The organism is Micromonospora sp. WMMC264, from assembly GCF_027497275.1.
In the GTDB taxonomy this organism is placed as follows: domain Bacteria; phylum Actinomycetota; class Actinomycetes; order Mycobacteriales; family Micromonosporaceae; genus Micromonospora; species Micromonospora chalcea.
Genome location: NZ_CP114907.1, coordinates 1,083,291 through 1,313,976, shown reverse-complemented (window position 1 = coordinate 1,313,976; position 230,686 = coordinate 1,083,291). Strand labels below are relative to the sequence as shown.

General features: G+C 73.4%; 176 protein-coding genes, 1 tRNA gene and 2 pseudogenes (2 of these 179 only partly in view). 78 read left to right on the top strand and 101 right to left on the bottom strand.

The window, feature by feature from the left end; all coding sequences use genetic code 11:
* Positions 1-1,479 carry the start of a type I polyketide synthase gene (locus O7542_RS06020; RefSeq protein WP_281605819.1) on the bottom strand. Its footprint begins 17,775 nt before the window's first position, so the window shows 1,479 of its 19,254 coding nt (coding positions 1-1,479); it begins with the start codon at positions 1,477-1,479; its stop codon lies off the left edge, out of view.
* Between the two features lie 44 nt (positions 1,480-1,523).
* On the bottom strand, positions 1,524-7,088 hold the full coding sequence (locus O7542_RS06015) for a type I polyketide synthase (RefSeq protein WP_281605818.1): 5,565 nt from the start codon (positions 7,086-7,088) through the stop codon (positions 1,524-1,526).
* Between the two features lie 288 nt (positions 7,089-7,376).
* On the opposite strand from O7542_RS06015, the gene O7542_RS06010 reads away from it, so the two are divergent.
* Complete coding sequence (locus O7542_RS06010; RefSeq protein WP_043329886.1) at positions 7,377-8,138, top strand: alpha/beta fold hydrolase; 762 nt, start codon at positions 7,377-7,379, stop codon at positions 8,136-8,138.
* Between the two features lie 70 nt (positions 8,139-8,208).
* Here O7542_RS06010 and O7542_RS06005 read toward each other — a convergent pair whose 3' ends face one another.
* The 3 genes from O7542_RS06005 to O7542_RS05995 form a co-directional block, all read right to left on the bottom strand.
* Positions 8,209-9,096: a class I SAM-dependent methyltransferase gene (locus O7542_RS06005; protein ID WP_043329884.1), complete on the bottom strand. Its 888-nt coding sequence runs from the start codon at positions 9,094-9,096 to the stop codon at positions 8,209-8,211.
* 29 nt (positions 9,097-9,125) lie between these two features.
* Positions 9,126-10,688, bottom strand: a complete 1,563-nt coding sequence (locus O7542_RS06000) for a bifunctional 3-(3-hydroxy-phenyl)propionate/3-hydroxycinnamic acid hydroxylase (protein ID WP_281605817.1) — start codon at positions 10,686-10,688, stop codon at positions 9,126-9,128.
* 70 nt (positions 10,689-10,758) lie between these two features.
* Positions 10,759-25,644: a type I polyketide synthase gene (locus O7542_RS05995; RefSeq protein WP_281605816.1), complete on the bottom strand. Its 14,886-nt coding sequence runs from the start codon at positions 25,642-25,644 to the stop codon at positions 10,759-10,761.
* Positions 25,645-25,869: 225 nt separating this feature from the next.
* Between O7542_RS05995 and O7542_RS05990 the strand changes: the two genes are divergently transcribed.
* Positions 25,870-26,703, top strand: coding sequence for a hypothetical protein (locus tag O7542_RS05990; protein WP_223201394.1), 834 nt, complete (start codon positions 25,870-25,872; stop codon positions 26,701-26,703).
* Positions 26,684-27,721: a 3-dehydroquinate synthase family protein gene (locus tag O7542_RS05985; protein ID WP_281605815.1), complete on the top strand. Its 1,038-nt coding sequence runs from the start codon at positions 26,684-26,686 to the stop codon at positions 27,719-27,721. Before O7542_RS05990 ends, O7542_RS05985 begins: the two co-directional genes overlap by 20 nt.
* Before the next feature lie 101 nt (positions 27,722-27,822).
* Here the strand turns inward: O7542_RS05985 and O7542_RS05980 are convergent, their stop codons facing one another.
* Entirely contained in the window at positions 27,823-29,013 is a 1,191-nt protein-coding gene (locus O7542_RS05980; RefSeq protein WP_281605814.1) for an ATP-grasp domain-containing protein, read from the bottom strand.
* Between the two features lie 816 nt (positions 29,014-29,829).
* Between O7542_RS05980 and O7542_RS05975 the strand changes: the two genes are divergently transcribed.
* Both O7542_RS05975 and O7542_RS05970 read left to right on the top strand, forming a co-directional pair.
* On the top strand, positions 29,830-33,513 hold the full coding sequence (locus tag O7542_RS05975; RefSeq protein ID WP_281605813.1) for a non-ribosomal peptide synthetase: 3,684 nt from the start codon (positions 29,830-29,832) through the stop codon (positions 33,511-33,513).
* A gap of 127 nt (positions 33,514-33,640) precedes the next feature.
* Positions 33,641-37,342 carry a non-ribosomal peptide synthetase gene (locus tag O7542_RS05970; RefSeq protein ID WP_281605812.1) on the top strand — a complete coding sequence of 1,234 codons (3,702 nt, stop codon included), beginning with the start codon at positions 33,641-33,643 and terminating at the stop codon, positions 37,340-37,342.
* Between the two features lie 63 nt (positions 37,343-37,405).
* On the opposite strand, the gene O7542_RS05965 is transcribed toward O7542_RS05970, so the two are convergent.
* From O7542_RS05965 to O7542_RS05955, 3 genes are read right to left on the bottom strand one after another with little or no spacing between them, the layout of a single operon-like run.
* Positions 37,406-38,101 carry an HAD-IA family hydrolase gene (locus tag O7542_RS05965; RefSeq protein WP_064445417.1) on the bottom strand — a complete coding sequence of 232 codons (696 nt, stop codon included), beginning with the start codon at positions 38,099-38,101 and terminating at the stop codon, positions 37,406-37,408.
* Between the two features lie 37 nt (positions 38,102-38,138).
* A complete protein-coding gene (locus O7542_RS05960; RefSeq protein ID WP_166457300.1) occupies positions 38,139-39,269 on the bottom strand; it encodes a Gfo/Idh/MocA family oxidoreductase in 1,131 nt (376 codons plus the stop codon).
* On the bottom strand, positions 39,266-40,429 hold the full coding sequence (locus O7542_RS05955) for a DegT/DnrJ/EryC1/StrS family aminotransferase (protein WP_069088797.1): 1,164 nt from the start codon (positions 40,427-40,429) through the stop codon (positions 39,266-39,268). The genes O7542_RS05960 and O7542_RS05955 overlap by 4 nt, the downstream gene beginning before the upstream one ends.
* A gap of 332 nt (positions 40,430-40,761) precedes the next feature.
* Here O7542_RS05955 and O7542_RS05950 point away from each other — a divergent pair, with 332 nt between their 5' ends.
* The 6 genes from O7542_RS05950 (at position 40,762) to O7542_RS05925 (ending at position 46,612) form a co-directional block, all read left to right on the top strand.
* A complete protein-coding gene (locus tag O7542_RS05950) occupies positions 40,762-41,193 on the top strand; it encodes a type II 3-dehydroquinate dehydratase (RefSeq protein ID WP_030500472.1) in 432 nt (143 codons plus the stop codon).
* Positions 41,194-41,284: 91 nt separating this feature from the next.
* Complete coding sequence (locus O7542_RS05945; protein ID WP_030500471.1) at positions 41,285-41,638, top strand: DoxX family protein; 354 nt, start codon at positions 41,285-41,287, stop codon at positions 41,636-41,638.
* Positions 41,639-41,646: 8 nt separating this feature from the next.
* Positions 41,647-42,585 (top strand): ROK family protein, encoded by a 939-nt coding sequence (locus O7542_RS05940; RefSeq protein ID WP_281605811.1) that lies wholly within the window; start codon positions 41,647-41,649, stop codon positions 42,583-42,585.
* A gap of 11 nt (positions 42,586-42,596) precedes the next feature.
* Positions 42,597-43,157, top strand: coding sequence for an NAD(P)H-dependent oxidoreductase (locus O7542_RS05935; RefSeq protein WP_043329859.1), 561 nt, complete (start codon positions 42,597-42,599; stop codon positions 43,155-43,157).
* Positions 43,158-43,450: 293 nt separating this feature from the next.
* Positions 43,451-44,737: a serine/threonine-protein kinase gene (locus tag O7542_RS05930; RefSeq protein ID WP_166457301.1), complete on the top strand. Its 1,287-nt coding sequence runs from the start codon at positions 43,451-43,453 to the stop codon at positions 44,735-44,737.
* A gap of 84 nt (positions 44,738-44,821) precedes the next feature.
* Positions 44,822-46,612 (top strand): substrate-binding and VWA domain-containing protein, encoded by a 1,791-nt coding sequence (locus O7542_RS05925; protein ID WP_281605810.1) that lies wholly within the window; start codon positions 44,822-44,824, stop codon positions 46,610-46,612.
* Positions 46,613-46,862: 250 nt separating this feature from the next.
* Here O7542_RS05925 and O7542_RS05920 read toward each other — a convergent pair whose 3' ends face one another.
* The 3 genes from O7542_RS05920 to O7542_RS05910 form a co-directional block, all read right to left on the bottom strand.
* The gene (locus O7542_RS05920; protein WP_043329855.1) at positions 46,863-48,086 is read right to left on the bottom strand and encodes a glycosyltransferase; all 1,224 of its coding nucleotides are present in this window, start codon (positions 48,084-48,086) and stop codon (positions 46,863-46,865) included.
* Between the two features lie 90 nt (positions 48,087-48,176).
* Entirely contained in the window at positions 48,177-49,589 is a 1,413-nt protein-coding gene (locus O7542_RS05915; RefSeq protein WP_187692835.1) for a glycosyltransferase family 2 protein, read from the bottom strand.
* 592 nt (positions 49,590-50,181) lie between these two features.
* Complete coding sequence (locus O7542_RS05910; RefSeq protein WP_281605809.1) at positions 50,182-51,255, bottom strand: LacI family DNA-binding transcriptional regulator; 1,074 nt, start codon at positions 51,253-51,255, stop codon at positions 50,182-50,184.
* Positions 51,256-51,462: 207 nt separating this feature from the next.
* Between O7542_RS05910 and O7542_RS05905 the strand changes: the two genes are divergently transcribed.
* The 4 genes from O7542_RS05905 (at position 51,463) to O7542_RS05890 (ending at position 56,071) form a co-directional block, all read left to right on the top strand.
* Entirely contained in the window at positions 51,463-52,734 is a 1,272-nt protein-coding gene (locus tag O7542_RS05905) for an ABC transporter substrate-binding protein (protein WP_281605808.1), read from the top strand.
* Between the two features lie 64 nt (positions 52,735-52,798).
* Complete coding sequence (locus O7542_RS05900) at positions 52,799-53,731, top strand: sugar ABC transporter permease (RefSeq protein WP_281605807.1); 933 nt, start codon at positions 52,799-52,801, stop codon at positions 53,729-53,731.
* Positions 53,732-53,861: 130 nt separating this feature from the next.
* Entirely contained in the window at positions 53,862-54,641 is a 780-nt protein-coding gene (locus tag O7542_RS05895; protein ID WP_197494872.1) for a carbohydrate ABC transporter permease, read from the top strand.
* Positions 54,638-56,071: a GH1 family beta-glucosidase gene (locus O7542_RS05890; protein ID WP_281605806.1), complete on the top strand. Its 1,434-nt coding sequence runs from the start codon at positions 54,638-54,640 to the stop codon at positions 56,069-56,071. The genes O7542_RS05895 and O7542_RS05890 overlap by 4 nt, the downstream gene beginning before the upstream one ends.
* A gap of 87 nt (positions 56,072-56,158) precedes the next feature.
* Here O7542_RS05890 and O7542_RS05885 read toward each other — a convergent pair whose 3' ends face one another.
* The 4 genes from O7542_RS05885 to O7542_RS05870 form a co-directional block, all read right to left on the bottom strand.
* Positions 56,159-58,990 carry a right-handed parallel beta-helix repeat-containing protein gene (locus O7542_RS05885; protein WP_281605805.1) on the bottom strand — a complete coding sequence of 944 codons (2,832 nt, stop codon included), beginning with the start codon at positions 58,988-58,990 and terminating at the stop codon, positions 56,159-56,161.
* Complete coding sequence (locus O7542_RS05880; RefSeq protein ID WP_124778837.1) at positions 58,987-60,180, bottom strand: hypothetical protein; 1,194 nt, start codon at positions 60,178-60,180, stop codon at positions 58,987-58,989. Before O7542_RS05880 ends, O7542_RS05885 begins: the two co-directional genes overlap by 4 nt.
* A 296-nt stretch (positions 60,181-60,476) precedes the next feature.
* Positions 60,477-60,755: a discoidin domain-containing protein gene (locus O7542_RS05875; protein ID WP_281605804.1), complete on the bottom strand. Its 279-nt coding sequence runs from the start codon at positions 60,753-60,755 to the stop codon at positions 60,477-60,479.
* A gap of 413 nt (positions 60,756-61,168) precedes the next feature.
* A tRNA-Leu gene (locus O7542_RS05870) sits at positions 61,169-61,255 on the bottom strand.
* A 248-nt stretch (positions 61,256-61,503) separates the two neighbouring features.
* Between O7542_RS05870 and O7542_RS30520 the strand changes: the two are divergent.
* From O7542_RS30520 to O7542_RS05840, 6 genes and pseudogenes are all read left to right on the top strand, one after another.
* Positions 61,504-61,629 (top strand): annotated as a pseudogene (locus tag O7542_RS30520) (hypothetical protein); the annotation flags it as partial.
* Between the two features lie 2,169 nt (positions 61,630-63,798).
* Positions 63,799-64,851 (top strand): fibronectin type III domain-containing protein, encoded by a 1,053-nt coding sequence (locus tag O7542_RS05860; RefSeq protein ID WP_281605802.1) that lies wholly within the window; start codon positions 63,799-63,801, stop codon positions 64,849-64,851.
* Positions 64,852-65,058: 207 nt separating this feature from the next.
* On the top strand, positions 65,059-67,623 hold the full coding sequence (locus O7542_RS05855; protein ID WP_187694526.1) for a fibronectin type III domain-containing protein: 2,565 nt from the start codon (positions 65,059-65,061) through the stop codon (positions 67,621-67,623).
* A gap of 25 nt (positions 67,624-67,648) precedes the next feature.
* Positions 67,649-68,644, top strand: a complete 996-nt coding sequence (locus O7542_RS05850; protein ID WP_064445403.1) for a MoxR family ATPase — start codon at positions 67,649-67,651, stop codon at positions 68,642-68,644.
* Between the two features lie 2 nt (positions 68,645-68,646).
* Positions 68,647-69,801: a DUF58 domain-containing protein gene (locus O7542_RS05845; RefSeq protein ID WP_281605801.1), complete on the top strand. Its 1,155-nt coding sequence runs from the start codon at positions 68,647-68,649 to the stop codon at positions 69,799-69,801.
* Positions 69,795-72,083 (top strand): transglutaminase domain-containing protein, encoded by a 2,289-nt coding sequence (locus O7542_RS05840; RefSeq protein ID WP_281605800.1) that lies wholly within the window; start codon positions 69,795-69,797, stop codon positions 72,081-72,083. The genes O7542_RS05845 and O7542_RS05840 overlap by 7 nt, the downstream gene beginning before the upstream one ends.
* Before the next feature lie 24 nt (positions 72,084-72,107).
* Here O7542_RS05840 and O7542_RS05835 read toward each other — a convergent pair whose 3' ends face one another.
* Positions 72,108-72,908 (bottom strand): SDR family oxidoreductase, encoded by an 801-nt coding sequence (locus O7542_RS05835; RefSeq protein ID WP_104114656.1) that lies wholly within the window; start codon positions 72,906-72,908, stop codon positions 72,108-72,110.
* 1 nt (position 72,909) lies between these two features.
* Positions 72,910-73,884 (bottom strand): LLM class F420-dependent oxidoreductase, encoded by a 975-nt coding sequence (locus O7542_RS05830; RefSeq protein ID WP_104114655.1) that lies wholly within the window; start codon positions 73,882-73,884, stop codon positions 72,910-72,912.
* Between the two features lie 144 nt (positions 73,885-74,028).
* On the opposite strand from O7542_RS05830, the gene O7542_RS05825 reads away from it, so the two are divergent.
* On the top strand, positions 74,029-75,240 hold the full coding sequence (locus tag O7542_RS05825; RefSeq protein ID WP_104114660.1) for a low temperature requirement protein A: 1,212 nt from the start codon (positions 74,029-74,031) through the stop codon (positions 75,238-75,240).
* Between the two features lie 53 nt (positions 75,241-75,293).
* Positions 75,294-76,133: a DUF1028 domain-containing protein gene (locus O7542_RS05820; protein WP_104114654.1), complete on the top strand. Its 840-nt coding sequence runs from the start codon at positions 75,294-75,296 to the stop codon at positions 76,131-76,133.
* A gap of 2 nt (positions 76,134-76,135) precedes the next feature.
* Here O7542_RS05820 and O7542_RS05815 read toward each other — a convergent pair whose 3' ends face one another.
* Positions 76,136-76,807: a maleylpyruvate isomerase N-terminal domain-containing protein gene (locus O7542_RS05815; RefSeq protein WP_281606449.1), complete on the bottom strand. Its 672-nt coding sequence runs from the start codon at positions 76,805-76,807 to the stop codon at positions 76,136-76,138.
* An 8-nt stretch (positions 76,808-76,815) separates the two neighbouring features.
* Complete coding sequence (locus tag O7542_RS05810) at positions 76,816-77,697, bottom strand: phosphatase PAP2 family protein (protein ID WP_043329825.1); 882 nt, start codon at positions 77,695-77,697, stop codon at positions 76,816-76,818.
* A gap of 92 nt (positions 77,698-77,789) precedes the next feature.
* Here O7542_RS05810 and O7542_RS05805 point away from each other — a divergent pair, with 92 nt between their 5' ends.
* Positions 77,790-78,479, top strand: a complete 690-nt coding sequence (locus O7542_RS05805) for a DUF3159 domain-containing protein (RefSeq protein WP_210873621.1) — start codon at positions 77,790-77,792, stop codon at positions 78,477-78,479.
* A gap of 288 nt (positions 78,480-78,767) precedes the next feature.
* Here O7542_RS05805 and O7542_RS05800 read toward each other — a convergent pair whose 3' ends face one another.
* Positions 78,768-81,665 carry a glycoside hydrolase family 48 protein gene (locus O7542_RS05800; protein WP_181373777.1) on the bottom strand — a complete coding sequence of 966 codons (2,898 nt, stop codon included), beginning with the start codon at positions 81,663-81,665 and terminating at the stop codon, positions 78,768-78,770.
* A gap of 854 nt (positions 81,666-82,519) precedes the next feature.
* On the opposite strand from O7542_RS05800, the gene O7542_RS05795 reads away from it, so the two are divergent.
* The gene (locus tag O7542_RS05795) at positions 82,520-84,013 is read left to right on the top strand and encodes a GH1 family beta-glucosidase (RefSeq protein ID WP_043329818.1); all 1,494 of its coding nucleotides are present in this window, start codon (positions 82,520-82,522) and stop codon (positions 84,011-84,013) included.
* Positions 84,014-84,064: 51 nt separating this feature from the next.
* On the opposite strand, the gene O7542_RS05790 is transcribed toward O7542_RS05795, so the two are convergent.
* The 3 genes from O7542_RS05790 to O7542_RS05780 form a co-directional block, all read right to left on the bottom strand.
* The gene (locus O7542_RS05790; protein ID WP_196806755.1) at positions 84,065-84,478 is read right to left on the bottom strand and encodes a roadblock/LC7 domain-containing protein; all 414 of its coding nucleotides are present in this window, start codon (positions 84,476-84,478) and stop codon (positions 84,065-84,067) included.
* 5 nt (positions 84,479-84,483) lie between these two features.
* Positions 84,484-87,069 carry a nitrate- and nitrite sensing domain-containing protein gene (locus O7542_RS05785; RefSeq protein ID WP_233607757.1) on the bottom strand — a complete coding sequence of 862 codons (2,586 nt, stop codon included), beginning with the start codon at positions 87,067-87,069 and terminating at the stop codon, positions 84,484-84,486.
* 121 nt (positions 87,070-87,190) lie between these two features.
* The gene (locus tag O7542_RS05780; RefSeq protein ID WP_281605799.1) at positions 87,191-88,561 is read right to left on the bottom strand and encodes an FGGY family carbohydrate kinase; all 1,371 of its coding nucleotides are present in this window, start codon (positions 88,559-88,561) and stop codon (positions 87,191-87,193) included.
* Positions 88,562-88,781: 220 nt separating this feature from the next.
* On the opposite strand from O7542_RS05780, the gene O7542_RS05775 reads away from it, so the two are divergent.
* Positions 88,782-90,701, top strand: coding sequence for a chorismate-binding protein (locus tag O7542_RS05775; RefSeq protein WP_069087742.1), 1,920 nt, complete (start codon positions 88,782-88,784; stop codon positions 90,699-90,701).
* A 69-nt stretch (positions 90,702-90,770) separates the two neighbouring features.
* Here the strand turns inward: O7542_RS05775 and wrbA are convergent, their stop codons facing one another.
* Complete coding sequence (gene wrbA / locus O7542_RS05770) at positions 90,771-91,388, bottom strand: NAD(P)H:quinone oxidoreductase (protein ID WP_043329810.1); 618 nt, start codon at positions 91,386-91,388, stop codon at positions 90,771-90,773.
* A gap of 85 nt (positions 91,389-91,473) precedes the next feature.
* Between wrbA and O7542_RS05765 the strand changes: the two genes are divergently transcribed.
* Both O7542_RS05765 and O7542_RS05760 read left to right on the top strand, forming a co-directional pair.
* The gene (locus O7542_RS05765) at positions 91,474-91,965 is read left to right on the top strand and encodes a GNAT family N-acetyltransferase (RefSeq protein WP_064445393.1); all 492 of its coding nucleotides are present in this window, start codon (positions 91,474-91,476) and stop codon (positions 91,963-91,965) included.
* Positions 91,966-92,162: 197 nt separating this feature from the next.
* Positions 92,163-93,266: a winged helix DNA-binding domain-containing protein gene (locus O7542_RS05760; protein ID WP_281605798.1), complete on the top strand. Its 1,104-nt coding sequence runs from the start codon at positions 92,163-92,165 to the stop codon at positions 93,264-93,266.
* Between the two features lie 247 nt (positions 93,267-93,513).
* On the opposite strand, the gene ugpC is transcribed toward O7542_RS05760, so the two are convergent.
* From ugpC to O7542_RS05740, 4 genes are read right to left on the bottom strand one after another with little or no spacing between them, the layout of a single operon-like run.
* Positions 93,514-94,722: a sn-glycerol-3-phosphate ABC transporter ATP-binding protein UgpC gene (ugpC, locus tag O7542_RS05755; RefSeq protein ID WP_064445391.1), complete on the bottom strand. Its 1,209-nt coding sequence runs from the start codon at positions 94,720-94,722 to the stop codon at positions 93,514-93,516.
* Positions 94,723-94,731: 9 nt separating this feature from the next.
* On the bottom strand, positions 94,732-95,568 hold the full coding sequence (locus O7542_RS05750; RefSeq protein ID WP_043329801.1) for a carbohydrate ABC transporter permease: 837 nt from the start codon (positions 95,566-95,568) through the stop codon (positions 94,732-94,734).
* Position 95,569: 1 nt separating this feature from the next.
* Positions 95,570-96,571 (bottom strand): sugar ABC transporter permease, encoded by a 1,002-nt coding sequence (locus O7542_RS05745; protein ID WP_064445390.1) that lies wholly within the window; start codon positions 96,569-96,571, stop codon positions 95,570-95,572.
* On the bottom strand, positions 96,568-97,851 hold the full coding sequence (locus O7542_RS05740; protein WP_281605797.1) for an ABC transporter substrate-binding protein: 1,284 nt from the start codon (positions 97,849-97,851) through the stop codon (positions 96,568-96,570). Before O7542_RS05740 ends, O7542_RS05745 begins: the two co-directional genes overlap by 4 nt.
* Positions 97,852-98,267: 416 nt before the next feature.
* Between O7542_RS05740 and O7542_RS05735 the strand changes: the two genes are divergently transcribed.
* The 3 genes from O7542_RS05735 (at position 98,268) to O7542_RS05725 (ending at position 99,376) form a co-directional block, all read left to right on the top strand.
* Positions 98,268-98,699: a hypothetical protein gene (locus O7542_RS05735; protein WP_043329796.1), complete on the top strand. Its 432-nt coding sequence runs from the start codon at positions 98,268-98,270 to the stop codon at positions 98,697-98,699.
* A 47-nt stretch (positions 98,700-98,746) separates the two neighbouring features.
* Positions 98,747-99,022, top strand: coding sequence for a hypothetical protein (locus O7542_RS05730; protein WP_030500352.1), 276 nt, complete (start codon positions 98,747-98,749; stop codon positions 99,020-99,022).
* 72 nt (positions 99,023-99,094) lie between these two features.
* The gene (locus O7542_RS05725) at positions 99,095-99,376 is read left to right on the top strand and encodes a hypothetical protein (protein WP_223201390.1); all 282 of its coding nucleotides are present in this window, start codon (positions 99,095-99,097) and stop codon (positions 99,374-99,376) included.
* An 8-nt stretch (positions 99,377-99,384) separates the two neighbouring features.
* On the opposite strand, the gene O7542_RS05720 is transcribed toward O7542_RS05725, so the two are convergent.
* From O7542_RS05720 to O7542_RS05710, 3 genes are all read right to left on the bottom strand, one after another.
* On the bottom strand, positions 99,385-100,077 hold the full coding sequence (locus O7542_RS05720) for a hypothetical protein (RefSeq protein WP_113972430.1): 693 nt from the start codon (positions 100,075-100,077) through the stop codon (positions 99,385-99,387).
* Positions 100,078-100,464: 387 nt separating this feature from the next.
* A complete protein-coding gene (locus tag O7542_RS05715; protein WP_166457320.1) occupies positions 100,465-101,250 on the bottom strand; it encodes a DUF4184 family protein in 786 nt (261 codons plus the stop codon).
* A 21-nt stretch (positions 101,251-101,271) separates the two neighbouring features.
* Positions 101,272-101,970: an HAD family hydrolase gene (locus O7542_RS05710; protein ID WP_064445386.1), complete on the bottom strand. Its 699-nt coding sequence runs from the start codon at positions 101,968-101,970 to the stop codon at positions 101,272-101,274.
* Positions 101,971-102,105: 135 nt separating this feature from the next.
* Between O7542_RS05710 and O7542_RS05705 the strand changes: the two genes are divergently transcribed.
* On the top strand, positions 102,106-103,425 hold the full coding sequence (locus O7542_RS05705) for a hypothetical protein (protein WP_247677735.1): 1,320 nt from the start codon (positions 102,106-102,108) through the stop codon (positions 103,423-103,425).
* 46 nt (positions 103,426-103,471) lie between these two features.
* On the opposite strand, the gene O7542_RS05700 is transcribed toward O7542_RS05705, so the two are convergent.
* Complete coding sequence (locus tag O7542_RS05700; RefSeq protein WP_043329786.1) at positions 103,472-106,171, bottom strand: glucosidase; 2,700 nt, start codon at positions 106,169-106,171, stop codon at positions 103,472-103,474.
* Between the two features lie 42 nt (positions 106,172-106,213).
* Here O7542_RS05700 and O7542_RS05695 point away from each other — a divergent pair, with 42 nt between their 5' ends.
* The 4 genes from O7542_RS05695 to O7542_RS05680 all read left to right on the top strand — a co-directional run bounded on the left by O7542_RS05695 (position 106,214) and on the right by O7542_RS05680 (position 112,979).
* Positions 106,214-108,157 carry an amylo-alpha-1,6-glucosidase gene (locus O7542_RS05695; RefSeq protein WP_281605796.1) on the top strand — a complete coding sequence of 648 codons (1,944 nt, stop codon included), beginning with the start codon at positions 106,214-106,216 and terminating at the stop codon, positions 108,155-108,157.
* 130 nt (positions 108,158-108,287) lie between these two features.
* Positions 108,288-109,613 carry a glycosyltransferase family 4 protein gene (locus O7542_RS05690; RefSeq protein ID WP_210869021.1) on the top strand — a complete coding sequence of 442 codons (1,326 nt, stop codon included), beginning with the start codon at positions 108,288-108,290 and terminating at the stop codon, positions 109,611-109,613.
* Between the two features lie 79 nt (positions 109,614-109,692).
* Positions 109,693-111,969, top strand: coding sequence for a serine/threonine protein kinase (locus O7542_RS05685; RefSeq protein WP_281605795.1), 2,277 nt, complete (start codon positions 109,693-109,695; stop codon positions 111,967-111,969).
* A gap of 200 nt (positions 111,970-112,169) precedes the next feature.
* Positions 112,170-112,979, top strand: coding sequence for a metal-dependent hydrolase (locus O7542_RS05680; protein ID WP_064445381.1), 810 nt, complete (start codon positions 112,170-112,172; stop codon positions 112,977-112,979).
* A 1-nt stretch (position 112,980) separates the two neighbouring features.
* On the opposite strand, the gene O7542_RS05675 is transcribed toward O7542_RS05680, so the two are convergent.
* Positions 112,981-113,121, bottom strand: a complete 141-nt coding sequence (locus O7542_RS05675; protein ID WP_281605794.1) for a hypothetical protein — start codon at positions 113,119-113,121, stop codon at positions 112,981-112,983.
* A 299-nt stretch (positions 113,122-113,420) separates the two neighbouring features.
* On the opposite strand from O7542_RS05675, the gene O7542_RS05670 reads away from it, so the two are divergent.
* Genes O7542_RS05670 through O7542_RS05635 form a run of 8 tightly spaced genes read left to right on the top strand, consistent with a single transcriptional unit; the run spans position 113,421 to position 122,467 of the window.
* Positions 113,421-114,467, top strand: a complete 1,047-nt coding sequence (locus O7542_RS05670) for a LacI family DNA-binding transcriptional regulator (protein WP_135241080.1) — start codon at positions 113,421-113,423, stop codon at positions 114,465-114,467.
* A 40-nt stretch (positions 114,468-114,507) separates the two neighbouring features.
* A complete protein-coding gene (locus O7542_RS05665; RefSeq protein WP_043329781.1) occupies positions 114,508-116,103 on the top strand; it encodes an FAD-dependent oxidoreductase in 1,596 nt (531 codons plus the stop codon).
* Positions 116,104-116,125: 22 nt separating this feature from the next.
* A complete protein-coding gene (locus tag O7542_RS05660) occupies positions 116,126-117,409 on the top strand; it encodes a sugar ABC transporter substrate-binding protein (RefSeq protein WP_043329780.1) in 1,284 nt (427 codons plus the stop codon).
* Positions 117,410-117,420: 11 nt separating this feature from the next.
* Entirely contained in the window at positions 117,421-118,368 is a 948-nt protein-coding gene (locus O7542_RS05655) for a sugar ABC transporter permease (RefSeq protein ID WP_043329779.1), read from the top strand.
* Complete coding sequence (locus tag O7542_RS05650) at positions 118,358-119,200, top strand: carbohydrate ABC transporter permease (RefSeq protein WP_013287328.1); 843 nt, start codon at positions 118,358-118,360, stop codon at positions 119,198-119,200. The genes O7542_RS05655 and O7542_RS05650 overlap by 11 nt, the downstream gene beginning before the upstream one ends.
* Positions 119,197-120,117 carry an ROK family protein gene (locus O7542_RS05645; protein ID WP_069087732.1) on the top strand — a complete coding sequence of 307 codons (921 nt, stop codon included), beginning with the start codon at positions 119,197-119,199 and terminating at the stop codon, positions 120,115-120,117. The genes O7542_RS05650 and O7542_RS05645 overlap by 4 nt, the downstream gene beginning before the upstream one ends.
* Positions 120,114-120,827: a putative N-acetylmannosamine-6-phosphate 2-epimerase gene (locus O7542_RS05640; protein ID WP_043329777.1), complete on the top strand. Its 714-nt coding sequence runs from the start codon at positions 120,114-120,116 to the stop codon at positions 120,825-120,827. The genes O7542_RS05645 and O7542_RS05640 overlap by 4 nt, the downstream gene beginning before the upstream one ends.
* On the top strand, positions 120,824-122,467 hold the full coding sequence (locus tag O7542_RS05635; protein WP_069087731.1) for a DUF4127 family protein: 1,644 nt from the start codon (positions 120,824-120,826) through the stop codon (positions 122,465-122,467). The genes O7542_RS05640 and O7542_RS05635 overlap by 4 nt, the downstream gene beginning before the upstream one ends.
* Positions 122,468-122,502: 35 nt before the next feature.
* Here O7542_RS05635 and O7542_RS05630 read toward each other — a convergent pair whose 3' ends face one another.
* The 9 genes from O7542_RS05630 to O7542_RS05590 all read right to left on the bottom strand — a co-directional run bounded on the left by O7542_RS05630 (position 122,503) and on the right by O7542_RS05590 (position 131,272).
* Positions 122,503-123,219 carry a VOC family protein gene (locus O7542_RS05630; protein WP_281605793.1) on the bottom strand — a complete coding sequence of 239 codons (717 nt, stop codon included), beginning with the start codon at positions 123,217-123,219 and terminating at the stop codon, positions 122,503-122,505.
* A gap of 81 nt (positions 123,220-123,300) precedes the next feature.
* Positions 123,301-123,633 carry a TfoX/Sxy family protein gene (locus O7542_RS05625; protein WP_043329771.1) on the bottom strand — a complete coding sequence of 111 codons (333 nt, stop codon included), beginning with the start codon at positions 123,631-123,633 and terminating at the stop codon, positions 123,301-123,303.
* 40 nt (positions 123,634-123,673) lie between these two features.
* Entirely contained in the window at positions 123,674-124,267 is a 594-nt protein-coding gene (locus tag O7542_RS05620) for a nucleotidyltransferase family protein (protein WP_281605792.1), read from the bottom strand.
* A gap of 140 nt (positions 124,268-124,407) precedes the next feature.
* A complete protein-coding gene (locus O7542_RS05615) occupies positions 124,408-126,075 on the bottom strand; it encodes a bifunctional 3'-5' exonuclease/DNA polymerase (protein ID WP_281606448.1) in 1,668 nt (555 codons plus the stop codon).
* 138 nt (positions 126,076-126,213) lie between these two features.
* Positions 126,214-127,164, bottom strand: a complete 951-nt coding sequence (locus tag O7542_RS05610) for a carbohydrate ABC transporter permease (protein ID WP_043329769.1) — start codon at positions 127,162-127,164, stop codon at positions 126,214-126,216.
* A gap of 13 nt (positions 127,165-127,177) precedes the next feature.
* The gene (locus O7542_RS05605; protein ID WP_043329767.1) at positions 127,178-128,119 is read right to left on the bottom strand and encodes a sugar ABC transporter permease; all 942 of its coding nucleotides are present in this window, start codon (positions 128,117-128,119) and stop codon (positions 127,178-127,180) included.
* A 22-nt stretch (positions 128,120-128,141) separates the two neighbouring features.
* Positions 128,142-129,554, bottom strand: a complete 1,413-nt coding sequence (ngcE, locus tag O7542_RS05600; RefSeq protein ID WP_043329765.1) for an N-acetylglucosamine/diacetylchitobiose ABC transporter substrate-binding protein — start codon at positions 129,552-129,554, stop codon at positions 128,142-128,144.
* Between the two features lie 24 nt (positions 129,555-129,578).
* Complete coding sequence (locus O7542_RS05595) at positions 129,579-130,328, bottom strand: SIS domain-containing protein (protein ID WP_030500334.1); 750 nt, start codon at positions 130,326-130,328, stop codon at positions 129,579-129,581.
* Positions 130,325-131,272, bottom strand: coding sequence for a MurR/RpiR family transcriptional regulator (locus O7542_RS05590; protein WP_043329763.1), 948 nt, complete (start codon positions 131,270-131,272; stop codon positions 130,325-130,327). Before O7542_RS05590 ends, O7542_RS05595 begins: the two co-directional genes overlap by 4 nt.
* A 157-nt stretch (positions 131,273-131,429) precedes the next feature.
* Between O7542_RS05590 and O7542_RS05585 the strand changes: the two genes are divergently transcribed.
* The gene (locus O7542_RS05585; protein WP_281605791.1) at positions 131,430-132,419 is read left to right on the top strand and encodes a BadF/BadG/BcrA/BcrD ATPase family protein; all 990 of its coding nucleotides are present in this window, start codon (positions 131,430-131,432) and stop codon (positions 132,417-132,419) included.
* A 16-nt stretch (positions 132,420-132,435) separates the two neighbouring features.
* Here the strand turns inward: O7542_RS05585 and O7542_RS05580 are convergent, their stop codons facing one another.
* The 7 genes from O7542_RS05580 to ngcE (O7542_RS05550) all read right to left on the bottom strand — a co-directional run bounded on the left by O7542_RS05580 (position 132,436) and on the right by ngcE (O7542_RS05550) (position 137,426).
* Positions 132,436-132,867: an SRPBCC domain-containing protein gene (locus O7542_RS05580; RefSeq protein WP_281605790.1), complete on the bottom strand. Its 432-nt coding sequence runs from the start codon at positions 132,865-132,867 to the stop codon at positions 132,436-132,438.
* On the bottom strand, positions 132,860-133,180 hold the full coding sequence (locus tag O7542_RS05575) for a metalloregulator ArsR/SmtB family transcription factor (RefSeq protein WP_030500330.1): 321 nt from the start codon (positions 133,178-133,180) through the stop codon (positions 132,860-132,862). The genes O7542_RS05580 and O7542_RS05575 overlap by 8 nt, the downstream gene beginning before the upstream one ends.
* Positions 133,173-133,544 carry a VOC family protein gene (locus O7542_RS05570; protein ID WP_043331143.1) on the bottom strand — a complete coding sequence of 124 codons (372 nt, stop codon included), beginning with the start codon at positions 133,542-133,544 and terminating at the stop codon, positions 133,173-133,175. The genes O7542_RS05575 and O7542_RS05570 overlap by 8 nt, the downstream gene beginning before the upstream one ends.
* Positions 133,545-133,629: 85 nt before the next feature.
* Entirely contained in the window at positions 133,630-134,115 is a 486-nt protein-coding gene (locus tag O7542_RS05565) for a hypothetical protein (protein WP_043329754.1), read from the bottom strand.
* A gap of 85 nt (positions 134,116-134,200) precedes the next feature.
* Positions 134,201-134,989, bottom strand: coding sequence for a carbohydrate ABC transporter permease (locus O7542_RS05560; RefSeq protein WP_113972709.1), 789 nt, complete (start codon positions 134,987-134,989; stop codon positions 134,201-134,203).
* A 113-nt stretch (positions 134,990-135,102) separates the two neighbouring features.
* Complete coding sequence (locus O7542_RS05555; protein WP_030500326.1) at positions 135,103-136,011, bottom strand: sugar ABC transporter permease; 909 nt, start codon at positions 136,009-136,011, stop codon at positions 135,103-135,105.
* The gene (gene ngcE / locus O7542_RS05550; protein ID WP_043329751.1) at positions 136,011-137,426 is read right to left on the bottom strand and encodes an N-acetylglucosamine/diacetylchitobiose ABC transporter substrate-binding protein; all 1,416 of its coding nucleotides are present in this window, start codon (positions 137,424-137,426) and stop codon (positions 136,011-136,013) included. Before ngcE (O7542_RS05550) ends, O7542_RS05555 begins: the two co-directional genes overlap by 1 nt.
* A gap of 163 nt (positions 137,427-137,589) precedes the next feature.
* Between ngcE (O7542_RS05550) and O7542_RS05545 the strand changes: the two genes are divergently transcribed.
* Positions 137,590-138,969 carry an acyltransferase gene (locus tag O7542_RS05545; protein WP_281605789.1) on the top strand — a complete coding sequence of 460 codons (1,380 nt, stop codon included), beginning with the start codon at positions 137,590-137,592 and terminating at the stop codon, positions 138,967-138,969.
* Between the two features lie 3 nt (positions 138,970-138,972).
* Here the strand turns inward: O7542_RS05545 and O7542_RS05540 are convergent, their stop codons facing one another.
* Complete coding sequence (locus tag O7542_RS05540; protein WP_043329748.1) at positions 138,973-140,268, bottom strand: aspartate aminotransferase family protein; 1,296 nt, start codon at positions 140,266-140,268, stop codon at positions 138,973-138,975.
* Positions 140,269-140,385: 117 nt separating this feature from the next.
* Here O7542_RS05540 and O7542_RS05535 point away from each other — a divergent pair, with 117 nt between their 5' ends.
* Positions 140,386-141,348: a hypothetical protein gene (locus O7542_RS05535; RefSeq protein ID WP_113972447.1), complete on the top strand. Its 963-nt coding sequence runs from the start codon at positions 140,386-140,388 to the stop codon at positions 141,346-141,348.
* A gap of 56 nt (positions 141,349-141,404) precedes the next feature.
* On the opposite strand, the gene O7542_RS05530 is transcribed toward O7542_RS05535, so the two are convergent.
* Complete coding sequence (locus tag O7542_RS05530) at positions 141,405-142,091, bottom strand: hypothetical protein (protein WP_030500321.1); 687 nt, start codon at positions 142,089-142,091, stop codon at positions 141,405-141,407.
* 344 nt (positions 142,092-142,435) lie between these two features.
* On the opposite strand from O7542_RS05530, the gene O7542_RS05525 reads away from it, so the two are divergent.
* From O7542_RS05525 to O7542_RS05515, 3 genes are all read left to right on the top strand, one after another.
* On the top strand, positions 142,436-143,194 hold the full coding sequence (locus O7542_RS05525) for a TetR/AcrR family transcriptional regulator (RefSeq protein ID WP_043329745.1): 759 nt from the start codon (positions 142,436-142,438) through the stop codon (positions 143,192-143,194).
* A gap of 185 nt (positions 143,195-143,379) precedes the next feature.
* Complete coding sequence (locus O7542_RS05520) at positions 143,380-143,994, top strand: DUF6230 family protein (RefSeq protein WP_030500319.1); 615 nt, start codon at positions 143,380-143,382, stop codon at positions 143,992-143,994.
* A gap of 1 nt (position 143,995) precedes the next feature.
* Positions 143,996-144,532, top strand: coding sequence for a DUF6114 domain-containing protein (locus tag O7542_RS05515; protein ID WP_113972448.1), 537 nt, complete (start codon positions 143,996-143,998; stop codon positions 144,530-144,532).
* Between the two features lies 1 nt (position 144,533).
* Here the strand turns inward: O7542_RS05515 and murD are convergent, their stop codons facing one another.
* On the bottom strand, positions 144,534-145,880 hold the full coding sequence (murD, locus tag O7542_RS05510) for a UDP-N-acetylmuramoyl-L-alanine--D-glutamate ligase (protein WP_210887547.1): 1,347 nt from the start codon (positions 145,878-145,880) through the stop codon (positions 144,534-144,536).
* An 86-nt stretch (positions 145,881-145,966) separates the two neighbouring features.
* Between murD and O7542_RS05505 the strand changes: the two genes are divergently transcribed.
* Positions 145,967-147,316 (top strand): hypothetical protein, encoded by a 1,350-nt coding sequence (locus O7542_RS05505; protein ID WP_166457333.1) that lies wholly within the window; start codon positions 145,967-145,969, stop codon positions 147,314-147,316.
* 222 nt (positions 147,317-147,538) lie between these two features.
* On the opposite strand, the gene O7542_RS05500 is transcribed toward O7542_RS05505, so the two are convergent.
* From O7542_RS05500 to O7542_RS05490, 3 genes are all read right to left on the bottom strand, one after another.
* A complete protein-coding gene (locus O7542_RS05500) occupies positions 147,539-149,212 on the bottom strand; it encodes a PucR family transcriptional regulator ligand-binding domain-containing protein (RefSeq protein WP_064445362.1) in 1,674 nt (557 codons plus the stop codon).
* Positions 149,213-149,290: 78 nt separating this feature from the next.
* Complete coding sequence (gene argG, locus O7542_RS05495) at positions 149,291-150,742, bottom strand: argininosuccinate synthase (protein ID WP_064445361.1); 1,452 nt, start codon at positions 150,740-150,742, stop codon at positions 149,291-149,293.
* Positions 150,743-150,786: 44 nt separating this feature from the next.
* Positions 150,787-151,635, bottom strand: coding sequence for an RNA methyltransferase (locus tag O7542_RS05490; RefSeq protein WP_281605788.1), 849 nt, complete (start codon positions 151,633-151,635; stop codon positions 150,787-150,789).
* A 66-nt stretch (positions 151,636-151,701) separates the two neighbouring features.
* Here O7542_RS05490 and O7542_RS05485 point away from each other — a divergent pair, with 66 nt between their 5' ends.
* Entirely contained in the window at positions 151,702-153,534 is a 1,833-nt protein-coding gene (locus tag O7542_RS05485; protein ID WP_281605787.1) for a thiamine pyrophosphate-requiring protein, read from the top strand.
* 4 nt (positions 153,535-153,538) lie between these two features.
* Here the strand turns inward: O7542_RS05485 and O7542_RS05480 are convergent, their stop codons facing one another.
* The 4 genes from O7542_RS05480 to O7542_RS05465 form a co-directional block, all read right to left on the bottom strand.
* Positions 153,539-154,099 (bottom strand): dihydrofolate reductase family protein, encoded by a 561-nt coding sequence (locus O7542_RS05480; RefSeq protein WP_210873238.1) that lies wholly within the window; start codon positions 154,097-154,099, stop codon positions 153,539-153,541.
* Between the two features lie 106 nt (positions 154,100-154,205).
* Positions 154,206-157,322, bottom strand: coding sequence for a BTAD domain-containing putative transcriptional regulator (locus O7542_RS05475; RefSeq protein ID WP_281605786.1), 3,117 nt, complete (start codon positions 157,320-157,322; stop codon positions 154,206-154,208).
* A gap of 162 nt (positions 157,323-157,484) precedes the next feature.
* Positions 157,485-158,792 (bottom strand): hypothetical protein, encoded by a 1,308-nt coding sequence (locus O7542_RS05470; RefSeq protein ID WP_281605785.1) that lies wholly within the window; start codon positions 158,790-158,792, stop codon positions 157,485-157,487.
* 10 nt (positions 158,793-158,802) lie between these two features.
* Entirely contained in the window at positions 158,803-159,900 is a 1,098-nt protein-coding gene (locus O7542_RS05465) for a TOMM precursor leader peptide-binding protein (RefSeq protein WP_187693800.1), read from the bottom strand.
* A gap of 330 nt (positions 159,901-160,230) precedes the next feature.
* Between O7542_RS05465 and O7542_RS05460 the strand changes: the two genes are divergently transcribed.
* On the top strand, positions 160,231-160,635 hold the full coding sequence (locus O7542_RS05460) for a hypothetical protein (protein WP_281605784.1): 405 nt from the start codon (positions 160,231-160,233) through the stop codon (positions 160,633-160,635).
* Between the two features lie 14 nt (positions 160,636-160,649).
* Here O7542_RS05460 and O7542_RS05455 read toward each other — a convergent pair whose 3' ends face one another.
* The 4 genes from O7542_RS05455 to O7542_RS05440 form a co-directional block, all read right to left on the bottom strand.
* Entirely contained in the window at positions 160,650-162,851 is a 2,202-nt protein-coding gene (locus O7542_RS05455; RefSeq protein ID WP_247660513.1) for a transglycosylase domain-containing protein, read from the bottom strand.
* Between the two features lie 91 nt (positions 162,852-162,942).
* Positions 162,943-163,746: a hypothetical protein gene (locus O7542_RS05450; protein WP_281605783.1), complete on the bottom strand. Its 804-nt coding sequence runs from the start codon at positions 163,744-163,746 to the stop codon at positions 162,943-162,945.
* 129 nt (positions 163,747-163,875) lie between these two features.
* Positions 163,876-164,982: an SPFH domain-containing protein gene (locus tag O7542_RS05445; RefSeq protein WP_043329729.1), complete on the bottom strand. Its 1,107-nt coding sequence runs from the start codon at positions 164,980-164,982 to the stop codon at positions 163,876-163,878.
* 5 nt (positions 164,983-164,987) lie between these two features.
* Positions 164,988-165,461 carry an NfeD family protein gene (locus O7542_RS05440; RefSeq protein ID WP_030504273.1) on the bottom strand — a complete coding sequence of 158 codons (474 nt, stop codon included), beginning with the start codon at positions 165,459-165,461 and terminating at the stop codon, positions 164,988-164,990.
* A gap of 98 nt (positions 165,462-165,559) precedes the next feature.
* On the opposite strand from O7542_RS05440, the gene O7542_RS05435 reads away from it, so the two are divergent.
* Positions 165,560-166,870, top strand: coding sequence for a serine hydrolase domain-containing protein (locus tag O7542_RS05435; protein WP_281605782.1), 1,311 nt, complete (start codon positions 165,560-165,562; stop codon positions 166,868-166,870).
* Between the two features lie 369 nt (positions 166,871-167,239).
* On the opposite strand, the gene O7542_RS05430 is transcribed toward O7542_RS05435, so the two are convergent.
* A complete protein-coding gene (locus tag O7542_RS05430; RefSeq protein WP_210887153.1) occupies positions 167,240-168,052 on the bottom strand; it encodes a DUF3097 domain-containing protein in 813 nt (270 codons plus the stop codon).
* Positions 168,053-168,213: 161 nt separating this feature from the next.
* On the opposite strand from O7542_RS05430, the gene O7542_RS05425 reads away from it, so the two are divergent.
* Positions 168,214-169,008, top strand: coding sequence for a hypothetical protein (locus O7542_RS05425; protein WP_030504270.1), 795 nt, complete (start codon positions 168,214-168,216; stop codon positions 169,006-169,008).
* 9 nt (positions 169,009-169,017) lie between these two features.
* Here O7542_RS05425 and O7542_RS05420 read toward each other — a convergent pair whose 3' ends face one another.
* The 7 genes from O7542_RS05420 to O7542_RS05390 form a co-directional block, all read right to left on the bottom strand.
* Positions 169,018-169,797 carry an HAD-IIA family hydrolase gene (locus O7542_RS05420; protein WP_043329726.1) on the bottom strand — a complete coding sequence of 260 codons (780 nt, stop codon included), beginning with the start codon at positions 169,795-169,797 and terminating at the stop codon, positions 169,018-169,020.
* A 33-nt stretch (positions 169,798-169,830) separates the two neighbouring features.
* Positions 169,831-170,862 (bottom strand): ferrochelatase, encoded by a 1,032-nt coding sequence (locus O7542_RS05415; protein WP_064445353.1) that lies wholly within the window; start codon positions 170,860-170,862, stop codon positions 169,831-169,833.
* A 135-nt stretch (positions 170,863-170,997) separates the two neighbouring features.
* Positions 170,998-171,765 carry an enoyl-ACP reductase FabI gene (gene fabI, locus O7542_RS05410; protein ID WP_043329725.1) on the bottom strand — a complete coding sequence of 256 codons (768 nt, stop codon included), beginning with the start codon at positions 171,763-171,765 and terminating at the stop codon, positions 170,998-171,000.
* A 23-nt stretch (positions 171,766-171,788) separates the two neighbouring features.
* On the bottom strand, positions 171,789-172,493 hold the full coding sequence (locus O7542_RS05405; protein WP_043329724.1) for a beta-ketoacyl-ACP reductase: 705 nt from the start codon (positions 172,491-172,493) through the stop codon (positions 171,789-171,791).
* Positions 172,494-173,042: 549 nt separating this feature from the next.
* Positions 173,043-173,993: a VWA domain-containing protein gene (locus tag O7542_RS05400; protein ID WP_064445352.1), complete on the bottom strand. Its 951-nt coding sequence runs from the start codon at positions 173,991-173,993 to the stop codon at positions 173,043-173,045.
* The gene (locus tag O7542_RS05395) at positions 173,990-174,943 is read right to left on the bottom strand and encodes a DUF58 domain-containing protein (RefSeq protein ID WP_104115079.1); all 954 of its coding nucleotides are present in this window, start codon (positions 174,941-174,943) and stop codon (positions 173,990-173,992) included. Before O7542_RS05395 ends, O7542_RS05400 begins: the two co-directional genes overlap by 4 nt.
* Positions 174,922-176,025: a MoxR family ATPase gene (locus tag O7542_RS05390; protein ID WP_043329721.1), complete on the bottom strand. Its 1,104-nt coding sequence runs from the start codon at positions 176,023-176,025 to the stop codon at positions 174,922-174,924. The genes O7542_RS05395 and O7542_RS05390 overlap by 22 nt, the downstream gene beginning before the upstream one ends.
* 253 nt (positions 176,026-176,278) lie before the next feature.
* Between O7542_RS05390 and O7542_RS05385 the strand changes: the two genes are divergently transcribed.
* The 3 genes from O7542_RS05385 to O7542_RS05375 all read left to right on the top strand — a co-directional run bounded on the left by O7542_RS05385 (position 176,279) and on the right by O7542_RS05375 (position 178,696).
* Positions 176,279-176,488, top strand: coding sequence for a hypothetical protein (locus O7542_RS05385; protein WP_069087711.1), 210 nt, complete (start codon positions 176,279-176,281; stop codon positions 176,486-176,488).
* A 73-nt stretch (positions 176,489-176,561) separates the two neighbouring features.
* Positions 176,562-177,089, top strand: a complete 528-nt coding sequence (locus O7542_RS05380; protein ID WP_064445350.1) for a PH domain-containing protein — start codon at positions 176,562-176,564, stop codon at positions 177,087-177,089.
* A 302-nt stretch (positions 177,090-177,391) separates the two neighbouring features.
* The gene (locus O7542_RS05375) at positions 177,392-178,696 is read left to right on the top strand and encodes a PH domain-containing protein (RefSeq protein ID WP_166457838.1); all 1,305 of its coding nucleotides are present in this window, start codon (positions 177,392-177,394) and stop codon (positions 178,694-178,696) included.
* Positions 178,697-178,709: 13 nt separating this feature from the next.
* On the opposite strand, the gene O7542_RS05370 is transcribed toward O7542_RS05375, so the two are convergent.
* Positions 178,710-179,765 (bottom strand): phosphatase PAP2 family protein, encoded by a 1,056-nt coding sequence (locus tag O7542_RS05370; RefSeq protein WP_166457833.1) that lies wholly within the window; start codon positions 179,763-179,765, stop codon positions 178,710-178,712.
* Between the two features lie 113 nt (positions 179,766-179,878).
* Between O7542_RS05370 and O7542_RS05365 the strand changes: the two genes are divergently transcribed.
* Positions 179,879-180,283: a hotdog domain-containing protein gene (locus O7542_RS05365; RefSeq protein ID WP_030504258.1), complete on the top strand. Its 405-nt coding sequence runs from the start codon at positions 179,879-179,881 to the stop codon at positions 180,281-180,283.
* Positions 180,280-181,107 carry an MBL fold metallo-hydrolase gene (locus tag O7542_RS05360; RefSeq protein ID WP_166457834.1) on the top strand — a complete coding sequence of 276 codons (828 nt, stop codon included), beginning with the start codon at positions 180,280-180,282 and terminating at the stop codon, positions 181,105-181,107. The genes O7542_RS05365 and O7542_RS05360 overlap by 4 nt, the downstream gene beginning before the upstream one ends.
* Before the next feature lie 14 nt (positions 181,108-181,121).
* Here O7542_RS05360 and O7542_RS05355 read toward each other — a convergent pair whose 3' ends face one another.
* Complete coding sequence (locus O7542_RS05355) at positions 181,122-182,021, bottom strand: aminoglycoside phosphotransferase family protein (RefSeq protein WP_205799055.1); 900 nt, start codon at positions 182,019-182,021, stop codon at positions 181,122-181,124.
* 10 nt (positions 182,022-182,031) lie between these two features.
* Complete coding sequence (locus O7542_RS05350) at positions 182,032-182,541, bottom strand: MarR family winged helix-turn-helix transcriptional regulator (RefSeq protein ID WP_064445345.1); 510 nt, start codon at positions 182,539-182,541, stop codon at positions 182,032-182,034.
* A gap of 83 nt (positions 182,542-182,624) precedes the next feature.
* Here O7542_RS05350 and O7542_RS05345 point away from each other — a divergent pair, with 83 nt between their 5' ends.
* Positions 182,625-183,857, top strand: coding sequence for a multidrug effflux MFS transporter (locus O7542_RS05345; protein ID WP_104115085.1), 1,233 nt, complete (start codon positions 182,625-182,627; stop codon positions 183,855-183,857).
* Between the two features lie 56 nt (positions 183,858-183,913).
* Here the strand turns inward: O7542_RS05345 and O7542_RS05340 are convergent, their stop codons facing one another.
* Positions 183,914-184,843 (bottom strand): carbohydrate kinase, encoded by a 930-nt coding sequence (locus O7542_RS05340; protein WP_166457836.1) that lies wholly within the window; start codon positions 184,841-184,843, stop codon positions 183,914-183,916.
* 335 nt (positions 184,844-185,178) lie between these two features.
* Here O7542_RS05340 and O7542_RS05335 point away from each other — a divergent pair, with 335 nt between their 5' ends.
* Entirely contained in the window at positions 185,179-186,330 is a 1,152-nt protein-coding gene (locus tag O7542_RS05335; protein WP_281605781.1) for a lytic polysaccharide monooxygenase, read from the top strand.
* 60 nt (positions 186,331-186,390) lie between these two features.
* Here the strand turns inward: O7542_RS05335 and asnB are convergent, their stop codons facing one another.
* Entirely contained in the window at positions 186,391-188,352 is a 1,962-nt protein-coding gene (gene asnB / locus O7542_RS05330; protein ID WP_043329713.1) for an asparagine synthase (glutamine-hydrolyzing), read from the bottom strand.
* A 113-nt stretch (positions 188,353-188,465) separates the two neighbouring features.
* Here asnB and O7542_RS05325 point away from each other — a divergent pair, with 113 nt between their 5' ends.
* The 3 genes from O7542_RS05325 (at position 188,466) to O7542_RS05315 (ending at position 194,077) form a co-directional block, all read left to right on the top strand.
* Positions 188,466-189,941 carry an aminopeptidase P family protein gene (locus O7542_RS05325; protein ID WP_030504250.1) on the top strand — a complete coding sequence of 492 codons (1,476 nt, stop codon included), beginning with the start codon at positions 188,466-188,468 and terminating at the stop codon, positions 189,939-189,941.
* Between the two features lie 311 nt (positions 189,942-190,252).
* Entirely contained in the window at positions 190,253-191,935 is a 1,683-nt protein-coding gene (locus tag O7542_RS05320; protein ID WP_247677657.1) for a hypothetical protein, read from the top strand.
* 291 nt (positions 191,936-192,226) lie between these two features.
* On the top strand, positions 192,227-194,077 hold the full coding sequence (locus O7542_RS05315) for a hypothetical protein (RefSeq protein ID WP_043329711.1): 1,851 nt from the start codon (positions 192,227-192,229) through the stop codon (positions 194,075-194,077).
* A gap of 71 nt (positions 194,078-194,148) precedes the next feature.
* On the opposite strand, the gene pulA is transcribed toward O7542_RS05315, so the two are convergent.
* Together pulA and O7542_RS05305 are read right to left on the bottom strand one after the other, a co-directional pair.
* Positions 194,149-199,647, bottom strand: coding sequence for a pullulanase-type alpha-1,6-glucosidase (gene pulA / locus O7542_RS05310; protein WP_281605780.1), 5,499 nt, complete (start codon positions 199,645-199,647; stop codon positions 194,149-194,151).
* 143 nt (positions 199,648-199,790) lie between these two features.
* Entirely contained in the window at positions 199,791-200,483 is a 693-nt protein-coding gene (locus O7542_RS05305; RefSeq protein WP_064445338.1) for a cellulose binding domain-containing protein, read from the bottom strand.
* 153 nt (positions 200,484-200,636) lie between these two features.
* On the opposite strand from O7542_RS05305, the gene O7542_RS05300 reads away from it, so the two are divergent.
* Positions 200,637-201,236: a GNAT family N-acetyltransferase gene (locus tag O7542_RS05300; protein WP_210887137.1), complete on the top strand. Its 600-nt coding sequence runs from the start codon at positions 200,637-200,639 to the stop codon at positions 201,234-201,236.
* Positions 201,237-201,275: 39 nt separating this feature from the next.
* Here O7542_RS05300 and O7542_RS05295 read toward each other — a convergent pair whose 3' ends face one another.
* A complete protein-coding gene (locus O7542_RS05295) occupies positions 201,276-201,929 on the bottom strand; it encodes a GPP34 family phosphoprotein (protein WP_030503305.1) in 654 nt (217 codons plus the stop codon).
* Positions 201,930-202,129: 200 nt separating this feature from the next.
* On the opposite strand from O7542_RS05295, the gene O7542_RS05290 reads away from it, so the two are divergent.
* Positions 202,130-203,641, top strand: a complete 1,512-nt coding sequence (locus O7542_RS05290) for an APC family permease (protein ID WP_043329703.1) — start codon at positions 202,130-202,132, stop codon at positions 203,639-203,641.
* Positions 203,642-203,693: 52 nt separating this feature from the next.
* On the opposite strand, the gene O7542_RS05285 is transcribed toward O7542_RS05290, so the two are convergent.
* On the bottom strand, positions 203,694-204,083 hold the full coding sequence (locus tag O7542_RS05285) for a hypothetical protein (protein ID WP_064445336.1): 390 nt from the start codon (positions 204,081-204,083) through the stop codon (positions 203,694-203,696).
* Between the two features lie 41 nt (positions 204,084-204,124).
* Entirely contained in the window at positions 204,125-204,832 is a 708-nt protein-coding gene (locus tag O7542_RS05280) for a hypothetical protein (protein ID WP_064445335.1), read from the bottom strand.
* Here O7542_RS05280 and O7542_RS05275 point away from each other — a divergent pair.
* Both O7542_RS05275 and O7542_RS05270 read left to right on the top strand, forming a co-directional pair.
* A complete protein-coding gene (locus O7542_RS05275; RefSeq protein ID WP_036343738.1) occupies positions 204,831-205,022 on the top strand; it encodes a hypothetical protein in 192 nt (63 codons plus the stop codon). The genes O7542_RS05280 and O7542_RS05275 overlap by 2 nt on opposite strands.
* Before the next feature lie 52 nt (positions 205,023-205,074).
* Positions 205,075-205,911 carry a hypothetical protein gene (locus tag O7542_RS05270; RefSeq protein WP_281605779.1) on the top strand — a complete coding sequence of 279 codons (837 nt, stop codon included), beginning with the start codon at positions 205,075-205,077 and terminating at the stop codon, positions 205,909-205,911.
* A gap of 318 nt (positions 205,912-206,229) precedes the next feature.
* Here O7542_RS05270 and O7542_RS05265 read toward each other — a convergent pair.
* The 3 genes and pseudogenes from O7542_RS05265 to O7542_RS05255 all read right to left on the bottom strand — a co-directional run bounded on the left by O7542_RS05265 (position 206,230) and on the right by O7542_RS05255 (position 208,806).
* Positions 206,230-207,454: pseudogene (locus tag O7542_RS05265) on the bottom strand (IS110 family transposase).
* 317 nt (positions 207,455-207,771) lie between these two features.
* A complete protein-coding gene (locus tag O7542_RS05260) occupies positions 207,772-208,425 on the bottom strand; it encodes a DedA family protein (protein ID WP_281605778.1) in 654 nt (217 codons plus the stop codon).
* A gap of 24 nt (positions 208,426-208,449) precedes the next feature.
* On the bottom strand, positions 208,450-208,806 hold the full coding sequence (locus O7542_RS05255) for a VOC family protein (protein ID WP_281605777.1): 357 nt from the start codon (positions 208,804-208,806) through the stop codon (positions 208,450-208,452).
* A gap of 156 nt (positions 208,807-208,962) precedes the next feature.
* Here O7542_RS05255 and O7542_RS05250 point away from each other — a divergent pair, with 156 nt between their 5' ends.
* Positions 208,963-211,818: an aconitate hydratase gene (locus O7542_RS05250; protein WP_043329693.1), complete on the top strand. Its 2,856-nt coding sequence runs from the start codon at positions 208,963-208,965 to the stop codon at positions 211,816-211,818.
* Positions 211,819-211,883: 65 nt separating this feature from the next.
* Here O7542_RS05250 and O7542_RS05245 read toward each other — a convergent pair whose 3' ends face one another.
* Positions 211,884-212,159 carry a hypothetical protein gene (locus O7542_RS05245; protein ID WP_281605776.1) on the bottom strand — a complete coding sequence of 92 codons (276 nt, stop codon included), beginning with the start codon at positions 212,157-212,159 and terminating at the stop codon, positions 211,884-211,886.
* A 127-nt stretch (positions 212,160-212,286) separates the two neighbouring features.
* Here O7542_RS05245 and O7542_RS05240 point away from each other — a divergent pair, with 127 nt between their 5' ends.
* Together O7542_RS05240 and O7542_RS05235 are read left to right on the top strand one after the other, a co-directional pair.
* Positions 212,287-213,054 (top strand): DUF5753 domain-containing protein, encoded by a 768-nt coding sequence (locus O7542_RS05240; protein ID WP_043329688.1) that lies wholly within the window; start codon positions 212,287-212,289, stop codon positions 213,052-213,054.
* Positions 213,045-213,230 (top strand): DUF397 domain-containing protein, encoded by a 186-nt coding sequence (locus tag O7542_RS05235; protein WP_043329686.1) that lies wholly within the window; start codon positions 213,045-213,047, stop codon positions 213,228-213,230. Before O7542_RS05240 ends, O7542_RS05235 begins: the two co-directional genes overlap by 10 nt.
* A gap of 5 nt (positions 213,231-213,235) precedes the next feature.
* On the opposite strand, the gene O7542_RS05230 is transcribed toward O7542_RS05235, so the two are convergent.
* Positions 213,236-213,751, bottom strand: a complete 516-nt coding sequence (locus tag O7542_RS05230; protein ID WP_281605775.1) for a GNAT family N-acetyltransferase — start codon at positions 213,749-213,751, stop codon at positions 213,236-213,238.
* Between the two features lie 237 nt (positions 213,752-213,988).
* On the opposite strand from O7542_RS05230, the gene O7542_RS05225 reads away from it, so the two are divergent.
* Both O7542_RS05225 and O7542_RS05220 read left to right on the top strand, forming a co-directional pair.
* Entirely contained in the window at positions 213,989-214,957 is a 969-nt protein-coding gene (locus O7542_RS05225) for a trypsin-like serine protease (protein WP_281605774.1), read from the top strand.
* Between the two features lie 73 nt (positions 214,958-215,030).
* Positions 215,031-215,237, top strand: coding sequence for a hypothetical protein (locus O7542_RS05220; RefSeq protein WP_281605773.1), 207 nt, complete (start codon positions 215,031-215,033; stop codon positions 215,235-215,237).
* Between the two features lie 109 nt (positions 215,238-215,346).
* On the opposite strand, the gene O7542_RS05215 is transcribed toward O7542_RS05220, so the two are convergent.
* Together O7542_RS05215 and O7542_RS05210 are read right to left on the bottom strand one after the other, a co-directional pair.
* Positions 215,347-215,577 carry a hypothetical protein gene (locus O7542_RS05215; protein WP_043329678.1) on the bottom strand — a complete coding sequence of 77 codons (231 nt, stop codon included), beginning with the start codon at positions 215,575-215,577 and terminating at the stop codon, positions 215,347-215,349.
* Between the two features lie 56 nt (positions 215,578-215,633).
* Entirely contained in the window at positions 215,634-216,038 is a 405-nt protein-coding gene (locus tag O7542_RS05210; RefSeq protein WP_281605772.1) for an SRPBCC family protein, read from the bottom strand.
* An 84-nt stretch (positions 216,039-216,122) separates the two neighbouring features.
* Between O7542_RS05210 and O7542_RS05205 the strand changes: the two genes are divergently transcribed.
* Positions 216,123-216,593: a YfbM family protein gene (locus O7542_RS05205; RefSeq protein ID WP_205797677.1), complete on the top strand. Its 471-nt coding sequence runs from the start codon at positions 216,123-216,125 to the stop codon at positions 216,591-216,593.
* 79 nt (positions 216,594-216,672) lie between these two features.
* A complete protein-coding gene (locus O7542_RS05200; RefSeq protein WP_281605771.1) occupies positions 216,673-217,449 on the top strand; it encodes a hypothetical protein in 777 nt (258 codons plus the stop codon).
* A 146-nt stretch (positions 217,450-217,595) separates the two neighbouring features.
* On the opposite strand, the gene O7542_RS05195 is transcribed toward O7542_RS05200, so the two are convergent.
* Complete coding sequence (locus O7542_RS05195; RefSeq protein WP_064445325.1) at positions 217,596-218,327, bottom strand: SDR family oxidoreductase; 732 nt, start codon at positions 218,325-218,327, stop codon at positions 217,596-217,598.
* Between the two features lie 95 nt (positions 218,328-218,422).
* On the opposite strand from O7542_RS05195, the gene O7542_RS05190 reads away from it, so the two are divergent.
* Positions 218,423-219,271, top strand: coding sequence for a LysR family transcriptional regulator (locus O7542_RS05190; protein ID WP_281605770.1), 849 nt, complete (start codon positions 218,423-218,425; stop codon positions 219,269-219,271).
* Positions 219,272-219,280: 9 nt separating this feature from the next.
* Here the strand turns inward: O7542_RS05190 and O7542_RS05185 are convergent, their stop codons facing one another.
* The 8 genes from O7542_RS05185 to O7542_RS05150 form a co-directional block, all read right to left on the bottom strand.
* Positions 219,281-219,763: a GNAT family N-acetyltransferase gene (locus O7542_RS05185; protein ID WP_166456849.1), complete on the bottom strand. Its 483-nt coding sequence runs from the start codon at positions 219,761-219,763 to the stop codon at positions 219,281-219,283.
* An 11-nt stretch (positions 219,764-219,774) separates the two neighbouring features.
* Positions 219,775-220,383, bottom strand: coding sequence for an ATP/GTP-binding protein (locus tag O7542_RS05180; protein ID WP_043329666.1), 609 nt, complete (start codon positions 220,381-220,383; stop codon positions 219,775-219,777).
* Positions 220,364-220,753 carry a DUF742 domain-containing protein gene (locus O7542_RS05175; RefSeq protein WP_030503284.1) on the bottom strand — a complete coding sequence of 130 codons (390 nt, stop codon included), beginning with the start codon at positions 220,751-220,753 and terminating at the stop codon, positions 220,364-220,366. The genes O7542_RS05180 and O7542_RS05175 overlap by 20 nt, the downstream gene beginning before the upstream one ends.
* Entirely contained in the window at positions 220,750-221,175 is a 426-nt protein-coding gene (locus O7542_RS05170) for a roadblock/LC7 domain-containing protein (protein WP_030503283.1), read from the bottom strand. Before O7542_RS05170 ends, O7542_RS05175 begins: the two co-directional genes overlap by 4 nt.
* Before the next feature lie 65 nt (positions 221,176-221,240).
* The gene (locus tag O7542_RS05165; protein WP_064445323.1) at positions 221,241-223,721 is read right to left on the bottom strand and encodes a nitrate- and nitrite sensing domain-containing protein; all 2,481 of its coding nucleotides are present in this window, start codon (positions 223,719-223,721) and stop codon (positions 221,241-221,243) included.
* An 80-nt stretch (positions 223,722-223,801) separates the two neighbouring features.
* Positions 223,802-225,349, bottom strand: coding sequence for a prenyltransferase/squalene oxidase repeat-containing protein (locus tag O7542_RS05160; RefSeq protein ID WP_113972472.1), 1,548 nt, complete (start codon positions 225,347-225,349; stop codon positions 223,802-223,804).
* Positions 225,346-226,221, bottom strand: a complete 876-nt coding sequence (locus O7542_RS05155; protein ID WP_281605769.1) for a terpene synthase family protein — start codon at positions 226,219-226,221, stop codon at positions 225,346-225,348. The genes O7542_RS05160 and O7542_RS05155 overlap by 4 nt, the downstream gene beginning before the upstream one ends.
* Positions 226,218-227,555, bottom strand: a complete 1,338-nt coding sequence (locus tag O7542_RS05150; RefSeq protein WP_176722849.1) for a cytochrome P450 — start codon at positions 227,553-227,555, stop codon at positions 226,218-226,220. The genes O7542_RS05155 and O7542_RS05150 overlap by 4 nt, the downstream gene beginning before the upstream one ends.
* A gap of 311 nt (positions 227,556-227,866) precedes the next feature.
* On the opposite strand from O7542_RS05150, the gene O7542_RS05145 reads away from it, so the two are divergent.
* Positions 227,867-228,115: a DUF2630 family protein gene (locus tag O7542_RS05145; RefSeq protein WP_030503278.1), complete on the top strand. Its 249-nt coding sequence runs from the start codon at positions 227,867-227,869 to the stop codon at positions 228,113-228,115.
* A gap of 51 nt (positions 228,116-228,166) precedes the next feature.
* Here O7542_RS05145 and O7542_RS05140 read toward each other — a convergent pair whose 3' ends face one another.
* From O7542_RS05140 to O7542_RS05130, 3 genes are all read right to left on the bottom strand, one after another.
* On the bottom strand, positions 228,167-229,093 hold the full coding sequence (locus O7542_RS05140) for an RIO1 family regulatory kinase/ATPase (protein ID WP_064445320.1): 927 nt from the start codon (positions 229,091-229,093) through the stop codon (positions 228,167-228,169).
* A 197-nt stretch (positions 229,094-229,290) separates the two neighbouring features.
* A complete protein-coding gene (locus tag O7542_RS05135; RefSeq protein WP_030503276.1) occupies positions 229,291-229,935 on the bottom strand; it encodes an HAD-IA family hydrolase in 645 nt (214 codons plus the stop codon).
* A 56-nt stretch (positions 229,936-229,991) separates the two neighbouring features.
* Positions 229,992-230,686: the 3' portion of a carbon-nitrogen hydrolase family protein gene (locus O7542_RS05130; RefSeq protein ID WP_281605768.1), read on the bottom strand. It continues 151 nt past the right edge of the window; 695 of the gene's 846 nt are visible here — the last part of the coding sequence; its start codon lies beyond the right edge, outside the window — the gene reads right to left on this strand; the stop codon is at positions 229,992-229,994.

The following is a 230,686-nucleotide window of genomic DNA, read 5'->3' as shown; positions in this document are numbered from 1 at the left end:
GGCCTGGGCGCCGAGCGCTGCGGCGCTGCGCGCGGAGACGACCCACGGCAGCGGGTCGGGGCCGGTGACGGCGTCGGTGGCCGGCTGCGGCGCGGGCGGGGCGGCCTCGACGATGACGTGGGCGTTGGTGCCGCTGACACCGAACGAGGAGACGCCCGCGCGCATGGGCCTCGTCGCGCGCGGCCACGGGCGCGGCTCGCGGAGCAGGCTCACCGCGCCGGCCGACCAGTCGACGTGCGGGGACGGCTCGTCGACGTGCAGGGTGCGCGGCAGGACGCCGTGACGCATCGCCATGACCATCTTGATGACGCCGGCGACGCCGGCCGCGGCCTGGGTGTGCCCGAGGTTCGACTTGATCGACCCGAGCCACAGGGGCTGGTCGTCGGCCCGGTCCCGGCCGTACGTGGCGAGCAGGGCCTGCGCCTCGATGGGGTCGCCGAGGCGGGTGCCGGTGCCGTGGGCCTCGACGGCGTCCACGTCGGCCGGGGCGAGCCGGGCGTTGGCGAGGGCCTGGCGGATCACGCGTTGCTGCGACGGGCCGTGCGGCGCGGTGAGGCCGTTGGAGGCGCCGTCGGAGTTGACCGCGCTGCCGCGCACCACGGCGAGCACCCGGTGGCCGTTGCGCTGCGCGTCGGAGAGCCGCTCCAGCAGCAGCAGCCCGGCGCCCTCGCTCCAGCCGGTGCCGTCGGCGGTGGCCGCGAAGGACTTGCACCGCCCGTCCGGGGACAGGCCACGCTGGCGGCTGAAGCCGACGAACGTGTCGGGGCTGGACATGACGGTGACACCGCCGGCCAGCGCGAGGGTGCACTCGCCGGAACGCAGGGCCTGGACGGCGAGGTGCAGCGCCACCAGGGAGGACGAGCAGGCGGTGTCGACGGTGACGGCCGGGCCCTCGAAGCCGAACGTGTACGCGATCCGGCCGGAGACGACGCTGCCGTGGTTGCCCGTGCCGACGAACGCCTCGACCTCCTGCGGCACCCCGTTGAGCCGGGAGACGTAGTCGTGGTACATGACGCCGGTGAAGACGCCGGTGCGGCTGCCCTTGAGCGAGTCCGCGGCGATGCCGGCCCGCTCGACCGTCTCCCAGGCGACCTCCAGCAGGAGGCGCTGCTGCGGGTCCATGGCCAGCGCCTCGCGGGGCGAGATGCCGAAGAAGCCGCCGTCGAACTCGCCGGCGTCGTGCAGGAAGCCGCCCTCGCGGGTGTACGACTTGCCGTGCGCGTCCGGGTCGGGGTCGTAGAGGCTCTCCACGTCCCAGCCCCGGTCCGCAGGGAAGGGTGTGACGGCGTCGACGCCGGACTCGACCAGCCGCCACAGCGCCTCCGGAGTCCGCACCCCGCCCGGGTAGCGGCAGCCCATCGCCACGATCGCGATCGGCTCGTGATTCTGCTCGTCGACGGCCCGCAGGCGCTCGCTGGTCTCGTGCAGGTCAGCGGTGACGCGCTTGAGGTACTCGCGGAGCTTGGCTTCGTTCGCCATCGGGTTGATCACCTGTCGCTAAGGGGCAAGCGGCGGACTCGTGGTCAGGATCGGCCGAACTTCTGGTCGATGAAGTCGAACAGCTCGTCGTCCGAGGCGTCGTCGAGGGCCTGGCCGACGTCGTCGGGCCGGTCGGTGGTGTCGCTCCACCGGGTGACCAGCGCCCGGAGGCGGACTGCCACGGCGGTACGCGTCTCGTCGTCGGCGGCCAGCCGCTCCAGCTCCTCCGGCGCGGTCGCGGCGAACGCGGCCTCCAGCCGGTCCAGCTCGGCGAGCAGGCCCGGTTCGGGCTTCGGCGGGGCGGCGTCGACCAGCAGGAAGTCGGCGAGGGCGGCGGGCGTGGGGCAGTCGAAGATGAGGCTCGCCGGCAGCCGGATGCCGGTGAGGGCGGTCAGCCGGTTGCGCAGCTCCACGGCTGTCAGCGAGTCGAAGCCGAGGCCGGTGAACGTCTGCCCGGACGGCACGACGGTGGCCGGCGGGTAGCCGAGCACCTCGATGACCTGCGCCTTGACCAGGTCCTCCACCAGCCGGCCGCGTTCGGCCTCGGGCGTGCCGGCGAGGCGCTGCGCGAAGGACGGGCCGCCGTCGCCGCCGCCGTCGACGACGCGCCGCCGGGCCCGGACCAGGCCGCGCAGCGGCGCCGGGAGCTGGCCGGCGTCGGCCTGGCGGCGCAGCGCGGCGAGGTCGAGCAGCGCCGGCACCAGGTGGGGGCGTCCACCGTGCAGGCCGGCGTCGAAGAGGCGCAACGCCTGGCCGGTGCCGAGCGGGCTGAGGCCGTTGCGGCTCATCCGCTGCCGCTGTGCGGCGTCGAGTGCGCCCGTCATCCCGCTGTCCGCGGCCCAGAGGCCCCAGGACAGGGACGTGGCGGCGAGGCCGCAGGCGTGCCGGTGCCCGGCGAGGCCGTCGAGGAACGCGTTCGCGGCGGCGTAGTTGCCCTGCCCGGGGCCGCCGAGGACACCGGCGACGGACGAGAAGAGGACGAACATCGCCAGCGGCCGCGATCGGGTCAGCTCGTGCAGGTGCCAGGCGGCGTCGGCCTTGGCGGAGAGAACGGCTGACAGCCGGCCGGGGGTCAGCGCCGAGATCACCGTGTCGTCGAGGACGCCGGCGGCGTGCACCACGCCGGTGAGCGGGTGCTCGGCGGGAACGTCGGCCAGCACCGCGGCCAGGCGGTCCCGGTCCGCCACGTCGGCGGCGACCAGGCGGGCCTGCGCACCCAGCGCGGTCAGCTCGGCGAGCAGCTCCGCCGCGCCGGGGGCGTCGGTTCCGCGGCGGCTGACCAGCAGCAGGTGGCGCACCTTGTGCGTATTGACCAGGTGCCGGGCCAGCAGACCGCCGAGGGCGCCGGTGGCCCCGGTGACCAGGACCGTCCCCTCGGGGTCGAGGGCGGTGGCCGGCGCCGGGTCGAGGACGGCTGGCGCGAGCCGGGGCGCCAGCACCTGCTCGTCCCGGACCGCCAGTTGGGGTTCGCCGGTGGCGACCGCACGGGCCACCAGGTCCACAGTGCAGGACTCCGGCTGCCGCGCCTCGTCGAGGTCCACGAGCACGAAGCGGTCGGGGTGCTCCGCCTGGGCCGAGCGCAGCAGGCCCCAGACCGCCGCGCCGGGCAGGTCGCCCGTACGACAGGTGTCGCCGGCGGCGACGGCCCCGCGGGTCAGCACGACCAGCCGCCGCTGTGCCAGCCGGTCGTCGGCGAGCCAGCCCTGGACGGCGGCCAGCACCGCCGTGAGCCGGCTCCGCGTCGCGGCGGGAACCGGGGCGTCCTCGTCGTCGGTGTACGCGGCGAGCAGCACCAGTTCCGGGTCGATCCGGCCGGAGTCGACCGCCTCCGCCAGCTCGGCGAGCCTGTACCTGGCGATCTCGGACAGGTCGGACGGCGCGTCGCCGAGGAGCACCACCCGGACGGTCGCCGGGGTACCCGGCCGCACGCTCTGCCAGTTGACGGCGTACAGCGGGTCGGCTGCGGAGTCACCGCCGCGCACCTGGTCGGCGGTGACGGGGCGGGAGACCAGGGAGTCGATCCGGGCGACGGGGGCGCCGGCCGGGTCGGTCAGGGTCAGGGCCACGCCGCCGCCGCTGCGCCGGGCGCGTACCCGCAGCGCGGTCGCGCCGACCGCCGAGAGGGTGACGCCGGTCCAGGCGAAGGGCAGGCGTACGCCGGAGGCATCATCCGCGTCGGAGTCGAGCAGGCCGACGACGTGCAGCGCAGCGTCCAGCAGGGCGGGATGCAGGCCGAAGCCGGCGACCTCGGTGCCGTCGGGCACCGCCACCTCGGCGCACACCTCGTCGCCGGTGCGCCAGACGGCGCGCAGGCCACGGAAGAGGGTGCCGTATTCGACGCCCAGACGGGACAGCTCGGTGTAGATCCCGTCGACCGCGACGGCGGTGGCGGCGCTGGGCGGCCACGGCGCCGGATCGGACCGGTCGGGCTGCGGTACGGCGGGGGCGAGGACGCCCGCCGCGTGGCGGTCCCACTCGCCGTCCGGGTCGGCGGCGGCGCGGGAGTGGATGGCGACCGTCCGGCGACCGTCCTCGTCCGCCGCGCCCAGTTTCACCTGCACCGCCCGGGTGCCGTCCTCGGCGAGCGCCAGCGGGGCCTGGAGGGTCAGCTCGTCGAGGGTGTCGCAGCCGACCTGCGCGCCCGCGTGCAGGACCATCTCGACCAGGGCGGCGCCGGGCACCACCACCGAGTCCCAGACGACGTGTTCGGCGAGCCACGGGTGTGTCAGTACGGAGAGTTCGGTGCCGAACACCCGTACGTCGTCGTCGGCGACGCGTACGGCGGCGCCGAGCAGCGCGTGGTCGACGGGGCGGACACCGAGCCCGGGCGCCGTCTCGACCCCCGCGCTGGCGTTGAGCCAGTAGCGCTGCTGGTCGAAGGCGTACGTGGGCAGGGCGATGGCGCGGGGGCGTGCCTCGGCTGCCCGCTCGGGGCCGGACCCGTCGAGGGCGGCGAGGTATCCGGTCCAGTCGACGTGGCCGCCGGTGACGTACCACTCGGCGAGGGCGGTGCGCAGCGTGTCGGCCTCGGAGTGCCCGGCGCGCATCGTGGCGGTGAACCGGACTTCGCCGGCCGCCTCGACGCAGTCCTGCGCCATGGCGGTGAGTACGGCGTCGGGGCCGACCTCCAGGAACTGGGTGACGTCCTGCTGGTGGAGGGTGCGCACCGCGTCGGCGAACCGTACCGGCTGGCGTACGTGCCGCACCCAGTAGCCCGGGTCGGTCAGCTCCGCCGCGTCCGCGACCGCACCGGTCACGTTCGACACCACCGGCACCCGCGGCGGCTGCCAGTCCAGCCCCGCCACCACCGACGCGAACTCGTCCAGCATCGGATCCATCAACCGTGAGTGGAACGCGTGACTGACCGCCAGTTCCTTGACCCGCCAACCCCGCTCACGGCAGGCCCCCACCACCGAAGCCACCTCATCGGCCGCGCCCGAGACGACCACCGACGCGGGGCCGTTCACCGCCGCAATGTCCACGACCGCGCCCGACGCGCCGAGCAGCTCGGCGACAGCCTCCTCCGACGCACCGACCGCCGCCATCACCCCACCCGACGGCAGAGCCTGCATCAACCGACCCCGCGCCGCCACCAGGGAACAGGCATCCGACAGCGACAACATCCCCGACACGTACGCCGCCGTCACCTCACCGATCGAATGACCCGCCAGGAAATCAGCCCGCACACCCCACGACGCGAGCAACTCCCACAACGCCACCTCGACCGCGAACAACCCCGCCTGCGCGAACACCGTCTGATCCACCAGAGCCGCAGTCTCCGAACCCGGCTCCGCGAACACCACCTCGCGCAACGCACGCGGCAGACGCGGATCAATCTCCGCGCACACTTCGTCGAACGACGCCGCGAACACCGGGAACGCCTCGTACAACTCCCGGCCCATGCCCACACGCTGCGAACCCTGACCGGTGAACAACACCGCCCGGCGACCCGCCGACACCACACCCGACACCACCGACCGGCCCTCGGCAACAGCCGACAGCCCGGCCACCAGCTCGTCCACGTCCGAGCCCCACACCACCGCGCGGTGCTCCAACGCCGCCCGCGACGTCACCAACGACCACGACACGTCCCACGACGACACGCCAGATCCCGGCACGAACGACGCCAACCTCGACGCCTGCCCCACCAGAGCACGCTCCGAACGCCCCGACACCACCCACGGCACCGGCACACCCACCGGCGCCGCGACGGGCTCGGGATCGGCTTCGGCCTCCGGCTGCTCCAGGACCACGTGCGCATTGGTCCCCGAGATGCCGAACGACGACACACCCGCCCGCCGAGGACGCTCCACGCCCGGCCACTCACGGGAGGCCGTCACCAACTCCACCGCACCCGACGACCAATCCACATGCGACGACGGCACATCCACATGCAGCGTCGCCGGCACGGTCCCGTGCCGCATCGCCGAGATCATCTTGATGATGCCCGCCACCCCCGCAGCGGCCTGCGTGTGACCGATGTTCGACTTCACCGACCCGAGCAACAGCGGCACATCCCGGCCCTGCCCGTACGTCGCCAGCAACGCCTGCGCCTCGATCGGATCACCCAACGTCGTACCCGTGCCGTGCGCCTCCACCACGTCCACGTCGGCGACGCCCAGCCGGGCGTTGGCGAGCGCCTGCCGGATGACCCGCTGCTGCGACGGGCCATTCGGCGCCGTCAAACCATTCGACGCACCATCCTGATTCACCGCCGAACCCCGCACCACCGCAAGGACCCGACGCCCGTCGCGCCGCGCATCCGACAAGCGCTGCACCAGCAGCACACCGACGCCCTCGGCGAGCGCCGTGCCGTCCGCCGCGTCGGCGAACGCCCGGCACCGGGCCACCGGGGACAGGTTGCCCTGCCGGGTGAAGTCGACGAACACCGCGGGAGTGGGCATCACCGTCACGCCACCGGCCAGCGCGAGATCGCACTCCCCCGACCGCAGCGCCTGCACCGCCAGGTGCAACGCCACAAGCGACGACGAACACGCCGTGTCCACAGTCACCGCCGGCCCCTCGAACCCGAACGAGTACGCCACCCGGCCCGAGGCGATGCTGCCCGCGTTGCCGAGGCCGAGGTAGTCCTCCACGCCCGCCGGCGGGGTCTCCGGCGGGTGGGCGTACCCGCTGTGGGTCATGCCGGCGAAGACCCCGACCCGGGCGCCCTTCAGGCTTGTGGGGTCGATCCCCGCCGTCTCGACGGCCTCCCACGAGGTCTGCAGCAGCAGCCGCTGCTGCGGGTCCATGGCGAGGGCCTCGCGCGGCGAGACCCCGAACAGCCGAGGGTCGAACTCGGCGGCGTCGGCCACGAATCCGCCCTCCCGGACCGAGGAGGTGCCCGGCCGGGACCGCTCCGGGTCGTAGAGCGCGTCGAGATCCCAGCCGCGGTCGGTGGGGAAGGAGGCGATCGCGTCACCGCCGGACGCGACGAGATCCCACAGTTCCTCGGCGGTGCGCACCCCGCCGGGGAACCGGCAGCCGATGCCGACGATCGCGATGGGCTGCTGCGCGTCGGCCTCGACGTCCCGGAGCCGTTGCCGGGTCCGCCGCAGGTCGGCGGTGACTCTCTTCAGGTACTCCCGGAGCTTCTCTTCGGTGTCCATCAACCCAGCCCATCGCGATTCACGGCGGAGACTCGACGTAAGCGACGGTACGAATGCGCAGAAGTCTCAGGCGACACCTGTATCTGTCGTTCGGCTCGCTCGGCCGAGAGCCACGCAGATCCCCATCTGCCGGGAGAAGTTATTGGTTGCGCGCGAGCGCGGACAACCCCTAACCAGGCAACCGACCAGCTAGGGGTGTCCGGTCCCGACCCGTCGCACTAGCGTCGCCTCGACCGGGTCCGCGCCGATCCGGTCGGCAACCGCAGCCGCCGGAAGGACCACCAGAGGATGACGACGCCAGATACCGACAACGGCTTGTGGGTGCGACGCTTCCACCCCGCTCCGGGCGGCGCGAGGCGGTTGGTGTGCCTGCCCCACGCCGGCGGGTCGGCAAGCTTCTACTTCCCGGTGTCCCGCGCTCTCTCCCCCGCCGTGGAGGTGCTGTCGATCCAGTACCCGGGACGGCAGGACCGGCGCCACGAGAAGTGCATCGGCGACATCCACGACCTCGCGCGCGAGGTGTTCACCGTGCTGCGGCCCTGGCGGGACGAGCCGCTGGCCATCTTCGGGCACAGCATGGGGGCCAGCCTCGGCTTCGAACTCGCCCGGCTCATCGAGCAGGACGGCGGCAGCGTCGCGCACCTGTTCGCCTCCGGGCGCCGGGCGCCGTCGAAGTCACGGCACGAGACGGTGCACCTGCTCGACGACGAGGGGCTGCTGGCCGACGTCCGGAAGCTGAGCGGCACCAACTCCGCCGTCCTCGGGGATCCGGAGATGCTGCGCGCCGCGTTGCCGGCGATCCGCAACGACTACCGGGCCGCCGAGCGGTACACCTACCGGCCGGGGCCGCCGCTGAGCTGCCCGATCACCGTCCTCACCGGTGACGACGACCCGAAGACGACTGTCGAGGAGGCCCGGGCGTGGTCGGACCACACCACCGCGGCGTTCGACCTGAAGGTCTACCCGGGCGGGCACTTCTTCCTCGCCGAGCACCAGCCGGCGATCCTGCGGGCCATCTCGACGGCACTGAGCGCGGCGCCGGCGGTCTGATCCCACCGGACGAGGGGCCCGTCCGCCGGTCGTCACGACCGGTCGGCGGGCCCCTCGTCCGTGCGCGGTGTCACCGCTTGTGGCCGACCGCGATCACGTAGTCCATCTGCGCCAGCTCACGCTTCATGAGGTCCTGGTTCTTCCAGTGGGCCGCCATGCTCTTGCGGACGGCCGGCTTGACGACGGCCCGGAACGCGGGGTCGTTGGTCCGCTCGGCCATGTACGCCCGCCAGCCCTCCCAGGTCTGCTCCTTGATCGAGCGGACCTCCGGGTTGGCGAAGCCGGCCTCGACCAACTGCTGCCGGTACGTGTCCCGGTCGTGCCAGTTCTCCTTCGGGATGCTGAACTTGACGAAACTCAGCGGGCCGGACTGGATGGCGGCGCGGACGACGTCGCCGCTGACCGGGATGATGTCGGCCGTGGCGAGCACGCCGCCCGGGCGCAGCACCCGCAGCGCCTCGGCGAAGAACGCGCTGCGCGGGTAGAAGTGGAAGGCGGACTCCAGGGCGACGACCCGGTCGAAGGTGTTGTCCTCGAAGGGCAGTTCGGTGGCGCTGCCGAGCCGGAAGTCGGTCCGGTCGGCGAGCCCCTCCTCCTGCGCCCGGCGCTGTGCCGCCTCGACGTGGTGCGGGGTGATGTTCAGGCCGTACACCTTGGCGACCTGGCGCTCCCGCAGCCACTTGAAGTCCTGGTCCCCGTAGCCGAAGCCGACGTCGAGCACGGTGTCGTCGGGCTTGAGCCCGGCGGCGTCGGCCAGCTTGTCGGCCAGCGCGTCGGCGGCCGTGTCGATGTCGGTGACCCCGTCGGACCAGTAGCCCACGTTCATGTAGTGGGTACGGCGGGCCGCGAACTCCACGTCGGGTGACTGGATCTCGTAGAAGCGCCGGACCCGGGTGATGGGGTCGGCGGTGAAGACCGTGCGGATCGCCCGGCCGGCGATCTTCAGGTTCTCGAACATGTCGGTTCCTTCCGGTGGGTGGATGCCGATCAGCCGCGCCGGATCTGCCGGCGCAGATCCTCGACGAGCGCGGGCACGACGGCCGGGTCGGCGGCGGTGCCGAAGACGTAGAAGTCGGGCCGGACGAGCACCGCCACCGCGTCGTACCGCTTGAGGTGGGGCAGGTACACGTCGTCGAGGTCGAAGGCCGTCGGCGCGGCGCCGGATCCGGGTACGGGCGCCTCGGCGGGAACGATCCGGACGACCCGCGTGCCGAGCGTGTCCAGGAAGGCCCGGGCGTCGGCGTCGAGCAGGTCGTCGGGGTCCTCGGCGCAGAGCAGGACGAAGCCGGTGCCGACGACCTCGTCGAAGAGCCCGGCGCGGCCGTCGACCTCGACGCGGCCCTGCGGCATCGGGGCGCCGGCGGCCTCGCAGCCGCTGTGCAGGATCCCGCCGGACAGGGGCTCCAGCAGGGACCGGGTGCGCGGGCGGGCGGTACGCCGGCGCAGCTCGGCGAGCATCGCGGCGTCGCGGCCGGCCGCGGCGGCGCGGTCGGTCTCGCAGATCACCGTGCCCGAGTCCATGGACATCCGGATGGCGTGCTGCACGTGCGCGCAGCGCTCCTCCTGGTAGGTGTCCAGCAGGGCCTCGTCGGCGAGGCCGCGGTGCACCAGGTCGAGCTTCCAGGCGAGGTTGAGGGCGTCGCGGAAGCCCGAACTCATCCCCTGCCCCATGAACGGCGGCATCACGTGCGCCGCGTCGCCGGCGAGCAGGATCCGCCCGGAACGCCAGCGCCCGGCCGAGCATGCCTGGGTGGTGTAGACGCCGTACCGCTCCAGGGTGGCGTTGTCGGGGGTGATGTCGAAGAGGCCGAGCAGCCGCCACACGTTGGCGGCGCTCTCGAACTCCTCGCGGCTCTCCCCCGGCACCCGCATGAACTCCCACCGCCGGTGCCCAGGGCCGGCCGACACGGCCGTGCGGGGCCGCGCCGGGTCGCAGACCTGCAGGTTGTTCGGCTTGAACTCGCGGGCCTCGTGCGGGACCACGTCGCAGACCAGCCAGTCGTACGTGAAGCCGAGGTCGGTGACGCCGCTGCCCAGGTGCTCCCGCACGAAGCTGTTGGCCCCGTCGCAGCCGATGACCCAGCGGGCCGCGCGGACCTCCTCGCCGTCCGGGCCGGCGATGGTCACCTCGACCCGGTCGTCGTGCTCGACCAGGCCCGTCACCTGGTACGGGCGCAGCACCGTGACACCCGGCAGCTCCGCGCCCCGCTCGGCGAGCAGCGCCTCCAGTCCCGGCTGGTAGAACGAGACCGAGTCGGGCCAGCCCATCGGGCCGTTGCCGGTGACCTTGACGTGCAGCAGGGTCCGGCCGAAGCCGTTCTTGAAGGTGTACTCGCCGGACGACTCCACCACCGGCCCGAGGCGGTCGGCGACGCCGGCGGCGGCCAGGACACGGCTCGCCTCCCCGTCGTACGACACCGCGCGGGGGAAGTTGTAGGGAGTGGCCCACCGCTCGACCGCCGTGACGGTGAGCCCTCGCTGCGCCAGCAGGATCGTGAGCATCTCACCGACGGGGCCGTAGCCCACGATCAGGACGTCGGTCGTCAGCATCGGTATCGGTTCCTCAGGGGTCGGTCGGACACGGGGTCGGCTTGCGGCGGGCGGGGCGGCCGGACGGCCATCAGATGCCGAGTTCGGAGTCGATGAGGTCGAACAGGTCGTCGTCGCTGGCCAGTTCGAGATCGAGGTCGGGATCGCCGCCCGTGCCGGCGCGCATCGTCCGCCACTTGGCGATCAGCACCTCGAGGCGCGACCCGATCTGGTCGTGCAGCTCCGGTTCCACAGTGGCCTCGGTCAGCGAGCGCTCCAGGTTCTCCAGGTCCGCGAGGACCGGCGGGGCCGCCGGCCCGGTGTCCGGCGCCAGCTCGGACACCAGGTACGTGGCCAGCTCGTTCGGATCCGGATAGTCGAAGATCAGCGTGGCCGGCAGGCGCAGGCCGGTGGCCGTGGTCAGCCGGTTGCGCAGCTCGACGGCGGTCAGCGAGTCGAAGCCGATCTGGCTGAACGCCCGGCCCGGGGCCACCGCCACCCGGCTGCCGTGCCCGAGCACGCTCGCCGCCTGCTCGCGTACCAGGTCGACCACGAGGGTGTGGCGCTCGGGCCCGTCCAGCGCCGCCAGTTCGTCGGCGAGCGTGCGCCCGCCGCCGGCCGGGGTGGCCGCCCGCGCCGTCGGCCGCTCCCGGCGCAGCAGCCCGCGCAGCAGCGCCGGGGGCCGCTCGGCCCGCTCGCCGAGCGCGGCGACGTCGATCCTCGTCGGCACCAGCACCGGCTCGGCCAGCCGCAGGCCCGCGTCGAACAGGGCCATCCCCAGCTCGGACGGGATGGCGAGCTGCCCGTCACGGGCGGTGATCCGGGGATCGGTCCGGTCCAGCTTGGCGGTCATCTCGCTGGCCTGCTCCCACAGCCCCCAGGCGAACGACCGGCCCGGCAGCCCCTGCGCACGGCGGGCCAGGGCGAGCGCGTCGAGGAACGCGTTGGCCGCCGCGTAGTTGGCCTGACCGGGGACGCCGAAGACTCCGGCGCCGGAGGAGAAGAGCACGAACCCGGCGAGGTCGAGGTGGCGGGTGAGCTCGTGCAGGTGCCACGCGGCGTCGAGCTTCGGCGCGAAGACCGTGTCGACGCGCTGCGGGGTGAGGGCGGTGACCACCCCGTCGTCGAGCACCCCGGCGAGGTGCACGACGGCGGTCAACGGGTGCCGCTCCGGTACCGCCGCCAGCACCCCGGCGAGGTTGTCGCGGTCGGACACGTCGGCCGCCACCACCGTGGCCTCGGCCCCCAGGGCCCGCAGTTCGTCGAGCGCCTCGGTCGCGCCGGGGGCCCGCTCGCCGCGGCGGCTGACCAGCAGCAGCCGCCGTACGCCGTGCGTCTCGACCAGCCGCCGGGCGACCAGCCGGCCCAGGGTCCCGGTGCCGCCGGTCAGCAGCACCGTGCCGTCGGGGTCCCACGCCCGGGGCATGGTGAGCACCACCTTGCCGACGTGCCGGGCCTGGCTGACGTGCCGGAACGCCTCCGGCGCCTGGCGGACGTCCCACACCTGGGTGGGCAGCGGGGTGAGCGTCCCCCGTTCGAAGAGCCCCAGCAGAACGACCAGCATGCGCTGCACCTCGTCGGGCTCCTGCAGGGTCAGGTCGAAGGCGGTATAGGCCACCCCCGGATGGTCGACGGCGACGCGGGCGGCGTCGCGGATGTCGGTCTTGCCCATCTCGACGAACCGCCCGCCGCGCGGCAGCAGCCGCAGCGAGGCGTCGACGAACTCGCGGGCCAGCGAGTCCAGCACGACGTCCACGCCCCGGCCGCCGGTGGCGTCGGTGAAGCGGGTCTCGAAGTCGAGGGTCCGGGACGAGGCCAGGTGCTCCTCGTCGAGGCCGAGCGCGCGCAGGGCGTCCCACTTGGCGGGGCTGGCGGTGGCGTACACCTCGGCCCCGAGGTGGCGGGCGAGCTGCACGGCGGCCATGCCGACGCCGCCGGCCGCCGCGTGCACCAGCACCGACTCGCCCCGGGTGAGCCCGGCCAGGTTGACCAGCCCGTGGTACGCGGTCAGGAAGACCACCGGCACGGACGCGGCCTCGACGTACGACCAGCCGGCCGGCATCGGGGCCAGCAGGCGGCGGTCGGTGACCGCGACGGGTCCGAAGCAGCCCACGAAGACACCGAAGACGCGGTCGCCGGGGCGCAGGTCGGTCACCTCGGCGCCGACCTCGACGACCTCGCCGGCGCCCTCGCCGCCGAGCGGGCCCGCGTCGCCCGGGTAGAGACCGAGCGCGTTGAGCACGTCGCGGAAGTTGAGGCCGGCGGCGCGGACGCGGACCCGGACCTCGCGGGGGCCGAGCGCGGCGTCGGCGGCGTCGGTGGCGACCAGGGTGAGGTTCTCCAGGCTGCCGCGCACCGGCGCGTCCAGCCGCCACGCGGCGGCGGGCGGTGCGGGCAGCTCGCCGGCCGACCCGGCCCGCGCCAGCCGCGGCACGTACGCCGCGCCGACCCGGATCGCGGCCTGCGGCTCGTCCGCCGCCAGGAGGGCGGCCACCTCGTCCGGGCCGATCCCGTCGCCGTCAACGTCGACGACGACGATCTGGCCCGGGTTCTCCGACTGGGCGGAGCGCACCAGGCCCCACGCCGCCGCGGCGGCCGGGTCGGTCACCTCGCCGGCGTGGTGCACGGCCACCGCGCCCCGGGTCACCAGCAGCAGCCGCGACGCCGCCCAGCGGGGCTCGGTGAGCCAGCGCCGGACCAGGTCGAGGGCCTGCACGGCGGCGTGGCGCGCCGCGCGGGGGGTGGGCTGCGCGGGGTGCGCGCCGAGCGGCACGAGCACCGCCCCGGGCAGGGCCAGTCCGGCGTCCACCGCGTCGGCGAGCCCGTCCAGCCCGTGGTGCAGCGGGAACCCGTCCAGGCCGGGGGCGACGGCCACGGCGTCGACCGGGGTGGCCGTCTCGACGGGCGGCAGCGGCGTCCAGTCGACGCGGAACAGGGCGTCGCGGGTGGCCCGGTCGTCGGTGACGGCCAGCTCGGTGGTGGAGATCGGGCGCATCGTCAGGGCGGCCACCTCGGCCACCGGGGCGCCGGTCGGATCGGCGACGGTCAGCGCGATGGCGTGCGGCCCGACCCGGGTCAGCCGTACCCGCAGGGCGGTGGCCCCGGTGGCGTGCAGGCTGACGCCGTTCCAGGCGAACGGCAGCAGGAGCTGGCCGGCCCCGGCCCCGGCGAGACCGCCGAAGTGCGCGGCGTGCAGGGCGGCGTCGAACAGGGCGGGGTGCAGGCCGTACCGGTCGGCGTCGACCCGCTGGGCCGCCGGCAGCTCCACCTCGGCGTAGACCTCGTCGCCGCCGGTCCACACCGCGCGCAGGCCCTGGAACGCCGGCCCGTACGCGTACCCGTCGGCTTCCAGGCCGGCGTAGAAGCCGGTCAGGTCGACGGGCCGGGTGTCGGGCGGCGGCCAGGCGGTGAGCTGCGGCGACACCGCGGGCTGGTCGGCGCGGAGGGTGGCGCTGGCGTGCCGGGTCCACGGCTGTCCCGCCGGCGCGTCGGCGGGCCGGGAGTGCACGGTCACCGGCCGGCGTCCGTCGCCGGCGCCCGCGCCGACCGCCACCTGCACCTGCGTCGCGCCGTCGGCGGGCAGGGTCAGCGGGGCCTCGATGACCAGCTCGTCGAGGAACGGGTGGCCGACCTCGTCGCCGGCGCGCAGGCAGAACTCCACCAGGCCGGTGCCGGGCACCAGCACGCTGCCGGTGACCCGGTGATCAGCCAGCCACGGCTGCGCGTCGGCCGACAGCCGCCCGGTGAACAGGTGGCCCCTCGTCTCGGCCAGCACGACCGACGCGCCGAGCAGCGGATGACCGGCGGCGTCCAGACCGGCGGCGCCGACGTCGCCGGGGCCGGAGACCGGCCGGGGCCAGTAGCGGCGGTGGGCGAACGCGTACGTGGGCAGGTCGACGCGCCGGCCGCCGGCGAGTGCGGGCCGCCAGTCCACCGCGACCCCGGACACGTGGAGCTGGGCCAGGGAGAGCAGGAACCGCTCCCGGCCGCCCTGGTCGCGTTGCACCGAGCCGACCACCACGGCATCGCCGTCGTGGTCGGCGAGGGTCTCCTCCACGCCGACGGTGAGCACCGGGTGGGGGCTGCACTCGACGTACGCGTCGTGGCCCTCGGCGGCCAGCGCGCGGATCGCCCGTTCCAGCTCGACGGGCCGGCGCAGGTTGCGGTACCAGTAGTCGGGCCCCATCTCCTCGCCGTCGAGCCAGCGCAGGTCGGTGGTGGAGAACAGCGGCACGGCGGCCGGGCCGGGGGCGATGCCGGCCAGCACCTCGGCCAGCTCGTCGCGGATGCGTTCCACCTGGGCGGAGTGGGAGGCGTAGTCGACGGCGATGCGCCGCACCCGGGCCTGCTCGCCGGCCAGCTCGGCGAGCAGTTCCTCGACCGCCTCCGGCTCGCCGGAGACCACGACGGCGGCCGGCCCGTTCACGGCGGCGACCGAGATCCGCTCACCGAAGCGGGCGATCCGATCACGGACCGTGTCGGCCGGCAGCGCGACGGAGGCCATCGCCCCGTGCCCGGCCAGAGCCCGTAGCGCGCGGCTGCGCAGCGCCACCACCCGGGCCGCGTCGGGCAGGGAGAGCACCCCGGCGACGCAGGCGGCGGCGATCTCGCCCTGGGAGTGGCCGACCACGGCGGCCGGCTGCACGCCGTACGAGCGCCACAGCTCGGCCAGCGACACCATCATCGCGAACAGGGCGGGCTGCACGACGTCGACCTCGTCGAGGCCGGGCGCGCCCGGCGCCTGGCGCAGCACGTCCAGCAGCGACCAGTCCAGGTACGGCCGCAGCGCCGCGTCGCAGGCCGCCATGCGTTCGGCGAACACGGGGGCCTGGTCGAGCAGGTCCAACCCCATGCCGAGCCACTGGGAGCCCTGCCCGGGGAAGACGAAGACGCACCGGCCGGTGGGCCGCGCCTCGCCGCGCGTGACCGCCGGGTCGGGCCGGCCCTCGACCAGCGCGTCGAGGGCGTCGGCGACCCGCTGCGCGGACGCGGCTACCAGCACCGCTCGGGAGTCGAAGGCGCCCCGGCTGGTGGCCAGCGACCACGCCACGTCGAGGGGCCGCTGGTCGGGGCGGGCGGCGAGGTGCTCCCGCAGCCGCCGCGCCTGGCCGGCGAGCGCCTGCGGGGTACGCGCCGACAGCAGCCACGGCAGCGCGCGCTCTTGCGGCGGCTCGGATTCGGCGGCCTCCGGCGGCGCCTCGGCGACCGACTCGACGATCACGTGGGCGTTGGTGCCGCTGATGCCGAACGACGAGACGCCGGCGCGCACCGGCCGGTCCGCCGCCGGCCACGGGCGGGCCTCGGTGAGCAGCTGCACCGCTCCCGAGTCCCAGTCGATCCGCGAGCTGCGGCGCTCGGCATGCAGGGTGCGGGGCAGCCGCCCGTGCCGCATGGCGAGGACCATCTTGAGCACGCCGGCGACGCCGGCCGCGGCCTGGGTGTGCCCGAGGTTGGACTTGACCGAGCCGAGCAGCACCGGCGCGGCGCCGGCCGGGCGCTGCCCGTACGTGGCGAGGATCGCCTCCGCCTCGATGGGATCGCCGAGCGACGTGCCGGTGCCGTGCGCCTCCACCACGTCCACGTCGGCGGCACTCAGCCCGGCGGCGCCCAGCGCGGCCTTGATGACCCGTTCCTGCGACGGCCCGTTCGGGGCGGTCAGCCCGTTCGACGCGCCGTCGGAGTTGACCGCCGAGCCGCGCACGACGGCCAGCACGGGGTGGCCCCGGCGGCGGGCCTCGGAGAGCCGCTCCACCACCAGCATCCCGACGCCCTCGGACATGCCGAAGCCGTCGGCGTCCTCGGCGAACGCCTTGCACCGCCCGTCGGCGGCGAGACCGCGCTGGCGGCTGAAGCCGGTCAGCCCGGCCGGGGTGGACATCACCGACACCCCACCGGCGAGCGCCAGGTCGCAGTCGCCCTGGCGCAGCGCCTGGACGGCCAGGTGCAGCGCCACCAGCGACGCCGAGCAGGCGGTGTCGACGGTGACAGCCGGCCCCTCCAGCCCGAGCGCGTACGCGACCCGGCCGGAGAGGACGCTGCCGGCGGTGCCGGTCAGCAGGTGCCCCTCGTCGGCGGTGACCTCGCCGTCGTCGGAGACGACACCGGGGGCGACCCGGTCGGCGTAGTCCTGCCCGTGGGTGCCGGCGAAGACGCCGGTGCGGCTGCCCCGCAGGGTGGCCGGGTCGATGCCACCGCGTTCCAGCGCCTCCCAGGAGGTCTCCAGCAGCAGCCGGTGCTGCGGATCCATGGCGAGGGCCTCGCGGGGGCTGATGCCGAAGAACTCGGCGTCGAAGTCGGCGATGCCGGTGAGGAACCCGCCGGAGCGCACGTACGTCCGGCCGGGCGTGCCGGGCACCGGGTCGTGGAGGTCGGCCAGCGGCCAGCCCCGGTCGTCGGGCAGGTCGCCGATGACGTCGTCGCCCGCGTCGAGCAGCCGCCACAGCTCCTCCGGGGAACCGATCCCGCCGGGGAAGCGGCAGGCCATCGCGACGATGGCGACCGGCTCGTCCAGGGCGACGGTGCTCGCGTCGGCGACCTCGGTGGCGGCGGTGCCGAGCAGCCGGGCGTGCAGGTGCGCGGCGAGCAACTCGGGTGTGGGGTGGTTGAACACGGCGTGCGGGGCGAGCCGGACCCCGGTGACGGCGGTGAGCCGGTTGCTCAGCTCGACGGCCATCAGCGAGTCGAAGCCGAGGTCCTTGAACGGGCGGCGCGGCTCGACCTGCTCGGGGCCGGTGTGCCCGACCACTGTTGCGCACCGGGCGCGTACGAGGTCCAGCAGCAGTTCGGCGCGCTCGGGCTCGGCGAGTTCGGCCAGCCGGTCGGCGAAGCCCTTCGCGGCGGCGGGCGCGGAGGCGGCGTTGACCGCCCGGCGGGGCGGCGGGGGCAGCAGCGCCCGCAGCAGGGCGGGCACCTCGCCGGAGGTCCGTACGGCGGCCAGGTCGAGCCCGATCGGCACGAGCGCCGGCCGGTCCACGTGCAGGGCGGCGTCGAACAGCGCCAGCCCGGCGGCCGTGTCGAGGGGGCGGGTGCCGCCGCGGGCGAGCCGGGCCAGGTCGGCGGGGCTGAGCCGGCCGGCCATCCCGTCCTCGGCGGCCCACAGCCCCCAGGCCAGGGCGCTCGCCGGCCGGCCCTGGGCACGGCGGTGCGCGGCGAGCGCGTCGAGGAACGCGTTGCCGGCCGCGTAGTTGCCCTGGCCGGGGCTGCCGAAGGTGGCGGCGGCCGAGGAGAAGAGCACGAACGCGGCCAGGTCGAGGCCGGCGGTGAGCTCGTGCAGGTGCCAGGCGCCGTGCACCTTGGCGCGCAGGGTCCGGGCCCAGCGGGTCGGGTCGAGGTCGGTGAGCAGCGCGTCGTCGGTGGCCCCGGCGGCGTGCACGACGGCGACGAGCCGGTCGGCCAGCGGGGCGATGACCTCGGCGAGCGCCGCCCGGTCGGCGACGTCGGCCGCGACCACCCGCACCGTGACGCCGGCGTCGGTCAGCGCGGTCGTCCAGTCGCCGGCCCGGCCGCTGCGGCTGACCAGCACCAGTTCGGTGACGCCGTGCGCGGTGGCGAGGTGGGTGGCGACGTGCCGGCCGATCCCGCCGGTGCCGCCGGTGAGGAGCACGGTGCCGCCGGCCAGGGCCGCGAGCGGCGCGCCGGCCGGGGGCCGCTCGACGGGGCGGAGGCGGGGCAGCAGCGCGCGGCCGTCGCGGACGGCCACCTCGGGTTCGTCGTCGGCGGCGGCCAGCGCCGAACGGATGGCGGCGTCGTCGGTGGTGTCGAGGCTGAGCAGGAGGAAACGGTCGGGCTGCTCGGCCTGGGCGACGCGGAGCAGCCCGGCCACGGGGGCGTGCACCGGGTCGCCGTCGCGCACGGCGAGGGCCAGGCGGGTGGTCTCCGCGCGGGGGTCGGCCAGCCAGGTCTGGAGCACGTCGAGCACGGCGAGGCCGACGGCGTGCGCCCGGTCGGGCACCGGCCGGCCCGGCTCGCCGTCGCCGACCCGCAGCACCAGCAGCGGCGGCAGCGGCCCGTCCGGCGGCGTGCCGTCGGCGAGCGTCCAGGAGGGCGCAGGGGTCGCCGGGAACGCGGCGGGCAGCCAGTCGACGGCGTACAGCCCGGCGGGGGTGGCCGCCGGCGCCGGCGGGTCGGCGGGCGGCAGGTCCACCGGCCGCAGCACCACCCGGTCGGCGTCGAGCACGGGCCCGCCCGCGTCGTCGACGGCGCTCAGCGTCACCGCGTCCGCCCCGGCGGGGGCCAGGCAGACGCGCAGCGCGTGCGCCCCGACGGCATGGCGGCGCACGCCCGCCCACTCGGTGGGCAGCAGCCGGGCGGTGGGCCCGGCGTCGGCGACCGACGCGAAGCCGGCGAGCGGGAGCAGGCGCAGGGCCGCGTCCAGCACCAGCGGGTGCACGCCGTACCGCTCGGCGTCCGGGTCGCGGGCGTCGTCGGGCAGGCGTACGTCGACGTAGAGCCGGTCGGCGGCGACCCACGCGGCACGGGCCAGCTCCCCGGCCGGCGCGCGGTGCGGCGGGGCGCTCAGGTCCACCGGCCGGGCCCCGGCAGGTGGCCAGGCGGGGGCGAGGGCGCCCCGGCCGCTCTCCGGGTCGACGGGTGCGAGCACGGCCTCGGCCACCTCCCGCCAGGGCAGCCCCTCGCCGGCCCGGACGTGACAGTGCGCCACCCGGCGTCCGTGCTCGTCCGGCGCGCCCACGTCGATCTGCACCTCGAGGGTTGCCTCGGCGGGCAGCGGAACCGGCTCGGGCACGCGCAGCCGCCGCACGCTCGGGGCGCCGAGCCGGTCGCCGAGGTGGGTGAGCATGTCCAGCAGGGCGGTGGCGGGCAGCAGCGGCGCCGTGCCGTCGCCGGGCGCGGCCAGCCACGGCGAGGTGGCCGTGGCGATCTGCCCGGTGCAGACCACCTGCCCGGTGCCGGCGACCGCCAGCAGGCCACCGAGCAGCGGATGCCCTGCGTCGGCCAGTCCGGCGCCGACGGGACCGCCGGCGCCGGTGGGAGCGGGCAGCCAGTAGTGCCGGCGCTGGAAGGCGTACGTGGGCAGGTCGACGCGGCGGTGCGGGCCGGGGCCGGCGAGGGCGGCACGGTCCACCGCGACGCCCCGCACGTGCAGCCGCGCCACGGCGGCGAGCAGCGCCTCGGCCTCGCCCGCGGTGCCCCGTACGGCGGGGACGAAGGCCAGCTCGTCGGCCTCGGCGACGAGGCAGTCCTGGGCCATCGCGGTGAGCACACCGGCCGGGCCGATCTCCAGGAAGGTGGTGACGCCCTGCCCGTGCAGGGCCCGTACGCCGTCGTGGAAGCGGACGGTGCCCCGCACGTGCGCCACCCAGTGCTCGGGCGAGCAGAGCCGGGCCGGGTCGACGGGGTGGCCGGTCAGGTTGGACACCACCGGCAGGTGCGGGGTGCGGTACGTGAGGCCGGCCGCGACCGCGCGGAACTCGTCGAGCATCGGGTCCATGCGCGGCGAGTGGAACGCGTGCGACACCCGCAGCCGGCTGGTGCGGCGCCCGGCCGCGCGCAGGGTGTCCGCGACGGCCAGCACCGCGTCGGTGTCGCCGGACAGGACGACGCTGGTGGGGCCGTTGACGGCGGCGAGGCCCACCCGGTCGGTCAGGTGCGCGGCGACCTCGGCCTCGTCGGCCTCGACGGCGACCATCGCGCCCCCGGCGGGCAGCTGCTGCATCAGCCGGGCGCGGGCGGCGACCAGCGCCGCCGCGTCGGCGAGGGAGAACACACCGGCCACGTGCGCGGCGGCAAGCTCGCCGACGGAGTGGCCGAGCACCGCGTCGGGGCGGACCCCCCAGTGCTCCAGGAGGCGGTAGAGCGCCACCTCGAAGGCGAACAGGCCCGGCTGGGTGTACAGGGTCTCGTCGAGCAGTTCGGCCGGTGCGGTGCCCTCGGCCGCGAGGACGACGTCCGCGACGGGGAGCGGGGCGTGGCCGGCGAGGCAGCGGTCGAGTTCGGCGCAGGCCGCGTCGAAGGCGGCCGCGAAGACGGGGTACGCCGCGTGCAGCTCGTGGCCCATGCCGGCGCGCTGGCCGCCCTGCCCAGCGAAGAGCAGGCCGAGTCGGCCGTCGACGACCCGGCCGGTCAGCACGCCCGGCAGGTCCGGGTCCGGTCCGCCGCGGGCCAGCGCGCCGAGCCCGGTCCGGGCGGACTCCGCGTCGCCCACCAGCACCACGGCCCGGTGTTCGAGAGCGGCGCGGGTGGTGGCGAGGGCGTGCCCGGTGTCGGCCGGGTCGGCGTGCGCCCCCGGCCCGTCGAGCCAGGCCAGCAGGCGGGCCGCCTGGTCACGCAGCGCCTCGCCGGAGGCAGCCGCGAGCAGCCACGGTACGGGCGGCCGAGCGGTGGCGGGCGGCGACTGCCGGGCGGCGTCCCCGGCGGCGGTCGGCGGATCGGCGGGGGCCTCGACGATGACGTGGGCGTTGGTGCCGCTGATGCCGAACGACGAGACGCCGGCCCGGCGGGGCCGGCGTACGTCGGGCCACGGGCGGGCCTCGGTGAGCACCTCGACCGCGCCGGCGGACCAGTCCACCTCGGACGTCGGGGCGTCCACGTGCAGGGTGCGCGGCAGTGTCCCGTGCCGCATCGCGAGCACCATCTTGATCACCCCGGCGGCCCCGGCGGCGGCCTGGGTGTGGCCGAGGTTGGACTTCAGCGAGCCCAGCCGCAGCGGTTCGGCGTCACCGCGGCCCACCCCGTACGTGGCGAGCAGCGCCTGCGCCTCGATCGGGTCGCCGAGGGACGTGCCGGTGCCGTGCGCCTCGACGGCGTCCACGTCGGCGGTGGAGAGCCCGGCCGCGTCCAGCGCCCGGCGGATGACCCGCTCCTGGGCGGGCCCGTTGGGGGCGGTCAGCCCGTTGGACGCGCCGTCGGAGTTGACGGCGGAGCCGCGCAGCACGGCGAGGACGGGGTGCCCGTGCCGGCGGGCGTCGGAGAGCCGTTCCAGCAGCAGCACGGCGACGCCCTCGGACCAGCCGGTTCCGTCGGCGCCGTCGGCGAACGCCTTGCACCGGCCGTCCGGGGCGAGCCCGCGCTGCCGGCTGAACTCCACGAACGCCTGCGGGGTGCCCATCACCGCCACGCCGCCGGCCACGGCGAGCGAGCAGTCCCCGGCGCGCAGCGCCTGGGCGGCCAGGTGCAGCGCCACCAGCGACGACGAGCACGCCGTGTCGACGGTGACAGCCGGCCCCTCCAGCCCCAGCGCGTACGCGACCCGGCCGGAGACGACGCTGCCGGCGGTGCCGACGCCGAGGTAGCCCTCGGTGCCGGGCGGCGCCTGGCGCAGGTTCGCGGCGTAGTCGTGGTGCATGACGCCGGTGAAGACGCCCGTGGCGCTGCCGCGCAGCGAGGTGGGGTCGATGCCGGCCCGCTCGAACAGTTCCCAGGACGTCTCCAGCAGCAGCCGCTGCTGCGGGTCCATGGCGAGCGCCTCGCGCGGGCTGATCGCGAACAGGGTGGCGTCGAAGTCCGCGGCGCCGGTGAGGAAGCCGCCCACCCGGGCGTACGAGGTGCCGGGGCGGTCGGGGTCGTCGGAGAACAGGTTCGCCAGGTCCCAGCCCCGGTCCGTGGGGAACTCCGTGAGCCCTTCCCGGCCCTGGTCGACCAGCTCCCACAGCTCCTCGGGGGAGGCGACGCCGCCGGGGAGCCGGCAGGCCATGGCGACGACGGCCACCGGATCGTCCCCGGTGGACGGCGTCACCGCCGGGTCCGTCGTGGGAGCGGCCTGCGCGGCGGCACCGCGCAGCCGGGCGGCGAGGTGCCGGGCGAGGGCCTGGGGGCTGGGCCGGTCGAACGCGGCCGTGGCGGAGAGCCGTACCCCGGTGGCCCGGGCGAGCCGGTCGCGCAACGCGACCGCCGCGACCGAGGTGAAGCCGAGTTCCTTGAAGGCGCGGCCGGGGCGGACCGCGGCCGGGCCGGGCAGCCCGGCCACCTGGGCGGTGGCGGCGCGGACCAGGTCGAGCAGGAGCCGGTCCCCCTCGGCGGTGGTGAGCCCGGCCAGCCGGCGGCGCAGCTCGGCGGCGTCCCGGTCGTCCGTGGCGTCGCCGGGCTCGGCCACGGGCCCGCGCCAGGCGGGGTGCGCGGCGTCGGCGTGGCCCGCCGGGCGGGCGAGCACGACCAGGTCGGCGCCGTCGTGGGCCACGTCGAACGCGGCGAGGTCGGCACGGACGGCCGCCGACGCGGTGCCCGCTGCGGGTCCGGTCGCCGCCGGCCCCCGCTCGGCGGGCCCGGTCGTGCCGACGAGCCGGGCCGGATGACCGGCGGCCCGGCGGCGGGTGGCCAGGGCGTGCAGGGCGCCGACGGCCGAGGCGGCCCGTTCCCGGCCCGCGGCGCCCAGCAGGAGGGCGGACGGCGCGAGGACGGTGAACGCGGCCCCCGGGTGCCGGCTCGCGGCGTCCAGCGTCGCGGCGAGGCCGAGCAGCCGGGCTGCAGCCTCGGCGTCGGCCAGGTCGTCGTCGCACGGGCAGAGGAAGACGGCGCCGAACGCCTCGTCGCCCGCCCGCTCGGCGGGCAGCGGAACGGCTTCCGCACCGGCGGAGGTGAGTTCGGCGGCCAGGTCCGCCAGGGCCGGGGCGGGCGTCGCGCCAGTGTGCAGCAGCCGCAGCCGGCGGGCGCGGTGCGCGGCGACGAGGTGCCGGGCCAGCGCGGCGCCGGTCGGTCCGTCGGCGCCGGTGACCAGGACGGGGCGCTCCGGGTCGGCCACGGTCGCCGGCCGTCCCGGCACGGTCGCCGGGGCGGGCACGAGGGCCGCGTGCCGGGCCGCCCCGGCCCGCAGGGCGACCTGCGCGGCGCCGGCGTCCACGACGGCGGGCAGCAGGGCGAGCGAGCGGTCCGCGGCGTCGTGGTCGACCAGCACGATCCGGTCCGGGTACGCGGCCTGCAGGCTGCGCCCGACCGCCCAGACGGCGCCGGCCGCCGGATCGGGCCCGGCCCACCCGGCGGCGTCGCCCCCGGCGGCGGTTCCCCCGGCGACGTCTCCCGCAGTGGCCTCGCCTGCGGCGGCGTCTTGCGCGGGGGCGTCGCCCGCGCTGCCGGCACCGCTCGTGCCGGGGCCGTTGGCCGCGTCGCCGGCCGGGCCGGTCAGCAGCATCAGCCGGGTGCCGGCGAAGCGGTCGTCGTCGAGCCAGCCACGCAACCGGTCGGCGAGGTCCGCCGCGTCGGCGTCGGCCGGCCCGGCCAGCAGCACCGTCACGTCGGGCGCGTCGGGAGTCTCGCGCAGGGTGGCCAGATCCCGGTGGGCCCGGAACCGCTCCCCCGGCGACGCTGCGCGCAGCGGCTCCACCAGCGGTTCGCTCCCGGCGCCGACGAGCGCCCAGCGGCGGGCCGGGGCGGCGGCGTCCTGCGCGGCCGCCGGGACGGGCGCCGCCACCGGCGGTACGGCCGCCAGGTCCAGCGGTCGCCAGGCGAGCAGGCTGAGCGCCTCGTGGTGGCTGCCGTTGACCGCCCGCAGCCGGGCCGGCCCGTCGAGCAGCAGCCGGCGGGTGACCTTGCCGGACGCGGTGCGGGGCACCTGCCCGATCTCGTACAGCGCCTCGGGGACCTTGTGGTAGCTGAGCCTCTCCCGGCAGGCCGCGTACCCGGCACGGGGGTCGAAGCCCTCCGGCCCCGGCACCACGAACGCCACCGGCACCTCGCCGAGCACCTCGTGCGGCCGGCCGGTCACCGCCACGTCGGCGACGCCGGGCACCGCGCGCAGCGCCTCCTCCACCTCGCCCGGGTGGATCTTCTCCCCGCCCCGGATGATCAACTCCTGGTGGCGGCCGGTGACGAAGATGTTGCCGTCGGCGTCGCGGCGGGCCAGGTCGCCGGTGCGGTACCAGCCGTCGCGCAGGGCGGCGGCGGTGACCTCCGGCAGGCCGTGGTAGCCGAGCATGACGCTCGGACCGCTGACCCAGACCTCCCCCTCGGCGCCGGTCGGCACGTCCAGACCCGTCTGCGGGCTGACCAGGCGCACCTCGACGCCGGGCACCGGGCGCCCGCAGGAGCCCTCGACCCGGGGCTGCTCCGGCCGGGTGACGGCGATCGAGCCGCAGGTCTCCGTGCTGCCGTACGCGTCGAGCAGCGGCGCGTCGAAGACCTCGTCGAACGCCCGCCGCAGCGCGCCGGTGGTGATCGCCCCGCCGACCAGGCAGACCCGCAGGGCCGGGGCGCGGAAGCCGGTCTCCCGGGCGGCGGTGACCAGGTGGTGGTACATGGCCGGCACACCGGCGAGCACTGTGGCCTCGTCCTCGTCGACCGCGCGCAGCACGTCGTCGGCGGAGAAGCCGTCGATGAGCCGGGCCGTGGCCCCGACCGCCGTCACGCTGAGCACGCACCCGATGTGCGAGAGGCTGTGGAACAGCGGCAGTGGCCAGACCACCCGGTCGGCGGCGGTGAGCCCGGGGATCGGCACGTAACAGGCGGCGACCGACCAGAGGCAGGTGCGCTGGGTGGAAAGGACACCCTTGGGCCGGCCGGTGGTGCCGGAGGTGTAGAGCATCCAGGCCACCTCGTCGAGGCCCAGGTCGTCGCGGGCCCCCACGGACGGCTCGGTGTCGACCAGGTCGCGCCAGGCGACGACCCCGTCCGGAACCGGGTCGTCCCCGGTGACCACGATCCGCAGGGCCGGCCGGCCGGTACGCAGCCGCAGCATCTGGTCGAGGTGACGCGGGTCGGTGACCACCAGCACCGCGCCGGAGTCGTCCAGCAGATGGGCCAGTTCCGCGTCGGTGCTGTGCGGATTCACCGGCACGCCGACCGCGGCGGCCCGCGTGACGGCCAGCCAGGTCTCCACCGTCTCCACCCGGTTGCCGAGGCAGAAGGCCACCCGGTCGCCCCGGGCGACCCCGGCCGCCGCCAGGTGACCGGCCAGCCGACGGGTCCGCGCCGCCAGATCGGCGTATCCGACCGCCCGGCGGTCGTCGCGGAATGCGACCTTGTTCCCCGACCTGGCGGCGTGCGCCTCGATCAGATCGGACAACGGCTGGATCAGGTCGCTCCGAAGCATGTCACCACATCCATCCGTCGGCGAGACTCCTCATCCGCGGCGTAGACCTCGCTCGCCGTAGCGGCCCAAGTCTTCCGAGCACCCTGCCGGTGTCCTACCCCTGTCACCCCCTAAGTCGTCCCCAGTTCGGAGCGCCGATCGGGTGGTGGAACGGGCCCGCGGGCCGATGATGGGGCGACCCCCGCGGACCGTCGAATCCCGTGCTCCACCCGCCCGTCAGCCGAGGTGCCGTCGTTGGAACGCTGCTGGTTGTTCGCCCGTTCGGCCGTACCGGCCGGCGGCTGCCCGGGCACGCGGCTGACCGAGCTGGTCGGCACCGTCCTGACCGGGCTGGTCGCCGCCGCCCGCCGGGCCGATCCCGGCATGGACTGGTTCTTCGACCCGGAGGACTCCCCCGCCGGGCGGCTGAGCCTCGGCTTCCATGCCGCCCCCGCCGCGCTCGACGCGGTACGGGCGGGACTGCTCGCGTACGACCCGGGAGCGTCCCTCGCAGAGGACCGGTACGTCGTGCGCGACCCCGCGCGGGGCGGCCCGCTCGCGTTCGCGGGCAGCGAACTGGCCCTCACCCTGCTCGGCGGCGACGTGCCCTGGCTGGCCGGCGGCGAGTTGCCGCTGGCCGTGGCGCACCTGCGGCACCTGACCGGGCTGATGCCGGCGGCCGACCGCCTGGCGTTCCTGTTCCTGCACTGGCAGGAACGCAGCCAGCGGCTCACCGGCGCGCAGCGGCGGGACCTGGCCGCGCAGGCCGACGCCGGGGCGGAGAAGATCGTCCTGTCGGCCGGTGACCTACCGCTGGGCGGGGACGTGGCAGTGGCGTGGCAGCGCTACCTGGACCGGGTGACCGACGTGGTGGGCCACGGCCACCCGACGGCGCCTCCCGGGTTCCTGCTGGCGCACCACGCGCAGCTCACCCACGATCGGTGGGGCATCCGGCCGGAGGTCGACTCGCTGGCCGCGCTGGCGCTGCGCCTGTCGATGGTGCGGGGCAGCCCGGCCGCGACCGCGCCGGCCCGCGTTCCGCAGAGGAGGCAGCAACCACATGCACACGCCGGTACCTGACCGTCCCGCCAGCGAGCCGGCCCGCGTCGAGGTGGCACTCGGGGAACGGTCGTACCCGGTGCTGATCGGTCCCGGCGTGCGCCACCGGCTCCCGGCGGAGGTGGCGCGGATCGGCGCCCAGCGGGTCGTGGTGGTCTCGGCCCGGCCACCGGAGTGGACGCCCGACCCGGGCGTGCCGCACCGGGTGGTGCCGGCCCGCGACGGCGAGCACGACAAGAACCTGACCACTGTGGAACAGCTCTGCCGGGCGTTCGCCGAGTTCGGGCTGAGCCGGACGGACGCGGTGGTCTCGTGCGGCGGCGGCACCACCACGGACGTGGTCGGGCTGGCCGCCGGCCTCTACCACCGGGGCGTACCGGTGATCCACCTGCCGACCTCGCTGCTGGCCCAGGTGGACGCCAGCGTCGGTGGGAAGACCGCCGTCAACCTGCCGGAGGGCAAGAACCTCGTGGGCGTGTACTGGCAGCCCCGGGCGGTGCTCTGCGACACCGAGCACCTGGGGACGCTGCCGCAGCGGGAGTGGCGCAACGGGTACGGGGAGATCGCCCGGGCGTACTTCATCGGCGCCGGTGATCTGCGTGACCGGCCGGTGGCGGAGCAGATCGCCGCGTCGGTGGCGTTGAAGGCCCGGGTGGTGGCCGCGGACGAGCGGGACTCCGGCCTGCGGCACATCCTCAACTACGGCCACACGCTCGGGCACGCGTTGGAGCGGGCCACCGACTTCGGCCTGCGCCACGGTGAGGCGGTCGGCGTCGGCACGGTCTTCGCGGGCCGGCTGGCCGGCGTCCTCGGCCGGATACCGGCCGACCGGGTGGCCGAGCACCACGACGTGGTGGCGGGCTACGGGCTCGACACCACGCTGCCCGGCGGCGTCGACCACGACGAGCTGATCACGCTGATGCGCCGGGACAAGAAGGCCACCTCGGGCCTGTCCTTCGTCCTGGACGGACCGGGCGGAGTCGAACTGGTCGCCCGCGTCCCCGAGGCCGCTGTGCGTACCGCACTTTCCGGCATGTGAGGCCGACACCGCCGGGTGCCCGTTCGCCGGCCGGCGCCGCGGGGGCAGCCGGGCCGGCGAACGGATGACGAGCCGCCGGAGCCGAGCCCCGGACCGGCGCGTCAGGTGCCCAGGGCCCGCTGGATCTGCGCCACCAGCACGCCGCAGGCGTACCGGTCCGCGGCCCCGACCATGCCGACGATGGTCGCCGGCAGCGGGCCGTTGTCCGTCTCCGCCGGGTCGTGGTGCATGAACACGACGAACTGCCCCCGGTCGATGAACGGCGCGAGGATCGGCTCGGCGTCGACGCCGGGGGCCAGTGAGAAGAACGTGGTCATGGCGCACGGATGCCGGCCCAGCAGCGAGCTGCGGTGCAGCAGCGAGGTGGTGGCCCCGCTGACCCGGAAGTTCGGGTCGATGACCCGCAGGGCGCCGTCGCGGCCGATCCCGGCGTCGAAGGAGCAGTAGCCCCGGTACCCGAGCGCGCTGGCCTTTCGGACCCCTACGGTCAGCGCTTCGACCAGCTCCTCCGGGGGCTGGTCGTCGTCCATCACACAACCGACCCACGTCGAGGTGGGCTGCGGCAGGTGTACCGACGATCCGAAGTAGTGCACCGATCCGCTCTCGGTCACGCCGAACTGGATACCCCAGATCGTCTGGAAGGGCACCTCCTCCTCGACGATCCACTGCTCGCTCACCTGTTCCAACTGGTTGAACAGGGAACGGTTCCGCCGGTCCCCCAACCGACGGGTGAAGATCGCAATTCCGCTGGACACCTCGACCCCGGCCGGTTTGATGACCGCCGGCCGGCGGTCCCGCGCCACGATCCGGCGCACCTCGGCGGGGGTGGCGACCTGCCGGCGGGGCAGGTACTCCGGCGCGACCAGAGTCTCCAGCACGGTCTTGTTGTTGAGGCGGGCGACCAGATCCGCGGGCACCCGGGCGCGAGCGGCCCGCAGCAGCGGGTCATGCGGAGGAAACTGGAACTCCAGCGTCTCGCCCCGCTCGACGGCTTCCCGCGCGTACCGCACCGCCTGCGCGCCGGAACGGAACTTCCGCAGGTCGCTGGGCGTCTTCAGACCACTCCGGCTGAGCAGACGCAGCGACTTGTCCGCGCTGGAGCCGGTGCTGCAGATCGCCGCCGACTGGTGCGGAAGGGTCAGGTGCAGACCTGTGATCATGTCCAGGCCGTTGTGGAGAGCGGCGCCCGCGCCGGCGAGATAGGGGCTGTCGGCGGTGGCCGTCGGGTCGGGCGGTCGGGCCAGGACCACCCCGTCGTGTGCGAACACCTGTACCTGGATGGGCGCCTGCATCTAGTCTCCTGACATGCCGGCCCGGTGCGGGCCTCGGGGTGGCGGTGAAACCGGTGCGCCACGGCCACGAACAGCGGAGAACGTGGCCGAAGGGGTGGGCTCCCGGTCCTGATGCGGCCGCTCGGCCGCGAGAGCCGGGCGTGCCGCGTGCACCGACCGGACGGTCGTGAGCTGGACCGGCCGGGAAGCCGGCTGGCTCATGGCCAGCGTTGCGGCGGCGAGGTGCACACCGCCGGTCAGCGGTCGAGTTTCCAGCCACCGACCGGCGTCATGATCGAAAGATCATAGTCACTATGCACTGCCCCGGGATGGGCCAGACAGGCGAACGCGGACGGCTCTTTCGCCGCCGAGGCCGCCGATACTCCTAGCGGGGCCATCGACTCGGGTTGACCGAAAAGCTGTTCTTCACAAGGGCTGGAGTCGCCGGACGGCGCTGTCGCAGCCCGCGCTGTCGAGTGCCCGGATTCCGACGGCCACGCCCCCTGCCAGCTCACATCGCCGGCCCGGCCTCGACGCGGCCGGCGGGCACCGCCGAAACGTCCCGGGCCTGCCCGGGGAGGAGATCTCCGGCTGATGCGCTAGGGGTCGACGTGCCGATCTCTAGGGGTGTACGTCACCGCACAGCGCTTCGTATGGTCGGGCCCCGTCGGCTCGTCGTTGCCACTCTCAGCGCACCGGATCGGGTGGCCCGCGAGCGGTGCCGCCCGTCGACCCGCCTCGCGCCAACCCCCGCCGTCCGGCGTACGGCATCCCGGCTGACCGATCGTCGCGGCCCTGAGCCTTTCGGTCGTCCCCTTTCGATCGGAGGTCGAGCTGTTGTCTGTCGGGTTCGATGGCGCCCAGGCCGCGGACGGCGCGGTTGCTCTGGAACTCGTGGGGGACCTGCGGAGGCCGGCGGTGTGGCCCGCGCGGGCGGCCTCGGTGCACCGGGTGCTTCCCGCCTGGCCGTCGCGCGTGACACCGGCCGGACACGTCGTGGTGGCGGGGCTCGTGGCGGTCCTGGCCCGCTGGACCGGCCAGGACGAGGTGGTGCTCGGGCTGGCCCCGGCCGGTGGGTCGGTGGCGCGGGTGGACGTCTCGGGCGACCCGGGATTCGGGGAGTTGGCGGCGCGGGTGGGACTGGCGTGGACGGCGCCGGTGGCGGGCCCGGACCGGCCGGACCCGGTGGCGGTGGAGTTCACCGACGGTCCGGTGGCGGAGACGGGACCGGCCGTGGTGGACGTCGACATGGTGGTGCGCGTGGCGGCGGACGGGTCCGTGCTGCGGGTGGACTACGCGGTGGAGGGATTCTCCGCGCAGTTCGTGCGGGGACTCGTGGATCAGGTGGTGGTGCTCGTCTCCGCCGGGACGGCGGCGCCGCAGGTCGCCCTGTCGCGACTGCCGTTGCTGGACGCCGCGGAACGGGAGCGGTTGCTGACGTGGGGGCGCGGCCCGGTGCGGGAGATCCCGGGTGAGCCGATCCACGAGCTCGTGCTGAGCTGGGCGCGGCGGTCGCCGGAGGCGGTGGCGGGTGTCGCGGGCGACGAGGTGCTGACGTACGGGGAGCTGGATCGCCGGTCCGGGCTGCTGGCGGCGTACCTGCGGTCGGTGGGTGTCCGTGCCGGTGACGTGGTGTCCGTGGCGTTGGAGCGCGGGTTGTGGTCGCTGGTGGCGGCGATGGGCGTGCTGCGGGCGGGTGCCGCGTACACGCCGATGGACGTGTCGTGGCCCGCGGAGCGGATGCGGGTGCTGCTGGCCGACCACGGCGCGCGGGTGGTGTTGACGGTCGGCGCGGTAGCGCCCCGGATTCCCGCCGGGGACGGGGTCACGGTGGTGGCGCTGGACGACGGCTGGCCCGCGGTACCGGCCGGTGCGGTGGCGGATCTGCCTGCGGTGCCGGTGGACGCGCCGGCGTTCGTCATCTACACGTCGGGTTCGACAGGCACGCCGAAGGGCGTGGTGCTGTCACACGAGAGGCTGGCGAACTTCCTGGCGTGGATGACCGGCGAGTGCGCCATCGGCCCCGGCAGCCGGATGCTGCACTCGGCGGCACCGGTCTTCGACGCCGCGTTCGGGGAGATCTTCGCCGCGCTCACCGGCGGGGGCCGCGTCGTCGTGTGCCCGCGCGACGATCTGCTCGACGCGCGCCGGCTCACCGACCTCGTCAACACCCAGGGCGTCACGCACACGTTCGGACCGGCCACCAACATCGCCCCGCTCGACCCGGCCGCCTGTCCCGGCCTCCGCTGCGTCATCTTCGGCGGCGAGGCCGTTCCGCCGCGGCTGGCCCAGCGGTGGCTGACGGCGGGCACGCGGGTGGTCAACGCGTACGGGCCGGCCGAGATCGCCGTGGCGTGCACCTGGTTCGACGCGTCGGCCGGATGGGGTGGCGCGTACGTGCCGATCGGCTGGCCGATGCCGAACCGGCAGGTCCGCGTCGTCGACGCGAACCTCGACCTCTTGCCGGCCGGGGTTCCCGGGGAGATCCTGATCGCCGGCTTCGGCGTCGCCGACGGTTACCTCAACCGCCCCGAACTGACCGCCCAGCGGTTCGTCACCGACCCGCACGGCGGCGGGCTCGCCTACCGCAGCGGCGACCTGGGGAGGTGGAACAGCGCCGGCGCGCTGGAGATCCTCGGCCGGATGGACCACCAGGTGAAGGTCAACGGCATCCGCATCGAGCTGGGCGAGATCGAGAGCATCCTCGCCCAGCACCCGGAGGTGGAGACCGCAGTCGTCGTCCGCCGCGAGGACCGGGGCGTGGCCCGGCTCGTCGCGTACGTCACCGGGCGCGACGGCGGCACCCCGGCCACCGGCGATCTGCGCGACCACGCCGCGGCCCACCTGCCGAGCTACATGGTCCCCGCCGCCTTCGTCGTCCTCGACCGCTTCCCCCTCGGCGGCACCGGCAAGATCGACCGGAGTGCCCTTCCCGCACCCGGTGCCCAGCGCCCCGACCTCGGCGTGCCGTACGTCGAGCCGGCCACCGAGGGCGAGCGCCTCGTCGCGGAGGTGTTCGCGAGCGTGCTCGGCTTCGAGCGGGTCGGCGCCCGCGACAGCTTCTTCCACCTCGGCGGCACGTCGTTGCAGTCCGCCGCCGTCGCCGCAGGCATCGACGAGGCCGCCGACGTGGTGGTGCCCGTCTCGCAGATCCACCGCACCCCCACCCCGCACGAGCTGGCCCGGTGGCTCGCCACCGCCCCCCGCCGTACGGACACCGGCTCGACCGCGGGACAGGCCCGGCAGCGCCCAGGACCGGTCCCGCTCGCGCAGCAGGTGGCGAAGTGCCTGATGTCGCCGCTGGAGGTCGTCGTCCCGGTCACCTGGTGGATCGAGGGTGAGCTGGACCTACGGGCCCTCATGGCCGCCCTCGGCGACCTCCACCACCGCCACCAGGCCCTGCACGCCCGCTACCGGCGCACCGACCCACCAACCGCAATCATCCCACCCAACCCCGGCATGCCCCAGCTACGACTCCTCGCCGACGCCGCCACCGAACACGACGCCCTCGACCAACTCGCCGAAGCAGTACAACAACCCCTCGACTACACCCAAGGCCGCAACTGGCGCGCCGCCCTGATCCGAAACAAAACCACCAACCGAATCCTCTTCGGCATCGGCATCCACCACATCGCCTTCGACGGCTGGTCATACGGACTACTCGTCCGAGACCTCACCCACGCCTACACCGCACGACACACCGGCCACAAACCCACCTGGACCCACCCCGCACCCACACTGCACCAGTCCCACGACGAATACACCCGCCTCCGCAACGCCGCCGACCTGCAAACCCAACGAACCTACTGGCGCGAACAACTACGCGACCTACCCCGCCAAGGCGAAGGCCCGGCCACCGCGCCCCTGGAGCAGGCCCTCGCCTGGGGACCGAAGGCGGGCCACACCGTCACCGTCACCCCCGAGGTGCTCGACCGCTGGGACCGGGCCGCCCGCGACCAGCGCTTCAGCCGCTCCAGCTACTTCGTGGCGGCCTTCGCCTCGGCGCTGCGCGCCATCCATCAGCAGGACGACATCGCCCTGCTGATGGTGGTCGCCAAACGCGGTAGCCGCGTCCTCGACTCCGCGTTCACCACCCGGCTCAACCTCAACTGCGTGCGGGTGCGCTTCGACGGGCCGCACGACGACAAGCTGGTCCTGCGGGTCGACGAGACGATCCGCGATCTCATGCGGGCCCAGGACGTTCCCTTCGCGGAGACCGCCGACGATCCCGCCGCCGGGCTCTCCGGCGAGGTGGTCGCGAGCCTGCCGACGTTCGTGTTCCAGGACAACGTGGTGGTGCCGCTGGAGCTGCCCGGCTGCCAAACCGAGGAGGTCGTCGACCCGTACGCCCGGGAGGTGCCCAACGGGCTCACGGTCGAGGTGCTGCCCCGCGTCGACCATGCTCTCCTGCGCGTCACCATCCGCACCGACTACCTGCCGTACAGCTTCGCCGAGGAGCTGAACCACCACATGCTGCGCTTCCTCGAAGACGGGCCGGCGGGTACGCCCACCGCCGGCTGACCGTCCGCCCCTGCGTACCGGACCGCTCGTCGCCGCGTGGCACGCGGCCCGTTGTCCCGAGAGTTCGTGGTTGTCCCTTCCGGCGCACCCCTCTGGGTGGCGCCGGCCCTGATCGGAGGCTGGCTCAATGTCTGTCGGAATCGTCGGTGCGCAGACCACGGATGTCGCTGGGCCCGGCTTCGAGGTCCTCGACCTGATGGGGGACCTGCGCCGGCCGGCCGCGTGGCCGGCCCGGGCGGCCTCCGCGTACCGGCGGGTCGACCTGCCCGTCCCGGCGGGGGCGCCCTCCCCCGGCGCGGTGCTGCTGGCCGGTCTGCTGGGGGTGCTGGCCCGGTACACCGGCCAGGCCGAGGTGGCGGTCGGCCTGTCGTCGGGCGGCGTGCTGCGGGTCGACGTCGCGGACGAACCGGGCTTCGGCGAGCTGACGTCGCGGGTGGCCACGGCGCTGGCCGGACCGGTCGCGCACAGCGCGGGCGCGGCGGGGCCGGTGGTGGTCGGGCTGGTGGACGCCCCGGTGGCCGAGGTGGGGCCGGACGTGGTGGACGTGGACATCGTGGTGACCGTCGCGGAGGACGGGTCGGCGCTCCGGGTGGACTACGCCGCCGACGGCTTCTCGGCGGACTGGGTGCGGGGCCTGGTGGACCAGACCGTGTCGTTGCTGTCGGCCGGCGTCCGGGAACCCGGGGTGCCGCTGGGCGCGCTGCCGCTGCTGGGCGCGACCGAGCGCGAGCGGCTGCTCGCGTGGGGCCGGGGCCCGGCCCGCCCGGTGCCGGGTGCGCCGCTGCACGAGCTGGTGCTCGAATGGGCGCGACGCACGCCGGACGCGGTGGCCGGCGTCGCCGCCGGGGAGGTGCTGACGTACGCGGAGCTGGCCCGCCGCTCGGGGGAGTTGGCCGCGCGGCTACGGTCGATGGGCGTACGGCCCGGGGACGTGGTGTCGCTGGCGCTGGACCGCAGCATGTGGACGCTCGTCGCCACCCTGGCGGTGCTGCGGGCGGGGGCGGCGTACACGCCGATGGACGTGTCCTGGCCGGCGGAGCGGATGCGGATGCTGCTGGCCGACCACGGCGCCCGGGTCGTCCTCACCGTCGGCGAGGTCGCCCCGCGTGTCCCCAGACCTGACGGCGTACGGGTCGTCGCCCTCGATGCCGACTGGCCCACCGTGACGGCGGCCGAGGCGGCCGACCTGCCGGTGGTGGCACCCTCCCGGCCGGCGTTCGTGATCTACACGTCCGGCTCGACCGGGACACCGAAGGGTGTCGTGCTGACCCACGAGCACCTGACGAACTTCGTCACCTGGATGCGGGAGGAGTGCGCGGTCGGGCCGGACAGCCGGATGCTCCATTCCTGTTCCCCGGTCTTCGACGTGGCCCTCGGCGAGATCTACACCGCGCTGGCCTCCGGTGCCCGCGTCGTCGTCAGCTCCCGCGACGATCTGCTCGACGCCCGCCGGTTGACGGAGCTGATCGCCAAGGAGCAGGCCACCCACGCGTTCTGCCCACCCACGAACCTCGCCGCCGTCGATCCCGCCGACTGCCCCAGCCTGACGTGCGTGACCCTCGCCGGGGAGCCCATTCCGCCCCGCATGGCGCACCGCTGGACGGCCGCCGGTGCCCGCCTGATCAACGCGTACGGGCCCGCGGAGGCATCCGTCGCCTGTACCTGGTACGACGCGTCGAAGGGCTGGCCCGGCGCGTACGTGCCCATCGGCCGACCCATGCCCAACCGGCAGATCCGCGTCGTCGACGCCAATCTCGACCTCGTCCCCATGGGCGTCCCCGGCGAGATCCTCATCGCCGGCGCCGGCGTCGCCGACGGTTACCTCAACCGCCCCGAACTGACCGCCCAGCGGTTCGTCACCGACCCGTACGGCGGCGGGACCGCCTACCGCACCGGCGACCTCGGCCGGTGGAACGCCGCCGGAGCGCTGGAGATCCTCGGCCGGATGGACCACCAGGTGAAGGTCAACGGCATCCGCATCGAACTCGGCGAGATCGAGGCGACTCTCGAACAACACCCGGACGTCGGCACCGCCGTCGTCACCCGTCGCGAGGACCAGGGCACCGCCCGGCTCGTCGGCTACGTCACCGGACGCGACGGCCGCGTCCCCGTCACCGCCGACCTGCGGGCACACGCCGCCGCGGTGCTCCCGCCCTACATGGTCCCCGCCGTGATCATGGTCCTGGACCGGTTCCCCACCGGCGGCACCGGCAAGATCGACCGGCGGGCGCTACCAGAGCCGGGCTCGCGCCGTCCCGACCTCGACGTGCCGTACACCGAACCGGCCACCGACTCCGAACGCCTCGTCGCGGGGATCTTCGCGACGGTGCTCGGGCTGGACCGGGTCGGGACACTCGACGGGTTCTTCCACCTCGGCGGCACCTCCCTGCAGTCCGCCGCCGTCGCTGTCGCCCTCGACGAGGCCGCCGACGTCGCCGTGCCCGTCTCGCAGATCCACCGCACCCCCACCCCGCAAGGGCTGGCCCGCTGGCTCGCCACCGCCCCCCGCCGCCCCGGGGCCGAGCCGGCGCCGTCCGTCACCGGCCGTCCCGGCCCGTCGAAGCCCGTCCCGCTGACCCCGTCCGTCGCGAAGTGCGTCGTGCTCCCCTTCGAACTGGTCTGCCCCACCACCTGGTGGATCGAGGGTGAGCTGGACCTACGAGCCCTCATGGCCGCCCTCGGCGACCTCCACCACCGCCACCAGGCCCTACACGCCCGCTACCGGCGCACCGACCCACCAACCGCAATCATCCCACCCAACCCCGGCATGCCCCAGCTACGACTCCTCGCCGACGCCGCCACCGAACACGACGCCCTCGACCAACTCGCCGAAGCAGTACAACAACCCCTCGACTACACCCAAGGCCGCAACTGGCGCGCCGCCCTGATCCGAAACAAAACCACCAACCGAATCCTCTTCGGCATCGGCATCCACCACATCGCCTTCGACGGCTGGTCATACGGACTACTCGTCCGAGACCTCACCCACGCCTACACCGCACGACACACCGGCCACAAACCCACCTGGACCCACCCCGCACCCACACTGCACCAGTCCCACGACGAATACACCCGCCTCCGCAACGCCGCCGACCTGCAAACCCAACGAACCTACTGGCGCGAACAACTACGCGACCTACCCCGCCAAGGCGAAGGCCGGCCGCAGGAGATCCTGGAACAGACCCCGACCTGGGGCCCCAAGACCGGGCACATCGTCGCCGTCCCGCCCGAGCTGGTACGGCGCTGGGACCGGGCCGCCGCCGAACACCGCTTCAGCCGTTCCACCTACTTCGCCGCCGCCTACGCCTCGGCGCTGCGCGCCATCCATCAGCAGGACGACATCGCCCTGCTGATGATCGTCGCCCAACGCGGCAGCCGCGTCCTCGACTCCGCCTTCACGAGCAGGATCAGCAGCAACTGTCTCCGGGTCCGGTTCGGCGGCCCGGAGAAGGACCTGATGCGCGCCCTCCAGCAGACCGCGGACGAGCTGATGGCCGCCCAGGACGTCTCCTTCCTGGAGATGGTCACCGACGACCCGGTCCTCGACCTGCCCCGCGAGGTGATCAACAGCCTGCCCTCGTTCGCCTACCAGGACAACCTCGTCCTCCCGCTGGACCTGCCCGGCTGCCGGACCGAGGAGGTCGTCGAACCGTACGCCCGGGAGTGGTCCGGTGCCTGCGTCGCCGAGGTGCTGCCCGGCGACGAGAGTGTCCTCCTGCGGGTCACCATCCGTACCGACCTGGTCCCGGCCCCCGCCGCCGAGATCCTGGCCACCGGCATGCTGCGCTTCCTGGAAGCCGGCCCCGAGGCGGTCAGCGACACACGCTGACCACAGCCTGGCGGCAGCGCGCCGGGCTGCTCACGTGAGCAGCCCGGCGCGCTCCGGTCCGGGTCAGTGGACGAGGGCCGCCGGGCAGTGCGCCAGCAACTCCGCCGGGGCGTGCACGACCAGGTCGGGGCCGGCCGCGAGCAGCGCGGCGATGTCCCCGCCGTGCCACGTCGTGGCGACGGCCGTCGCCCCGGCGTCCCGGCCGCTGAGCAGGTCGATCACCGCGTCGCCCACCATCATGGCCTCGTGCGGCGGCACGTCGAGGTTGCCCAGTGCCTGGAGCACGATGTCCGGGGCAGGCTTGGGACGGGCCACCTCGTCGGAACCGATCACCTGGCCGAAGAGGCCCAGCACGCCGAGTTGGTCGAGCAGGGAGCGGGCCCTCGGGCCGGCCTTGCCGGTGGCGATCCCCATCCGGATGCCACGCGAGTGCAGGGTCTCCAGGGTCTCCCGGACGCCGGGGAAGAGCGGCACGAGGTGGGCCATCCGGTAGCTCTCGCGGACGAACGGCCCCTCCATCTCCAGGGGCAGCCCCATCAGGCGCATGATGTCCGGGAAGTACCGGCCCATGTGCCGGTTGTACTCCTCGAACGGTGCCGGCCCGTCGCCCACCACCTCGGCGTACGCGATGCTGAACGCCTCACGCATGACGGCCGAACTGTCGACGATGACGCCGTCGAGGTCGAACACGACCGCGCGGATCGGGCCGCGCGCCGGCGACGGCGGGGTCACCTCGACTGTGGACGATGGACGGCTCATGGCTGCTCCCGGAAGGGGTTGGGGCCGACGGTGGTTCTCACCCGGCGCGATGGCCCACCAGTGCGTGCTGGCGCTCCGGCCGGGTGGGCCGGGCGCACTGGTAGATCCGTTCGATGATGTCGATGGTCCGGCGGGCCTCGGCGACGGCCGCGCCCCGGGCGGCCGGGTCGGCGAGCAGCCCGGGCAGGGCGTCGAGCTGGTGGTCGTACTCCGCGCCGATCGGCTCCCCGGGCAGCGGCAGCTGCGCGGTCCGGCCGTCGCGGGTACGCGTCAGCACCGGCGTGGGCTCCCGGTTGGGACTGAAGCCGAACGTGCAGCGCAGCGTCGCCGACCCCGCGGCGCCGTGCACGGTGACGGTGGTGCGGTCCAGCGACTCGTGCGAGGCCCAGCAGGCGTGCAGGGCGACGGAGGCGCCGGTGTCGGTGAGCAGGAACCCCCGGGCGGTGTCCTCGACGTCGCCGGGAACATGGCCTGCGGTGTCGGCCCCGCCGCGCCAGGCGGCGTGGGCGGCGCTGTCGTTGACGAAGTCGTCCGAGACGCTGCCGATCGCGTGAGTGACCCGGGCCGGGCCGAGCAGCGGCAGCACCGTGTCGAGCAGGTGCCAGCCGAGGTCCACCAGCGCGCCCCCGCCGGACTGGTCGCGGCGGGTGAACCAGCCGCCCGCGTCGGGCACCCCTCGGGCGCGAACCCAGGCCACATCGACGTGCCGGATCGGGCCCAGCCCACCGGTCACGTCGGCCAGCGCCCGGACGTCGGCCCGGTAACGGGCAGCGCTGCCGGCCAGCAGCACCGCGCCGCCGTCGCGCTCCGCGTCGGCCAGGATGCCCGCCTCGGCGGAGGTCAGGCAGACCGGCTTCTCCAGGAACACCGGTACGCCCCGGCGCAGCAGCCGGACGGCGACGACCGCGTGCAGGTGGTTCGGTACGGCGACCACCGCCAGGTCGACCGTTCCGGCGGGCAGGTCCTCGACGTCGGCGTACGCGGACGCGACGGCGTGCGTGTCGCGGGCCTGATCGCGCACCACGGGCTGCGGGTCGACCACGGCGGCCACCTCGAAGCCGGGGTGTGCGGCGAGCCGGGGCAGCCAGATCTCCCGCCCGGCCCAGCCGAGGCCGACCACCGCGACCCGCACCGGCCGGCCGGCCGCGGCCGGGGGCCGGGCCGTCATCCGGCGAGGATGTCGGCGAGCACGGCGGCGATCTCGTGCATCTGCTGCTCCGTGCCGAGCAGCGTGCGGTGGTGCAGCCAGAGGCAGTCGGAGTGGATCTGCTCGGTGTTGGGGCAGCGGGCCGCGATCTCCTCTACCGACTCGTCGGGCGCGCCGGCCTTCCAGAAGCCCTCGCACCGGTAGATCGCCCGGAACGCCACGAACGCCGGGACGCCCCGGGCGATGAGCGCGTCCACCACGGCACGGCGACGCTCGATGCCGATCCCGGGGATACGGAACATCGCCATGTAGTGCGGGTTGCGGTCGGTGCGGGGGTCGGTCGCCTGCGGCACGACGCCCGGGATCTCGGCGAGCAGGCTCGACAGCAGCGGCCAGCGCTGCTCGCGCAGCGCGATCTGCTCGTCGAGGCGGGTCAGCTGGGCGCGTAGCACAGCGGCGGTGAACTCGCTCATCCGGTAGTTCGAGCCGGTGGTGCTGTGCAGGTATTCGCGGTCGGTGCGGGGACGGCCGCAGCTGTGCACGAGGAATGCCCGCTCGCGCAGTTCCTCGTCGGGGAAGACGACCGCTCCGCCCTCGCCGGCGGTCATGAGCTTGCCGTTCTGGAAGCTGAAGGCGGCCACCGAGCCGAGCGCGCCGGCCCGCCGGCCGCGCCACTGCGCGCCCTGGGCGTGTGCCGCGTCCTGCAGCAGAGCCACCCCGGCGTCGGCGGCGAGCTTGTCGAGCGCGTCCATGTCGGCGAACTGCCCGGCCATGTGCACCGGCATGATCACCTTGGTACGGGGGGTGATCGCGGCCTCGACGGCGGCGGGGTCGACGCAGTAGGTGTCCAGGTCGACGTCGACCGGCACGGCGACCGCGCCGAGACGCTGCGCGGCCAGCGAGGACGAGATGAACGTGAACGCCGGGACGATCACCTCCGTACCGGGGCCGACGCCGAGCACCTCCAGCGCGACTTCCAGCGCGTGGGTGCCGTTGGTGACGGCAAGCGCGTGAGGGCTGCCGTGGTAGTCACCGAACTCCCGCTCGAAGGAGTCGACCTCACTGCCGCCCATCCGCCACCACTGACCCTGTTCGAGGGCGCGGATCAGTCCGGTTCGCTCCTCGTCGCCGTACTGCGGCCACTCGGGGAACTCGGACACCGTCGAGGGCTGACCACTCATGACTTCCCACTTCCCAACTCGGGCAGACCAGGGGCTTGGGCGGACCATCGGGCGGGACGACCCGAGACCGCCGGTGCGCGGGCCGGGCGCAGCGGAGCACCGGATGGCCGCGCGGTACGTGACGCCTCCGTCTGGAGCCGGCGGCGTCGCTTCAGCAGGGAGGACGGTAACCGACGCGGATACGCGGTCACCGCCCCTAACAGCCCCTAGCCACCCCTTAGTCCGCCGTGCGTCGGGCGCCGCCGGTTCGCCGGGAGCCGTCGGCGTAGTAAGACTGCGGTGACCAGTCATCAGGCTCTGCGGGACCAGGGCCGTGCCCCACGAGGTGAAGCGTGTCGGACGTGCTGCTGCTGAACGGCCCGAACCTGGGCATTCTCGGCCGGCGGGAACCGGAGATCTACGGCACCGACACCCTGGACGACATCGAACGCGCCGTCGGCGAGGAGGTCGCCGCCCGGGGCTGGGGTGTGGTCGCCGAGCAGCACGACTGCGAGGGTGCGCTGATCCGTACGATCCAGAACAGCTACGACACGGTGGGCGCGATCGTCAACCCGGGCGCCCTGATGATCGCGGGCTGGAGCCTGCGCGACGCGCTGGCCAACTACCCCCGGCCCTTCGTCGAGGTGCATCTGTCCAACGTGTGGGCGCGGGAGAGCTTCCGGCACGACTCGGTGATCGCCCCGCTGGCCAGCGGGGTGATCGTCGGGCTCGGAGCGCTGGGCTACCGGCTGGCCGCGCGCGCCCTCACCGCGACCGTCCGATGACGACCGGGCACCCCGCCGTCCGGTGCCGTGGGCGCCGGCGTGCCGGCGGTACGGTCGTCCGCACGTCCCGACTCTTCCCGAAGGACCTCACGTGGAGATTCCCGTCCTCGTCCTGACCCTCGTCCTCGCGGCCGTGTTCGCGGGCACCGCCGTGCCGAAGCTCACCGGGCAGGCACAGATGCGCGAGCGGATGGACCACCTCGGCGTCTCGCCGGGGCTGACCCGCGTGCTGGGGGTGCTGGAACTCGCCGCGGTCGCCGGGCTGCTGCTCGGCCTGCTCTGGCCGCCCCTGGGCATCGCGGCGGCGATCGGTCTCGCCCTGCAGATGACGGGCGCGGTCGTCTACCACGCCCGGGCGAAGGACCCGGCCGCGACGATCCTGACGCCGGTGATCTTTGCCGTCGCCGCCCTGGCGCTCGTCTACCTGCACGTGCGGCTGGGCTGAGGCCGGCCGTGTCCGGTCCGCAGCGCCACGGCGGCGTCCTCGGCATCGACGTCGGCGGCACCAAGGTCGCGTTGCACGCGGAGGCACCCGGGCGGCCGGCGTACGACCGGACCTTCCGCTGGCCCCGGGGGGCCGCCGACCCGGCCGACGACCTGACGGTGCTGGCCGTCGAGGTGGACCGGCTGCTCGACCGGTGGGGGCCGGTGGACGCGGTCGGGGTGGCCATGCCGGCGACCACTGACACCGGGGGCATCGTCACCACCTGGCCTGGGCGCCCCGGCTGGGCGGGCCTCGACCTCACCGGCGCGCTGCGCCGCCTCTTTCCCGACGCGGCGACCGCCGTCGCCGACGACGGTGATCTCGCCGCCCTGGCCGAGGCGCGCTGCGCCGGCGCGGACGACGTGGTCTACCTGGGCGTCGGCACCGGGATCGGCGGCGGCGTCGTGCTGGCCGGCCGGCCGGTGCCGGGCCGGTCCTCCGCCGAGATCGGCCACATGGTCGTCGCCCTCGACGGTGAGCGCTGCGACTGCGACCGGCACGGCTGCCTCCAGTCCGTCGCGTCCGGCCCCGCCACCCTGCGCCGCGCCGCCGCCCGCCGGGGCGGCGAGGTGGGCTTCGACGACCTACGGGCCGGACTCGACGGGCGCGAGCCCTGGGCGGTGGCTGCGGTCGAGGAGAGCTGCCGGGCGCTGGCGGCGGCGGTGGTGAGCCTCGGCGAGATCCTCGATCCGGCGTTGGCGATCGTGGGCGGCGGGTTCGCCGCCGGCCTGCCCGGCTTCGTGCCGCTCGTCGCGCAACGGGCACGTCGCGCCGGCCGGTCCGGGCGCCCGGCGCCACCGGTGCGTCCCGCCGCCCTCGGCGGGCTGTCGTCCCTGCACGGCGCGGTGGAGCTGGCTCGTGACCTGACCGGCACGTCGGCTCCCGCGCGCCCCGTCCCCATCGCCTAGAGGAGAGCAGCATGGTCAGGATCGGTGTCATCGTCGGCAGCACGCGACCCGGCCGCAAGGCCGACGCCGTGGCCCGCTGGGTGCGCGACGTCGCCGCCAAGCGGGGCGACGCCACTGTCGAACTGGTCGACATCGCCGACTACGCCCTGCCACACTTCGACGAGGTGCTGCCGCCGTCGATGGCGCCGTCGCGACGCCCGGCCGTACGCCGCTGGGCGGCGACCGTGGCCGGGTTCGACGGCTTCGTCTTCGTCACGCCGGAGTACAACCACTCCATCCCGGGCGCGCTGAAGGATTCCCTCGACTTCCTCTACCAGGAGTGGCAGCACGCCGCCGCCGGCCTCGTCAGCTACGGCGTGCACGGCGGCACCCGGGCGGCGGAGCACCTGCGGCTGGTGCTCGGGCAGCTCGGCGTCGCCGACGTCCGCTCCCAGGTCGCGCTCTCTCTGACGACCGACTTCGTCAACTTCCGCGACTTCCGGCCGGCCGCGCACCACGAGCAGGCCCTCGGCACCATGCTCGACGAGGTGGTCGCCTGGGCCGGCACACTGCGGACGCTGCGCCGGGCCTGACGCCGCTGCGGCTGCGCGTCGGCGACCGGGGTCGGGCACCGGCATCGACCCGCTGGCACGGCACGGCGGGAAACGAGTTCGCGCCGGCCACGGCGGAGGACGAAGGGACACCCTGGAGGGACGCCCGCCGTCGTAGGCCGGGCCGGCCCGCGCAGTGCGGCGACCGCCACCGCGAGACCACCGGCGGCGGTGGCCTCCACCCATGATCGGCTGTCCTCTGTCGTCGCTGCGGCATGACACGATGGCCGTGCCCTGCGCCGCCGGTGGCCGGGCACGACACTGATGGAGTCGGGATGTCAGAACTGGCCGGCACGCCGGTGCCAGGATTGGCGAAGCTGTGGACGCACGACCCGGTCACCGCCGGCCGGTATCGGCTGCTCGGCCGGCTGGGCGCGGGTGGGCAGGGGGTCGTCTACCTCGGTGAGGACGACGCTGGTGACCGCGTCGCGGTCAAGATGGTCAACGTCGATCTGACTGATCCACGGGCGCGGTCGCAGTTCGTGAAGGAGATCGCCGCCGCGCGCCGGGTCGCTCCGTTCTGCACCGCGCAGGTGCTCTTCGCCGAGGTCGACGGCGAGCGTCCCTACGTGGTCAGTGAGTTCATCGAAGGCCCGACCCTGCACCGGCACGTCCGCGAACGCGGCCCGGTGACCGGTAACGCCCTGCACCGGCTCGCGGTCGGCACTGTCACCGCGCTCGCCGCGATCCACAGTGCCGGCGTGGTGCACTGCGATCTGAAGCCGGACAACGTGGTGCTGGGCAGGGACGGCCCTAGGGTGATCGACTTCGGCATCGCTCGCGCGCTGGGCGTGACCGAGACGGCGTCCAGCCGGGTCATGGGGACCACCGCGTACATGGCACCCGAGCGGTTCCGCAACGACGCGGTCGGTCCGCCCTGCGACGTCTTCGCCTGGGCGGCCACGATCGCGTTCGCTGCCGGTGGCCGGCCACCCTTCGGCGATGATTCGCTCTTCGCCGTGATGCACCGGGTGCTGCACGATCCGCCCGACCTGCCGGCGTTGCCTCCGGTGCTGGACGAGCTGATCCGGGAGTGCCTGGCGAAGGATCCGGCGGATCGGCCGGGTGCCGAGCAGGTGCTGGTGCGGCTGCTGCGGCAGGACGCCACGGCCACCGTGCCGCTACGTCGGGAGAGCCTGCTCGAGGTCGGCAACGAGACCGCGGGCACGCCGACGCCGAACCATCCCCTTCCCCGGATCACGCCGACGGCACCGCAGCCGCGCCCGACGCAGCCACAGCCACAGCCGACGGTGCCGACCCAGGCCCGGCCGACGCAGCCGGCACACCCACGGATGACGACCCAGCCGGCGTACCTGCCGGCGACGGAGCCCGGCGTCGGCGCCGGGTCCGGCGGCGCGTTGCGGCGACTGCGTCGTGAGGCCCTCGACGCCTGGGGCATCTCGACAGCGCTCTTCCTCGGCTCGGCCGGCGCCGCCGCCGGCTACGTCGCGTCGAGCGCGATCGGCCCGGCCGCCGCAGTCGGGGCGGTCGCCTTCGTCGTGGTCTACCTGGTCCGGCTGCTGGTCGCTACGGCGGTCGGGGGACGGTCCGACCGCCCGTGACGCCGCGGCAGGGGTCCGGGTCGCCGGCTGGCGCCGGATCGATAGGTTGACGGCCACCAGCCGCCCGCCGAGGAGGACGCCCCGATGACCCCATCCGTTACCCGCACGCGGCAGTGGTTGCCCTACACCGCCGCCGTCACCGCCGGGCTGGTGGTCATCGCCGGGGCGTTCGTGTTCGTCCAGCAGCGTGATGCGGGCAGCGAGGTACCCCGCACCGACTGCGCCACCACCCTCCAGGTCAACTCGTCGACGGAGAAGGCGGCGCTGCTGGTCGACCTGGCCGAGCGCTACAACCGCAGCAGCCGGTCGATCGACGGCGGCGGCTGCGCCCAGGTGCACGTCAGCGCGCTCAACTCGGGCCAGGCCGCCGAGGCACTGGCCACCGGCTGGACCCCCACCGGCCTGCCGCGACCACAGGTCTGGCTGCCGACGTCGAGCCTGTGGACCGGCCAGCTCCGGCTGCTCGACCAAGCCGCCGGGCGAGCACCGCAGACCCCGGACCGCTACCCGTCGATCGCCAACAGCCCACTGGTGATCGCGATGCCGCAGCCCAAGGCCGAACTGATACGCCGGCGCGGGCCGCTGGGCTGGGGGGAGATCCTGGGCCTGTCCGGGCGGGACGGGTGGGCGGGCTTCGGCAAGCCGGAGTGGGGCCGCTTCACCTTCGGCAAGGACAACCCCAACCTGTCCACCTCCGGGCTGGCGGCGACCATCGCCACCTACTACGCGGCGGTGCAACGGTCCAGCGACCTGACCCGGTCCGACCTTGCCGACCCCGCGGTCACCCAGTTCGTCCGCCGGATCGAGGCCAATGTGTCGCACTACAGCGACGATTCGGTGGACCTGCTGCGCAGCCTCGCCGAGGCGGACCTGGCGGGCGGCGCGGGCAGTACGGACGACATGAGCGCCATCGTCCTCCAGGAGGAACTCGTGGACCTCTACAACACGGGTGCGCTGAGCCCTCGGCAGGACGGGCAGGAGCGGGGCCGCAGGCCGAACGTCCCGCTGGTCGCCGTCCACCCCAAGGAGGGCACGTTCAACCTGGACCACCCGTTCGTGGTGCTGCCCTCCGCCGACGAGCGGCAGCGGGCGGCGGCGACCGACTTCCTGGCCTTCCTGACCGAGGACGCCCAGCAGGAGAGCTTCGCCCGCCTCGGCTTCCGGGACCACGAGCGCCGAGCCTCGGCGGAGCTGCTCGCCAACGTCGGCGCCGAGCCCACCGGTGGGCTGAGCTACTTCGAGCCCCCGGACCCGCAGGTGGTCGGCGCGATGCTGGACGGCTGGCGGACGCTCCGCAAGAAGGCCAACATCCTGATAGCCCTGGACACGTCCGGGTCCATGCAGGCGATGGTCGGCACCCGCACCCGCTTCCAGGTCGCCTCAGCAGCGGCGGGCAAGGGCCTCGCGCTGCTCAACACCGAGGACCGGGTGGGTCTCTGGTCGTTCTCCTCGGAGACCCGGAAGCGGCCGAAGAGCCCCTACCGGGAGGAGATCCCTCTCGGCGAGTTCGACCAGAAGCGGATCAACAGCAAGATCGCCGGCCTGCACGTCGACGGCGGCACCGCGCTCTACGCGACGGTCCGGGCCGCACACCGAGAGCTGCTCGACCGGTACGACCCGCAGCGGATCAACGCGATCGTCGTGCTGACCGACGGCAAGAACGAGTACCGGCAGGACAACGACCTGGCCGGCCTGCTCGCCGAGGTCGCCCTCGACCCGCGGCGTCCGGTGAAGGTGTTCTGCATCGCCTTCGACCGGGAGTCGGACTTCGCCACCCTGGACCGGATCGCCAAGGCATCATCGGGCAAGGCCTTCGACGCGACCGATCCCGCCAAGATCGACGAAGCGTTCGTGAAGCTGGTCAGCAGCTTCTGACGCCGTCGCGCGCCGCTCGCCACGAGCCCGCGGCGCGACCGACGGTCTCCGCAGCCCCGCCGGTGAACAGCGCCGGCCGGAGTAGGGAGCACCCCGACACCGGTCCGGTCCGCCGACGCCCTAACCTCGGCGTACAACGAGTGCCGGGCCTCCGGGATGACCAGCAGGTCGCCCTCCCCACCGGTCCACGACTGATCCGGCGCGACCAGCCGAACCCGCCCCCGCAGTACCTGGAGCGTCGCCTCACCGGTCAGGCTCCCGGTGCGACGACCAACCGCTCCGCGGCGACCTGCGCCGCGTCGGTGCGTACGACGCCGGCGAACTCGCGGGCGCGGGCGGCCACCTCCGGCCGCAGCGCGGCGCCCAGAGCCTCGGTCAGTGACTCGACGGTCGGCACGGAGCCGGGGTGTGCGGTGCCGATGCCGAGCGCGGGCACCCGGCGCGCGAAGTAGTGCTGGTCGTACACCTGCGGTACGACGACCTGCGGCGTCCCGGCCCGCGCGGCCGTGGTCGTGGTGCCCGCGCCGCCATGGTGGACCACCACGGCCACCTCCCGGAACAGGTCCTGCTGGTTCACTTCGCCGACCACCAGGCAGTCGGGGGACCGGTCGACCGGCGAGAGCGGCGCCCAGCCCCGGGAGGCGACCAGCCGGCAACCGACCGCGCGCACGGCCCGCACGGCCGTCTCCAGCAGACCCGGGGGTGCGGCGACGCTGCCGAATCCGACGTAGACGCACGGCCCGCCGGCGTCCAGGAAGGCCGTCAGCTCGGCGGGCAGGGCCCGCTTGTCGGGCAGGAGCCAGGCGCCCGGTTGGTAGACGGCCGGATCGGCGACGTCCGGCCAGGGTGCCAAGGCCGGGTCGGCGGCCAGCCACGGCCGGTCGGTGTGGATGTGGTCGCTGACGTCGTCGACCGTGCCCAACCCCACCGCCGACCGCAGCGCGTTGAGGGGCGCGGCGAAGGTGTCGTTGACGTGCCGCAGGTTGGCGGCCCACAGGTCGCTGTTGTCGGCCGACGCGGGCGCCGGGACCTCCCCGAGCACCGGCAGCGGCAGCGGGGGGTGGTGGGGTGAGGGAAGGGCCGCCGGGCAGAGCGCCGCGAAGACGTACGGGATGCCGCGCTTCTCCGCCACGGTGCGGGCGGCGATCTGGAGGCCCGTCGACGCGACGAGGACGTCACAGTCCCGGGCTGCGGCCGACAGCACCTCGAACTGGATGCCGATGGAGGACTCGGCGAACTTGCGTACCTGCGCGGGCGAGGGTTTTGGCACGGCGGCCCGCGACCTGGGCGCCGCCGACCTGCGCCAGGGCGGGCCGACGGGCACGAAGGGAATCCTGAAGCTGGCCACCCAGCGGGCGAAGTCGGGCGGGGCGCAGAGGCGGGCCTGATGGCCGAGGGCCGTCAACCGCGACGCGAGCGCCACCAGTGGTTGGACATCGCCACGCGACCCGAGAGTCGACAGCAGTACGCGCACAATACTCGCCTTTCCGTCTTTTACGCCGGATCCGGGCACGGTTGGGCCAGGCCCGACAGCGTTGTCGGGCCTGGCCGCACCGTCGATCTGCTATCCCCGCGTCGTGGAGCGCCCCGGCACCAGGGCAGCGGGTCGCGCCCTGGCGGCGGTCTGAGCGGGTACCCGGCGCGCGGCGCCGGGCGCGGGTCGGAGGGGCCGCAGGATAAGTACGTGGCCGAGCCCCTCGACCGCGCGCAGCTCGGCCGTGCAGGCCGCGGCCTGCGCCTGGCGCAGGTAGTCCAGCGTCTGCGGGTCGGCGGCGCACATCCCCGGCGTCGAGTCGGCGGTGGCGACCAGGTGGACCTCGCCGGCCAGCAGCAGCGAGGCCGAGATGAACTGGCAGAGCTCCGGCCACAGCAGGTACCGCCAGAAGTCCACGCTGATCACCGCGTCCAGGCTGCCCGGCGGCATGGGCGGGGCGACGCCGAGCAGGTGGAAGTTGGTCCGCCCGATGGGTGCGGCATAGTCGAAGGTCAACGCCGAGGCGGGCAACCCGGAATCGGCACGGCCGGTGCCGATCCAGAGCGTGCGGTGCCCCCGCACCTGGCCGGCGAGGCGCGCGGCGGCGGGCCCGATGGCGCAGGCCGACCGCTCGACGCACTCGTCGATGAGCGCGCGATAGTGCAGGATCCGCCGGATCGCCTCGTACCCCATGACGGCGGTGAGGAACTCCCACTCCAGGCACGGATAGAGCCGGGCCGCCTGCTGGAAGTTGGCCTTCATCTCCATCCAGTTGCGGGTGATGTTCTTGTGGTGCGGCAGGTGGACGACCCGGGCGTCGTCGTCGTAGCCGAAGTTGACGCCGCCGGGGAGGCTTCGGTCGACGCGGTAGAACAACTCGACGTCCTCCACGCCGTAGCTCAGACCGAACGCCTCGCGGTAGCCACCGACCTGCGCGAAGTGCGCGCTGGACAGCGAGATGTTGTGCGTGTAGGCGATGACCCAGCCGGCCCGGAGCCACTCGCCCCCGTCGTCGGGAAGCCCCGTGGCGAACCGCAGGTCGCCGCCGTGCGGGAAGGCGCGTGCGACCGCGTGCGGCTCGCCGGCCAGCACTGCCGGCAGGTCAGCGAGGCCGATCTCGTCCCGCCGGCCGATCAGCACCGCCGCGTTGCCGGGCACGCTGTGCCAGGCCAGGTGCCGCTCCAGCAGGTCGGGCACCGCCCACGAGTCGGCGTCGAGGAAGACCAGCAGAGGTGCGCAGGAACGGCGCGCCCCCTCGTTGCGGGCGACGGAGCGGCCCTTGCGCTCGGCGAGTTCCAGCACGCGCAGGCGGAGACCGGCGCCCTCGGCGAGCGCCTCGGCGTACCCGTCGGACGAGCCACCGTCCCGGACCACGATCACCTCGAAGCGTTCCGGCGGCAGCGTCTGCCGGGTCAGCGCCCTGAGGGTCAGCGCGAGGCACTGCGGATCCTGGTAGGTCGGCATCACCACGCTCAGCGCCGGAGGGTTGGTGGGCAGCGACATGGCGATCCTCTCCGTCAGACGATCTTGCCGTCAGAGGGCGGCGACACCGTCAGACGATAACGCTCCGCGACGACATCACTACGCATCAATAGGGGTCTATAGGGGTGCACTGTCCCGACACGACAGTCGCCGCCCGACCGGAACCCACCCACGCGCAGGAGCAGCAGCCGCGACAGGAAGCAGCGGGTTAGATCAGCCCGATTCGGCTGGCGAACTCACGTACGCCTGGCAGGTTGCGGCTGTCGCGGCCGACTGGACGTGTTCGATGAAGTTGGTTCGGGATTCGCGTACCAGTTCGCTGGCATGCTGACGGCCCGGCGCTGGGCCGGGTTCCTCCGTGCTGCTGGTCGGGGCGTGGGGTTGCTGGGTCAGCCGGCGGGTCGCGGCAGTGCGGCGAGGCGGTTGAATGCGCAGGCCCCGCCGACCTGGCCCCGGATCATTCGCGCCACCGCCGGCCGCGACCTCGCCCAGGCACGGGTGTGACGCTCAAGGCAGGCCCGGTTGCGGGGTCGGTGACAGCGACTCCGGCAGCAGCGACCGCGAGCAGCAGCACGATCCAGAGCGGAACGGCGCCGACGTCGCGCGGTTCGGGTCAGGTGGTGCCGCGGACGACGAGCGTCGTCGGCAACACGGTCGGCTTGGGCGGGTCGTCGCCGCCGTGCAGCATGGCGACCAGCGCCTCGGCGGCGGCCGTGCCGAAGCCGGGCTTGTTCTGGGCGACGGTGCTGAGCCCGGGCGGGATCAGCGCGGCCACCTCGATGTCGTCGAAGCCGACAATCGCAATGTCGTCGGGGATCCGTAGGCCGGCCGCCTGGGCCGCCCGCATCGCGCCGACAGCCATCTCGTCGCCGGCGACGAACACCGCGGTAGGGCGGTCGTCGAGGGCGAGCAGCCGGTTCATCGCGGCTTGACCGCCGTCGAGATAGAAGTCTCCCTCGATGACGTGGCTGTCGGCGAGCGGCAGGCCGGCCCCGGCCAGCGCGGCCCGGAAGCCGACGAGCCGTTCGGCTCCCGGCCAGGTTCGCAGCGGGCCGGTGATGGTGGCGATGCGCCGGTGGCCGCGTTCGACGAGGTGGCGCACGGCGAGCGCCGCGCCGCCGGCATTGTCCGAGGTGATGTAGGTCGACGTCGGGCCGTCGACCCGCAGGTCGAGAGCGACGCACGGTACCTGGGCTTCGACGAGGGCGAGCACGGCCGGGTCCCGGGTGCCGTTGTCGATGATGACCGCGCCGTCGAGGTTGTGCTGGCGGACGGCGCGCACGTATCGCTGCCCGTCGTCGGGCCCCGCCGCGTCGTGGCCGGCGAGCATGAGCAGGTTCAGCCCGTGCGCGCTGAGCGCCGTCTTGAGCGCGACGAGGATCTCCTGCAGGAACGGGTGGCGCCATCCAGGGCGGCGATGGTCGGTGTCCCATACCAGGCCCACCATGTTGGATTTCTTCGTGGCGAGCGTCCGGGCCGACCCGTTCGGCAGGTAGCCGATCTCGGCGGCCAGGTCGAGGATGCGCTGGCGGGTGTGCTGGCTGACGACCTCGGGGGTGTTGAAGACGCGGGACACGGTGGCGACGGACACGCCGGAGCGACGCGCCAACTCCCTGATAGTGGCCAATGTGGTGCCTTCTCTGTAACCGGTTTCACGACCGTAGCGCCAGCGATGTCCGTCGGTCAACCCGCATCGAACGTTATCGTTTCGTAACTTGACACCCCCTAGCCGAACCCGTTCACACTTCCCAGGAAAGGTGCTCGCCGGCGGTCACCCGCAACTCGGCCGGCATCCGATCTTCATCCAACTCCACCCACTCCCACCACCATCGCTTCGCCGACAATGTAACCGGTTTCAGGTAACCGGTTACATCGCACGAAAGGGTTCCCTGGCATGCACCCAAACCGACTGTTGCGACTGGCAGCGGCCACCCTGGCCGCCGGAGTACTGCTGACCGCGTGTGGCACCGGCACCGAGGGAGGCTCCGGCGACGGCAACGAAAAGATCACCCTGAACGTCAACCTGTTCGGCAACTTCGGGTACCAGGACCTGTACGCCGAGTACCAGAAGGCGCACCCGAACATCACGATCCAGGAGCGCACGGCCGCCTACAACGACCATCATCGCGACCTGATCACCCACCTGGCCACCGGCTCCGGCGCGGGCGACATCGAGGGCGTCGACACGGGCTTCATTGCACAGATGCGCGAGCGGGGCAACCTCTTCGTCGACCTGGGCAAGGACCGCCAGTCCGAGTACCTCGACTGGAAGTGGGCGGCGTCGCTGGCCAAGGACGGCAAGCAGATCGGGTACGGCACCGACGTCGGCGGCCTGGCCATCTGCTACCGGCGTGACCTGTTCGAGAAGGCCGGCATGCCGTTCGACCGCGACCAGGTGTCGGCCGCCTGGGGCAGCGGCTGGGACCAGTACATCGAGTTCGGCAAGCGGTACGCGGCGAAGGCCCCGGCCGGCAGCGCCTTCTTCGACGGCGGAGGCCAACTGTTCAACGCCATCATCGGCCAGGCCCCGGTCGGGTACTACAACGAGGACAACGCGATCGTCGTGGGCACCAGCCCCGATGTCCGCAAGGCCTGGGACCTGACGGTGAAGGCGATCCAGAGCAACCTGTCGGCCAAGCTGATCGGCAGCTCGCAGGAGTGGAACAACGGCTTCGCGAAGGACCAGTTCGCCACCATCGCGTGTCCGGCCTGGATGATGACCAAGATCAAGGACCAGGCGAAGCACGCCGCCGGCAAGTGGGACGTGGCGAGCGTCCCGGGCGGCGGCGGCAACTGGGGCGGCTCGTACCTCACCGTTCCCAAGCAGGGCAAGCACATCGAGGAGGCCAAGAAGCTCGCGGCGTGGCTGACCGCCCCGGAACAGCAGGCCAAGGTGTTCACCGCGCGGGGCAACCTGCCGTCCATCCCGGCTCTGTACGACAAGCCCGACATTGCCCAGTACAAGGACGCCTTCTTCAACAACGCACCGGTGGGCCAGCTCTTCACCACCGCGGCGAAGCAGCTCAAGCCCCAGTACCAGGGCCCGCGAGCCGGAGACGTGCAGACCACCATCCGCGACGCCCTCGTCCGCATCGAACAAGGCAAGCAGAGCTCCGACGAGTCCTGGAAGCAGATGGTCAGCGACGTCGAGCGCCTCGCCAAGTAACTCGACCCGCGCCGCCGGCGGTCGCCCCTGACCGCCGGCGGCGCCCGGCGACGAAGGATCGACGATGGCCACCTACCTCCACCAGGCCCGGCGGGCCGGCCTGAGCCGGCTCGACACCAAGGGCTCGCCCTACCTCTACATCCTGCCGTTCTTCCTGCTGTTCGGCGCGTTCGGGCTGTTCCCGCTGCTGTACACGGCGTACGTCTCGTTCAATGACTGGGACCTGCTCGACTCCGGGTCGCACCGCTGGGTCGGCCTCGCGAACTACCGCGAGATGCTGCAGGACGCGTACTTCTGGAACGCCCTGGGCAACACACTCAGCATCTGGGTGCTGTCCACCGTGCCGCAACTGCTCGCCGCGCTCTGGATCGCCCACCTGCTCAACCACCGGCTGCGTGCCCGCACCGCGCTACGGATGGGCGTGCTGCTGCCCAACGTCACCTCGATCGTGGCGGTGACGATCGTCTTCACCCAGCTTTTCGGCCGCGACTTCGGCATGGTCAACTGGGCGCTCGGCGCCGTCGGCATCGGCCCGATCGACTGGCAGGCCAACACCTGGAGCTCCCACCTGGCCATCTCGTTCATCGTCGCCTGGCGGTGGACCGGCTACAACGCCCTCATCTACCTCGCCTCGATGCAGGCGATTCCGCACCACCTGTACGAGGCCGCCGACCTCGACGGCGCGTCGCAGGCTCAGCAGTTCAGGCGGATCACCGTCCCGATGCTGCGGCCGACGATCATCTTCACCACGGTGATCTCGACGATCGGCGGCCTGCAGATCATGGCCGAACCCCTGCTGTTCGCCAGCTCCCAGACGCCCACCGGCGGCTCCGACCGGCAGTTCCAGACCGTCGCCCTGTTCATGTACGAGCAGGGGTTCCGGGAGTTCCGCTTCGGCTACGCCTCGGCGGTCGCCTGGACGCTCTGTCTGGTCATCGCCATCTTCGCGATCATCAACTTCCTGCTCACCCGGCGCATCGCCAAGGACGAGGACTGAGGAGAACGCCGTGACCACCCTCGCGGACCCCATTCAGACCGGCACCACACCCTCGCCGCCGCCACGCCGGTCCCACCGGCGCCGGAGCTTCGGGTACCCACGCAAGGGCTCGGTCTGGAGCTACGGCGCCCTGCTGGCGGTCGTGGCCGGGTCGGTCTTCCCGCTCTACTGGTCCATCGTCGTGTCCTCGCAGACCAGCGACGCCGTCACGAAGGTGCCGCCGGCCCTGGTGCCCGGCGGGCACCTCTTCGACAACATCGCGCGCGTGTTCGACACGACCGACTTCGGCCGAGCCCTGGTGAACTCCTTCATCGTCAGCGGCTCGATCACCGTCTCCGTGGTGTTCTTCTCGACCCTGGCCGGGTTCGCCTTCGCCAAACTGCGGTTCCGAGGCCGAAAGGCGCTTCTCGTCGTGGCCATCGCCACCTCGATGGTGCCGCACCAGCTCGGCATCATCCCGCTGTACATCCTGATGGCCGACCTCGGCTGGACCGGGCGCCTCACCGCCGTGATCGTGCCCGGGCTGGTAACCGCGTTCGGCGTCTTCTTCATGACCCAGTACCTCGGCCGCGCCGTGCCCGACGAACTGCTGGAGGCCGGCCGCGTCGACGGGTCCAGCACGTTCGGCCTGTACTGGCACATCGTCCTGCCGGCGGCCCGCCCCGCCGCGGCGGTGCTCGGGCTGTTCACCTTCATGCAGGCGTGGAACGACTTCTTCTGGCCGCTGGTCGTGCTGCAGGACAACGCGACCGTGCAGGTGGCGCTCTCCGCACTGGCCAGCGGCTACACCACCGACTACACCCTGACGCTGACCGGCACGTTGCTCGCCACGCTGCCGATCCTCGTCGTCTTCATGCTCCTCGGCCGGCATCTCGTCGACGGCATCATGCAGGGGGCGGTGAAGGGATGACCACCACATCCCAAGGCGCCGCCGCGGCCGCAACCCGGCCGGACCTGCCCGAGCTGCCGGACCTGCCGGCCGGCTTCATCTGGGGCGCGGCCACCGCGGCGTACCAGATCGAGGGGGCGGTCGACGAGGACGGCCGCGGGCCGTCGATCTGGGACACCTTCTGCCGCCGCCCCGGGGCCGTCGACGACGGCACCTCCGGCTCGGTCGCCTGTGACAGCTACCACCGCTGGCGGGAGGACGTGGACCTGCTGGCCGGCCTCGGCGTGGACGCCTACCGTTTCTCGGTCGCCTGGCCACGGGTCATGCCGGCCGGGCGGGGCGCGGTGAACCGGCGGGGCCTCGACTACTACGACCGGCTCGTCGACGCCCTGTGCGGGCACGGCATCCGGCCGTTCGTCACGCTGTACCACTGGGATCTGCCCCAGGCGCTCGAGGACGAGGGTGGCTGGCGGGTACGGGACACCGCCGAGTGGTTCGCCGAGTACGCCGCCGCGGTGGCGGGCGTCCTCGGCGACCGGGTCCAGGACTGGATCACGCTGAACGAGCCGTACTGCTCGTCGATGGTCGGCTACGCGGAGGGCCGGCACGCTCCCGGCACCGCCGAAGGACATGGTGCCCTGGCCGCCGCCCACCACCTGCTGCTCGGGCACGGCAGGGCGGTCGCCGCAGTCCGGTCCGCCGCCGGCCCGCGGTCGCGCGTCGGCATCACGCTCAACCTCTCCCCCGCCGTGCCGGCCAGCGATACCGAGGCCGACCGGGCGGCGGCGGATCGGCAGGACCTCATGCTCAACCGGCAGTTCACGGATCCGGTGCTGGGCGGCGCGTACCCGCCCGGGTTCGAGCGGCTCTACGCCGGGGTGAGCGATCTGTCGTTCCGCCGGGACGGTGACCTGGCGGTGATCTCCACGCCGCTGGACTTCCTCGGTGTCAACTACTACTACCGGGTGCACGTCGCCGACGCCCCGTACGAGCAGCCCGACCCGGCGCTGCGCAGCGCGTTCGACATCGGGGTCCGGCAGCTACGGCCGGACGGGTTGCCCACCACCGACCTGGGCTGGCCGGTGGAGCCGCAAGGGCTGTTCGACACCCTGACCGGGCTCGCGGACCGTTACCCGGGCCTGCCTGCCGTGTACGTGACGGAGAACGGCTGCGCCGACCTGCGGGACGGACCCGAGCCGGACCCGGAACGGATCTCGTTCGTGGCCGGGCACCTGGCGGCGGCGGCCCGTGCGGCCGCCGTCGACGACCGGCTCGATCTGCGGGGGTACTTCTACTGGTCGCTCATCGACAACTTCGAGTGGGCCCGCGGGTACGGGCCCCGCTTCGGTCTGGCCCACGTCGACTACGGCACCGGATCCCGTACGCCCAAGGCCAGCTACCACTGGCTGCGTGACCGCTTGCGGGCGTGGCGGGAACGCACCTCCGCCTGAAGCGCCGCCCGCGGCTCGTGGCGGCAACGGTATGCGCGGTCACCCGGCACCGAACCGCCCCGGTTTCGGTGGAGTCGGGCTCTTCGATCATGAAGGCGGGGCGTGGGCGCCGGGCTCGCCTGGCGGGGCGTCGAGGGCCAGCCTCAGCGCCGCCTCGACCGGATAGACCGGGCAGTACAGCGGAGTGTCTGTGGCCGGCGGGGCCGCGTCCTTCGCCTCGAACGCCTTTCGGGCCCGGCCGAGGTCCGCGAGCAGGTCGGCCACTGACGGTTCCTTCTTCGGCTCCGGGGGCGCCGCCTCGACGGGTGCCTCCGTCTTCGGCGCCGTGATCGAGACGCCGAGCGCCGCCGCGGCGGCGTTGAGCCCGTCCTTCGGCATCGCGGCGGCCAGCGCCGAGAGGCGGCCGACGGCCTGGTCGGCGTACGCGGCGTCGACCGGCACCGCCGGCAGCTCGAACCGGGTTCCGGTCTGCGCGCCGAACGGGGCGTCGCGGAACACCCGGTCGCGGTTCTCGGCGTCGACGAGCACGTGGCGGCCGTCGTGGAGGTCGGCGTACAGGTTGGCGGCGAGCACGTTCCCGTCGAGCAGCAGGTTCTGGTCGGGCACGGTCGCGCGGACGGCGATGCTGTCGGCGAAGGCGAGCACGTTGGCCTCGACCCGCATGACACCCCGGCCGGAGAGGTCCAGCAGGCAGCCGGTCGTGGACTGCCCGGTCGAGGCCCGGCCGGTGGGGTCGGCGGCGAACAGGACCGTGTTGCCGCGGATGGTCCAGGGGCCCGCGCCGGGTGCCTGGACACGGACGGCGGTGCCGCTCGTGTTGACGACCACGTTGTTCTCGAACGTCCCGTACGCCGCACTGAGCTGCACGGCGCAGTACGCCGCGTTGGCGAAGACGCAGTTGCGCACGGTGATGCCGCCGCTGCCGCCGCGCAGGTCGAGCAGCGCCGCCGACTGGGAATGGCCCGCGTCGAGGGCGCCGCTGTCGGCGTACGCGTTGTAGGTCGCCCCGTCGAACATGAACCCGTCAAGGATGAGGCCCTCCCCCGAGTCCTCGCCGGTGAGCACCGGATCGCCGAAGATGCCCTTCGCCTTGGTCTCCGGGGTGAGCACGAAGCGCACGGGGTGCCGCCAGGGGTCGCGCGCGGCGAACTCGGCGTCCCACCCGCCCAGCAGCGTCAGGTTGCGTACGGGGATGCGCCATGTGCCCGACCGCAGGCGGCCCGTGTACTCACCTGCGGCGACGAGGATGCGGTCGCCCTCGGCGGCCTTTTCGAGGGCCTGGAACGGGTCGCGGAACGGCGCCTCGCGGCTGCCGTCCCCGCCGGAGGATCCGGCCCGCACGAACCAGTCGCGGCCGGCCGGCCGGGGCGGCTCGGGGGCCGTGACGTCGAGCACGGGCGCGAGGGAGTCGAGGACGATGGTGGCGCGCTGACGCCCGCCGGGCGGCGTGAGGCGGTACGTGCCGCGGAGCAGGTACGTGGACTCGACGTCGAGGCCGCGCGAATACCGTACGGCCTCCTCGGTCTGGTGATGGACGAGGCCGTAGCGCGGGGCGAGCGCCCACCACGGGCTGTTGTCGGTGCCGGGCTCGTAGACGGCGACGCCGATGTGCGTCTCCGCGAGCTCGGGGAGGATCTGCGTGTTCTGGTCGAAGCCGACCCCGGCCCGCACCTGCACCGGGGCTCCGGCGAGCGCCGGGTCGGCCTCGTAGAGCCGCGCCCAGTCGACGGCCTGGTACACCGGACCGGCCGGGGGCTCGGTGAACGGCTCCGGCGCCGCCAGGTCGGCGGGGTGCGCGCCCGGCGCCGCGCCGACCGCGAGGGCGAGCACCTCGGCCGGGGCGAGCCGGCGCATGACGGGCCGCTGAACATCGTGGTCTGGTGTGGACGGCAGCTCGCCGAGGCCGGCCGATTTCCGCAGCGCGTTGAGGGCGGCGATCGGCGGGCGCTCGTACGTGACGGCGACGTCCACCGTGTACGTGTCGAGCCACGCCGCCGGGAGCCCGGTCAGCTGTGGGTCGCCGACGGTGTTGCCGGCCGCCGAGCGCAGGCCGACGTCTTCGAGCTCCGCGGCGTACTCCTCGGTGAGCTCGGCCTCCGCGCCCGGCACCCGGCTGCGCACGATGTCGCGCGGTGTGGCGAAGAACAGGTTGCGGTCGATGGCGATCTGCCCGACGTCGCGCAGGCAGGCGACGGCCGCGTTGCCGCAGCCGACGAAGACGTTGTCGGCGATCGCGGCAGCGCCGTTGACCCGTACGCCCACGGCCCGGTCGGCGCCGGAGCCGCGCGGTGGGTCGGAGTCGTCGTGGGCGAAGGCGAAGGTGTTGCGGCTGACCGCGGCCGGGGTCTCGGGGGCGCCGTCGCGGACGGTGAGCAGGCTGAGGCCGACGCAGTTGACGACGATGTTGTTCTCGAAGACCACGGAGTCGCCGCCGAGCTCGACGGCGCCGGAGCTGCCGTTGGCGAAGCAGCAGTCGCGGACGGTGATGCGCTCGCCGCGCAGGCTCACCAGCGGGCCGTCCCCGTAGGAGGCGCGCTGCAGGCCGCCCTGCTCGTCGTAGTCGTCGCGCCCGGCCCCGTCGAAGAACAGCCCGTCCAGGACGAGGCCGTCGTGGCCGCCGATGCCCTGGAGCATGTTCGGCTCGTTCGGGACGCGCAGGCCGGTCTTTGCCGCGAAGACCGTCGGTGTCTGCCAGGGGGTACGGCGGGAGAAGTCGGGGCTGTATCCGCCGAGCAGGGTCAGCTCGGGGGTGTCGACGACCCACGAGGAGCGCTCGCCGCGCCCGGTATAGGTGCCCGCCGCGATGTGGATGCGGTCGCCGGGCGCAGCCTGCCGCAGCGCGAGCCACGGGTCGTGGAACGGCCGGGCCCGGGTGCCGTCGCCGGCCGGGCCGCCCGCCGCGACGAAGAGGTCGGTCATGACTTCTTCACCTCGTCGTCGGCTTCCTCCGTCTTGTCCGCGAGCAGCTTGAAGCCCACCTTGACCGCGTCTCTGACCTGTGCGAACGCGGCGAGGCCCGTCTGCTTGTAGGGTCCCTCGGCCAGGTCCTTGACGTATTCCTCCTCGGTCGCCAGCAGCGACTCCAGGGATTCCGAGGCCTTCTCCAGCTCCTCGTTGAACTTCGCCAGCGTGCCCGGATCATCGGTCAGCTGGGCGAAGGCGTTGGTGCTCTCCTCCACGAGCGTGGGGAAGAGCTCGTCGTAGAGCTTGCTGGACTGCTCCTTGGCCGCCTCGGCCCGCGTGTCGAGCCCTCGGTCGAGGACGTTCTCCTTCATCCAGTCCCAGTCGGTGGCCCGGTAGTCGCCGGACGCGCCGATGCCGCGCCAGTTCCCCGCCGCCTCGGCGCCGCGGGCGAAGAGCTTGTCGATCCAGTCCTCGTCGAGCTGTTCGCGGGCCGCGGTCAGCAGCTTGATGTTGTCGACCACCGTCTGCTTCGCGGCACGCTTCTGCTTGGCCGCCATGAGGTTCTCCGCGGTGAGCTTCTCGAAGTTCTTGATCGCCTCGTTGGCGGCTTCCTTGGACGACGGGTCCTTCATGAAGAGGACGATCAGGCGGGCGCCCGAGGTCGGGAGGTACTTGACGAGCAGGCTCTTGACCGTGTCCTGGATGGAGCCGAAGTTCTTGAGGAGCAGCTGCTCGACGATCGCGTCGTTGCTGCGCGCGTTCTTGAGGTCCTCCTCGCACTTCTTGATGAGCGCGAGGTCGGCCTCCAGGACCTTGCTCATCAGCGTGGCGACCTCGGGCACGTCGAGCCGGGCGACCTGCGCCCAGATCTTGCGCTCCCCGGCGAGGAAGTCACGCGGGCCGACCGCGGTCCACCGTTCGTCGACGGACATCGCGTTGGCCTGGCTGTCCTCCAGCACCGACCGGATGTCCGATTCGAGGCGCTCCATCAGCGCCTCGGCCTGCTCGCAGTTGGTCTCCCACCGGTCGGTCAGGCCGTCATAGCCCGGTTGCTCCAGCTTGGAGAGCATCTCCTCGAACAGCTTCTCCCGATCGGTGTCGAAGCGTTCCAGCAGATCCAAGACCTTGTCGAGGATGTCCTCCTCGAACCCCGTGGCGCGCATCCGCTGCTCAACGAGCTCGCGGGCGTCATCGACATCTTCCACAAATTTCAGCGTAGGAGCCCTCGGTCACCCGAGGCAGTCGTGAACCCGATCCCTGCCAGATCAAGGATCCGACCTATGCCGCCGCTCGGTGAAGACTGACTCCGGAAGTCGTCGACTCTTCGGGAGTGCACCATGTCATCCCTGTTCAGCGGACCGATACTTGGTGTTCGTATGCGTCTTTCGTCTGGCACCGGGAGGCAGCCGGCTTATAACGGCATGGGGTGCCCGCTCCGTGGCGGCCACCCCATGCCTTACCGTCCCGTGCGGTCACTCCCCCGGGAACGCACGGACGGGCCTCAGTTGAGGGCGTAGATCTCCGCGGCCGACGTCCACGGGTTGCCGGCGACCTCACTCACGGCACGCAGTCGCAAGTGCTGCCGGTCTTCGCGGCGTACCGGACGTCCTTCCTGGCTCGCGTCGTTGGCGAACGCGCCAGTGGCCACGGCCGTTCCCCAGTTGGTGCCGTCGGTGCTGACGTACACCTCGTACTGGCCAATGCGTCCGTTGACCGCGCCGGAGCCGCCATCCTGCCGGGGCAGGTAACGCAGGCCCGAAACGGAGTAGCTCGCGCCCATGTTGAGGAAAAAGCGCCCTGCCGGTCCAACCGGACGACGATCACTCCGGAGCCCTCGCGGATGTGCAGCCGCGTGCCCGGCCCCCATCCGAGGGCACGGACGACCCGTGCGGTCGGCGATCCGGCCACTGCTGTCGAGGGCAGCCAGGCCGTACACCATCGTGCCGGCGCGTGACGTCGGTAGCACCGGCAGGGGAAACAGCGAACGGCGAAGCGCTCCGCCACGGGGGCGACGGGACTCCTGCCCCCGGTCGGCCAGCATCACCGGCGGGATGACGGGAGCCACAGCACGATCAGCCACGACAATCGCCCCCGATCGAGACATGGTCGATCGAGGGAGCCGCTGCGCTGAGAGTTGCGTGGTCAAGTGCGCTTGACCACCAGTACGCGAAACACAGCATGGATGCTGCAATTTGGTGTCCGAGGGGGGACTTGAACCCCCACGCCCTATACGGGCACTAGCACCTCAAGCTAGCGCGTCTGCCATTCCGCCACCCGGACCTGCACGTACCAGCCTACCCGGTCGGCCAAGGTGATCATCTCACCGCATCGGCCGGCCTGGCGGGCCGCACGGGGCATTACTGTACACGGCCCGGAACGATCATGCACATCAGCACCAACGCCCCACGTTTGCGCAGGTCAGAGGCCACAACAATCGGGTGGGTAGCGCGCAACTGACGATTCCGGGCAGCATTGCTCACGTGTCCCACCCCTCCCCGTTGATCGCCACCCAGCACCAGGCCCTCGCGATGCGGGCCGCCGGCGACCTGACCAGCGCCCGCCGCCTGCTCGCCGACGCGATCGTCGCGGCCCGCCCGGCGTACGGCGAGGACCACCAGGACGTCCTGGCCACCGGTCACCTGCTGGCCCGGCTGCACCGCGAGGCCGACGACCCGGCCGCCGCCCGGCGCGTACTCGAAGAGGCCTACGCCGCCGGCGAGCGCCGCCGGGGCGACGGCGACCCGCTGATGCTCGCGCTCAGCTTCGACCTCGCGGGGGTGGCCGAGGAGCTGGGCAACCGGCACGAGGCCCGCCGCAACTACAGCCGCGTGGCCACCGCCGGGTCCGCCGTGCTCGGTCCGGACCACCCCGCGGTACGCGCAGCCCGCCAGTACCTCGGCGGCTCCGCCGCCGCTCCCGCCGGCTACGGCCCACCTCACGGCGGCTTCGCCGCCGCTGCCGGCACGCACCCCGGTCCGTCCCTGCCCGGGCACCCCGGTCCGACCCTGCCAGGACACCCCAGCCCGGCCCCGCCGGCACACTCCGGTCCGCCCCTGCCAGGACCTCCCAACCCCGCTCTGCCGGGGCACTCCGGTCCGGTCGTGCCCGCACAGCCTGGACAGGTCCTGCCCGGTCCCGCTTCCCCCGGGCACTCCGGTCCCGCTCTGTCCGAGCCCACCGTGTCGCTGCCGGCGATCCCGCCGCCGTACCCGCCCGCGCCGACCCGACCCGCTGCCCAGGGAACGCCTGCCGCGGCTGCGCCGGTATCCGGCGCACAGTGGGCGCCCCGCCCCGGCCCGGCGTCCCCGGCGCCCGGCGCCGTGCAGTCGCCGTATCCCGTGCCGAACCCGCAGGGCACTCCCCCGCAGCCCGCCCCTCCGGTCCCGCCGCGCCAGCATCCCGCCGTGCGGCCGGACGGCTCGACGAGCCCGTGGGCGCCGCCCTCGCCGCCCTCTGCGCCGTCCGAGGAGGCGACCACCCGCTTCGCGCCGATCTCCGAGGAAGCGACCTCCCGGTTCCCGGTAGTGCCTGCCGAACCCACCGCCCCGCTGACTCCGCAGTCGGCCGCCGGAGCGGCCCCGCAGATTCCCGGTGTCCGGCCGGTCCCCCCGGCCCAGGGTGTCACCCCCGTCGCACCCGGAACGTACGGTCGGCAGCCCGCCGCCCCCGGAGTGACGCCGGTCCCGCCCCGTCCTCCGGTCGCCCCACCACCGCCGCCGGCGGTCCCCGGTGCCGTGGTGCCCCCAGCGGCACCCGGAACGCCGACGGCAACAGCTGGAACGCCGACGGCCGCGCCGGCCGCCGGGACGCCGGTGTACGGGCGGCCGGTGGCGCCGCCCGTACCCGGCCCGGCGTCCCCGCTACCGCCCCCACCGGTCATCCCGCCGCCATCAGCGAGGCCGAGCGCCGAGGTGCCTCCAGCCTCCGTTACCCCACCTCCGTCGCGGATGCCGTCGGCTGGAGTCGTGCCACCGCCGCCTCCGCCGACCGTGCTGCCGCCGGCACCGCGCATCCCCGCACCGGCGAGCGGTGTCCTACCACCACCGCCGGTAGTGACGGTCGCCCCGCCGACCCCCACCTCGGCCCCGCCGGCTCCGCCTTCGGTCAGCACGCCCGGCTCGACGGCGTCCCCGGCCGGTGCCTCTCGGCCCGAAGCGGATTCCACGCCGCCCTCTGCTCCCACTCCGGCGCCGACGTCGACCCCCGTGCCGCCACGGCCAGCAGCCGTCCAACCGGTGGCCGGGGCCGCAGCCGCTCCTCCGTACACCGCCACGGACCGCACGGCCGGGACCGGAACGGCAGCAACCTCGGAAGTCCACCCCGCAGCGACCGAGGCGAGCGCGAGCGGCCCTGGCGCGGGTACGCCGCCGACCGTCCCCGGTGGACCGGGCTGGGACAAGCCGACGATCCAGGTACAGCAGATCGGCCCGCTGCTGGAGGAGGAGTCGGAGCGCCAAGCCGCGACAGCGGCCGCCGGCACCGCGTCCAAGCCCTCGGTATCCGGTCCCGTCAGCGCACCGCCGGTGGACGGCACCCATAGCAGCGGACCTCCGGCCGACACACCCGTGGTCAGCGGACTCCCGGCCAGCACACCCCCGGTGAGCGGACCGCCAGCCATCGCGCCGCCGGTGAGCGCGCCGCCGGTGAGCGCAGGCACACCCGCTGCCAGCACGCCCCCGGGTGAAGCACGACCGCAAGCCGGCCCACCACCGATTGGTTCACCGTCCACGCCACCGGTGAACGGGCCAGCCCTCGGCACGCCCACGCCGCCTCCCGTCAGCGCGCCGCCCACGCACCCGGTCAGCGGCCCACTGGGGCAACCGGTGAGCGGTGCGGCCGCGTACCCGATCAGCGGAATTCCGGTCAGCGGCTACCCACCACCGGTCAGCGGACCACCCGGCCAGGGCGGCTACACGCCGGTGAGCGCCCCGCCCGGCGAGGGCACCTACGCCCCGCCCGGCCACAGCGCCTCCCCGCCGATCAGCGCACCACCTGGCCATACCGGCTACCCTCCGGTCAGCGGACCACCCGGTCACGGCGACTACCCGTCACTGGCCGGCCAGCCACATGCGGCGCCCGTCAGTGCCGCGCCGGTCAGCGGCGGCTCCGTGCCGCCGTGGGGCATGGTCGCGCCGCCGTGGAGCAGTGTCGCCCCGTCCCAGCCGGTCGACCGGCCCGCCGACCCCGAGCAGGACACGGACGAGCCTGACCCGGACGAGCCGACGGCCGGCGACGCGGCCGGACAGGCGGAAGGGGACGCGCCGGAACGGAACCGGCCGATGCCGATCTACGAGGATCTGCTGGACTTTCCCGAGTCCACGCGACCGGAGCCGCCGGCGCAGCCGGAGCCGGGTGCCTGGCCGGTGAACCCGCCGGTGTTCCACCAGCCGGCGCCGGTCGAGCCGCCGGGCGCGTACCCGATGGAGCCGGAGCGGCCGGGCCGCAACCGCACGGTGCTGGCCCTGGTGGCCGGGGGCGCGGTGCTCGCGGTGGTGGCGGCGGTCGGTGTCGGCGTGGTGTTGCTGAACCGGGAGGCGGCGCCGCCGGCTCCGGTGCCCGCGTCCGGCGCCGCGTCGCCGAAGGTGGCCGGTCCGCCGCCGGGCGACTTGCAGCTACGGGACGACACCACCACTGTCACGGTGACCTGGACCGACCCGACGAACGGCGGGGTGCCGTTCGTGGTGGCGGGTGGCCGGGCCGGGCAGAAGCTCGGCGTGATGGCCACAGTGGACGCGGGGCAGACCCGCTACACGGTGAACGGGCTGAGCGCGAAGCTGGACTACTGCTTCACCGTGCTGGCTGTCTACGCGACCGATTCGTACTCGACCTCGGGTCAGGTCTGCACGGACCGGGAGGGCGGCGCGACGCCGAACTGACGGTCCGGGGACGCCACGCTCGGTGTCCACAGGGGGACGGTGCGGGTTTCACCGGCACCGGGCGGCACCTATGATGGCTCCCGGCTCTGGGGAGGGTCGACCTCGCGCGGGTGCGCCTCCCCCACCGACACGGGGAGGCAGCCGGCAGTGACCACCATCGAGGACGTCACGGGCACCGGGCCGGAGCAGGCTCGTCCACGATCGCGTATGCGGGGCGGGCTGGTGACCATCGGCACGGTGGCCGCGCTGCTGGCCGCGATGGGCCTGACGGTGCTCGGGCTGGGCGCCGCGGACAACGCGGTGGCGAGCTACGACGCCTCCTCCTGGTTGTGGAGCACCACCCGCGGCGAGCTGGCCCGGGTCAACGGCGTCACCGCGCGGGTGGACACCCGGATGGAGGTGCCGGGTGGGCGGCGGCACCAGATGCAGGTGGCCCAGACCGACCGGCTGCTGATCCTGCGCGACCTCAAGACCGGCCAGGTCAGCTCGCTGGACCTGGCGACGTTGCAGATCACCGCGACCACGCCTACCGCGCCGGGGCTCGGGGTGAGCGTGGCGCTGCACGAGGACGCGGCGTTCGTGGTGGACGCGGTGCAGGGCATCGTCCGGCAGCTCGACCCGCGGGCGCTGACGCCGGTGGGCGAGCCGGTCCGCTACCCGCCGGGCATCGCCGGCGGCACGTTCGACGGCGCCGGCAAGCTGTGGATCGCGGTGCCGAGCGAGGGCACCGTCTCGGCGGTCACCGCCGCCGAGCTGCCGGAGACGCCCGGTGACGCGCCGCCCGCCGGGCTCAGCCCGAAGCGCGTCGAGACGTACGACGTGGCCGAGCCGGCGCACGAGCTTGTGGTGTCCACGCTGGACGAGGGCGTGGCGGTGCTGGACCGCACCTCGGCGTCGCTGGTGACGGTGGTGGGCGGCCGGACCACGCGGGCCGAGCTGACCATGACCGCGCCGGGCTACCTGCCGACCCGTACCAGCGGGCAGCAGGTGCCGGTGACGGTTCCCGGTGAGCGGTCGGTGCACGTGGTGCGGGACAGCCGCGAGGTGAAGCGGTTCACGGTGCCGGGCGACGGTGTGCGGCTCAGCCCGGCGGTGGCGTGGGCGGGCCGGTTCTACTGCGCCGACGAGACGACCGGCACGGTCTACGCGTTCGACGCCGAGGGGCAGCTCGTGCAGACCGTGAAGGGCGCCGGCCGCCCCGGTCCGGTCGAGCTGGAGGTGCGCGAGAACCACCTGTTCATCAACCCGCCGGACTCGTCCACCGCGCAGGTGGTCGACGACCGCAACCAGGTGCGTGAGGTCGACAAGTACGCGAACGACGTGCTCGGCGGGGATCCGCCGCCGGTGGCTCCGCCGCCGCCCCCGCCGAAGAAGCCGAAGGTGTCCAAGCCGGGCGCGCCGAAGTCGGTCACCGCCGCCGCCGGTGACGCCTCGGCGCGGGTGAGCTGGCAGGCCGCGGCGTCGAACGGCGCCGAGATCACCAGGTACGTGGTGGAGGGCGCCGGTCAGACCCGCCAGGTCGGCGCGAACCAGCGGTCGCTGGAGGTGACCGGCCTGACGAACGGCGAGACGTACACGTTCTCGGTGCACGCGGTGAACGCCAAGGGTGAGGGGCCGGCGCGGCGCAGCAACCCGGTGGTGCCGACGGCTGAGGTGCCGGACCCGCCGGCGTCGGTGACCGCCGAGGCGCGGCCGGACGGCACGGTGCGGGTGAGCTGGCCCGAGGCCGACGGCCAGGGCAACAAGATCGCGAAGTACGCGGTGACGGCGACCTCGGCGGGCGCGAGCGCCCCGGCGGGCGAGTCGGCGAAGACGGAGCTGGTGGTGGCGGCCGGGCAACTGGAGTACGGCACCCAGTACGCGTTCACCGTGACGGCGGTGAGCGAGAAGGGCGCCGGGTCGAAGGCGTCGCCGGTGAGCAACACGGTGGTGCCGTTCACGGCGCCGAAGGCGCCCGGCGAGCTGCGCGCGTCCACTGTCGCCGACCAGCCGGGCACGGTCGCGGTGCAGTGGTCCCCGGCGGTGGACAACGGCCGGCCGGTGACGAAGTACGTGGTGGAGGCGGCCGGGAAGTCCGTCGAGGTGACCGATGTGCGGGCCACTGTGGGCGGGCTGGGCAACGGCCAGAACGTGACGGTGAAGGTCAAGGCCGTGAACGAGGCCGGGGCCGGGCCGGAGGCGAGCACCACCGCGCGGACGGTGGCCGAGCCGCGGATCACGGTGACCGGCTCGTCGGCGGACGCCACGTCGGTGACTGTGACGTTCACCGTGGACGCGGGTGGTGGGCGGGCCTCCTGCACGGCGGCGACCGGTGGGAAGACGGCGAGCGGCAGTTGTTCCAGCCTGCGGGTGACCGGGCTGACGCCGGGTACCGCGTACACGGTGACGCTGACCGCATCGAACGCCGCCGGTAAGGGCACGGCCAGCCGCGCTCAGACCACCGACCCGGTGTACGGCATCGCCACCTGCAAGAACGGTCCGGACGGCGACCAGCGGACGTACTGCGACAAGGACGTGCCGGGCCGCAACGGCAATGAGATCTTCGAGGTCACCCGGCAGGACAACGACCGTCAGGCCGGCTGGGTGCCGGACGGCCGGCGGCTGCGCACGTACTGCAAGGCCAAGGGCGAGGAAGTGGACGCCTGGATCTACAACAACAACAAGAAGAGCACCTGGTGGATCCAGGTGGAGTACAAGGGCAAGACCTACATCCCGTGGGCCTGGCTGAACCTGGAGGGCGGCGACGACCTCGACGTGCTGCCCACCTGCTGACCGCACCACCCCGAGAGGCGCATCCGTGAACACGCACGAACCGCTCAGCCAGCCGGAGGTGCAGGGCTTCGCCGCCCTGGCCGCCCGGCTGGCCGACAACGTCAACGCGGTCGTGCTGGGCAAGCCGCAGGTGGTGCGGCTGGCGCTGACCGCGCTGTTCGCGCAGGGGCACGTGCTGCTGGAGGACGTGCCGGGCGTCGGCAAGACCACGCTGGCGCGGGCGATCGCGGCCACCGTGAAGGGGCAGTGGCGGCGGATCCAGTTCACGCCGGACCTGCTCCCTTCCGACGTATCAGGGGTGACGATCTTCAACCAGGCCAGCCGGGGTTTCGAGTTCCACCCGGGGCCGGTGTTCGCCAACATCGTGATCGCCGACGAGATCAACCGGGCGTCGCCGAAGACGCAGTCGGCGCTGCTGGAGGTGATGGAGGAGCGCACGGTCACGGTGGACGGCGTACGGCATCCGGTGCCGCAGCCGTTCCTGGTGGTGGCCACGCAGAACCCGGTGGAGATGGACGGCACGTACCGGCTGCCCGAGGCGCAGCTCGACCGGTTCCTGGTGAAGCTGTCGGTCGGCTACCCGGACGAGGCGGTCGAGGTGGAGGTGCTGCGCGGCGCCACGGTCCGCTCCCCCGACTCGCTGACCGCCGTGACCGACACCGCCACCGTGGGCGAGATGGTGAAGATGGCCCGGCGGGTGCACATCGCCGAGCCATTGTACGCGTACGCGGTGCGGCTGGCCGCTGCCACGCGTACCCATCCGCAGGTGCGGGTCGGGGTGAGTCCGCGCGGCGTGATCGCGCTGACCCGGGCGGCGTGCGCGTACGCGCTCATCGACGGCCGGGGCTGGATCATGCCGGAGGACCTGAAGGCGCTCGTCGAGCCGGTGTTCGCGCACCGGCTGCTGCTCACCCCCGACGCGCAGGTGCGTGGTGTGACGTCCGCCGAGGTGCTGCGTCAGGCGGTCGCGTCGGTGCCGGTGCCGTTGCCGTCGGGCCAGGCCACGCCGGTGCACGGCTGAGCGTGGGGATCACCGCCCGTGGCATCGGGCTGCTCGTCGCCGCCCTGGTGCTGCTCGGCGTGGGGTTCCGCTATGCGTACCCCGAATTGACGGTGCTGGGCGCGGCGGCCGGGGTGGCGGTCGGCTACGGCGTGGTGAACGCGGCCTGGCGGCCCCGGCTGAGCGTGGCGCGGCGGGCCGACCCGGACCGGGTGGCCCGGGGTGAGCCGGCGGCGATGGAGCTGACGGTGCGCAACACCGGTCGGCTGCGGGCGGCGAACCTGGTGGCCGAGGACCGCTGCGCCGGGGCGCTGGTGCCGGTGCCGCTGCTGCGGTTGCGCCCGGGCCGCGACACGGTGGTGCGCTACGACGTGCCGACGCACCGGCGTGGTGTGGTGCCGGTGGGGCCGCTGCGGGTGGTGCGCCGGGATCCGCTGGGCCTGGTGGCGCTGGCGCGCGGCTACGGCGGCACGGTGCCGGTGTGGGTGCACCCGCGCATCCATCCGCTGTCCGCGGTGCCCACCGGTGCCGGGCGCAGCCTGGACGGGCGTACCGACAGCGTGCCGCACGGGTCGATCACGTTCGACTCGCTGCGGGAGTACGTGGTGGGCGACGAGTTGCGCCGCGTGCACTGGCGCACCAGCGCCCGGGTGGGTGAGCTGATGGTGCGGGAGAACGTGGACACCAGCCTGCCGCGCCTGGTGGTGGTGCTGGACAACCGCGCGTCGGCGCATCCGGGCCGGGTGGGCGGGGTCGCGGAGTCGTTCGAGTCGGCGTGCGAGGCGGCCGCGTCGGTGGTGGCCGCCTCGGTGCGGGAGGACCTGCCGGTGCAGCTGCTGCTCGTCGTACCGGGAGAGGTGGAGCCGGAGGGCGCGGCCGGGCCGCTGGACCGGCTGGCCGCCGTGGAGCTGGCGGACGCCGGGCCGGACGTGCTGCCGGCCGCGACCGGGCGGCTGCGCCGGGACCGGCTCGGTGACACGCTGGTCTTCCTGACCGGGCCGGGTGGCCGCGACGAGCTGGGGCACGTCGGCGCGCTGCGCGGCGCGTACCCGTCGGTGGTGGTCGGGATGTTCGGCGCGGACGGGCCGACGGCGGCCGGCGCGACGGGCCTCACGGTGCTGGACGCGGCGGACGGCGCGGCGTTCGCCGCCGAGTGGGACGGGATCCGCCGGTGGTGACGCTGCCACGGACCCAACCGGCGGCGGAACGCGCGGTCCGGGTGCTGCGGGCCGTGCCGGTACCGGCCGCGCTGATCGTGCTGGTCGCGCTCTCCGGCGTGGTGCTTGGCCGGGTGTACGCGGATCCGCTGCTGACCCGGCTCATGGCCGGCGCGGCCGTCGGATCGGTGCTGGTCGGCGTGGCCGCGCGGCGGCTGCCGTCCTGGCTGGTGGCGCCGCTGTCGGTGGCCGCGATGGCCGGGTGGACGCTGCTGTCGCTGCGGCTGGCCGCCGCGCACGCGGCGCTGCCGGGCGGGCTCGGCGAGGTGACCGCCGACGCCGCCCGTAACGCTATTCCCCGCCTGCTCACCGCGATGATTCCGGTCGAGCCGGCCCCGGACACGGTGCTGGTTCCGGTGGTGGCCGCGTGGCTGACCGGGCTGACCGCCGCCGAGGTGGCGCTGCGCGCCGGGCGGGTGCTGCTGGGCTACCTGCCGCCGGCGCTGCTCTACGCCGGTGCGCTCTACGTGGTCGGGCCGAACGCGGATCCGGCGATTGGCCCGACGGTGCTGTTCGCCGCGGTCGCGGCGGCCGGCCTGGCGACGCCCGGGCGTCGCGACGGCCCGGCGCCCGATCCGGTCGCCGGTCTGACCCCGGCGGTACGCGCGGCGGTGCGGCTGCGGCTGGTGGCGGCGAGCGCGGCCGGGCTGGCGGTGGTGGTGGCGTTGGCGGCGCTGCTCGCCCCGGTGGTGGCCGCCCAGGTGGACGAGCGGCCGGTCGACCCGCGCCGCTACGTGGAGCCGCCCCGGGTGGAGTCGCTGGACGAGAACCCGCTGATCCGGATCTCCGGGTGGGCGTTGAACCCGGACCAGCGGCTGCTGGACGTGCGCACCGTCGCGGGCGCGGGCGACGGCGGGGCGCCGCGGATCCGGCTGGCGGTGCTCAGCGACTACGACGGGGTGACCTGGCGGGTCGGCGCCACGTACCGCAACGCGGGGCGGATCCTGCCCGCCACCGAGCCGGCCCCGAACGCGGCCACCGACGAGGTGCGCCAGGAGATCACCGTCGGCGACCTGACCGGACGGCTGCTGCCCGCGGTGCCCACGCCACGCGAGGTGACCGGCGCGCGGGTGGCGTACGACCCGGCGACCGGGACGCTGATCCGCCCGGAAGGGCTCGCGCCGGGGCTGCGGTACGAGGTGTCCTCGGTGCGGGAGCGCCCGGACGTGAACCTGCTGCCCACGGCGAACGTGCCCGCCGGTGACGAGGTGGCCCGGGTGCTGCGGGTGCCCGACGGCGCCCCGGAACCACTGCGCCGGCTGGCCACCCAGCTCGCCGAGTCGAACGGTGCTCCGTACGCGCGCGCCGACGCGATCGCCACGTTCCTCGCCGAGCACTACCGGGTGACAGCCGACGCGCCGAGCGGGCACGCGTACCCGAATCTGGCGTTCTTCCTGTTCGGGCCGCGCAACGGCGGCGGGCAGCGGGGCACGTCGGAGCAGTTCGCCGCCGCGTTCGCGGTGCTCGGTCGCCTCGCCGGCCTGCCGACCCGGGTGGTGGTCGGGTTCGGGCCCGACGGCGACGGGCCGGTGCGGGCGGCCGACGCGTACGCCTGGCCGGAGGTGCTGTTCGACGGCGTCGGCTGGGTGCCGTTCGATCCGATGCCGCGCCCGGACGAGGAGCCCCGTCCGGTGGAGGAGGACTTCCGGCCGCAGCCGGAGGACCCGCCGCCGTCGGAGGTGCCCGCGCCCACCGAGGAGCCGAGCGCCACGCCTCCGGCCGCCGCGCCCGCACCCGGCCGGAACGAGGGCGGGCTCGGCACACCGGCGCTGGTCGGCGGCGGTGTCGGCGGACTGGTGTTGCTGGTCGGCGCGGTGCTGGCGGCGCTGGTCGCGATGCGCCGGCGGCTGACCCGCTCCCGTCTGGCGGTGGGCGATCCGGGCGAACGGGTCGCGGGAGCGTGGCGGGAGCTGACCGACGCGCTGCGTCTGGCCGGGCATCCGGTCGGGCCGGACCTGGCGGCGGCGGAGGTCGCCGAGCGGGCCCGCCGGACGCTCGCCGAGGCCCGCGCGGCGCGGCCCGGAGAGGGCGCGGCGATCGACGGCCCGGACGGCGCAGCGGTGGACGAGTTGGCCGCTCTGCTCAACCAGGCGGGTTTCGCGCCGGGCAGCGTCACGCCGGAACAGGCGGACCGGGCCGCACGGCTGAGCGCCGGCTTCGCCGAGGCGCTGCGCGCGGCCCGGTCGCGGTGGCGACAGGTGCTGTGGACGATCCATCCGGGGCCGCTACGGTGGCGACGCTGACCGGACCGCCCGCCTCGTGAGGGCTCAGCGGTCGGCGGCGCGCAGCTTGCGGACGAGCTTGCGCAGCCCGGCCTGCCAGCCGTCCGGGTCCTCGGCGCGACGGCGGGCGTAGTCGGCGACCTCGGGGTGCGGCAGGATCAGGAACCGTTCCTCGGCCAGCCCGGCGATCACCGCGTCGGCGACCTGATCCGGACTGAGGATCGTCCCGGACGCGGCGATCACCCGGGCGCCCAGGTGCCCCTCGGTGAGGCCGTCGGCGAGCATCGGGGTGTCCACGCCCTGCGGGCACAGCGCGCTGACCCGGATGCCGGCGTCCCGGTAGGTGATCGCCAGCCATTCGGCGAGACCCACGGCGGCGTGCTTGGTGGCGGTGTACGGCGCGTCGCCGACCGCGGTGAGCACACCGGCCGCCGAGCAGGTGAGCAGCAGGTGGCCCTGGCCCCGGCTGAGCATGCCGGGCAGCACCGCGCGGGCGCTGTGCAGGTGCCCCAACACGTTGACCCGCCAGGCGCGGTCCCAGTCGGCGTCCGGCGCGTCGATGCCGCCGCCGGTGGCCACTCCGGCGTTGGCGCAGAACAGGTCGATCCGTCCGTGGCGGCGCTCGGTCTCCTCGACGAGCGCGCGTACCGCCGCCTCGTCGGTGACGTCGAGGCCGACGCCGGTGGCGACCGGGCCGATCGCCTCGGCCGTGGCGCGGGCCGCGTCGGCGGCCAGGTCGGCCAGCACGACGGCGGCGGCGCCCTCGGCGGCGAACCGTCGGCCCAGTGCCGCGCCGATCCCGCCGGCCCCGCCGGTGATCACGACCACCCGGTCGGTCAGGTTCATCTCAGGCCACCTTCCCGGGGCCGAGCCGGGGCAGCAGATCCATCCAGGCCGCCGCGCCGCCCTCGGTGATCTCGGGCGTGGGGAGCACCGCCAGCACCGGCACGTCGACGCCGTTGTCGGCGTAGCGGCGGACGGCGGCCGCGCACTGCTCGGGCGAGCCGTGCAGCACCAGCGCGTCGACCACCTCGTCCGGTACGGCGGCGGAGGCGCCCCGCCGGTCCCCCGCGGCCCATGCCGCCCACATCGGACCGAGCGTGTCCTCGCGGCCCAGCCATCTGTGGAAGGCGGCGTACGCGGGGACGGTGAGGTAGCCGGTGATCATGCGGCGGCCCAGCGCGCGGGCGTACGCGGCGTCCTCGGTGGGGCAGACGAAGATGCGGGCGGCCACCTCGAATCCGGGGCGGCGCTCGCCCACCTCGGCCAGGGCGGTCGGCACGTCCTCGGCGGCCAGCCAGTTGAGGATCACCCCGTCGGCCTCGGCGGCGGCCAGGCGCAGCATGCCGGGGCGCAGCGCGGCCAGCACGACCGGCGGCGGCACGCTCGGGGGACGCTCCAGCGTGAAGCGCCGTACGGCGAACGTGTCGAACGCGCCGTCGACGGTCTCGCCGCGCAGCGCGGCCCGCAGAAACCGCAGCACGTCCCGGGTCCGTTTGAACGGCTCGTCGAATTCGATCGCGTTCCAGTCCCGCACCAGCACCGGCGAGGAGGCGCCGACGCCGAGCGCGAAGCGGCCCGGCGCCGCCTCGGCCAGCGCGGCGGCGCTCATCGCCAGCAGTCCCGGACCGCGGGTGAACACCGGTGTGATCGCGGTGCCGAGGCGCAGTCGCGGCGACCAGGCGGCGGCCAGGGCCAGCGGGGTGAACGCGTCGGCGCCGGCCACCTCCGAGGACCACACGTCGGTGAAGCCGGCGTCGTCCAGGGCCGCGTAGACGGCGGCGTGGTCGGCGAGCGGGATACCGCCCAGCGGCACTGTCATGCCCCATCGGTTCGTCACCCGTCGATGGTGCCCGTCCGGCACCGCCGCGAGCAAGATCCAGACCGATATGGGCGATCGGTGCAGAGACGCCGGGAAAGAGTGTTACGACTGCCGGATGAGGTGGACCGGGGACGGGGCAGCGCGGTGAGGACCGCCGAGCCGGCCGCGCTGCGCAGCTCCGGCGGCGGGCCCGACCGGGCCACGTTCCTGGAGCTCTTCTTCGACCTGGTGTACGTGTTCGCGCTGACCCGGATCTCGGCGCGCGCCTTCGAGGACCTGGTGCTGGAGGGCGGGCAGACGGGCTGGTCGGCGGTGACCGGCGGCGGCAAGACGCTGCTGCTGCTGGTCGCGCTCTGGGCCGTGTGGCAGGGCACGGCGTGGACGACCAGCCGCTACGACCCGCACCACCTGTGGTTGCAGATCATCGTGATCACCGCGCTGATCTCGGCGATGGTGATGGGGGTGGCGATCCCCCGCGCGTTCGGCCACAGCGGCCTGATGTTCGCCACCGCGTACGTGGTGGCCCAGGTGAGCCGGCCGGCGATCCTCGTGCTGGTGCTGCAGAACCAGCAGTACCGCCGGCTCAAGCGGCGCATGCTGATCACGTTCTGCGCCACCGGTGTGCTCTGGCTGGCCGGCGCGCTGCTGCCGGTGAACGCCCGGGTGGCGCTCTGGACCGCGGCGCTGGTGCTGGAGTACCTCGCCGCCCGGTTCGGCTGGCCGGTGCCGGGCCTGGGCCGGTCCACGGTCTCCCGCTGGGACATCCACGGCGAGCACCTGGCCGAGCGCTACCAGCAGATCTTCCTGGTCGCGCTCGGCGAGACGATCCTGCTCGCCGGCCTGTCGTTCACCCGCTCCCCCACCAGCCCCGGCATGGTCACCGCGTTCGCCGTCGCGCTGGCCACCTCGGTGCTGCTGTGGCGGATCTACGTGCAGCGGGCCGGGCAGATCCTGGGCGAGGCGGTGACCCGGGCGGCGCACCCGGCCACCGTCGGCCGGTCCGCCGCCGACACCCACCTGGTCATGGTGATCGGCGTGGTCGCCACCGCGATCGGCTACGAGCTGGTGATCGAGCACCCGATCGGGCACAACGAGCTGCCCTGGCTGGCCGTGATCCTCGGCGGGCCGGCCGTGTTCCTGGCCGGCCGGGCCCGCTTCGAGTACGAGGTGTTCGGCCGGGTCTCCCCGTCCCGGCTGGTGGGGATCGCCGCGCTGCTGCTGCCCGTACCGCTGCTGGTGCGCCTCGCGCCGCTCGTCGCGGCGGGCTTCGCCGCGGCGGTCCTGACGGGCGTGGCGGTGGCCGACGCCCGGCGTGCCTGGGGCCGCCCGCCGGAGGACGCGGCGCCGCCGTTCTGAGCGGTGCCGCCGGAGCGGGACGCCGCGCCCGCCCTCCGGGCTACGATCCGCGCGTGACCTTCTCGCTCGTCGCCCGCTCCGCCGACGGGCGCCTGTTCGGAGTGGCAGTGGCCAGCCGGTTCCTCGCCGCCGGGGCGCTGGTGCCGGCCGCCGAGGCGCTGGTCGGGGCGGTCGCCACCCAGGCGCACGCCAACCTCGCCTACCGGGCGCAGGCGCTCGCGCTGCTGCGTACCGGCGTCAGCGCCGTCGACGCGGTGGCCGGGCTGGTGGCCGCCGATCCGGGACGCGACGACCGGCAGCTCGCCGTGGTCGGCGCGACCGGCGACGGGGCCACCTGGACCGGGCCGCGCTGCCACCCGTGGGCCGGTGGGCAGGCCGGCGACGGCTGGGCCGCGCAGGGCAACATCCTGACCGGCCCGCAGGTGATCGACGCGCTGCGCGACGCCTGGCTGGCCCGTGCGGAGCTGCCGTTCCCGCAGCGGCTGCTGGCCGCGCTCACCGCCGGCGACGCGGCCGGCGGCGACCGGCGCGGGCGGCAGAGCGCGGCGATGCTCGTGGTGCAGCGCCACGGCGGCTACGCCGGGACCGGCGACGAGCTGGTGGACCTGCGGGTGGACGATCATGTGGACCCGGTCTCCGAGCTGCGCCGCCTGCTCGGCATCCACCACATGCTGTTCGGCCGCCCCGATCCGGCCACGCTGCGCGACCTCACCGGTCCGCTCGCCGCCGAGGTGGCCGAACTGCTCGCCGCCACCGGGCACCCGGTCGGCCCGGCCGGACTGGACGAGGCGCTGGCCGCCTGGACGGGTCTGGAGAACCTGGAGGAACGCTTCGTGCCCGGCCGGATCGACCCGATCGTGCTGGAGCACCTGCGGCGCTGCGCCGGGCGCTGAGGTCAGCCGCCGAAGGCCAGCCGGCCGATGCCGGCGCGGGTCAGCTCCGCGCGCTCGTCGCCGGTGACCGGCAGCCGCCCGGTGGCCTTGCGCAGCACGGTGAGCGCGTCCCAGCCCAGTCCGGGCGGCACCGGCACGCCGCCGGTGAGCACGCCGATCACCACGTCCGCGGCGGCCGGGGTCAGCCACGGCGTCCGGTCCAGCGCGTCGGCCAGGTCCAGGCCGTGCACCGCGACCTCCACCACCCGGGTACGCAGGAACTCCGGCAACGCCATCGCGTCACCGTGGCGGGTACGCACCACCCGTGCGGGCGGTTCCGCGGCGACCGCCTCGTCGGTGGCGCGCCAGGCCCGGCCGAACTCCGCCGCCACCTCGGCGGCGCCCGGGTGCTCCCGGGCCGCACGCTGCGCGCCCTCGACACGGTCCCGGTCCACCGGCGGGCTGAACTTGGCCGCACCGAAGTAGGCGGCCGCGTCCACCTCGGCCCGGGGCGGCGCGGGCTCGGCGAGCATGCCCGCCAGGCGTCCGGCCCCGGTGCTCACGTGCGCGATCAGGTCGCGCACCCGCCACGGCGGGCACGGCGTGGGCCAGTCCAGCGCCGCGTCGTCCAGGTCGCGCAGCACCCGCTCCAGGCGGTCGCACTCGGCCCGGAACGCCGCCCGTACCGTCTCCATCCGCCGGATCAGCCCTTCCACCGGGGCACCAGCCGGTGCACCACGACCAGCACCAGCGCGGCCACCACGGCGATCGTGCCGGCGATGCCGGCCGCGCTGCCCGCGTACCCGACGAAGAGCTGGCGGCGGCTGAGCGCCTCGACGGGGATCGTGGAGCGGTCAACCAGCCAGGACAACGCGAGCGCGGAGGCCAGCAGCGCCACCGCGCCGGCGCCGCCGAGCACGGCGGCGGTCACCCGGTGCGCGTCGCCGGGCTCGACCACCGCCTGCTCCCGCTGGAAGACCAGCAGCACCAGCCCGGCGACCGCGGCCCACGCGCCGACCACCAGGTACGCGGCGACCGCGTCGCTGGGCCGGTGCCAGCCGGCGGAGAGCGTGGCGACGCCCGCGGCGGCGGCGTACCCGGCGCCGAGGAACGCCCCGGCCGCCCGCAGCTTGCGCGGCAGCACCAGGATCAGCGCGACCGCCACCGAGGCGGCCACCGAGGTGTGGCCGCTGGGCAGGCTGTTGCCGGCGGCGGCCCGCTCCGGGTCGATGCCGAAGTCGGGCCGGACCAGGAAGTGCTTGAGCAGTTGCGTGGTCACGTTCGCGCCGGCGATCAGCAGCGTCGCGGTGACGGCCAGCGCCTTGCGGCCCCGGATCAGCGCGATGAAGCCGATCACCGCGGTCGCGGCCAGCAGCGACACCACGGACATGGCGTTGAGGAGCGTGTCGACCGGACCGTCGATGCGGTCCTGGCCGATCTGGTTGCCGGTCAGCGCCACCGTGTCCAGCCACTGGCCCAGTTCGGTGTGCACGGCGAAGCGCCACACCAGCACGAACGCAGCCGTCTGCAGCAGGGCCAGTACGACCAACCAGACCGCCGTCCAACCCCTTGCCGTCTCCCGCACCCGGACAACTTAACGGTAGGGCCGCCGACGCGCGCGGCGGAGCGCCATCGGCTTCGGCGTACGGTGAGGCGGGCGATCCGAGGAGGTGGGGCGTGACCGGCACGCCGCAGCGGGAACCGCAGGCCGAGCCACGGCCGGAGTCGCTGGCCGACCTGCTCGGCGGCCGGCGCGGGGCGGTCGACGCCACGCTGCCGCCGCTCGCGTTCGGGCTCGGCTGGGTGCTCGGCGGGCTGCGCGGCGGTGTGCTCGCCGCGCTGCTGACCGGCACGGCGGTGGCCGGCTGGCGGTGGCGGCGCGGGGACCGCCCCCGCTCGGTGCTGATCGGGCTGCTCGCGGTCTGCGTGGCCGCGCTCGTCGCGTTGCGGACCGGCCGGGCCGAGGACTTCTTCCTGCTGCAGATCGCCGCCAACGCGGCGAGCGCGCTGGCCTGGGCGGTGAGCATCGTGGTGCGCTGGCCGCTGCTCGGCGTGGTGGTCGGCACGGCGCTGGGCCAGCGGACCCGGTGGCGGCGTGATCCGGCGCTGCTGCGGGCGTACGGCCGGGGCAGCTGGGTGTGGGCGGGCACCTACGTGCTGCGGTTGGCGGTGTTCATCCCGCTGTGGCTGGACGGGCAGGTGGTCGCGCTCACCGTGGCGCGGGCGGCGCTCACCTGGCCGCTGATCGCGGCGGCGCTGGCGTCGAGCTGGGTGGTGATCCGGCGGTCGCTGCCGGCCGGGCATCCGGGACTGCGGCACCCGGTGACGGCGCCGGTGCCCGGCGGTGAGCCGGTCCGGGAAGAGTAATGGAGAGGCCGCCACGGGGGGAGCGGCCTCTCCGTCAAATACGTTACTCCGTCCACGGCCCGGATGTGATCCCGTGGACCGCTGAATTTTGCGTGCCTTTTCGCGCCATGGGTCGTCACCGGGCGGAGTGGTGGGCCGGCCGGTCCGCTGCGTCGGCCGGACGGCCGGCCCACCCGGCCTGACCGTGGGCGTCAGGCCGTCCGCCGACCCGGCCGCTCCGTTCCCCCATCGGCCGGGTCGGCCTCCTTCGTGGGCGGGCGCGAGCCCGCCCACGAAGGAGGGGTCACCTCACCCCTGCGGGAAGTAGGTGCCGTAGTCGGCGTACGCCATGGCGATGTCCGCCTGCGCCCAGAACCGGTGGTAGTTGAAGACCGGCTCGGGACCGCCGTCCAGGTACGCCTGCACCTTCGGCCAGTCCGGGTCGTTCTTGTAGAACGAGCGGATGTCCAGGAAGCTCTTGCCCGGGGCGATCACGTCACCGTTGGGCATCTTCCCGGTCCAGCCGTTGGGGATGTAGAGGCCCTGGCCGTCGGCGGCGTTGTAGACGTCGTCGAAGCGCTTGTAGTCGCCGCGCTTCTCGGGCGTCGAGACGCCCTTGCTGTCGGCGGCCGCCGAGAGCGCGTCCAGCAGGCCCTTGGCGGTGTCCTTCGCCGCGGTGTTGCCGGACTTCGCCGCGTACGCGATGAGCGTGCGGGCGTAGGCGCCGGCGACGCCGACGTCCTGGCCCTTGACCGTCACCTCGACGTGCAGGTTGGTGTTCGGCTGCGGGCTGCTGGGGTTCCAGTTGGCCGGCTGGCCGGTCCACTTCATGTCCGACGGGATCGACCAGTCGGTGCCCAGCGTGGTGTTGGCGATCGCCCACGGCACCCACTTGTCCAGCAGCGCCTTGGCCTTCGCGTTGCCGGTCTCCAGGTACAGCTCGGCGATGCGCTGCATCGACCAGGCCTGCATGCCGAACCACTGGTTCGACGGCGGGTCGTTGTAGACCGGGTCGACGTCGTAGAACATGCCGTAGAAGGTGGCGGTGCCGGCCGGCGGCTGGGCGTAGCTGCCGTCCCAGCTGTTGGTGGCGCCACCGGCGATGCCGCCCTCGGCCGACTGGAGCCAGGTGTAGAACTCCAGCTGCCGGTCGAGGCTCTTCTGCCAGTCGGAGGCCGCGGTCGGCGACTTCGGCTTCAGCTCCGCGACGTTGGTCATCACCCAGGCCGCGAACGGGTTCTGGTAGCCGAAGTGGCTGTGGCTGGACCCGATCCGCCACGACCAGTTCTGCGAGGCGTCGTACGCGCCGCCCCAGGCGTAGTACCAGGAGAGCAGGTAGTGCGCCGAGTCACGGCCGCTGGCGGCCGGGCAGGTGCTCGCGCCGACGCAGTTGCCGATCTTCTTGAAGTACTTGTCGAACAGCGCGTAGCGCAGGTAGTCGCCCATCTTGGCGGCCTTGGCCACGGTGGCCGCCACGTCGCCCGCCTTGCCCTGCGCCTTGGCCCAGGTCAGCGCCCAGTAGGCGGCCTGGACGGCACGCGCGTCGGCGTCCGGGGCGTTCGTGTACTTCCACTGCTTGGCCGGGGCGTTGGACTCCTTGACGAACAGGTCCAGGTAGCCGTTCGGGCCGCCGTGCTTGAACGTGTCGCAGGACGGCTGCGGCACGGTCTCCCACACCGACTCCTGGGTGCCCCGCTGGAAGGTGTTGATGTACGCGGGCCGGGTGGTGCCGTCGCCGCAGCGGCCGTAGCCGTACGTGTTGTCCACGTCGAGCAGCCAGTGCATGCCGTAGATGTCACCGGTGCCGTAGGTGGACTGCAGCTCCGAGCGCAGCGGGTCCTGGCCGACCGGGACGTTGGCGTCCAGCGTCGACGGGTACTGGCTGGGCAGGTTGTGCTCGGCGGCGTACTGCGGGGTGCCGGGCGAGCCGGCCGTGGCCTGGTCGGCGTGCGACGGGATGATGTACTTTTCCATCACCGTCCAGGCGTTGTTGAACGGGGCCCAGTTCTGGGTGACCCGGCCGTACTGCGCCTCCAGCCAGAGCCAGAAGCTGAACGCCTCCGAGGTGGTCTCGTGGCCGTGGTCGGGCGCCTCGACGATCAGCGTCTCGATCGAGTGGTACGGCACGCCCTCGGGGCTGAAGTACCCCGAGTTCTTGATCTTGCCGTACTGGTCGAGGAACTTCTTGATGTAGGCGTTGTCGCCGCCGGGGCTGTCGTTGTCCGCCTCGGTGGCCACGACGGAGACCGGCGCGTAGCCGGTGGCCGACGCGGTGATCGTGGCGGTGCCGCCGACCGTGTCGGCGTCCTCCGCGGCGGAGACCGTGGCGGTGACGCCGGTGCTCCAGTTGCTCGGGGTGAGCGTCAGCGTGGTCGGCGACACGGTGATGTCGCTGTCACCGGTGACGGCGAGGGTCACCGGCACGTTGGCGCTGGGCGCCGCGCTGAGCGTGTACCGGACCGTGGCGCTGCCGCCCTCGCTGACGGTGACCGCGGACGGAGTGGCGACCAGCTTCGGCCCGGTGGCCGCGGTCACTGTGAACGACTTCTCCGAGACCGCCGAGGCGCCGGCGTTGTCGTACGCCTTGGCCTGCACCGTGTAGCTGCCGGCCGGCAGGTCGAGCAGGTCGTAGCCGTACGGCGCGGTGGTGTCGGTGTTGACCAGCAGGCCGTTGCGGTAGAACTCGACCTTGCTGATGGTGCCGTCGGGGTCGCTGGCGGTCGCGGTCAGCGGGACGTCCGCCGGCGCCTCGAACGGGCCGGACGGCACGCTCAGCGAGACCGTCGGCGGCTGGTTGGTCTGCGCGCCGTTGCACGCCACCCCGTTGAGGGTGAACGCGGTGGGCTTCGGGTTGCTGCCGCTGAAGCTGCCGTTGAAGCCGATGCTGGTGGACGCGCCGGTGGGCAGGCTGCCGTTCCACGACTCGTTCGTGGCGGTCACCTCGCTGCCGGACTGGCTCCACCGGGCCGACCAGCCCTGGACCACGCGCTGGCTGCTGTTCGGGAAGGTGAACTTCAGCGACCAGTTGTTGAGCGCGTCGCCCAGGTTCTTGATGGTCACGTTGGCGGTGAAGCCGTTGTTCCAGTCGCTCGACGCATACGTCACGTCGCAGGCGGGCGCGGCCTGGGCGGCGCCCGCGGGCAGGGCCACCCCGCCTATGACGAGGGCGGCGGCGGCGAGCATCGCCGTACGGCGACGTCTGGCCAGAAGTCTCATGTGGGCGGTGTCTCCTCGGACCGGGCCGGGACCTCGGGGCCCCGGCGGGGCGCCTCCACGCGTCGACGGGGCGTACGCGGGGGGACGGAGGCGTCCGGAAAGGTGGTCGTCCCGGCCGTGCCGGGGATCGGGGCGCCGCACCGGTTGTCACCGGGTGCCCTCGGCGGCCCGCGCTCGCGTCACTGGCTCCGCGTGGCGTGACGAGAGTGTGACATGGAAGCGCTCCCACCACAACGGCCAGCGCAGATACGCGCTTCCATGTTTCGATCTCGTTTAGGGGCTTTTCCAAACCCGTGACGGGCGTTACAGTCGCAGCATCGCCGATGGGAGCGCTTCCATCGACGGTGATACAAGTACTGGATCGCCGGGTACGCCCGTGCCCGGCGCGTCGGCCCAGAGGCCGGCGGCGGACCAGCCCGGACGCCGCCACCGGCCGCCACCCGCCAAACGGAGGGAGGTGGAACCAGAGCCACTCGCGTGGCCCGGCTCCCGCGCGACGCGCACGACGGACGCCAATTCCACTTCGTGCGTGTGTGCACCATCGGTGGGGACGGGGGTTGCCCTCCCCCGTCCCCACACTAAACCCCCGTTGTCGACGGCAAAAGAGGCCGACGGGACAGGCGTGACACGCCACCCGGACGGCCTTTCTCGCTATCCACCCCACCCCTCGCCGCTCACGCCGCCTCGAGCGGCGTTCCCGAGCGACGCCCCCGCCCACCCACTTTCCGGCCGCCCGCCGGCCGCGCCGCACCTCGCCGCGACCGCCGGATCAGGGCCGGCCGCTCCCTGGCTATGATGGGAGCGCTCCCGGCCCAGGGCGGCCCGTCACTCCGAGGAGAAACCTCATGTCGTTACTCACCCGACGGCGCCTGCTCCGCCGCGCCGCCCTGTCCGCGACCGCGGCCGGCGCGGCCCGGACCGGGCTCGCCGGCGCCACCGCGACGGCGACCGCCGCGTCGACAGTCGCGCTCGGCGGCTGCGACAGCCCGCCCGAGCGCGCCACCGACCCGGAGCAGGACCGCGGACTGCGCTTCCCGGACGGCTTCGGCTGGGGCGCGGCGACCTCGGCGTACCAGATCGAGGGGGCCGCCAAGGAGGACGGGCGGGGTGAGTCCGTCTGGGACACCTTCAGCCACACGCCGGGGCGCATCCGCAACGGCGACACCGGCGACGTCGCCGCCGACCACTACCACAGGTACGCGCAGGACCTCGACCTGATGCGCGACCTGGGACTGCGCAGCTACCGGTTCTCCATCTCCTGGCCCCGCATCCAGGCCGACGGCTCCGGCCGCCCCAACCAGCGCGGCCTCGACTTCTACCGCCGCCTGGTGGACGGGCTGCACGAGCGTGACATCGCGCCGATGGCCACGCTGTTCCACTGGGATCTACCCCAGGCCCTCCAGGACGCCGGCGGCTGGGAGAACCGGGACACCGCCGAGCGCTTCGCCGAGTACGCCGACGCGGTGTTCCACGCCCTCGGCGACCAGGTGCCGGTCTGGCTGACCGTCAACGAGCCGAAGACCGTGGTGCAGAACGGCTACATCTTCGGCCACCACGCCCCGGGCTTCCGGGACGAGGACGCGGCGTACCTGGTCGCCCACCACCTCCAGCTCGCCCACGGCCTCGCCGTGCGGGCGCTGCGCGCCTCCGGCCTCACCGGCCGGATCGGCCCCGCCCTCAACCTGCACCCCTGCTACCCCGCCGACGACAGCGCCGAGGCGGCCGCCGCGACCAAGCTCCACGACGGCTACGAGAACCGCCTCTACCTCGACTCGATCTTCAAGGGCGCGTACCCGCAGGACGTGCTGGACGACCGCGGCCCGGACAGCCGGATGGTCCGCGGCGTCCGCGACGGCGACCTGAAGATCATCTCCAGCCCGGTCGACCTGCTCGCCGTGCAGTACTACACGCCGATCTACGTCACCGGCGACGGCAGCACGGTCCGCAAGTGGCCCACCTCCGAGGCGGAGTGGCAGCAGATCTACCCCGAGGGCATGTACGACATCCTCACCCGGGTCACCCGGGACTACGGCCGGGTGCCGATCACCATCACCGAGAACGGCCTGCCCTGCCCCGACGTGCCCGGCGCGGACGGCAACGTCGACGACGCCGGGCGGGTCAGCTTCCTGCGCGACCACTTCGCCGCCGCCCACCGGGCCATCGGCGACGGGGTACCGCTGGAGAGCTACCACGTCTGGTCGCTGCTGGACAACTTCGAGTGGGCCGAGGGGTACGAGCAGCGCTGGGGCCTGGTCTACGTGGACTACGCGAGCCAGCGGCGGGTGCTCAAGCGCAGCGCCCACTGGTACCGCGACGTGATCCGCCGCAACGGGCTGTAGGCGGTGGCGGCCCGGCCGGCTGCGCGCCGGCCGGGCCCCCGCATCGGCGGATCAGCGCGGCAGCGCCTGCTGCAGCTCGGCGCGCAGCGCCGGGGTGAGCATCTCGCCGGCCTGCTTGGCCAGCCGCGCCATCTCGTAGCCGACCACGCCGATGTCGGCGTCCGCCCCGGCCAGCGTGGCCAGGATCGAGCCGTCCCGGATCTGCATCACCAGGAAATAGCCGCGCCCCATCTCGACCACTGTCTGCTTGACGACGTCGCCGTCGAACATCTGGGCCGCGCCCGCGGTGATGCTCATCAGGCCGGAGGTCACCGCGGCGAGCTTGTCCGCGTGGTCCCGGGGCAGATGCGCCGAGATCGCCACCAGGAGCCCGTCGGAGGACACCACCACCGCGTGCGCCACCCCGGGAACGCGCTCCGCGAACGCGTTCACCAGCCAGCTCAGGTCGCGTGCCTCCTGGCTCAACGTCGTCACTGTCGTCGTCCTCCTTCGTCGCGCGGCAGGTACATCTCGGTGGTCTCCTCGGCCTCGGCGCGCCGCACCCCGCTGTAGAGGCGCGACAGCATGCCGCCGACCGCCTCCGGGTCCGGCTCGTGCCGCATCACCGGGCGGTCGGCCACGGAGGCCGGGGCGAGCTGGGCCATCGGCACCCGTACCGGAAGTCCCCGCTCGTTGGTCCCTCCGGTCACCGGCGTCGGCGCCGGGGCGGGCGTCACACCCAGCGGCGACGCCGTCGGCCCCTGCCGGCTGAACCAGCCACCGCCGGCGGGTCCGGCGACAGCCGGGGTCAGGACGTCCTCGGCCCGGGCCGGCCGGGGGCGCGGCACGGCGCCGGCCGGCGCGGCGGGCGCCGGCGATCCGGACGTCGGCGCCTCCGGCCCGTCCCCGAGCGGACGGCCGGTCAGCGGCGACAGCGGCAGCGCCGCCGGCTGACCGGGCGCCGGACGCCATCCCGCCACCGGCAGCTCGGCCGTCGGCGCCGCGAGCGCCCCGGACGCCGCGACCGGACCGGTGGGCGTGCGGACGCTCCGGTCCACCCCCGGTACGGGCCGACCCGCCGACACCGGCCGGCCCGCCTCCGGCGCGGGCGCCTCGGCCAGCAGCTCGACCGGGATCCGCACCAGGGCGACCAGGCCCGCGCCGCCGGCCTGCAACCGCACCCGTACGCCGTTGCGGGCGCCGAGGTGGCTGACCACGAACAGACCCATCCGCTCCGAGGCCGACACGTCGGCGGCCGGCGGCTCGGCCAGCACCGCGTTCGCCTCGGCCAGCGCCGCCGGGCTCATGCCCAGCCCTTCGTCGACGACCCGCACCAGCGCGCCCCGGCCGTCCGGCTCGACGACGACCCGCACCGTGGTCTCCGGGCGGGAAAAGGAGGTGGCGTTCTCCAGCAGCTCCGCGAACAGGTGCACCAGGTCGCCCACCGCGTGCCCGACGACGTGCAGGTCCGTCCGGTTCTCGTGGCGTACCCGCTGGTACTGCTCGATCTCCGCGCTCGCGGCCAGCAGCACCGCGCCCAGACCCACCGGGCGGTTCCACCGCCGGGTCGACTCGCTGCCGGCGAGCACCAGCAGGCTCTCGTCGTTGCGGCGCATGCGGGCGGCGAGGTGGTCGAGCTTGAACAGATTCTCCAGCTGGTCCGGATCGCTCTCCTCGCGTTCGAGGTCGTCGAGCAGCTCCAGCTGACGCTCGACGAGCACCTGGCTGCGCCGGGCCAGGTTGACGAACATGGCGTTGACGTTGCGCCGCATCATCGCCTGCTCGACCGCCACGTCGACGGCGCTGCGGTGCACCGCGACGAACGCCTCGGCCAGCTCGCCGATCTCGTCCTGCGAGTCGATCACCGCGGGCGGCACGTCGATCGCACCGACCGGACGGTCCACAGTGCGCAGCCGTTCCAGCGTCAGCGGCAGATCCACCTGCGCGATCCGCAGCGCCTGGCCGCGCAGCTGCCGCATGCCGCGGGCCACCGACCGGCCGACCAGCAGCGAGATCGCCACCGCCACCAGCAGCACTGTGGCGATGCCACCGGCCACCAGCAGCGTGTCGCGCAGCTGCCGGGCGCTGGCGTCGTCGGCCCGGCGTACCGCGTCGTCGACGACCCCGCTCTCCATCTGGCGCAGCAACTCCTGCCGCTGCTCACTGGCCGACCACCACTGCTCCGCGTCGAGCAGCGCCGGCTTCGCGTCGCCGCCGCCGGGCAGGGTCCGCTCCTCCATCCGGGTGGCCGCGACGAAGGCAGGGTCGACCGAGGTCTGGTCGTAGCGGCGGATCTGGTCGGCGGTCGCCGCGACCCGGAACGCGCCGAGCGCGGTGAGCTGCTGGGCCCGCAGGTCGCTGAGCGTCACCTGGTCGTCGGCCTCGTACCGGCCGGAGCGGGCGGCGGCGTAGAGCTCCGCGCGGATCCGCGAGGACAACTCCTTGACCCGGGACAGCTGCACGTAGCGCAGCACCGCCTCGGTCAGCTCCTGCCGCCCGCCGCCGGGCGACGGCTCGGCCAGCAGGTTCAGCAGCGCCGCGACGGACCGGTGGTAGTTGCTGAGGACGGTGTCGCTGGACAGCACCGCCGGCGCCACCGCGGCGCGGATGTTGACGACCTGGTCGTACGCCTCCAGCGCCTCCGAGTAGGACACCCGCCAGGCCGCGTCGGCGTCGGCCAGCGGCGCGGCCGCGGTACGCAGGTCCGCCACCGCGCGGTCGGTGGCCGCCTGCAGCGGCTTCAGGGCGGCGACCGCGGCGTCCCGGTCGGCGCCGGTGCCGGCGCGGCGCAGCCCCGCCAGCTCCCCGGCGGTACGGTCCCGCTCGTGCTGGAGCCGGTCGACGGCCACGGCGATCTGCCGGCCGATGCCCACCTGCTCGGCGAAGGCGCTCAGCGTGGTGGTCTGCCCGACCAGCCCGCGCGTCTGGATGCCGGCCAGGACGAGGAACGCCAACGACGGAATCACCAGCACGGTGGCGAGCTTGGTGCCCATCCGCCAGTCCCGCAGCCGGAACCCGGAGCGCCGCCGGTGCGGCTGCGGGACCGCGCCACGAGCCGGGTCGGGACCTGCGCCCACACCTGCCTCCTCGTTCCACTCCACCACGTCGGGGAGCGGAGTCCATCCAACCAGGCCGGCGGTCCGTGTCAACGGCCGCCCGGACGGCACGAGCAGGCCGGTCAGCGCTTCGGACGGACCGTCACGCGTGCGAGGCGGTTTCGTCCGTCCGGCCGATGCCGCCGATGTGCGCCGCCTCGGGCAGACGTCCCAGCGCCACGAGCGCCGCGCCGGCCGCCCCGATCTCCGGGTTGCGCTGCCACCGCACCTCGCGCGGGGCGAGCGCGTCGGCGAACGCCGCGCGCCACCACGGCGAGGCGGTCAGCGCCCCGCCGCCGAGGACCACCTCCATCGGCTCGCCGACGCCGCCCTCCAGCAGGACCAGGTCGTCGGCGACGAGCCGGCACAGGCCACCCATCAGCCCGGCGAGGACGTCCACGGCGGTGGTGCCGAAGCTGAGCCCACGCAGCTCGCCCGAGCCCGCCGGGTCCGTGCCCGGCGGCCGGTCACCGCCCAGCCGCGGGTTGGCCCGCACCGAGCCGGTGGTCCGGCGCAGCGCCGCCTCGAGCGCCGCGCCCTCGGGCAGCCGCAGCTCCCGGTTGGCCCAGGCGAACAGGTTGCCGCCACTGGAGTACGCCGCGCCGGTCACCACGTGGTTGTGGTCCACCCGGTACCGCCAGAGCTGCTCCGGCAGCGGCGGCGGCTCCGCGCCCGCCGGCACGGCCTGCATCATCCGGACCGCGGCGGAGGTGCCGACGGTCACCGCCGCGCGCGTCGGGTCGACGCAACCCGACCCGACGTTGGCGGCCGCCCCGTCGCCGACCGGCGCCGCCCACCGCGCCCCGGCCAGCTGCGGCCAGCGCCGCGCGTGCTCCGCGTTCAGCCGGCCGTGCCAGCCGTCCGGGGCCAGCCGCAGCAACTGCTCCGGGCGTACGCCGGCCAGCTCGCACGCCTCCGGGTCCCAGTCCAGGCGGCGCAGGTCGAGCAGCCCGGTGCCGGAAGCCATCGACATGGACATCGGCACGTCGCCGAGCAGCACGCCGAGCACGTACTCGGCCAGCCCGGTGAAGCGTGCGTTCCGCGCGCCGTGCTCCCGCAGCCAGGGCAGCCGCACCGACCAGAAGCAGCGGTGCCACCACGTGCCGGTACGCCTGTGGAAGTCCGCCGGGTCGGCCGGGCCGACCGCGCCGGCGAGCGCCTCCGGCCGGGTGTCCAGCCAGGTCAGCACCGGTCCCGACGGGGTGCCGTCGGCGGCCAGCGGCAGCACCGAGTGCCACTGCGCGGAGGTGGCCACCAGGTCCACGTCCCGCAGGTGCCCGCCAGCGGCCAGCTCGTCCAGGCACTCCGTCAGGCACGCCAGGTAGGCCGGGCCGTCCAGCGTCCCGGTGCCGTCGTCCCCGGTGACCAGATGCACCCGGCGACGGGCCAGCGCGCCCGGACGCGGCACCGCGTCCGCGTCGAGCACCAGCCCACGCACCGAGGAGGTGCCCAGATCGAGAGCGAGGATGTCCATCGCCGATCAACCTACCCGGCGCGACCGGCTTACCGGAGGCGGGCTGATCGCGTACAGTGACGGTCATGCCCGCGCACCTGTCCTGCTGGTGGCCCGCCGACCCGGCGGCCCACCCCCGCGCGTAGCTTCCCCACGCGGCCGCCCGACGAGGCGGCCGCCGGTCTTCCCCGGCATCCCGGGTCGCCCACGTCGGCGGTCACCGGCCCACCGAGGAGACCCGATGACCCGCCCGTCCGACCCGCTCGCCGCCGTCGCGGCCGGCCACGACCCCGGCCCGTTCGCGCTCGTCCGCCGCGAGGGCGCCGACCACGTCGACCTGTTCACCGGCCCGGTACGCACCGCCGACCGGCTCGCCGACCTGCCGCTGCCCGACGACGGCGCCGGCCCGCGCACGCTGGCAGTGGTGCCGTTCCGGCAGGTCACCGAGCGTGGCTTCGAGTGCGTGGACGACGGCATGCCGCTGGAGTTCCTGACCGTCGAGGCGCACCGGCGGATACCACTGGCCGAGCTGCTCGGCGCGCTGCCCGACGCCGCCGTACGCACCACCGACGCCGGCTTCGACATCGCCGACGACGAGTACGCGGCGGTGGTGGACCGGGTGCTCGCCGACGAGATCGGCCGGGGTGAGGGCGCGAACTTCGTCATCCACCGCACCATGCGCGCCACGGTGCAGGGCGACCCGCTGGCCGCGGCCCTGGCCGCGCTGCGCCGGCTGCTGCTGCGCGAGCGGGGCGCGTACTGGACGTTCCTGGTGCACACCGGCGCCCGGATCCTGGTCGGCGCCAGCCCGGAGCGGCACGTCAGCGTCGCCGACGGCCTGGTCGAGATGAACCCGATCAGCGGCACGTTCCGGCACCGGGGCGAGACCGTCGACCGGGCTGAGCTGCTGCGCTTCCTGCACGATCCGAAGGAGGTGGAGGAGCTGTACATGGTGCTGGACGAGGAGCTGAAGATGATGGCAGTGGTCGCCGAGCACGGCGGCCAGGTGGTCGGGCCGTACCTGAAGGAGATGGCGCACCTGGCGCACACCGAGTACCTGCTGGCCGGGCGCTGCTCCCGGGACGTGCGGGAGGTGCTGCGGGAGACCATGTTCGCCCCGACCGTGACCGGCAGCCCGATGGAGAACGCCTGCCGGGTCATCGCCCGGCACGAGCGCGCCGGCCGGCGCTACTACGCCGGGGTGCTCGCGCTGCTCGGACGCGACGAACAGGGCCGGCAGACGCTGGACGCGCCGATCCTGATCCGGACGGCCGAGATCTCGCCCGAGGGCGCGCTGCGGGTGCCGGTCGGCGCCACGCTGGTGCGGCACTCGACGACCGCCGGGGAGGTCGCCGAGACGCACGCGAAGGCGGCGGGCGTGCTGGCCGCGCTCGGTCTCGGCCCGGACGCGCCGGGCACCGGCGCCGAGCCGGCCGTCAGGTACGCCGACGACCCGGAGGTGCAGGCCGCGCTGGCCGCCCGCAACGCGCCGCTGGCCCGGTTCTGGCTGGAGCAGCGCCGGCCGGGCGCGCTGGCGTTGCGGGGGCTCGCCGGTCGGCGGGCGCTGATCGTCGACGGCGAGGACACGTTCACCGGCATGCTCGCCCACCAGCTCGGCGCGCTGGGGCTGGCGGTGACCCGGCGGGACTGGCCGGACCCGGGGCCGCTCGACGGGTACGACCTGGTGGTGGTCGGCCCCGGGCCGGGCGACCCGCGGGACCCGGACGCGCCGAAGATGGTGGCGCTGCGGGCGCTGCTGGCTGAGCTGCTCGCCTCCGGTCGGCCGACGCTCGCGGTGTGCCTGGGCCACCAGCTGCTCGCCGGGCTGCTGGGTCTGCCGCTGCACCGGCGGGACGCGCCGTACCAGGGGTTGCCGCGCGACGTGCCGGTGTTCGGGGTGACCCGCCGGGTCGGCTTCTACGCCAGCTTCACCGCCCGCGCCGACGCCGACCGGATGACCGGCCCGTACGGCCCGGTGGAGCTGTCCCGCGACCCGGCCGACGGCGCGGTGCACGCGCTGCGCGGGGCGGGTTTCGCCGGGGTGCAGTTCCACCCGGAGTCGGTGCTGAGCCAGGACGGCACCTCGGTCCTGGCGGATCTGCTCGGACATCTGCTCGACCGGCCCGCGCTGAGCGCGCATGGAGCGGCCGATCGCGGGTAGGGCGAGGGGCGACCGGTGGTCCGGACGGGTTCGAGAGCCCCCGTCCGGCCACCGGTCGCCATCCGCCGGTCAGCCGGCCATGCCCCGCTTCAGCGCGGCGCCCATGAGCGTGGCCCGCTTGGCGGTCAGCGCGGTGGCGGTCAGGGCCACGTGGTCCGGGGCCACCTCGCCGTTGTTGCTGGTGTGCGAGGCGCCGTACGGGTTGCCGGCGACGAACTGGCTCGGGTCGGTGTAGCCGGGGGTCACCACGATCCCGCCCCAGTGGTAGAAGATCGTGTACAGCGACAGCAGCGTCGCCTCCTGGCCGCCGTGCGAGGTGGCGGTCGAGGTGAAGCCGCTGTACACCTTGTCGGCGAGCGCGCCGGCCGCCCAGAGCGGGCCGGTGGTGTCGATGAACTGCTTGAGCTGTGCGGCGACCATGCCGTACCGGGTGGGCGAACCCATGATCACCACGTCGGCCCAGGAGAGGTCGTCCGGCTGGGCCTCCATCACGTCCTGGGTCTCCAGCCGGTGCGCCTGCCAGCCCGAGTTGGAGCGGATCGCCTCGTCGGGCGCCAGCTCACGCACCTTGCGCAGGCGCACCTCGGCACCGGCTTCCTCCGCCGCCTCGACTGCCGACTGCGCCATCTGGTAGGTGATGCCGGTCGCGCTGTAGTAGATCACCGCGACCTTGACCTGGCCATCCATCAGACGATCCCTCCTCGTTTGGGGTCAACTCCCGCGACTACCCGTTACTTGTCGCGTCAAACGGCGGGCGTGGCATGCTCGCCAGGTGGAGATCCGCACCGCCACCCCCGCCGACTGGCCACTGATCTGGCCGTTCCTGCGCGAGATCGTCGCGGCCGGCGAGACGTACACCTGGCCCCCGGACGTCACGCAGGAGCAGGCCCGGCGGCTCTGGATGCCGGGCCCACCGGCGCGGACGGTGGTCGCGGTGGCGCCGGACGGCGCGGTGCTCGGCTCGGCGAAGCTCGCGCCCAACCAGGGCGGCCCCGGCGACCACGTGGCGAACGCCTCGTTCATGGTCGCCCCGGCCGCCGCCGGGCACGGCGTCGGGCGGGCACTGGCCGGGCACGTGCTCGCCGCGGCCCGGGCCGACGGCTACCGGGCCATGCAGTTCAACGCGGTGGTGGCCACCAACACCCGGGCGGTCGCGCTGTGGCGGTCGCTGGGCTTCGCGGTGATCGGCCGGGTGCCGGAGGGCTTCCGGCACCCCACCCGGGGGTACGTCGACCTGCTCGTCATGCACCGGCGGCTCGACTGACCGAGGCTCAAGATTTGCGCAAGTTCCGCGCGAAAACGCTTTCCCGGCCCAGCTCAGCGAGGATCCTGGTCGGACCGGCGCCAGCCAAGTCGGCTGCCCCCGCGCCGGGAACCTGAACGGGGGATCGCGCTTCGTCGGCAGCGCGGCCGGCGCAGCGCGATCAGGGGCTGTCGGACCCCGGGCCTACGCTGACGCCCGTGACCGTTCGCCTCAGCCGCGCCGAGGCGCTCGCGCTACGGATGACCGGCCTGCTGCTGCGCCCGCACCCGACGGCCCGTCCCGAGGGCGTCGCCGACGTGGTCGAGTGGTTCGGCGCCATGCAGGCCCAGGACGCCGCGAGCGGGTTGTGGTCGCTCGGCGTACGCCTTCCCGGCGCCACCCAGAACGACGTCCGCGCGGCGCTGGAGCGGCGGGAGGCCCTGCGCACCTGGCCGATGCGCGGCACCGTGCACCTGGTGCCGGCGCGGGACGCGCGGTGGCTGCTGGAGCTGACCGGGGTGCGGACGCTGGCCGGCATCGCCTCGCGGTGGCGGCAGCTCGGGCTGACGGTCGCCGACGGTGAACGGGCCGGTGACGTGCTGGGTGCGGCGCTGGCCGGCGGCGGCCGGCTCACCCGCGCCGAGTGCCTGGCCGCGCTGCGCGCCGCCGGGCTGGACACGGATGGTCAACGCGGCTATCACCTGCTCTGGTACGCCAGCCAGCGCGGCGTCACCTGCATCGCCCCGCACGTCGGCAACGAACAGACGTTCGTGCTGCTCGACGAGTGGGCGCCCGATCCGCGCCGCCCGGAGCGCGACGAGGCGCTGGCGTTGCTGGCGCACCGCTATGTGCGCGGCCACGGCCCGGTGACCCGGCACGAGCTGGCCCGGTGGACCGGCCTCACCGTCACCGACGCGACCCGGGCGATCACGCTGGCCGGTGACCTGCTCGCCCCGGTCGAGGTCGACGGCGAGCCGGCGGTGGTCGACGCCGCGCTGCTCGACACGCCCCGCGCGCCCGTCGACGACGTGCACACGCTGCCCGGCTTCGACGAATACCTGCTCGGCTTCAAGGACCGGTCGCTGATGCTCGACCCGGCGCACGCCGCAGCGGTGGTCCCCGGCAACAACGGGATGTTCCGGTCGACCGTGGTGCGCGGCGGGCGCGTGGTCGGCACTTGGACGCGGACGATCGGCGCGCGGGCGGTGACAGTGACAGCGCACCAGCTCGTGCCGTTCGACGCCGCGCTGCGCACCCGGGTGGACGCCGCGCTGACGGGTTACGCCCGCTTCCTCGGCTTGGAGCTGCGTCACTCCTGGTGAGCGACGGCTCCCGCCGTTGCCTTACCTCATTCTCCTCTGCTGCCGTGCATCCCCTTTGCTCTGCAGCCATCGGCGCATCGGGTCGCCGCGCTCGTGCTCGGTGGAACGCCATGGGTGTCAAAACCGCGCCGAGACACCCGTGGCGTTCCACTCACGCCGATGGCCGACTACGGAGGGAGGGTGAGCTGGCCGGACAGGCCGAAGGGCCGGCGGCACCGCGTGCCACCGGCCCTTCGCGCGTCCGGGGTCAGTCGGCCAGAGCGCCGGCCGAACGGCCCTCGTGCAGCGTCAGGTTACGGCCGCTGCCCGGGTCGAACAGGTGGATCTTCTCCAGGTTGAACCACACCCGGCGCGACTCGCCCTCGCGTACCGGGGACTCCGCCGACAGGCGGGTGACCAGGTTCGAGCCGCCGCCCGCGAAGTCCGCCGCGCCCGCGTCGGCGGCCAGCTCCTCCAGTTCGGCGGCGGTCGCCCGCTCCCCCTCGACGGTGAAGTAGACGTACTTGTCCGAACCCATCGACTCGACGATGTCCACCGGCGCCTCGAACTCCATGCCCCGGCGGCGGGTCTCGTCGTCGATCAACGCGGCGTCCTCGAAGTGCTCCGGCCGGATGCCGAGGATCAGCTCGCGGGGCGCGTCACCGGCCTCCAGCTCGCGGCGGACCCGCTCGCCGATCGGCACGTCTCCGAGCGCGGTCCGCAGCTTCCCGTCCTCCACCGCGGCGTGCACGAAGTTCATCGAAGGCGAGCCGATGAACCCGGCGACGAAGAGGTTGCGCGGGTGGTCGTACAGCTCCTGCGGCGGGCCGACCTGCTGCACCGCGCCGCCGCGCATGATGACCACCCGGTCGCCGAGCGTCATCGCCTCGGTCTGGTCGTGGGTGACGTAGACGGTGGTGGTGCCGAGTTGCTTCTGCAGCCGCGACACCACGGTGCGCATCTGCACCCGCAGCTTGGCGTCCAGGTTCGACAGCGGCTCGTCCATCAGGAACGCCTTGGGCTGGCGGACGATCGCCCGGCCCATCGCCACCCGCTGCCGCTGGCCGCCGGAGAGGTTGGCCGGCTTGCGGTCCAGCAGCGCGGTCAGCTCCAGCACCTTCGCCGCCTCGTCGACCTTCTGGTTGATGGTCTCCTTGTCCAGCTTCGCCAGCCGCAGCGGGAACGCCATGTTCTCCCGAACGGTCATGTTCGGGTAGAGCGCGTACGACTGGAAGACCATGGCGATGTCGCGGTCGCGGGGCGCCTTGTCGTTGACCCGCTCGCCGCCGATGCGCAGCTCACCGGAGCTGATGTCCTCCAGCCCGGCGATCATGTTGAGCGTGGTGGACTTCCCGCAGCCGGACGGACCGACCAGGATGACGAACTCGCCGTCGGCGATCTCCAGGTCGACGTCCTGTACGGCGGTGGTCCCGTCCGGGAACCGCTTGCTCACCTTGTCCAGCACGATGTCGGCCATTGCTACCACCTATCCCTTGACTGCGCCGGAGGTCAGACCGGAGACGATGCGGCGCTGGAAGAAGAGCACGAACAGGATGATCGGCACGGTGATCACCACAGCGGCGGCGCAGATCGCCCCGGTGGGGTCCTCGAACTGCGACTCGCCGGTGAAGAACTGCAGCGCCACCGGGACCGTGCGGGACCGCTCGGTCGAGGTGAGCGTGATCGCGAACAGGAAGTCGTTCCAGCAGAAGATGAAGACCAGGATGGCGGTGGTGAACACGCCCGGCGCGGCCAGCGGCGCGATCACCCGCCGGAACGCCTGGGCCTGGGTGGCGCCGTCCATCTTCGCCGCCTTCTCCAGGTCCCACGGGATCTGCTTGAAGAAGGCCGACAGGGTGTAGATCGCCAGCGGCAACGCGAACGTGATGTAGGGCAGGATCAGACCCGGCCAGGTGTCGAACAGGCCGAGCTGCCGCTCGATCTCGAACAGCGGCGACACCAGCGACACCTGCGGGAACATCGCGATCAGCAGCGAGACGCCGACCAGCAGCTTCTTGCCGGGGAAGTCCAGGCGGGAGATCGCGTACGCGGCCATCGCCCCGAGCACCACCGCGATGGTGGTGGCGATCAGCGCGATGCCGATGGAGTTGATCAGGGCCCGGACGAACTGGTCGGTGTCGAAGATGGTCCGGTAGTTGTCCAGCGTCCACTCGCGCGGCCAGAACTTGCCGTCGGTGAGCGTGGCCGGGGTCTTGAACGACAGCGAGGCGATCCAGAGCACGGGGACCAGCGCGAAGACGACGACCACGACGTCCAGCAGGCCCCAGCGCACCTTCGCCCGCGTGGTGGATTCCACTGCCATGTCAGCGCCTCTCCCCATCGTCGCTGCCCGGGGCAGCGGTGCCGAACAGCTTCACGAACACGAAGGCGATGATCGCCACGGTGATGAAGATCAGCACCGACATCGTGGAGCCGATGCCGAGGTTCAGGCCCCGGATCAGGTTGTTGTAGGCGAGCATCGACACCGACGACGTCTCGTTGCCGCCGTTGGTGAGCACGAAGATGTTGTCGAAGACCCGGAACGCGTCGAGCGTGCGGAACAGCAGCGCGACCAGGATGGCCGGCTTCATCACCGGCAGCATCACCTTGGTGAACCGCTGCCACGCCGTCGCGCCGTCGGTGGAGGCCGCCTTGAGCAGGTCCTCCGGCACCAGCGCCAGCCCGGCCATCAGCAGCAGCGCCATGAACGGGGTGGTCTTCCAGATCTCCGCCAGCATGATGATCGCCAGCGAGCTGGCCCGCTCGGTGAGCGGGGCGCTGCCGTCGAACAGGTTCGCCAGGTAGCCGGTGCCGGGCGTCCAGGCGTACCGCCAGGAGAACGCCGCGACCACAGTGACGATGCCGTACGGAATCAGCGCGGCGGTGCGGACGATCCCCCGGCCGACGAGCGTCCGGTGCATGATCAGCGCCAGGCCCATGCCGAGCACCAGCTCGACCGCGACGGTGACCACGGTGATCAGGGCGGTCACCCCGAACGCGGTCCACCAGAAGTCGTTGGTGAGCACGGTGACGTAGTTCTCCAGCCCGACGAACTGCCGCTCGTCGGGGAAGCGCAGGTCGAAGCGTTGCAGCGACAACCAGACGGAGTACAGGATCGGGTACGCGGTGACCAGCACCATGACCAGCGCGGCCGGTGCGCACAGCAGCCAGCCGAGCCGCCGTTCGGCCCGCTTGTTCTCGCTCAGCGGGGCGCGGGAGCCGCGCCCCGACCGCTGCTGCGGCACTGCGGCGTGCCGGCCGCCGGGCTGCTCGGACTCGGCCTCGGCGGCGGCCTGCGCGCCGGCCGGGGTGGCGTTCACGCTCATGGCAGAACCCCCTTGGACTCCAGCGCGTCGGAGATCGCCTTGCGCAGCTCGTCGGCGGTCTGCTCGGGCCGGATCGCCGACGGCGGCGACAGGATCGCCGACATCACCGTGGAGATGCTCTGGTACGCCGGGGTCAGCGGTCGCACCGCCGGCTCCTTCAGCTCCTCCAGGATGGTCTCCTTCATCGGGTACGCCTCGGTCATCTCCGGGTCGTCGTAGACGGCCTCGATGGTGGGCGGCACGCCGTCGTTGACGGCGGAGAACTTCTGGTTCTCGGCGTTGCGCAGGCAGCGGGCCACCTCGAACGCCTCCTCCGGGTGCTTCGAGTAGCTGCTGACCGCCAGGTTGACCCCGCCGATGGTGACCTTGCTGGGGGTGCCCGGGTCGATGCCCGGCACCCGGGCCCACTTCACGTTCTTCGCCAACTCCGGGTTGGCCTCCTGGAGCGCCGGATAGACGAACGGCCAGTTCACCTGGAACGCGCCCTTGCCGGACTGGAACTCCAGCCGCACCGGGTCCTCCAGCGCGTTGCTGAACGACGGCGACGTCACGCCGGACGTGGCGAACTTTCTGAGCTGGTCGAGCGCGCGTACCGCGCCGGCGTCCATCTCCGCCTTCTTGCCGTCGTCACTGAGGATCTTGCCGCCGGCGCTCTCGGCGAGCGTGTTGTAGAGGACCACCAGGCCCTCGTACTGGGCGCCCATGGTGAGCACCTGGTACGGCTTGCCCTGCTCCTTGAGCTGCTGGGCGGCGGAGATCATCTCGTCCCAGGTCTTCGGCGGCTGCGACACCAGGTCCGACCGGTACCACAGCAGCTGCACGTTCGTGTTCTTGGGCGCGGCGTACAGCTTGTCCTCGTACCGGGCGGTGTCCAGCGGGCCGGCCAGCGTGCCCCGCTCCGCCTCGGCCTTGTCCTCGCCGGTCCACTCCCGGATCCACTTCGCGCTGGCGAACTCCTGGGTCCACGTGACGTCCAGGCCGAGCACGTCCATCCCGCTGTCCTGCGCGGCGAGCCGCCGCACCATCTGCACCCGCTGCTCGTCGGCCTCGCGCGGCAGCACCCGGTAGTCGATGCGGTACCGGCCCTGCGCCGCCGTGTTGCAGGTGTCGACGACCTTCTGCAGGTTCTGCTCCGGCGGGTAGTACAGGTTGATCGTGGGGACGCCGCCGTCGCCGCCGGATCCGCAGGCTGCCAGCGGGGCCACCAACGCGAGCGCGGCGGCTGCCGCCACCGCGCGTCCGGCCGGCCGTCGTGCGGCCGTGTCGGGGACTGTCGTCATCACCCTCCCCCTCTCTTCGGCGAAGAACCGGGGAGTGACCCGTGCCCCGGCGCACGGCGAGACGGCGGGGTTCTCGGTCCGATCACCGAACGCCCCGGGCGTGTCGTGCGGCTGAACGTGCCCGACCTGCGACGGAGCGAAACATCACGGACATGTGACGGTGACGGCGCGCACACCGTCGGCAGCGCGACGACGGGGCGCGGCCGACACGCCGTCCCACGTCGTGAAACGGCGAGGCTACCGAGCGTCAGCGGTCGTGCATTAGCGTGGGGCTGGCTCCGTAGCCGGCGCGTCGCCGTCGACGTCGATACGCCTCCGGCCGTCCCCCACTGCCCGCCCGATCGGTTGGTTCTGTCGGGAAAGTGCCGTCCGCTCGTTCCCCGGTTGGGCAGGATTCGCCCCGAGGAGGTGCCGTCGTGCAGGACACCCGCGCTCTCGCCCTGACGTTCGAGGTGAGCGGCCTGCCCCCGGTCAAGACCGAGGCCCTGTCCATCTTCGCCGCCGGGCACCGGCAGGCGACGAGAGTCCGTACCCTGCTCCAGGCCGCCTGCACGGCGGCCCAGCGCACCGGGTGGACGCCGCTCACCGGCCCGGTGGAGGTGGACCTCACCCTGCGGTGCCCGCCCGGGCACCGCACCTCCGACGCCAGCACGCTGCTCGGCGGCGTGTGCGCGGTGCTCCAGGACAAGAAGCGGGTCGCCAACATCGGTCTCGCCCACCTCGGGGTGCTGGTCGACGTCGCGCTCTGGTCCGACGACCGGCAGATCCGCCGGCTGTCGTACGTCGAGGAGCCGGCGGAGGAGTTCTCGTACCTGGTCCGGGTGTCGGCCGTACCGACGATGGTTTGACCGACGTTCGCGGTGGGGTACCGCGGACGCCGACGAAGGGAGCGCCGATGTCGGAGCCACATGTCACGCTCGACCCGAGCGGGCTTGACCCTGTGCAGCAGAAGCTGCGTGGCCCGCTGGAGGATCAGCTGACCTCGGCCCTGCAGGCCGCCGCGGACCGGGTCCGCTCCGGCTACGCGGGCGAGCCGGTGGAGGACGTGTGCCGCCGCCTGCTCGACGAGACCCGCTCCGGCCTGCACCCGGACATCGCGGCCGGCTTCCAGCCCGACATGGACGAGTTCTGCCGGGTGGCGGTGGCGATCGTGCGGGGCGAGCTGACCTGAGCCCGGGCCGCACCCTGGAATTGAGTACGCGTACCGATGGCAGGCCCGCCCGGGGCGGCGAGAATTCTCCCCGTGCGAACTCGAATCATGATCGTTCTTGCCGTGCTCGGACTGGCCGGGCTGATGGCGACCACCGGCTGTTCCCTGCGGCAGAGCATCTGCGGCAGCGACGAGTACCCGGTGATCGCGGTCGGCCCGCAGGGCGGCAGTTCCTGCGTGCCGGACGGGGAAGAGCCGTCCCCGCCGTATGTGCGCTACCCGGAGGGCAAGGTGCCGCAGCACGTCGACGACGAGTGGGACGTCTACTGGCGCACCCACGGCATCGACGAGAACAACAACATCATCGACCGCTGACGCCGACGTCAGCTGCGCCGCACGTCCACGGCCACGACGTGCGTACCGTCCGGGCGGGTGGACTCCCCCAGCCGCACCGGCAGGCGGCCGCCGTCCGGCGGCAGCAGGCCGAGCCCGAAACTGAGGTGCCCCTCGAAGTCGCCGGCCACCGCCCATCCACGCAGCGTCGGGAAGCGGATCGCCGCCGGCGGCAGGTCCGCCGTTCCGCCGCCGCGCGCGTCGTGCGCCTGGGCCGGCTCGAACCGCACCGACAGGTACGCGGTACCGGGCAGCGCGACCGGCGCGCCCCGGCCCTCGGTCACCACCCGCGGCACGTAGGCGACCTGATAGGACGGGGTGGGCCCGCGGAACGCGAAGGTGATCCGGCTGAAGCCCTCCGCCGGGTGGTCACCGACGTCCACCGCCACCAGGACCGGCAGCGGCTCCCCCGGTGGTGGGGTGACCGGCACCCGGACCCGGTGGGCGACCCGGGCCGGCTGGCCGGGCACGGCCCAGTCCCAGGTGACACGCCACGAGCCGCCCGTCGAGGCCGCTTCGGTCGGCACGGGCGGGGTGGGCGTGGCCTCCGTCGCGGTCGCCGCGGGGGCCGCCGCGGCCGTCGGGGTGGGCGCCGTGGACGCGCCGTCGTGGCCGGTCGCCGTGCAGGCCGCCGCGAGCAGCACGACCAGGCCGGCGAGCAGCGGTACGCGCTGAGGAGTCATGACTCAGTGTCGCTCCGTGACCGGCCCGCGCACCAGAGGCGTCCCACCCGATTCCGGCGCCTGTTTCCGGGGCCGGACGGGTCAGGACCGGGTCCGCAACTCCCCGGCCCTGACCCCGGCCGTCCGGTTGGGTAGCGGTCTGCGCCGCGGGAACACGGCAGGCGTGGCACGACGCCGTTCGCCGGGCTCCGCGCGGCGAGCCGGTATGCCCGCACTCAGCTCCACGGTGCTCTTACCACCGGACTCCGGTGCGCCCCCGTCTCACCCCGACGAGGCGTGGACGCCGGCTCAGGTTAGGCGCGTACGCGCAGGCCGGACAAGCGATGACCGGTGGCCGCGCCTGTGATTGATGTCTATGCGGAATTGCGGCATGTCGGCGTAACGGGGTCAGCCGGTTTCGCGCTGTTCGACTTCGAGACGCGGACTGCGCCCGGCCTGCCCCGGCGGGACGCTCCGGGCCGCGGCGGCCCCGGCGACGAGCGCCAGCGCGGCCACGTGCAGCGCCCGTACGCCGGCCGGGGCGGCGACGTCCGCCGCCGGCAGCGCGGGCAGCAGCAGCGCGCCGAGCCCGGTGACCGCCAGCGCCACCCGCCAGAACACGGCCGGGTTCGCCGCCGGCAGCGGCGGCGCGACGCCCCGGGCCGGCTGTCCCCGGCGGGCCTCCCCCACGGCCAGGACGACCACCAGCAGCCCGCCGCCGAGCCCGGCCGTCACGTCCACGAACTGGTACCAGTACACGCCGGTCAGGGCGTGGAAGTCGGTGACGCCGAACAGCCGGGGCAGGCGCTCGCTGTGGCTGACCCGGTCCCACGCGACGTGACTGAACGCGCCGATGAGCGCCGAGCAGACCGACACCTGCCAGGGATGCCGCACCGCGGCCAGCGTCGCGTACCAGGGCCAGCCGAAGAACCGCCGTCCCGGCAGGTGCGCGACGACGCCGGCGACCACGCGGCGCGCCACCCAGGCGTACGCGAGCGCGACCGGCAGCCCCCACCAGAGCAGCCCGCCGAGCGTGTGTGTACGCATGCCGAGCGCCAGCGGCGTGCCGGTGAACAGGTACGCGGCGTCCGGCGCCACCGCACCGGCGCACAGCGCCACCCCGTCGAACCAGCGGGGCCGCCACAGCTTCAGCGGCAGCACCGGCGCCAGGTGCGACGGGAAGGTGAGTGGCACCTCCCGGACGTTACCGGCCGCCTAGAAGTGCTGGACCAGGTCGGGAAACGCCGCCAGCCGGATCACCTGGGAGTCGGACGGGTCCAGCTCGTCGTGCTCCAGGATCCAGGTGTTCTCGTTCGGGATGAAGACCGCGTTCATCCCGGCGGCCCGGGCGGGCAGGATGTCCGAGCGCGGGGAGTTGCCGATCATCCAGGCGGCGGCCGGGTCGAAGGCGTGCTCGCGGGCCAGCCAGCGGTACGTGTCGGCGTCCTTCTCCGGCACGATGTGCGCGGCGCGGAAGTGGTGCAGCAGCCCGCAGGCGTCCAGCTTGCGCTGCTGCTCCTCGCGCTCGCCCTTGGTGAGCAGCAGCAGCTCGTGCCGGCCGGCCAGGTCGTCGAGCGTCTCGGCCACCCCCGGCATCAGCTCGACCTGGTGCCCGATCAGAGCCGCCGCGAGCTGATCGATCTCGGCGCGTTCCCGGTCGGTGGCCGGACGCTCGCGCAGCTTCTCCAGGCACTCGCCGAGGCTGCGCAGGAAGACCTTGCTGCCGTAGCCGTGCGCGACGGCGTTGGCCCGCTCGATGTCGTCGAGCACCGCGCGGATGCGGGCCCGGTCCAGCGTGGGATGGTCGAGCCAGGTGAGGAAGTCGTCGATCACCCGCTCGAACAGGACGTTGTTCTCCCAGAGCGTGTCGTCGGCGTCGAAGACCAGCACGGCGGCATCCCGGCGCGGCGGCATGGGGCTCCCTCCCTCACGGACCTCGCACACCGTACTGCCCGGTCGCCGGACGGACCACGCGGATTATCCGGTCGGCGGGCGGTTACCGGCGGCTACCCGACTGCGCGATCCCTGGTCGGGCGACATGCTTCGGCCATGACGATCTCACCCGATCATCCACCCGGGCGCAGACGGGGCGCGGCCGTCGCCGTGGCCGCGGCGCTCGCCGTCGCGGGCGCGGCGCTGCCGGGATCCCCGGCGCTCGCCGTCAACGCCGCACACACCACAGTCGTCGGCACGAACCCGGTCGACTGGACGCCGCACGCGCTGGACGGCACCGTGCACCGCATCCTCCAGATCGGCAACCGCGTGTACGTCGCCGGCACGTTCACCAAGGTGCGCAACGCCGGGCAGTCGGCCCAGCTGGCGATGCCCCGCCTGGTGGCGCTCGACGCGACCACCGGCCGGATCGACACCGCGTTCCGGCCGCAGGTGAACGGCGCGGTGAAGGCTCTCGCCGCCGCGCCGGACGGCCGCTCGCTCTACATCGGCGGCGCGTTCACCACTGTCAACGGCACCGCGGCGTCCCGGCTGGCCCGGATCGACGCGGCCACCGGCGCGCGGGTCGCCGGTTTCACCACGCCGGCGCTGAACAACCAGGTCAACGACATGCGCCTGGTCGGCAACCGGCTGATCGTCGGCGGCGCGTTCCAGACCGTCGGCGGGGTGACCCGGCGCGCCCTGGCGGCGGTGAACGCCACCACCGGAGCCGCCGATCCGTCGGTCAACCTGAACCTGGCCGGTCCGCGCACGACCACCTCCGGCGCCACCGCGCCGGTGAAGATCGAGGCGCTGGACGTCTCCGCCGACGGCCGGCGGCTGGTGTTCGTCGGCGGCTTCAGCAGCGTCGCGGGCGTGGCGCGGCACCAGATCGCCGTCGCCGACCTGAGCGCGTCGGGCGCCACGCTCTCCGGCTGGGCCACCGACCGCTACCAGCCGCAGTGCGCGCGGACGATGCCGGTCTACATGCGCGGCGTCGACATCTCGCCGGACGGCACCTGGTTCGCGGTGGTCACCACCGGCGGCCCGTTCCCGGCCACGCTCTGCGACACCGCGGCGCGTTTCGAGTTCGGTGCGGCCACCGGCGGCAAGCAGCCCACCTGGGCCAACTACACCGGCGGCGACACGCTGCTGTCGGTGGCGGTGACCGGCGCTGCCGTCTACGTCGGGGGCCACCAGCGCTGGCTGGACAACCCGCAGGGCCGCAACTCGGCCGGTCCGGGCGCGGTGTCCCGGCCGGGCATCGGGGCGATCCACCCGGTCACCGGCAAGGCGCTGCCGTGGAACCCGACGAAGGACCGCGGGGTGGGCACCGGCGAGCTGTACGCCACCGACCGGGGCCTGTGGGTCGGCAGCGACACCGTGACGGTGGCCGGCGAGTACCACGCCCGGCTGGCGTTCCTGCCGCTGGCGTGACCGTGCGGGGCGCGGCGGGCTCTCCCGTCGCGCCCCGCACACACGGTCAGCGGCGCAGCGTGAGGATCAGGTCGGCGACCAGCGCGGTCCACCCGGTCTGGTGCCAGGCGCCCAGCCCGGCGCCGTTGTCGCCGTGGAAGTACTCCGGGAAGCAGATCAGATCGCGCCAGTCCGGGTGGGTCTGGAACAGCTGCGCGGCGCCGTAGATCGGCCGCCGTCCCCACCCGTCGCGGGTGAACAGCGAGATCAGCCGCGCGGACAGGTCGTCGGCGATCTCGTCGAGCGTCCGCTTGACCCCGGAGCGGGTCGGGTACTCGACCTGCAGGTCGTCGCCGAAGAACGCGGCGTAGTCGCGCAGCGCGCTGATCAGCAGGAAGTTCGTCGGCATCCAGATCGGGCCGCGCCAGTTGGAGTTGCCGCCGAACAGGCCGCTGGTCGACTCGGCCGGCTCGTAGCCGACGCTGAACTCCTGCCCGCCGAGCGTGACGGTGAACGGCTTGTCCAGGTGGGCTCGGGACAGCGTACGCAGCCCGTACTCGGAGAGGAACTCGTCGGTGTCGAGCATCCGGGCCAGCAGCCGCACCACCTGGTCCGGGGCGACCATCGACAGCAGCCGCTGCTGCCGGCCGTCTGGGCCGATCCGGCGGCCGCCGATCACCTCGGCGTACTCCGGGCGGTTGGTGAGGAACCAGCGCAGCCGCGCGCCCAGCTCGGGCAGGCGGCGCATGGTGCGGGCGGTGAGCCGGGTGACGGCTGCGAGCGGCAGCAGCCCGACCACCGAGCGGACCTTCAGCGGCACCTTCGTGCCGTCGGCCAGGCGCAGCACGTCGTAGAAGAACGCGTCCTCGGCGTCCCAGAGCCCCTGGTGGTACGCCGCCGCGGCGATGTACGCGAAGTGCTCGAAGAACTTGGTGGCGGTGTCGGTGTACGCGCGGTCGTGCTCGGCCAGCACGATCGCCATGTCGAGCAGGTTGAGCGCGTACATGGCCATCCAGCCGGTGCCGTCGGACTGCTCCAGCACCCCGGCGACCGGCAGCGCGGCCGAGCGGTCGAACGGGCCGACGTTGTCCAGCCCGAGGAAGCCGCCCTCGAAGACGTTGTTGCCGCCGGTGTCCTTGCGGTTGACCCACCAGGTGAAGTTGAGCAGCAGCTTGTGCATGACCCGGGCGAGGAACTCGTGGTCGCGGGAGCCGTCGATCTCGAAGACCTTCAGCGCCGCCCAGGCGTGCACCGGCGGGTTCACGTCCCCGAACGCCCACTCGTACGCCGGGATCTGCCCGTTGGGGTGCAGGTACCACTCGCGCAGCAGCAGGAGGACCTGTTCCTTGGCGAAGCCCGGGTCGACCCGGGCGATGGTGACGCAGTGGAAGGCCAGGTCCCATGCGGCGTACCAGGGATATTCCCACGGGTCCGGCATGGAGATCACGTCGAAGCTGTTCATGTGCCACCAGGCGCTGTTGCGCCCGTGCCGGCGGCCGGCGGGCGGCGTGGAGCCGGGGTCGCCGGTGAGCCAGCGCTCGACGTCGAAGTGGTAGAACTGCTTGCCCCACATCAGCCCGGCGATGGCCTGGCGGGCGACCAGCGCCTCGTCGGCGGTGGCGGCGGCCGGGATCACGCTGTCGAAGAACCGGTTCGCCTCGGCCCGGCGTGCCCAGAGCACGGCGTCGAACCCGTCACCGAGGTCGGCCGGGGCGGGCGGCGCGGCCGCCGGGGGCGGCGCGGTACGGGTCAGCCGCAGCCGGATCTGCCGCTGCTCGCCGGCCGGCACGTCGAGCACGTAGTGCAGCGCGCCCTTGGTGCCGGTGCGCTCCGGGTTGACGGTGGCGGCGCCGTTGACCACGTGGTCGTTGATGCCGTCCTTGGGGTACGCGGACCGCCCCGGCAGCCCCCACAGCCGCTCAGCGTTCGTGTCGTTGTCGCACAGCAGCGGCACCGGGTCGCCGTCGCCTTCCAGCAGCAGCTGCCCGAGCACCCAGTGCTCACCGACGAGCCGGGAACCCGTGCCGACCAGCTTCGGCACCCGGTCGGCGCCGGGCAGCCCCCACGCCCAGGTGTTGCGGAACCAGAGCGTGGGCAGCACGTGCAGCGTCTCGTCGGTGTCGGCCCGGTTCGCCACGGTGATCACCACGCACATGTCGGTCGGGGACGCCTTGGCGTAGTCGACGGTGACCGCCCAGTACCTGTCGTCGTCGAAGATGCCGGTGTCGACCAGCTCGTACTCGGTGTCGTCCCGGCCGCGCAGCGCGTTCACCGCGACCAGCTCGTCGTACGGGAAGGCGGCCTGCGGGTAGTGGTAGCGCCAGCGCATGAAGGAGTGCGTGGGCGTGCTGTCGAGGTACCACCAGTAGTCCTTGGCGTCCTCGCCGTGGTTGCCGCCGTCGCCGCCGAGGCCGAACATCCGCTCCTTGAGGATCGGGTCGCGCCCGTTCCACAGCGCCAGGGCGAAGCAGAACGTCTGCCGGTCGTCGCAGACGCCCGCCATGCCGTCCTCGTTCCACCGGTAGGCTCGGGACCGCGCGTGATCGTGGGGGAAGTAGTCCCAGGCCGTGCCGTGCTCGCTGTAGTCCTCACGTACCGTGCCCCACGCCCGCTCGGACAGATAGGGGCCCCATGCGCGCCAGTCCTGCTCCCCGGCGTCGGCCTGGGCGAGCCGGTGCCGCTCGGGGTCGGGGGACGCGGAGGTCGACCGGTCGGTGATCACTGGCACATCTTCGACGCCGCCGGGGTACTTCTCCACAGCGGCCATTGTCGCCGTGGCATGTCACACCTCGCTGCCGGTGGAGGAAAGTTGATCGACATCCGTTTCGGGCCGCGCGTCTGCGGTGAGCTGTCCGCCGCCGCCACGCGGGAATGGCTGGTCACCGACGGCCTCGGCGGATACGCCATGGGCACCATCGCCGGGCTGCGTACCCGCCGGTATCACGGGCTGCTCGTGGTGGCCGGCGACACGCCCGCGTCCCGAAAGGTGGGACTGGCGAGCCTCGACCCGGCGGTGACGCTGCCGTCGGGGCGGCAGGTCCGCCTCGGCGCGCACGAGTGGTCCTCCGGCGTGGTCGACCCGCGCGGCTTCGAGCTGCTGGAGCGCTTCGACCTCACCGACGGGGTGCCGCGCTGGCGGTGGCGCGTCGGCGACGTGGTGATCGAACGGGAGATCGCCATGACGTACGGCCGCTCGTGCGTCGCCGTCGTACACCGGTTGATCTCCGGCGGCCCGGTGCGGCTCGACCTCGCGGCGGCCTGCACGTGGCGCGACGCGCACGGCGAGCGGCGCGCAGACGGTCCGGCGCCCCGGCTGGAGGCGGCGGCCGGCGGCGCGGTGATCGACGGCGCGTACCGGCTCGCCGGGCCGGACTGGACCCCGGAGGGGCAGTGGTGGCACGGGGTACGCCACCGGACCGAGGCCGAGCGCGGCCTGCACCCGGACGAGGACCTCTGGTACGCGGGCCGGTTCACCGGCGCGCTGGACGAGCCCGGCGCGACGGTGTCGGTGCTGGCCTGGGCGGGCGACCTGGCCGAGGAGCCGCCCCCGGCGACAGCGGTGGTCGAGTCGACCCGGCGGCGCAACCGGGCCGTGACGGCGGCGGCGAAGCCCGGCGACGCGGTCGAGGCGACGCTCGCGCTCGCCGCCGACGCGTTCGTGGTACGCACCGCCACCGGCCCGGACGTGGTCGCCGGCTACCCGTGGTTCGGGGCCTGGTCGCGTGACACGATGATCTCCTACGAGGGCCTGTTCCTGTGCACGAACCGGGCCGACGAGGGCCGGGACCTGCTGCGGGCGTACGCGGCGACGCTGTCCGAGGGGATGCTGGCGAACACCGCCGACACCGGCCGGGTCGAGCACAACACCGTCGACGGCACGCTGTGGTTCCTGCACGCGGTCAGCCGGCACGTCACCGTCACCGGCGACACCGACCTCGGCGACGAGCTGCTGCCCGCGCTGCACGGTGTGGTCGAGGCGCACGTGGCGGGCACCCGGTACGGCATCGGCGTCGACCCGGCCGACGGGCTGCTGACCCAGGGCGGCCCGCCGGACGTCGCGCTCACCTGGATGGACGCCCGGGTGTACGGGGTGCCGGTGACCCCGCGTACCGGCAAGCCGGTCGAGGTGAACGCGCTGTGGATCAACGGGCTGGCCGGGCTCGTCGAGCTGACCGAGCTGGCCGGACGCGACGCCTCGGCGCTGCACGCGCTGCACCGGCGGGCCGCCGCCGCGTTCCGGGAGCGGTTCCCCGCCCCGGCCGGCTGGCTGTACGACGTGGTGGACGCCCCGGCGCCGGCGTACCCGCTGGGCGGTGCCACGCACCACGACGACGACCTGCTGCGCCCCAACCAGCTGCTGGCCTGGTCGCTGCCGTACGCGCCGCTGGAGCCGGACGAGGCCACGCTGCGCCGGATCACCGAGGCGCTGTTCACCCCGCTCGGCCCGCGCAGCCTCGCCCCGGGCTCCCCCGGCTGGACCGGCCGGCACCGGGGCGGGCCGGCCGAGCGGGACTCCGCCTACCACCAGGGCACCGTCTGGCCGTGGCTGACCGGTCCGCTGCTGGACGCGTACCGCCGGGCCGGGCTGCCCACCGACGACCTGCTGGTGGGGCTGGAGGGCCACCTCGCCGAGGACGGCCTGGGCTCGGTGAGCGAGACCGCCGACGGCGACGCCCCGCACGCGGCCACCGGCTGCCCGTTCCAGGCGTGGTCGGTGGCCGAGCTGCTGCGCGCGCGGCGGACACGCCGGTAACGCGTTACAGACCGGCAACCGGCGCGTCGCCGCCGGTTATCGACCCCTCGGCAGGATGGGTGCCGACCCCACCGGACACCGCGGCGACGCCGCCGCCGGGGTGGGGACGCCACAACTCAAAGGGGGCCGCGTGTCAGCTGACGCCGAAGTGATCGACATCCAGCCCGCCCGGCGCCTGCGGGTGCTGCTGCTCTCCTGGGAGTACCCGCCGGTGCTCGTCGGTGGCCTCGGCCGCCACGTCCACGCGCTGTCCGTCGCGCTGGCCGCCGCCGGGCACGAGGTCACAGTCGTCACCCGCCACGCCGAGGGCGCCCCGCTGGAGGAGTACGCCGAGGGCGTGCGCGTCGTCCGCGCCGCCGAGGATCCGGTCCGGTTCCCGCTCGCCACCGGCTCGCTGCTGGCCTGGACCATGGCGTTCAACCACACGCTGACGCGGGCCGCGCTGCGCGCCGCCTCCGCCGGCGCCTACGACGTGATCCACGCCCACGACTGGCTCGTCGCGCACACCGCCGTCACGCTGGCCGAGCACCTGGACGTGCCGCTGGTGACCACCATCCACGCCACCGAGGCGGGCCGGCACCAGGGCTGGCTGCCGGAGGAGATGAACCGCACCATCCACGGCGTCGAGCACTGGCTGAGCAACGCCTCCGGGCGGGTGATCGCCTGCTCCGGGTACATGCGCGAGCAGGTGGCCCGGCTGTTCGGCGTACCGTCCGGGCGCATCGACGTGGTCGCCAACGGCGTCGACGACCGGGCCTGGCGGGCCCGGCCGCAGGCGGTCGCCTCCGCCCGGGCCCGCTTCGCCGCGGACGGGCCGCTGGTCGGGTACGCCGGCCGCCTGGTCTACGAGAAGGGCGTGCAGCACCTGGTGCACGCGGTGCCGCGCCTGGCCGACCGGCACCCCGGCCTGCGCGTGGTGATCGCCGGGGACGGGCCGTACAAGGACGAGCTCGTCGACCAGGCGCGGCGGCTGCGGCTGGGCGACACGGTCCGGTTCGCCGGCTTCATGGACTCCACCCAGCTGCCCGCGGTGCTCGCCGCCACCGACGCCACCGTGATCCCCAGCCTCTACGAGCCGTTCGGCATGATCGCGCTGGAGGCGGCGGCCGCCGGCGCGCCGCTGGCGGTGGCGCGTACCGGCGGGCTGGCCGAGATCGTCGAGCCGGGGGTGACCGGGGTGACGTTCCCGCACGGCGACCCGGACGCGCTGGCCGGCGCCGTGGACCGGCTGCTCGCCGACGAGGTGTTCGCCCGCCGGGTGGCGCGCCGGGCCCGGACCATGGTCACGCAGCGGTACGCCTGGTCCGCGATCGCCGCCCGCACCGCGGGCAGCTACGCCGCCGCGCGCCGCGACCACGACGGGTTCCAGGCCCGCCGGGCCACCGCCCTGCTGGCCCGGGACCGGTCCGCGATCACCATTCCGGAAGGGAATCTGCTCGCCGGTACGGCCAGTTAGGGCATGACGTCTCGCCGTGCGATAGGTACCGTCCGATCCGTTGGCTATTGTGGACCACTGACCAGCGGTGAGGAGTGCGGTGCGGGACGTAGTGATCGCCGGACGGTACCGCCTGCTCGACCTGGTCGGTCGCGGCGGGATGGGCCAGGTCTGGCGGGCGCGCGACGAGGAGCTGCATCGCGAGGTCGCGGTGAAGCAGGTCGTGCCGCCGAACTGGCTCGCCGAGAACGAGCGGGACGAGCTGCGCGCCCGTACGCTGCGCGAAGCGCGGACGTCCGCGCGGCTCAACCATCCCAACGTGGTCCGCGTCTACGACGTGGTCCGGGTCGAGGGCGACCCCTGGCTGGTCATGGAGTACGTCCCGTCCCGCTCCCTCCAGGAGCTCATCGAGACCGACGGGCCGCTGCCGCCCGGGCGGGCCGCCGAGATCGGGCTGGCGGTGCTCGCCGGGCTGCGCGCCGCGCACGACGCCGGGGTGCTGCACCGGGACGTGAAACCCGCGAACGTGCTGCTCGCCCGGGACGGCCGGGTGCTGCTCACCGACTTCGGGCTGGCCGTGTTCCAGGGCGGCGACGGCGCCATGACCCGCCCCGGCCTGGTCCTCGGCTCCCCCCAGTACGTGGCGCCGGAGCGGGCCGCCGAGGGCGTGTCCAGCGTCGAGGCGGACATGTGGTCGCTCGGCGCCACGCTGCACGCCGCCGTGGAGGGCCGCTCGCCGTACGCCCGCAGCACCGCCATGGCCACGCTCGCCGCGCTCGCCACCCGGCCGCCCGACCCGGCGCCGCACGCCGGCCCGCTGACGCCGGTGCTGGCCGGGCTGCTGCGGCGAGACCCGCGCGCCCGGCTCGGCCACCACGAGACCGCCCGCCTGCTCGGCGTGGCCGCGGTGTCGGACGCCGACGCGACGGCGGCCGGCGGGTCCGCGGGCCGGTCCGCCGTACCGTCCGATCGGCCGGCCGCCGGGCGCGAGGGCGACGCTCGGGGACGTCCCCCGGGCGCCGGTGACGAGCCGGCGGCTGCGGCGGCGGGCGTCGTGTACCCGGACCTGATGCCGCCGGCCGCCGCCGCCCGCGCCTGGAGCCGGGCGGCGAAGCGCAGCGAGTGGGCGCCGCCCGCCGAGGGTGACCGGGCGCCACCGCCGGGCGGTCCGTCCGACTCCGCCGACCTGCCGGAGCGCTCCGGCGAGTCCGGCCGGTCCGGCCCTTCCGGCACGGCCGCCCGCTCCGGCCGGCCCGCGCCGCGCGACGGCGCCGAGCGGTCCGGCCCCGTGGGCTCGGCGGACCGACCCGAGCCACCGCCGCGCCCCCGCCCGGAGCCGCCGCAGCGGGACCGGTCCGACGAACTGAAGCGGGCGGAGTCCCCCGCGACCACGCCGGCGGAGCCGCCCCGGGCGGCCCCGGACCGCTCGGGTCCGGTCAGCCTCGGCCCGACGGTCCTCACCAGCTTCGTCGACCCGGGGAGCCCGACCGGCCCCGAGTCCGCGCCCCGCGCCGACGCGCTGAGCCCGGTGCGCATCCCCGGCCCGGACGCGGCGCCGGTCGCCCGCCCGGCCCCGGTCGCCCACAGCGGCCCCGCCGACAGCGGTGCGCTGCGGGCCGGCCCGCCCCCGCCCACCGGCGTTCCGCGTCCCCCGGACCGGCCGCTCGACGCCGAGGACCAGAAGCGGCTGCGACGCTGGGGGCTCGCCGTGGGCGCGGTGCTGCTCGCCGTGGCGACCGGCGTCGGCACCGCGCTGGCGGTCACCGACGGCGCCGACGAGCATCCGGAGGCGCGCCGGTCCGGCGAGGCCGTCGCCCGGCCCTGGGATCATCAGCCCGGCCCGGGCGTGCCCCCTCCCCCGTTCCCCTGCGTCCGGCCGGACGTGACGGGCACGCCGGTCCGCAAGGGCCCACCTCCCGAGGACCCGGCGGTGAACGTGCCGGCCGGCTGGGTCTGGCCCGCCGACACCGGCGGCTTCCACATCGCCCTGCCCGCCGGGTGGCTGCAGCTGCGCTCCGGCGACACGACCTGCTTCCAGGACCCGGCCACCCGGCGCATCCTCGGCGTCGAGCCGTATCCGGGTGGGGATCCGGTGGGCCGGCTGCGCTCGTCCGAGCGGGATCTGACCTCCGCCGGTCGGCTGCCGCAGTACGAGAAGATCCGGCTGGCCGCCGACGGTCCGGGCGCGGAGTGGGAGTGCCGGTGGACCGCGCCGTACGGCGAGCGGATGCGTGCGTTGCGCGTACTGCCCGGTCAGCGGGCCGGGTGGACGCTCGGGCTGACCACGTCCGACGCCGACTGGGCGGACGCGTCGAAGCAGTTCGCGGTCATCCGGGCGAGCCTCGGCACGGTCCGGCCCACCCGTACCGCGGGCTGAGCCGCACCCCGTCCCATCACCGACAGTCGGCGTGGCGCCGGCTGCCCGGCCCGCCATAATTCCGGGTGGCAGCGGTACGCCGTCGCGCGTCCGCGGCACCCCTTCCCCAGTGGACCGTCCGGCTGATGCCCCGCTGTCGCACGGGCTGACTACAGTGGCGTAGTTTCGTGGATCAAGATCTTCGGGAAGGGCGAGCCGAGATGATGGGACCGTCCCACGCGCTCTCGGGCGCGGCGGTGTGGCTGACCGGCTCCTGGGCCATGGCCCAGTTCGCGGACTACCACCAGACACCGCTGGCGCTGGCGGTGGGCACTGCGGTCTGCGCGGGCGGTGCGCTCTTCCCCGACCTCGACCTGTCCGGGAAGGTCACCCGCAACCAGGGCGGCGCCACCGTGGCCCGCACGTTCGGCGTGGTCAGCCTCTTCGTCGCCGAGGTGGTGGAGAAGGTCTCACTCGGCGTCTACTACGCCACCAAGCTCAGCAAGGATCCGCGCCGCAACAACGGGCACCGCACGCTCACCCACACCATCCCGTTCACCGTGCTGGTCGGCTGGGGCACCACCGCGCTCTGCGCCCACTACGGCAAGTGGGCCGTCGTCGGAATCCTCTTCTTCATGATCGGCCTGGCGCTGCGCGGGCTGTTCGACAAGTGGGCCGAGCGCGCGGGCTGGGTGGTGGTCACGCTGGTGTCCGCCGCCGCGGCCTGGTTCACGTTCGCCAACCTGCCCGGCGACCGGGGCTATCCGATGATCGGCCTCGCCGTCGGCGTGGGCTGTTTCGTGCACATCCTCGGCGACATGATCACCCGGGCCGGGGTGCCGATCCTGTGGCCCATCCCGATCAAACGCCGGATGTGGACGATGATCGGCCTGCCCAACAAGATCGCTCTGCGTACCGGCAGCAAGGCCGAGACGGTGGTGCTGCGCACCGCGATGACGATCCTGTCCGTCCTGGCCGCGGTGGGGCTGGTCGCGCCCTCGGTGCTGCAGCGCTTCGACATCCAGGTGTAGGTCAGCCCGCCTCGGCGCGTACCGCGCGGGCGGTGGCCGCCCGGGCCCCGATCAGCCGGGCCGTCCAGCCCACGCCGCGACGGCGCCACGACCGTCCGATGAGAACGGTAATGCCCGGGGTGGCGGCGGGCAGAGGCCGCACCCGACATCACCCTGGGTAGGGAAGCAAGCGTCGTCGATCATCCGTGCGGACGATCGACGACACGCTAATGCGCATTAGCGCGGAGGTCCGCCTACTGTCGCGCGCCCGGTCGGCCCTTGTCAAGATTCCCGCCCGAACAACCGCAGGGCAGCGGCGGGCGCGGTTGCTAATCCGCATTACATCAGGGAGTTCATCGAACGGAAATCTTCCGGCCACCCCTTGACAGGACGCCGGGAGAGCAGAGAGGCTCCATCCCGACCCGATCGCTAATACGCATTAGCGGAAGTGGAAGGACCGACGTGACCCCTCCCCCCAGGCGTGTCACCCAGCGTGACATCGCACGCATGGCCGGCGTCAGCCAGGCGACCGTGTCGCTGGTGCTCAACAACCGCACCGACGCCGACGTCCGGATCGCGCCGGAGACACGGGACCGGGTCTTGCAGGTCATCGCCGAGACGGGATACGCCGCCGACCCGGCCGCCCGCCGCCTCGCCTCCGGGTTCAACCGGATCATCGGCGTCTTCACCTACGAGCCGGCCTTCCCCAGCGGCAGCCGGGACTTCTTCCACCCGTTCCTGCTCGGCATCGAGGAGTACGCCGAACGGGTCGGCTGCGACCTGCTGCTGTTCACCAGCGCCCCGGTGGTGGACGGCCGGCGGCGCATCTTCCACCAGGACAACCGGCTGCGGCTGGCCGACGGCTGCATCCTGCTCGGCCGGGAGATCGACGGCGCGGAGCTGCTCCGGCTCAACCGCGACGGGTTCCCCTACGTCGCCGTCGGACGCCGCGACGACGCCGGCGGCCCGGTGCCCTACGTCGGCGCCGACTACGCCAGCGCGGTCCACCGGCTGGCCGAGCGGGCGGTGGAGCTGGGACACCGGCGGCTGACGTACGTGGGCATGGGCACCTCGGCCGAGTCCTCGCACGACCGGCGCAGCGGTTTCCACGCCGGCGCGACCGGCGCGGACAGCGCCCGCCAGATCACCGCGACGGCGGAGACCGCCGACGCCACAGTGGACGACCTGCGGGCCGACGGCAGCACCGTCGCCTTCGTGGAGGACTTCGCCACCGCCGTGGCGCTGGAGACGGCCGCCCGCCGCAAGGGGCTCACGGTGCCCGGTGACCTGTCCGTCGTGACCCTCGGCGACCCGACCGTCCCGGTGCCCACGGACATCACGTTCACCGGGTTCCGCATCCCGCGCGAGGAGATGGGCCGCCAGGCCGTCGAGGTGCTGACCGGCGTCATCGACGGCAGCGCCGGCGGCCTCCAGCAACGGCTCCTGCCCTGCGAACTCGTCGAGGGCGACACCCTCGGCGTCCCTGGATCGGCGGCCGACCGGCGCTGACACGCCCGGCCGCGCAACTGGAAGGAAGCAAGTGGTACTTATGCGTGCGGACGTCCTCGTCGTCGGGGGCGGACTGGGCGGTGTCGCCGCGGCGCTGGCCGCGGCCCGTGCCGGCCGGTCCGTCATCCTGACCGAGGAGTTCGACTGGCTCGGCGGGCAGCTCACCAGCCAGGCGGTCCCGCCGGACGAGCACTCCTGGATCGAGCAGTTCGGCGCCACCGCGAGCTACCGGGAGTTGCGCGACGGCATCCGCGACTACTACCGCCGCCACTACCCGCTGACCGAGCGGTCCCGGGCGTGGACCGACCTGAACCCGGGCGCGGGCTGGGTGAGCCGGCTCTGCCACGAGCCCCGGGTGGCGGTCGCGGTCCTGGAGCAGATGCTCGCGCCGTACCGGGGGTCCGGGCGGCTGACGGTGCTGCAGCCGTACCGGCCGGTCGCGGCCGAGACCGACGGCGACCGGGTCACCGGCGTCACGCTCGCCCACCGGGACCGCGACGAGCGGATCGAGGTGGAGGCGCCGTACGTCCTGGACGCCACCGAGACCGGTGAGCTGCTGCCACTGACCGGCACCGAGTACGTGACCGGGTTCGAGTCGCAGGCGCAGACCGGTGAGCCGAGCGCGCCGGCGCAGGCGCAGCCGCTGAACATGCAGGCGGTGTCCGTCTGCTTCGCGCTGGACCACGTCGACGGCGACCACACCATCGACCGGCCCGCCGGGTACGACTTCTGGCGCGACTACAAGCCGGACTTCTGGGGTGACCGGCTGCTGTCCTGGCGGTCACCCCACCCGCGCACGCTGGAGATCGTCGAGCGCAGCTTCACGCCGAACCCGGACGACGACCCGCTGGGCGTCAACGCCGACCAGCGGCTCAACCCGGGCGACGGCAACCTGTGGACGTTCCGGCGCATCGCGGCGCGGCGCAACTTCGTCGACGGCGCGTACGGCAGCGACATCACGCTCGTCAACTGGCCGATGATCGACTACTTCGAGGGCCCGGTCATCGACGTGCCGAACGCGTCCTGGCACCTGTCCCAGGCGCGCGAGCTGTCGTACTCCGTCCTGTACTGGCTGCAGACCGAGGCGCCCCGTCCCGACGGCGGCACCGGCTACCCGGGGCTGCGGCTGCGCGGCGACGTGACCGGCAGCCCCGACGGGCTGGCGCAGGCGCCCTACATCCGGGAGTCGCGCCGCATCCGCGCCGAGTACACGGTGGTCGAGCAGGACCTCTCCCTGGCGGTACGCGGCGAGCACGGCGCGGTGAGCTACCCCGACTCGATCGGTGTCGGCATGTACCGCATCGACCTGCACCCGTCGACCGGCGGCGACAACTACATCGACGTCGGCTCCTGCCCGTTCGAGATCCCGCTCGGCGCGCTCATCCCGCAGCGGATGGAGAACCTGCTGCCGGCCGGCAAGAACATCGGTACCACGCACATCACCAACGGCAGCTACCGACTGCACCCGGTCGAGTGGAACGTCGGTGAGGTCGCCGGCCTGCTGGCCGACTTCTGCCTTGCGCGGGGCGAGTCCCCGCGCGCGGTCCGCGGCACCCCCCGCCTGCTGGCCGAATTCACGGACCGCATCTCGGCCGCCGGCGTGGAATGCCGCTGGCCGCAGATCGCGGGCTACTGAACCCCCGGTGAGGAGAAAGAAAGTGAGATACGGAAGACTGTCCGGCCTGGTCGCGGCGACCATGACCGGTGTGCTCGCCCTGACCGCCTGCGGCGGTGGCGGCGACGCCAAGGACGACGGTCCGGCGAGCCTGCGGATGACCGTCTGGTCGGCGAACGAGGCGCACCTCAAGCTGTTCAACGAGATCGCCGACGAGTACCGCAAGAACAACCCGGACGTCGCGGAGATCAAGTTCGATCCGCTGCCGTTCGAGAACTACACCACGACGCTCACCACGCAGATCGCCGGCGGCAACGCGCCGGACCTCGCGTGGATCTTCGAGAACTCGGCTCCGGACTTCGTCGCCTCCGGCGCGCTGAGCCCGCTCGACGACACGCTGAAGAAGGCCGACGGCTACCAGTACGACGACCTGTCCCCCGCCACGCTGAAGCTGTGGCGCAACGACGGGAAGCTCTTCGCGTACCCGTTCTCGACCTCGCCGTTCGGCGTGTTCGTCAACAACGACATGCTCAAGAAGGCCGGGCAGAAGACCCCGGCCGAGCTGATCGCGGCCGGGCAGTGGAACTGGGACACCGCGCTCGCCGCGGCCGGCGCCACCGCCGCGAAGTCGGGCAAGGCCGGGCTCGTGGTCCGCGACTTCGACTACAAGGGCTGGGACAACCTGGCCACGTTCTGGACCGGCTGGGGCGCCCAGGCGTGGAGCGAGGACGGCCGCAGCTGCGGGTTCAACAGCCCGGAGATGGTCGAGGCGATGACCACGCTGCACAAGGCGATCTTCACCGGCAAGGCGCTGCCCGGTCCGGGCACGACCGCCGACTTCTTCGCCGGTGACGCGGCCATGACCGTCACCCAGATCTCCCGCGCCTCGCTGCTGAAGGAGAACGGCTTCGACTGGGACCTGGTCCCGCTGCCGGCCGGTCCGAAGGGCCCGTACGCGGTGGTCGGCCAGGCCGGCATCGGCGTGATGAAGAAGAGCCCGCACGCCGAGCAGGCCGCCGACTTCCTGGCCTTCTTCACCAACCCCACCAACTCGGCGAAGCTGGCCCAGTTCTTCCCGCCGCCGCGGCAGTCCCAGCTGACCGCCGAGACGCTGGCGAAGACGAACCCGAAGCTCAAGCCGGAGCAGCTGCAGAAGGTCGTCATCGACGGCATCACCAACGGCACGGTCAAGCCCAGCCACTCCGGGCAGGCCGAGCTGAGCCAGCAGGTGCGCGCCGCGCTCGACCCGCTGTGGAAGGCGGACGCGGACGTCAAGGGCGTACTCGACGGCGTCTGCTCCAAGATCCAGCCGCTGCTGGCGAAGTAGGGCCGAGGATCATGACCCAGACGGACACCAGGGTGGGCCCGGCTGCTGCCGGGCCCGCCCCGGGCCGGGCCCGGCCGTTCTGGACCACCCGCCGCCGGGACCAGCTCACCGGATACCTGTTCATCACCCCGCAGTTGCTCGGCAGCGTGGTCTTCGTGATCCTGCCGCTGGTCCTCGTGGTCTGGTACAGCCTGCACGAGTGGAACGTGCTGGCCGGCAGCTTCGACTACATCGGCACCGACAACTACGCCGCGCTGGCCGACGACCCCAACCTGGGCCCGGTGCTGCGGTCGACCGGCCTGTTCTCGGTCGGCCTGGTCGTGTTCAACCTCGGCCTGGCGTTGCTGCTGGCCGTCCTGCTCAACCAGAAGCTGCGCGGGACCATCGTGTTCCGCACCCTGTTCTTCTCCCCCGTGGTGGTCTCGCTCGTCGCGTGGACCATCGTCTGGGGCTTCCTGCTGCAGGACAACGGCGGCATCAACGGCCTGCTCGACACGATCGGCGTCGACGGCCCCAACTGGCTGCGCGGCGAGGGCACGGCGATGCTGTCGGTGATCGTCGTGCAGGTGTTCAAGAACGTCGGCCTGAACATGGTGCTGTTCCTGGCCGCCCTGCAGGGCGTGCCGGCCGAGCTGTACGAGGCCGCCGAGGTCGACGGCGCGAGCCGGCTGCGCCAGTTCTGGCGGATCACCGTGCCGCTGATCAGCCCGACGATCATGCTCACGTCGATCATCACGGTGGTCGGCTCGCTGCAGGTGTTCGCGCAGATCGCGGTGCTGACCCAGGGTGGACCCGGCACCTCGACCACGGTGCTCGTCTACTACCTCTACCAGCAGGCCTTCCAGTTCCATCACTTCGGCTACGGCGCCACGCTGTCGATCCTGCTGTTCGTCATCGTGCTCGCGCTGACGGTGCTGCAGTGGCAGATGCGCAAGAGGTGGGTCTTCCATGAATCGTGACCTGTCCCGGCGGACCAAGCTGGTGCTCTACGGGGTGCTGATGGTCCTGGCCGTCCCGTTCGTGTTCCCCACCTGGTGGATGGTCACCTCGTCGCTGAAGCCGGTGGCGGACATCTTCTCCTTCCCGCCGCAGCTGCTGCCGACCGATCCGCGGCTGGACGCGTACCAGCGGGTGTTCGAGCTGCAGCCGTTCGGGCAGCAGTACCTGAACAGCCTCTACATCGCGCTGCTGGTCACCGTCGGCACGCTCGCCGTGGCGTCGCTGGCCGGGTACGCGTTCGCGCGGATCCGGTTCCGGGGACAGAACGTGCTGTTCCTGGTCGTCCTCGCGGGCCTGCTCATCCCGAGCGAGGTGACGATCGTGCCGCTGTTCCAGATGTTCTTCAAGCTCGACCTGATCGACACCCACTGGCCGTTGATCCTGGTGCCGATCTTCGGGGCGCCGAGCGTGCTGGCCACGTTCATCATGCGGCAGTTCTTCATCAGCCTCCCCGGTGAGCTGGAGGAGGCGGCGCGGGTCGACGGGCTGGGACGCTTCGCCACGTTCTGGAAGATCGCGCTGCCGCTGTCCCGGCCCGCGCTCGGCGCGGTGGCCATCTTCACGTTCCTGCACAGCTGGAACCTGTACCTGGAACCGATCGTGTTCCTCTCCTCGCCGGACAAGTTCACCCTGCCGCAGGCGCTCACCCAGTTCGTCGACGCGTACGGCGGTCCGATGTGGGACGTCCAGCTCGCGGCGGCGTCGATGACCGCGCTGCCGGTGCTGGCGGTGTTCGTCATCGCGCAGAAGCAGTTCGTCGAGGGCCTCGCGCACACCGGTCTGAAGGGATGACCGAGCCGGTCGTCGGGATCGACATCGGCGGCACCAAGACCGCCGCCGCCCTCGTCGGTCCCGGTGCGCGGGTGCTCGACCGCCGCGAGGCGCCCACCCCCGCGCGCGGCGGGCCGGCCGCGGTGCTGGACACCGCCGCCGGCCTGGCCGCGGACCTGCTCGCCGCCGCCGGCCCCGGACCGGTCGGGGTGGGCACCGCGGGCACCGTCGACCCGGCGACCGGCGCCATCCGGTACGCCACCGACAGCCTGCCCGGGTGGGCCGGCACCCCGGTGGCCGACGAGCTGGCCGCGCGGCTGGGCCGGCCGGTGCGCGTTACCAACGACGTCGCCGCGGCGGCGCTGGGCGAGTGCTGGGCCGGAGCCGGACGGGGCCGGGGGCACGTGCTGCTGGCCGCCGTCGGCACCGGGCTGGGCGGCGCGATCGTCAACGACGGGCGGGGCGAGGGCGGCGCCCGGGGCGCGGCCGGCCAGCTCGGGCACCTGCCGGCACCGGGCGCGCACCGGCTGCGCTGCGGCTGCGGCCGGTACGGGCACCTGGAGGCGATCGCCTCCGGCACCGGCCTGGCCGCCGCGTATGCGCTCACCGGCGGTGACCCGGTCACCGGCCGGGAGGTGGCGCGGCGCGCGGCGGCCGGTGACGCGACCGCCCGGCAGGTCGTCGACCGGGCCGGCGCCGCGCTCGGCGCGGCCCTGGCCGGGCTGGTCGCCCTGCTCGACCCGGATGCGGTGGTGGTCGCCGGCGGCGCCGCCGCCACGCTGCTTCCCGCCGCCACGGCCGCCTACCGGGCGGAGCTACCCGGCGGCTGGGCGCACGTGCCGCTGCTTCCGGCGGCGCTGGGCGCCGACGCGGTGGTGGTCGGCGCCGCCCGGCTCGCCACCGCACCGATCCACCACGACGGAGGAACAAGCACGTGAGTGTCCTGGACGAACTCGCCGGCGGGCTGGTCGTGTCCTGCCAGCCCCTGCCCGACGACCCGGACGACCCGATGCGCGACCCGTACGTCCAGGCCCGCGTGGCGGCCGCAGTGGTCCGCGGCGGCGCGGTGGCGGTCCGGGTCAACGGCCCCGACGACGTGCGGGCCGTACGCGCCGCCGTCGACGTGCCGGTGATCGGGTTGTACAAGCACGGCACGCAGGGCGTGTTCATCACCCCGACCGCCGGGCACGCCCTCGAAGCGGCGCGGGCCGGGTCGCACGTCGTCGCGGTGGACGCCACCGACCGTCCCCGGCCCGACGGCCGGACCTTCGCCGACACCGTCCGCGCGGTCCACGAACAGAGCGACGCGCTGGTCCTGGCCGACGTCGCCACGGTGGCCGAGGGCGTCGCCGCCGTCGAGGCCGGCGCGGACGCGGTCGCCACCACGCTGTCCGGCTACACGCCGGCCGGCCCACCGATCGACGGGCCCGACCTCGGGCTCGTGGCGCGACTCGCCGCGCTGCTGCCCGTGCCGGTGATCGCCGAAGGGCGCTACCGGACCACGGAGCAGATCAGCCGGGCCTTCGAGGCGGGCGCCCACGCGGTGGTGATGGGCAACGCCGTCACCTCACCGCTGTGGATCACCCGCCGGCTGGTACCGGCCACCCCCCGGGCGGCGAGCGCGCCGGAGAAAAGGGAGCATCGATGAAGAGAAGAACCCTTCTTGCGGCCACCGGCGCGGCCGGCCTGGCCACCGTCGCCCTCGGCGGCCCCGCGTTCGCCCGGCCCGCCGGCCGGCGACCGAGCGTGGCGCTGGTGCCGCTGGACGACCGGCCGGTCAACACGTACTGCGCGGAGATGACCGGTGCGAGCGCCGACGCCGAGGTGCTGCTGCCGCCGCGGAACCTGCTGGGCCGTTTCTTCACCCCCGGTGACGGCGCCGGCATCGCCCGCTGGCTCGACGGCACCGACCGCGTCGACGGGTACGTGATCTCGGTGAGCATGCTGGCGTACGGGGGCCTGATCGCCTCGCGTACCGCCGCTCCGGCCCTGGCCGACGCGTTGCGCAACCTGGAGGCGATCCGGCGGCTGCGCGCACGCCGGTCCGACGCGGTGATCGAGGTGCACGACACGATCCAGCGGCTCGCCATCACCAGCACCGGCACCGACCTGGACAACTACCGTGACCTGCTGGTCCAGTGGGCAAAGCTGTACGACCAGGTGGTCAACCTGGGCCAGGAGGCGCTGCGGGGCCAGCTCGACGCCGTGCGGGCGCGCATCCCGGACGCCGTGGTCGAGGACTACCTGGCCGCGCGGGCACGCAACCACCAGGTCAACCGGCTGATGGTGGAGTGGGTCGCGGACGGGACGATCAGCCACCTGGTGCTCTCCGAGGACGACACCGCGCCGGTCGGCCTGGCCCGCGCCGAGCGGGTCGAGCTGGAGGCGCTGGTAGCGCGGCTCGGCGTCGGCGACCGGGTGGAGATCTTCCCCGGCGCCGACGAGGTCAACGCGCTGCTCGTCGCGCGCGTCGTCGCGGCCGGCGCCGCGCCCACCTACCGGGTGGAGTACGCCGGGGTGTCCGGCGAGGGGTGGACCGCCGCGCTGGAGGGCATCCCGTTCGCGGAGAACATCCGCCGGCACGTCACCTCGGTGGGCGGCCGGGTGGTGACCGGCGACGCGGACATCGTCCTCGCGGTGAACACCCCGTCGGCGGCGGCCGGGCAGCGGGCCGCCGACCTGGACGCGTTCGTCGGCCGCATCGGCGAACTGCTGGCCGCCGGCACCCAGGTGATCGTGGTGGACCCGCTGATCGTCAACAAGGGCGACCACGACCTGGTGTCCCGGATGGAGGCCCATCTGGACCTGCCGGCGCTGCTGTCGTACTCGGGGTGGAACACCGGCGGCAACGCGCTCGGGCTGGCGCTCGCGCACGGCACCGCGCGGTGGGCGTACCTGCGTTCGTCCGGCAGCGGCTTCGGCGTGCCGGAGCTGCGCGGGCCGGCCCAGGCGCACGCCGAGTACCTGCTCTACCGGTTCGTCAAGGACGACCCGTGGAAGAACGTGGTGCAGGTCGAGGCGTACGCGCACGCCCGCGCCCAGGGCTGGGATCCGCTGGCGCTGACCGCCGAGCAGAAGCGCTACTTCGACGGCTGGGTACGCGACCGGCTGGTGCCGCTGACCGAGCGGTACTTCGCCGACCACTTCGCCGGGCACGAGCTGGTGCTCGGGGTACGCGGACGTAAGACCTTCACCGCGACGCTGGACCGGGTCACGGCGGTGCGGGTCGAGCTGCCGTGGGACCGGCTGTTCGAGGTCACGCTGGAGCCGAGCCTGCGGCTGCGCTGACCGGTGCGGGTGCGGTCCCCCGGGCCGCACCCGCCTCAGCAGGGCGTCAGCAGGCAGAACTCGGTGCCGTCCGGGTCGGCCAGCACCACGTCGCCGGCGGTGTGCCGGCCCGTACCGGCCCGGGTCGCGCCGAGCGCCAGCAGCCGGTCGATCTCCGCGTCCCGGTCGCCGTCCGCGACCAGATCCAGGTGTACGCGGTCCCGCCCGCCGGCGTCCATCAGCGGCGGCCCGCTCCAGGTGACCTTCGCGCCCCCGCGCGGCGACTGGATCGCGGTCTCCTCGCCGTGATCCCAGACCAGCGGCCAGCCCAGCGCCTCGGTCCAGAACAGGCCGGCCGCCCGGGTGCCGTCGCAGTTGACAGCGCCGAGCGGGCCGCAGCCGGCGAGGAAGTTGTTGCCTGCCCCGATGACGCAGAACTCGTTGCCCTCCGGGTCGGCGAGCACCACATGGTCGTCGTCCGGGCCCTGGCCGATGTCGATGTGCCGCCCGCCCAGCGTCAGCGCGCGGTCGACGGTGTCCCGCTGGGCCTGCGGCGACGCGCTGGTCAGGTCGAAGTGGATCCGGTTCTGCACGGTCTTCGGCGCGTCGCTGGGCAGGAACCGGATGCGGACGTCGCTGTGGGCGTCGCCGCCGAGCGCCACGCCCTCGCGCGGGTCGTCGAGGATCTCCCGGCCGAGCACCCCGGACCAGAACCGCGCGAGCCGCCGCGGGTCGCCCGCGTCCATGCTGACCGCGTAGAGGTGAACCGCCATCCGTCGTCTCCGATCCCCCGCTGCCGACTGGCCGCAGCGTAGGACGGGCCGGGCCGGGCGCGCACCCGGATATCCGGCGGGCTACTTCGCCGGCAGCGTACGCGCGAAGCGGACCCCCCGGTCGACCCAGCGGGCCAGGTCGGCGTCGCGCTCGCAGGCGGCGGGCGACACGGTGACCCAGCCGCGCATCACCCAGCCCCGCATGACTGTCGCCTCGGCGCCGGGCTCGGCGAGCGCGCGCTCGGCCTCGGCCGGGTCGACCCGGACCATCAGGCCGCCCGCGCCGCGCACCACCACCGCCATGTTGCCGCGCAGCATCATCGCCAGGCCGCCGAACATGCGCCGCTCGGTGATCCCGGGCTCACCCCCGAGACGTTCGCGTACGCGGTTCGCCAGGTCCTCGTCGTAGGCCACGGTCCGATCCTGGCACCCGGGTCCGACAGGCGGGCGCGCCTCAGGCGCCGACGCGCTGTTCGGGGATGGACAGGCCGTACAGCGCCATCAGCTCCGGACTGTCGATCCGGCTGCCGTCGGCCACCGAGTCGCACGCGATGTCGACGATCTGGTCCTTGTGCGCCAGCAGGTACGGCCGGGCGCCGACGTCGGCGCTGGCGAGGGTGGCGATGCCGGACCAGTGGCGGCGGCCGAACAGCATCGGGTAACCGCGCAGCCCGTCATAGGTGGCGCAGACCAGCACGTCCGGGTACGGCAGCGCGGTCACCCGGCGGACCGCCGCCGCGGTGAGCCCGGGCATGTCCACCGGCACCACGACGACGGCCTCGATGTCGTCGTCGGTGAGCGCGGCGAGCCCGGCCCGGATCGAGGAGCCCACGCCGGTGCCCCACGCGCGGTTGACCACGATCGTGGCGCCGGTCAGGTCGGTGGTCTGACGCACCTGCTCGGCCGCCGCGCCCAGGACGACCACGACCTGTGCGCAGCCCGCCTCGGCCATCGTGTCGATCATCTGGCTGACCAGCGGCTTCTCGCCCTGGTGCAGCAGCGCTTCGGGTCCGCCGATGCGGCGGCCGCCTCCGGCGGCGATGATCATTGCAGCGATCCGGTTCAGCGGTGCCCCCTCGATCAGGGGACGGACCGGGCACAGCTGCCCGGTCCGTCCCGTCGTACGCACACCGGGCCCAACGAGCACGACCGGATGCGGGTAGCGGGGCAAAACGGAAATTTGCGTGACTATGCCGCGTCTGCGTAGCAGTCGACAGTGGACGTGTCGAGCGGGAACCGGACCGGAGTGTCGCCGAACAGCAGCCGCGTGGCCCGCGCGCCGGCCGCGGTGACCGCCTCCGCGACCGCCGCCGCCCGCCCGGCCGGACAGTGCACCACCACCTCGTCGTGCTGGAAGAACACCAGCTCCGCCTCCGTGCCCGCCAGCTCGGTGCGCAGCGTCGCCAGCAGCGTGGAGGCCCACTCGGCGGCAGTCGCCTGGATGACGAAATTACGGGTGAAACGACCACGCGACCGGGCCGCCCGGGCCGACGGGCTGTGCGGGTCGGCCTCGCCGTCGGGCAGCACCTCCTCACCCTCGGCGAACCCCGCCGACCCCGGCGGGCAGGTACGCCCCAGCCAGGACCGGACCAGCCCGCCCGCCTCACCGGTGCGCGCCGCCGCCTCGACGTAGCCGAACGCGGTCGGATAGTTCTTCCGCAACACCGCCAGCGCCGGCACCGCCGCGCCGCCGGTCTGCCCGTACATCGCCCCGAGCAGGGCCACCTTGGCCCTCGCCCGGTCACCGGCGAACGCGTCCCGGGCCAGCGCGGCATACAGGTCACCGGCCCCACCCGCCGCGGCGAGCCGCTCGTCACCGGAGACCGCCGCGAGCACGCGCGGTTCGAGCTGGCCCGCGTCGGCGACCACGAACGTCCAGCCCGGGTCCGCCACCACTGCCTGCCGGATCACCTTCGGGATCTGCAACGCCCCACCGCCCCGGGTCGCCCACCGGCCGGAGACCACGCCGCCCGGCACGTACTCCGGGTGGAACCGGCCGCCGGCGACCCAGGCGTCGCGCCAGGCCCAGCCGTGCGCCGTCCAGATCCGGTACAGCTCCTTGTACTCCAGGACCAGCGGCGCCGCCGGATGCTCCACCCCGCGCAGCACCCAGGCCCGCGTGTTCGGCAGGTCCACGCCCGCGCGGGCGAACGCCCGCAACAGCTCCGCCGGCGAGTCGGCGTGCACCTGGCGTACGCCGAACGCGTCGGCGATCCGGGCCTGCAACTCGGCCAGCCGACGCGGCGGCCCGCCCACCGGTGACGCCTCACCGAGCAGGTCGGCCAGGATCGCGTCGTGCACGTCGACGCGCCACGGCAGACCGGCCGCGCCCATCTCGGCGGCTACCAGCGCGCCCGCCGACTCGGCGGCCACCAGCAGCCGGAACCGGCCGGGATGGGTGGTCGCGGCGATCCGGGCGAGCTGGTCGGCGTACACCCGGGTCAACGCCGTGACGCCCGGACCGGGCGGGCCCGACGGCGGCTCGAAGAGCGCGGCCTGGGCCTGGCCCGGCGGCTCGGGCGGGCGGGGCGCCGGGTCCGGCGGTACCGGCGCGCCGGTCAGCCGGGCCCAGGCGGCCGGCAGCGCGCGGGGCTCGCCCCAACGGCCGGCGTGCCCGAGCAGCAGCGCCTCGGTCAGCTCGACGTCGTGGCAGCGGTCGAGCCGGACCCCGGCACGCAGCAGCGCCGGGTAGACGCCCGCCCAGGCGGCCCAGAGCCAGCGGGGGTGCCCGGCGGCCTCGCGGGCGGCCACCGCGGCGGCCAGGTCGGTGACCTCCTCGGCCGGGCCGGCCGGGGTGCCGTCGGCGTGCAGCGGTTGCAGCACGCCGCCGCCCCGCTCGTCCGCCACCACCGCCATCAGCACGGACGCATTCTGCCCCCTCCCCCCGACACGCTCCGCGTGTAAGGAAGGGCCCCCTCTTAACGCCTGCGGTAGAGGAAGGGCCCCTTATTAACGCTGAGCGTTAATAAGGGGCCCTTCCTTGCGTCCGGCGGGTTACTTGCCGACGCCGGCGGTGAGGCCGGACTGCACCTGGCGCTGGAAGACGATGTACACGATCAGCACCGGCAGCATCGCCATGGTGACACCGGCGAAGAGTCCGCTCCAGTCCGACTTGTAGCCCTGGTTGACCGACAGCTCGATCAGCCCCTGGGCGATCACCTGGTTCTTCGGCTCGCCGGAGACCGACTGCATGAGCAGCGTCGGCAGGTACCACTGGTTCCACTGGCCGAGCACGTTGAAGATGCCGATGCTGATCAGGCCCGGCTTGGCCATCGGCAGCATCACGCTGAAGAAGGTGCGGGTGTGCGACGCCCCGTCGACCTGGGCCGCCTCGGCGATCGAGTCGGGCAGCGTCCGGAAGAACGAGTGCATGAAGAAGATCGTGAACGACAGCGACCAGGCCACGTAGACCAGGATCAGCATGAGGTGCTTGTTCGGGCCGAGCAGCGGGAGGCTCACCCCGGTGTTGTAGACGCCCTTGAACAGCGGCACCGCGGCCAGGTAGATCGGCAGCGTCAGCCCGGACAGGAACATCCAGTAGATCAGCCGGTTGCCGCGGAACTCGTAGCGCGCCAGCGCGTACGCGGCCATCGAGCCGAGCAGCATCGTCAGCGTCACGCTGAACACGAGCACGAGCAGCGTGTTCAGGAAGAAGCTGTCGATCCCGGCAGTCCAGGCCCGGGCGAAGTTGTCCCACTGCAGTGCGTCGGGGATCAGCGACAGCGGTTCGCGGATCACCTCGGAGTCGGTCTTGAGCGCCGACATCACCACCCACAGCAGCGGGTAGACCACCATGATCGCCCAGACCGCGAGGAACAGGTGCGAGAAGCCGTTGAAGATCCGGCCGCCGAAGCCGTTGCCGACGTCCCGCCGGGCCGCGGGCGGGCGGGCCGGCGGCGCCGTGTCGGACCGGGCCGGACCGGAGGGGTGCGTCACCGTACTCATCGTCCAGACCTCCTCAGAACTCGATCCGCTCACGGCGGGTGATCCTCAGCTGGAGCGCGGCCAGCAGGATGGTGAAGATGGCCAGCGCGACGGCGATCGCGCAGGCGTAACCGAACTGGCCCTTCTGGAAGGCGTTGAACTGGATCACCGAGGCGAAGATCTCGCTGGCGTGGTTCGGTCCGCCCTGGCTCGGCGTCATGACGAAGACCAGCGCGTACATGTCCAGCGCGATGAAACCCAGATAGACCCAGGCGACCGAGATGCTGTCCCGCAGCAGCGGCAGCGTCACCTTGAAGAACGTGTGGAACCGGCCGGCGCCGTCGAGGATGGCGGCCTCGTAGATGTCCTTCGGGATCGACTGCATCGCGGCGGAGAACAGCACCATGTAGAAGCCGGCGCCGCTCCACACCGCGATGAACAGCAGCCACCAGAGCACCGCCGGCACGCCGAGGAACGGCTCCGGGTCGGCGGTGAAGGCGATCGGGTTGTCCGCGTCGACCAGCCCGATCTTGATGAGCAGGCCGTTGATCAGACCCTGCCCGTCGGTGCGGTAGATCTGCTGCCACATGACGGCGATGACCACCAGCGACAGCACCTGCGGGAAGAAGAAGATGACCTTGTAGATCCCGGAGCCGAAGACTCCGCGGATGCCGGCCCTGTCCTCGCGTCCGCCCACGTTGAGCAGGAACGCGAGGAACAGGGCCAGCGCGATCGTGAACAGCGGCACGGTGACCAGGAAGAACACGTTGTGCCAGAACGCCTTCCGGATCAGCTCGTCGGAGAACAGCCGGACGTAGTTGTCCAGCCCGACGAAGCGCTGGGAATCGGAGTACCCGCCCCAGTCGGTCAGCGAGTATCCCGCCGCCTGGGCGAACGGCCACACCACGTAGAACAGGTACAGCGCGACGGGCAGGGCCAGGAAGCCCGTGACGAAACGCGCGACTCCGTGCCGCATTGGACTCACTTCCTCGCGGTGATCAGGCGGTGCGGGTCTGCTTCTTGATCGACGAGTCCTTGGCGACCTTGTCGGCGGCCGCCTGCATCTTGTCGACGAACTGCTGCGCGGTCAGGCGGCCGGCCATGAGCTCCTCGGAGAGGTTCTGGCTCTCCTTGTCCAGGTCGGCGTAGAAGTCCGGGAACTTCACCGAGATCAGGTCCGAGCTGCCGTTCTTCATCAGCGAGTTCGCCGACGCCAGCGCGGTGTCCTGGACGTTGTCGCCGGAGCCCTTGGTGGAGGCCAGCGACTTGGTCAGCTCGGCGAACTTCGCCGAGCCGGCCTTGGAGAGGATGGCCCGCAGGAACTCCTTCGCGGCCTCCTTGTTCGGCGCCTTGCTCGGCACCACGAAGCCCTCGCCGGAGGAGGCGAAGACGTCCTTGGCGGCCTTGTCCCCGCTCTTGCTCCAGTAGTCGGAGATGGTCATCTCGAAGCCCGGCGGGATGGTCGCGGCCATCTCGTTCTTCAGCCAGGTGCCGACCTGGATGAAGGCCGCCTTGCCGTCCAGGAACGCCTGCTGCGACTGGGTGTGGTCGAGCTTGCCCGGCAGCAGCAGCTTGTCCTTGACCAGCTTCTCCCACGGCTCCAGCGCCGCGACGATGCCGTCGGCCTTCCAGGCGCCGTCCTTCAGGTTGTCGATGTCGACGACGGCCTGCTTGCCGACCGCCTTCCAGATGCTGGCGAACAGCGCCCAGCGCGGGTAGTAGCCGTGCACCGCGTCGTGCACGTACGGCGCCATGCCCTTGGCCTTGATCTTCGGCGCGAGCGCGAAGAACTCGTCCCAGGTGGTCGGCGCCGTCCACCCCTCCTTCTTGAACAGGGCCGCGTTGTACCAGTTGCCCCAGACCGTGTACGCCACGTTGACGACGTAGAACTTGCCGTTCTGCGTACCGTCGGCGACCGTGCCGGGCAGCAGGCTGTCGGCGACGGTCCCCTCGCTGTCCCAGGCCGGCGCGGTGAGCAGGTCGTCCAGCGGCTCGATCGCGCCCTCGTTGATCAGCGTGCTGCGGTCCATCATGTCGGCGCCCGAGTTCATCACCAGGTCGCTCGGCTGCGTCGCCATCTTGGGCTGCTCTTCGGTCTTGATCTTCTGGGTGGAAGACATGTTGACCGTGATGTTCGGGTGCTTGGCGTTGAAGATGACCTTGTCTTCCTTGGCCCACTGGTCGCCCAGGCCGCCGTTGAAGACCACCACCTTGACCGCGCTGCCGTCCTTGACGCCGAACGGGTTGTCCTTGCTCTTGGCCGCGCCGCCGCCGTCGGACTTGCTCGGCTCGCTGCCGGCGCAGGCGCTGAGCAGACCGGCCGCCGGTACGGCCAGCAGACCGGCCGCCGCGGCACGCTGCAGCAGGGTCCGACGGCTGACGTCGCCGAACTTCTCGGGAGTAACCGACATCTTGTCTCTCCTTGTGGTGTCGGGTCAGGCGGTCCGCCGGAGGCGCCCGGCGTACCGCGACTCGAGGGCGAGGTTGTGCTCGTCCCCACCGGGGACGTTGGCGGAGAGGTAGACAGGGGGTACCTCTCCGGCCTGGTGGAACCGTCGTACGACCTCGGCGGTCAGCAGCTGCGCCAGCAGCGCCGCGGTGACCGAGGAGACCGCACAGACCGCGCCGCCGCCCTCGAGCGGCAGCAGTGCGTCGCCGTACGGCGCGCCGTTGTCCAGCACGACGTCGGCGAGGTCGGCGAGCCGGTGCCCGGACGGGTGCCGAGGAGCTACCCGGGCGGTGTGCTCGACCGAGGTGACAGCGATCAGCTGGTGGCCGCCGCGCTTGACGAGCGTCGCCAGCTCGACCACCGAGCCGTTGATGCCGGACTGCGAGGCGACCACGAACACGTCCTCCGGCTGCGGCGCCGCCAGCGCGTAGAGCTGGTGCGCCACGGCCGGGTCGCGTTCCAGTTTCGGATCGGCGAGCACGTCGCGGGGCGCGTCGCCGTGCAGCACGAGGTCGTGCAGGGAGAGCCGGTTGGCGGGGACCAGGCCGCCGGCCCGGGCGACCAGCTCGGCGGCGAACGCCTCGGAGTGACCGGCGCCGAACGCCTGGAGGACGCCGCCGGCGCGCAGGCCGGAGGCGATCAGGTCGGCCGCCCGGTCCACCGCGACCGCCTGGGTGTCGACCAGCCGGTCGAGCACCGGGCGGACCGCGTCGGCGTACCGTTGGGCACTGATCATGAGAGGGACCCCTTCGCGGCCTTGTGCCCGTCGACGGCCTGGGCGGTACGCCGGAAGGCCGCGTGGGCGCGGTCGTGGGTACGCTGCGCCACCGCGATGTAGAGCAGGTCGAGCACGACGAGCTGGGGATGCCGGGCGGAGAGCGCGTCCGGCCGGAACGTGGTCGCCTGACTGGCGGTGACCAGCACGATGTCGGCCAGCTCGGCCAGCGGCGAGCGGGGGAATCCGGTCAGCGCGACTGTGGTCGCGCCGCGGCTGCCGGCCTCGGCGAGCAGCTCGATCGTCTCCCGGGTCTGCCCGGTGTGCGAGATGCCGAGCGCGACGTCCCCGGCGCCCAGCAGCGCGGCACTGGCCAGCCCCTCGTGCACGTCGTTCCAGGCCCACGCCGCGACCCCGATGCGGTGCAGGCTGAACTGCATCTCCTCGCCGACCAGCGCGCTGCCGCTGGCCCCGAAGATGTTCACCCGGCTGGCCCCGGCGATGGCGACCGCGGCCCGTTCCACCTCGGCCAGGTCCAGCAGCGCGGCGGTGTCGTGCATGGCCCGCGTGTCGGCGGCCATGATCTGGTCGAGCACCCGGGACAGCGGGTCGCCGGGCTGGATCTCGCGTCCGATGTCGACGGTCCAGCCGGCGGAGCGGGCCCGTCCGGTCTCGGCGGCGATGCCGAGCCGCAGGTCGGCGTACCCCTCGAAGCCCATCGCCCGGCAGAACCGGGTGATGGTCGCCGGTGACGTGCCGCTGCGCTCGGCCAGTTCGACGATGGTGGCCCGGGCCGCCGCCTCCGGGTCGCTGAGCACGTGCTCGGCGACCCGGCGCAGCGCGCCGGTCAACTCCCCCGCGCCGGCCCGGACCCGGGCCAGCACACCGTCGGCGCCCAGCCGGTCGGCCGGACCGGCATCGACCACCGCGGTCGCCGCGGAAGTCTCCACCTCGTGCTCGACCATCGGCGGGCGCCTTTCGGAAAAGAGTGTTAACTGTTAGTGGTAAAAGTTCTTACTGAAGGCCCCTCCGTGTCAAGGCCGTGGGCGAAGTTTTCAAACTGTTACCTGGCGCACGACCGCGATCTTGCGTCCGGCGACGCGGCCGACCAGCATGGGGACCATGTCGGACACCGTCGTGGTCGGCCTCGACGTCGGGGGTACGTCGACCCGCGCGGCAGCGCTCAGCCTCGACGGCGCCCGCCTGGGCGAAGGCCGGGCCGGCGGCGGCAACCCGACCAGTCACGGCGCCGACCGGGCCGCCGCCGAGCTGCTCGCCGCCCTGCGCGCGGCGCTCGCCGGCATCGACCCGACCCGGGTACGCGCCGGCGTCATCGGCCTCGCCGGGGCCGGCCGCCTCCTGGCCGACCCGAACGGCCGCGACGCGTTCGACAGCGCCTGGGCCGAGGCGGGACTGCGCTGCCCGTACGCGGTGCACGGCGACGCGCTGGTCGCCTACGCCTCCGGCACCGCCGCCCCGGACGGCACGGTGCTCATCGCCGGCACCGGCGCGATCGCCGCCCAGGTACGCGACCTGCGGCTGGACCGTGTCGCCGACGGCCACGGCTGGCTGCTCGGCGACGCCGGCTCGGGGTTCTGGCTCGGCCGCGAGGCGGTCCGCCGGCTGCTGACCGGCCTGGACCGCGCACAAGCCCCCGGCGACCTGGGCCGACGGGTGCTGTCGGAACTGACCGGCGCGACCGCTGTGGACGACCGACCGCGCGCGACGGTCGACGCCGTGGTGCAGGCGGTGACCCGGCGACCGCCGGTGGAACTGGCCCGACTCGCGCCGCTCGTGGTGTCGTCGGCCCGCGACGGGGAGCCCACGGCGGTCGCGCTGATCGCCGAGGCCGCCGCGGCGCTGGCGCAGAGCGTGTCCCGGATCCGCCCGCCGGGAGCGGCCGACCCGGTGGTGCTCGGCGGCGGGCTGCTCACCGGCGACACCCCGCTGGCCGGCGCGGTACGCGCGGAACTGGCCGAACGCTGGCCGGACGCGCCGCTGCTCAGCGCCGGGGACGGGGCCGCCGCCGCGGCCTGGCTCGCCGCCCGGGACCTGCCCGAGGTGACCGACCCGGCGGCGCTGCACGCCCGCCTCGTGCCCCCACCCGCCTGACCCGCGCTGCGGCGGGTCAGGGCAGCGCGGCCAGCGCGGCGGCGAGGCGCGCCCAGACGTGGGTACGCCAGCCGCCGTCGAGCAGCGTGAAGGTACGCCGCTGAAGCGGATCGTCCGGATCGAACCCGGCGTGCTCCAGGAACAGCCGGGTGCCCCGCCCCTCGGGCACAAGCGTCCAGGTGACCACCGTGTCGAGCGTGCCGCCGCGCCAGGCCCACCGCATCCGGCGCGGCTCGTCCAGTTCCAGCACCTCGCAGTGGACCGTCCCGTCGAACCGCTGGCCGGGTCGCGCGTCGGTCCGGAACGTGAACCGGTGCCCGCGTACGGACCGGAAGTCGTTCGGCATGAGCCAGCGTCCGATCAGATCGGAATCGGTCAGCGCGCGCCACACCTTGGCGGGCGGGTGCGGCAGGAACTGGTCCACCGCGATGCGGGTCGGCTCACTCATCCGGCATCGCGTCCAGCACGTCGCCCAGGCCGGCCAGCCGCTGCCGCCAGAACCGCTCGTACGGGGTGAGCCAGTCGGCCACCTCCCGCAGCGGCTCGGGGCGCAGCGCGTAGACCCGCTGCCGGCCGACGGGCCGCTCGGTCACCAGCCCGGCGTCCTTGAGCACCCGCAGGTGCTCCGACAGGCTGGGACGCCGCATCTCGAAGCGGTCGGCGAGCCGCTGCACCGGCTGCTCCCCCTCGTCGCGGAGCAGCCGCAGCACCTCCCGCCGGGTCGGGTTGGCCAGCGCCGCGAACACGTCCGGCTCAGACACGGGTCTCCTGCAGGACGAGCCCGTTGCCGTCCGGGTCGGCGAAGGTGACATAGCGCCCCCAGGGCACGACCTGGACGCTGTCCTCGGCGAACGCCACCCCCCGCTCGCGCAGCCGGGCCACGTCCGCGTCGAGGTCGTCGCTCTCCAGCACCAGCCCGCGCAGCGAGCCGGCCGGCATGCTGTCGAACCAGGTGACGAGCGTCAGCGTGGTCACCGCGCCCCGGGGCGCCACCTGGACCCAGCGGCCGTCCGGCATCGGGTTGTCCCGGACCAGGTCGAAGCCGAGGACGTCGACGTAGAAGTCGCGGGCCCGGTCCTGGTCGCCGACGGGGACGGAGACGATCTGCGCGTGAGTGACGGACATGCCCGCCAGCATAGGTAGGAAATTTCCTACCGGTCAAGCGGAACGAAGGCCGGCCGGGATCTGCCGACCGGCCTCCGTCACCCGCTCAGGCGTTCGGACCGCCCGGCTGCCCCGGCTGCCAGCCCTGCGGCGGCGCGCCGTACTGCGCCGGCTGACCCTGCGGCGCGCCGTACGGCGCGGGCTGACCCTGCGGCGCGGCGCCGTACGGCGCGGGCTGGCCCGGGGCGGGCGGGAACCCGGGACCGGGCTGACCGTGCCCCGCCGCCGGGTACATCCCCGGCTGCTGCGGCGCGCCCGCGAACTGCTGTGCCGCCGCCTGCTCGCGTGCCTCCTTGCGCGCCTTCACCGCGCGCACGATCAGCAGGATCGGCAGGACGAAGACGTAGAAGAAGATCCGGTAGCTGTCGCCGTCGAAGAGGAACAGCAGGTAGAAGCCGTACCCGAAGAAGGCCAGGCCGACGACTACGTTGAGGATGCGGGAGCCGGTCCCCTGTTCCTTGACGGCCACGCCTACCGCGACCATCGCGATGCCGCCGAGCAGCAGCAACAGCGTGTAGATGAGGAAGAACATGAGATTCCTGTCGATAGATGAGCGTGCCGGCCCACCCTAGGTCAGTTTGATCTTCCCCACTGCCCCGTTGCCTGTGGCAACCACCTCACTTGAGCTGCCCCGCGGTCAGTCCGGACTGGACCTGACGCTGGAACGCCACGTACACCACGAGCACCGGCAGCACCGCGATGGTCAGGCCGGCGAACAACTGGGCGTAGTCACCGGCGTAGCCCTGGCTGACCGCGAGCGAACTCAGGCCCTGGGCCAGCATCCGGTCCTGCCCGTCGCCGGGGATGAGCACCTGGGGCAGCAGGAACTGGTTCCAGTGGCTCAGGAAGTTGAAGATCCCGACACTGATCAGTCCCGGTCGCGCCATCGGCAGCATCACCCGGAAGAACAGCCGGAAGTGCCCGCACCCGTCGATCAGCGCGGCCTCCGCCACCGAGGTCGGCAGCGTCCGGAAGAACGCGGTCAGGAAGAACACCGTGAACGGCAGCGAGTACGCGGTGTAGACCAGGATCAGGCCGGGCCAGGTGCCGAGCAGGCCGACGCTGCGGACCACGAAGAACAGCGGCACCAGGGCCAGGAACACCGGGAACATCATGCCGCCGACGAACAGGTAGTAGACCACCTGCCGGCCGCGGAACTCGTAGCGCGCGAAGACGTACGCGGCGGTGGCGCCGAGCAGCATGGTCAGACTCAGCGAGCCGGACACCACCACCAGGCTGTTGAAGAAGAACCGGCCGATGTGCGCGGTGCTCCAGGCCCGCGCCCAGTTGTCGAAGCGCAGCGCCTCGGGCAGCCCCCACGGCTCGGCGATGATCTCGCCGTTGCTCTTCAGCGAGCTGAGCACCATCCAGGCCAGCGGCAGCACCGTCATGGCCGCCCAGAGCATGAGGAAGCCGTGCGAGAAGACGTTCGCCACACCCAGCTCACGCCGGGGCGGACGGTCGGCCGGGGTCGCCGCGCGGGTCGCCTCGGCGGCCGGGGCGCCGGTGTCCACGGTGGTCACGAGTACTCGATCCGATCGCGCCGGGCGGTGCGCAGCGCCAGCACCGCCACCGAGAGGGTCAGGAAGAACATCGCCACACCGATCGCCGAGGCGTACCCGAACTTGTTCTCGCTGCCGAACGACGTGTCGTACATCCGCAGCCCGATCACGTCGGAGGAGAAGTTCGGCCCGCCGTTGGTCATGAGCTGGACCAGGATGAAGCCGTCCAGCGCCGCGATGGCCAGGTAGATCCAGGCGACCTGGATGGTGTCCCAGAGCAGCGGAATGGTGATCTTCCGCAGCATCGTGGTGCGGGACGCGCCGTCGAGCAGCACCGCCTCGTAGATGTCACGCGGGATGGCCTGCATGGCGGCGCCGAAGAGCACCACGTAGAAGCCGACGTTGCTCCACACCATCACCGCCAGCACGCACCAGAACGCGAAGCGCGGGTCGCCGAGCCAGGCCGGGGTGGCCAGCCCGACGGCGCGCAGGGCGCCGTTGAGCAGGCCACTCGTCGGACTGTAGATCTCCTTCCAGAGCAGCGCGATGATCACCACGGAGAGCACCTGCGGGAAGAAGTAGACGAGCCGGTAGACCGAGGTGCCCCGCACCCCGGTCACCCCGGCCCGGCCCCGGCGGCCGCCCATGGTGAGCATGCTGGCGAAGAACAGGCCCAGCCCGATCGTCACCACCGGCACCACGGCGAGCAGGATCGCGTTGTTCTTCAGGGCGTTCCACACGTACCCGTCGTTCAGCAGCGTGCGGAAGTTCGCCATGCCGACCGGGTCGGCCTGCGCGGAGTAGCCCATCCAGTCGGTGGTGGAGATCTGAAAAGCCTGGAGGTACGGCGAGAGCACGAAGATGCCGTACAGCGCCAGCGGGGGCAGCAGGAACGTGAGGATCAGGGGGAGGCGGCCCTGTCGCATCACGCCGACCGCTTGTACTTCTTGACCGAGCTGTCTCCGGCGATCGAGTCGGCGCCCTTCTGGCACTGGTCGAGGAACTCGGCCGGGCCGATCCGGCCGCTGAAGAACTCGCCGCAGGCCGCGTCGACGAGGTTGCGCTCCAGCTTGCGATAGTAGTTGTTGTAGACCCAGTTGAAGCCGTTGGACCCGGACGCGTCGAGCGCCTTGACCACGGTGCTGAGCCCGTACGGCAGGTCGACGCCCTCGGTGGCGCCGGCGACCACGGGCAGGCTGGCGACCTTCTTGGTGAAGTCCTGCGCGCCCTTGCGGGACAGCATGGTCCGGAAGTACTCCAGGCCACCGGCTACGTTCTTCGCCTTCGCCGGCACCATGAACGGCTCGCCCGCGGTGCCGCGGATCGCCTCGTACGGCAGCTTGTCGCCGCTGCCCAGGCTCGGCGTGGGCGCGACTGTCATGTTGAAGCCGGGCGGGGTGACGTCCTTCTGCTCGCTCTCCAGCCAGGAGCCGCAGGAGATGAACGCGGCCTTGCCCTGGCACCAGGCGGTCTGCGACTGCTTGTGGTCCAGGCCCGGGGAGCCGGCGAGGATGAACTTGTCCTTGACGATCTGGTGCCAGGCGTCGGCGGCGGTCTTCATCGCGTCCGACTTCCAGGCGTTCGGCTCCAGGTTGTCGATCGCCAGCGCGACGGACGGGCCGCCGAGCTTGATCGCGGTGGAGATCAGCGGCCAGCTCATGTAGCGGGGGTGCACACCGGCGTACGTCCAGGGGGCGATGCCGGCGGCCTTGATCCGGCGGCAGAGCGCGATGTGGTCGTCCCAGGTCTTGGCGTCCTCCCAGCCACGGTCGGCGAACAGCTTGGTGGAGTGCCAGATGCCGTACACCGTGTAGGTGTAGTTGAGGACCAGGAACCGGCCGTCGTAGGAGCCGACCTCCACGGTGCCGGGCAGCAGCGTGTCCTTGACCGTCTTGCCGGGCGTGTCGAGGCTGGGGGCGGCGAGCAGCTCGCCCAGGTCGGCGAGCGCGTTCTGGGAGACCAGGCCGTTGAAGTCGATCTGGCCGGCGCCGGAGTTGTTCACCACGTCGGGCGGGCTGCCGTCGACGAAGCGGGGCTGGAGCGTCTTGCTGATCTCCGCGGTGGCCGAGTGCTTGATCTCCGCCTTCGGGTACCGCTCCTTGTACATGGCCTCGTGGGCCTTGGCGTAGTCCTCCCCGAAGCCGCCGTTGAAGATCACCACCTCCAGCGGGGCGTCCTCGGCCACGCCGAGCGGGTTCTGCTCGCTCTTCGTGCCCTTGTACGCGCCGCCGTCGCCCTCGTCGCCGCCACCGGAGGTGGCGCAGCCGGCGAGCAGGCCGGCGGCAGGGGTGGCCAGCAGGCCGGCGGCGGCGCTGCGCCGAAGGATCTCACGCCTGTTCATCGCATCTCCTCGGTTCGGGTACGCCCGGTGAACGATCTGTCGCTTGTCTTCACATAAGGCATTTCCACTGAAGAATTTCTACGACAGTGCGACGGGGACCACAACCCCTCTCGACCGATCCGTTATCCGTACCGGTCGCGGCGCGCTGGCCTAGCCTGACTTCATGCGCCGCCTGCGGCAGCTCGCGCAACGCACGCCGCCGGGGCGGGAGCGCTACATCGACCTGCTCCGGGCGCTGGCCATCACCATGGTCGTGCTCGGCCACTGGGGCGTCACGGTGATCGGGTACGACAACGGCCGCCCCGCCGGCCACTCCGCGCTGGCGGACCTGCGCTGGGCCTGGCCGCTGACCTGGGTGGCCCAGGTGATGCCGGTGTTCTTCCTGGTCGGCGGCTACGCCAACGCCGCCTCGCTCACCTCACGCCGCCGCCGGGGCGGCTCGGCGACGGGCTGGCTGGTCGACCGCAGCGCCCGGCTGATCCGCCCCACCACCGTGTTGCTGCTGGTCCTGGCGGCGGGAGCGGGGATCGCCACGCTGCGCGGCGCCGACGCGGCGCAGGTGCGCGAGGTGATCTGGTTCGCCACCATCCCGCTGTGGTTCCTGGTCGCCTACGTCGCGGTGGTGGCGCTGACCCCGCCGATGTACGCGCTGCACCGCCGGTTCGGGCTCGCCGTGCCGGTGGTGCTCGTGGCCCTGGTCGCGCTCGGCGACCTCGGCCGGCTCCTCGGCCCGGCCGTGCTCGCCGACGGCAACTACCTGCTGGGCTGGCTGGCCGTGCACCAGGCCGGGTTCGCCTGGTACGACGCCGCCCGGCCGGACACCCGCGCCGGACACGCCGCGCCGCGTGGCCTGTTCCGCCGCGGACTGCCGCTGTCCGGCCGGGCCGGCGCGGTCCTGCTCGGCGGCGGCCTGGTCGCGCTGGTGCTGCTCACGGTGGCCGGACCGTACCCGGTGGCGATGCTCCACGTCCCCGGCGAGCGGCTGGACAACGCGGCGCCGCCGAGCCTGGCGCTGATGGCCGCCGCGGCCGCCCAGCTCGGCCTGATCCTGCTGCTGCGACGCCCGGCCGGGCGCTGGCTGCGCCGATCCGGCCCCTGGCAGGCGGTGCTCGCGGTCAACGCCGTGGTGCTCACCCTGTTCCTCTGGCACCTGACCGCCGCGGTGCTGCTGGTCGGCCTGCTGGACGCGCTCGGCGTGCTGCCCACTCCCCCGGTCGGCTCGGCGGCCTGGTGGGCGTGGCGCGTACCGTGGCTGCTCGCGCTGGCCGCGGTGCTGGCCGTGCTGGTCGCCGTCTTCGGTCCGGTCGAGGCCCGGACCCGCCGCCCGGCCGCGACCGGCCCGGCCGGCGTCGGGAGGCGGCGGCTGCGCGCCGGGCTGGCCCTCGCCGGGTACGCGGGCGTGCTCGTCGGCCTGCTGCTGAACAGCCTCACGCCCAAAGAGGGACCGGAGCCGCTGGGCCTGCCCGCCCCGGCGCTGGTGGCGTACCTGGCCGGGGCGGGTCTGCTGCGGCTGCTCAGGTCCGGACGGGACCGGCCGGGCTGATGGTCACGCCTCGATCGAGGCGCGGATCGCGTCGACCAGGATCGCCAGGCCCTCCCGGGCCTCGTCCTCGGTGAGCGTCAGCGGCGGGCCCATCCGGATCACGTTGCCGTACAGGCCGCCCTTGCCCACCAGCAGGCCGCCGGCCCGGCACGCCTCGAACACGCGGGTGGTCAGCGCCGCGTCCGGCTCGACGGTGCCCGGGTGGACGAACTCGACGGCGAGCATCAGGCCCTTGCCGCGTACCTCGGCGACCCGGTCCAGCCCGGCGGTGGCCGCGCGCAGGCCGTCGCCGAGGATCGCGCCGACCCGGGCGGCGTTGCCCTGGAGGTCGTGGTCGAGCAGGTAGTCGAGCACCGCGTTGCCGGCCGCGGTGGAGACCGGGTTGCCGCCGAACGTGGAGAAGCTGATCGCCGGCACCGACTCCAGCACCTCGGCCCGGCCGACCACCCCGGCGAGCGCGAAGCCGTTGCCGATGCCCTTGGCGAAGGTGAGCAGGTCCGGGGTCACGCCGTGCGCCTGGTAGCCCCAGAAGTGCTCGCCGGTACGGCCCCACCCGGTCTGCACCTCGTCGCTGATCAGCAGGATGCCGTGCTCGTCGAGCACCTTCTTCCAGGCGGCGAAGAGCCCGTCCGGGCCGTGCACGAAGCCGCCGACGCCCTGGACCGGCTCGGCGATCAGGCAGGCCACGTCGCCGGCGGTCTGGGTGGCGAGCACCTCGCGCAGGTCCTCGACCGCCGCGTCGACCCGGTCGGCGGCGTCGAGCCGGGCCAGCAGCCCGCGCAGCCGCTCCCCGGAGTGCAGCCAGGCCACCTGCAAGGGGTTCAGCGCGCTGGCCGACCAGCCGCGGTTGCCGGTGACGCCCATCGTCGCGTACGACCGGCCGTGGTAGCTGTTGCGCACCGCGAGGATCTGGTGCGAGCGCCGGTGGTTCGTGGCGACCAGCAGCGCGGCCTCGTTCGCCTCGGTGCCGGAGTTGGTGAAGAACACGCGGGCGTCCGGGATGCCGGAGAGCCGGGCGATCTTCTCGGCCAGCTCGACCTGCCGGCGGATCAGGTAGAGCGTGGAGGTGTGCACGAGCCCGGTCCGCAGCTGCCGCTCGACCGCCTCCCGGATCTCCGGGATGTCGTGGCCGACCATCGTGGTCAGCACGCCGCCGAAGAAGTCCAGATAGGTCCGGCCGGCCGCGTCGGTGACCCGGCGGCCGGACCCGGCGACGAGTTCCAGCGGTTCGGCGTAGTAGAGCGGCATCCAGGACGGGAGCACGGCGCGGTGCCGGGCCAGCAGGTCGTCGGAGGTCATCGGCGCACCCTTCAGCGGAGGTGGATCCCCGCACGTTCCCACCACGACCGGGGCCGGGACAACCGGCACTTCGCGGGCCGGCCCGGCGGTAGCATCCGGCGGGTGCGGACGGATCAGGTGACGTTGCCGGGCGGCGTGGCGGGGACGACGCGGGCGGACCTCCTGGCCGGGATCCGGTCCTGGGTGGAGTCCGCCCCGGTGCGGGATCTGGTGGCGCACTTCGGCGGCGACTGGCCCGACGGCGACCTCGCGGCGGTGCTGGCCGGCCTGGACGTGTTCTCCGCCCGCCGCTGGGACTTCCGGCAGGGACGGGAACGCCCGGACGCCCGGGAGCCGGCGTTCGACCCGGCCACCGCCGGGCTGGTGCTGCGCGCGGCCGCCACGCTGGGCCTGGTCCGCGCCGTCGCGCCGGCCCGATCCGGGTACGCGCACCTGCTGGTGCTCGGCGGGCTGGCGCACGCCTGCCTGCGGCGCACCGCGTACGCGGCGATGCTGGCCCGGACGGCGGCCGGGGTGACCGGCGAGGTGGCGGTGCTGGGCAGTTTCCGGCCGCTCTCGGCGGCCGAGTGCCGCACGCTCGACGCGGCCGGGGTGTCCGGCTGCGCCACCGAGGTCGACGTCCTCGACGCCGGGGTGCGGCTGGCGTTCGGGGTGGCCGAGCCGGACGACGAACGCGGCGAGCCCGCCGGTCATCCGCACCGGTCCTGGTCCTCGCGCACCTACCGGCCGGCCGGGCTGCCCCCGGTACGGGTGCTCGCCGCGCCGTCGAGCGAGCCGGACCGGCGTCGCGCGCACACCGCCGACACGCAACGGTTCTGGGCCGAGCACGTGCGGCTGCGCGCGGGCGACGAGGTGCTGATGGTGACCGCACCGATCTACGTGCCGTTCCAGCACTGCGACGCGCTGCGGACGCTCGCCGTGCCGTACGGGTGCGGCATCGAGACGGTCGGCGTGGACCCGGCCGCCCGGGCCGCTGTCGACGTGCCGGAGCCGACCCTGACGCCGGGCCGCTACCTGCAGGAGATCCGGTCGGCGCTGCGGTCGATGCGCGCGCTGCACGCCACGTTGACGGCCGGCTGAACCGGCGTGCGGGCCGGCGCCCGGCGTACCGCCGCGCACCGGCCCGGGAGCGGGTGTCAGTTGACGTAGACCGCCGGGCTGCCGGTCTTGCTGGTGTCCTTCACCGGCGAGTACGAGGCGGTGAAGTACGCGGTGCCGAAGCACAGCGACGGGCCGGAGAACTTGGTCAGGGTCTGGTTGGTGAAGGTGATCGAGTTGGTGCCGTTGGACGCCGTACCGGTCAGCGTGTTCGTGCTGGTGCGGTAGACGCAGGTGATCGCGCCGAGCAGCGAGTTGAGCACGACGGTGCTCTGGATCGGCGCGGCCGCCGTGCCGGCGATGGTGACCACGCCGGCGCTGGTCACCGACGTGGTGTACGGCAGGTTGTTCACGGTGATGCTCTGCACGCCGGTGGTGCCGAAGACGTTCGTGGTGCAGCTGGAGAACGACTGCGCGGTCAGGCTCTCGGTCGCGGTGCCGGGGGCGGTCGGGTTGGTCAGCACCTTGGCGCTGAAGCTGGACGCGGCGCACTTGATGCCGGTGGTGCCGCTGGACGAGGAGTAGAACGTGGCGTTCGTGCCGCTGCGCAGGCTGGCCTGGATGACGTCGCCCACCGACACGGCGGTGCCGGCGACGGTCGGGTAGGTCAGCACGTTGCTGGCCAGCGAGGTGGTGGGTGCGGCGGTGGCGGGGGCGGCGCCGACCAGACCGGTCAGCAGCGCCAGGGCGGCGAGACCCGCGCCGATGCGTCCGTACCTGGGCATGGTTGTTCCTTCCGGCGGTGGGACAGGAAACGGTGCCGGCGGCGTCCGGGGTGGACGGAGCCGGTGGGTGCGGCGGCCGGGCCGCCGATGGTGGTGGTGCGCCGTTGCGGCCTCAGCGGGCCGGGCGGCGTGGCGCAGTGCGGCGACGCCGCGTCACCTCGGTCTTTCCGGCCTTGGGGGGACGGGTGCGCGCGGCGATAATGGCAGCCATCCGGCCCTCCTTCGACACGTACGGGGTGACCGACGAGGAGAGATCACCAGCGGTGACGGGGCGTGAACTGAGCGTGTCGAAAGTTATAAACCCCGGAGGGTCGTAAAGTCAACGCATCGAGAGAGGTCGACAGGTGACCATCCCGAGCCCGCCGTCACCGGCACCCGCACCCCTGCCGGGCGCCCGCCACGGCCGCGACCCGGACCGCGCCATCAAGCGCGGCCCGCGCCGGGTGCCGGCCGAGGAGGTGGCGGCGACCCAGCGCGACCGCCTCTTCGACGGGCTGGTCCGGGAGGTCGCCGCCCGGGGGTACGACAACGCCCGGGTCAGCGACATCTGCCACGCGGCCGGAGTCACCCGGCCCGCGTTCTACGCGCTGTTCAACGGCAAGCAGGACGCGTTCCTGGCCGCGTACCGGCACGGCATCGCCGTGGTGTCGCACCTGATGGAGGACGCCTACCGCGACGCCGGCCCGGCCTGGCCGGACGCGGCACGCGCGGCTCTGCGCACGCTGCTCGACGTGCTGGCGAGCGTGCCCGCGTTCGCCCGGATGGCACTCGTCGAGGTGGACGCGGCCGGCCCGGACGCGCGCCGGGAACGCGACGCGCTGCTGCGCAGCTTCCGCCGGTTCTTCGCCGGCACCGGTCCGGAGCCGGCGGAGGTCGATCGCGACGCGCTGGTGTCCACTGTGGTCGGCGGCATCCACGCCACCATCCGTGAGCGGGTGGCGCAGGGGCGGGCCGACGAGCTGCCGGCGCTGCTGCCGGTGCTCACGTACGCGGCCACCGCGCCGTTCCTCGGTCCCGAGGGCGCCCGGCGCGCCGCCCGGGCCGCCCGACCGGACGACGGACCGGCCGCCACGGCGCCGTGCGCGCCGCCCGCTCATCCCTGACCGATCAGAAACCGCAGCGGTTTTTCACTTTGGCCGCTTTTGGCAAATGCCGTCCAATGATCTGCTACAGGCAGTTGACCGGCCCTTTACTCAGCGGTAACTTCGGCCTGCGCCCACCCGGTGCGGACGCCCCGCGAATCCAATTCACATCGTCGCGGATGAATTGATCTCGAAAGGGAGCCAGCATGTCGGAGCAGATCGATCAACCGAGAAGCGGCGTACGCTGGCGCCGGTTCGCCGTCACGCTCGGCACCGTGACCGTCGGCGCGGCCGGCATGGTGATGCTCACCGCGCAGGGTGTCCTCGGCGCGCAGTTCGCCATCTCGGGCATGCCGTTCACCGTCACCGCCGACAAACTGGAGGGGACCGGGTTCGAGCAGTTCGCCACGCTCGACCAGATGATCCCGGACAGCCCCAACCAGGGCGACACCGGCGGGCAGGTGCTCGTGATCGTCTCGGCCATCGACAAGGCCGAACTGACGAACCTCTGCCAGAGCATCAACCTCGGCGGAACCAACCTGCGGATCACCGCCGGCAATTCCGGCAAGCCGGTGACCGCCCGCACGCTCGTGGTCGACGGCGACGAGATCGCCGGCAACGCCTCCTTCAAGAACATCGACGTCGGGCAGGACGCCAGCACCGTCGACAAGGTCCCCGGGGTCAAGGGCAACCCGGGCGTGTTCGCCCAGCAGGCCGACACGGTGACCATCACCAACCTGCGGCAGAACAACTACGCCACCACCGCCGCGATCTTCACGCTGCCCAACCTGCGCATGGGCTTCAGCTCCGACGGGTGCTGACATGAGCCCGGGACAGCACACGGCCGCCGGCGTCCGCGCACGCTGGCGGCGCTGGCGGCGCGCGCGACCGTTCACCGCCGGGCTGCTCATCGCGCTCGGCGGCGCGGAGATGCTGGTGACGCTGCGCGCGCCGCTCGGCGTCCTGCTGCACGTCGGGCCGCAGGGCCTGGCCGCGTACCTGGTCCCGGCGATCCTGGTGATCTGCGGCGTGCTGCTGATCACCACCCCGCAGCAACGGGTCTTCTACGCGGTGCTCTCCCTGGTGCTCGGGCTGGCCTCCTGGCTGACCTCGAACCTGGGCGGGTTCCTGGTCGGCATGCTGCTGGCGCTGGTGGGCGGGGCGCTCGCGTTCGCCTGGACCCCGGTCAAGCAGCGGCCGGCCCGCGCCGAGGCGACACCCGCCGCCGGCACGGCGGTCGCCGCCACCGCGCCCGGGCCGCGTGAACCGGTGGACAGCTCGGCGCCCACCGAGTCGCTCGACGCGCTCCTGTCGGCCGAACCGGGGCCGTCGCGGGACGCCCGGGCGGAACGCGGCTGACTCAGCGGGCGGTGTCCGCCACCGCCTGCGCGAACACCTCGGAGCGGTGCTCGAAGTTGCGGAACCGGCCGTAGCTCGGCGCGGCCGGGGACAGCAGCACCACCCCGCCGGCCGGGGTGAGCTTGCGGGACAGCCCGACGGCGGCGACCAGGTCGTCGGCCAGCTCGGTACGCACCGACGGCAGCCCGGACAGCGCCTCCACGATGCGGGGGCCGCTGTCCGGCACGCCGATCACGGTGATCTCCCGGTCGGCCAGGTGCGCGCGCAGCGGGCTGTAGTCCAGCCCCCGGTCGGCGCCGCCGACGATCACCGTCAACGGCCGCCCCTCGTACGCGTCGATCGCGTGCATGGCCGCGTACGGGCTGGTGGCGAGCGTGTCGTCGACGAACGTCAGCCCGGACGGGTCGGCGATCTCGGTGAGCCGGTGCGCCAGGCCCTGGAACTCGGCGACCGCGACGGCGAGGCTGTCCTTGCGCGCCACCACGTCGACGCCGAGCGCGTCCAGCACGGCGAGCGCGACGCAGAGGTTGCCCTCGTTGTGCCGCCCGACCAGCGGCAGCACCGCGCGCGGGAACAGCGGCGTGTCCCGCAGGTGGAACCACTGCGTGCCGTCCGGGCCGGAGGACACGTGCGTGGTGTCCGGTGAGCCGGCCCGGATCGCGGCCCGGTCGCCCAGCTCCGCGGCCAGGCGCGGGTCGGCGCCGTTGACCACCACGGCGTGCGGGCCGTGCGCGACCAGGTTCAGCTTGTCCCGGTAGTACTCCCGCTCGCCGCCGTGGGCGTCCAGGTGCTCGGGGAACAGCGCTGTCACCACCGCCACCCGGGGCGAGTCGGTCAGGTCGGCGCACTGGTAGCTGGACAGCTCCAGCACGTACAGCTCCGCCTCCGGCAGGTCCAGCAGCGGCACCCCGATGTTGCCGCCGAACACGTTCGGCCGGTCCATCGCGGTGAGCAGGTGGCTGATCAGGCTGGACGTGGTGCTCTTGCCCTTGCTGCCGGTCACCCCGACGGTCCGGTCCGCGTGGTCGGCCATCCACAGCGCGCTGCCCTGCGTGACGGGCACGGACCGGCGGCGCAGCTCCACCATCCACGGGTGCGTGTTCGGCACGCCCGGCGAGCGGACCACCACGTCTGCGGCGGCCAGCCGGTCGAAGCCCGCCTCGCCGGTCACCAGCGGCGCCGCGTCGGCCAGCGGACCTTCCCAGGGCAGCGTGAGGAAGTTGGCGCTGTCGTCGACGACGACCAGGCCGGCCGGCCCGTGCGCGGCGATCGCGGTCACCGCGGCCCGGCCCTCGCGGCCGGCGCCCCAGACGGCGACATGACGTCCGCGCAGATCAGACAGGCGCACGGGCTCTCCTCGGACTCGGTCGGTGCACGGCGGTGGGGGTCGGCCCAGCCGGACACGGGCGGACGAACCAGGGCCTAGTATGGCGTGTGCCCAACGAGCAGCTGCGGCGGATGGACGCCTTCACCTTCCCGTCCTACTCGATCGACTTCGCCACCGGCGAGGTCCTGTTCGACTACGCCCTGACCGGTCCCGACGGCGAGCGGCGATTCACCGAGGTGATCACGCTCCCGCTGCCGGCCGAGCCGGTCTCCGACACTACGGCGGCCACCCTGGCGCGGGTGCTGGAGCTGCTGCACGTGGTCGCCGGCGTCAGCTACTACAAGGCCGCCGCGCCACCCCGGCTGGTGCTGCCCGCGCCGCTGGGCGCCGCCGCCGTCGAGCTGGTCACCGCCGTCTACACCAAGGGCCTCGCCGAGTACGCGTACCGCAACGAGCTGCCGCACGTGCTGGAGCTGCGTCCCGAGGTGCCCGCCGGGACGGTGGATCCGGCGCCGGCGCTGGACAACTCCGACCGGCGGCCGCTGTCGGCGGTGGGCGGCGGCAAGGACTCCATCGTCACGCTGGAGGCGCTGCGCCGCGCCGGCCTCGACCCGGTGCCCTTCTCGGTCAACCCGAACCACGTGATCGTGGCGGTGAACGAGGCGTCGGACCTGGTGCCGCTGGCCGCCCGGCGGCGGCTGGACCCGGTGCTGTTCGAGCTGAACGCGGCCGGCGCGCGCAACGGGCACATCCCGGTCACCGCGATCAACTCGCTGATCGCCGTGGCCACCGCCGTCCTGCACGGGCTCGGCCCGGTGGTGATGTCGAACGAGCGCTCGGCGTCCGACCCGAACCTGATCTGGAACGGCCACGAGATCAACCACCAGTGGTCCAAGGGCGTCGAGGCGGAAGGGCTGCTGCGCGCGGCGCTGGCCGAGCACGCCGGGCTCACCGAGCCGTACTTCTCGCTGCTGCGTTCCCTGTCCGAGCTGCACATCGCCCGGCTGTTCGCCGAGATCGACCGGTACGACGCGGTGGTGACCAGCTGCAACGCCGCGTTCAAGCTGCGCGACGCGAGCGAGCGCTGGTGCCGGGACTGCCCGAAGTGCCGCTTCGTGTTCCTCGCCATGGCCCCGTTCATGCCCCGGGAGCGGCTGACCGGCATCTTCGGCGGCGACCTGCTGGCCGACGAGTCCCAGGTGCCCGGCTACCGGGAGCTGCTCGGCGTCGACGGGCACAAGCCGTTCGAGTGCGTCGGCGAGGTGGAGGAGTCGGTGGTCGCGCTGAGCCTGCTCGCCCAGCAGGACCAGTGGCGCGACGCCCCGGTGGTACGCGCCCTGGTCGCGGCCCTGCCCGACACCGCCTGGCAGGCGGCCGCCACTTCCGACGTGTTCACCCCCGCCGGCCCGAACTTCGTCCCGCCCCCCTACGCCAAAACCCTGACCGCCCTAACCTGACCCACCCCCCGCCCCCCCGCCCGCCCCGCCCCCGCCGCGTTGATCATGAAGTTGGCGGGGCGAATCCGGGCAAAACACCGGCCTAACCTCATGATCACCGCCTCGGCCCATCGATCTTGGAGTTGTGGCGGCGCGCATAAGCCGCGGTTTTGGGCATCCTGGGCGCCACAAGTCCAAGATCGGCGGGGTCGGCGGGACCGGCGTGACGGCCCCGGGGGTGGGTCAGGGGGTTCGGATGGCGTCGAGGGCCAGCAGGGCCACGTGCAGGGACAGGCACCTGTCGACCGAGTCCAGGTCGGCGTCGAGGATGCGGCCGATCCGGGCCAGCCGCTCGTAGAACGCCGGCCGGGAAAGGTGCGCCGCGGCAGCGCCCGCCGACTTGTTCCGCCCCTGCTCCAGGTACGCGCGCAGCGTGCCGAGCAACTGCTCACGCGGGTGCTGGGCGTCGTACGCGAGCAGTGCCCCGAGTTCGCGCTCGACGAACGTCTGCAGCCGGGGCTCGTCGCGCAGCAGGTGCAGCAGACCGGCCAGCCCGACGTGCGGCAGCCGGTAGCAGGGCAGGTCTCGGGGGTCCCGCCGCGCCGCCTCGGCGATCTGACGCGCCTCGACGAGTGAGCGGCGCGCCTCGCGCAGACTGCCCACGCCCGAACCGGCCGCCACCACGGTACGGGTGGCCGGAGGGCGGGACGGGGCGGCGTCGAGGCGTACCCGGCGCAACGCCGTGGCGAACGCGGCGAGTGCCTTCTCCTCGTCGGCCGCGTCGGGCAGGGCCAGCAGCGCCCCCACCGCATGGTCGTCGACGGCGCTGGTCAGGGCGGTGAGTTTGGCGTCCCGCACGGCCTGGCCGACCGCCTCGGCGAGGTCGCGCAGGCGGGCCGGACCGGCCTCGGGGTCGGCGTCGGCGCCCGGGCCGGCGGCCGGCTCGTCGCCACGGTGCCGGACCACCACGCCGACCAGGTGCCGTCGGTCCAGGACGACGCCCAGCGCCTTGGCGCGCAGCGCCACCTCGTCCACCGGGCGGGAGTGGTCGATGAGCGCGGTCAGCAGCGTACGGTGGATCTGCCGTTCCAGGCCCTCGGCGTCGCGCCGGATCAGCCGCCCCAGGGCCAGCGTGGAGGCGGCCCGCTCGATCAGGATGGTCAGCCGGGTCGGCGGGGTGGACTCGGCGACCGGCCAGCGCAGCAGCAGCCGTCCCCAGTCCTGCCCGCGCGCCCCGACGGTGGTGACGAGCCAGCCGCTGCCCGGGTCGTACGCGGTGCGCCCGGCCGGGCGGATCTGCCGGGAGTGCTGTTCCCAGCCGTCCAGCAGCAGTTCCGCGTTCTCCCCCGCCGGGTCGTACGCGAGCACCTGCCGGGACAGGTTCTCCAGCACCATCGGGCAGCCGGCCAGTTCGGCGGCCTGCCGCAGCACCTCGGCCGGTTCGGCGCCCTCCACCGACAGGTCGGTGAACCGCTGGTGGATCTCCTCGGTGGCGCGCAGCTCGGTGAGCTGGGCGTCCACGATCAGCCCGTGCACCGCCTCGGTGATCCGGACGAACGGGGTGCCCCGGCGCAGCTCGACCAGGGGCAGGCCGCGGCGTTCGGCGGCGGCGGCCATCACCCGGGGCACTCCGGTGAGGTACCGGCGGCCCAGCTCGACCACCAGTCCGGAGGCGCCGACGTCGGCCAGGGTGCCGATGAACTCGCGCAGCCCGGCGTCGTCGGCCGGCAGCCCGATCCCGGTGGTCAGGACCAGTTCCCCGCCGCCGAGCAGGGTGGCGATGTCGGGCACCTCGGCGATGTGCACCCACCGCACCGGCCGGTCCAGCCCGGCGTTCCCGGCGACCAGGCGCGGCGCACCGTGGCGCATCGGCACCAGATCCAGGACCTCACGCACGGTAGGGAACACGGGCGACACGCTACCCTGCGTCACCGTCGTTGCCGAGGGCCGCACCGGCCGGCTCGCCGGGGAGGACGAGCCGGCCGGGCTGCGGGATCAGTCGACGCCGAACTCCATGGCGGCCCGGTCGAGCGCCTCGTCCTCGGCGGTGGGCACGCCCCGGGACGCGATGGCCTCGGCGCCGCCCTGCGGCATGGCGCCGATCAGCCCGGTCGAAGCGGCCTGGGCGGCGCCCACGACCCGCTGCGGGTTCCCGCCGCCGACCATGCCGACGGAGGCGTACTGCTCCAGCTTGGCGCGGGAGTCGGCGATGTCGAGGTTGCGCATGGTGAGCTGGCCGATCCGGTCGGCCGGGCCGAACGCCGAGTCCTGGGTGCGCTCCATCGACAGCTTGTCCGGGTGGTAGCTGAACGCCGGGCCGGTGGTGTCGAGGATCGAGTAGTCCTCGCCCCGGCGCAGCCGCAGCGTGACCTCGCCGGTGACCGCCGTGCCGACCCAGCGCTGCAGCGACTCGCGCAGCATCAGCGCCTGCGGGTCCAGCCAGCGGCCCTCGTACATGAGGCGGCCGAGGCGGCGGCCCTCGTTGTGGTAGTTGGCGAGCGTGTCCTCGTTGTGGATGGCGTTGACGAGCCGCTCGTACGCGGCGTGCAGCAGCGCCATGCCGGGAGCCTCGTAGATGCCCCGGCTCTTGGCCTCGATGATCCGGTTCTCGATCTGGTCGGACATGCCCAGGCCGTGCCGGCCGCCGATGGCGTTGGCCTCCAGCACCAGGTCGACGGCGCTGCCGAACTCCTTGCCGTTGATCGTCACCGGGCGGCCCTGGTCGAAGCCGATGGTGACGTCCTCGGTGGGGATCTCCACGGACGGGTCCCAGAACTTCACGCCCATGATCGGCTCGACCGTCTCGATGCCGGTGTCCAGGTGTTCGAGCGTCTTCGCCTCGTGGGTGGCGCCCCAGATGTTGGCGTCGGTGGAGTACGCCTTCTCGGTGCTGTCCCGGTAGGGCAGGCCGCGCTCCAGCAGCCACTCCGACATCTCGGTGCGGCCGCCCAGCTCGGTGACGAAGTCGGTGTCCAGCCACGGCTTGTAGATCCGCAGCTGCGGGTTGGCCAGCAGGCCGTACCGGTAGAACCGCTCGATGTCGTTGCCCTTGAACGTCGAGCCGTCGCCCCAGATCTGCACGTCGTCGGCGATCATCGCGCGCACCAGCAGCGTGCCGGTCACGGCCCGGCCCAGCGGCGTGGTGTTGAAGTAGGCCCGCCCGCCGGAGCGGATGTGGAAGGCGCCGCAGGTCAGCGCCGCCAGCCCTTCCTCGACCAGGGCGGCGCGGCAGTCGACGAGGCGGGCGACCTCGGCGCCGTAGGTGTGGGCGCGGCCGGGCACCGAGGCGATGTCGGGCTCGTCGTACTGGCCGATGTCGGCGGTGTAGGCGCACGGGATGGCGCCCTTGTCGCGCATCCACGCGACCGCGACCGAGGTGTCGAGGCCGCCGGAGAAGGCGATGCCGACACGTTCGCCGATGGGCAGGGAGGTGAGAACCTTGGACACAAGGAAGATTATGCACGCCGTCGCATGGTCATGCAAGCCGGTCGTCAGAGCGGGTCGTCCCGCCCCAGCTCCCAGAACGCCACCGCCGCCGCGGCGGCCACGTTCAGCGAGTCCACGCCGCGCCGCATCGGGATCACCACCCGCACGTCGCTGGCGGCCTGCGCCGCCGCGGTCAGTCCCGGCCCCTCCGCCCCGAGCAGCAACGCCGCCCGCTCGCGCTGCGCCGGGGTCAGCCGCTGCATCGGTACGGCATCCGGCGCGGGCGTCATCGCGAGCACGGTGAACCCGGCCGCGCGGACCTGGTCCAGCCCCGCGGGCCAGCTGTCGAGCTTCGCGTACGGCACCGCGAACACCTCGCCCATGCTGACCCGTACGCTGCGCCGGTAGAGCGGATCGGCGCAGGTCGGCGACAGCAGCACCGCGTCGACACCGAGCGCTGCGGCGCCCCGGAAGATCGCGCCCAGGTTCGTGTGGTTGTTGACGTCCTCCAGGATCACCACCCGCCGGGCGGCGGCCAGCACCTCGTCGGCCGAGCGCAGCGGCTTGCGGTGGAACGACGCGAGCACGCCCCGGTGCACGTGGAAGCCGGTGGCGCGCTGGAGCACGTCCGGCGTGGCCGCGTACACCGGCGCGTCACCGGTGTCCAGATCGGCGAGCTGGTCCACGCGCTTGGCGTCGACCAGGTACGACCGGGCCGGGTAGCCGGCCCGCAGCGCCCGCCGCAGCACCAGCTCCCCCTCGGCGATGAACAGCCCGTGCGGCGGTTCCCATCGGGTACGCAGCTCCACGTCGGTGAGCGCGCGGTAGTCGGCGATCCGGTCGTCGTCGGGGTCGGTGATCTCGTGGACGGGCACCACGCGATTCTGCCCGGCCCGCCGGGGGCGCCCCGGCACGGGCCGGGTTTCCGCCGCCCCGGGCGGGGAACGGAGCCCGAAGGCCGACGCGACGGAGGGACCACGATGGGCGCGGATCACGACGGCAACCTCCCCCGCGACGCCACAGTCGCCGACTACCTGGTGGCCCGGCTCGCCGAGTGGGGCGTGCATCGCTACTACGGCTACCCGGGCGACGGGATCAACGGCATGACCTCGGCGCTGCAACGCGCCGAGGGACGCGCCCGGTTCATCCAGGTCCGGCACGAGGAGACCGCCGGTTTCGCGGCCGGCGCGCACGTCAAGTACGGCGGCGGCCCGCTCGGCTGCGTGGTGGTGACAAGCGGCCCGGGCGCGATCCACGCGCTCAACGGCCTCTACGACGCCAAGCTCGACCACCAGCCGGTGGTGGCGCTGCTCGGGCACACCGCGCTGCCCGCCGAGGGCGGCGGCTACTACCAGGAGGTGGACCTGCTCTCGCTCTACAAGGACGTGGCGTCGGCCTTCCTGGCCCAGCTCGACGATCCGTCGCAGGCCCGGCACCTGGTGGACCGGGCCTGCCGCACCGCGCTGGCCCGGCGTACCGTGACCGCCCTGGTCCTTCCCTCCGACGTGCAGGACCTGCCGGCGGTGCCGCACCCGCCGCACGCGCACGGCTACTACCACACCAGCGCGGTGCCGAGCAGCGAGCCGACAGTGCCGCCGGAGGCCGACGTGCGCCGCGCGGCCGAGGTGCTGCGCGGCGGCGAGCGGGTGGCGATGCTGGTCGGGCAGGGCGCGCTGGGCGCCGAGGACGAGGTACGCCGGACCGCCGACCGGCTCGGCGCCGGCGTCGCCACCGCGCTGCTCGGCTTCACCGCCGTCGACCACCGCCAGCCCTGGGTGACCGGCGCGATCGGCCTGCTCGGCAGCCGCCCCAGCTGGCAACTCATGCGCGAGTGCGACCGGCTGCTGATCGTCGGCAGCCAGATGCCGTACTCGGAGTTCTACCCGCCGGAGGGGCAGGCCCGGGCGGTGCAGATCGACATCGACGGCAGCCGGATGGGGTTGCGCTACCCGACCGAGGTGAACCTGACCGGCGACGCCGGACCGACGCTGCGCGCACTGCTCAAGGAGCTGGGCCCGGGGCCGGGCCCGACCGCCTGGCGGGCCACCATCGCCGACGCCACCGGCAAGTGGCGGGCCGCGCAACGCGAGGTGGCCGCGCAGCCGGCCGACCCGGTGAACCCGCAGTCGCTGTTCACCTCGCTCGACGACGCGCTGCCGGACGACGCCGTGCTCGCCGTGGACTGCGGCACCGCCACCGCCTGGTACGCCCGGCACGTGCGCGTGCGCCCCGGCATGCTGGCCAGCCTCTCCGGCACGCTGCTGTCCATGGGCGGCGGCATGCCGTACGCGCTGGCGGCGAAGTTCGCCCACCCGGACCGCCCGGTGATCGCGCTGCTCGGCGACGGCGCGATGCAGATGAACGGCGTCAACGAGCTGATCACTGTGGCGAAGTACTGGCGGGAGTGGGCCGACCCCCGGTTCGTGGTGCTCGTGCTCAACAACCGTGACCTCGCGTTCGTCAGCTGGGAGCAGCGGTCCAGCGAGGGCACCCCGATGTTCCCGGACAGCCAGGACCTGCCGGACGTGGCGTACCACAAATGGGCGGAGGTGCTGGGCCTCGGCGGTGAGCTGGTCGACTCCCCCGACCGGGTGGACGGCCTGTGGCAGCGGGTGCTCGACGCGGACCGGCCGGTGGTGGTCAACGCGGTGGTGGACCCGGCCGAGCTGATGTTGCCGCCGCACTTCACCGCCGAGCAGGCCCGCAAGACCGCCGCGGCGGTGCTGCGCGGGGACAGCGACCGGGCCGGCATCGTGCGCCGCGGCGTACCGGCCGCGCTCGCCACGTACCGGCCCCGCCGCCGGGGCCGCTGAGGCGTCAGGCCCGCGCGTAGCGCAGCAGCACCGACCGCCCGTCGAACTGACGCGTCTCGACCAGCCGCAGGTGCTGGCGGGCCAGGTCGGGCAGCACCTGCCGTCCGCCGCCGAGCACCACCGGGTGCACGATCACCTCGTAGGTGTCGACGAGCCCCAGCGCGGCCAGCGCCGTCGCCGCGCCGGTGCCGCCGGTGACCAGCAGGTCGCCGGGGAACCGCTCGCGGACCTCGGCGAACTCCTTCGCCAGGTCGCCGCCGCCGACCACCACGGCGCCGTGGGGAGCCTCGGCGAGCGTGCGGGAGACCACGATCTTCGGGGTACGCCGCCAGATCGGCGCGAACGCCAGGTCGTGCGGGTGGTCGGAGATCGACTCGACCTGCGGCCAGTAGGCGGCCATCATCTCCCACACCCGCCGCCCGTAGACGAAGGCGGAGGCCCGCTCGGCCAGGTCGATCGAGTACGCGGACAGCTCCTCCCCCATCTGCGGCCAGTCGAACTCGCCGTTCGGCCCCTCGATGAAGCCGTCGACGGACGTGTGCACCCCGTAGCTGACAGTGCCCATGATGTGTTCCTCCGCGTTGCGGCGCGTCCCGGTCGGGTGCGCTCGACGGTGGGTCGGAGCCGCCCGGCCGGATCCGACAACCCGGCCCCGACGACTCCCGGCCAGGCTACGGTCCGGCCAGCCGCCGCTCGATCTGATCCGCCGTGGCGGTGGCCCCGATCCGGGCGGCCACCTCGTGGGCGCGTCGCCAGACGTCCCGGGCCGCCTCGGCCCCGGTCAGCCGCTCCACCGCCCGGGCCAGGTCCATCAGGGCCTCCAGCTGCAGCGGCGGGCTGGCCGTCAGGTCGTCGGCCGCCTGTTCGAGCAGGACCCGCGCCCGCGCCGGGTCGCCCGACATCAGGCTGATCCGTCCCTGGGCGTACCGGGCGTAGGCCAGGTAGGCGGCGACCCGCATCTCGCGGGCCTGCTCCAGGGCGGTGTCGGCGTATCCGGCCGCCTCGCCCAGCCGGCCGTGCCCCGCGAGCATCGCGGCGACCTCGCTGAGCAGCGCCACCTCACCGAGCCGGTCACCGTGCCGCCGGACCAGTTCCAGGGCCTCCAGGTACGCCGCCCGGGCCTCGTCCACCGCGCCACGGTGGTCGTGCCAGCGGCCCGACGCGCGCAGTCCGAACGCGAGCGGCCGGGGCGTGCCGGCGGCCCGCAGCAGCGCGACGGCCCGGGCGAGCGTCTCCCCGGCGGCCGGATCGCCTTCCTGGAACTGGAGGACGCCCAGCCGGGCGAGTTTCGGTCCGGCGGCCACCTCGTCGCCGGCCTCCTGGTACAGCTCGATGGAGCGGACCAGGCTGGCGCGTGCCGCCGGACGGTCCCCCAGTCCCTCGTACACCTGGTTCTCGACCCCGGCGATGTCGGCCCGCAGCCAGGGTTGGGCGAGCGGCTCGGCCGCCGCCGCGGCGGCCTGCGCGTGGCCGAGCGCGGCCTCCAGGTCGCTGCGCAGCAGGGCCGCGAACGCCACGCAGAGCCGGAGCCGGGCGATCCCCTCGGGGTGCCGCCGGCGCTCGGCGGCCGCCAGCCCGGTCTCGGTGACCCGGGTCAGCTCGTCCAGCCGGGCGTCGACGAACAGGTAGTAGTCGCAGTGCCAGGCCAGCGCCCAGGAGTAGTCCTCCAGGCCGGGCGTCGCGGCGGCCTGCTCGATGCCGGCGAGCAGGGCGGCCCGTTCGGCGCCGAACCAGCGTTTCGGGTCGCGCAGGTGCTCGCCGGTGGGCGCCGGTGACCTCGGCAGGTCGGCGACGATGACGGCGCCGCCCTCCTGGCTCAGCGCCACGCGGGCCTGCTCGGTCAGCGTCAGCCAGGTGCCGAAGACGCGCCGCAGCACCTCCGGCCGCTCCCGCGGCCCCTCCTCCCGCGCGGCGCGCTCCCGGGCGAACGCGCGGACCAGATCGTGCAGGTGGTAGCGGACCTGGCCCAGTTCGTCCGGTCCGGTCACCTCGACCAGGTTGGCCTCGACGAGACCGGTGACCGCGTTCGCCGCGCCCGCCTCGTCGTCGAGCAGGACGGCGGGCAGCCACGGAGGGGCCCGGTCGAGGTCCAGCACGGCGAACCGGCGCAGGAGCCGGCGGGCCGGCTCGTCCAGCGCCACGTACGCCGAGTGGAACGCCGCCCGTACGCTGCGGTCGGCGCGGGCGAGATGGTCCAGCCGGTGCGAGAGTTCGGCGAGCTGCGCCGCCGCCTGCCGCAGCGACAGCACGCCGGGTATCGCCAGCCGGGCGCCCGCGATCCGCACCGCCAGCGGCAGCAGCCCGCAGTGGTGGACGACGTCCGACGCGGAGCCGGGCTCGGCGGCGACGCGGTCCGGGCCGATGATGCCGGCCAGCAGCCGCAGCGCGTCCGCCTCGGGCAGCGGCTCCAGCCGCAGCTTGTGGGCGCCGTCGACGTCGACGAGCGCGCGCCGGCTCGTGACCAGCACGACGGTGTCCGTACCGGGCAGCAGGGGGCGCACCTGCGCCGCGTCGGCCGCGTTGTCCAGCAGCACCACTCCGGGCCGCTCGGCCATCGCGCCCCGGAACAGCGCGGCGCGTTCCTCCAGGTCCGCGGGGATCTGGGCGCCGGGCACGCCGAGCGCCCGCAGGAACCGCCCGAGCACCTCGACCGGGGGCGCCGGATGGTCGTGCCCGTTCAGGTCGACGTAGAGGTGCGGACCGGGGTACGCCGGGCCGAGCTGGTGGGCGATCCGGACCGCGAGGGTGGTCTTGCCGACGCCGGGCAGGCCGCTGATCGCCGTCACGGCGACCGCCGGCCGCTCCGGAAGCCACTCCAGGACCGCCGCGATCTGTTCCTCCCGGCCGACGAAGTCGGTGAGGCCGGCCGGAAGCATCCGGACCGGCGGGCGCGCGGCCCCGTCCGGCCCGGCGGCACCGTGTTGTGCGGCGGCACCGTGTTGTGCGGCGATTCCGTGTTGTGCGCCGGCGGCCGGGCGCGGTCCGGCGGCGGGCGGGTGGTCCGGCGGCGCGACGGCCGGCCCCGCGTCGGGCGACGACCGGAGGCTGGGGTCGTTGCGCAGGATCAGGTCGCGCAGCCGGATCAGCTGGGCCGTGGGGTCGATGCCGAGCTCCTCGGCCAGGCGGCGGCGCAACTGGTCGAACCGGTCCAGCGCCTCGCCCTGCCGGTCCGCCAGGTAGAGGGCCCGCATGAGTTGACCCACGAGCGACTCCCGCCACGGGTACGCCTCGACCAGCTCGGTGAGCCGGCCGATCACGCTGTCGTACCGGCCGAGGCCCAGCTCCAGGCCGAGGCAGCGCTCGACCACTGTCATCCGCCGTTCGTCGAGACGCTGCGCCGCCGCGGTGAGCGCCGGCGTACGCAGGCCGTCGAGCGCCGGACCGCGCCACATCGCCAGCGCCTCGCGCAGCCCGGACACCGCCTCCCCGGGGGCGCCGCCCCGGTCGAGGAGCCCTTCCGCCCGGCGTACCCGTTCCTCGAAGACGTCCAGGTCGAGTTGCCCCTCGGCGACGGTGAGCAGATATCCGGAGCCGTGGGTGCCGATCACGTCGCCGGGCAGACCGGCGGCGCGCAGCGCCCGTCGCGCCGCCGCGACCCGGTTGCGGACCTGGACGTCCGCGCTCGCCGGCGGATGGCCGCCCCAGGCCGCGTCCATGAGACGGGACACCGGGACGATCCGGTTGGCTTCCAGCAGCAACGCGGCGAGCATGGCCTGACTGCGGGGGCCACCGACGCGGACCGTCCGATCGTCGAGGCACACCTCGACCGGGCCGAGCAGCCGAAACATGACCGCCGGCACCATTCGCTCCCCCCGAAGCGCGCGGACCCGGGCGACCACGTCAAGATCGCCCTCCGGCCCCACCCTAGACGAGTTCGCGCGAGGCCAGGGGGTGACGCGTACCAGCGGTGACCGGGGGGACACACCACTGTGTCCGGTCGTCGTCGGTGGTCAGCCGATCGGGTCCGGCGCGGCGTGCGGCGCTTGACCGGACGTGGCCCGCGCCCGGCGCCGCCGGGAGTGACGGCGGTAGAACGTGACCAGGAACATCGCCTGGAGCGTGCCCTCGACGAGCAGGACGAGCGCGCCGTCCACGGCCGCGAGCAGGCTTCCGCCGGTCGCGCCGGCCAGCACGGCCGAGCCGGCCTGGATCGCGCCGTGCGCGACGATCGGGATTCCGAACAGGACGAAGCTGGACAACGCGACGGCGCTGCCCGCCACCACCGCCAGCGCGTAGATCCGTACCGCGCGCCGCTCGTGCGGCGGCAGGACGGCGGTGGGGTCCCCGGCCGACGGTGTCACCCGGCCGGGAAGCGCCGCGTGCAGACCCCGGCGCAGCAGGTGCCGGGCGTACGCGAAGCCGTCCTGGAACAGGTTGCGGCACCGCAGCAGGTCCAGCAGGACGAAGTAGCAGTCGGTACGCATGTAGACGTGCAGTTGCAGCGCCATCGACATGACGATCACCAGAACGACGGCGGACAGCAGGCCGCCGACCAGCGGATGCGGCCGGGCGTACGCCATCACCAGCAGCGCGGCGCACACCACGGCGAAATCCCAGAGCAGGCCGCTGAGGTAGACGCGGTACCGGTGGCGGCGCGGCACCGACCAGATCGCCGTCACGTCGGTCTCCAGGACCAGATGGTGCAGCCGGGTGGCGAACCGGATCCGGGCCGGCGCGTCCAGCGAACGGGCCGCCACCAGGTGACTGAACTCGTGCAGCACCGCCATCCCGGAGAACAGCACGGTGTTCACGAGCACGGCGAGACCGACGTAGCCGGTCCAGAAGAAGTCCCGGTACGACGGCAGCAGCTCGGGACGGCGTACCACTGTGGCCAGCGTCGCCGCGACCAGCGCGACGTAGGCCACCTTCGCCGCGGGGCCGAACAGCCAGCGCACGTGCCGGGCCCGCAGCCAGGGCAGGTGCTGCCGGTCCTCGCGGCGGGCGCCGCCGGTGGGCCGGCCGTCGACCTCGGCCACCAGGCCCGCCTCCCGCAGCGCGAGCACCAGGTCCACGAGGTCGAGGTCCACGTCGTGGTCGGCGGCGATCCGTTCCTCGGCCACGCCGATCGGCGCTCCGCCGTCGAGCAGCTCGACGGCACGGACGCCGATCGCGGGCAGTTCCACGAACTCGCCGACCTCCGGCCGGCCCACCACCACCGAGTCCGGGTCGTCGTCGGACGGCCGGATCCGCAGCGGGTGGAACCGTACCCGCGTCGCGGCGCCCAGATCCGGCGCCGCCTCGACCCCGGTGGTCGTCATCGCCCGGTCCTCACGCGCCGCGCGGACCGCACGAGGGGCAGTCCGGGTCCCGCGGCACGTCGATGAAGTAGTGGTGGTCCCAGCGCGCGGCGTTCTGGTGGAAGACCCGCCCGGCGACCTGCTGGGGCAGCCCGCCGAGGTGGTAGAGCACCTCCAGCGCGCAGAGGTGACCGGTCACGTTCGCGGTGGCGGCGATCACCGCGTTCGGTCGTTCCCCGCCGCGCAGCGGCGTGCCGTCGGTCTGGATCTCGTGCTTGTCCGGCCGCCGCCGCAGGCAGGTGTAGCACCCGGTGCGGCCCGGGAGGAACGAGCCGACGACCGTCATCGGCCCGGTGTAGAGCGCCATGAACCACGGCGTGCCGGTACGCAGCGCCGCCTCGTTCGTCCAGTCCTGGATCTGGTCGACGGGCCGGTCCGCGCAGAGGACGAAGGCGTCCCGCCCGTTCATCAGCGGCACCAGGTCGTCGGCGGAGCGGACCCGGCACTCCTCCCCGGTGACGTCGACGTGCGAGTTCATCGCCCGCAGCCGGTCCACGGCGACCTTCACCTTCGGCTGGCCGAGGTCGCTCTCGGTGTAGAGCAGCTGGCGGGTCAGGTTCGGCTGGTCGATCACGTCGAAGTCGGCGCAGTGCAGGCCGCCGACGCCGCTGGCGACGAGTCCGGCCGCGACCGCCGTGCCGGTGCCGCCGAGACCGAGTACGGAGACCCGCGCCCGCCCGATACGCGCCTGCACCTCGAAGGGCGAGCTGCGGGGCTGGGTGTCGATCCAGGCGTAGAAGTGCCGGGCCCGGTCGTAGCGCTGCGCGGCCTCCGCGGTGAACCCGTCGGGCAGCGGGGCCGCCGCGTCCTCGACGAAGCCCTGCGCGATGAGCTGGTCCACCACCTCGCGGACGCTGCCCTCGTCGATGCCCGGGTGCGTCTCGGCGAGGTCCGCGCAGACCTCCCACACGTACCGGGTGCCGTCCAGCAATGTCAGGATGCGGGCGATCGTGCCGTCCTCGTCGTCCTGGATCTCCGACGCGACGCCGTACTGCATCAGACCGATGATCAGCCGGTTCCCCGGCAGCGTGTAGGGCTCGTGGACACTCTTGACGCGCGGCTTGAGCATGGGACCGCAACCTCACTAACGCTCGGCGGAAGACGGGAAGCGGCACCCCGGCCGCCGCGGTAGGTGGCGGCGACCGGGGTGCCGGCGCGGATCAGGCGCCGTTGCTCTCGCGGATGACGGTGGTCTCCAGCCGCTCCAGCTTGCGGACCTTCAGCGAGAGCTTCTTCTTGCCGGCCTGCTCGATCGTGGCCTTCTCCATGGACGCCTCCTCGATTCGGGTACGCCTTCCGTGGTGCCGGAAGGCGAGCCCAAGCCTGTCGCCCGGCGTCACCGGTCGATCACAAGTCGATCATCAGCGGCCGTTGATGATCGCCGCCAGCATCCGGGTGTTTGGCCCGACCCGTGATGTTCGCGTTGCTCGGCGTCGACGGCTCCGGCAGGACCACCCAGGCCGAGGCGCTGGCGGAGTGGCTGCGCCGGCGAGGTGTCCGGGCGCGGTACTTCGAGAACGCCGGTGGGAGGCCACTGTGGAACCGGCTGGCCCGGGCACCCGGCCGGGCCGACGGGTTGGCGCTGTTCGGCCGTACCGTCCATCCGGCGCTGGAGGCGACGGTGCGCGCGGCGGCGATGGCCCGGACCGTGGCGGTGGCCCGCCTGACCGGCCGGGTGGCGGTGCTGGACCGGTGGACCTGGTGCCAGGACGTGATCATGGCGGCCCGGGGCTACCCAGGCGGCGGGTGGCCGCGCGCCGGGGGCGGCGTTAAGAAGGGGCCCCTTTACTACCGGAGGCGTTAAGAAGGGGCCCTTCCTTACCCGCGGTCGCGCAGCCAGCGCAGCACGTCGGAGGGCAGCTCGCGGTCCTCGCGCTGCTCGCGGCGGTCCGGCTCGGTCCGCCGGGGCGGCTGCGGACGCTGCGGGTCGCCGACCAGCGCCCGGCTCGGCGCGGTGAAGTCGGCCACCGGCTTGCCGGTGACCGCTGTCCTGATGGTCCGCGCGACCGCGTCGATCACCTTCGCCTGCACGGCGGAGCCGACCAGGTCGGTGACGTCGTCCGGGTTGGCGGCGATGCCGGCCACGGCGACCTGCGGGGTGTACCCGACGAACGTCTCCGTGGCGTTCCGCTCCGAGCTGCCGGTCTTGCCGGCGACCGGGCGGCCGACGATCGAGTCGACGGCGGTGGCGGTGCCGCCGTTGCACTGCCCGAACGCCGACTGCTGGCCAACCGGGCAGCGGGCCGCGTCGGTCGCGGCCCGGGCCACGTCCGGGTCGAGGACCCGCTTGCACTCCGGTTGCCCCACGTCGACGGTCCCGCCGTCGGGCGTGGTCACCGAGACCACCGGCAGCGGCGTGCAGTACGTGCCCTCGGCGGCCACCGTGGCGTACGCGTTCGCCAGGTCGAGCGGGGTGGTGGCGGCCACGCCGAGCGTGAACGCGCCCCAGTCGGCGGCGTGGTCGCGGGCGAACGTGGCGTCGGAGTCGGCCCGGAAGGTGATGCCGAGGCGCTGCGCCATCTCCACCACCTTGTCCTCGCCGACCTGTTCGGCCAGCCAGACGAAGTACGTGTTGACGGAGCGGCCGAAGCCGTCCCACATCATCCGGTAGCCGTCCATCCACTGCGGGTTGGCGTTCGCCGGGCACCAGGTGCCGTCGCAGTTGCCCTCGTCGTCCGAGGCGTACCGGGTGGGCAGCCGGCTCGGGGCGTCGAAGCCGGTGGACAGCGGCTTGCCGGCCTCCAGCGCGGCCAGCATGGTGAACATCTTGAACGTCGAGCCGGCCTGGTAGCCGTCGACGCTGGCGCCGCCGGAGATCAGCGGGTTGACCGTGTTCGGGTGGTTGGCCTGCCCGTCCGGGTTGGCGTCGAGGCTGTAGTGCCGGTTCACCGCCATCGCAAGCACCCGGCCGGTGCCGGGCTCGACCGCGGCGATCGGCAGCGCGCGCTTGTTGCCGTACCCGTAGACCTTGGTGGCCTGCTCCTGCGCGGTCTGCTGGATCTTCGCATCCAGCGTGGTGACGACGCGGTAGCCGCCCCGGCGCAGCGCCTGCTCGCGCTCCTCGGGGGTGGCGCCGAACGCGGGCTGGGTGAGCCACCAGCGGCGCAGGTAGTCGCAGAAGAAGCCCCAGTCGTCGTGCCCCTGGGCGGTGGCGGTGCAGCCGTTGGGCTGGGCGGTCGGGCGCAGCGTGGGCGCCTGCGCCTTCGCCGCCGCGGCCTGCTGGGCGGTGATCGCGCCGGTCTCGGCCATCGCGTCCAGCACGTACGCCCGGCGGGCCAGCGCCTGGTCGAGGTCGCCGTCGATCGGGCTGTACGCCTCCGGCGACTGGACCAGACCGGCCAGCAGCGCCGCCTCGCCCAGCGTCAGGTCGGCCGGGGCCTTGCCGAAGTAGCGCTGGCTGGCGGCGGCGACGCCGTACGCGCCGGAGCCGAAGTACGCGATGTTGAGGTAGCGGTTGAGGATCTCGTCCTTGGACAGCGACTGCTCCAGCGCGTTCGCGTACCGGATCTCCTGGAGCTTGCGCCCGACGGTCTGCTCGGTGGCGGCCTGCCGCTCCGCCGGCGTGCGGTTCGGGTCGGTCTTGAGCACGTTGCGGACGTACTGCATGGTCAGCGTGGAGCCGCCCTGCTCGGTGCCGCCGCCCTTGACGTTCGCCACCAGCGCCCGGGCGATGCCGCGCAGGTCCGCGCCGCCGTGCGAGTAGAACCGCCGGTCCTCGGCCGCGATGATCGCCTGCCGCATCACCGGGGCGATCTCGTCCAGCGACACGTCGGTGCGGTTCACGTCGTAGAACGTGGTGATCAGCGTCTTGCCGTCGTTGGCGTAGAGGTAGGAGCGCTGCGGCTGCGCCGGCGTGCGCAGCGCGTCGGGCAGGTCCGCGTACGCGCCGAGCGCCGCCCGGGCGGCGAACCCGCCGAGCAGTCCGGCGGGAAGCGCGGCGACCGCGAGGACGAGCCCGGCGAGCAGGCCGGCCAGCAGCACGGTGAACAGCCGCGACAGCGGCGACCTGGGTGACGGCATGAAGGCAAGGATTGCCACGAAAGCCGCCTACCGGCCACCTCGCCAGGCAACTGTCAGTTACTTCACGGCGGCCGCCCAGCTGGAGAACCGGTCAACCGGCGCCGAGTGGGCCCTTCGGTGACGCGGGCGGCACCGGAGCGGCGGCGACGCTGGCGGCTGCGGCGTCCCGGACGATCGTCTCGGGCACCAGGCGGCCGCTGCGGTAGCCGATGCCGATGCCGGCGACCAGCACGAAGATCGCGCCGAACGTCTGCAGCGAGCCGATCAGCGCGCCGCCCAGGCCGAGCAGCGGGGCGGCGATCATCAGCATGGTCCCGTCGCCGTAGGAGAACATCCCGGACCGGGCCACCGACCAGCCGGTCAGGAACCAGCCCACGCTGTAGAGCGTGGCGCCGAACAGCACGATGCCGCGCGCGGTCACGCCGAACACCGGCGTCTGCTCGGCCAGCCCGGCGAACGGGAGCATCAGCACCATCCCGCCGATGCTGGCGAGCAGCCCGGCCAGCGCGACACGGCGGCAGCGGGTGGCGGCGAGCAGGCCGGTGAGCGCGAGCAGTGCGAGCAGCCCGAGCCACACCGAGGCGACCCAGCCGACCAGGTAGAGCGGCCGGCCGTCGGCCGGGTACGGGTCGTTGCCCACCCCGCCGCCGCTGGCCATCGCCACCAGGCCGTAGAGCACCGCGTACGCGGGCAGCAGCCAGACCGCCGCGCGGGCGAACCGGCGGATCGACCAGGCCCAGGTCGCGTCGGTGGCGGGCGCGCCGGGGCCGGGCTCGGAGACGAACGGCAGGACCCCGAACCCTCCTCCGGTACGCCGGGAGCCGATCGGCCCGGCGGGGTCGTGCGCGCCGGGGACCGGGGTACGGGAGAACAGCCGGTTCGCCGGGTCCTTCATGCGTCACCTCGTTCGCGCCGCGGGTGGCCCGGGACACGCAACGGCGCTCCGGCCCTGCTCACCACCCGTCCTCAAGACCGATGGTGGCAGTCGCCGGAGCGCCGTATGAGGACTTTTCGGATTTGCCGGTCAGCCCCGCTCGCGCTGGTCCGCCGGGTCGTTCACCAGGCTGGCCGGCGACACCGGCTCCGGCGCGGGCAGGCCCTGCGGGGCGTTGCCGCCGGTGGCCTGCGCCTCGGCCACCCGTACCTCGTTGTGGATCTCCTGGGCCGCGACGGCCGCGGCCTGGGCGGCCTCGGCGGCCTCCCGCTCGACCTCGCCGGCGCTGCGGGCGGCCTCCGGCGACGGCACGTCGCCGGCCATGTTGGCCAGCCCGCCCAGCGCGCCGCCCATGCCCTCCAGGGCCTTGGTCAGCTCGGTCGGGACGATCCAGACCTTGTTGGCAGTGCCGTTGGCGATCTGCGGCAGCGCCTGGAGGTACTGGTAGGCCAGCACCTTCTGGCTCGGGTTGGCGGTGTGGATCGCGTCGAAGACGGTACGGATCGCCTTGGCCTGGCCCTCCGCCTGGAGGATCCGGGCCTGCCGGTCACCGTCGGCGCGCAGCACCGCGGCCTGCTTCTCACCCTCGGCGGTGAGGATCTGCGACTGCTTGTGGCCCTCGGCGTTGAGGATCGCGGCGCGGCGGTCCCGCTCGGCGCGCATCTGCTTCTCCATCGAGTCGCGGATGCTCGGCGGCGGCTCGATCGCCTTGATCTCGACCCGGGTCACCTTGATGCCCCAGCGGCCGGTGGTCTCGTCCAGCACGCCGGACAGGTGCCGGTTGATCTCCTCGCGGCTGGTGAGCGCGCGCTCCAGGTCCAGCGAGCCGATCACGTTACGCAGCGTGGTGACGGTCAGCTGCTCGATCGCCTGGAGGAAGTTGGAGATCTCGTAGGTGGCGCGAACCGAGTCGACGACCTTGAAGTAGAGGACCGTGTCGATCGAGACGACCAGGTTGTCGGAGGTGATCACCGGCTGGGGCGGGAAGCTGACCACCTGCTCACGCATGTCGACCTTGGTGCGTACCGCGTCGACGAACGGCACCAGCAGGTTCAGGCCCGGGTTCAGCGTGCGCTTGTACCGGCCCAGCCGCTCCACCACGTCCTGCCGCTGCTGCGGCACGATCCGCACCGCCTTGAACAGCGTCACCACACCGATCAACGCCACCGCGATCATCAGGATCGCCAGAAACTCCATACCGTTCACCTTTTCGCTTCGGGCAGCTCGCCCGGGGTGGAAATGTCGTCCTGCCATACCAGGGCGGTAGCGCCCCGAACCTTGATCACCTGCACCCGCTCACCCTCGGCGTATGAGCGCGTCGCGTCGTACGAGCGGGCCGTCCACAGCTCACCGTCGATCTTGATCATCCCGCGCTCGGAGTCGACCGGCTCCAGGACCACAGCGGTGGCCCCCTCCAGCGCCTCCACCCCGAACGGCTGCTCCCCGGTCTCGATCGCCGGCCGCGCGTGCCGCCGGACCACCGGACGGACCACCGCCACCGACAACGCCGACACCACCGCGAAGATCACCGCCTGCAGCGCCACCGGCGCGCCGAGCGCCGCGGCGCCGGCCGCGGCGAACGCCCCGACCCCGAACATGATCAGGAAGAGCGTCGTCGTGAAGATCTCGGCGACCGCCAATACCACACCCAGAACGATCCAGAACACGGCGTCCACGAGAACAATCCTGACACGTCAACGCACGTGTCATCGAACTGTCATGATCGCTAGGCTCGGCTCGGCGTACCGCGCCCACCGCCGACGAGGAGGACGAGATGCCCCTGCTGCCCGAGACCGCGCGTCAGGTGGACCTGCTGGTCGCCCGGGCCCAGGCCGAGGGGCGGGGCCCCTCACTCGCGCTCGGCGTGGTCCGCGACGGCCGGCTGGCGCACCTCGCCGTCGCCGGTGAGACGCCCCGCCCCGACGCCGACCTGCAGTACCGGATCGGCTCGATCACCAAGACCATGACCGCGGTGCTGGTGATGCAGCAGCGCGACGCCGGCCGGCTGTCACTGGACGACCCGCTGGACGCCCACCTGCCCGGCACCCCGGTCGGCTCGGTGACGGTGCGCCAGCTCCTCGGCCACGTCAGCGGCCTGCAACGCGAGCCGGACGGCGACTGGTGGGAGCGGGTCGGGGGCACGGACCTGGACACCCTGCTCGCCGGGCTGACGCCGGACAAGATCGCCTACCCGCCGCACTTCGTCTACCACTACTCGAACCTGGCGTACGGGCTGCTCGGCGCCGCGCTGGAACGGATCACCGGCACGCCCTGGGCGGAGCTGCTGACCGAGCGGCTGCTGGCCCCGCTGGGCATGCGCCGCACCACGTACCACCCCACCGAGCCGTACGCCCGCGGCTACGTCGTCCACCCCTGGCACGAGACGCTGCGGGAGGAGCCACGCACCGACACCGCGGCGATGGCGCCGGCCGGTCAGCTCTGGTCCACGGTCGAGGACCTGGGCCGCTGGGCCACGTTCCTGGCCGACCCGGACCCGGCGCTGCTCTCCCCCGCCACGCTCACCGAGATGTGCGCCCCCATGGTCATCAACGACCTCGACTCGTGGACCGGCGGGCACGGCCTCGGCATCGAGCTCTACCGGGTCGGCGACCGCGTGTACGTCGGGCACGGCGGATCCATGCCCGGGTACGTCGCCGGCCTGGCCGTGCACCGGCCCACCCGCACCGCCGTGGTCAACTTCGCCAACTCGTACGGGCTGCGCGGCCACCACATCGGCGCGCTCGGCCGGGAAGCGCTCACACTGGTGCTGGACGCCGAACCGGCCGCGCCCGCCCCCTGGCGCCCGGCCGACCCGCCCGCCGCCGACGTGGCCGCGCTGACCGGGCGCTGGTGGTGGATGGGCGGCGAGTACGAGTTCCGCGTCGACGCCGCCGGTGACCTGGTCGGCGGCCAGGTCGGCAGGCCGCAGCTGCGCTTCACCCGCGAGGGCCTGGACCGGTGGCGGGGCCGCTCCGGCTCCCAGGACGGCGAGATCCTGACGGTGATCCGCGACGAATCAGGCACCCCGGTAGCCCTGGACATAGCCACCTTCGTCCTGACCCGAACCCCCGACGAGCTCCCGTAACTCCCGCCCCGCCCCTCCCCACCCCACCCCCGCCCCGCCGATCTTGCACTTGTGGCCCTCATTTCGCCCCGCTATGCCCGATCCGCGGGGACCACAACTCCATGATCGACGCACACCCGCACCGCTCACCCCGTGATCAAGGAGTTCGCGTCCGCGTTGATCTCCAATTCACCCACAAACTCCTTGATCGCCCTGGCGGGGGCGGGCGGGGCGCGGGGGGCCGGGGGCGCGAGGGGCCGGGGCGGGGGCGGGGGGCGGGTGGCGCTGGCGCACGGCGGGGCCGGGGGCGACCGTGACCGGCGCAGGGATCAAGCCTGACCGCCCGGAGCCGGGCACGGTCGCCCCCGGCCCTCAACCGCAACCGACCTCTCAGACAGGCTCGGTGACGAAGTCGATCAACCGCTCCATCGCGTTGATCAGCGGCGTCTCCACGTCGGCGAAACTGTCCACCCGGGACAGGATGTGCCGCCACATGTCAGCCGGCTCGGCCACCCCGAGCGCCGCGCAGACGCCCTCCTTCCAGGGCTGCCCCGGCGGCACCACCGGCCAGGCCGCGATGCCCAGGGCGTCCGGGCGTACCGCCTGCCACACGTCGACGTACGGGTGCCCGGTGACCAGCACGTGCGGCGAGTTCACCCGGGCCACGATCCGGCTCTCCTTCGAGCCGGGCACCAGGTGGTCGACCAGTACGCCGAGGCGGCGGCCGGGGCCGGGCGCGAACGCGCGTACCTCGTCGGCGAGCGCGTCGATGCCGTCCAGCGGCTCCACCACGACGCCTTCGATGCGCAGGTCGTCGCCCCAGATCCGCTCGACCAGCGCGGCGTCGTGCACGCCCTCGACCCAGATCCGGCTGGCCTTGGCGACCTGCGCCCGTACGCCGTCCACAGCTATCGAGCCAGACGCGGTACGGCGGCGCGCGGCAGGCACCGGGGCGCGGGCCGGCCGCCGCAGCGTGACCGGCCGGCCGTCGAGCAGGAACGCGGCGGGCAGCAGCGGGAAGTTTCGCCGTCGCCCGTGCCGGTCCTCCAGCACCACCGCGCCGGTGTCGAAGCCGACCACCGCGCCGCAGAACCCGGAGTCGGCGTCCTCGACCACCAGGTCCGGCTCGGCGTCGACCTCGGGGGTCACCTTCCGTCGCCGCCAGTCGCCGGCCAGCACGTCGCCGTCGTATCGCCCCGCCATGCCGGAGACGCTAGCCACGACCTCGGCGTGTCGCTCGCCGACGCGCCGACCGGGGCGTCATCCGTCGGCACGAAACGGTGCGAAGGGGTTAGTTGGGGGCAGGTCGCGCCACCGGAGCGGCAGCCGAGACAGCAGCGGCGCGGAGCACGTACCCTTTCGGCATGTCCTCCCCCGCAGCGGGCGCGGCCACACTGGCTCCGCGCCGGTCGAGCCGGTTCGTCGCCTGGGTGCGTGCCTGGCGAGCCGGCCTGGTGCCGTTCGACGAGGTGGCCGACGCGGTCGCCGGCGACGAGGAGCACCTGGTCGCCGACGCACCCGGCACCTGGACCGACGTGTCCCTGCGGGAGGCGCTACCCAGCCTGGCCAAGCACTCCCCGGACGACATCCGCCTGGTGCTGCCCGCGCCGGGCGACCCGCGCGGCCTGCCCGGCCCGGGCGCGTTCGCCGGGGCGGCGCTGGTGGCCGGCGAGGCGGTGGTGGCCAGCGGCATGGGGTTGGTGCCGGAGGTCCGCACGCACACCTCCGGGTCGGGGATGACCTGGGAGACAGTGCTCTGGCGGGTCCACCCGCTGCCGGCGGACGCGCCGAAGGCGTCCCTGTCCACGCCCGGCGCGGCGGAGGCCGAGGCCGAACTCTCCGCGGTGCTCGCCGAGACGACAGCCACGCTGACCCGCCTCGACGTCGCGCAGTGGCGGCCCGAGCTGGCCGGTGCGCTCGCCGCGTTGCGCCGCCCGGACGGAGGCACCGACCTGCCGCCCGGCTTCGACCCGCGGGCCCGCCGGCTGTTCGCGCGCGCCGCCGTACTCGATCGGGTGCTGGCGCTGGCCGGGGAGAGCGCGCCCGGCGGCGCGGTGAACACCTACGAGGCGCAGCAGCGCGACGCGGCGCTGCGGCCGCTGACCACCGCCTGCCGGCAGGCCCTGGTGGCCGCCTGCAACGCGCCGCTGCGGCTGTAGAACCCCGGCTCAGACCTCGTCGATCAGGTCGGCCACCGAGTCGACGATCCGCGACGGACGGTACGGGTACCGCTCGGCCTCGGCCCGGCTGCTGATGCCGGTGAGCACCAGGATCGTCTCCAGGCCGGCCTCCAGGCCGCACAGGATGTCGGTGTCCATCCGGTCGCCGATCATCGCGGTCGACTCGGAGTGGGCGTCGATCGTGTTCAGCGCCGAGCGCATCATCATCGGGTTGGGCTTGCCGACGAAGTACGGGTCGACACCCGTCGCCTTGGAGATCATCGCCGCCACCGAACCGGCCGCCGGCAGCGCGCCCTCCATCGACGGGCCGGTGGCGTCCGGGTTGGTGCAGATGAACCGGGCGCCGTCGTTGATCAGCCGGATCGCCTTGGTTATCGCCTCGAAGCTGTAGGTGCGTGTCTCCCCCAGCACCACGTAGTCCGGGGCGAAGTCGCTGAGCACGTACCCCACCGCGTGCAGCGCCGTGGTCAGCCCGGCCTCACCGATGACGTACGCGGTCCCGCCCGGCCGCTGGTCGGCCAGGAACTGGGCGGTGGCCAGGGCGGACGACCAGATCGCCTCCTCCGGCACGTCCAGCCCCATCCGGGCCAGCCGGGCCTGGAGGTCACGCGGGGTGTAGATGGAGTTGTTCGTCAGCACCAGGAACGGCTTGCCGGAGGCACGCAGCTTCTTGACGAACTCCGGCGCGCCCGGCACCGGCTGCCCCTCGTGCACCAGCACGCCGTCCATGTCGGTGAGCCAGCTCTGCACCGGCTTGCGGTCAAGCATCGTGTCGTCCCCAGGGGTGTCGTCGGGTCGGGCTCAGGGCCGGCGGGCCGGGGGTACGCAGCACAACGCCGGGCAGGTGTCCCAGGCCGGCAGTTCGCCGAGCCGGCGGCGCAGCCGCTCGCCGTCCGGGGCGGTGCGTTCCAGCACCAGCTCGCGGACCATCGCGACGAACCGCGGGTCGACGCCCGGGGTGCCGGCGCGGACGAAGTCCAGGCCGAGCTGCTTGGCCGTCTCCAGCGCCTCGGTGTCCAGGTCCCACACCACCTCCAGGTGGTCGGAGACGAAGCCGATCGGGCTGACCACGACGCTCGTCACGCCCTGCTCGGGCAGCGTGGCTAGGTGGTCGTTGACGTCCGGCTCCAGCCACGGCACCTGCGGCGGGCCGGACCGGCTCTGCCAGACCAGGTCGTACGCGAGGTCCGGCGCGGCCGCAGCGTGCACCAGCCGGGCGACCTCCTCGAGCTGGGCGGTGTACCGGCCGCCGTGCGGGCCGGCGCTGGCGGCCGCCGACATCGGGACCGAGTGCGCGGTGAAGACCAGCCGGGTGCTGTCCCGCTTCGCGGGGTCGAGCTGGGCGAGCGCGGCGCGGACCGCGTCGGCGTGCGGCTCGATGAAGCCGGGGTGGTCCCAGAACTGGCGCAGCTTCTCGATCAGCGGAGCGTCCGGGCCGACCGCGGCGCGGGCCGAGGCGATGTCCTCCTGGTACTGCCGGCAGGAGGAGTAGCCGCCGTACGCGCTGGTGACGAACGCCAGCGCCCGGGTGATCCCGTCGTCGCGCATCCGCGCCACCGTGTCGGCGAGCATCGGATCCCAGTTGCGGTTGCCCCAGTAGACCGGCAGGTCGACGCCGTTGGCGGCGAAGTCCGCGCGGATCGCCGCGAGCAGGTCACGGCACTGCTGGTTGATCGGCGACACCCCGCCGAAGTGCAGGTAGTGCTCGGCGACCTCGGCCAGCCGCTCCGGCGGCACCCCCCGCCCCCGGGTGACGTTCTGCAGGAACGGGAGAACGTCCTCGGGCCGCTCCGGGCCGCCGAAGGAGACCAGCACCAACGCGTCGTACGCCATGGGGTCCATTCTTCCTCGCCCGCCGTGACGGTGTGGCGACGCCCCCTGGTCGGCGCGGTGACCACCCGGGCATGGCGTGTTAAGAAGGGCCCCTTCCTATGCGCGAGGCGTTAAGAAGGGGCCCTTCCTTACATCTCAGGCGCCGATGGCGTGGTAGCCGCCGTCGACGTGGACGATCTCGCCGGTGGTGGCCGGGAACCAGTCCGACAGCAGCGCCAGGCAGGCCCGGGCGGCCGGCTCCTGGTCGGTGAGGCTCCAGCCCAGCGGGGCCCGCTCGGTCCAGGCGTCCTCGAACTGGTCGAAGCCGGGGATGGACTTGGCGGCGATGGTGCGCAGCGGGCCGGCCGCGACCAGGTTGCTGCGGATGCCCTGCTTGCCCAGGTGCAGCGCCAGGTAGCGGGAGGCGGACTCCAGCCCGGCCTTGGCCACGCCCATCCAGTCGTAGACCGGCCACGCCTTGGTGGCGTCGAAGGTGAGGCCCACCACGGCACCGCCGGAGGACATCAGCGGCAGCGCGGCCATGGCCAGGGACTTGTACGAGTAGGTGGAGACCTGGAGCGCAGTGGCCACGTCCGCCCACGGGGCGTCGAGGAAGCCGCCGCCGAGGCAGCTCTGCGGGGCGAACCCGATCGAGTGCACCACCCCGTCCAGGCCGTCGACGTGCTCGCGTACCTTGTCGGCCAGGCCGGCCAGGTGCTCCTCGCTGGTGACGTCCAGCTCGATCACCGGCGCGGGTTCGGGCAGCCGCTTGGCGATCCGCTCCACCAGGGAGAGCCGGCCGTAGCCGGTGAGCACGACCTGGGCGCCGTTCTCCTGGGCGAGTTTCGCCACCGAGAAGGCGATCGAGGCGTCGGTGATGACGCCGGTGACCAGCAGTCGCTTACCGGCGAGAAGTCCGGACATTGCGTGTCTCCTCCGTGCTCTGCTCAGTGACCCATGCCGAGGCCGCCGTCGACCGGGATGACGGCGCCGGTGACGTAGCCGGCCGCGTCCGAGGCGAGCCAGGTGACGACGCCCGCGACCTCGTCCGGGGTGGCCATCCGCCCGGCGGGGATCGCCTTGCGCAGCTCCGCCTTGCGTTCCTCGGGCAGCCCGGCGGTCATGTCGGTGTCGATGAAGCCGGGCGCCACCACGTTCGCGGTGATGTTGCGGCTGCCCAGCTCGCGGGTGATCGAGCGGGCCACACCGACCAGGCCGGCCTTGCTGGCCGCGTAGTTGACCTGGCCCGCGCCACCGAAGAGGCCGACCACCGAGGAGATGAAGATCATCCGGCCCCACCGGTTCCGGAGCATCTTCGTCGAGGCCCGCTTGGCGACCCGGAACGAGCCGCTCAGGTTGGTGTCGAGCACGCGGGTGAACTGTTCCTCGGACATCCGCATGAGCAGCGTGTCGTCGGTGATGCCGGCGTTGGCGACGAGCACCTCCACCGGGCCCAGCTCGGCCTCGACCGCGGTGAACGCGGCGTCGACCGACTCGGCGTCGGTCACGTCACACCGCACCCCGAACAGGCCCTCCGGGGCCTCGCCGCTCCGGTACGTGACGGCCACCCGGTCGCCCTGCTTGGCGAAGGCCTGCGCGATGGCCAGGCCGATCCCCCGGTTGCCGCCGGTCACCAGCACCGTACGGGCCACGGATCCCCCTCTGCTCCAGTGATCTCTCGGTCCGGTCGGAGCCTAGGGGTTACCGGTAGGTAAGCGCTAACCCGAGCAGGTCACACGCCGGCGCCGCCGGGGTCGGCGGCCGCGCGCGCGACACCCGCACACACCGGTGTACGATCACCGGGTCTGCGGGCCGGTCTGCGCCCGCGTTCCGGGCCCCGCCGACCGTAGGAGGTGATCGCTGTGCGAGATAGCGATCCTCCCAGTCGTGGCCGGGCCCACCGTCAGCCCCGCTGAGCCACGGCTCGGTCGACGCGGCTGACCCGCTTCCCGCCCTCCGCACCGCATCCGCTCTCCGGCGCCCACGCCGGGGCGGCCCTGCCGCGCGGCGGAGCACCCGGTCACGACTTCGTGCGCGTACGCCCCGACCCCCCACGGCCCGCACCGGGCCGACTGTCGCCACGGAGCACACCCATGAGCCGTTACGTCGCCCCCCTGGGTTTCACCCTCGCCGCCGTCTGGGTGGCGGTCCTGTTCGTGCTGGCCGGCGGCGGTCACTGACCACCGCCGGCCGGGCCCGGCTCAGACCAGCCGGGACGTCCAGAGCAGACTCAGCCCGCCCGCGCACAGTGCCAGCAGCAGGGCGACGCCCGCGTACCACTGGGTGATCTCGCGCGGCTCGGTCCGGTAGCCGATCGAGCTGCCCATGTCCTGGTAGACCTGCTTCAGCTCGCTGGCCGACGCGGCCTCGTAGAAGAAGCCCTGGGTGGTCTCCGCGAGCTGGGACAGCGCGGTGCGGTCCACCGGCACCCGCTGGAGCTGCCCGCCGATGTCGACCTGGCCCGAGTCGGTGCCGAACGCGATGGTGGACACCGGCACGTTCGCCGCCTGCGCCGCCGCGGCGGCCTCCTCCACCGACCGGCCGGAGGTCCGGTAGCCGTCGGACAGCAGCACGATCCGGGCCGGCGGGATGCCCGCGGCGCCGTCGGCCGGCACCGACCGGATCGCCTCCAGGCAGGTGAAGACCGCCTCGCCGGTGGCGGTCGCCTCGGCCAGCACCAGCCCGTCGATGGCGGTGTTCACCGCCGCCCGGTCCTTGGTCGGCGGCACCAGCACGTTCGCGGACTTCGCGAACGACACGAGCCCCAGGTTGTAGCTCTCCGGCAGCTCGCCGACGAACTGCTTGGCCGCCTCCTGCGCCGCCTCCAGGCGGTTCGGTGACACGTCGTCGGCCTGCATCGACAGCGACACGTCGATGGCGAGCATGACGGTGGCCCGCTCCAGCGGCTCGCGGGTGTCGATCGCCGGGCGGGCCAGCCCGGTCGCCAGCACCAGCAGGCAGAGCAGGAACGCGGTGGCCGCCACGTGCCGCCGCCAGCCCAGTCCCTTGGGCGCGACGGTACGCAGCAGGTCGACGTTTGTGAACCGCAGCGCGTACTGCCGGCGGTGCAGTTGCCGCCAGACGTACGCGGCGGCGAGGGCGAGCACCGGCAGCACGGCCAGCAGCCACCACGGTTGCAGAAAACGGATCATCGCGTCGTCCCTCGGGTGCGGGCGTGCCGCTGCGCGGCCACGAAACGCACCATGTCCAGCAGCCAGTCTCGGTCGGTACGCAGGCGCAGGTGGGCCGCGCCCGCGGCGCGCAGCTCGGCGGCGATCGCCCCGCGCTGGGCTGCCGCCGCCTCGGCGTACCGGCGGCGCAGTCCCGGGTCGGCGGTCTGCACCTCGTGCAGCTCGCCGCTCTCCGGGTCGACCACCGGCAGCACCCCCACGTCGGGCAGTTCCAGTTCCCGCGGGTCGACCACCTCCACGGCCAGCACGTCGTGGCGGACCCGCAGCTTACGCAGCGGCCGGCCCCACTGCTGCGGCGGCGCGAGGAAGTCGGAGATGACCACCGCCACGCCGCGCCGCCGGGGCGGCCGGTTGAGCATGTCGACGAGCGCGCCGAGGTCGCTGCGACCGGGCCGGATCTCGGCGCCGGCCACCGCCCGCAGCAGCCCCTGGGCCTCCTTGCGGCCGGACCGGGCGGGCAGCCGCAGCATCGTCCCCGGCCCACCGGCCCCGCCGGTGCCGACGACGGCGCCGATCCGGTTGCCGCCCCGCACGGTGAGGTGAGCCAGCGCGGCGACGGCGGCGACCGCCACGTCCCGCTTGAGCCACCGCCCGGTGCCGAAGTCCAGGCTGGCCGACATGTCCACAGCCAGCCAGGTCTCCAGCTCGCGGTCGGCGACCGTACGCCGCACGTGCGGCATCGTGGTGCGGGCGGTGACCGGCCAGTCCATCCGGCGCACGTCGTCGCCGGGCCGGTACTCCCGGGACTCCCCCGCCTCGCTGCCCGGGCCGGGCAGCAGCCCGGCGTAGTCGCCCTGGAGCAGCCCGTCCAGCTTGCGGGTGACCATGAGCTGGAGCCGGGCCAGCACGGCTCCGGATCGGTCGCCGGTGGCGAGCCGGGTGGGCGGGGTCACGGCCGCTGCCCGGGCCATCCGTTGTGCGGCACCGCCGGCGGCGGCGCGGCCTGCTGACGGGGCGCGACGGCGGGCAGCGGGATGGTCGACATCACCCGGTGCACGATGTGGTCGGCCGGCACGTCGTCGGCGAGCGCGTCGTAGCTGAGCACCAGCCGGTGTCGCAGGATGTCCGGCGCGATGTCCTGCACGTCCTGCGGCAGGGCGTAGTCGCGCCCGCGCAGCAGCGCCAGCGCGCGGGTGGCCCGGACCAGGCCGAGCGAGGCGCGCGGGCTGGCGCCGTACTGGATGAGCTGGGCGACGTCGGGCATGCCGTGCTCGGCCGGCGCCCGGGTGGCGAGCACCAGCCGGACCGCGTAGTCGACGAGCGCGTTGTGCACGAAGACCTGGTCGGCCTTGCGCTGCAGGGCGATCAGGTCGGGGGTGTCGAACACCCGGGCCGGCTCCGGCGGGGCGACGCCCATCCGGTAGACGATCTCGCGTTCCTCGGCATCGGTCGGGTAGCCCACGACGATCTTCATGAGGAAGCGGTCCCGCTGCGCCTCCGGCAGCGGGTAGACGCCCTCCTGCTCGATCGGGTTCTGGGTGGCCATCACCAGGAACGGATCCGGCACCCGGTGACTCTCGCCACCGATGGAGACCTGCCGCTCGCTCATCACCTCCAGCAGCGCCGACTGCACCTTGGCCGGCGCGCGGTTGATCTCGTCGGCGAGCAGGAAGTTGACGAAGACCGGACCCAGCTCGACGTCGAACTTCTCGCTGGACTGCCGGTAGATCCGGGTGCCCATGATGTCGGCGGGCACCAGGTCCGGCGTGAACTGGACCCGGGCGAACGATCCGCCGACGACCCGGGCCAGCGTCTCCACGGCGAGCGTCTTGGCCACGCCCGGTACGCCCTCCAGCAGGCAGTGCCCCCGGGCCAGCAGCGCGACGAACATCCGCTCGACCATCCGGTCCTGGCCGACGATCACCCGCTTGGTCTCGAACAGCGCCCGCTCCAGCAGCGTGGCGTCCTGCGCCGGGGTGGTGGCCGCCGGGGGTGGGGCGTCCGGCGGCGCCTCGGTCGGGTTCGGCACGTCGGGTGTGGTCGGCTGGGCCACCGGTCCTCCACAGCAGGGTCGTCGTCGCGGCGTGGTGCGTATCAAGACTGTCATGCCTCGCTGAGAGCCGAGGGTGGGAGAGGCACGATTTTCGCCGCGTCGTCCGGCCACGCCGTACCGCCGCACGAAAACGCTGAACACGGGTGGACAAAAAGGGGTCCGCAGTGTGTACGATTCACCCCGTCGCCGGGCGGCTCCCCCCGTGGCCGCCCGGCGCTAAAACTCCCGGCGTGCGACGCCTAGACTCGCCCCGGTGACGACTCCCAACGCCCCCGAAGACGAGCTGATCTGCTCGGCGCGGGGGTGTCGCGCTCCCGCCGCCTACCAGCTCCGCTGGCACAATCCCCGCCTGCACGCGCCCGACCGGCGCAAGACCTGGCTCGCCTGCCCGGCGCACCGGGACTCCCTCGGGGACTTCCTCGACGCACGCGGCTTCCTCCGCGAGGTGGTCCCGCTTCCCTGATCGCCTACGCTCGAAGCGTGAGCGAGCAGACGACCCGAGCCCGTACCGGCGGCGAGCACGGCAGGTCCTCCCGGTGAGCGGTGACGGCCACACCGGCCTCCCGCCCGCGTCGCGCAGCGCGCTGGAGCCCTGGCCGGACACCGTCGACTGGCGGCCGATCTCCCGCGACCTGATCTGGGTGGAGCTGATCCGGCTCGGCATCGGGCTGGCGGTGGCGCTCGTGGTGCTCGGCGTGGCCTGGGCGCTGTCCGGGCACTGGCTGCTCGGCGCCGCCGTCGGCGTGGCCCTGCTGATCGGCGTCTGGCGGGCGATCACCATCGTGCGTGCGGTCCGCGCCTGGGGGTACGCCGAGCGCGACGACGACCTGCTGGTGCGGCACGGTCTGCTGGTGCGGCGGCTCTCCATCGTGCCGTACTCCCGGATGCAGTTCGTCGACGTGAGCGCCGGTCCGCTGGAGCGTGCCTTCGACCTCGCCACTGTGCAGTTGCACACGGCGGCGGCCGCCAGCGACGCCCGGGTGCCGGGGCTGCGTCCGGCCGAGGCGTCCCGGCTGCGCGACCGGCTCACCGCGCTGGGCGAGGACCGGGCGGAGGGCCTGTGAGCGACCGGAGCGATCCCGGCGCGCCGCGGCCCCACGACGACCGGCCCGGGGCGGCGCCCGGTCCCCCACCGCCGGTCGGTCCGGAACAGCCGCCCGGACCGGGTTACGGGCCGCCCGCCGCGCCGCCCGGCTACGGACCGCCGCCCGGATACGCGCCACCACCCGGTTACGGGCCCCCGCCCGGATACGGGACGGCAGCCGACGCGACGCCCGGGCCGTGGCCCGCGCCCGCTCCGCCGTATCCGGGACCCTGGGGTCCGGCCGCCGCGCCCTCGTCCGACGGGGAGGAACCGCGGCAGCGGCTGCATCCGCTGAGCCCCGCACTGCACGGCGCGAAGTCACTCGTCGTCGTTATCGCCGGTCTGTCCTGGTCGACGCTGTCGCGGGTCGGGTTCGGCTGGTTCGCCCTGCTGGTCACGGTCTTCGTACTCGGGGCCACCGTGCTGTCCGTGGTGAGCTGGTGGAACACCGGTTACCACCTGGTGGGCCGGGAGCTGCGCGTGTACGAGGGCCTGCTGTGGCGGCGCACGCGCGCCATCCCGCTGGAGCGGTTGCAGGCGGTGGAGGTGGTCCGGCCGCTGCTGGCCCAGCTCACCGGCCTGGCCGAGCTGCGGCTCGAGGTGGTCGGCGGGGGCAAGACCGAGGCGCCGCTGGCCTACCTCAGCGTGGCCGAGGCCACCACGCTGCGGCAGCGGCTGCTCGCTGTCGCCGGCCGGGCCCCGACGCCCGCCGCGACCGAGCCGGGCGTGCCGGCCGCCCCGGGTACGCCGGTCGCGCCCGCGCCGGCCGGCCGCCGGCTGCACGTCGTCCGCAACCAGGACCTGCTGGTCAGCCAGTTGCTCACGCCGCAGGCGTTCCTGCTGCCGGTCGGCGTGGTGTTCGTGGGCGCCCAGTTCCTCTCCGAGGGCTCGTGGTCGTTCATCGCGGTGGCGAGCACGCTCACCGCGATGGCGGGTGTGGTGCTGCAACCGGTCCGGCGGGTGCTCGACGACTGGAGTTTCCGGCTCGACCGGGACGACGGCACGCTGCGTGTGCACAACGGGCTGCTGGAGACGCGGGTGCAGACGGTGCCGCTGCACCGGGTGCAGACCGTGCGGGCGACCTGGCCGCTGCTCTGGCGGATGAAGGGCTGGCTGCGGCTGCGGCTGGAGGTGGCCGGCTACTCGGCCGGTGAGCCGGACGACCGCAACCGCCCGGACCGGCTGCTGCCGGTCGGCGACGCCGGCACCGGCGCGGTGGTGGTGGCGGAGGTGCTGCCCGGCGTGCGGCTGGACGAGCTGCCCGGCACGCCGCCCCCGTCCCGGGCCCGCTGGCTGCGCCCGCTGAGCCGCAAGGTGGTCGGCGCCGGCCTCGACGAGCGGGTGTTCGTGGCCCGGTCCGGGCTGCTGACCCGCCAGCTGACGCTGGTGCCGTACGCCCGGATCCAGAGCGTGCGCGTCACGCAGGGGCCGGCGCAGCGGTTGCTGCGGCTGGCCACCGTGCACGCGGACACCGCGGGCGGGGCCGGGGCGGCGGCGGTCGACCGGGACCTGGCCGACGCCTGGGAGCTGGCCGCGGAGCTGACCGAGCGGTCGCGGGCCGCGCGCCGGGCCGACCACCGCCGCTGACCCGCCAGCGGGGCTAGCGTCGCTCGGCCGGCACCGCGTCCCGGTCGTCCGCGGGGGTGTCGGCCGCGGTGGCGGGCTGCGGCACGTCGGCCGCGCCGGCGGGCTCACCGGCACGCCGGGCCCGCCGCGCCGCCCACCAGCGCTCGGCCAGGCCGACCACCAGGAACGTCATGCCCACGTACGCCCAGCCGACCAGCACGTCGATCAGGTAGTGCTCGCCGCTGTACATCAGCGTGAACGTCATGGCCAGCGGATACGCCAGCATCAGCGGCCACCAGCGCTTGCGCACCGAGCGCATGAAGAACAGCACCACGAACAGCGCGAACGCGGTGTGCAGCGACGGCATGGCGGCCACCGGGTTGGAGGCGATCTGCCCGGCGTTGAGCAGGTTGCCCGCGCCGTGCATGCCGATCTCCTTCCACCCCCGGGTGGAGATCCGCGCGACCTCGGTCAGCAGGCCGTTCTGCGCCGCCCACCACGGCGGCGCGGCCGGGTAGGCGAAGTAGGTGACCAGGCCGGCCGCGCACAGGAAGCCCCAGCGGGACATGTACGCGATCCAGCGCCGCCGGTTGCGCATCCACAGCACGGCCGCGGCGGCGAACGTCGCCACGAAGTGCGAGAAGTAGATCCAGCTCACCAGCACGTCCCACCAGCGCACCTCGGACGGGTCGTACAGGCGCTCCTGCAGCCAGATCGTCGGCACCTCACCGCCGGTGAGCCAGCCGGTGAGGAACCGGTCGGCGACGATCAGCTCCATCGCGTGCGGGGTGGCGCCGTTGTCGGCGAAGCCCCGGGACAGGTTGTACACGGCGAGCAGCAGCACCACCGGGATCCAGTCCCGGGCGAAGCGCAGGTGGCTGCGCCACGGGCGGGCCGAGTTCCAGGCGATGGTGCCGGCCCAGATCCACAGGAACGCGTACGCCGGGTCGGTGGGCAGGCCGATGACGAGCCAGCCCGCCACGAAGGCGACGCCCCAGATGGTCATCGCGATCACACGGCGGCGCCCGCCGTCGGGCGACTCGGTGGTCGCGTCGGGGGCGGGGGTCGGAGATTGTGTCTGCTCGGCCATCGCGGACAAGGTTAACGGCGGGCGACGGGCGGGCCTGCGGGCGGGCGGGGACGACACGGCGCGGCGGCTCGGACGCCGGACGGCCCCCGTTCATCTGCACTAGGCTCGGCCGCATGCAGGAGCAGCCGGAGTCGCCCTTCACGCCGGGCCTGACCGCCCGCGTCGAGCTGACAGTGACCGACGCCGACACCGCGCAGGCGGTGGGCTCCGGGGACGTGCCGGTGCTCGGCACCCCGCGCGTGCTGGCGCTGGCCGAGGCGGCGACGGTGGCCGCCACCGCGACCCGGATGCCGTCCGGGTCGACCACCGTCGGCGTACGGGTGGAGCTGGAGCACCGCGCGGCCACCCCGGTCGGGCGTACCGTGGCCGCCCACGCCGAGCTGGTGAAGGTCGACGGGAAGCGGCTCGTCTTCGAGGTGACTGTCACCGACGGTCCGACAGTGGCGGCGCAGGGCCGGGTCGAGCGGGCGCTGGTCGACCGGCAGCGCTTCGTCGAGCGGGCCCTCGGCCCGTCATGACCGCCGGCTTCACCGAGGTCGCCCCCGGTGTGCACGTGCGACGTGAGCCGCTGCTGGCGGTGAATGTGGTGCTCGTGGTCGGCGACGGCGCGGCGCTGCTGGTCGACACGCTCTCCACGGCCGGGCAGGCGCGCGAGCTGGCGGCGGCGGCGCGGGCGGTGACGCCGTACCCGTGGACGATCGTGAACACGCACCACCACTTCGACCACTGTTTCGGCAACGCCACGCTGGCCGGGCCGGACACCGCCATCTACGCGCACCCGCAGGCCGTGGCGGCGCTGCGGGACCGGCCGGACGCGCTGCGCCGCGCCGCGTACGAGGAGATGCGCGCCGAGGATCCGGCGCTGGCGCAGGAGCTGGCGCGTACCGAGCTGCGGGCGCCGACGCACGAGGTGGTCGAGGAGACGGTGCTCGACGTCGGGGGCCGCCGGGTGGTGCTGCGCCATCCCGGGCACGGGCACACCGACGCCGACCTGGTGGTGCACGTGCCCGATGCGGACGTGCTGGTGGCCGGCGATCTGGTGGAGCAGAGCGGGCCGCCGGCGTTCGAGGAGTCGTACCCGTTGCGGTGGCCGGACGCGCTGGCCGACCTGCTGCGCCTGACCACGCCCGCGACGGTGGTGGTGCCGGGCCACGGCGAGCCGGTCGGCGCGGATTTCGTCCGCGAGCAGCACGCGCAGCTCGCGCGGCAGGCGTGGCTGATCCGCGCCGGGCACACCGGCAGCGCGCCGCCGGAGCGGGTGGCGGCCGAGTCGCCGTTCGGCGCCCGGCCGGGCCTGATCGCCGCCCGCCGCGGCTACGCCGAACTCGACGGCACCGCCTGAGCGGCGGCCCGGGCTCAGCCGGCGTCGGCGAGGATCTCGCGGAGACGGTTGCGGCACTCGGCGACGAACGCCGGGAACGTGTGCCAGTAGTAGGAGACGCCGCTGGCCGCCACCCCGAGCGCCCAGGCGCGGGCCCGCGCCCAGGTCACGTCGTCGACACCGAGCGCCTCCCGGTAGGCGTGCCGGGCCTGCGGCGGCAGGTCCCAGATCGGCGCGTGTTCCGCGTCCGGGAACCCGACGGTCAGCCCGCCGAAGTCGATCACCGCGCACAGCCGGCCGTCGCGTGCCAGCACATTGGTGGGCTTGAGGTCGGTGTGCAGCCAGACGTGCCGGCCGGTGGGTTCGGGCAGGGTGAGGGCGTCGCGCCAGAGCCGGTGCAGGGTGTCGACGTCGGTCTCGTCGCCGATCCTGCGCCGGCAGTCGTCGAGCGCCGCGCTGACCCAGGTGTCACAGGGGTGCAGGCTGCCGCCGCGGTATCCGCTCAGCGCGTCCGCGCGGGTCGCGCCGAGCAGGTCGGCCGCGTGCAGGTGACGTACGAACACCGCCAGGTCGGCGCCGAGGGCGGCCCAGTCCCGGACCGTGCCGGGTCCGACCTCGTCGCCGTGGATCCACCGCTGCACCGACCACGGCAGCGGGAAGGCGGCGGTCGGCGTCCCGGCGTGGAGCGGTTCCGGCACCGGGTACGGCAGCAGTGGCGCGAGCCGGGGCAGCCACAGCTGTTCCTTGCGCAGCGCGCCGGCCTTCTCCGCGGTGCGGGGCAGCCGGACGAGCAGGTCGTCGCCGAGCCGGTACATGGTGTTGTCGGTCCCGGCGCCGGCCGGGGTCAACGGCAGCGCGGCCCACTCGGGGCGCTGGTCGGTCAGCAGCGCCCGGACGATCCCCTCGTCCACAGGTGTCTCGTCCTGGTGCAGCATCACCCGGCGATCATCCGGCCCCGGGCGGCGCGGCGGCCACCGGGTTTCCGGACGTACGGGGGTCCCGTTCCGGGCGGGTGTGTGCCCGCAGCGTGGTGAGCAGCGTGTCGAGGTGCGGGGCGGCGGCCAGGATCGCGTCACGCGCTGCCGGGTCGAGGTCGGCCAGCGCCTCGGTGAGCAGCGCGGTGCGGTGCCGTTGGTGGTCGGCCATCCGCCGGTGGGCGGCCTCGGTGACGCGCAGCCGGACCACGCGGCGGTCGGCGGGGTCGCGGTCGCGGGCCAGCAGCCCGGCGTCGGTGAGGTCGCGGACCAGCGTGCTCACGGTGTTGGGCGCCGTGCCGAGGCGCCGGGCCACGTCCTTGCCGCTGATGCCCGGCGTGTCCCGGACGAGCAGGAGCAGTTCCACCTGAGCTTCGGGCAGCGGGTCCCGCCCGGCGCGCGCCGTGGACCGGCGGCGCACGAGCCGGTGCAGCTCCCCGAGGACCGCGCCGAACCGCGCGACCTGCTCGTTCGTCGACACGGGGTCACCCGCCTCACATCGCAATAGTTCTGACTACAGAGGTAAGGTACCCGAGCACATCGGATTTCAGGGGGTACCCGCTCGTGAGTCAAGCCGCGCCGCCCGCCGCCCGCCCGACCGGCGCCGGCGCCACCGCGTCCACCGGGGGCGCGAGCCTGCTGGTGCTGCTCGGCACGCTCACCGCGATCGGCCCGCTCTCGCTGGACATGTACCTGCCCGCGTTCCCGGCCATGACCCGCGACCTCGGCGCCGACCAGGCCGGCATCCAGCTCTCGCTGACCACCTGCCTGATCGGCCTGGCGTTCGGCCAGCTCGTCACCGGGCCGCTCAGCGACCGCTGGGGGCGCCGCCGCCCGGTGCTGGTGGGCGTGGTCGCGTACACCGTGCTGGCGCTGGCGTGCGCGGCGGCGCCGAACGCCCCGCTGCTGGCCGCCGTCCGGTTCGCCCAGGGCCTGGCCGGCGGCATGGGCGTGGTGGTCGCCCGCGCCGTGGTCCGCGACCTCTACTCGGGCCGGGACGCCGCGAAGTACTTCTCCCGGCTCACCCTGGTCTTCGGGGTCGCGCCGATCGCGGCGCCGGGCGTGGGCAGCCTGGTGCTCCGGTTCGGCTCCTGGCGGTCCGTCTTCCTGGTGCTGGCCGCCATCGGCGCGGTGCTGGCCGTCGCGGTCGCGCTGCGCCTGCCGGAGACGCTGCCGGCCGAGCGCCGCAGCACCGGCGGGCTGGGGGCCACCGCCCGGACCATGCGGTCGCTGCTCGCCGACCGGGTCTACCTCGGGTACGCGCTGACCCAGGGCTTCGCCTTCGCCGGGCTGTTCGCGTACATCTCGGGGTCGTCGTTCGTGTTCCAGGACGTCTTCGGCGTCTCCGCGGCGGTGTTCAGCGTCATCTTCGGCGTCAACGCGCTCGGCCTGGTGGCCGTCGGGCAGCTGAACGCCCGGCTGCTCGACCGGTTCCCGCCACGCCGGCTGCTGGTCACCGCGCTGGCGGTCGGCCTGGTCGCCGCGGCCGGCGTGCTGAGCGGCGCGCTGACCGACGGCCTCGCGCTGACCGCGGTGGCGCTGTTCGGGTACGTCGGCGCGCTGGGCATGGTGACGCCGAACAGCACGGCGCTGGCGCTGGACGCGCACGCCCGCCACGCCGGCACCGCCGCCGCGCTGATGGGCGGCATCCAGTCGGTCGTCGGCGCGCTGGCCGCGCCCCTGGTCGGGCTCGGCGGCGAGGGCAGCGCGCTGCCGATGGCCACGGTCCTGGCCGGCGCCGCCGTTCTCACCCTGGTCACCGTCCTGACGATGACCCGCACGCGGGCTGAGCGCTGAGCGCGTTAAGAAGGGGCCCCTTCTCTACCTGAGGCGTTAACAAGGGGCCCTTCCTTTCACGCGAAGCGGGCGGTCACCTCGGCGCGGGTGGGCATGGCGGTGGCGCCACCCGGGGACTCGCAGACCACTGCGGCCACCCGCAGCGCGAACGCCACCCGGTCCCGCCACCCGGCCGGGTCGGCCGGCTCACCGGCGGCCAGCAGCTCGGCCACCAGCGCGCCCATCACCGAGTCCCCCGCGCCGGTCGCGTCCACCGCGTCCACCTTCGGCGCGGGCACGCGCACCACGTCGTCGCCGGCGGCGACCAGCGCGCCGTCCGCGCCGAGCGTGACCACGACCGTGCTCGCGCCCAGTTCCCGCAGGTACGCGGCCACGCCCTCGACCGGCTCGTGCGGGTAGAGCACCCGCGCGTCGGCGCTGCTGAGTTTGACCAGGTGCGCGGCGGCGGCGAACTCGGCGACCACCGCGCGCAGCCCGTCCAGCGCGTCCGGGGCGGTGAGCAGCCGGGGCCGCACGTTCGGGTCGAACACCCGCAGCGCGCCCGCGATCGACCAGGCGCGGCGGGCGGCGGCGAGCACCGGCGGGTCGAGCAGCACGATCGAGCCGCAGTAGAGCACGTCCGCGCCCTCGACCAGTGCCACGTCCAGGTCGTCCGGGCCGAGCAGCGCGTACGAGCGGGGCTCGCCGTAGAAGCGGAAGTCCGGCTCGGGGCCGGCGAAGGTGGCCACCGCGAGCGCGGTCGGGGCCGGCACGGTCACCGTCCCGCTCACGTCCACACCGGCGTCGGTGAGGAAGGCGCGGATCCGTCCGGCCAGCGCGTCGTCGCCGAGCGACCCGACGAACCGCGCGTCTCCGCCGAGCCGAGCGGTCGCCACCGCCACGTTGAGCGGTCCCCCGCCGATCGCCTGCCGGTAGACGGGCTCTCCGTCGCGCTCGGCGTCGAGCAGGTCCACCAGCGCCTCGCCGAGCACCACCGCGTACCCCATCCTGGCTCCCCTCGTCGTCCTACCCCGATCCTGGCTCATACCGGCGCCACCGCGCGCCGGGACCCTGGCATCGAACGGCGCCTATTGCGGGCCGCGCCCGGACGTGGTGGGATGGCGGTGCCGGGTGACGACGCGGGGGCTGCCGCGTCACCGGCCGCCGGGTCGATCCGACGCGAGGGCATCCACGGTCCGTTGGGCAACGGACCGCAGACGGTGCGCGCCCGTCGACGGCCACGGCCGCACTCCGACCGGGCGCGGGCACCGCGATCGTCGCATCCGCTCGTCGCAGCGGGGCGGGCCGAACCGGGCCACGCTCCGCGAGTCAGGAGATCCCCGTGCACCGATCCCGATCCCGTACGGCCGCGTTGCTCACCGCGGCCGCCACCCTGACCCTGGGCGCGTTCGCCCTGGTCACCAACTCCGGACCGGCGGCCGCGCACGGCGCGGCCATGACGCCGGGCGCCCGCACCTACCTGTGCTGGAAGGACGGCCTCACCGGGACCGGTGAGATCCGGCCGAACAACCCCGCCTGCTCGTCGGCGGTGGCCGAGAGCGGCGCGAACTCGCTGTACAACTGGTTCAGCGTGCTGCGCTCCGACGCCGGCGGGCGGACCGTCGGGTTCATCCCCGACGGCAAGCTGTGCAGCGGCGGCAACCCCGGCTTCAGCGGGTACGACGCGGCGCGCAACGACTGGCCGATCACCCACCTGACGGCGGGCCGGTCGATGGAGTTCCGGTACAGCAACTGGGCCCACCACCCGGGCACGTTCTACTTCTACGTGACCAAGGACAGCTGGAGCCCGAACCGGCCGCTGGCCTGGAACGACCTGGAGGAGCAGCCGTTCCTGCAGGTGACCAACCCGCCGCAGCGCGGCGCGGTGGGCACCAACGACGGTCACTACTACTTCACCGGCAACCTGCCGTCGAACAAGAGCGGCCGGCACATCATCTACTCGCGCTGGGTCCGCTCGGACAGCCAGGAGAACTTCTTCGGCTGCTCGGACGTGACGTTCGACGGCGGTAACGGCGAGGTGACCGGGATCGGCTCGGGCGGCAGCAACCCCCCGACGACCGCGCCGCCGACCACCGCGCCCCCGACCACCGCGCCCCCGACCACCGCGCCCCCGACGACCGCGCCGCCGACCTCGCCTCCGCCGGTGACGACCAGCCCGACCATGCCGGCCGGCTCCTGCATGGCGGTGTACAAGGTGGTCACCGCCTGGGGTGGCGGCTTCCAGGGCGAAGTGACGATCATGAACCACAGCACCCGGACGTACTCCGGGTGGACCGCGAACTGGACCTGGCCCAGCGGCCAGACCATCAACCAGGTGTGGAACGGCACGTTGAGCGGCAGCGGGGCGTCGGTGAGCGTCTCCAACGCCGCCTACAACGGCAGCGTCCCGCCGGAGGGCACCACCACGTTCGGCTTCACCGCGAACTTCTCCGGCACCAACACCCTGCCGACGGTCACCTGCACCGGCAGGTGATCCCGTAACGGGAAGGGCCCTCGGGGAACACCCCGGGGGCCCTTCCTCGTCACGCTCGGGTCAGCGGACCATGCTGCCGACGACCGGCTTGGTGAGCAGCGCGGACTGGTTGCGCTGGATGCCCGGGTCGAGCGTCTTGGCCACGAAGATGGCGTGCCAGATGCAGAAGATCAGCACGGTCCACACCTTGCGGGAGTGGTCCGCCTCCTCCCGCTTGTGCTCCTCCAGCAGGCGCATCGCGTACGACAGGTCGATCAGGTCGCCCGCGCCCGAGGTGGACAGCACGTGCCGCGCCCACTCGTACATCTCGCCGCGCAGCCAGACCCGGGTCGGGGTCGGGAAGCCCAGCTTCTTGCGGTTGACGATGGCCGGCGGCACGACGCCCTGCAGCGCCTGGCGCATCGCGTACTTGGTGGCCTCGGAGCGGGGCGGCAGCTTCAGGTCGACCGGGATGCCGGCGGCGACGTTGAACACCTCCCGGTCCAGGAACGGCACCCGCACCTCCAGCGAGTGCGCCATCGAGATCCGGTCGGCCTTGACCAGGATGTCGCCGCGCAGCCAGGTGTAGAGGTCGACGTACTGCATCTTGGTGACGTCGTCCAGCTCGGTGCACTCGGCGTAGATCGGGGCGGTCACGTCGGTGTAGCGCACCGAGGGGTCGTAGCGGCGCAGCAGGTGCTGCTTCTCCTCCTCGGTGAACATCCGGGCGTTGCCGTAGTAGCGCTGCTCGATCGGGGTGGTGCCGCGCTCCAGGAAGCTCTTGCCCTTGACCCCCTGCGGAATGGCCTTGGACACCGCGCGCAGGCCCTTCTGCACGCCGTCGGGCAGGCTGTTCACCGAGTTGAGCGACAGCGGCTCCCGGTAGATCGTGTAGCCGCCGAAGAACTCGTCCGCGCCCTCGCCGGAGAGCACCACCGTGACGTGCTCGGCGGCCTTCTTCGCCACGAAGTACAGCGGCACCAGCGCCGGGTCGGCGACCGGGTCGTCCAGGTGCCAGACGATCTTCGGCAGCGCGTCGATCATGTCCTGCGGCCCGATCTTGGTCGGGATGGTGGTCACGTCGAGGTGCCGGGCCGAGTCCTGGGCCACGTCGATCTCGGAGTAGCCGGGCACGTCGTAGCCGACGGTGAAGGTGAGGATGTTCGGGTTGAACTCGCGGGCCAGCGCCACCACGGCGGTGGAGTCGATGCCGCTGGACAGGAACGAGCCGACCGGCACGTCCGAGCGCATGTGCATCCGGACGCTCTCCCGCAGCGTCTCCCGGATGTCGTGGTAGAGCCGCTGCTCGTCGGAGACCGGGGCCGGCCGGAACACCGGGCGGTACCAGCGGCGCACCTCGATCCGGCCGCCCGGGGTCCAGTTCAGGTACTCCCCCGAGCCGATCCGGCTGATCCCCTTGTGCAGCGTGCCCGGCTCCGGCACGTACTGCAGCGTCAGGTAGTGGCTCAGGTTGGCGGTGTCGATGCCCGCGTCGCCCTGGTACGCCGAGTGCGCGAACGGCAGCAGCGCCTTCTTCTCCGACGCGAGGTAGAGGCCGTCCTGGGTCTCCAGGTAGTGCAGCGGCTTGATGCCGAAGTAGTCCCGGGCGCCGAAGGCCCGCCGCTCCTGCCGGTCCCAGATGACGAACGCGAACATGCCGCGCAGCTTGGTGAGCACCTGCTCACCCCAGTAGTGGTAGCCGGCGACGATCACCTCGCCGTCGCCGTTGGTGGCGAACTGGGCGCCGTAGTCGCGGATCAGCTCCTCGCGCAGCTCGATGTAGTTGTAGATCTCGCCGTTGAAGGTGAGCAGGTACCGCCCGCCCGCGTACGGCAGGGGCTCGTGGCTCAGCGCCACGTCGATGATCGCCAGGCGCTTGTGCGCGAACACACCGTCCGCGTACCGGCCGGAGGCGTCGCCGACCACCTCGACCCCGGTCTCGTCCGGGCCACGGTGGTGCAGGCACTCCAGTGCGCCGGCGATGTTGTCGCGGTGGGCGGCGGCGTCGCCGCGCGCGCTGAAGAAGGCCAGGAGTCCGCACATGGCCGCCATCTTTCCACGCGCCGGAAGCCTCCGTCGCGGCACCGCAGGCACCTCCCGCTGTCGTGCGCGCGGTACCGTCTGGACCAGCGACGAGGCTCAGGGAGGGACGGATCATGGCCGAGGAGCGGACGCGACAGGGCAAACCGGCGGACGGTACGGAGTCGCACGACCCGGACTTCCCGGAGGCGTTCCTGTCGTTCATGCGCCAGGGCTGGCGGGACACCGAACTGCCGGTCGCCCCGCGCCCGGAGGCGCCCAACCACGCCAAGCGGCGGGCCGCGCTGGCCGAGGCCTTCCCGGGCGAGACGCTGGTCATCCCCACGGGCAACGAGAAGGTACGCGCCAACGACACCGAGCACCGGTTCCGTCCGGGCAGCGACTTCGCGTACCTGACCGGCGACCTGGAGCCGGACAGCGTCCTCGTGCTGCGCCCGGGTGGCGAGTCCACGCTGTTCATGCGGCCCCGGTCGTCGCGGGTGACCGACGAGTTCTTCCGCAGCCGGCACGGTGAGCTGTGGGTGGGCCGCCGGCCGACGCTGCGGGAGAAGTCCACCGAGCTGGGCCTGCCGACGGCCGACCTGAGCGAGCTGGACGCGACGCTGGCCGAGCTGGCGCCGGGGCGTACCCGGGTGCTGCGCGGCTTCGACGCCCGGGTGGACGCGGCGGTGCGTCAGTACGACGGCGCGCGCGCCGACGGTCAGCCCGGCCGCGACCGGGAACTGGCCATCGCGATCGCCGAGCTGAAGCTGGTCAAGGACGAGTGGGAGATCGCGCAGCTCCAGGAGGCGTGCGACGCCACGGTGCGCGGCTTCGAGGACGTGGCACGGGCGCTGCCGGCCGACCGCGGCGTCTCCGAGCGGCTGCTGGAGGGCGTCTTCGCGCTGCGCGCCCGGCACGACGGCAACGACGTCGGGTACGGCTCGATCGTCGGGGCCGGCGAGCACGCCACTGTCCTGCACTGGGTGCACAACCACGGCGCCACCCGTCCGGGTGACCTGCTGCTGATGGACATGGGCGTGGAGAACCGCAACCTCTACACCGCCGACGTCACCCGGGTGCTGCCGGTCGACGGCCGGTTCACGCCGCTGCAGCGCCAGGTCTACGACGCCGTGTACGCCGCCCAGCAGGCCGGCATCGAGATGTGCCGGCCGGGCGTGGCGTTCCGGGACGTGCACCTGGCCTCGATGCGGGTGCTGGCCGAGGCGCTGAAGGATCTCGGGCTGCTGCCGGTGAGCGTGGACGAGGCGATGGACCCGGCCTCCACGGTCTACCGGCGGTGGACGCTGCACGGCACCAGCCACATGCTCGGCATCGACGTGCACGACTGCGCCAACGCGCGCAAGGAGAACTACCGGGAGGGTCCGCTCGGCGAGGGGTACGTGCTGACCGTCGAGCCGGGGCTCTACTTCCAGCCGGAGGACGAGATGGTCCCCGAGGAGCTGCGGGGCATCGGCGTGCGGATCGAGGACGACATCCTGGTCACCGCGGACGGTCCGGTGAACCTGTCGGCCGGTCTGCCGCGGCGCTCCGACGAGGTGGAGACCTGGCTGGCCGAGCAGCGTGAGGCGGGCCCCCGCCTGCCCGGCTGAGTCCTGCGGGCCGCGATCTTCCGGCGGGCCCCACCACCGCGCCTTCACGGCAGGTGGTGGGGCCCGCCGCCGTCTGGGGGAGTTGCGGTCCGCTCACGTGGTTGGTCACCGACCGCCGATCGTGGGAGGAATGCGGGCTTTTTTCGGATACGTCTTCCTCGCGAGGAACCTTCTCATACGGTGCTGATCAGAGGCTACAACCGGTTTGTAGCTGGTCGCCCGGCCTGGGGCGGCGCGACCCGTTTGGGAAGAACCGAAAGGGCTCTCATCTCATGTCGAACGATGTAACGACACCCGACGGTGGAGCGCCGATGGCGCCTGCCCCGCGGACGAGCAAGCGGCGGGCGCTCTGGGTCGCCACCGGCGTGGCCGGGCTGACCGGCGTCGTCGGGCTGGCGGCGCTGGGCGGTCTCGCCGCCCGCGACGACAAGTCCGGCACCGAGCCGGTGGCGGACAACCACGCCGCCGCTCCCCAGAACGCCGGCAACGACTCCGACGACAAGGACGGCAAGGACGGCAAGGACCGTGGCCAGGAAGGCCGTGACCGCGGCGAGTGGGGCCCGGACAAGGGCGACTGGGGCAAGGACGACCACGGCAAGACCCGCGAGGTCGCCTGCGACGACGACGCCCTGATCGACGCCCTCGAACTCGCCAACCGCGACCACGGCGGCACCCTCAAGCTCGCCGAGAACTGCACCTACGAACTCGGCGTCAAGGACCGCAAGTTCGGCTCCGCCCTGCCCGAGATCAAGCAGGACGTCACCATCAAGGGCAACGGCTCCACCATCAAGCGCGACGCCGAAGACACCTTCCGCATCTTCCGCGTCCGCGACGGCGGCGACCTCACCCTCAAGGACCTCACAATCAAGGGCGGCAACGCCAACGAGTTCAAGTACCCCGGGCCGTCCGTGCCGAAGGCGGCCGACCCGGCCGAGCTGGATGCCAAGCGGGTCGAGGGCGACGGCGGCGCGCTGCTGGTCGAGCGCGGCGGCAGCGCGCACCTGGACAACGTGAAGCTGACCGACAACAACGCCGAGGGCGACGGCGGCGCCGTCGCCAACTACGGCCGCACCTGGCTCAAGGAGAGCAAGGTCGTCAACAACCACGCCCAGGGCGACGGCGGCGGCATCTTCAACGAGGGCATCCTCAAGGTCGAGGAAACCCACGTCGACGACAACACCGCCGGCGGCAACGGCGGCGGCATCGCCAACGGCAGCGGTGAGCACCACGACGGGCCGGTCGACCTGGCCTCGGCGGCGAAGGCCGACAAGGGTGAGCACGGCAAGCACCGCGCCGGCACGGTCGAGATCACCGGGGCGTACGAGGGCAAGGACGCCTCGTTGAGCACCCTGAGCCGCAACCGGGCGGGCCACAACGGTGGCGGCCTGTTCAGCAGCGGCGGCTGGGTCACCGTCTCGTTCACCGCGATCGGCGGCAACGTCGCCTGCGACAACGGTGGCGGCGTCTACGCCGAGAACACCGACCTGCTCCTGGAGAAGGTCCACGTGGCGGGTAACCACGCCGACGGCAACGGCGGCGGCGTGGTGACGACCGGCGGGCGCGACTGGGCCGGCAACGGCGCCGAGAAGGACGGCCTCGCGGGCAGCGCCACGATCGCCGACAGCGCGGTCGTGGACAACACGGCCGGCCGCTTCGGTGGCGGCATCTACAACGGTGAGTGGCTCATCAAGATCGAGGACGGCTTCCTCACCCGCGAGCACGACAAGGACGACAACGCCACCCTCACCATCCGCGACACCGAGATCAAGGCCAACACCGCCCTCAACGGCGGCGGCATCTTCAACAACAAGGCCAAGATCACCCTCACCAAGACCCACGTCACCAAGAACACCGCCACCGACTCCAGCAAGCTCCACCGGGTCGCCGGCGGCGTCCTCAACAACGAAGGACGCGTCAAGCTCGACGACAAGTCCCTCATCAGCAACAACGACCCCACCAACTGCGCCAACACCGTCGAGGACTGCTTCAACTGATTCGCTCCACCACATAACCCGGGGCGCCCTCCTTCCGCCGCGACGGCGGGAGGAGGGCTCCCGACCTCGGAGCGGCCCGGCTGGCCGTGGTGTCCTCCACCGGGGCGTCCGGACCGCACTGCGCCCACCCATCCCACCCGCACCCTTATGCGGGTTTTTTTCGTATATGGCCACGAGGCGAAGAAGGTTCTCATACGGTCGTTCTCAGCAGCTACAACCGATTTGTAGCGAAGGCCGCCTCGCCAGGGCGAAGCGACCTTGTCAGGTACAAGGAGAGGGCAGAGAGCTCCGATGTCCAACTACCTTCGCAATAACAATGACGCCACCAGCAAGACCATCTCCCCGCTCCGGCGTCGCCGGATGTGGCTCGCCACGGGCGTCGTGGGCCTGACCGGAGCGGTCAGCCTCGCCGGCGTGGCCTACGCGACCACCGGGGCCACCGGCCCGCACCGGCTCGCCGACGTCAAGTGGTCGACCACGCAGCAGCTCAGCGACGACGACCACGGCGACAAGGGCGAGTACGGCCGGGACGGGTACGACAAGGACGGCAAGGACGGCAAGGACCGTGGCCAGGAAGGCCGCGACCGCGGCGAGTGGGGCCCGGACAAGGGCGACTGGGGCAAGGACGGCAAGGACGACCACGGCAAGACCCGCGAGGTCGCCTGCGACGACGACGCCCTGATCGACGCCCTCGAACTCGCCAACCGCGACCACGGCGGCACCCTCAAGCTCGCCGAGAACTGCACCTACGAACTCGGCGTCAAGGACCGCAAGTTCGGCTCCGCCCTGCCCGAGATCAAGCAGGACGTCACCATCAAGGGCAACGGCTCCACCATCAAGCGCGACGCCGAAGACACCTTCCGCATCTTCCGCGTCCGCGACGGCGGCGACCTCACCCTCAAGGACCTCACAATCAAGGGCGGCAACGCCAACGAGTTCAAGTACCCGGGTGGCGGCGGCCAGCCGCCGGCCGCTGCTCCGGCGGCCGCCCCGGCGGTGGCGGCCCCGGCCGCTCCGGCTGTCGCGGCTCCGGCCGCGGCGACCACGGCCGCCGCTGTCACGCCCGTCGCCGACGGCATGAACGGCGGCAAGGACGACGACAAGCGGGTCGAGGGTGACGGCGGCGCGCTGCTGGTCGAGCGCGGCGGCAGCGCCTACCTGGACAATGTGAAGCTCGTCGACAACAACGCCGAGGGCGACGGTGGCGCCGTCGCCAACTACGGCCGCACCTGGCTCAAGGAGAGCAAGGTCGTCAACAACCACGCCCAGGGCGACGGCGGCGGCATCTTCAACGAGGGCATCCTCAAGGTCGAGGAAACCCACGTCGACGACAACACCGCCGGCGGCAACGGCGGCGGCATCGCCAACGGCGGCGGCTTCTCCGGCGAGCACGGCCCGGCGGCCTCGGCCGCGCCGAAGGGCTACGACAAGAAGGAGAAGCACCACGAGGCCGGGATCGTCGAGATCTTCGGTTCCGACCACGGCAAGGACGGCATCAAGTCCAGCCTGTCGGACAACCGCGCCGGCAAGAACGGCGGCGGTCTGTTCAGCAGCGGCGGCACCGTCACGGTCTCCTTCACCGCGATCACGGGCAACACCGCCTGCGAGAACGGTGGCGGCGTCTACGCCGAGAACACGGACCTGGACCTGGACAAGGTGCACGTGGCCAAGAACCACGCCGACGGCAACGGCGGCGGCGTGGTGGTCACCGGCGGCAAGCACTGGGGCTACCCGAACGACAAGGAGCACGCCAGCGCCACGATCGCCGACAGCAAGATCGTCGACAACACCGCCAACCGCTTCGGCGGCGGCATCTACAACGGTGAGTGGCTCATCAAGATCGAGGACGGCTTCCTCACCCGCGAGCACGACAAGGACGACAACGCCACCCTCACCATCCGCGACACCGAGATCAAGGCCAACACCGCCCTCAACGGCGGCGGCATCTTCAACAACAAGGCCAAGATCACCCTCACCAAGACCCACGTCACCAAGAACACCGCCACCGACTCCAGCAAGCTCCACCGGGTCGCCGGCGGCGTCCTCAACAACGAAGGACGCGTCAAGCTCGACGACAAGTCCCTCATCAGCAACAACGACCCCACCAACTGCGCCAACACCGTCGAGGACTGCTTCAACTGACCTGACGGTCCAGGGGTACGCGACCGGCCCCCTGCCACGTGACGTGGCAGGGGGCCGGTCGGCCGTGCCGGTCAGCTCTGGACGAACACCGCCACGCTGCGCGCGGGCACGGTGAACGTGCCGGCGGCCCGGTCGAACGAGGCGGTACGCAGCGCCGCGTCGGCCGAGTTCCGCAGCACGGGATGCAGCGCCACGTTCGCCCCGCGCAGCCCGGTGACCGTCTGCTTCGCCGTCTCCGGCGTGGCGTTGAAGACGACGGTCACCGACTTCCACGTCCCGTCCAGCCCGCGCGCGTCGAGGGTCATGGTGAGCACGCCCGGCGTCTCCTTCGGTCCGGACAGCGGGAACGCCACCCGCTTCTGCACCTGCTCGGCGCTGCTGAGCCCGAACACCGGCGAGGATCGGCGGACGCGCAGCAGCTCCGCGTACCGGGCGTCGGCCAGTTCGACCGCCGCGCAGTCCGGCACCAGCAACGGGTCGGCCAGCAGCGGCTTCGCGTACGACCACTTGTCGCGGTTGTCGGCCTCCGGCGGCAGGCCCGCGCCGAACCCGTTGCCCTGGGCGCAGTCCCAGCGGATCTGGTTGAACCAGTCCCCCGAGTTGTACGAGTTGCGGTCCAGCGACTTCGAGCGCAGCCGCTCCGAGCCGGTGGTGACGAACCCGGCGCCCTGCCCGAGCGCTGTGGTCGCCAGCGCGAGCACCTGCATCCGGGCCCGGTCCTGCGCCGAGGTCCCCTGCGGCAGCTTGTACGCCAGCGCGTCGTACAGGATCTCGTTGTCGTGCGCGTCGACGTAGGTGACCGACTCGCCCGGCGCGGCCGTGTATCCGGCCGGCGCGCCCTTGTAGTCGACCTGCGCGCCGGTGACCCGCTTCCCGGAGGAGTCGGTGAACCGGTAGTCGCGCAGGTTACCGGTCAGGCCCACCTTGATCAGGTCGTGCTGGTGCAGCAGCCGGGCCCGCTGCTCGGCCGCCGTGCCGTTGACCTCGTCGCCGTTCGGGTCGGTGTAGAGGCCGGAGGCGAAGCCCTGCGCGCGCGGGTTCGCGTCGAACGGGCCGCCGCCGCGCACCGCGTCGCGGAGCCGGTCGTTGAACGTGCCGATGCCGGTGCCGGCCATGTTGATCTGGGTGGCCTGGGTGAACCGGGCGTCGTCGGCGACCTCGCCGAAGTTCCAGCCCTCGCCGTAGAGCAGGATCTTCCGGCCGTCGACGCCGTCGCGGGCGAGCGTGAGCTTGTCCAGCGCGGCCCGTACGGCCAGGATGTTCGCCTTCGGGTGGTGGCCCATCAGGTCGAACCGGAAGCCGTCGACCTTGTACGCCCTGGCCCAGGTGACGATCGACTCCACCACGAGCTTGCCCATCATGGCGTGCTCCGGGGCGGTGTTGGCGCAGCAGGTCGAGTTGGCCACCGACCCGTCGTCGAGGAGCCGGTGGTAGTAGCCCGGCACCACCTGGTCGAGCACCGACTTCGGGTCGGCGCCGGCGGCCGAGGTGTGGTTGTAGACCACGTCCATGACCACCCGCAGGCCGGCCTTGTTCACCCCGGCGACCATCTGCCGGAACTCGGTGGTGCGCTTGGCGCCGTTCGGGTCGGTGGCGTACCCGCCCTCCGGCACCGTGTAGTGCAGCGGGTCGTACCCCCAGTTGTAGCCGTCGGTGTCGGCGACCGCCGCGACGCACTTCTGCTGCTGGTCGGAGTCCGGCGGCAGCGCGGCCAGGTCGCAGGCCGGCTGGGCCTGGTCGGCCCGCTTCTCCGGGATGGTGGCGAAGTCGAACGCGGGCAGCAGGTGCAGGTAGTTGACCCCGGCGTCGCCGAGCGCCCGCAGGTGCTTCATGCCCGCCGTCTGCGGGTCGGTGAACGCCAGGTAGGTGCCGCGCCGCTCGGCCGGAACCGTGTTGTCGGCGATGGAGAAGTCCCGCACCGACAGCTCGGTGATCTGGGCCTTCGACGCCGGCGGGGCGGCCGGCTTGCGCAGGTTCACCCAGCCGGCCGGCGCGAGCGCCGGGTCGGTCAGGTCGACGATCTGGCTGTGCGTGGAGTTCGGCGCGAGCGCCACCGAGTACGGGTCGGTCACCGACGCGGTGACCACCTTCTGTGTCGCCGGCTGCCACGCCTGCACCTGGTAGCGGTAGTAGCGGCCGGTCCACGCCTTCGTCCCGCGCACCGACCAGACACCGGTGCGGTCGTCGCGTCGCATCGCCACAGTGGTCGGCTCGGCCGTGGGCGAGTCGAACAGCTCCAGCGCCACCTTCTGCGCGGTGGGCGCCCACACGGCCAGCGTGGGTACCCGCCCGGCGAACGTCGGGCCGAGTTTCGCGCCGGTCGCGGCCGCGTAGACGTCGTCGAGCACACCGGGGATCTGCACGCCGGTGGCGGCGAGCAGGGCGCCCTCGGCGTCCCGCTCGGTCACCACGAGCTGCCCGCGCAGCGCCGCCGGCACCTTGGCCAGGTCGCCGCGCGCGAGCGTGAAGGCGCGACGGTCCCAGAGATGGGGGTACGCCTGTCGTTGCGCCTCGGTCAGCCCGTTGCGCTGCGCCCGCAGCGGCAACTCGGTGTACGTGCCGGTCAGCTCGCCGTCGGCGACGCCGATTCCACCGGCCGGGGCGACCGCGAGCGCGTACCGCCTGCCGTCGGTCGGGCCGGTGGCCCAGGCGACTGTGGACCTGTCGATCCAGTTCGCCTTCTGCCTGGTGATGTCGATGTCGGTCGCGGCGCCGGACGTGGTGGTCGGCAGCAGCCGGCCCTTGACGCCGGCGAGCAGCCACACCTCGCGCCCGGCGGTGGCGAAGTCGAGCCGCTGGTCCTCGGGGTGGTCCTTCTGGTCGCCGGAGTGCACGATGTAGCTCAGCCCGGTCGCGCCGGCGCTCAGCGGCACGCGGAACACCGCGCCGTAGGCGTCGATCTTCTCCGGCTTGAGCGGCGTGGCCCAGTCGGTCGGGCTGGCGGCGCCGTCCCACAGGTGCAGGCCCCAGCCGTCGTAGTTGCCGTCGGCCTTGCGCCAGTGGATCAGCGCCGTGTCCGGCGCCACCGGCGGGTCGGGCTCGCCGGTGGCGGCCTGCCGCGTCGGGTACACCTCGGCGTCGCCCTGCTTGACCCAGACCTCCCCGGTCCGGGTCACGTCGATGAAGCGGTCGGCCGCGACGTCCTTGTTGCCGCCGGAGTCGACCACGACGAAGCCGACCGACTTCGCGCCCGGCTTGAGCTTCACCCAGGCGAACCGGCCGTACGAGTCCTCGCCGGCGAACGGCTGCCCGGCGGGCCACTCGGTGACGTACGCCGGGTCGATGTCACCCCAGGCGTAGAGCCGCCAGTCGTCGTACCCGCCGGCCGGGCGCTTGTAGTGCACGATCGCCCAGTCCCGCGACTCGCCCCGGTCCGGGGTGCCGACGGTGCCGGTGGCGCGGGCGGTGGCGGTGCGGCCCTTGCCGTCGCGGACCACTGCCTTGTACTCGACAGTGGTGCCGCCGGGCAGGCCGGTGAGGTCGTGGTGCACGGTGTACGGGGCGCGGTGCGCGCTGCCCAGCAGCGTCCACTTCCCGCCGTCGACCCGGGCGGCGAACGTGACGGTGGCGAGCGGGTCGCCGGTGACCTGGGCGGTGACGGTGGCCTTGCCGGGGGCGGGCTCGTCACCCGGCTCGGTGATCGTGATCTTCGGAGCGGCCCCGGGGTGCGGGATGGCCCGGTCGGCCTTGAGCACCACCGCCGACATGGCCGGCACGGTGAGGCTCAGCTTGCCGTCGGCGGCGGCCGTCACGTCTGCGGCGCCGCCGTACACGCCGGTGAAGCGGGCGCCGGCCGACCAGGTGTCCACCGTGACAGTTTGCGGGGTGGCGGCGTTGTTCACCGCCGCCACGTACTCGATCCGGTCGGCGGGCAGGACGCGGGAGAACGCGAAGACGCCGGGACCGTCGGCGGCGTGCCGGGTGACCTGGACGCCGTCGCGCAGCGCCGGGTGCGCGGCCCGCAGGCCGCCCAGCTCGGCGATGGTCCGGTAGAGCGGGTGGCGGGTGTCGTACTGGTCGACGGCGTGGGTGCGGGTGGTGCCGATCAGGTCGTCGTCGAGGTAGTCGGCGGTCCGGGAGGCGAACATGTCCTGCCGGGCGTCCTTGTCCCCGCCCGGGCCGGTGAAGCCCTGCTCGTCGCCGGAGTAGACGACCGGCTGGCCACGGGTGAGGAACATGAGCTGGTGGGCGAGCCGGCTGCGCGTCAGCTGGGCGGCGTCGTCCCCGCCGCCGGCGGCGACGAACGAGCCGATCCGGCCCATGTCGTGGTTGCCGAGGAACGTGGTGAGCCGGTTGGCGTTCGTGTCCCGCGCGGTGTAGAGGTCGTCCTTGGCGTACACGTCGGCGAGCGCCTTGGCCGAGCCGTCGGCGGCGGCGTAGCCACGTGCCGCCTCCTGGAACGAGAAGTCGAGCGTGGCGGGGAGGCCGCCGCGCCGCACGTAGGTGGACTGGATCTCCTGTTCGGCGCTGTAGACCTCGCCGAACATGAAGAAGTCCTTCTTGCCGGCCTTCGCCGCGGCGGCGTCGATGCCGCGGGCGAACTGCGGCCAGAACTCGAGGTTCGAGTGCTTGACGGTGTCGAGGCGGAACCCGTCCACGCCGGCCTTGCCGATCCACTCGGCGTAGATGTCGGTCATGCCGCGCACCACTTCGGGCCGCTCGGTCCACAGGTCGTCCAGGCGGGAGAAGTCGCCGTACTCGCTGTTCTCCCCGGCGAAGGTGGAGTCACCGCGGTTGTGGTACATGGTCGGGTCGTTCAGCCACGCCGGTACCTTGACCTTCGCGTCGGCGGGGGTGGCGAACACCGGGGTGTACGGGAACGACTTCTCGTTGACGGCGGGGAACTTACGGGTGCCGTCGGCGTAGTTCCGGTCCTCGAAGGGTCGTCCCTGCGCGTCGCGGTAGGGCGCGGTCTTCTTGTCCACGTAGCCGTACTTGTCCTCGGCGTACCGGATGACGTCGGCGGTGTGGTTCACGATGATGTCGAGGTAGACCTTGATGCCCCGCCGGTGGGCGAGGTCGACCAGCTTCTTCAGCTCCGCGTTCGTGCCGAAGTGCGGGTCGACCTGGGTGAAGTCGGTGATCCAGTAGCCGTGGTAGCCGGCCGAGACGTCGGCGCCGGTGCCCTGCACGGGCCGGTTCTTGAAGATCGGGGCGAGCCAGATGGCAGTGGTGCCGAGCCCTTGGATGTAGTCCATCCGGTCGATCAGGCCCTTGAGGTCGCCGCCGTGGTAGAAGCCCTTGTCGGTCGGGTCGTGGCCGGTGGTGAGCCGGCCGCCGGTGAGGCCGCCGTTGTCGTTGCGCTTGTCGCCGTTGGCGAAGCGGTCCGGCAGGACGAAGTAGAACTGCTCGGCCTTGGCGGTGTTGCGGCTCGCCGCGAGCAGCGCGTCGGGCGAGGGCTCGTGGTTCCACTGGGGAGCGTTGCCGGCGGCGAGGACGTCGGGGGTGGCGGCGCGCTCGGGAGCGTCGTCGCCGAGCTGATGGAGGGCCACCGGAACGCCGACGACGGCGAGCACGAGGGAGGTGACCAGGGCGAGCAGCGCCTTGGGGGATATCGGCGGCGGTTTCATCGACGGCCTTTCTCTGGTCGCTGATTCGCCCGCACGCTAGCCCTTGCCGAAATATTCTGCAATACCTTGCAAACCATGCTGCAACAAAGCAGTTACCTTGCAAGAGAGTGCACGCGTGTCGCCCCGATCCCGGGGCGCGGGTTCTACCGAGCGACGCAGGGCGTGCCGTCGACGGTGCAGCTCGCCGGCCGGGTGCCCGCCCGCTCGATGTGGAACCGCACCGCCAGGGACTGCCCGGGGGCCAGGTCGAATCCGCTGCGGTAGGTGAAGACGCCGTCGTCGAAACGGAACACGCCCTGCTCGGCGCCCTCGACCCAGGCGGTGACCAGCCTTCCGCCGGGGAAGACCGCGCGCACCGTCCAGCCCCGGTGCGAACGCGCGGTGTTGACGAGCAGCACCTCGCCGATGAAGCCGCCGTCGAAGGCGCTCTGCACGCTGTACCTGCCGGTCACCGCGGACGGCGGCGCCACCGGCGGCGGAGACGACGGGGGCGGCACCGGCCGGGCGACGCCCCGGGGGCTGGGCGTCGACGCGGCCGGCGTCGGCCGGGCGGGCAGCTCCGTGGAGCGGGGCGACAGGCCCGGCAACACCGGAGCGGTGGCGGAGACCGGCGACGGACCGCTGGCGCTGACCGCCGTGGGGGTCGGCGGCACGTGCGGCAGCGGCATCAGCGGATCGGGCGGATCGGCCGCCGGGAACGTGCTCCGTCCCCGCACCGAACCGAGCGCCACCGCCAACAGGACCACCATCACGACCACGCCGGCGGCGACGAGGATCCAGGGGGACGAGGTCATGGCGGCCCCGGGCTGCGGGCCGGAGCGACGCGTGTGGGACATGGTCCTCCTGTCGGGGTCCGGGCCAGCGTAGCCACCGGGACCGGGCCGCGGCGAGCGGCCGGAATCGGGCCTGCCGCACGGCGCGGACTCCTGATACCTTGCACGCCGATCAATGACCACAATGGCTCGTCGAGCCGGTAGGACGGATGGCCAGTGACTGAGTGGCAGGGCAACATCCGGCGGGCGTCCACGGCGGACGCCGCCGTCGTGACCGCGATTCTCGCCGAGGCGTTCATGCGGGATCCGGTGAGCGGCTGGGTCTTCCCGGCCGACGACCACCGCGCGCGGGTCCATCCCGCCTTCTTCGGGCCGTTCGTCGCGCTGGCGCTGCGCACCGGCGAGGTCCACCTCGCGGGCGACGGCCTGGGCGCCACGCTCTGGCTGCCCACCGGCGACGGCCACGAGGCCGAGGAGGGCGACGAGTTCGCCGGAATGGAGGCCGCGATCGGCGCCGAGGCCATGAAGCGGTTCGGCATGCTCGACGAGATGATGGGCGCCCGCCACCCGAGCGAGCCGCACTGGTACCTGCCCTTCATCGCGGTACACCCGGACCATCACGGCAAGGGCGTCGGGTCGGCGCTGCTGCGTAACAAGCTGGCCGAGCTGGATCAGGCCGGCTCCGCCGCGTACCTGGAAGCCAGCTCGCCGCGCAACGCCGCGCTCTACGAGCGGCTCGGGTTCCGGCGCCGCCCGGTCACGCTCGACCTGCCGGACGGGCCCAGCCTCTACCCGATGTGGCGCGACCCGGCCTGACCGGGATCGTCCCGCCCCGGCCTCACCCGGGGCGGGACGTCATCGCCGTACCGTCGTGGTGCTGACGTCGAGCGCGCCCACGACGGCGGCGAGCAGTCCGTCGAGCTGCCCCGGCAGGAACCGCCGGCAGTCCCGCATCCGGACGCCGACCTGCGGGTCGAAGATGTTCGCGGCCAGCCCGACCGCCTCGGCGAGGCTGGCCAGCAGCAGCGTGCCCGGGTCCAGTTCGGCCGGGGACGAGTGCATCAGCATGGCGGTCAGCCGTACCCGCGGCGAGGCCGCCTGGTTCGGGTCGTTGGCCGGCCAGCGCACCGTCCGGCCGATCAGCTTGCCCTGCTCCCGGCGGAGCACGCCGGCGGTGACCAGCCGGGTGCCGACACGCTCGTTGATGTTGAGCTGGGTCCGCAGATAACGGATCCACAGCCGGGCCGGGTGCGCGCCCTCCCGACGCAGAATCTCGGTAATGAGCAGATCGGTGAGCGGCTCCTGCCACAGTCGCGGATCGACAGCGGCGATTCCGCCGCCGTCGAGGGCGATCCGGCCCTCGAACATCAATTCGGCGAGCGCGGCGCCGGCCAGCCCACACTCCAGCCGGTCGACGGCGACATGCGGCTTGCCGGTGAACTCGTCGTGTCCGATAAGGAACAGCGCATCCGCAAGCCGGTAGGTGGCCTGCGCCCCGGGGTAGGTCATGGTCCATCCTCGAACGGTGGCCGTGAACGTCGACACGGGACGGTACGGCATGACCACGCACAGCTCAATTCCGGTCGATCAGGAGCCCCCCAAATCGATATCGAGACGGGGTTGTGACGATCAGTGATCACCAATACCCTGCTTCAGGTTGTTCCGAAGTAGACAGCTGAACCCCCTCACTTCCCTCCCCTGGAGAAGCCTTGTCCTCCGATCCGTTTTTCTCTGACGGTGGGCTGCGCCGCGGTCGTCTCGGCACCGCTCACCTCGTCTTCTTCACCGTCGCCGCGTCGGCCCCGCTGACCGTTCTCGGCGGTGGCGTCACCACCATGTACGCGGTCAGCGGCAACATCGGCGCCGCGCTCGGATACGTGCTGCTCGCGGCAGTGCTCGCCGTTTTCGCCACCGGCTACGCCGCGATGAGCCGGTACGTCGCCAACGCGGGCGCGTTCTACGCGTACATCGCCAACGGCCTCGGTCGAGCCGGCGGGGTGGCCGGCTCGGCCGTCGCGCTGGCCGCGTACAACGCGATTCAGATCGGTCTCTACGGCCTGCTCGGCGCGATCCTCGGCGACTTCATGGACGCCAAGACCGGCATCAGCCTCGACTGGTGGGTCTGGGCGCTGCTGGCCTGGGTCTTCATCGGCGCGCTCGGCGTCCTGCGCATCGACCTGAACGCCACCGTGCTGGCGGTGCTGCTCATCCTCGAGTGCATCGCCGTGCTGATCTTCGACCTGGTCGCCTTCGCGAACCCGGCCGGCGGCGCCGTCACCACCGCCGGCATCAGCCCCGGCCACCTGTTCGGCGCCGGCTTCGGCGCGGTGCTCGCGTTCACCATCGCCTCCTTCACCGGCTTCGAGAGCGGCGCCATCTACAGCGAGGAGGTCAAGGACCCGCGGCGCACGGTGGCCCGGGCCACCTACATCGCCGTCGCGTTCACCGGCCTGTTCTACGCCTTCTCCGCGTGGGCGCTGACCGTGCTGACCGGCCCGGAGAACGCGCCGGCGGCCAGCGCCGAGGCGGGGCCCGGCGTCATCTTCGGCGCGCTCGACCAGTACACCGGCGCGGTCGTCGCGGACATCGCCAACGTCCTGTTCATCACCAGCGTGCTCGCCGCCCTGCTGTCGTTCCACAACGGCGTGGCGCGGTACCTGTTCGCGCTGGGCCGCGAGCGGGTCCTGCCGGGCTTCCTCGGCGCGACCTCCAGCCGCAGCGGCGCCCCGGTGGCGGGCTCGCTGGTGCAGAGCATCCTCGCCGTGGTGGTGTTCCTGGCGTTCGCGATGACCGGCCGTGACCCGGTCATCGACCTGTTCACCTGGCTGTCCGGCGCGGCGGCGGTCGGCGTCGTGCTGCTGATGACGCTCACCTCGGCCTCCGTCGTGGGCTTCTTCCGGGGCCGTCCCGGCCCGGAGAGCGCGTGGCAGCGGGCGATCGCCCCGGGGCTCGGCACGATCCTGCTCACCGCCGTGCTGCTGGTGCTGCTGTTCAACTTCGACGCGCTGCTCGCGCCCGACACCGCGAGCTACCTGAAGTGGCTGCTGCCGGCGATTCCGGTGGCGGCGGGCGTGCTCGGCCTGATCTGGGGCGCGGTGCTGCGCACCAGCCGGCCCGAGACGTACCGCCGGATCGGCCAGGTCACCGAGGAGGGCCTGCACGAGCCCGGCCTGCACCCGGCCCCCGAGGCCGACCGCTGGGCCGGCGCCCACCACCGCTGACGTCCGTCGGTGCGGCGGCCGGCCCGCGTGGCCGGCCGCCGCACCACCACGATCAGGCGGTACGGATGACAGTGCAGATGACCGGACCGTCCTCGGTGGTACGCAGCAGGTAGCGGTAACGCTCGCCGGGCACCGCGCCGCCCTGGCTGTCCAGGAACTCCCAGCGCACCGCCACCTCGGTGAGCAGCGCCGAGACCTGTTGCACGTCCTCGATCTGCGCGTTCGCGGCCACCAGTTCCCGCTCCTGGTAGTCGGGGGCGGCGCCGACGAAGCTGAGCGCCACCGCCGCCGGCGAGGTGAACGAGAAGCTGTAGGTGTCGGCGACCACCAGCCCGGGCAGGGCGTAGCAGCCGGCGATGGCCGGCACGTCGGCGGTGGTCAGCGCCACGCCGTACCGGTCGAAGAAGTCGGTGAGCGTGTCGAGGTCGGTGGAAGCCGTCACGACGCTCCTCATTACCGGCCCGGCGCGGCGGCAAACCTTCCTCAGCGCGGCGGGATCCGCACCTCGATCTCGGCTCCGAGGCGCGCGCCGCCGCTGAGGGCCAGGTCGTCGCCGCTCCAGAACCGTCCCGGGTCGTACCAGTTGGGCCGCCGCCCGGCGGGCAGCAGACCCATCGCCTCGTACGTCACCGCCACCACCTCGGCGCAGTACGCCGTCTCCAACGCGTTGTCGCTGCTCTGCCCGCCGTCCGTGCTTTCGTCTCCGCTCCTGGTCCGGCCCCGGCCGCCGATCCGGCCCTTGATGCCGTCGAGGCTCAGGCGGCGCGGGTGCGGCACCCGGCCCCGGGCCCACCGCCAGGCGAGTTGCGCGGTGGACGGGAACGGCGTGCCGTCGAGACGGGCCACGGTACGCAGCACCGCCTCCTCCATCGCCGGGTCGGCCGGCGGTTCGAGCTGACGCAGCCAGCCCCGTTGGCCGTACCGGTTGGCCCAGACGCAGACCGCGTCGCGCAGGTCGTGCAGCTGCACGCCACGCTGGTGCGTGCCGGTCCACATGTCCGGCAGCGAACGGCCCAGCTCGGCGTGCCACATCAGCGGCGGCATGTCGTCGAGCACCACCGCCATGCCCACATGGTTGACCGGGCTGTTGGTGGTGAGCTGAATGGCGCGGTCCGGCACGCTGCGCCCGCGGAACACCCACAGATCGCCGGTGCGGGTCAGCTCCACGGCCTCGTCCAGGCTGATGCTCATGGAGGACTACCCTAAGCGGATGCGGCAACGGATGCGGTGGTGGAAGGTACTCGGACTCGCGGGTCTCGCCGGCGTCGCGGCGACCGGAGTGGTCGTGGCGCGCGCGGAACGGCGACGCCGCGCGTACACCCCGGAGGAGATCCGGGACCGGCTGCGCGAGCGGCACGCGAAGGCGTCGTCGTCCTCCTGAACGGACAGTCACGGGGCGGCGCGGCCGGGCGGGTTCTCCTAGCATCGGCGTGATGGGAACCAGTTTCTGGGAAAGCCCGTTCGTCCTCGACCCCCGGCCCGCCGCGGTGGAGCGGCACGGCGACGTCGACCTGCACGTCCCCAGCGGCGACGGCCGGCACCCCGCAGTCGTGATCGTGCACGGCGTGCCGGGCCCGCCCGACGCGCCGGACGCGCGCGACTGGCCGCTCTACCGCGGTTACGGCGCGCTGCTCGCCGAGCGGGGCGTGCTGGCCGCGACTCCCCAGCTCACCGTGGCCGGCCCCGACGACCTGTACGCCGTCGCCGCGCGGGTCGCCGCCGCCGCCGAACTGCTCCGCGCCGATTCTCGCGTCGACGCCGACCGGCTCGGCCTCTGGTTCTTCTCCGGCGCCGGCCTGCTGCTCGGCGACTGGCTCCGCGACCCGCCCCGCTGGCTGCGCGGCCTGGCCGCGACCTATCCGCTGCTGGCCCCGCTGCCCGGGTGGCCCCCGGTGGATCCGCGCTTCCGCCCGATCGACGCGCTCGACCTGCCCGCCCCCACCGGCGACGCCACCGCCACCCCGGCGCGGCCGGACGACACCACGACGCCGGGCAGCGTGGACTCCGGCGGCACGGGCATCGACGCCGCGCGGCCGGGCGAGCCGGCTCGGCCGACGCTGGTGCTGACCAGGGCGGGCCGGGAACGGCCCGAGGTCGCACCCACCATCGAGGCGTTCACGGTGGTCGCCCGGCGGCGCGGCATCCCGCTGCACGTGGTGGACGTGCCGAACGGTCAGCACGGATTCGACGCGCTGGATCACACCGAGGAGTCCCGAGCCGCCGTACGCACCGCCCGCGACACCCTGCTCGACCTGCTGACCGCCCCCTGACCACCGGCCATCGCACCACCAGATCTCCCCACGCCCTCACCCCGCCTCGTTGATCATGAGGTTGGCCGGGACAAAACAGACACAAACTGCCGCCAACCTCATGATCAACGGGGCGGGCGGCGCACCGGAACCCCGCACCCGCGCTTGAGCACCCGCCCCCGCTCGCCCCGCCCGTTCTCGCTTTCCCGGCCTACAGCCCACCAGCCAGCGCCCACGCCGGACGATCAAGGAGTTTTGGTCCTCTGGCGGGCCGAATCCGTACACAAACTCCTTGATCACCTCGGCGGCGGCGCCGGGGGGGTGTCCCTATGGGTTTGGTCAAGCGGGGACGGGGCTGGTGGGGCGTGGTTGGTAGGGGATCTTGTCGCGGAGCATGGCGTATAGGACGTCGCAGCGGCGGCGGGCGAGGCAGATGAGGGCGGCGTTGTGGCGTTTGCCTTCGGCGCGTTTGCGGTCGTAGTAGGCCCTGCTCACGGGGTCGGCTAGGGCGGCGAAGGCGGCGAGGAAGAAGGCGCGTTTGAGGTTCTTGTTCCCGCCTCGGGGCGGATGCTCGCCGCGGATGCTGCTGCCGGATCGTCGGGTGATGGGGGCCAGGCCGGCGTAGGCGGCGAGGTGGCCGGGGGGTGGGGAACGCGGTGCCGTCACCGACTTCGAGCAGGATCCGGGCGGCGGTCCTGACGCCGATGCCTGGCATCGAGGTCAGGACCGGGGCGAGAGGGTGAGCATCGAGGATCCTCTCGACCTCGCCGGCGACTTGGCCGCGCTGGCGCAGGACATCGCGGAGGCTGTCGGCGAGGCGGGGCAGGATCGTCTCCGCCGCCTGGGTGCCGGGGACGGTGACGGTCTGCTCGTCGAGGGCGGTCATGATCTGCTCGACCAGTCGTTCGCCCATGCGTGGTGCGTGGACGGCGACGATCGAGAGCAGCTTGCGGCGGCCGGCCTTGCGCAGTCCGACGGGGCCACCGCAGCGGGACAGCAGTTCAAGGACCGCCTTGTGGTGGACCTTGGGGCCGAGGACTCGTTCCAGAGCGGGATGGATCTGCGTCAGCAAGCCACGGATCCGGTTGGACACGCGGGTGGCTTCGCCAGCGAGGTCGTCATCGAAGCCGACCAGGACTTCCAGCTCGGCCAGGGCCTCGTCGCCGACGTCGACCCGTCGCAACGTGTGGGGCAGGGTGCGGGCGGCATCAGCGATGACGTAGGCATCGCGGGCGTCGGTCTTCGCCGCACCCGGATGCAGATCAGCGATGCGCCGCATCGCCAGGCCGGGCAGGTAAGCAACCTGATGACCACACGCCCGAGCCACCGCTACCGGCAAGGCGCCGATCGAGGCCGGCTGGTCGACCACCACCAAGACCGTGCCGTGGCGGGCCAGCTTGTCGAACAGCTGCCGCAGGCGGGCCTCGGTGTTCGGCAGCGCCGCGTCATGCAGCCGCTTTCCGCCAGGAGCTAACCCGACCGCGTGGTGACCCTCTTTGCCGACGTCCAAGCCGAGGTAGACGCCGTATCCGTCGTGCACCGCACCTGCCTCCACGTATCTCATCGTGGCCTCGGCCGCTGGTCTGAGCGTCGGACTGCCGGCAGCCACGTTACGAAGAGACCTACCCCAACACGGGTGGCCGTGTCCCTATCAGCGGTCCGCCAACGCCACCCGACCCGGCGACAACACCCCCCGGATCATCGAAACGACAGGGGCAGGAAGTCATACCGGGCCGGGCAACCGAGGGTCCCCGGCTGGGGACGATCAAAAAGGTAACGGGGAGGCGGGAGGCAGCTAGGCGAGGCGGAGGCGGGAGCAGGGCCGGGGACCGGAGCAGGGGCCATGGCCCAGGGCGGGGACCGGAGTGCGGGCGGGGTGGGTCAGCGGTCGGCTGCGGGGACCGGGTCGGGGGTGTCGGGGCTGCCCAGGGGCTGCAGGCGCTTGGCTCGGCGGCGCAGCCACGCGGTGCTCACCACGCCGGCCAGCACCGCCAGCACCAGCCCGGCCCAGGAGATGTCCTTGAGCCAGTGCTCGGCGGCCTGCCCCAGATAGAACAACAGGTAGGTGGTGCCGAACGCCCAGACCAGCCCGCCCGCGGCGTTCGCCACCAGGAACCGGCGGTACGGCACGCGCAGCGCTCCGGCGAGCGGCCCGGCGAGGATGCGCAGCAGCGCGACGAACCGCCCGAAGAACACCGCCCAGACACCGTGCCGGGCGAAGCTCAACTCGGCGCGGGCCAGGTGCGCGGGGCCGAGGTGTTTCGGGAAGCGCCGGCCGAGCCGCTCCAAGAGGGGACGGCCACCGCGGCGGCCGACGGCGTACCCGACGGAGTCGCCGAGGATCGCGCCGGTGGCTGCGGCGGCGGCCACCCACTCGGGCCCGACGGCGCCGGTGGCGGCGAGCAGGGCGGCGCTGACCAGCACGATCTCGCCGGGCAGCGGGATGCCCATGCTCTCGACGCCGATCACCACGCCCACGAGCAGGCAGATCAGGCCCGGTGGGAGGGCGGCGAGCCAGTGCTGTACGTCGACCACCCCGCCGACCCTACCCGCGCCCGGTCATCCGGCGGGGGCCAAGAACTCCAGCCGGTTGCCGTGCGGGTCGTGCGTGTGGAACCGCCGCATGCCGGGAATCTCCTCGTCGCCCCAGGTCACGGCGTGGCCGGCGGCGACCAGGCGGGCGGCCAGCTCGTCCAGGTCGGGCCGCATCAGGGCCGGGTGAGCCTTGCGGGCGGGACGGAAGTCGTCCTCGACGCCCAGGTGCAGCTCGGCGTCGTACCCGGTGAACCAGCAACCACCGCGGGCGGCGAGGGCCGGGGGTTTGGGCTTCTCGGTGAGGCCGAGCAGGCCGGTGTAGAAGGAGCGGGACAGATCCTCGGAGCCGCGGGGGCAGGCGAGCAGGACGTGATGGATCATGGTGGCACCTCCTCGTCCCGCAGCGTGGCACGAGGTTGCGTGAATAGCAAGACGGACGTACGGTTTTGTAGAGACCGACGCAGGTAAGTGTTGCCTAAGCACGGCGGCGCTCCGGTCGGTGCGACAAACTGCTCAGGACTACTCACGGTCGCTGGTGTGAAGGAGTACGACGTGGCGAGCCTCGACACCTTCGGTGCGAAGACCCAGCTACGCGTCGGAGACGCGAGCTACGAGATTTTCAAGATCGACAAGGTGGAGGGCCACGAGCGACTGCCCTACAGCTTGAAGATCCTGCTGGAGAACCTGCTGCGGACCGAGGACGGCGCGAACATCACCGCCGACCACATCCAGCAGCTCGGCGCGTGGGACGCCACCGCCGACCCGAGCGTGGAGATCCAGTTCACCCCGGCGCGGGTGCTGATGCAGGACTTCACCGGCGTGCCCTGCGTGGTCGACCTGGCCACCATGCGCGAGGCGGTACGCGACCTCGGCGGCGACGCCACGAAGGTCAACCCCCTCGCTCCGGCCGAGCTGGTCATCGACCACTCGGTCATCGCCGACCTGTTCGGCCGCGAGGACGCCTTCGAGCGCAACGTCGAGCTGGAGTACGAGCGCAACAAGGAGCGCTACCAGTTCCTGCGCTGGGGTCAGACCGCGTTCAACGAGTTCAAGGTCGTCCCGCCCGGCACCGGCATCGTGCACCAGGTCAACATCGAGTACCTGGCCCGTACGATCATGGAGCGCAACGGCCAGGCGTACCCGGACACGGTCGTCGGCACCGACTCGCACACCACCATGGTCAACGGCCTGGGCGTGCTGGGCTGGGGCGTCGGCGGCATCGAGGCCGAGGCCGCGATGCTCGGCCAGCCGGTCAGCATGCTGATCCCCCGCGTCGTCGGCTTCAAGCTCTCCGGCGAGATGCCGGCCGGCACCACCGCCACCGACCTGGTGCTGACCATCACCGAGATGCTGCGCAAGCACGGCGTGGTCGGCAAGTTCGTCGAGTTCTACGGCCCCGGCGTCAGCGCCGTGCCGCTGGCCAACCGCGCCACCATCGGCAACATGTCGCCGGAGTACGGCTCCACCGTGGCGATCTTCCCGATCGACGCCGAGACCGTCCGCTACCTGGAGCTGACCGGCCGCGACGCACAGCAGGTGGCGCTGGTCGAGGCGTACGCCAAGGAGCAGGGCCTCTGGCACGACCCGGAGCGCGAGCCGGAGTACTCCGAGCGCCTCGAGCTGGACCTGAGCACCATCGAGCCGTCGCTGGCCGGCCCGAAGCGCCCGCAGGACCGGGTGCCGCTGGGCAGCGCCAAGACGCTGTTCCGCTCCGCGCTCAGCGACTACGTGGCCGCCGACGAGACCGGTGGCGACCCGGGCCGCAAGCCGGGCGTGCCGCAGCAGGAGAAGCCGTTCGGCGCCGACGGCCCGGCCGACGAGGCGTCCGCCGAGTCCTTCCCGGCCAGCGACTCCCCCGCCAACGGCGTGAACGACCCGGCGGACGCGCCGCGCGACCTGGAGACCGCCGCCGTGGGCGCGGGCGGCCGGGCCAGCAATCCGGTACGCGTGACCGGCGCCGACGGCGTCGAGTACGAGCTGGACCACGGCGCCGTGGTGATCGCCGCGATCACCTCCTGCACCAACACCTCGAACCCGCAGGTCATGATCGGCGCCGCGCTGCTGGCCCGCAACGCGGTGGAGAAGGGCCTGGCCCGCAAGCCGTGGGTGAAGACCACCCTCGCGCCGGGCTCGAAGGTCGTCATGGACTACTACGACCGCGCCGGCCTCACCCCGTACCTGGAGAAGCTCGGCTTCAACCTGGTCGGCTACGGCTGCACCACCTGCATCGGCAACTCCGGCCCGCTGCCGGAGGAGGTCTCCGCCGCCGTCAACGAGGGCGACCTCGCCGTCGTGTCGGTGCTGTCCGGCAACCGCAACTTCGAGGGCCGGATCAACCCGGACGTCAAGATGAACTACCTGGCGTCCCCGCCGCTGGTGGTCGCGTACGCGCTCGCCGGCACCATGGACATCGACCTGGCCAACGAGCCGATCGGCGAGGACGCCCAGGGCAACCCGGTGTACCTGCGGGAGATCTGGCCGAACAGCGCCGAGATCCAGGACGTCATCGCCTCCGCGATCGGCGCGACCGGCTTCAGCGCCGCGTACGCCGACGTGTTCGCCGGTGACGAGCGCTGGCAGTCGCTGCCGACCCCGACCGGCGACACGTTCTCCTGGGACGGCGAGTCGACGTACGTGCGCAAGCCCCCGTACTTCGAGGGCATGCAGCAGGAGCCGGCCCCGGTGCAGGACATCGCCGACGCGCGCGTGCTGGCGAAGCTGGGCGACTCGGTGACCACCGACCACATCTCCCCGGCCGGCTCGATCAAGGCGGACTCCCCCGCCGGCAAGTACCTGGCCGAGCACGGCGTGGCCCGGCACGAGTTCAACTCGTACGGCTCCCGCCGGGGCAACCACGAGGTGATGATCCGGGGCACGTTCGCCAACATCCGGCTGCGTAACCAGCTCGTCCCGGGTGTCGAGGGCGGCTTCACCGTCAACCACCTGACCGGTGAGCAGACCTCGATCTACGACGCCTCGATGGCGTACCAGGAGGCGGGCGTCCCGCTGGTCATCCTGGCCGGCAAGGAGTACGGCTCCGGCTCGTCGCGGGACTGGGCGGCGAAGGGCACCATGCTGCTGGGCGTGAAGGCGGTCATCGCCGAGTCGTACGAGCGGATCCACCGCTCGAACCTGATCGGCATGGGCGTGCTGCCGCTGCAGTTCCCGGGCGGCGAGACCGCCGAGTCGCTGGGCCTGACCGGCACGGAGACGTTCTCGATCAGCGGCGTGACCGCGCTGAACGACGGCGACACCCCGCGCACGGTGAAGGTCACCACCGACACCGGCGTGGAGTTCGACGCCGTGGTCCGCATCGACACCCCGGGTGAGGCGGACTACTACCGGCACGGCGGCATCCTGCAGTACGTGCTGCGCCGCATGATCGCCAGCTGACCTTGGATGTAAGGAAGGGCCCCTTCTTAACAGACGTCTGTTAAGAAGGGGCCCTTCCTTACATCTCAGCGGAGGCGGAGCGCGACGGCGCGTGCCTCGGCGTCGGTGAGCGGCAGGAACCACAGGAAGCGCCGCACGATCGCGATCGGGTCCGGGCCGTCGGGGTGGCCGCGCAGGTCGCGGATCGCCTGCCGGGTGAGCCGGGAGAACTCGGGGATCATCGTGGCGCGGCGGGCCGCGTCGGTGGGCGCGGCCCGCAGGGTCGGGCACGGCCAGGGCTCGCCGCAGCGGTCGCAGCGCCAGGCCGGACCGCACGCGCGGTGGCCGGTGAGCGGCAGCACCACCCGGGGGTACGCCGATGTGGGTGTCGGTTAGGTCATGCCTCCACCGTGCCGAGGGTGCCCGAACAATCACACAGCGTTGTGTAATCTCCTCCGGACGGTTCTTTTGCTCCGGGGAGGAACGGGCATGAACCATGCCTTCGTCACCGCGCTGGCCGGCGCCGGCCACACCGCCGAGAGCCTGGCGGAGCGGCTCGGCCTGCACCCGAAGACGGTGGCCCGGTGGGCGAACCCCGGGCACATCCCGCAGAGCCGGCACCGCGCGACTGTGGCGAACCTGCTGGGCCAGCCGATCGAGGCGCTCTGGCCGGACGCGGTCCGCCGCCGCGAGCCCGTCTGGTTCCGCCCGTGGGTGGACATCGAACGCGAGGCGGTCGCGCTACGCACGTTCGAGCTGGCGTGGGTGCCGGGTCTGTTGCAGACCGAGGCGTACGCCCGGGCCACGTTCATCGGCCAGCCGCTGACCGCCGACGAGATCACCGACCTGGTCACCGCCCGGCTGGACCGGCAGGGCATCCTCACCCGGCCGCGCGGGCCGCTGTACGTCGTGGTGCTCGACGAGCAGGTGCTGCGCCGCGCCGCCGCCGGCGACCGGGCGCTGATGGCCGCGCAGGTGACCCACCTGCTCGCCTGCGCCGAGCTGCCGAACGTGCAGCTCCACGTGGTGCCGGCCGACACGCCGACCTATCCCGGGCTGGACGGGCCGTTCGTCATCGCGGAGCTGCGCGACGGCAACCGGGTGGCGCATGTGGACAGCCAGGCCCGCGCGCAGATCATCGAGCAGCCCTCGGAGATTGCTACCCTGGAGCGTCGGTGGGAACGCATCCGGGGCGAAGCGCTGCCCCGCGCGCGGACCCTGGAACTGCTGAGGGAAGTGGCGGCGGCATGGACCTGAGCGGCGCCCGGTGGCGCAAGAGCACCCGCAGCGGCGGCAACGGTGGCAACTGCGTCGAGGTCGCCGGCAACCTGCCCGGTGTGGTCGGCGTCCGCGACTCGAAGGACCCGGCCGGGCCGGTGCTCACCTTCACCCCGGCCGCGTGGACCCGGTTCCTGACGTCGACCCGCCGCTGAGCCGGTCAGGCCAGCTGCGCGGCGTAGACGTGCACCGGATCCCCCGATCCGGACGTCGTCGCACGCTCGAAGCTCAGCCCGATCCGCTCCGCGACCCGCTGCGAGGGCGTGTTGTCCGGGTGGATGATCGCGACGAGGCGGTCGACGCCCAGCCGGTCGCGCGCGTGGTCGCGACACACGGCCGCCGCCTCCGTGGCGTACCCGTGACCCTGCGTTGCGGTCAGCAGGTGGTAACCGACTTCGACCTCCATCACCCCGTCCACCGGCTGCGGAGTGAGACCGCAGTCGCCGACGAACTCGCCTGTCGCCCGTGACCTGAGCACCCACAGTCCGAAGCCGTGGCTGCGGTAGAGGCCCTCGCTCCAGCGGATCCAGTCCAGTGCCTCCGCCCGGGTCTTCGGCCGCGGGTAGTAGCGCATCACGAGCGGGTCGCCGAGCATGGCGGCCATGTCGTCGAGGTCGTCGACGGTCATCTCGGCAAAGATCAGTCGTTCGGCGGCAGGCGGCGGATCAGCAGTCATCGTGGCCCCGGTCGCTTCGTCACGGCTTCGAGGCAACCGAGGTCGAGCGCCGCTCACGGACCCGGAATTGCAATTCGATGATGTCCCCACCCTCCCCGATCGCACATCCGACACCGCAAACAATCGACTTCCATGATTCATTGACACGCTCCGAATCCCGTCGATACGTTGCCGACATCGCGATGAACAACGGGGCGCTCCAGTTTCGATCCGGAATCGAAAACTGGGAAGGATTTCATGAAGACGACGATCAGACTTCTGGCCCTGCCGGCCCTGATCCTGCCGACGATCCTCGCCGGCACTCCGGCGCTGGCCACCACCGGCACCACCTCCGGCACCGCCGCTCCGGCCGCGGTGACCTCGATCGAACGCAAGGTGGGGTCGTCGGCCGGGCAGGCCAGGGCATACTGGACGGCCGAGCGGATGGCGGCGGCCACTCCCGCCGACGAGGTGGAGAAGGCCGCCGGCCCGGTCACCCAGAGCCCCACGGCGGAGCGGGTACGGCGCTTCGCGGAGGCGGTGGCGCCGAAGGACGGCAGCGGCTTCGGCGCCCAGCTCAACGAGTCGATCACGGTGGGGAAGATCTTCTACACCAGCTCGACCGACGGCCTGGGCCATTACTGCTCGGCGAGCGTGGTGAACAGCCCGGCGCGCAACATGGTCTTCACCGCCGCGCACTGCGTGCACGACGGGCCGGGCCGGGACTGGCACACCGCGAACTGGATGTTCGTGCCGTCCTACCGCAACGGCGCGCAGCCGTACGGCACCTGGGACTGGTCCACGCTCGCGGTGCCCAGCGGCTGGATCAGCACCCGCGAGCGGCAGTACGACGTGGCGGTCGCGCTCGTCTACGGCAGCCGGTCGATCGTGGACGCGGTCGGCGCGAACGGCCTGCTCACCGGCGGTGGGCGCGCGTACCACTACGACGTCTTCGGCTACCCGAGCAACAAGGACAGCGGCGAGATCCAGTGGGTCTGCTCGGGCACGTCGCGGGACGCGGGCAGCAACCGGATCGAGATGAACTGCGGCTTCGGGGGCGGTTCGAGCGGCGGCCCGTGGTACTACAGCTACGACAACACCACCAGGCGCGGTGACGTGCACGGGGTGATGAGCTACTCGAGCGGCACGAACACGAACGGCTCGCCGTACTTCTCCGCCGCGGTGGTGGGGACGCTCTACAACACGTACGCGAACGACACCTGGTGAACGACGGTCCGCCTGGTGTGCCGCCGGCGCACCAGGCGGACCGGCACCGGTCGACCGGTCCGGAGGAGGCGACATGTCACATCGTGTACTGCTCGGCGCGGCCGCCGTCGCGGCGCTCGCCTCGGCTGTGGCCGTCGTGGTCGTCGCGGCGCGCGACGGCGGCGCGGCGCGGCCGGCGCCGCCCGGCCCGGTGGTCGCTACCCACAATCCGAGCCCGGGTGCCACCGACCCGTCCGAATACTGGACGAGGGAACGAATGCGGGACGCGATCGGCGACTGAATCAAGAATTGCATTCGGCGCCCAGGTGCGTCGAATTTCGTCCCGCTCACGATCACCGGCCGAGCCCGGCGCGCAATTCCCATTTCAGGGGCGTGAGTGCCGCGTGCGTTCACGGGACGGTATCGGAGTAGACCTCGACGTCGTAGAGCAGTTGCACGTTGCGGCGTCCGTTGGTGATGCCGACGAAGACCGGGTCACCGGCCGGGGTGCGGCCCTGGCGCCACACCTGCTCCCGGGCCGCTTCCCGCGACTCGTGATGCACGCCGCCCTCGCGATGCGTCTGCAGGACGCGGCGGGCGGTGGTCGGGTCGCTGTCGAGGTGGATCCGCAGCAGGGGCATGACGCGCCCTCCTTGCCACTGTCGGGGCCGGACTGCCGACTGACCACGCGCGCCTCTCAGCCGGCGGCGCTCTCCAGCACGGCCTTGAGCCGGGCCAGATCCGCCTCGACCAGCGCGGTGTCCCGGTCGAAGTCCGTGTCGCTCATGCCGGGCATCCGGCGCAGGCTGAACACCACCTCGGTGGCGTTGCCGTCGGCGATGGCGCGCAACGGCACGTACACCGTCTCGCCCGACGGCGTCCGCACCTCGTGGTCGAGCACGCCGTACTCGTTGGCCGGGGCGAACGTGAGCCGCGCCCGCCCTTCGGGTGTGTCCACGAACCACTGGCCGTCGATGAGGTTCACCGAACCGCCGAGGCCCGGCGCCCAGCGGGGCAGGTTCGCCGGGGCGGCGGCGAAGGCGTAGACCTCCGCGACCGGACGGTCGATGTGGACGGCGAGGTGGCGGGTGTCAGTGGCCATGAGCCGATGGTGCCATGCCTGTCGCAAGCGCACGCTACGCTGCCGCCGATTCCGACCGGCACCCCCGAGAGGCACCCCGTGGGCATGATCTTCAACGCACGTCGGCTGTCCGCCGAGGAGCTGGCGGCGGTCCTCGCCGACCCGGAGAAGGTCGACACCCTGTTCCAGGGTGGCCCGGACGAGCTCGACCTCGACAAGGCGTGGCACGGGCTGCACTACCTACTGACCGGCGACACGTACGAGATCCGGGGCGACGCCGGGCCGGCCGTCCTGGGTGGTGACCCGATCGGGCCGGACCTGGGGATGGGCCCGGCCCGGCTGCTGATGCCCGACGCCGTCCGCGCTGTGGCCGGCGGGCTCGACGCGATCGACGAGGCGACGCTGCGGGCCCGCTTCGACCCGGCAGCCTTGTCGGAGGCCGAGATCTACCCGCACATCTGGGACGACGGCGCCGACGAGTTCGACGCCTACCTGCTGCCGAACTTCACCGCGCTGCGTGACTTCTACCGCGCCGCGGCCGAACAGGGGGACGGCATGCTGCTCGCCATCACGTGACCCGCCGGAAGCGTGCCTACGGAAGCGGGCCGGCGGAAACGGGTACGCGCCGACGATCGGGCGCCGGTAGCGTGCCGGCGTGGGACTCGACGCGTTCGTGTACTGCCGGTGCTGGCAGGACGGCCTCACCACGCCGTGCCCGGTCGAACCGGTCGGCATCGACGAGGACGGCTGTCTCGCGCTGTTGCGGCAGTGGGAGGGCAACGAGGCCGCGCACCGCACGTTCGACGCCTGGCTGGCGGAGCCGTGCCCGCACAAGGCCATGGAGCAGGCGAGCGAGCACGTTTCCAACTGGGCCGGCGTACGCCTGTTCCAGCAGGCGCTACGCGCCGCCGGCCCGGAGCGCTTCCCGACGCTCGCCACCGCGCTGCCGAACCTCAACGGCGGCTCGCTGCCGGCCGACCGGGCGGCGGTGGCGCTCGCCGAGCTGGACGCGTTCGCGCGCACCGATCGGATCACCGACGGGGTCGAACTGATCGACGAGGCGACCGGCCGGGTGCTGATGCAGTACGTCGAGAGCTACCACGGGGTGTTCATGCTCGGCCCGGACTTCCGGGCCGGGGTAGATCCGGACGGCTTCTTCGTCGTCGACACCGCCGACCCGCCGGTGACGCTGTTCCGGGCCGTCCGGTTCGGCCAGCGGCTGCTGCCCGGCGACCGGGTGGAGCTCACCGCCGGCGGGACGCGGACGGTGCTGGCGATGCGGCCGGTGGGCGAGCACGGCGAGCCGCCGCCCGAACGGCTCGCGGTGCGGACCCGGAGCCGGTCGGGCAACGACTTCGCCTACATCGTGGAGCCGCTGCGCCGGCTGTGCGCGGCGTCGGTGGCCACCGGCAACCCGGTGATGTGGTTCTGACGGGCCACCCTCGACAGCCGGTCCGCACCGCGCTCTGATGGACCACCGCATGTCCGGGCGTGTCGTCCGGGGAAGGTGACGTCACCTGAGAGCGGTATACCCCGCCGTGAGCGTCACGCTCAGTCACGTATAGAAGCTGACCGGAGTCACCACGGGATTGTGCCCGCGTCCTCGAAGTAGCCGCCGGTCGGCCCGTCGTCGGGCAGCGTAGCGAGCCGGATCGCGATCGCCGCGCCCTGCTGCGGGGTCCGCACACCGCGGAAGCTGTTGAGGTCGGTGGCGGTGAAGCCCGGGCAGGCGGCGTTGATCAGGATGCCGGTGTCCGCCAGCGCCCGCGCGTACTGGATGGTCACCGCGTTGAGCATGCTCTTCGACGGTGAGTAAGCCACCGACAGCGGCCCGGTCTGGTCCTCTCCGGTGGAGGCGCTCTGCCGGGTCAGCGAGCCGACACCGCTGGACATGTTGACGATCCGGGGCGACGCCGAGCGGCGCAGCAGCGGCAGCATCGCCTCGGTCACCCGGACCACCCCGATCACGTTGACCTCGACGGCGGTCCGGATGGTCGCGAGGTCGACGTCGCCCGGGTGCTGCGGCACGCCACCTGTCACGCCCGCGTTGTTGACGAGCACGTCCAGACCGCCGGCCTCCGTCTCCAGCAGCCGGGCGGCGGCGGTCACGCTCGCGTCGTCGGTGACGTCCAGCGGTACGCCGAACGCGTCCACGCCGCCCGCGCGCAGCTTCGCCACCGCCTCGGCGAGCCGCCGCTCGTCCCGGGCGCCGACGCCCACCCGCCAGCCGAGCGCGCCCAGGCCGGCCGCGATCTCGTACCCGATTCCCTTGTTCGCGCCGGTCACCAGCGCGATCGTCCGTTCGCTCATGCTCTCGATCCTGTCCGCGGGCCGCGCGGGCCTCCAACACCGCTTCGGTGGCGCGCGATACCCGGAAGGTATCGATGCGGCGGTACGGTGGCGAGATGGAGACGCGGGAGCTTCGCTACTTCGTGGCGGTCGCCGAGGAGCTGCACTTCGGCCGCGCCGCGCGGCGCCTGGGCATCGCCCAGCCGCCGCTGTCGCGAGCGATCCGGCAGCTCGAACGCCGTCTCGGCGTGACTCTGCTGGAGCGGGACAGCCGCGGCGTCGCGCTCACCGCGGCCGGGTCGGTGCTGCTGCGGGAGGGCCGGGCCGCACTCGACGCCGTGGCCGCCGCCGACCGCCGCACCCGACGCGCCGGGCAGGCCGCTACCGGTGGCCCCGGGCTGGTGCTGGCGACCAAGACCGGGGCGTCGAGCGAGCTGCTGCCGAAACTGCTCGGCGCGTACGCCGCCGAGCCGGACGCGGTCCCGGTCGAGGTTCTGCTGTGCGGCATCGGCGAGCAGGAACGGCTGCTGCGCGACGGGCGGGCCGACGTGGCGCTGCTGCACCTGCCGTACGACTCGACGACCGGGCTGGACACCGAAGAGCTGATCACCGAGCCGCAGGTGGCGATCCTGCCGGCCGGGCATCCGCTGGCCCGGCGACCGCACCTGCTGCTGGCCGAGGTGGAGGCGCTGCCGGGCCTGCCCATGCCGCGCTGGCCCCGGGCCGACGGGTCGTATCCGGACGGGCCCGGCCCCGAGGTCCGGGACCACGCCCAGTTGTTCCAGCTCATCGCGCTCGGCCGGACCGTGGTGGTGCTGCCGGAGTCGGCCCGGTCGCTGCTGCTCGCCGACCTGGCCACCGTGCCGGTGCCGGACGCGCCGGCGGTGACCACAGTCATCGCGTGGCCACCGCACAGCCGGTCCCGGGCGCTGGCCGGCCTGATCCGGACCGCCACCCGCCTCTGACGCCCGTGCCTAGGCGGGCAGGTCCTTGCGCATCTGCTGGGTGACCACCCGGTATCCCGACGTCTCGTACAGCTTGCGCGCCGTCTCGTTGGTGCCGAAGACGTTCAGCTCCAGCGCCTGGGCGCCGTGCTCCCGGGCCACCCGCTCCCCCGCCGCGAGCAGCGCCCGCCCGAGCCCCCGGCCCCGGTGCCCGGCGGCCACCTCGATGTCGTAGAGGAACGCGCAGTCGGCGAGACCGCGCGGGTGGGTCAGGCCGATCCACAGCCAGCCGACCGGTGAGCCGTCGGCAAGCTCGCCGACCAGGAACAGCATGCCGGGCGTGGCCATGCCCTGCGGCAGGAAGCCGGCGGTGGCCTCCCGGGCCCGGTCGAGCGCCTCCTCGGGCGCCCAGTTGCCGGCCGTGACGTGCTCGCGCGCGTACCCGGCGGCCAGCTCGTCCTGCCAGCTGTCGAACTCCTCCGGTGACATCGCCCGGACACTCAGCTCGGTCATGCGACGCAGCCTCAGTCGCCGGCGGCGCGGCGGCGCGCCTCGCGCAGCTTCATGGCGTGTTCCAGCAGCGTGATCAGCACCTCCTTGGCCGACTCACGCTTGCGCGCGTCGCACAGCACCACAGGTACGCCCGGGTCCAGGTCGAGCGCCGCCTGCACCTCGTCGAGCCGGAACTTCTTGGCCCCCTCGAAGCAGTTCACCGCCACCACGAACGGCGTGCCGCGCCCCTCGAAGTAGTCGATCGACGGGAAGCAGTCCGCCAGGCGGCGCGTGTCGGCGAGCACCACCGCCCCGAGCGCGCCGAGCGCCAGCTCGTCCCAGACGAACCAGAACCGGTCCTGCCCGGGCGTGCCGAACAGGTAGAGCACCAGGTCGTCGCTGATGGTGATCCGGCCGAAGTCCATCGCCACGGTGGTGGTCGACTTCTCCTCCACGCCGGACAGGTCGTCGATGCCGATCCCGGTTTCGGTCAGCACCTCCTCGGTGCGCAGCGGCTTGGTCTCGCTGACCGCGCCCACCATGGTGGTCTTGCCGACGCCGAACCCGCCCGCGATCAGGATCTTGATCGCGGTGGGCAGCGGCCCGGCGCCCGCCGGCCGCTCAGAGCGCCCGTAGTCCATTGATAACCGCCTCGAAAACGTGCTCGTCGGGAAGGCCGGCGGTGGTCGCGCGCGGCTCGCGTACCTGCACCAGACTGCGGGCGGCCAGGTCTCCGAGGAGGACCCGGACCGTGCCCACCGGCAGGTCGAGATGGGCGGCGATCTCGGCCACGGAGAGAATCCGCTGGCAGAGGCCGACTATCGCCACGTGCTCCGGGCCCAGCCCGGACTCCGACCCGACATCCGTGCGGGTCGCGGTGACCAGCGAGATCAGGTCGAACGTGCCGGTCACCGGGCGGGCCCGGCCGCCGGTGACCGCGTACGGGCGCACCACCGGGCCGGCGTGGTCGTCCACCCACTCCTGCTCCGCGGACTCCCCCCGGCCGGTCATCGTGCCGCGTTCTCGCCGAGGGGCTGTTCCCGGGTCGGTGACGCGACGAACCGGCCGACCCGGGTGACGAGCATGGCCATCTCGTACGCGATCAGGCCGACGTCCGCGTCCTCCGAGGCCAGCACCGCCAGGCAGGCGTTACGCCCAGCCGCTGTGACGAACAGGAAGGAGGACTGCATCTCGATGATGGTCTGCTGCACCTGCCCGCCGCCGAACCGCTTGCCCGCGCCACGGGCCAGGCTCTGGATGCCCGCCGCCATGGCGGCCAGGTGCTCGCCGTCGTCCCGGCTCAATCCGCGGGACGAGGCCATCAGCAGTCCGTCGGTGGAGAGCGCCACGGCGTGCTCCGCCTGCTTGACCCGGCCGACCAGGTCATCCAGCAGCCACGTCAGATCCGCGCTCGAAGCCGTCTTCTGCGCCACTCGTCGTCCTCTTCTTTCCGGCTGTGTGCCGTCAGCTTCCGGTTTCCGTCGCGTCGACGTCCCGGTCAGGTAACCTGCTCGTCCGCGTCGGCCGGCGCACCGCCGGCCCCCTGAGCCCCGCCGAGCAGGCGCGCGGCATCGGTACGGCCGCGTCGGGTGCCGCTCTGGTAGGAGCTCATCATCCGGCGCACCTGCTCCGGTGCACGCGCCGTGTCATCGTCGGCGGCGTCGTCGTCCGCCTCGGTCTGGTCGTGCCGCAGTTCCGGCGCGAGGCTGGCCTGGCGTACCCGGACCGGCAGTCCCGCGTCGGTGACCGGCGTCGTCTCCGCCTCGGTCTCCGGCTCCGTCGCCGGCGACGCCTCCGCCGCGTCGGTCGTGGCGGCGGGCCGCCGCTCCACCACCGCCAGCTCCGTGGTGGGCCCGGCCACCGCGGGCTGCCGCTTGCGGGTACGCGCCGGCAGCCCGGACGGGGTCAGCCGGGGCGCCCGCGTCACCGGCTCCGGCACCTGCGGGGCGGGCTCGGCCGGCTGGTCCGGTTCGGCGGCGCCGTCCGGGCCGGACGGGATCGCCGGCCCGTCGCCGGCCGGAGTGCTCCGCACCGGGTCCGGCGCGGGCGCCACGGGCAGGGCCGTCCCGGGTGCGGGAAGGGCCTCGGCCGCGTCGGCGCCGTCAGCGGTGATCAGTTCACGCGGGATCAGCACCACGGCGGTGGTCCCGCCGTACGCGGATTCCTTGAGCTGCACCTTGACGCCGTGCCGCTCGGTGAGCCGGCTGACCACGAACAGGCCCAGCCGGGCGGCGTCGGCCAGGTTCAGCTCGGACCGGTCGACGATGCGCGCGTTGGCGGCGGCCAGCTCGTCGGGGCTCATGCCGAGGCCCCGGTCCTCGATCTCGATGGCGAAGCCGTTCGCCACGAGCTGACCGCGAACCTCGACAGTGGTCTGCGGCGGCGAGAAGGAGAGCCCGTTCTCGATCAGCTCGGCCAGCAGGTGGATGACGTCACCGACGGCGCGACCGGTCAGCGACACCTCGCCGAGCGGGCGCACCGTGACCCGGGTGTAGTCCTCGACCTCGGCTACCGCGCCGCGGACCACGTCGACCATCGGCACGTTGCGCCGCCAGGCCCGGCCGGGCGTGGAGCCGGAGAGCACGATCAGGTTCTCCGCGTTGCGCCGCATCCGGGTGGCCAGGTGGTCGACCCGGAACAGGTCCTCCAGCTCCTCGGCGTCGTGTTCCCGGCGTTCCATCGCGTCCAGCAGCGTGAGCTGCCGGTGCACGAGCGCCTGGGTGCGCCGGGCCAGGCTGAGGAAGACGTCGCGTACGCTGCGGCGCAGCTCGGCCTGCTCGACGGCGGTGCGGACGGCGGTCTCCTGCACGACGTTGAACGCCTTGCCCACCTGGCCGATCTCGTCGTCGCCGAACTGCAACGGCGGCGCCTCGCGGGCGACGTCCACCTCGTCGCCGCGGCCCAGCCGCTCCACCACGCTCGGCAGCCGCTCGTGCGCCAGGTTGAAGGCCGCCTCGCGCAGCCGTTCGAGCTGCCGCACCAGCGACCGGGCCGTGGTGATCGAGACGACCACGGAGGCGATGACGGCGAGCAGGCCGAGACCGGCGGCGAGCACCAGCCGCACGATGACGCCGATCGCTACCGGCATCGCCCGGGACACGATGTCCTCGCCGCCGGCCAGGATCACCCCGCGCAGGTCGGCCATCGCCTGCTCGGCGGCGGCCTGCCACGCCGCTGCGGTCACCGGCGGGCGCACGTCGGCGCCCTTGGCCGCGAGGACCCGGTCCTGAAGGGTCTGCAACTGCTGGAACGCGTCGCCCTCGACCATCCGCTCGAAGCGTGCGCGGTCGGTCGGGGCGAGCTCCCGGGCGGTGCGGTCGGCGAGGAACCACTGCGCGCCGACCAGGCGGGCGAACGCGGTCTGCTCGGCCACGGTGATCCGGTTGGCCGCGATCGCACCGGTGATCAGCGCGTCCTGTTGGGACAGCAGCTCCCGGGACCGGTTGAGGTCGATGAGCGCGGCGGTGTCCTTGGCGATCTCGTCGTCGTCGAGGCCGCCGAGCGCGTCGAAGACGGCGAAGATCGCGTCGACCGCCTCGTCGTACGCGGTGAGCGTGGCGGTGCGGTCGATGGTCTTGCGGCTGACGTCGGCGCGTACCTGGCCGATCTGGTCCAGCTCGGTCTTCAGCTCGCCGAGCCGCTGCATCAGCTCCTCGCTGGCCGGGATCTCGGTACGCCAGTCCTGCACCGAGCGCCACAGCGCGGTGGCGGTCTCGTCGGTACGGGCGCGCTGGGCGTCCAGCTCCCGCAGCCGGCCCGGATCGGACTCGCCCAGATAGCGCAGCGACAGCCGCCGCTCGGCCTGCAGCTCCTGCAGCAGCGGGTCGCTCGGCTCGAAGACGCGCGCGTTGAGCGTCTGCACGCCGAGCAGGTTGAACCCGTCCCGCACGGTCACCCACGCGGCGAACGCCCAGAGCGCGGTCAGCGACGCCAGCAGCGCGATGATCTTCGTACGGAGATTCGTACTGCGGGAACCCATCACACCGTCCTGGCCCGGTCTACGGTCGGTCCGAAATCCGATCGACTCCGGCGCACGCTAGCAGCCGTCGTGAACTCCATTCAAGCGATCCTGATCATGGTGGGTCCGGCCTCGACGGCGCGGCCGGAGGCCGCCAGCACCGCCGCGCGCACGATCTGCGTCGGGCGGTAGAGATCCTTGTCGTGCCATAGTGCCGGTTCGTCGTCGCATCCGTCCAGCTCGGACAGTCGACGGCGTCCGCGGGCGAGCGCCGCGGCGATCCGCGCGTCCCCGGAACGGCCTGCGCCGGCCAGTGCGAGCACCGCGTACGCGGTCTCCTCGGCGGTGCCGTGCCACAGTCCCCAGGAGCCGTCCGGGCGCTGCGTGTCCAGCAGCCAGGCGACGCCCCGCTCGACGGCGGCACGCGCCGTGCCGTCGGGCGCGTGGTCGGCCAGCGCCAGCAGCACCGCGTACGTGGCGTAGCAGGCCGAGGCGTGCCAGCGGTCCTCCCAGCGCCCGTCCGGCTGCTGCCGCTCCACCAGCCACTCGGTGACCCGGCGGCGGGCGCCGGTGACGCCGGGTCCGCTCGGCTGCTCGCCGAGCGCGTCGAGCACGTGCGCGTTAGTGGTCAGCGACGCGCCGTCCTCCCCCGGCCAGGTGCAGAAGTGCCGCCCGGTGTCGAACCCGGCCAGCGGCCCGACCCCGGGGGCGCGGCCCAGCCGGGCCAGCGCGTAGAGCGCGACAGCTGTGGTGTCCGCGTCGGCGGGCAGGCCGGGCGCGGTGGCCGCGCCGGACGGGCCGACGGCGGCGCGCAGCTCGGTGAGCACCGGCTCGGGCGCGCCGACCGGCACACCGGCCCGGACCAGGATGCCGAGCACCCAGGCGCGCTCGAAGACGGTGATCGGGCTGGCGCAGGGCACCGGGCCGGGCCGGGCCACCGCGCGCAGGTAGTCCAGCGCCGCTCCGGGCTCCGGACGGCCCAGCCAGGCGGCAGTGGCGGCCGGGGAGGCGCCCACCGCGCCGCTGGCCGAGGGACGCACGCCGGCCGCCCGGTACGCCAGCTCACCGGCGACCTCCAGCGCGTGCGCCAGCTTCTCCGGCACGGGCCGCCCGGCGGCCAGCAGCGCGCGTACCCGGGTCAGGCGGGCCGGGTCGAGACCGGCCGGCAGCGGCAGGCGGGGCCGGCCGGCCCACTCGGCCAGCCCGGGTGGCGGCCCGGCCGGTCCGGTGAGGTGCCGGTCCACGGCGGTGAGCAGCGCGGGCACGATCAGGTCGGTGGCCGGCAGGTCGGGCGGGGCGTCGCCGCGCAGCGCGCCGGACAGGAACGTCAGGCCCCGGTGGGCCGCGGCGGCCGGCACGGCGGCCGGGCCGTCGCGGCGCAGCACGGTCAGCAGCGCCTCGACCGCGCTCAGCGTCGGCACCAGCGCGTACCCGCCGGGACCGCCCCAGCCGCCGTCCGGCCGCTGCCGGGCCAGCAGCCAGGCCAGGCGCCGGTCGTGGCCGTCCAGCCAGGGCGCGAGCGCGACCAGCCGGGCGGTCTCGTAGACCGACGGCGACGTCTGCCCGGCCGGCTCGCCGGTGAGCGCGGCGACCAGGTCGTGCGCGGTCCCGGACCGGGTGGCGGGCACCGATCCGGCGGTGAGCGTCACCGCACGCCCCAGAAGTCGGTGTTGCGGTAGAAGCCGGTGGTGAAGCCGAGCTGCCGGGACAGGAAGTCGGCTTCCCGGGGCGCCTCACCGGCCAGCTTCGCCAGCCGGACGCGGCAGTGGTCGACCTGCTCGGCGAACCGCCGCTCGACCTCGGCCGGGTCGTCCACCAGCAGCAGCGCGTTGAGGTCGCCGGACTCGGCGTCGCGGCGGTGGGTGCCGAGGTCGTTCACCAGCCGCAGGGCCCGCTGCACCTCGTCGCTGACGGCGACCGCGTGGTCCATCGCCTCGGCGGTGGACACCGATCCGGTGTGGATCCAGTGCGCCACGTTGACCACTGTGGCGGCGAGGTTGTCGGCGTTTGCGAGGTAGTCGGCGAGCGTGGCGCGGCCGGTGCGCCGCCAGTCCCACTCGCGGGCCATCGCGTCGAGCGTGCGTTCCATCGCCGCACGCCAGTGGCCGCGCAGCACCGGGTAGCCGGGCGCGGCGGCCACGTCGTCGCGCAGCTCGGCCAGGAACCGGCCCAGTGGGTCGTCGGTGCCGGCGCCGTCGAGCACGTCCAGGCAGACGCCGGTGATCCGGTCGACCTCGGCCCGGCTGGTGGCCTGGTGGTCGACCAGCCAGTCCACGGCGAAGCCCCAGAGCACGGCGCGGTTGGTCACGGCCAGCTCGGCGGCGCTGTGCCAGGGGGCGCTGAACGCCATCGCCTGGGCGATGCTGCTGAACAGCGTCGCGTCGAACGGGTCCGCGGGGAACAGCTCGGGGTGCGCGGCGGCGGCCCTGCGCAGGCCGCGCTGGCCCTGCGCGGCGAGCGCGCAGACCCGGCCCTGCTCCGCGGCGACGGCGAGTGAATCCGGTGTCGGCCCGTCGGTCATGCCCGCTCCGCCCGCCCGGCCGCGACGAGTGTCAGCTCCACCCGCTCGCGCGGCCGCAGCGCCGCGGCCAGCCGCAACCCGGGTACGCCGGGGCGATGCAGCCGGAACCGGTAGCGGCTGAGCATGGTGGCGAGGATGAGCTGCGCCTCCAGGTAGAACAGGTACATGCCGAGGCACTGGTGCGGCCCACCGCCGAACGGGAAGTGGGCGTACCGGTGCCGGGCCCGGACCCGCTCGGGCCGGAACCGTTCCGGGTCGAACTCGTCCGGGCGGTCCCAGAACTGCCGCATCCGCTGGGTGATCAGCGGGCTGACCGCCATCGTCGCGCCGGGCTCGATCGGCACGCCGTCGATGACGTCCCCGGCGACCGCGCGGCGCGGGATGATCCACCCGATCGGGTAGAGCCGCAGCAGCTCGTCCAGCACCATCCGGGTGTACGTGAGCCGGCTCAGGTGCTCGCGGCGTACCGGCTCGCCCCCGACCACCTCGTCGATCTCGGCGTAGAGCCGCTCGGCCACCTCTGGGTGCTGGTCCAGGTGCGGCCAGGCCCAGGTCAGCACGTTGATCGTGGTCTCGGTGGTGGCGGCGAACATGGCCACTGTGTCGTTGCGGACCTGCCGCTCGTCGAGCTGCCGCCCGTCGTCGGTGCGGGCCTGCCAGAGCGTCGAGATGACGTCGTCGCCCTGGTCGGCGGACTCGCGGGTCTCGCGGACGATCGGCACCAGCACGTCGTCCACGATGCGTACGGCACGGGCGAACGTGCGGTCGCCCGGCATCGGCAGCGACAGCGGCGCGAACGGCACGATGATGCGGGGGATGACGGCGGTGGCGATCCGGTCCTGCGCCTCGATCACGCGCATCGCGTCCGGCACCGAGATGCGGTCGGCGAAGAGCACCTTCATGATCGCCCGGCTGACGATGCGCGCCTGCTCCACGCCGATGTCGACCGGACGGCCGGCGCGGGCCGGCTCGTCCAGCTCGTCGACCGCGTCGCGGATCGCGTCGGCCATGCCGTCGACCAGCGCCTCGACCCGTTTGGCGGTGAACATCGGCTGGAGCATGCGCCGGCTGGCCGACCAGATCTGCCCCTCGCCGAGGATGCCCTCGCCGAACAGCCGCTTGACCGGACGCCAGAACAGCCCGTCGCCTGCTCGTTCGTAGTTGTCCGCCCGGTCGCGCAGGACGTGCTGCACGTGCTTGGGGTGGGTGACGAGGTAGGGGCGGAACGAGCCGAGGTTCAGCCGGACCAGTTCACCTTCGGTACGGTTGCCGATGTCGATGAGCGCCCGGGCGGGGTCGCGGAGCACCGCCGGCAGGATCTGCCGCAGCGGCACGGTTCGGGGTCGGCCGGTGGGTCCCGGTGTGTCCGTTGGTTCGGGCACCTGAACGCTCCCTCGGTTGACTCAGGGTCGCGGCTTCGTATCGACCCGTGACGTTGCTCGCGAGCATGCCATCCTGAGCCGCAGATCAAAAGGCAGGTCGGAGGATATTTCACGTAACAACAATCTCTTTGTCGAGAATGGAGCCCGTGGGATGTGCGTCACTCCCGTACACAGTGGTGGTTGCGGAGCGCGAGCAGCGCTCACCTATCGCGGACGCCGGCAGAACGCGGGCGCGGACCCGTCCGCTGTGCCAAGCTTCGGGCATGGACGACAAGACCATCCTGAGCCGGATCTCGGAACTCGTCGACGAGGAGCACCGGCTGCGGGCCGACGCGCAGCAGCACGAGTCCGGCACCGACGACGAGGCCCGGGAGCGGCTGCGGGCCCTGGAGGAGTCCCTGGACCAGTGCTGGGACCTGCTGCGCCGTCGCCGGGCCGCGCGCCAGGCGCACGGCGACCCGGACGCCCAGGGCGAGCGCCCGGTGCCGGAGGTCGAGCGCTACCTGCAATGACCCGCACGGGTGGGCGTCCCGGGCGGCTCGACCACCCGGGACGCCCGCCCGTCAGCGGATCCCCGCCTCCCGCAGCAGCGCCTCGGTGAGCGCCTCCGGATCGGTGACGGTGGCCGGCATCCCGCGGGCGGCGAACCAGGCGGCCACCACCCGCACGTCCCGGCCCAGGAACTCGCCGCCCTGCGGGTTGGCCACCACGTCGACCACCTGCGGCAGGTCGATCATCACCAGCCGGCCCGCGTGCACCAGCAGGTTGTACGGAGACAGGTCGCCGTGGGCGTACCCGGCCCGGGCCAGCACGGTGAGCGCCTCGACCAGCTGATCCCACAGGTCACGCAGCTCGGCGGCGTCGGGCCGGACCTGCGCCAGCCGTGGCGCGGCCTCCCCCGCCTCGGCGTCGCCGACGAACTCGAGCATCAGCTCGGTGCCGAGCAGCTGCACCGGATAGGGCACCGCGATCCGCCCGGAGGCGGCGCCGATCTCCCAGAGCTGGGACAGCGCGGCGAACTCGGCCGCCGCCCACTGCCCGGCGATCATCTGCCGGCCGAACGCGGTCCGGCCGGTCATCGCCCGCATCTCCCGCGACCGGCGTACCCGGCGGCCCTCCAGGTAACCGGCGTCGCGGTGGAAGAGCCGGTGCTGGGCGTCGCGGTACCGCTTGACCGCCAGCAGGCACGAACGGTCGGTGTCCGGCACGGCGCGGCGGACCAGGTGGACGTCCGCCTCCTTGCCGGTCTTGAGCACCCCCAGCTCGGTGTCCCGGGCGGCCAGTTCGGTGACCAGCCAGTCCGGGTACGGCTCGGGGCCGTGGACGGCCCGGTCCCAGGAGGACCAGCTGTCCTCCGCGTCGGGCTCGGCGTCCGGGTCGGCGAGGGCCGGCGTGGGCCGCCCCCGCTTCAGGAAGTCGGTTTCGTCGTCGTCGAAGCGGCTCTTGCCGCGGCCACGGCGCTGCGGCGCCGGGAAGTCGTGATCGCGCACGGGTGGATCTGTCCTTCGATCGAGGCTGGTGGAGGCAGGTGGTACGACCCTGCGAAAACGGCCATGACCGACCTCCTCTCCTCGACCGGGCACCCCCGGCTGCGCACTCGCGCGGCACCATGCTCGTACGCGCCCCGGCGCGGGTCAACGGATTTCCGCGCGGTGCCGCCGCGCTGCCTGCCGGCCCGCGCCGCCGGTCAGCCGGCCAGCACTGCGGCGACGGCCGCGATCAGCCCGTCCTCGATCCGGGTCGGCGCGAACCGGGGGTCCGACCAGCGGCGCCCCCGGTGCAGCCAGACACTGGGCAGGCCCACCGCGGTCGCGCCGCCGATGTCCGCCTCCGGGCTGTCGCCGACCACCCACGCGCCGCGCAGCGGCATCCGGGCCCGCTGGGCGGCGAGCGCGAAGATCCTCGGGTTCGGCTTGCTGACGCCGGCCTCCTCCGAGATCACCCAGTCGGCGACGTAGCGGTCCAGGCCGGTCTTGCGGATCTTGGCGTCCTGCTGACGGGACGCTCCGTTGGTGACCACCACCGGCACCCAGCCGGCGTCGGCGGCGATCCGCAGCGCGCAGGCCACCAGCGGATCGAGCCGCATGTGCGCCACCACGCCGTCGTGCAGCTCGTCCACCAGGTCGATCGAGGGGATGCGCAGCGCGTACCGGTCGCGGATCGCGTCCGCGACGTCCCACCGGTTGGTCAGCCCGTCGGCGTCCACCGACACCAGCCAGTCGAGGTCGGCGGGCGGCGCGCCGATGCCCGCCAGGAAGCGTTCTCCCCAGACACGGAACGGCCCGTCGCGGTCCAGCAGGGTGTTGTCCAGATCGAGCAGGAGCAACGGCACTTGGGCACCCTACGGGAACGCTCGGAGCACCGACAGGGCCCCGGGCCCAGCCACGGTCAGGCGACGAGCGCCGTACGGGCCGCGCCGGCGTCCGCCGGCCGGTCGAGCAGCATGGTGTGCGCCGCGCGGGTGGCCGCCAGCGCTTCCGGGTCCAGCGTCGCCACCAGCACGTCCTCTCCGGTGTCGGCGCCCCGCGCCAGCGGCCGGCCCTCCGGGTCGTACACCGCCGCGCCGCCGTTGAACCGCCAGGGGTCCGCGCCGCCGACCGCGTTGGCGAACACGACGTACATCGTGTTGTCCAGCGCCCGGGCGGCGTAGTAGAGGTCGCGGCGGTGCGCCGAGCCGGCCAGGTAGCCGCTCGGGCAGAGGTACCCGTGCGCGCCGTCCCCGGCCGCCGCCCGCGCGTGCTCCGGGAAGCAGCCGTCGTAGCAGACGCCCAGGCCCAGCCGCCACGTGTCGACTTCGAGCGTGGCGCCCCGGCGGCCGGCGTCGAACAGCTCGCGCTCGCCGCTCCAGAGCTGCTGCTTGTCGTACGCGGCGGTGACCGTGCCGGCCGGGTCCACCACGAGCGAGGAGATGGTGCGCCGCCGGTCGGGGTGGCGGACGGCGGCGCCGATCACCACTGCCGCGCCCGCGTCGGCGGCGGCGGTCCGCAGCGGGTCCAGCCGGGGGTCGGCGACCCGGCCGTCGGCGTCGGCGGCCACGTCGGTGCCCTCCGGGTCGGCGCCCAGCGTCGGCGGGTGGTACGCCG

Bases quoted from the DNA above. Each gene is read 5' to 3' on its own strand.
- O7542_RS06015 (WP_281605818.1), bottom strand. From the start codon at position 7,088: ATGGACACCGAAGAGAAGCTCCGGGAGTACCTGAAGAGAGTCACCGCC.
- O7542_RS06010 (WP_043329886.1), top strand. From the start codon at position 7,377: ATGACGACGCCAGATACCGACAACGGCTTGTGGGTGCGACGCTTCCAC.
- O7542_RS06005 (WP_043329884.1), bottom strand. From the start codon at position 9,096: ATGTTCGAGAACCTGAAGATCGCCGGCCGGGCGATCCGCACGGTCTTC.
- O7542_RS06000 (WP_281605817.1), bottom strand. From the start codon at position 10,688: ATGCTGACGACCGACGTCCTGATCGTGGGCTACGGCCCCGTCGGTGAG.
- O7542_RS05995 (WP_281605816.1), bottom strand. From the start codon at position 25,644: ATGCTTCGGAGCGACCTGATCCAGCCGTTGTCCGATCTGATCGAGGCG.
- O7542_RS05985 (WP_281605815.1), top strand. From the start codon at position 26,684: ATGCACACGCCGGTACCTGACCGTCCCGCCAGCGAGCCGGCCCGCGTC.
- O7542_RS05980 (WP_281605814.1), bottom strand. From the start codon at position 29,013: ATGCAGGCGCCCATCCAGGTACAGGTGTTCGCACACGACGGGGTGGTC.
- O7542_RS05970 (WP_281605812.1), top strand. From the start codon at position 33,641: ATGTCTGTCGGAATCGTCGGTGCGCAGACCACGGATGTCGCTGGGCCC.
- O7542_RS05965 (WP_064445417.1), bottom strand. From the start codon at position 38,101: ATGAGCCGTCCATCGTCCACAGTCGAGGTGACCCCGCCGTCGCCGGCG.
- O7542_RS05960 (WP_166457300.1), bottom strand. From the start codon at position 39,269: ATGACGGCCCGGCCCCCGGCCGCGGCCGGCCGGCCGGTGCGGGTCGCG.
- O7542_RS05955 (WP_069088797.1), bottom strand. From the start codon at position 40,429: ATGAGTGGTCAGCCCTCGACGGTGTCCGAGTTCCCCGAGTGGCCGCAG.
- O7542_RS05935 (WP_043329859.1), top strand. From the start codon at position 42,597: ATGGTCAGGATCGGTGTCATCGTCGGCAGCACGCGACCCGGCCGCAAG.
- O7542_RS05930 (WP_166457301.1), top strand. From the start codon at position 43,451: ATGTCAGAACTGGCCGGCACGCCGGTGCCAGGATTGGCGAAGCTGTGG.
- O7542_RS05925 (WP_281605810.1), top strand. From the start codon at position 44,822: ATGACCCCATCCGTTACCCGCACGCGGCAGTGGTTGCCCTACACCGCC.
- O7542_RS05915 (WP_187692835.1), bottom strand. From the start codon at position 49,589: ATGTCGCTGCCCACCAACCCTCCGGCGCTGAGCGTGGTGATGCCGACC.
- O7542_RS05905 (WP_281605808.1), top strand. From the start codon at position 51,463: ATGCACCCAAACCGACTGTTGCGACTGGCAGCGGCCACCCTGGCCGCC.
- O7542_RS05900 (WP_281605807.1), top strand. From the start codon at position 52,799: ATGGCCACCTACCTCCACCAGGCCCGGCGGGCCGGCCTGAGCCGGCTC.
- O7542_RS05890 (WP_281605806.1), top strand. From the start codon at position 54,638: ATGACCACCACATCCCAAGGCGCCGCCGCGGCCGCAACCCGGCCGGAC.
- O7542_RS05885 (WP_281605805.1), bottom strand. From the start codon at position 58,990: ATGACCGACCTCTTCGTCGCGGCGGGCGGCCCGGCCGGCGACGGCACC.
- O7542_RS05875 (WP_281605804.1), bottom strand. From the start codon at position 60,755: ATGGGCGCGAGCTACTCCGTTTCGGGCCTGCGTTACCTGCCCCGGCAG.
- O7542_RS05855 (WP_187694526.1), top strand. From the start codon at position 65,059: ATGCGGGGCGGGCTGGTGACCATCGGCACGGTGGCCGCGCTGCTGGCC.
- O7542_RS05835 (WP_104114656.1), bottom strand. From the start codon at position 72,908: ATGAACCTGACCGACCGGGTGGTCGTGATCACCGGCGGGGCCGGCGGG.
- O7542_RS05830 (WP_104114655.1), bottom strand. From the start codon at position 73,884: ATGACAGTGCCGCTGGGCGGTATCCCGCTCGCCGACCACGCCGCCGTC.
- O7542_RS05815 (WP_281606449.1), bottom strand. From the start codon at position 76,807: ATGGAGACGGTACGGGCGGCGTTCCGGGCCGAGTGCGACCGCCTGGAG.
- O7542_RS05795 (WP_043329818.1), top strand. From the start codon at position 82,520: ATGTCGTTACTCACCCGACGGCGCCTGCTCCGCCGCGCCGCCCTGTCC.
- O7542_RS05780 (WP_281605799.1), bottom strand. From the start codon at position 88,561: ATGGACATCCTCGCTCTCGATCTGGGCACCTCCTCGGTGCGTGGGCTG.
- O7542_RS05775 (WP_069087742.1), top strand. From the start codon at position 88,782: ATGACCCGCCCGTCCGACCCGCTCGCCGCCGTCGCGGCCGGCCACGAC.
- wrbA (WP_043329810.1), bottom strand. From the start codon at position 91,388: ATGGATGGCCAGGTCAAGGTCGCGGTGATCTACTACAGCGCGACCGGC.
- ugpC (WP_064445391.1), bottom strand. From the start codon at position 94,722: ATGGCCGACATCGTGCTGGACAAGGTGAGCAAGCGGTTCCCGGACGGG.
- O7542_RS05750 (WP_043329801.1), bottom strand. From the start codon at position 95,568: ATGGCAGTGGAATCCACCACGCGGGCGAAGGTGCGCTGGGGCCTGCTG.
- O7542_RS05745 (WP_064445390.1), bottom strand. From the start codon at position 96,571: ATGAGCGTGAACGCCACCCCGGCCGGCGCGCAGGCCGCCGCCGAGGCC.
- O7542_RS05740 (WP_281605797.1), bottom strand. From the start codon at position 97,851: ATGACGACAGTCCCCGACACGGCCGCACGACGGCCGGCCGGACGCGCG.
- O7542_RS05730 (WP_030500352.1), top strand. From the start codon at position 98,747: ATGTCGGAGCCACATGTCACGCTCGACCCGAGCGGGCTTGACCCTGTG.
- O7542_RS05720 (WP_113972430.1), bottom strand. From the start codon at position 100,077: ATGACTCCTCAGCGCGTACCGCTGCTCGCCGGCCTGGTCGTGCTGCTC.
- O7542_RS05710 (WP_064445386.1), bottom strand. From the start codon at position 101,970: ATGCCGCCGCGCCGGGATGCCGCCGTGCTGGTCTTCGACGCCGACGAC.
- O7542_RS05705 (WP_247677735.1), top strand. From the start codon at position 102,106: ATGACGATCTCACCCGATCATCCACCCGGGCGCAGACGGGGCGCGGCC.
- O7542_RS05700 (WP_043329786.1), bottom strand. From the start codon at position 106,171: ATGGCCGCTGTGGAGAAGTACCCCGGCGGCGTCGAAGATGTGCCAGTG.
- O7542_RS05680 (WP_064445381.1), top strand. From the start codon at position 112,170: ATGATGGGACCGTCCCACGCGCTCTCGGGCGCGGCGGTGTGGCTGACC.
- O7542_RS05665 (WP_043329781.1), top strand. From the start codon at position 114,508: ATGCGTGCGGACGTCCTCGTCGTCGGGGGCGGACTGGGCGGTGTCGCC.
- O7542_RS05655 (WP_043329779.1), top strand. From the start codon at position 117,421: ATGACCCAGACGGACACCAGGGTGGGCCCGGCTGCTGCCGGGCCCGCC.
- O7542_RS05650 (WP_013287328.1), top strand. From the start codon at position 118,358: ATGAATCGTGACCTGTCCCGGCGGACCAAGCTGGTGCTCTACGGGGTG.
- O7542_RS05645 (WP_069087732.1), top strand. From the start codon at position 119,197: ATGACCGAGCCGGTCGTCGGGATCGACATCGGCGGCACCAAGACCGCC.
- O7542_RS05635 (WP_069087731.1), top strand. From the start codon at position 120,824: ATGAAGAGAAGAACCCTTCTTGCGGCCACCGGCGCGGCCGGCCTGGCC.
- O7542_RS05630 (WP_281605793.1), bottom strand. From the start codon at position 123,219: ATGGCGGTTCACCTCTACGCGGTCAGCATGGACGCGGGCGACCCGCGG.
- O7542_RS05620 (WP_281605792.1), bottom strand. From the start codon at position 124,267: ATGATCATCGCCGCCGGAGGCGGCCGCCGCATCGGCGGACCCGAAGCG.
- O7542_RS05615 (WP_281606448.1), bottom strand. From the start codon at position 126,075: ATGGCGGTGGTGGCGGACGAGCGGGGCGGCGGCGTGCTGCAACCGCTG.
- O7542_RS05610 (WP_043329769.1), bottom strand. From the start codon at position 127,164: ATGAGTACGGTGACGCACCCCTCCGGTCCGGCCCGGTCCGACACGGCG.
- O7542_RS05605 (WP_043329767.1), bottom strand. From the start codon at position 128,119: ATGCGGCACGGAGTCGCGCGTTTCGTCACGGGCTTCCTGGCCCTGCCC.
- ngcE (WP_043329765.1), bottom strand. From the start codon at position 129,554: ATGTCGGTTACTCCCGAGAAGTTCGGCGACGTCAGCCGTCGGACCCTG.
- O7542_RS05595 (WP_030500334.1), bottom strand. From the start codon at position 130,328: ATGATCAGTGCCCAACGGTACGCCGACGCGGTCCGCCCGGTGCTCGAC.
- O7542_RS05590 (WP_043329763.1), bottom strand. From the start codon at position 131,272: ATGGTCGAGCACGAGGTGGAGACTTCCGCGGCGACCGCGGTGGTCGAT.
- O7542_RS05585 (WP_281605791.1), top strand. From the start codon at position 131,430: ATGTCGGACACCGTCGTGGTCGGCCTCGACGTCGGGGGTACGTCGACC.
- O7542_RS05580 (WP_281605790.1), bottom strand. From the start codon at position 132,867: ATGAGTGAGCCGACCCGCATCGCGGTGGACCAGTTCCTGCCGCACCCG.
- O7542_RS05570 (WP_043331143.1), bottom strand. From the start codon at position 133,544: ATGTCCGTCACTCACGCGCAGATCGTCTCCGTCCCCGTCGGCGACCAG.
- O7542_RS05565 (WP_043329754.1), bottom strand. From the start codon at position 134,115: ATGTTCTTCCTCATCTACACGCTGTTGCTGCTGCTCGGCGGCATCGCG.
- O7542_RS05560 (WP_113972709.1), bottom strand. From the start codon at position 134,989: ATGCTCTGGGCGGCCATGACGGTGCTGCCGCTGGCCTGGATGGTGCTC.
- O7542_RS05555 (WP_030500326.1), bottom strand. From the start codon at position 136,011: ATGCGACAGGGCCGCCTCCCCCTGATCCTCACGTTCCTGCTGCCCCCG.
- ngcE (WP_043329751.1), bottom strand. From the start codon at position 137,426: ATGAACAGGCGTGAGATCCTTCGGCGCAGCGCCGCCGCCGGCCTGCTG.
- O7542_RS05545 (WP_281605789.1), top strand. From the start codon at position 137,590: ATGCGCCGCCTGCGGCAGCTCGCGCAACGCACGCCGCCGGGGCGGGAG.
- O7542_RS05540 (WP_043329748.1), bottom strand. From the start codon at position 140,268: ATGACCTCCGACGACCTGCTGGCCCGGCACCGCGCCGTGCTCCCGTCC.
- O7542_RS05530 (WP_030500321.1), bottom strand. From the start codon at position 142,091: ATGCCCAGGTACGGACGCATCGGCGCGGGTCTCGCCGCCCTGGCGCTG.
- O7542_RS05520 (WP_030500319.1), top strand. From the start codon at position 143,380: ATGTCGGAGCAGATCGATCAACCGAGAAGCGGCGTACGCTGGCGCCGG.
- O7542_RS05515 (WP_113972448.1), top strand. From the start codon at position 143,996: ATGAGCCCGGGACAGCACACGGCCGCCGGCGTCCGCGCACGCTGGCGG.
- O7542_RS05485 (WP_281605787.1), top strand. From the start codon at position 151,702: ATGGGCGCGGATCACGACGGCAACCTCCCCCGCGACGCCACAGTCGCC.
- O7542_RS05480 (WP_210873238.1), bottom strand. From the start codon at position 154,099: ATGGGCACTGTCAGCTACGGGGTGCACACGTCCGTCGACGGCTTCATC.
- O7542_RS05475 (WP_281605786.1), bottom strand. From the start codon at position 157,322: ATGTTTCGGCTGCTCGGCCCGGTCGAGGTGTGCCTCGACGATCGGACG.
- O7542_RS05470 (WP_281605785.1), bottom strand. From the start codon at position 158,792: ATGACGACCACCGGGGTCGAGGCGGCGCCGGATCTGGGCGCCGCGACG.
- O7542_RS05465 (WP_187693800.1), bottom strand. From the start codon at position 159,900: ATGCTCAAGCCGCGCGTCAAGAGTGTCCACGAGCCCTACACGCTGCCG.
- O7542_RS05455 (WP_247660513.1), bottom strand. From the start codon at position 162,851: ATGCCGTCACCCAGGTCGCCGCTGTCGCGGCTGTTCACCGTGCTGCTG.
- O7542_RS05450 (WP_281605783.1), bottom strand. From the start codon at position 163,746: ATGAAGGACCCGGCGAACCGGCTGTTCTCCCGTACCCCGGTCCCCGGC.
- O7542_RS05445 (WP_043329729.1), bottom strand. From the start codon at position 164,982: ATGGAGTTTCTGGCGATCCTGATGATCGCGGTGGCGTTGATCGGTGTG.
- O7542_RS05435 (WP_281605782.1), top strand. From the start codon at position 165,560: ATGCCCCTGCTGCCCGAGACCGCGCGTCAGGTGGACCTGCTGGTCGCC.
- O7542_RS05430 (WP_210887153.1), bottom strand. From the start codon at position 168,052: ATGGCGGGGCGATACGACGGCGACGTGCTGGCCGGCGACTGGCGGCGA.
- O7542_RS05425 (WP_030504270.1), top strand. From the start codon at position 168,214: ATGTCCTCCCCCGCAGCGGGCGCGGCCACACTGGCTCCGCGCCGGTCG.
- O7542_RS05420 (WP_043329726.1), bottom strand. From the start codon at position 169,797: ATGCTTGACCGCAAGCCGGTGCAGAGCTGGCTCACCGACATGGACGGC.
- O7542_RS05415 (WP_064445353.1), bottom strand. From the start codon at position 170,862: ATGGCGTACGACGCGTTGGTGCTGGTCTCCTTCGGCGGCCCGGAGCGG.
- fabI (WP_043329725.1), bottom strand. From the start codon at position 171,765: ATGTCCGGACTTCTCGCCGGTAAGCGACTGCTGGTCACCGGCGTCATC.
- O7542_RS05400 (WP_064445352.1), bottom strand. From the start codon at position 173,993: ATGATCCGTTTTCTGCAACCGTGGTGGCTGCTGGCCGTGCTGCCGGTG.
- O7542_RS05395 (WP_104115079.1), bottom strand. From the start codon at position 174,943: ATGGCCCGGGCAGCGGCCGTGACCCCGCCCACCCGGCTCGCCACCGGC.
- O7542_RS05370 (WP_166457833.1), bottom strand. From the start codon at position 179,765: ATGGCCGAGCAGACACAATCTCCGACCCCCGCCCCCGACGCGACCACC.
- O7542_RS05365 (WP_030504258.1), top strand. From the start codon at position 179,879: ATGCAGGAGCAGCCGGAGTCGCCCTTCACGCCGGGCCTGACCGCCCGC.
- O7542_RS05360 (WP_166457834.1), top strand. From the start codon at position 180,280: ATGACCGCCGGCTTCACCGAGGTCGCCCCCGGTGTGCACGTGCGACGT.
- O7542_RS05355 (WP_205799055.1), bottom strand. From the start codon at position 182,021: ATGCTGCACCAGGACGAGACACCTGTGGACGAGGGGATCGTCCGGGCG.
- O7542_RS05340 (WP_166457836.1), bottom strand. From the start codon at position 184,843: ATGGGGTACGCGGTGGTGCTCGGCGAGGCGCTGGTGGACCTGCTCGAC.
- asnB (WP_043329713.1), bottom strand. From the start codon at position 188,352: ATGTGCGGACTCCTGGCCTTCTTCAGCGCGCGCGGCGACGCCGCCGCC.
- O7542_RS05325 (WP_030504250.1), top strand. From the start codon at position 188,466: ATGGCCGAGGAGCGGACGCGACAGGGCAAACCGGCGGACGGTACGGAG.
- O7542_RS05320 (WP_247677657.1), top strand. From the start codon at position 190,253: ATGGCGCCTGCCCCGCGGACGAGCAAGCGGCGGGCGCTCTGGGTCGCC.
- O7542_RS05315 (WP_043329711.1), top strand. From the start codon at position 192,227: ATGTCCAACTACCTTCGCAATAACAATGACGCCACCAGCAAGACCATC.
- pulA (WP_281605780.1), bottom strand. From the start codon at position 199,647: ATGAAACCGCCGCCGATATCCCCCAAGGCGCTGCTCGCCCTGGTCACC.
- O7542_RS05305 (WP_064445338.1), bottom strand. From the start codon at position 200,483: ATGTCCCACACGCGTCGCTCCGGCCCGCAGCCCGGGGCCGCCATGACC.
- O7542_RS05295 (WP_030503305.1), bottom strand. From the start codon at position 201,929: ATGACCTACCCCGGGGCGCAGGCCACCTACCGGCTTGCGGATGCGCTG.
- O7542_RS05275 (WP_036343738.1), top strand. From the start codon at position 204,831: ATGGAGGACTACCCTAAGCGGATGCGGCAACGGATGCGGTGGTGGAAG.
- O7542_RS05280 (WP_064445335.1), bottom strand. From the start codon at position 204,832: ATGAGCATCAGCCTGGACGAGGCCGTGGAGCTGACCCGCACCGGCGAT.
- O7542_RS05270 (WP_281605779.1), top strand. From the start codon at position 205,075: ATGGGAACCAGTTTCTGGGAAAGCCCGTTCGTCCTCGACCCCCGGCCC.
- O7542_RS05255 (WP_281605777.1), bottom strand. From the start codon at position 208,806: ATGATCCATCACGTCCTGCTCGCCTGCCCCCGCGGCTCCGAGGATCTG.
- O7542_RS05240 (WP_043329688.1), top strand. From the start codon at position 212,287: ATGAACCATGCCTTCGTCACCGCGCTGGCCGGCGCCGGCCACACCGCC.
- O7542_RS05235 (WP_043329686.1), top strand. From the start codon at position 213,045: ATGGACCTGAGCGGCGCCCGGTGGCGCAAGAGCACCCGCAGCGGCGGC.
- O7542_RS05230 (WP_281605775.1), bottom strand. From the start codon at position 213,751: ATGACTGCTGATCCGCCGCCTGCCGCCGAACGACTGATCTTTGCCGAG.
- O7542_RS05225 (WP_281605774.1), top strand. From the start codon at position 213,989: ATGAAGACGACGATCAGACTTCTGGCCCTGCCGGCCCTGATCCTGCCG.
- O7542_RS05220 (WP_281605773.1), top strand. From the start codon at position 215,031: ATGTCACATCGTGTACTGCTCGGCGCGGCCGCCGTCGCGGCGCTCGCC.
- O7542_RS05215 (WP_043329678.1), bottom strand. From the start codon at position 215,577: ATGCCCCTGCTGCGGATCCACCTCGACAGCGACCCGACCACCGCCCGC.
- O7542_RS05210 (WP_281605772.1), bottom strand. From the start codon at position 216,038: ATGGCCACTGACACCCGCCACCTCGCCGTCCACATCGACCGTCCGGTC.
- O7542_RS05205 (WP_205797677.1), top strand. From the start codon at position 216,123: ATGATCTTCAACGCACGTCGGCTGTCCGCCGAGGAGCTGGCGGCGGTC.
- O7542_RS05195 (WP_064445325.1), bottom strand. From the start codon at position 218,327: ATGAGCGAACGGACGATCGCGCTGGTGACCGGCGCGAACAAGGGAATC.
- O7542_RS05190 (WP_281605770.1), top strand. From the start codon at position 218,423: ATGGAGACGCGGGAGCTTCGCTACTTCGTGGCGGTCGCCGAGGAGCTG.
- O7542_RS05185 (WP_166456849.1), bottom strand. From the start codon at position 219,763: ATGACCGAGCTGAGTGTCCGGGCGATGTCACCGGAGGAGTTCGACAGC.
- O7542_RS05180 (WP_043329666.1), bottom strand. From the start codon at position 220,383: ATGGACTACGGGCGCTCTGAGCGGCCGGCGGGCGCCGGGCCGCTGCCC.
- O7542_RS05175 (WP_030503284.1), bottom strand. From the start codon at position 220,753: ATGACCGGCCGGGGGGAGTCCGCGGAGCAGGAGTGGGTGGACGACCAC.
- O7542_RS05165 (WP_064445323.1), bottom strand. From the start codon at position 223,721: ATGGGTTCCCGCAGTACGAATCTCCGTACGAAGATCATCGCGCTGCTG.
- O7542_RS05155 (WP_281605769.1), bottom strand. From the start codon at position 226,221: ATGACCGACGGGCCGACACCGGATTCACTCGCCGTCGCCGCGGAGCAG.
- O7542_RS05145 (WP_030503278.1), top strand. From the start codon at position 227,867: ATGGACGACAAGACCATCCTGAGCCGGATCTCGGAACTCGTCGACGAG.